Genomic DNA, 230,686 nt, shown 5'->3' on the forward strand with positions numbered 1-230,686 from the left:
TCGGCTTCGGCATGGGCCATTCCCTGCTGGAAATGGCTGCTGCCGCGCCTGAACAGGACTTCATCGGTGTGGAAGTACACCGCCCGGGTGTTGGCGCGCTGCTCAACGGCGTGCTGACCCAGGGCCTGAAGAACCTGCGGGTATATGACTGCGATGCCATCGAAGTGCTGAACCGCTGCGTGGCGGACAACAGCCTCGACCGCCTGATGCTGTTCTTCCCCGACCCATGGCACAAGGCGCGCCACCACAAGCGCCGCATCGTCCAGCTGGAGTTCGCCGAGCTGGTACGACGCAAGCTCAAGCCCGGTGGCGTGTTCCACATGGCCACCGACTGGGAACCGTATGCCGAGTACATGCTGGAAGTGATGAGCGCTGCCCCGGGCTATCGCAACCGTGCGGCTGACGGTACCTACGTGCCGCGCCCGGAAGAGCGCCCGATCACCAAGTTCGAGCGCCGCGGCGAGCGGCTGGGGCATGGGGTTTGGGATTTGAAGTTCGAGAAGGTGGATTGACCGGCTGATACGGCCTTTCGATATGCCGATGCCTGCAGAAATGCAGGCGAAAAAAAACCGCCTTGAGAAGGGCGGTTTTTTTATGTGAGCGACAGGACTGAGTATCCTTCGCTCTGAGGTTTCACAGAAAACCCTCACACAGTTGGCTGATCATAGGCCGCGTAGCGGGGGAACGTCAATGCTCAGAAATATCCGGCATCACGTGTGTCGGAGCGGTTAACAGTCTTGGGTGAGCATTCCAAGTATCATCGCGCTGCTCCTGTGTGGATGAAATCAGTGATGGGCCGGGTAGGAGAAGAATTCTGCTTTCCGGCCCCTTCGACACGGCCTGAGAACCGTGCCGGTGCACCTCTTCGAAGGGCCATTGACCTGGCCACTTCACAGAAGACTCTCACACAGTTTTCGAAGGCATCGAAGTACCGGTTAGATGCTGGAAGATTGGCCCGCCAACACGGAGGCCAAGGCATATGAAGCGTTTGCTTGATGCGCTGAGCCGCGTTTGGACGCTCGTCCGGATCTTGACTGTGCTCAAGACCGTTCGGGACTTCTGTGGGAGCGGGCGTGCCCGCGAAACAGGCGACGCGGTGGATGGCACCGGCTTTGCCGGTGTTCGCGGGCATGCCCGCTCCCACAGTGACCGCATGCGCATTTAAATTTTGAGCAAGACAGTTGCTCCTGCAAGGCCGTGGCTCAGCCCCGTCGATCCGCCACCACCCCGATCAGCACCAGTACCACCAGCAACACCGGCGCCAGCGCGTAGTTGTTGAACTGGCTCAGCCCTTTCACCACCCAAGGCGTGGCATAGATCAGCGCCGCACCGCTGCCTATCATCACCAGCAAAGCCATGAACGGTACGCGCAGGGCGCCCGCCAGGCCGCCCAGGCGCTGTTCCACCCAGCCCTTGATATCGGTGCCGAAAAGCACCAGCAGGCAGCCTACCAAGGCCAGTGAAATCTCCGACAGGTTGCTGCGGCTCCAGCGAGAAACCGTCGCGAGCAGATCAAGTACCAGATCCATGGGTCATCCTTAGGTCAAGAAATACTGCAGCAGGTCATTGAGGAACAACTGGCCCCTTGGCGTGGCCACCAGTCGATCCGGTTCGACCTGCAAAAGGCCCTTTTGTTCGGCCGCGCGGCGTGCCTCGCGCAGTTGTGCCAGCGGCAAACCGGTGCGTTGGGTGAACAGTTCGGCTTCCACCCCATCGGTCAGGCGCAGGGCGTTCATCAGGAACTCGAACGGCAGCTCGTCGACTGGCAGCAGCTTTTCGCCGGCCTTGAACGGCTTGGCCAGGTTCAGGTAGTCCTTGGGCAGGCGGGTTTTCCAGGTGCGCAGGATGCGCCCGTCGGCGAAGGTCAGCTTGCCGTGGGCACCAGCGCCGATGCCGATGAAGTCGCCAAAGCGCCAGTAGTTGAGGTTGTGCCGGGCAGCGCGCCCCGCCTGGGCATAGGCCGAAACCTCGTACTGGCGGAAGCCGTGTTCGGCCATCAGTGCCTGGCCGGCCTCCTGGATATCCCAGAGGATGTCGTCCTCGGGCAGCTCGGGCGGCTGGTTCCAGAACACCGTGTTCGGCTCCACGGTCAGCTGGTACCACGACAGGTGCGTCGGCCCCAGGTCGATGGCCTGGCGCAGGTCGCCCAGCGCGTCGTCGAGCGACTGGTCGGGCAGGCCGTGCATCAGGTCCATGTTGAAGTTGTCGAAGCCGGCGGCGCGCGCCATGCCGGCGGCGCGGACCGCTTCATCGCCATTGTGGATACGCCCCAGCGCCTGCAGTTTGGCTGGCTGGAAGCTCTGCACACCGATGGACAGGCGATTGATACCGGTTTGCCGGTAGGCCTTGAACTTGTCCTGCTCGAACGTGCCCGGGTTGGCCTCCAGGGTGATTTCGATGTCCGGCGCAAACGGGATGCGTTGCTCTACGCCACGCAGCAGTCGGCCAAGGGCGTCGGCACTGAACAGGCTAGGGGTACCGCCGCCGAAGAAGATCGAGCTGATCGGCCGGCCTTGCACGGCGGCCAGTTCCTGGTCGAGGTCGGTCAGCAGGGCGGCGACGTAGGCATCTTCCGGCAGTTCAGGCCCGGCAGCGTGGGAGTTGAAGTCGCAGTAAGGGCATTTGCGTACGCACCACGGGATGTGTATGTACAGCGCCAGCGGCGGCAGGCTGGTGAAGCCCGCCGCGCCGGGGGTGGACAGCGTTTCGATCATGCCAGGCCCAGACGTTGGCGCAGCAGGGCCATGGCGCGGGCGCGGTGGCTGAGCTGGTTCTTGTCCACAGGGGCCAGGTCGGCGCTGGAGCAGCTGCGCTCCGGTACCCAGAACAGCGGGTCGTAGCCAAAGCCGTGCTCGCCACTGGCCTCGAACATGATGCGCCCGTGCCACAGGCCTTCGCACAGAATCGGCAGCGGGTCGTCAGCATGGCGCACCAGTGCCAGGACGCAGACGAACTGTGCGCCACGCTCGGCTTCAGGCACGTCCTTCAGCGCTTCGAGCAGCTTGGCGTTGTTCGCCGCGTCACCCTTGCCGTCGGCATAGCGCGCCGAGTAGATGCCCGGCGCGCCGCCGAGGAAGTCCACCGCCAGGCCCGAATCGTCGGCCAGGGCCGGCAGGCCGGAAATGCGTGCGGCGTTGCGCGCCTTGAGGATGGCGTTCTCGACGAACGACAGGCCGGTTTCTTCCGGCTCGACCTGGCTGAACTCGCCGATCGAGCGCAGTTGCACGGACGCGCCGAGCATGGCCTGGAGTTCCTTGAGTTTGCCGGCGTTGTGGCTGGCCAATACGAGTTGCTGGAAATTCATCATTCGCCTGGGAAAACGTCCTGATTGAAGCTGAGGGAGTTGCTGATGCCGCCGGTTTCGATATTCAGGTCGAAGGTGACGGTTTCTGGCTGGTCGATCTTGAACTGGGCAATGTAGTACACCGCGCCCTGTTCGGTGATCTGCTTGAACGACAGCGGGCTGCTGCGCCCGGTCAGGTCCTTGACCGTGCCGCTGACCACAGCCGTGGCGGGCTTGTTGGCCTTGAGCACGGCGATGTTGAGTACGCCCTGGTTCTTGCTGCGTACCAGGCCGGTGGCTGCGGCCACCTCCGGTGTCAGCATGCTCGAGGTGAACGCGCTGTAGTGCACCGTCACGTCGCCAAACACTTCCTTGCGCTCGGGACGGGCAGCATCGGCAGCCAGTACCGGCAGGGCCAGGCACAGGCTGATCAGGAACAGGGCTAGGCGACGCATGGGGTGATTCCTCCGGTGGGCGTCAGACCGCGAGCTGATGTTCTTGCAGGCCCGGGCTGCTGACGCGGTAGATGCCGATCTCACCTAGAAGATTAGGCCAAAGCCGGCCACCCCACCCGTTGCGGTGCAAGTGGTCGACCGCCAGGCGGTCTAGCACCTTGGCGCGGCGCTCGTGGCACAGCTCTTCGAAGTCGGCGAAGGTGCAGAAGTGGATGTTTGGCGTGTTGTACCAGGTGTACGGCATGAAGTCCGAAACCGGCATGCGGCCTTTGGTCGCCAGGTACCAGCGGCAACGCCAGTGGCCGAAGTTGGGGAAGGTGATGATGCACTGGCGGCCCACGCGCAGCATCTCGTCGAGGATGCGGTCGGGGTACTCCACGGCCTGCAGGGCCTGGGTCATGATCACCACGTCGAAACTGTTGCTGGCGAAGTTGCCCAGGCCCTTGTCCAGGTCCTGCTCGATGACGTTGACGCCCTTGGCCACGCAGGCGGCGATGTTGTCGGCGTCGATCTCCAGGCCATAGCCGGTGACCTGCTTGCGGTCGCGCAGCGAGGCCAGCAGTTCGCCGCTGCCGCAGCCCAGGTCGAGTACCCGGCTACCGGCGGGGATCCAGTCGTGGATGATTTCCAGATCGGCTCTCATGCTGTCCTCAGATGGCAATGCGGTTCATGTAGTTCGAGAAACCCTGCATGTAGCGAGGCGTGGGGATCAGGAAGGCGTCGTGCCCGTAAGGCGAGTCGATCTCCAGGTAGCAGACGTTCTTGCGCGCGGCCATCAGGGCGTCGACGATCTCGCGCGAACGGGCCGGGGAGAAGCGCCAGTCGGTGGTGAACGACATGATGCAGTAATCCGCCTTGACGTGGGCCAGGGTGGCCGCCAGGTCGCCGCCCTGGGCGGCGGCGGGGTCGAAGTAGTCCAGCGCCTTGGTCATCAGCAGGTAGGTGTTGGCGTCGAAGCGCCCGGAAAACTCCTCGCCCTGGTAGCGCAGGTAGCTCTCGACCTGGAATTCGACGCTGTGGAAGTCGTAGTTGAGCTTGTCGCTCTTCAGCTCGCGGCCGAATTTTTCACCCATCGAGTCGTCCGACAGGTAGGTGATGTGGCCGACCATTCGCGCCAGCATCAGGCCGCGCTTGGGGATCACGCCCTGGTCCTGGAACGAACCACCGTGGAATTCGGGGTCGGTGAGGATGGCCTGGCGTGCCACTTCGTTGAAGGCGATGTTCTGTGCCGACAGCTTGGGCGCCGAGGCGATGTCGACGCAATGGCGCACGCGCTCGGGGTAGCTGATGGTCCACTGCAGCGCCTGCATGCCACCCAGGCTGCCACCGACCACGGCGGCCCACTGCTGGATGCCCAGGCGCTCGGCGAGACGCACCTGGCTGTGCACCCAGTCTTCCACGGTCAGCACCGGGAAGTCGGCGCCATAGGGCTTGCCGGTGGCCGGGTTGATGCTGCTGGGGCCGGTGCTGCCGTTGCAGCCGCCCAGGTTGTTCAGGCTGACCACGAAGAAGCGGTTGGTGTCGATCGGCTTGCCAGGGCCGATGCAGCTGTCCCACCAGCCCGGCTTGCGGTCGGTGGCGGCATGGTAGCCAGCGGCATGGTGGTGGCCGGAAAGGGCATGGCAGATCAGCACGGCGTTGCTCGCGCTGGCGTTCAGGGTGCCATAGGTCTCGTAGACCAGTTCGTAACTGGCCAGGGAGCGGCCACAAGCCAGTGCCAGCGGTTCATCGAACCGGGCGGTTTGCGGTACTACCAGACCGACGGAATCTTCGGGAAAGACAGTGGACATCGACCCTGCTCACGCTTGACGGAGGCGTAAGTCTAAAGAGCGCTACCCCCAGCGGCAAGCAGAGGCTTGTCGCTGGAAGCAACCCGGGTCAGGTGAGGCTCAGATCATCCGCCACAGCTCTTGTGGCATGCCGGCGTAGGCGGCCAGCGGCGGCATGACGAACGACTGGATTACCTGGATCGCGAGGAAGGCGAAGATCGGCGAGATGTCCATGCCGCCCAGGTTGGGCACGATGCGGCGGAACGGTGCCAGCACCGGTTCGCTGATCTGGTAGGCCAGTTCGGCCGCCGGGTTGTGGCTGTTGGGAGCAACCCAGGACACGATCACCATGACGATCATCGCCACCCAGAAAATCTTCAGGAACAGCGAGGTGATACCGATGATGGCCCACATCAGTAGGTGCAGGATGTCACCGAAGGTGCCGTAGGTGACCATCAGCACGAAAGCCATCAGCAACGCCTGGATGACCACCGACAACAGCAGCGACGAGGTATCCAGCCCACCAACGCTGGGGATGACCCGGCGGATCGGCTTGAGCAGCGGTTGTGTGGCGCGCACGGCGAACTGGCACAGTGGGTTGTAGAAGTTGGCCTTGACCAGCTGTAGGACGAAGCGCAGCAGGACGATCACCAGGTACAGGCTGACCAGGGTTTGCACCACGAAGATCGCGGCGCCGGACAGTGCATTCATCTAAGGCTCCTTATTTGCCCAGTTGTTCGGCCAGCTCGGCGGAACGTGTAGCCGCAGCCTGCAGCGCCTGTTCGACGATGGCTTCGAAGCCGCTGGCCTGGAACGACTTGATCGCCGCTTCGGTAGTGCCGGCAGGCGAGGTGACACGGCGGCGCAGTTCGGCAGCATCGACATCGCTGGCAACCGCCATGCGTGCGGCGCCCAAGGCTGTCTGCAGGGTCAGCTGCGAGGCGGTTTCACGTGGCAGGCCAAGCTTTTCGCCTGCCGCGGTCATGGCTTCGATCAGCAGGAAGAAATACGCCGGGCCGCTGCCGGAGACAGCCGTCACGGCGTCCAGTTGCTGCTCCTGCTCCAGCCACAGGGCGGTGCCCACGGCCGACAGCAGTTGCTCGGCCTGTTGGCGTTGTTCGCTGGATACTTCCGCGGTGGCGTACAGGCCGCTGACGCCTTGGCGCAGCAGTGCCGGGGTGTTGGGCATGCAGCGCACCACCGGGCGAGCGCCGACCCAGCTTTGCAGGCTGGCGCAGGTGATGCCGGCGGCGATGGAAACGATCAGCTGGCCATCCTGCAGGTTTGGTTGCAGGGCTTGGCACACGGCTTTCATGACCTGGGGCTTGACCGCCAGGACGATGACGTCGGCACCATCGATGGCCTGGGCGTTGTTCTCGAAGGTTTCGATGCCGTGCTCGGCCTGGATGCGGCTGCGGGTCTCGGCGCCCGGGTCGCTGGCGCGGATCTGCGAGGCGTCCAGGCCCTGGGCACGCAGACCACCGATCAGGCTGGCGGCCATGTTGCCGGCGCCGATGAAGGCAATACGAGTCTTGCTCATGTCAGGTCCTTGTGGGAAAGAGTGAGTAAAGCATGGAATCAGGGCTGCCCGTAGTCGCGGGCACCGAACAGGGCGGTACCGATACGCACCCAGGTCGCACCCTGTGCAATGGCCGCTTCCAGGTCGTGGCTCATGCCCATGGACAGGGTGTCCAGGCCAAGGCCAAGGCCTTCCTGCAATTGGCGCAGGGTGGCGAAGGCAGCTTCCTGGGCGGCGCGGTCATCAGTGGGTTCTGGGATGGCCATCAGCCCGCGCAGGCGCAGGCTGGGCAGCGCGGCTACCGCCTTGGCCAGGGCCGGCAGGTCGGCGGGGGCGCAGCCAGATTTGCTGTCTTCGCCGCTGACGTTCACCTGCAGACAGATGTTCAGTGGCACCAGCCCGGCCGGGCGCTGCTCCGAGAGGCGTTGGGCGATTTTCAGGCGGTCCACGGAATGTACCCAGTCGAAATGCTCGGCGATGGCTTTGGTCTTGTTCGACTGAATGGGGCCGATGAAGTGCCAGATCAAGGGCAGGTCGCCGAGCGCCTGCTGCTTTGTCAGCGCTTCCTGTAGGTAGTTTTCCCCGAAATCGTACACGCCGGCGGCGTGGATCTCGCGGATGGCGCTGGCTGGCTTGGTCTTGCTCACGGCCAGCAACTGGACGCTGGCCGGTTCACGCCCGGCAGCCTGGGCAGCGCTGGCGATACGGGCGGAAATAGCGGAAAGGTTGTCTGCTAGGGTGGACATGGACTGATGCCGGCGGCTGTGGGGTTTGCGGCATTCTACCTACTTGAAGGCCTTTGGGGAGTCTCATGGATGTGACCGACCTGTTGGCCCGGGCCGTGGAGGCGGGGGCTTCCGACCTGCACCTGGCGGCGGGCCAGATACCGATGTTGCGCCTGGATGGCGAGCTGCAGCGCATGGCCCTGCCGACCTTGGGCCCGGCTGCCTTGACCGAGGGCATGGCACCCATGCTGGATGAAGACCAGCGCCGACAGTGGGCCCAGGGTGATGAGCTGGACCTGGCGCTGGAATTGCCGGTGCTGGGGCGCTTTCGGCTGAACCTGTTTCGCCAGTTGCATGGCCCTGCGGCCACCTTCCGCCTGATCCCGGGGCATATCGCCACGCTCGATGAACTCGACCTGGGGGATGTGTTTCAAGCTGTTGCGCAGTGTAGCGATGGCTTGATCCTCGTGGGTGGGCCGACCGGCAGCGGCAAGTCCAGTACATTGGCGACACTGCTTGACCAGCTGAACCGCGATCGGGCTCTGCATATCATCACCCTCGAAGACCCTGTCGAAGTTATCCACAGTAGCCAGCGCAGCCTGGTCAACCAGCGTGAGGTCGGCCGCCATTGTGGTGGGTTCGCCCAGGGGTTGCGCAGTGCCCTGCGCCAGGACCCGGATGTGATCATGATCGGTGAGCTGCGCGACCTTGAAACCATTCGCCTGGCCTTGCGTGCGGCCGAGACCGGACACCTGGTGCTGGCGACGGTGCATACGCGCTCGGCGGTGAGCAGTATCGACCGGTTGGTGGAGGTGTTCGCTGCCGAAGAGAAGCCGCTGGTGCGGGCGATGCTGGCCGAGTCGTTGCGCCTGGTGGTGGCGCAGGTGCTGGTCAGGCGTGCGGGCGGTGGGCGGGTTGCTGCGCGGGAAGTGCTGGTGGTGACGTCAGCGGTGCGTAACCTGGTTCGGGAGGGGCGGATGGCGCAGTTGTGTTCGGTGATGCAGGCGGGTGGTGCGGACGGGATGCGGACGATGGAAGGGGCGATGCGAGAGTTGAAGGAGAGGGGGCTGATCAGCGATCTATAGTGCCTGTGCTGGCCCTTTCGCGGGTAAACCCGCTCCCACATGGATAACACAGCCTTCGAATGCTGTGGTGTACCTGTGGGAGCGGGCGTGCCCGCGAAGAGGCCGATACAGGAGAGCGCCGATCAGATCAGCGCTTGGCCAGGTTCAGCTGCTGCTGTTCTTTCGGCAGCACTCGCTTGGCCACCACGTAATGCTTCTGCCAGTAAGGCTTGCTCAGGGTGTCGATGCTTACCCGCTTGCCACGGCGTGGAGCATGGATGAAGCGGTCGTTGCCCAGGTAGATGGCAACGTGGTTCACCCGGCGGCTCTTGATGTTGAAGAAGATCAGGTCACCTGGCTTCAGGTCACCCTTGGCTACCTTGACGCCATGGCCCTGGGCCATGGCATTGGAGGTGCGCGGCAGGTCGACGTCGGCGACGTCGTTGAAGGCGTATTTGACCAGCCCGCTGCAGTCGAAGCCTTTCTTCGGGCTGCTGCCGCCCCAGACATAAGGGGTGCCGAGCACATTCACCGCACGGCTGAGAACATCGCTGCTCTGCTTCGGCGACATGGCGGCGACCGGCGCACCGGGCACGCTGCGGCTGCTGGCGGCATAGCTTGGGCGGGTGCGCAGCGCGGTCTGCTTGACCGGTGCATGTCTTACCGAGGCATTGGTGGTGTAGCCGGTAAAACCATTGGGAAGACGTTGCTCACGATTGGTGGCGTGGGCGGCCAGGGGCAATAATAGGCAGAGGGTCAGCCATGTCTTGAGTAAAGGCGGCATAGATGAAGCTCTTATGAATAGTTATGTGTTGGGCGCGCAACTTTATAACAGCTTTTTGATCAATCTTTGATCCGTTGGTCGATTGTCCAGGTGCCGTACGTCGGCCTGCGACAAGAAAGTCACATTTTTTCTTAGAAAATTTTCGGATAACCCACGGGGGCTATGAATGAACAGTTATCAACAGGGGGCGCCGTTTCACGACACCCACAGCAAGACCATTGGCTACCTGCTATGGATTTTCGGCTTTACCGGGTCGCATCGTTTCTATTACGGCAAGCCGGTAACCGGCACCATCTGGTTCTTCACCCTGGGCCTGCTGGGTATCGGCTGGTTGATCGACCTGTTCCTGATCCCGTCCATGGACCGTGAAGCCGACCTCAGGTTCCAGTCCGGGCGCATTGACTACAACATCGCCTGGATCCTGCTGACCTTCCTCGGGGTGTTTGGGCTGCACCGGCTGTATCAGGGCAAGTGGATCACCGCGATCATCTACTTCTTTACCGGCGGGCTGTTCCTGGTGGGGGTGCTGTATGACTTCTGGACGCTGAACAGCCAGGTTTCCGAGCGGAATGCGGGGCGGGGTTGAGTTCACATGGGGGCTGCTTTGCAGCCCTATCGCGACACAAGGCCGCTCCTACAGGGATCGCGTAAACCCGACTTTCAGGTTTACCCGCACATTGTAGGAGCGGCCTTGTGTCGCGATAGGGGCGCAAAGCGCCCCCCGAATGCAGGTTACTGACGGGTCTGCCGCTGTTGCAGCAGCAGGTTGCTGAAACCTGCCCCAGCCAGTTGCTTCTGCGCCCCGGTCAGCTGCTCGCGGTTGCTGAACGGCCCCACCAGTACGCGGTACCAGGTTTCGTCCTTGACCGTGCCCGACTCCACCTTCACCGACTGGCCCAGCAGGATGATCTGCGCGCGCACCTTGTCGGCATCGGCCTGCTTGCGGAACGAACCAGCCTGCAGGAAGAACTGGGTGGTTGCCGCCGGCTTGATCACCGGTGGTGCCGGTGGCGGGGTCTGGCCCATCAGCGCCGCCTGGGCTCGCGCCGTGTCGATCTTCGCCGCTTCGGCCGGCGTCACCGGGGTCACCGGCTGGGCTGGGACAGGTGGCGTCTTCTCTGGCACGGCCTCCGGCGGCACGATCACCTCGGACTCCGGCAGCAGCGTGTAGAAGTCGTACTTCGGCTTCACCGGCTGCTGCGGGGTGGCCTGCGCCGGCTTGCCGGCTTCGGCCACTTTCTCCGCCTTCTGCTGCTCGGGCTTGGTGCGCTTGATGTCTTCGCCACCGGGCTCGAGCTTCATCAGGAACACGATGAACGCGCCTACGGTCAGGCCGACCGCCAGCCATACCCAACCGGGAATCGGCTGCTTGGCCGGCGCCGTCTGGCGGCTGGCGCCGCGTTTGGGTGCGGGTTTTTTCTTGGCAGCCAACTTACATGCGCTCCAGGGTTTCCAGGCCGAGCAGTTCCAGACCTTGCTTGAGAGTGCGGCCGGTCAGCGCCGCCAGGCGCAGGCGGCTCTGCTGCTGCTGCGGGGTTTCGGCGGCAAGAATCGGGCAGTTCTCGTAGAAGCTGGAGAACAGGCCGGCCAGGTCGTACAGGTAGCTGCACAGCACGTGCGGCGTGCCCTTGTCGGCGACGTTGTTGAGGATTTCGCCAAACTGCGCCAGGCGCGCGGCCAGGTCTTGCTCGTGGGCAGCCTGCAGCACGATGTTGCCGTCGACTTCATCGAAGCCCTTGCCCAGTTTGCGGAATACGCCGGCCACGCGGGTGTAGGCGTACAGCAGGTAAGGCGCGGTGTTGCCTTCGAAGTTGAGCATCAGCTCGAAGTTGAAGCTGTAGTCGCTGGTGCGGTGCTTGGACAGGTCGGCGTACTTCACTGCGCCAATGCCCACCACTTCGCCGATGTGGCGCAGTTCTTCGTCGGCCAGGCTCGGGTTCTTTTCCTTGACCAGCGCGTAGGCGCGCTCCTTGGCCTCGGTGAGCAGGTCGATCAGCTTCACGGTGCCGCCGTCACGGGTCTTGAACGGGCGGCCATCGGCGCCGTTCATGGTGCCGAAGCCCATGTGCTCCATCTGCATCGGGTGGCCGACGAAGCCTGCGCGGCGTGCAACTTCGAACACCTGATTGAAGTGCAGGGCCTGGCGCTGGTCGACGAAGTACAGGGCGCGGTCTGCCTTGAGCACGTTGCTGCGGTAGCGCACGGCAGCCAGGTCGGTGGTGGCGTACAGGTAGCCACCGTCGGCCTTCTGCACGATCACCGGCAGTGGTTCGCCTTCGCTGTTCTTGAACTCGTCGAGGAACACGCACTGGGCGCCCTGGTCTTCGACCAGCAGGCCCCTGGCCTTGAGGTCGGCGACCACGTTGGCCAGGTCGTCGTTGTAGGCGCTTTCACCCATCACGTCGGCCATGGTCAGCTTGACGTTGAGCAGCTCGTAGGTCTTCTGGCAGTGCGACAGCGAAATGTCCTTGAAGCGCGTCCACAGGGCCATGCAGTCCGGGTCGCCGGCCTGCAGCTTGACCACCAGGCCACGGGCACGGGTGGCGAACTCTTCGGATTCGTCGAAGCGCTTCTTGGCGGCGCGATAGAAGTTTTCCAGGTCCGACAGCTCGTCGCTGGTGATCGGGTTTTCTTCCAGGTAGGCCAGCAGCATGCCGAACTGGGTGCCCCAGTCGCCCACGTGGTTCTGGCGGATCACGTCATCGCCGAGGAACTCCAGCACGCGCGCCACGCTGTCACCGATGATGGTCGAACGCAGGTGGCCGACGTGCATCTCCTTGGCCAGGTTGGGTGCCGACATGTCGATCACAACCTTTTGCGCAGGGCCGGCCTTGCGCGCGCCCAGGTGGGCGTCGGCCAGTGCGGCATCCAGGCGGTTGGCCAGGGCGTCGGTGTTCTGGAAGAAGTTGAGGAAGCCGGGGCCGGCGATCTCGACCTTGCTGATGTCGGCGCTGGCCGGCAGGGCATTGATCAGTTTCTCGGCCAGGTCGCGCGGCTTCATGCCGGCCGGCTTGGCCAGCATCATGGCGATGTTGCTGGCGAAGTCGCCGTGGGTCTTGTCCCGGGCGTTTTCCACCTGGATCGCCGGCGACAGCCCTTCAGGCAGCACACCGTCGGTGACGAGTTGGGTGAGGGCTTGCTGGATCAGCTGGCGAATGGTGTCTTTCATGGGGATCTCTTTTCGACCGCAAGCGCGGTGGAGCGCTTGGATGCGCAGGTGGAAAAACTGGGCATTATCCGTGGCTGGGGGCGGGTTGCCAACCTTTGGGGGTTGCTTGCCTTGAGAATGCCGGGGCCGCTTTGCGGCCCATCGCGACACAAGGCCGCTCCTACAGGCGTTACGCGCCCCCGTGTAGGAGCGGCCTTGTGCCGCGATGGGCTGCAGAGCAGCCCCAACGTCAGTACAGGTCGACTGGATCGACATCCAGCGACCACCGCACCTGGCGCCCGCTCGGCATCTGCTCCAACACTAGCAACCAGGCGCTGATCAGTCGATGCAAAGGCGCCCGCGTATTGGCCTGTATCAACAGTTGCGCGCGGAAGCGCCCGGCGCGGCGCTCCATCGGTGCTGGCACCGGCCCCAGCAACTCGATGCCGGGCAGGCGCTGTTCGGCCACCAGGCGCTCGGCGGCGGCGCAGGCCTCGTCGAGGAAACCTTCGGCCTGCCCGGGCTTGTGCGCTTCGGCGCGCAGCAGCGCCAGGTGCGAGTAAGGCGGCAGCCCGGCGGCGCGGCGTTCGTCCAGGGCCTGCTCGGCGAAGGCGAAGTAGCCCTGCTCGGTAAGCTGCACCAGCAGCGGATGGTCGGCCAGGTGGGTCTGGATGATGACCTTGCCGGGTTCCTCGGCTCGCCCGGCCCGCCCGGCAACCTGCACGATCAGCTGTGCCATGCGTTCGCTGGCGCGGAAATCGCCGGAGAACAGCCCGCCATCGGCATCGAGGATGGCCACCAGGGTCACCCGCGGGAAGTGATGGCCCTTGGCGAGCATCTGGGTGCCGACGAGGATGCTCGGCTGGCCGCGCTGGATGGTGCTGAACAGGTTGTGCATGGCGTCCTTGCGCGCCGTGCTGTCGCGGTCCACACGCAGGATCGGGTAATCCGGGAACAGCACTTTCAGGCGTTCCTCGGCACGCTCGGTGCCGGCGCCGACCGGGCGCAGGTCAACGTGGTTGCACTGCGGGCACTGCTGCGGCAGGTGCTCGTCATAGCCGCAATGGTGGCAACGCAGCACGCCGGAGCGCTGGTGCACGGTCATGCGCGCATCGCAGCGCGGGCATTCGGACAGCCAGCCGCAATCGTGGCAAAGCAAGGTCGGGGCGAAACCGCGGCGGTTGAGGAACACCAGCACTTGCTGGCCCGCTTCCAGGGTTTGGCGGATGGCCTGCTGCAGTGGGCCGCTGATGCCGCTGTCCAGCGGCAGGCTCTTCACATCCAGGCGCAGCATGCGTGGCGGGCGGGCACCGCCGGCGCGCTGGTTCATGCGCAGCAGGCGGTAGCGACCGGTCAGGGCGTTGTGCAGGGTTTCCAGCGATGGCGTGGCAGAACCGAGCAGGATCGGGACGTTTTCCTGGTGGGCGCGCACCAGCGCCAGGTCGCGGGCGTGGTAGCGCAGGCCTTCCTGCTGTTTATAGGAACCGTCGTGCTCCTCGTCGATGATGATCAGGCCGGGGTTCTTCATCGGCGTGAACAGCGCCGAGCGGGTGCCGATGATGATGTCGGCCTCGCCGTCCCTGGCTGCCAGCCAGGCATCCAGGCGTTCGCGGTCGTTCACCGCCGAATGCAGCAGGGCGATGCGGGCGTTGAAGCGTTGCTCGAAGCGGGCCAGGGTCTGCGGGCCGAGGTTGATCTCCGGGATCAGCACCAGGGCCTGCTTGCCGGCTTCCAGTGTTTCGCGGATCAGCTGCAGGTACACCTCGGTCTTGCCGCTGCCGGTGACACCGGCCAGCAGGAAGGCGCCGAAGCCGCCAAAGCCTTCGCGCACGGCGTCGAAGGCGCCGCGTTGCTCTTCGTTGAGCGGCAGTTCCGGCTGTGCCAGCCAGTGTTCGTGGCGCAGCGACGGCAAGTGGCGGCGGACCTCGATCTGCACCAGGTCCTTGGCCAGCAGCAGGTCCAGGCTGTCCTTGTTCAGGTTGAGCTTGGCCAGCAGGCTGTGGGCCACGCCGTGCGGGTGCTGGGCCAGGGTCTTGAGGGCATCGCGCTGGCGTGGTGCGCGGGCGATGCGCGGGTCTTCCAGACGAGCGCCGGGGGCGACGTGCCAGAAGCGCTCCTGGCGCATCTCGGCGGGTTCGCCCTGGCGCAGCAGGGTCGGCAAGGCCCAGCTCAGGGTGTCACCCAGGCTGTGTTGGTAGTACTGGGCGGTCCACAGGCACAACTTGAACAGCGACGGCGGGATCGGCGACACCGGGTCGAGCAGGGCGCTGGCCGGCTTGAGCTTGTCGGCGGGCACTTCGCTCTGCTCGCACACCTCCACCAGCACGCCGATCATTTCGCGGCGGCCGAATGGCACGCGAATGCGCATGCCCGGGGTCAAGGCCTGGCGCGCCATGCTTGCCGGCGCCTTGTAGTCGAACAGGCGACGCAGCGGGGAGGGCAGGGCAAGGCGCAGGATGACGTCGGACACGCGGAAAGTCTCGGAGGGCGTTTCAAAGACTGGCGAGCCTAGCAGACGACGGTCGGTGCAAGCGACAACTTGCGCTGGCGTGATGCTCTGGTATTATTCGCCGCCTAATTACGTGCGGTATTCAACAATTGGTGTTGGGTGGCGGCACGCAGCTCGAGGAAGTGACCATGAAAGCAGATATTCATCCGAACTACGAAGTAGTTGCAGTCACCTGCAGCTGCGGCAACAAGTTTGAAACCCGTTCGACCCTGGGCAGCACCCTGGCGATCGACGTTTGCAACCTGTGCCACCCGTTCTACACCGGTAAGCAGAAAGTCCTGGACACCGGTGGTCGCGTACAGAAGTTCGCCGATCGCTTCGGTATGTTCGGTACCAAGAAGTAATCATGCGCATGGCGAACCCCTCGGGTTTCGCATTGCTGCAAAAAAAGGCGCCCCTTGTGGGCGCCTTTTTTATGGGCGTCATCTGGCATTTCCCGGCCCTGGCGTTCTGCCCGCTACCAGGCAGCCCTCAGCAGGTGGCGGTGCGCCAGGTGGTCGATGGCGATACCTTGCGTCTGGTCGATGGCCGCAGCGTGCGACTGATCGGCATCAACGCCCCGGAAATCGGCCGTAACGGGCGCACCAGCGAGCCCTATGCCGAGGCCGCCAGGCAGCGTTTGCAGGCCTTGGTCAAGGCCAGCGACGGGCGTGTCGGGCTGGAGCCGGGCGTCGAGTCCAAGGACAAATACGGCCGCACGCTGGCGCATATCTACGGCCGCAATGGCGACAATATCGAAGCACAGTTGCTCAGCGAGGGCTTGGGCTATCGCGTCGCGGTTGCCCCAAATGTGCGCCTCAGCGCTTGCCAGCAGCTTGCCGAGCAGGCTGCGCGCAAGGCTGGCTCCGGGCTGTGGCGTCGTTCGCCGGTGGTGCGTGCCGGGGATGTCCGGCAGTCGGGTTTCGCGGTCATTGCGGGCCGCATCGAAGGCGTGGAGCGCAACCGTGGCGGGGTCTGGCTGAACCTGGACGGTGCGGTGGTGCTGCAGGTTCCCGCTCGTCTGCAGCGCAACTTCCCCGCCAGCTTCTTCGATAACCTCAAGGGACGCCAAGTCGAGGCGCGTGGCTGGGTGCTGGATCGTTCCCGCAAGGGCGGCCTCAAGCCCGGGCAGCGACGCTGGCTGTTGCCGTTGACCGATCCGAGCATGTTGGAGCGCATTTCAGGCTAAAAGATGTAGACATTTCGCTATTGGATTGTACACACTGTTAGCCGTATGCCCCGTGGGTTATAGCGTAAAGTCGTAGGCTAAAGGCCTTGACACAAGTGACCGACCAGTCTTGTGGCTCCCCGGCTCTTTGCGTATCCTCGGCGGTCCGTCAGAACAGTAAATAGCGGAATGCCCACCATGTCAGACCTGAAAACCGCCGCTCTCGAATATCACGCTCAACCTCGTCCGGGGAAACTGAGCGTCGAACTCTCCAAGCCCACCGCCACCGCCCGTGACCTCGCCCTGGCCTACAGCCCAGGTGTTGCTGAGCCCGTGCGTGAAATCGGCCGTGATCCAGAGCTGGCTTACAAATACACCGGCAAAGGCAACCTGGTTGCGGTGATTTCCGATGGCACCGCCATCCTCGGTCTGGGTGACCTCGGCCCACTGGCTTCCAAGCCGGTCATGGAAGGCAAGGGTGTTCTGTTCAAGCGTTTCGCCGGTATCGACGTGTTCGACATCGAAGTGGAATCGGAAAGCCCGCAGGCGTTCATCGACACCGTTCGCCGCATCTCGATCACCTTCGGTGGCATCAACCTCGAAGACATCAAGGCGCCTGAGTGCTTCGAAATCGAGCGCACCCTGATCGAACAGTGCGACATCCCGGTATTCCACGATGACCAGCACGGTACCGCCATCGTCACCGCGGCCGGCATGATCAACGCCCTGGAAATCGCCGGCAAGAAGCTGGAAGACGCCAAGATCGTCTGCCTGGGTGCCGGCGCTGCCGCCATCTCCTGCATGAAGCTGCTGGTGAGCATGGGTGCCAAGGTCGAGAACATCTACATGATCGACCGCAGCGGCGTGATCCACGCTGGCCGTGACGACCTGAACCAGTACAAGGCGCAGTTCGCCCACGCCACCGACAAGCGCACCCTGGCTGACGCCCTCGACGGTGCCGACGTGTTCGTAGGCCTGTCCGGCCCGAACCTGCTGAGCGCCGAAGGCCTGAAGTCGATGGCAGCCAACCCGATCGTGTTCGCCTGCTCGAACCCGGACCCGGAAATTTCGCCAGAGCTGGCGCATGCCACTCGCAGCGACGTGATCATGGCTACCGGTCGTTCCGACTACCCGAACCAGGTCAACAACGTACTGGGCTTCCCATTCATCTTCCGTGGTGCCCTTGACGTTCGCGCCAAGCGCATCAACGAAGAAATGAAGATCGCCGCTGCCATCGCCCTGAAAGACCTGGCCAAGCTGCCAGTGCCGAAGGAAGTCTGCGATGCCTACGGCGTACAGGCGCTGGAATTTGGCCGTGAGTACATCATTCCGAAGCCGCTGGACGCTCGCCTGATCACCGTCGTTTCCGACGCTGTGGCCAAGGCCGCCATCGAATCCGGCGTGGCTACCCTGCCGTATCCGAAGCACTACCCGCTGACCAGCGTGGATGACGTGTTCAAAGGCTGATTGCTGCCTGGCGACATAAAAAAGCCCCGGCTCGTATGAGCCGGGGCTTTTTGTTTACACGCTGCACTGATGATGCGATCCCTTGTAGGAGCGGCCTTGTGTCGCGAAAGGGGTGCGAAGCGCCCCCGGGGTTCATGCATCAAGCAGACATTGCTGGGGCCGCTTTGCGGCCCTTTCGCGACACAAGGCCGCTCCTACACGGACGGCGTTAACCTTCAGAACAGATCCATCGGCGCCGCTTCATCCGCCGGCAACGGGCTGCCCGGTGCTGCGCCAGTGCCCAGTTCGTCCACCGACGGCGGCGAGTCTTCGGCCTTGAACAGCTCGAAGTAGGCATTCGGCGTGCTCGGCGAAGCGGCACGGCCGCTGACCGGGTCGACGCGCAGGCTGAGGATGCCTTCCGGCTCTGCCGGCGCATGCGCAGGCTTGTCCTTGAGTGCCGCGCCCATGAAGCTCATCCAGATCGGCAGTGCCGCGGTGCCGCCGTACTCGCGGCGACCAAGGGTTTCGGGCTGGTCGAAACCGACCCACACGGTGGTCACGTAGTCGGCGTTGTAGCCGGAGAACCAGGCGTCCTTGGACTCGTTGGTGGTACCGGTCTTGCCTGCCAGGTCGGTGCGGCCCAGGGCCAGCGCCCGGCGGCCGGTACCGCGCTTGATCACGTCCTGCAGCATGCTGGTGAGGATGTAGGTGGTGCGCCCGTCGATGATCTGCTCGGCCACGGCCGGCACCTGCGGTGCAGGCGCCACCTGGCTGAAGGCTGCGGGTGCCTCGCCCGGCATGGCGGCGGTGCTGATCGGCTGTTCGGGCGCGGCCACACCCGCCTGGTCCTCGGCACCTTGCGGTACCCGGGCCGGGTTGGCGGTGAACAATGTCTCGCCGCTGCGGCTTTCGATGCGATCGATCAGGTACGGGGTGATCTTGTAGCCGCCGTTGGCAAAAGTACTCCAGCCTGTGGCGATTTCCATCGGGGTCAGGGTGGCGGTGCCCAGTGCCAGCGACAGGTTGCGCGGCAGGTCCTGCTTGTTGAAGCCGAACTTGGCGATGTAGTCGATGGTGCGGTCCACGCCCATGGCCTGCAGCAGGCGGATCGACACCAGGTTGCGCGACTTGTACAGCGCTTCGCGCATGCGGATCGGGCCAAGGAAGGTGTTGGTATCGTTCTTCGGTCGCCAGACCTTGTCCAGGTACTCGTCGACGAACACGATCGGTGCATCGTTGACCAGGCTGGATGCGGTGTAGCCACTGTCCAGGGCGGCGCTGTAGATGAACGGTTTGAAGCTCGAGCCTGGCTGCCGCTTGGCCTGCATGGCGCGGTTGTAGTTGCTCTGCTCGAACGAGAAGCCGCCGACCAGGGCGCGGATGGCGCCGTTGTAAGGGTCGAGGGTAACCAGCGCACTCTGCGCGCCAGGTACCTGGCTGAACTTGAACTTGCCATCCTCCAGGCGCTGCAGGCGCACCAGGTCGCCGACCTGGGCAACGTCTGCCGGCGACTGCGGCGCACGGCCCTGGGAGTTGCTATTGATGAACGGGCGCGCCCATTTCATGGTGTCCCAGGCTACCAACTCTTCCTGGCCGCTGCGGGTCAGCACCTTGAGGCCGGTTTTTTCGACCTGGGTGACGATGGCCGGCTCCAGGCCGCCAAGGCTGCGCTGCTTGCCCAGCTCCTGCAGCCAGGCCGCCTGGGTGCGGCCCGGGAAGCGTGCTTCGGGGCCGCGGTAGCCGTGGCGCTCATCGTAGTCGGAGAGGCCGTTGAGGATGGCCTTGTTGGCCATTTCCTGCATGTCGCTGGGCACCGTGGTGGTGACGCGGAAGCCTTCGGTGTAGGCGTCGCTGCCGTAGCGGCCGACCATTTCGGCGCGGGCCATTTCGGCGATGTAAGGCGCATTCACTTCAGGCGTGGGCACGTGGTAGCTGGCGTTGAGCGGCTCGGCCAGGGCGGCCTGGTAGCTGGCTTCGTCGATCTTGCCCAGCTTGTACATGCGGCCGAGGATCCAGTCGCGGCGCTCCTTGGCGCGCACCGGGTTGGCCAGCGGGTTGAAGCGCGAGGGTGCCTTGGGCAGGCCGGCGATCATCGCCATCTGCGCCAGGCTCACGTCGCGGATCGACTTGCCGTAGTACACCTGCGCGGCGGCATCGATACCGTAGGCGCGGTTGCCCAGGTAGATCTTGTTCACGTACAGCTCGAGGATCTCGTCCTTGGTCAGCTCACGCTCGATCTGCAGGGCCAGCAGAATCTCGTTGGTCTTGCGCGAGAAGCTGCGCTCGCTGGTGAGGAAGAAGTTCTTCGCCACCTGCATGGTGATGGTACTGCCGCCGGTCTGGATATGGCCGGTTTTCACCAGCTGGGTCGCGGCGCGCATCAGGCTGCTGGGGTCGACACCATAGTGGTTGAGGAAATTGTCGTCCTCGGCCGACAGGAGCGCCTGGATGAATTGTGGGGGAATTTCCGCAAAGCGGATCGGCGAGCGGCGCATTTCGCCGAACTCGGCAATCAGCTTGCCGTCGCTGCTGTACACCCTGAGGGGGATCTGCAACTGGATGCTTCTGAGCGACTCGACCGAGGGCAGGCTGGGGCTAAGATACAGAAACGCACCGCTCACACCGAGTACGAGCGCGCAAATGACTGCGACGGAAGACCACCAGAAGAACTTCAGCAGACGTATCAAGGCTTTTCGGTGTCCAGGTTGGGAGTGGATTGCACGCAGGTCCGGCGGACCAAAAAACGCTGGGCATTATAAGCATTTTTTCGCCTCTCCGGGTTACCGGCCAGGCTGCCCGTCGCCTCGATGGGCCGGCGCGGCCTAGTATTGACGCGGGGTTGGGGCAGGTAGCCGCGACAGATGGCGGCGACAGACAACAAGGATGCCACGATGCTAGGACGCTTCGGCAAGGATGCCGGTTCACTCGTGGGGGTGGAAATTGCCCCCGACTCCGTTCGGATTGTGCAACTGCAGCGGCGTAACCGGCGCTGCCGTGTGCTTGCCTCGGTACAAGAACCGTTCGAATCACCGGCTGGCAGTGACTGGGCGGCAGAGCCTGGCGCCGTGGCGGCTGCCTTGAGGCGCGCCTACCGACGCAGCGGCCTCAGGCAGCGCCGGGTCGCGCTGGCACTGCCGGGCAACCAGGTGATCTGCAAGCTGTGCCACCTGCCAGTGGAACAGGGCGGGGCAGAAATGGAGGCGCAACTGCTGGCTGACGCCGAACGGTTGTTTCCATTTCCGCTGGAAGACCTGGCCCTGGATTTTCAGGTACTGGGAGGCTCTCGTGTCCAGCCGGGCTGCGCCGAGGTGATGGTGGCTGCGTGTCGGCAGAGTGCACTGGCGCCACTTGAGGGCATCGTCGAGGAGGCCGGATTGCAACTGGAGGCCGTGGAGGTCGACAGCATTGCCTTGGGGCGCATGCTGCCGCTGGGCAGGCACCAAAGCTCGGCGCTGCTGCGTATCGAGGCGCAAAGCACCACCCTTCATGGCTGGCAGTCGGGTCGGCCTCAGCAACGGCGTGAGCTGAACTTGGGGCTGTCGACGATAGCGGGGGCGCTGCCGGAGCGCCTGCTGGCCTTGCTCGCTGGTGAGCCTTTGCCCGATTGTCTGTTGATCGCCAGCTGTTCTCCGATCGAACCAAGCCAGTTGCAGAGCCTCGGCTCCCGGTTGAACCTGCCGTGTCGCCTGGTACCCGACCTGGCGCGCGTGGAACACGTCGATGGCGCGATGATCCTGGCGTGCGCCCTGGCTCTCGGAGGGTTGCGCCGATGATGCGGCTGAATCTTCTTCCCTGGCGCGAACGGCAACGCCAGGCTGCGTTGCGATCTTTCCGCAGGCAACTGGTCGCCGGCGCGCTGCTGGCCCTGTGTGGCGTGACGCTGGTCGACCAGCTGGCCCGCCAGCGCGGGCAGCAGCAGGCGCTGGCCAATATCCGGCACCAGGCGGCCCTTGAGGTGTTGGGCGAGCAATTGCAGCCGCTGGCCGATGTGCGTGCGCAGCATGAGGCGCTACTGGCACGTGCGGTGGCGCTGGAAGGCCTGCGTGCCAACCAGGATGTGCTGGCCGGGGTGTTCGCTGACCTCGAGCGGGCGTTGCCAGTGGGTGTGCAACTGCTCGACCTCAGCCTGGAAGACGGCAGCCTGCAGATGACCGGGCTGGCTACGTCCGGTGCCGTGGTCGCGCAGTTCATGCGGGACCTGAGCCGCTCGAGTGCGCTGGTTGGTCTGGAACTCAAGCGCATCAGGAGCCTGCCGGGCGGCGATGAATTCCTGCTGGGCGCGCGCGTTTCGGCGTTCTGGTCGTGAATGCTGCACAGGTGCTCGGCTGGCTGGCCATGGCCGAGCGCTCCAGCCGCTTCAGGCAACTGACGCCAGTGCTGGTGGCCTTGGCGTTGTTCTGCCTGGGCTGCGCCATACGTCTCCCGGCAGCGCTGCAGCAGCAGGCGCAGGAGGAGGCTCGGCACGCCGAGTTGCACGAACAGCATTCAGCCGGCGCGGTGCAGCTGGCCGAGCTGGAGCAACTCCACGCGTCTGTGGCCATTGCCGAACGACGCTTGCGGGAGGCGCACTGGCACCTGGCGGCCGGGGAGGGCATGAGCGACCTGCTCGAGCGCCTGGCAGCGTCGGGGCATGCGCATGGTTTGCTCATCGAGCGCTTCGATGTACATGAAGACGAACAACAGGCTGGCTTGCGCAAGGTACCGCTGGAGCTACAGGTGGTGGGGCGATACGCGGCCTTGCGCCAGTGGTTGGGCGACTGGTTGGGCCAGGCGCGTGTGCTGCGCAGCGGTGACCTGCAGCTGGCTGCAGCCGATGGCAAGCCTGGCCTGCTGCGCCTGCAGTTGCGGGTTGATGCCTATCAGGCGCTGGCGCCAGTGCCGGAGCCTGCGATGCTTGCGCGCATGCCGGCCAGGGGCGTGACGGCAGCGCCCCCGGTGGACCCGTTTGCGCCCGGGGCGACGCGATTGACGGGTAGCGGGTTGGCCGACGTGCCTTTGGCGCAACTGGAGATGGTCGGCAGCCTGTCGCGTGGGGCGGAGCACGAAGCACTGCTGATGGCGGCCGGCAGGCTCTATCGCGTGCGCCCTGGTGACCGGGTCGGGCGCGACCAAGGTGTGGTGGCGAGGGTTGATCAAGCCCAGGTCGAAGTACGCGAACGGCTGTTCATGGCAGGGGTGTGGCATGAACGCACGGCGTTCATCACACTCGCAAAGCACCTGGGCAAGGAGGCCCCGGACGACGATGAAAACATTGATGAAATGGATGCTGGCAGCCCTGCTGCCGGTCCCGCTGGCGTCGGCGACGCCTTATCAGGGTGAACCACTGTCGCTGAACTTCCAGGATGTGGAAGTGCGCTCGGTGCTGCAGGTGCTGGCTGACTATGCCGGCGTCAACCTGGTAGCCAGCGATGCCGTGCAGGGTAGTGTCACCTTGCGTTTGCAGGACGTGCCATGGGACCAGGCGCTGGACCTGGTGCTGCGCAGCAAGGGCCTGGCCCGGCGCCAGGAGGGCAATGTGCTGCTGGTGGCGCCTGCGGCCGAGTTTGCCGCGCAGTCTGTCGATGCTCGTGTGGGCCAGGCGCTGGATGCGCAGTTGCAGCCGTTGCGCCGGGAGCTGTTGCCCATCCATCACGCCAAGGCCGCCGAACTTGCGGAGCTGCTGCTGGCGAGCCTGGCAGATGACGGCATACTCACCGGTCGGGGCAGCCTGAGTGTCGATGAGCGCACCAATACGCTGGTGGTGCATCAGCCGGCCGACCGCCTTGCCGAGCTGAGGCAACTGGTGGCGCAGCTGGATGTGCCGGTGCGTCAGGTGGCGATCGAGGCGCGTATCGTCGAGGCCAACGTCGATTACGAAAAAAGCCTGGGGGTGCGCTGGGGTGGGCCGCTTTACGTTGAAGACCCGCTGCCGGGCAAGGACCTGTTCGTCGACCTCGGGGTGGAGCGGGTGGGCGGCAGCATCGGCCTGGGCCTGCTGCGTGGCGACGTGCTGCTCGACCTGGAGCTCAGTGCCATGGAAAAGAGCGGCAACGGCGAAATCATCTCGCAGCCCAAGGTGGTCACGGCCGACAAGGAAACCGCCAGGATCCTCAAGGGTACCGAGGTGCCGTACCAGGAAACCAGCAAGAGCGGCGCTACCTCGGTAGCGTTCCGCGAAGCCTCGCTGTCGCTGGAGGTGACCCCGCAGATCACCCCGGACAACAAGGTGATCATGACCGTCAGGGTGACCAAGGACGAGCCGGATTACGTCAATGCCTTGAACAACGTACCGCCGATCCGCAAGAACGAGGTCAATGCCAAGGTTCGCGTGGTGGACGGTGAAACGATCGTGATTGGTGGTGTGTACTCGACTTCGCAAAACAATGTGGTCGACAAGGTGCCATTTTTCGGCGATCTGCCGTATGTTGGGCGGCTGTTTCGACGCGATGCATTACAAGAGAAAAAATCCGAGCTGCTGGTCTTCCTGACTCCGCGTATCATGAGTGACCAGGCGATTGCTGTGAGTCGTTGATTCTGTGCGAAATTTGATACTTGTGGGGCCCATGGGCGCTGGTAAAAGCACCATCGGACGCCTATTGGCCAAAGAGCTGCGCCTGCTGTTCAAGGATTCCGACAAGGAAATCGAACTGCGATGCGGCGCCAACATCCCGTGGATTTTCGACAAGGAAGGCGAGCCGGGTTTCCGTGACCGCGAGCAGGCGATGATCGCCGAGCTGTGCGCACTCGACGGCGTGGTCCTGGCGACCGGCGGTGGCGCGGTAATGCGCGAAGCCAACCGCCAGGCCCTGCACCAGGGTGGCCGGGTAATCTACCTGCATGCTTCGGTGGAACAGCAGGTTGGCCGCACCGCGCGTGATCGCAATCGCCCCCTGCTGCGCACCGCCAATCCCGAGGCGACCTTGCGCGCCCTGCTGGAAACCCGCGACCCGCTCTACCGCGAGATCGCCGACCTGGTAGTGGAAACCGACGAGCGGCCGCCACGCATGGTGGTGATCGATATTCTCGAGCGCTTGCAGCAGTTGCCGCCCCGTTAGCCCGGGACTATTCTCGGCCACCAGCGCCGAGGCGAGGTTCAACGTTACCGCGCGGGTGCCTGAACGGCGCCGCGCCCAAGTACATTGTGGGGATACATGCAGACACTAAAGGTCGACCTGGGCGAGCGTAGCTACCCGATCTACATTGGCGAAGGCCTGCTGGACCAGCCCGAGCTGCTGGCGCCGCACATCGCCGGGCGGCAGGTTGCCATCGTTTCCAACGAGACCGTCGCGCCCCTGTATCTCGAACGCCTGAGCAAGACCCTGGGTGCCTATTCGGTGCTGCCGGTGGTATTGCCCGATGGCGAAGCCCACAAGAACTGGGAAACCCTGCAACTGATCTTCGATGGCCTGCTGACTGCACGGCACGACCGCCGCACCACCGTGGTCGCCTTGGGTGGCGGCGTGATCGGTGATATGGCCGGCTTCGCTGCCGCCTGCTACCAGCGCGGCGTCGACTTCATCCAGGTGCCGACCACCTTGCTGTCCCAGGTCGACTCTTCGGTCGGCGGCAAGACCGGCATCAACCACCCGCTGGGCAAGAACATGGTCGGTGCCTTCTACCAGCCCAATGCGGTGCTGATCGACACCACCAGCCTCAAGACCCTGCCGGCGCGCGAGCTGTCCGCAGGCCTGGCCGAAGTGATCAAGTACGGCCTGATCTGCGACAAGCCGTTCCTCGCCTGGCTCGAGGACAATATGCAGGCGCTGCGTGCCCTCGACCCGGTGGCGCTGACCGAAGCCATCCGCCGCTCCTGCGCGGCCAAGGCCGCGGTGGTGGGTGCCGACGAGCGCGAGTCTGGCGTACGCGCCACGCTGAACCTGGGGCATACCTTCGGGCATGCCATCGAGACCCACATGAGTTACGGCGTGTGGCTGCACGGCGAAGCCGTGGCGGCAGGCACGGTGATGGCCCTGGAGATGTCCATGCGCCTTGGCTGGATCGACCAGGCCGAGCGCGATCGCGGAATCCGCCTGTTGCAGGACGCAGGTTTGCCGGTGGTGCCACCACAGGAAATGACCCCGGCGCATTTCATGGAGCACATGGCGGTCGACAAGAAGGTGCTCGACGGCCGTCTGCGTCTGGTGCTGCTGCGCCAGATGGGCGAGGCCGTGGTGACCGACGACTATCCGAAAGAGATTCTACAGGCCACGTTGTCGGCGGATTACCGCGCGATCGTGGCCCAGCTTTGAGGTTGTGACAGCGCAATGACCAGTTTGCATGCCGATGAGGCCTTTCTCGACCATTACCAGTTGAGCCACGATCCGTTCGCGCCCCGCGTGCCCGGCTTCAAGTTCTTCCCGGCCCAGCGCAAGCCCGTGCTCGGCCAACTGCACCACCTGGCGCGCTACAGCCAGCTGATGCTGGTTGTCACCGGCCCGCTGGGCAGCGGCAAGACCCTGCTGCGCCAGGCCCTGGTGGCCAGTACCAACAAGCAGGCGGTGCAGAGCGTGGTGGTGTCCGCCCGTGGCGCCAGCGATGCCGCCAGCGTACTCGGCCAGGTCGCGCAGAGCCTGGATGTGGCCGAGGCCGAAATGCAGGCGATCCTGGCCAAGGTGGTGCAACTGGCACTGACCGGCCAGGAAGTGTACTTGCTGGTGGACGATGCGGAACAACTCGACGAGTCGGCACTCCAAGCGTTGCTGGAATTGGCGGCGGGTGTGCCGGAAGGGCGCCCGCATGTGTTCCTGTTCGGTGAGCCGTCGCTGATTGCCGGGCTGGACGAGATCAATATCGAGGAAGAACGCTTCCACATCATCGAACTCGCCCCCTACAGTGAAGAAGAAACCCGCGAGTACCTGGAGCAGCGCCTGGAAGGTGCTGGCCGGGGCATCGAGGTGTTCAGCCGTGAACAGATCGTCGATATCCATGAAAACTCTGACGGCTGGCCTGGCAACATCAACCAGGTCGCCCGTGACACTTTGATCGAAGCCATGATCGCCAGCCGCTCGACGGCCAAGCGACCATCCATGGGGTTCAAGATGCCTAAAAAACATGTGCTCGCGCTGTCCGCTGTGGTTGTGGTCGCCGTTGCGGCCGCGGTGTTGATGCCGAAGAAAGGTGACAAGGCGCCTGCCGAAGCGCCTGCCGCCCAGGCCCAGTTGCCGCTTGGCGAGGGCCAGGGCAATGGTGGCAACCCGGCCATCGAGTTCTCGGGTTCGTCCCAGCCGATGCCGCTGCCGCTGGTTGGCCAGTCGCAGCCGGTGATGCGCGAGCCGCTGGCCCAGGCCGCGGGCATGGGTGAGGGTGAAGAGGGCAGCCCGGCCGGTGATACCGCCCTGCAGCCAGGCAACCCGCCGCCAACCGTGACCACCATCGCACCGCCGCAAGGTGTGCCAGCGGGCCCGGCACCGGTACCTGCCCAGCCAGTAGCCGCGGCGCCAGCCCAGCCGGTACAGCCGCAACCGCAGCCGGTTGCGCCTGCGCCAAAACCTGTCGCAACCCAGCCAGCCAAGCCGGTTGCGCCAGCCAAGCCTGCACCAGCACCGACTCAGGTCGCCGTGGCCAAGCCGGCCGCCAAACCTGTCGAGAAGCCGGCCACCGGTGGCAGCGGTAACAGCGGCTGGTACGCCGGGCAGAAACCGGGCAATTACGTGGTGCAGATCCTGGGTACCAGCTCCGAGGCTTCGGCCCAGGCGTTCGTCAAGGCCCAGGGTGGCGACTATCGCTACTTCAAGAAAAACCTGCAGGGCAAGCCGCTGTACGTAGTCACTTACGGCAACTTCGCCAACCGCGACGCAGCAGTTGCGGCAATCAAGAACTTGCCAGCGAAGGTCCAGGCTGGTAAACCTTGGCCACGTACCGTCGCCAGCGTCCAACAAGAGCTGGCCTCGGCCCGCTGATACCTTCCGGGCGGCACCACCCCGCCGCCCAGTTGCTGAGCGATTACCGACTTTCGACTAGCCTGCTGCGTTGTCACGCGGCAGGCTTTTCTGTCCCAGACTGCTTGCCACAAGCCTTACTTGCAGTCATGGCTGAAACGCTTCAGACTCGAGCCAAGCCGCTATCACGGCGCATGGCGCAAAAACATTCAAAATTGCGACATAAATTTTCAATGGTGAGACATGAAAATTTGTGGGCATCGCTGTCGCTGTGCAACAATGGTTTTCCATGGCCACCGCAAAAAAGCTGGCGTTTGATCGGCGTGGATGGTAAGTGGTTGTTAAAAAAGAGATTTACCTCCGTTGAGAGGTGAACCTGGTGAGAATGTGTCTATGAAAACAGGTCTGTACCATCCCGAAGAATTCAAGGACAACTGTGGTTTTGGCCTGATCGCCCATATGACGGGCGAACCGAGCCACCACCTTCTGCAAACCGCCATGCAGGCACTGACCTGCATGACGCACCGCGGCGGTATCAACGCCGACGGCAAGACCGGTGACGGTTGCGGTCTGCTCATGCAGAAGCCCGATCAATTCCTGCGTGCCGTGGCCCAGGAGCACTTCGCTGTCGAGCTGCCCAAGCAGTACGCCGTCGGCATGGTGTTCTTCAACCAGGACCCGGTCAAAGCCGAAGCCGCCCGCGCCAACATGGACCGCGAAATCCTCGCTGCTGGCCTGAAGCTGGTCGGCTGGCGCAAGGTGCCGATCGATACCAGCGTGCTCGGCCGCCTGGCCCTTGAGCGCCTGCCGCAGATCGAGCAGGTATTCATCGGCGGTGAAGGCCTGAGCGACCAGGAATTCGCCATCAAGCTGTTCAGTGCCCGTCGCCGTTCGTCCGTGGCCAACGCCCACGACGCCGACCACTACATCTGCAGCTTCTCGCACAAGACCATCATCTACAAAGGCCTGATGATGCCGCGCGATCTCGCGGCCTTCTACCCAGACCTGGGTGACGAGCGCCTGCAAACCGCGATCTGCGTGTTCCACCAGCGCTTCTCCACCAACACCCTGCCGAAATGGCCGCTGGCGCAGCCGTTCCGCTTCCTCGCCCACAACGGCGAGATCAACACCATCACCGGCAACCGCAACTGGGCCATGGCCCGTCGCACCAAGTTCGCCAACGACCTGATCCCCGACCTCGACGAGCTCGGCCCGCTGGTCAACCGCGTCGGTTCCGACTCCTCGAGCATGGACAACATGCTGGAGCTGATGGTCACTGGCGGCATCGACCTGTTCCGTGGCGTGCGCATGCTGGTACCGCCAGCCTGGCAGAACGTCGAGACCATGGACGCCGACCTGCGCGCCTTCTACGAATACAACTCCATGCACATGGAGCCGTGGGATGGCCCGGCCGGTATCGTAATGACCGAAGGCCGCCATGCGGTGTGCCTGCTCGACCGTAACGGCCTGCGCCCGGCGCGCTGGGTGACCACCAAGAACGGCTACATCACCCTGGCGTCGGAAATCGGCGTATGGGACTACAAGCCCGAGGACGTCATCGCCAAGGGCCGCGTCGGCCCGGGCCAGATCTTCGCCGTGGACACCGAAACCGGCCAGATCCTCGACACCGACGCCATCGACAACCGTCTGAAGTCGCGCCACCCGTACAAGCGCTGGCTGCGTCAGCACGCCACGCGCATCCAGGCGACGCTGACCGATGACCAGGGCGTGGCCAGCTACGACGCTGACCAGCTCAAGCAGTACATGAAAATGTTCCAGGTCACCTTCGAAGAGCGTGACCAGGTGCTGCGCCCGCTCGGCGAGCAGGGCCAGGAAGCGGTCGGTTCGATGGGTGACGACACGCCAATGGCCGTGCTGTCGCAGCGCGTGCGTTCGCCGTACGACTTCTTCCGCCAGCAGTTCGCCCAGGTGACCAACCCGCCGATCGACCCGCTGCGCGAAGCGATCGTCATGTCCCTGGAAATCTGCCTGGGTGCCGAGCGCAACATCTTCCAGGAATCCCCGGAGCACGCTTCGCGGGTAATCCTCAGCTCGCCGGTCATCTCGCCCGCCAAGTGGCGTTCGCTGATGAACCTGGAGCGCGAAGGTTTCGACCGCCAGCTGATCGACCTCAACTATGAAGAGAGCGTCGGCCTGGAAGCGGCCATCCGCAACATCGCCGACCAGGCTGAAGAAGCCGTGCGCGCTGGCAAGACCCAGCTGGTGCTGAGCGACCGCTACATCGCCCCGGGCAAGCTGCCGGTGCACGCCTCGCTGGCCGTTGGTGCGGTGCACCACCGCCTGACCGAACAGGGCCTGCGTTGCGACAGCAACATCCTGGTGGAAACCGCCACCGCCCGCGACCCGCACCACTTCGCCGTGCTGCTGGGCTTCGGTGCCTCGGCCGTTTACCCGTACCTGGCCTATGAAGTGCTGGCTGACCTGATCCGTACTGGCGAAGTGCTGGGCGACCTGGACGAAGTCTTCAAGTACTACCGCAAGGGCATCTCCAAGGGCCTGCTGAAGATCCTGTCGAAGATGGGTATCTCCACCATCGCCTCGTACCGTGGCGCGCAGCTGTTCGAAGCCATCGGCCTGGCCGAGGAAGTGGTGGGCCTGAGCTTCAAGGGCGTTTCCAGCCGCATCAAGGGTGCGCGTTTCGCAGACCTGGAAAGCGACCAGAAGCTGCTGGCAGCCGAAGCCTGGAGCGCGCGCAAGCCGATCCAGCAAGGCGGCCTGCTGAAGTTCGTCCACGGTGGCGAATACCACGCCTACAACCCGGACGTGGTCAACACCCTGCAGGCCGCCGTGCAGCAGGGCGACTACGCCAAGTTCAAGGAATACACCACGCTGGTCGACCAGCGCCCGGTGTCGATGATCCGCGACCTGCTGAAGGTGAAAGTGGCCGACCAGCCACTGCCGCTGGAGCAGATCGAGCCGCTGGAGGCGATCCTCAAGCGCTTCGACTCCGCCGGTATCTCGCTGGGTGCTCTGTCGCCAGAGGCCCACGAAGCGCTGGCCGAGGCGATGAACCGCCTGGGCGCGCGTTCCAACTCTGGCGAGGGCGGTGAAGACCCGTCGCGCTACGGCACCATCAAGAGCTCGAAGATCAAGCAGGTGGCCACCGGCCGCTTTGGCGTGACCCCGGAGTACCTGGTCAACGCCGAAGTGCTGCAGATCAAGGTTGCCCAGGGCGCCAAGCCCGGTGAAGGCGGCCAGCTGCCAGGCGGCAAGGTCAACGGCCTGATCGCCAAGCTGCGTTACGCGGTACCGGGCGTGACCCTGATCTCGCCACCGCCGCACCACGACATCTACTCGATCGAAGACCTGGCCCAGCTGATCTACGACCTCAAGCAGGTCAACCCGCAGGCCCTGGTTTCGGTCAAGCTGGTGGCAGAAGCCGGCGTCGGCACCATCGCCGCCGGTGTGGCCAAGGCCTATGCCGACCTGATCACCATCTCCGGCTACGACGGTGGTACCGGTGCTTCGCCGCTGACCTCGATCAAGTACGCCGGCGCCCCATGGGAGCTGGGCCTGGCCGAGACCCACCAGACCCTGCGCGGCAACGACCTGCGCGGCAAGGTACGGGTACAGACCGACGGTGGCCTGAAGACCGGCCTGGACGTGATCAAGGCAGCCATCCTCGGCGCCGAAAGCTTCGGCTTCGGTACCGCGCCGATGATCGCCCTGGGCTGCAAGTACTTGCGCATCTGCCACCTGAACAACTGCGCCACCGGTGTGGCCACCCAGAACGACAAGCTGCGCAAGGACCACTACATCGGCACCGTCGACATGGTGATCAACTTCTTCACCTTCGTCGCCGAAGAAACCCGTGAGTGGCTGGCCAAGCTGGGCGTGCGCAGCCTCGGCGAGCTGATCGGCCGTACCGACCTGCTCGACGTGCTGCCAGGCGATACCGAGCGCCAGCAGTACCTGGACCTGTCGCCGCTGCTGGGCAGCTCGCACATCCCGGCTGACAAGCCGCAGTTCTGCGAAGTCGACAAGAACCCGCCGTTCGACCAGGGCGAGCTGGCCGAGAAAATGGTGGAAATGGCCATGCCGGCCATCCGCGACCAGGCCGGTGGCGAGTTCAGCCTCGACATCTGCAACTGCGACCGCTCCATCGGTGCGCGGGTGTCGGGCGAAATCGCCCGCCTGCATGGCAACCAGGGCATGGCCGCGGCGCCGATCACCTTCCGCTTCAAGGGTACTGCGGGCCAGAGCTTCGGCGTGTGGAACGCCGGTGGCCTGAACCTGCACCTGGAAGGCGACGCCAACGACTACGTCGGCAAGGGCATGACCGGTGGCAAGGTCACCATCGTGCCGCCAGCCGGCAGCCCGTTCGAAACCCAGCACAGCGCCATCGTCGGCAACACCTGCCTGTACGGCGCCACCGGCGGCAAGCTGTTCGCCGCTGGTACTGCTGGCGAGCGCTTCGCTGTACGTAACTCCGGCGCCCACGCTATTGTCGAGGGCACTGGCGATCACTGCTGTGAATACATGACCGGCGGCTTTGTCTGCGTGCTGGGCAAGACCGGTTACAACTTCGGTTCTGGCATGACTGGCGGCTTCGCCTACGTGCTCGACATGGACAATACCTTCGTCGACAAGCTCAACCATGAGCTGGTGGAAATCCAGCGTATCAGTGGTGAAGCGATGGAGGCCTACCGCAGCCACCTGGCGCGGGTCCTTGCCGAGTACGTGGAAGAGACCGGCAGCGAGTGGGGGCGTGAGCTCTCGGAGAACCTGGACGACTACGTGCGGCGCTTCTGGCTGGTCAAGCCGAAGGCAGCCAACCTGAAGCAACTGCTGTCCAGCACCCGTGCCAACCCGCAGTAACAACAGCTGCAAGTGACGGCCCCGTGCGCGGGGCCTGTCGTGCTCAAGTGATCGTCTTGCAGCTTGCAGCCTGAGGCTGGCAACTGCGGTAAAGAGGTTTTGAAAAATGGCTGAACGTCTGAACAACGACTTCCAGTTCATCGAAGTGGGCCGCAAGGACCCGAAGAAAAAGCTGCTGCGCCAGCGCAAGAAGGAGTTCGTGGAAATCTACGAGCCGTTCAAGCCGCAGCAGTCCGTGGAGCAGGCGCACCGCTGCCTGGGCTGCGGTAACCCGTATTGCGAATGGAAGTGCCCGGTACACAACTTCATCCCCAACTGGTTGAAGCTGGTTTCCGAAGGCAACATCCTGGCCGCGGCGGAACTGTCGCACCAGACCAACACCCTGCCGGAAGTGTGCGGCCGCGTATGCCCGCAGGACCGCCTGTGCGAGGGTGCCTGCACCCTGAACGACGGCTTCGGTGCGGTGACCATCGGCTCGGTGGAGAAGTACATCACCGACACCGCCTTCGCCATGGGCTGGCGCCCGGACATGTCCAAGGTCAAGCCAACCGGCAAGCGCGTCGCCATCATCGGTGCCGGCCCGGCCGGCCTGGGCTGTGCCGACGTGCTGGTACGTGCCGGCGTGACCCCGGTGGTGTTCGACCGCAACCCGGAAATCGGCGGCCTGCTGACCTTCGGTATTCCCGAGTTCAAGCTGGAAAAGACCGTGCTCAGCAACCGCCGTGAAGTGTTCACCGGCATGGGCATCGAGTTCCGCCTGAACACCGAGGTGGGCAAGGACGTGACCATGGAGCAACTGCTCGCCGAGTACGACGCGGTGTTCATGGGCATGGGTACCTACACCTACATGAAGGGCGGCTTCCCGGGCGAGGACCTGCCGGGCGTGCATGATGCGCTGGACTTCCTGATCGCCAACGTCAACCGCAACCTGGGCTTCGAGAAGTCGCCGGAAGACTTCGTCGACATGCAGGGCAAGAAGGTGGTGGTACTGGGCGGTGGTGACACCGCGATGGACTGCAACCGCACCTCGATCCGCCAGGGCGCCAAGTCGGTGACCTGCGCCTATCGCCGTGACGAGGCCAACATGCCGGGCTCGCGTCGTGAGGTGAAGAACGCCAAGGAAGAGGGCGTGAAGTTCCTCTACAACCGCCAGCCTATCGCCATTGTCGGCGAGGACAAGGTCGAAGGCGTGAAGGTGGTCGAGACTCGTCTCGGCGAGCCGGATGCCCGTGGCCGTCGCAGCCCGGAGCCGATCCCGGGGTCTGAAGAGATCCTGCCGGCCGATGCCGTGGTCATCGCCTTCGGCTTCCGCCCAAGCCCGGCGCCGTGGTTCGAGCAGCATGGCATCCAGCTGGATAGCCAGGGCCGCGTGGTGGCACCGGAGAAGGGCAAGTTCAAGCACCAGACCAGCAACCCGAAAGTGTTTGCCGGTGGCGACATGGTGCGTGGGTCGGACCTGGTGGTGACGGCTATCTTCGAAGGGCGTACTGCTGCTGAGGGTATCCTGGACTACCTGGAAGTCTGATCGATTGTCGGGGCTGCAAAGCAGCCCCCAAAGGCATTTTTGTATACAAAAATCCTTGATCCATGGCATCCAATAGACAAAACGCATGGCCTTGACCGTGCCTTTTGCGCTGGCGTCTGAGAAAATGCCCGCACTATTTTTCCGGATGCCGACATGACTGCCCTGAAGAACGATCGTTTCCTGCGTGCACTGCTCAAGCAACCCGTAGACGTCACCCCGGTGTGGATGATGCGCCAGGCCGGCCGCTACCTGCCGGAGTACCGCGCCAGCCGCGCCAAGGCCGGTGACTTCATGAGCCTGTGCATGAACCCGCAGTTCGCCTGCGAGGTCACCCTGCAGCCGCTGGACCGCTACCCGCTGGATGCGGCGATCCTGTTCTCGGACATCCTCACCATCCCCGATGCCATGGGCCTGGGCCTGTACTTCGAAAGCGGCGAAGGCCCGCGTTTCAAGAAGGTCATCAGCACCCCGGCCGACATCGAAGCGCTGCCGATCCCCGACCCGCAGAAAGACCTTGGCTACGTGATGGATGCGGTCAGCACCATCCGCCGCGAGCTCAACGGCCGCGTGCCGCTGATCGGGTTCTCCGGCAGCCCGTGGACCCTGGCCACCTACATGGTCGAAGGCGGCTCGTCGAAGGACTTCCGCAAGACCAAGGCCATGGCCTACGACAACCCGCAGGCACTGCACCTGCTGCTGGACAAGCTGGCCCAGTCGGTCACCAGCTACCTCAACGGCCAGATCCTCGCTGGTGCCCAGGCCGTGCAGATTTTCGACACCTGGGGCGGCAACCTGTCGGCGGCGGCTTACCAGGAGTTCTCCCTGGCCTACATGCGCAAGATCGTCAGCGGCCTGATCCGCGAGCACGAAGGGCGCAAGGTGCCGGTGATCCTGTTCACCAAGAACGGCGGCCTGTGGCTGGAAAGCATCGCCGAAGCCGGCGCCGACGCGCTGGGCCTGGACTGGACCTGCGAGATCGGCGATGCCCGCCGCCGCGTGGGTGACAAGGTGGCGCTGCAGGGCAACATGGACCCGACCGTGCTGTACGCCAAGCCCGAGGCCATCCGCAAGGAAGTGGCGCGTATCCTGGCCAGCTATGGCCACGGCACAGGCCATGTGTTCAACCTGGGCCACGGCATCACACCGGAAGTCGACCCAGAGCACGCCGGCGTGTTCATCAACGCCGTGCATGAGCTGTCGGCGCAATACCATCAGTGAATTGATCTCTGAACACGAAAGCCCGGCCATGTGCCGGGCTTTTTGTTGCATTAAGTTTTAATTCAGCGATCGTCGTTAATCTGGTCCCATCGAAACCGAAACAGGACCTGTTCCTCATGAAAGCACGTTATCTTGCGTTGATCCTCGCCCCCTTGTTCAGCACTGCTGCCTTGGCTGCCGGTTATACCGGCCCCGGTGCCCAGTCCGTCACCACCGTATCTGCGGCCAACGATGCTGCCGACGACACCCCAGTGGTGCTGCAAGGCTTCGTGACCAAGAAGATCAACAACGACGACAAGTACGAGTTCAAGGACAACACCGGCACCATCACCGTGGAAATCGATGATGAAGACCTGCCGCCGACGCCGTTCAACGACAAGACCAAGGTCAAGCTGACCGGTGAGGTGGAGAAGCACCTGATGAGCCGGGAAGTGGATGTGGATATGGTCGAGATCATCAACTGATCCGAGATTTTGGGGCTGCTTTGCAGCCCATCGCGACACAAGGCCGCTCCTACAGGGAATCGCGTTCCACTGTAGGAGCGGCCTTGTGTCGCGATGGGCCGCAAAGCGGCCCCCGAGGGTCAGCTCGATTTAGGTGGCAGCTTGCTCAGGTGCAGCGCCACCAGCAACGCTACCGCCAGCAGGCTGCCAATGAACAGCCCGATGCCATTCCAGCCCCACTGGTGCCAAAACACCCCGCCCGCCGTACCGGCCACGCTCGACCCGGCGTAATAGCTGAACAGGTACAACGACGACGCCTGCCCCTTGGCCTTCAAAGCCCTGCGGCCGATCCAGCTGCTGGCCACCGAGTGCGCGCCAAAAAAGCCGAAGGTGAACACCAGCATACCGACGATCACCATCGCCAGCGGGCTAGCCAGGGTCATCAGCAAGCCGCCCGCCATCACCACGATACTGGCCCAGAACACCTTGCGCCGGCCCAGTTTGTCAGCCAGTGCGCCGACCTGCGCCGAGCTGTAGATGCCAGACAGGTACACCACTGACAGCAAACCGACCAGCGCCTGGTTCATGTGATAGGGCTCGGCCAGCAGGCGGTAGCCGATGTAGTTGAACAGGGTGACGAAGGCGCCCATCAGCAGGAAGGCTTCGAGGAACAGCCAGGGCAGGCCGGCATCCCTGAAGTGCATGACGAAGCCATCCAGCAGGCTGCGTGGGTTCATCGCCTGCGGGCGGAAATTGCGCGATTCGGGCAGCACCTTCCAGAACACCAGCGCCGCCACCAGGGCCAGGCCGCCGATGGTCAGCATCGCCGTGTGCCAGCTGACGAAGTCGATCAGCACGCCGGTGATCAGGCGCCCGCTCATGCCGCCAATGGCGTTGCCGCCGATGTACAGGCCCATGGCCAGGCCGATGTGCTGCGGGTGGATCTCTTCGCTCAGGTAGGTCATCGCCACCGCCGCCAGGCCGCTCAGCGACAGGCCGACCAGGGCGCGGGTGGCCAGTACCAGCTCCCAGCTCGGCATCACCGCGCTGGCCAGGGTTGAAAGGGCGGCGCAGGCCAGGGCAAACACCATCACCGGCTTGCGCCCGATGCGGTCGGAGATAGGGCCGGTGATCAGCAGGCCGAAGGCAAGCATGGCTGTGGAGACCGACAGCACCAGGCTGCTCTGCGCCGCATTGATGGCAAATTCCTTCGACAGCAACGGCATCATCGGCTGCACGCAGTACAGCAGGGCGAAGGTGGCGAAGCCGCCGCTGAATAGCGCCAGCACGGTCTTCATGAAGGCGGGGGTGCCTTTTTCGATCCACATTTCGTTCAGCGGGACAGGTTCTGGCTCGGCGGGAAGGGGAGCTACAGCAGTTTTCACGGGCGGGTACCTCTGGCGCAATGAAAAAAAGCATATAGCTGGCTAATGATTAGATCCAATATATTGTTCGACCTATTTGAGACGTTATACGACCTGTTCGGAGCTGATCATGGAACTGCGCCATTTGCGTTACTTCATCGCCGTGGCCGAAGAGCTGCATTTTGGCCGCGCTGCCCAGCAGCTGGGCATTTCGCAGCCACCCTTGAGTCAGCAGATCCAGGCGCTGGAGCAGGAACTGGGGGCCCGCCTGTTCGAGCGTACCAACCGTCGGGTCGAGCTAAGCGAGGCGGGGCGGTTGTTCCTCGAGGAAGCCCGCCAGGTGCTGGCGCAGGTGGAAAAGGCCGCCGATGTCGCCCGGCGTGCGCAGTTGGGGGAGCTGGGGGAGATGAAGATCGGCTTTACCTCGTCGGCACCGTTCACCTCGAAGATCCCCAAGGCCATCCACGCGTTTCGCCAGCGCTTCCCGGCGGTGCACCTGAACCTCAAGGAAATGAGCAGTCGCGACGTGGCAGAAGGGGTGTTCGACGAGTCCATCGAGGTCGGGCTGATGCGGCCGATGCCGCTGCCGGAAGGGCTGGTGGCCACCGAGTTGTTTCGCGAGCCGCTGGTGGCAGTGATCAATGCCTCGCATCCATTGGCCGAAGGCACGGAGCATGGCGTGCACATGGCCGCGCTGGCCAATGAGCCGTTCGTGTTCTTCCCGCGCAGCTATGGCAGCGGGTTGCACGCACAGTTGCTGAGCCTGGCGCGCCAGGCGGGTTTCAGCCCGCATTTTGCCCAGGAGGCGGGGGAGGCGATGACCATCATCGGGCTGGTATCGGCAGGGCTTGGGGTATCGGTGCTGCCGGCGTCGTTCCAGCGCATGCGCATCGAGGGGGTGGTCTATCGCACGCTGCTGGATGAAGGGGCGATGTCGGCGGTGTGGCTGGTGCAGCGCGAGCGCGGGGGTTCGGCGATGGCCAAGGCGTTTGCCGAACTGGTCACCGGGCAGGCCTATATCTGACGGCTTGCTTTTTGTCAGGGCGGCCTCTGCAGACCACACGGCAAATGGCACTGGTCATTGCCGCAGCGGCGCCACATACTCGGGCATTCGTTGATACACGGAGGTCAATCATGCGGCGCGTGGTGTTCAATCAGAAAGGTGGTGTGGGCAAGTCGAGCATCGCTTGCAACCTGGCGGCGGTGAGCGCCAGCGAAGGTTATCGGACCCTGCTGATCGACCTGGATGCCCAGGCCAACTCGACCCAGTACCTGACTGGCCTGACCGGCGACGATATCCCCATGGGCATCGCCGACTTCTTCAAGCAAAGCCTGTCCAGCGGGCCGTTCAGCAAGAAGAACCAGGTCGATATCTACGAAACCCCGTTCGACAACCTGCACGTGGTCACCGCCACGGCCGAGCTGGCCGATCTGCAGCCGAAGCTTGAGGCGAAGCACAAGATCAACAAGCTGCGTAAGTTGCTCGACGAACTGGACGAGGACTACGAGCGCATTTACATCGATACCCCGCCAGCGCTGAACTTCTATGCGGTTTCCGCACTGATCGCCGCCGATCGCGTGCTGATTCCTTTCGACTGCGACAGCTTTTCGCGCCAGGCCCTGTATGGCCTGCTGGCCGAGATCGAAGAACTCAAGGAAGACCACAACGAAGACCTGGTGGTCGAAGGCATCGTGGTCAACCAGTTCCAGTCCCGCGCCAGCCTGCCACAGCAAATGCTCGACGAGCTGCTGGCCGAAGGGCTCCCGGTGCTACCGGTGTACCTGGGCAGCTCGGTGAAGATGCGTGAGTCGCACCATGCCAGCCTTCCGCTGATTCACCTGGAGCCCAGGCACAAGCTGACCCAGCAGTTTGTCGAGTTGCATTCGCTGCTCGAAGAGAACGCTTAGACCCCCTGGCTACGCAACCACTCCAGCAATGACTGGAGTGGAAACGCCCCGGCCTGACGGCTGACTTCACGGCCATTCTTGAACAGCAGCAGGCTGGGGATCGAGCGGATGCCCAGTTGCCCGGCCAGGTTGCGGTTGGCTTCGCTGTCGAGCTTGGCCAGGCGGCAGCGGCCGGCCAGTTGGCGGGCGGCCTGTTCGAAGGTGGGGGCGAAGGATTTGCACGGACCGCACCAATCCGCCCAGATGTCGACCAGCAGTGGCAGGTCGCCTTTGATCTGGCTGGCGTAGCTGGCTTCGGTGAGTTCGAAGGGGGTGCTCAGCAGCACGTCCTGTTTGCAGCGGCCGCATTTCGGCGCGTCGCCCAGGCGCTCGGCGGGCAGGCGGTTGAGTCCGTTGCAGTGGGGGCAGGGGATTACCAGTGGTTCGGACATGTCGTTTCCTTGAGGTTTTTGGGGCTGCTTTGCAGCCCATCGCGACACAAGGCCGCTCCTACAGGAGTCCGCGTACCCTTGTAGGAGCGGCCTTGTGTCGCGATGGGCCGCGCAGCGGCCCCAGGATTCATGATGAGCAGCTGATTTCCAGGTGCTTGCCCCATTCCGGCGGGCGTTCGGCATAGCCCTGCATCCCGGCCTGCTCCTCGAACGGGCGGCTCAGCACCTCATGCAGCTGTCGCACTTCACTGTAATCCCCCGCTTCGGCCGCTTCGATGGCTTTCTGTGCCAGGTAGTTGCGCAGCACGTACAGCGGGTTCACCGCATGCATGCGCTCACGCCGCCCTTCGGCATTATCCGCTTCGCGCTCGCAGCGGGCCAGGTAGTCCGCCCCCCAGGCATCGAAACCGGCCAGGTCGATGAAGTCGTCACGCACCACCTTCAGCGCCTCGGCCACGGGCTGATCGCCCAGCTTGCGGAAGAACAGGTTGTAGTCCACACCACCGCTTTGCATGCGCTGCAGCAGGCGCTCGACCAACGCCATGTCGTCCTCTTCCGCGGTAGCCAGGCCCAGGCGCCGGCGCATCAGGTCCAGGTAGTGTGCCTGGTACAGCGGCAGGAACAGGCCCAACGCCTCCTTGAGCGGTTCGACTTCGATCACCGTGGTCAGCGCCTGGGCCAGCGCACTGAGGTTCCAGTGGGCGATCGGTACCTGGTTGGCGTAGCTGTAGCGGCCACGGTCGTCGGAGTGGTTGCAGATGAAGTTGGCGTCGAAGTCGTCGAGGAAGGCGTACGGGCCGAAGTCGAAGGTGATGCCGAGGATCGACATGTTGTCGGTGTTCATTACCCCGTGGCAGAAACCATAGGCCTGCCAACGGGCGATCAGCTCGGCATTGCGCTCGACGATGGTGCGGAACATGGCCAGGTACGGCTGCTCGGCATCGCGGCATTCGGGGTAGTGCTGCTCCAGCACGTGGTCGATGAGCACGCGCTGCTGTTCTGGCTGCCTGGTGTAGTAGAAGTATTCGAAATGCCCGAAACGCACATGGCTCTGCGCCAGGCGGGTGAGCATGGCCGCGCTTTCGCGGGTTTCGCGCCACACCGGGGTGCTCGAGCCGATCACGCACAGTGCCCGGCTGCTGGGAATGCCCAGGGCGTGCAGGGCCTCGGAGGCGAGGAACTCGCGGATCGAGGAACGCAGCACGGCGCGGCCGTCGCCCATGCGCGAGTAGGGCGTTTGCCCGGCACCCTTGAGGTGCAGGTCCCAGTGCTCGCCCTGGTCATTCAGCACTTCGGCCAGCAGCAGGCCGCGGCCATCACCCAGGCGCGGGTTGTAGGAGCCGAACTGATGGCCGGAATAGACCATCGCCCGCGGGTCGGCCTCTTCCCATAGCTTGTGGCCGCTGAACAGCTCGGCGAAAACCGGCAGCTCTGCCTGGGCCGGGTCGAGGTCGAGCAGCGCCATGGCCGACTCGCTCGCTACCACCAGGCGTGGGTCTGCGATGGGTTCGGGCAGGACCTGGGTGGAGAACGCATCGCCCAGGCGGGCGAAGCGATTGTCGAAGGTGAGTTGGTCGAGGGCTTTCACGGGGCCGGCTCCAGAAATTGATGGACTGGGGCCGCTTTGCGGCCCTTCGCGGGCAAGCCCGCTCCCACAGGTATTGCGCAGTGCCTGAGAGCGGCGCGGCCCTTGTGGGAGCGGGCGCGCCCGCGAACGAGGGCGAAGCCCTCGCAGGGATTCTGCACAGAATAAAGTATTAGAGCCCACTCAGGCCGAAGCAGTGCCATCCGGTTTCGGCTGCTCCACCGGAATCAGCTGCTGTTTGCCGCCCTTCGGATCCATCAGAAACACCTCGACCTGGCGCACCGAGATCTTGATGTTGTGCGCCTTGAACTCGCGGTTGATGTAGCGGTTGATCTCGTCCAGCGTCGGGTTGCGGTCGCCCAGGTCGCGTACATGCATGCGCAGCTCGTGGTCCAGCGAGCTCTCGCCGAAGTTGAGGAAGTACACGATCGGCTCCGGGTCCTTGAGCACGCGTGGGTTTTCGTGGGCACCCTTGAGCAGCAGGTCGCGCACCAGGTCCAGGTCCGAGCCATAGTCGATGCCCAGCTTCAGCGTTACCCGGGTGACCGTGTCGGTCAGCGACCAGTTGATCAGCTGACCGGTGATGAAGGTCTTGTTGGGGACGATGATGTCCTTGCGGTCGAAGTCGGTGATGGTGGTGGCGCGGATGCGGATCTTGCTCACCGTGCCCGACAGGTTGCCGATGGTAATGGTGTCGCCAATCCGCACCGGGCGCTCGAACAGGATCATGATGCCGGAGATGAAGTTGGCGAAGATTTCCTGCATGCCGAAGCCCAGGCCCACCGACAGCGCGGCCACCAGCCATTGCAGCTTGTCCCAGCTGACCCCGAGGGTCGACAGGGTGCTGACGATACCGACGCCGACGATGACATAGGACAGCAAGGTAGTAGTGGCATACGCACTGCCCTGGGCCAGGTTGAGCCGCGACAGCACCAGTACTTCGAGCAGGCCGGGCAAGTTCCGTCCTAGCGCGAAGGTGATGCCGATGATGACCAGCGCACCGAGGAAGTCGCCCAGGCTGATCGGCACCATGCTGGCGGTGGCACCGGTGCCGCTGGAGTACTCGTACAGGGTGAAATTGTTGAGGTAGGCGAACACCGAGATCAGGTCCGACCACACCCAGTACAGGCCGGCGATGAAGCCGCCGAGCAGGGCCAGGCGGATCAGGCGCAGCGACTGCTGGTTGACCTGTTCGATGTCCAGGGTCGGCTCTTCGGTGATGACTTCGCCATCCAGCCCTTCCTTGGCCGCCGCCCGCTTGCTCAGCGCGCGCTGGTAGGCCAGGCGCCGTGCCGCCACCGACAGGCCACGCACGAACGCGGCTTCGATCACCAGCCAGAACAGCAGCAGGTACAGGGTGTAGATCAGCCGGTCGGTAAGTTTCAGTGCGGTGTAGTAGTAGCCGAAGCACACGGCCACGAACAGGGCGATGGGCAGGGCGGTGAAGGCCACACCCACGGCCTTGCGGAACAGCGAGGTGTCGCGGTGCGCCGGGCTGCTGAGCAGCAGGCGGCTGAGCAGCCAGGCCATCAGTGCGTAGCAGGTCAGTACCACGCCGATACCCAGCACATCATCGGCCAGCGCCGAAGGCTGATGTTCGGCCACTGCCACCACGCCGACCAGTGCCAGTACCACGGTGCCCAGGCGCCGCACCCAGCCGCGCAGGAACTCGACCTGCGGCTTGTGCCAGCGGAAGTGGATTTCCGCCACGCCGCCCGGGGCGAGGATGCGGTAGGCGGTGTAGAACACCAGCCAGGCCTGGGCCAGTTGCCAGAGGGCGGCGCCGAGGTTGGCATTCTGCCCGCGGGCGTCGATCTGCAAGGCGTAGCTGCACAGGGCCAGGCCCAGGCTGACCGGCATTGCCAGCAGGATGTTGATGAGGATCGCCTGTGGCGTGTGCCACTGGCTGTCACGGCGGAAGTGGCCGATGTCCTGGTGCACCTTGCCCAGCCGTTGGTACAGGTACTTGCGCCGCCACAGCAGGGCGCCGATCACCAGCAGCAAGGGCAGGAACAGCAACGGTCGCTGGCCCAGCCCATCGGCCAGTTCCTTGAGGCCCGAACCCCAGGGCAGGCTGGCTACCTGGTCGGCGAAGCGTGCCGGCACCAGGCTCAGCCATTCCCAGTCCAGTGGCTTGTTGCTGGGAATCCAGAACATCTGCTCTTCGAGCGTGGTGCGCAAGCCCTGGGCGGTGCCGAGCAGCTGCTTCTGGTTGAGCTGCAAGGTGATCGATTCGTTGAGCAGTGCCGATAGCTCCCGGCTGAGGCGTTCGAGCAGGTCGACGCGGGTAATCATCACCTCCAGCAGCGCCTTGCGCAGCTGAGGGGTAACCTGCTCCTGCGGTTGGCCGAGCAGCAGGTTGTCGACGTACGCGGCGGGGCTGCTCATCTGCTCGCGTTGCTGGTTCACCTCGAACTGGTAAAGACGGATATCGGCGATCTGGTCAGCCAGGTCGCGGTCGACTTTCAGGTGCGGCAGGGCCTGCTTCTGCTTGTAGAGGATCTTGGACAGCAGCAGGCTGCCCTTGAGCACGCTGATCTGTTCGTCCAGGGCCTGGTCGGCCTGGGTCAGGCTGTCTAGCTGCTGCTTGCTGCGCAGGTTCTGCTGGGTCAGCTCGTTGAGGCGGTCGGTGCTCTTGAGCAGGTAGTCGGACAGTTTCAGGTTGGCAGCGCTTTCGTTGGCCAGCAGGGTGCTGCCGCCGGCTTTCTGCGCTTCGATCGACTGCTGGGTGACCGCCTGCTGCGACTGGGCCAGGCGCTTTTCGTTGATCAGCGATTGCAGGTCCTGGATTTCCTGCTCCATTCGTGTGGCGCGCTCGATCAGCAGGTCGTGACGGGCATTGCCCAGGTCTTGCAGCAGGCCGTTGCCGGCCAGTTCCTGGCGGCGCAACGAGGTCAGGGCATTGAGCGACGCCAGCTCGGCATTGAGCTTGTTGCGTTGGTCGCTGTTGAGTGGCTTGCCGTTCTCCTTGCCGCTCTTGAGGCTGAGGTTGATCTGCTGGGTACGTGTCTGGTTGTTGCTGATTTCTGCCTGAGCCCGCTCTGGGCGGGTCTGCGAGTTGATGATCAGGCTGTTGGCATCCGACAATGCCTTTTGCAGTTCGCCTTGTTGCGTACTGCGCTCGCTGAGCATCTGCTCCAGCTGTGGCACGTTCAGGGTGGCGTAGCGTTGTGCCACCGGCAGGGGCTTGCTGGCCTTGAGCTTGATCAGCTCGCGCTGGCTGTCGGCGGTTTCCTTGGGCGCGCCAGCCAATTGCTGCTTGAGTGCCTCAAGCTTCTTTTCGCTGTCTTCCTTGCTGAGCAGCAGTGCCAAGGTCTGTTCCAGCACCTGTTGCTGGGCCTTCTGCTCTGGTGTCTGTTGCGCAGCCTTGGGGTCGGCCTCGGCACCCTTGGGCTGGGAGATCTTGTTCAGGCTGCTCTGGATGCTGGTCGTGGTGGGAAGCTCGGCCGCGCCAGCGGCGAACGAGAGAGACAGGCACAGCCCGAGCAGGGCTGTGCGGAGGTACACGCGCAGGGACATAGGCAGACTACTTGTGGATCCGGCAGAAACGAAGTTTAGAGGAACAATCCTGGTCCGGGTCGCGTTCCTTCGGGGAATCTGACGCCTACTTTCTGGATCTTGTTCCCGTCCATGGTGGCCACGGTCCAGATCGTGCCATGCCATTCGACCTGGTCACCTACTACTGGAGCGCCTCCGACCTTCTGTCGGATGAACTGGGCCAGCGGCATTTTCGCGTCCAGGCCGTCGAGTTTCAGGCCGTACAACGCTGCCACCGCACCCAGTTCGGCATCGCCTTCGAGCACGAAGTCGCCGAAGAAGCGCAGGTCAAGGCCACGTTGTGGCGCCTGGCTGAACAGTTTGCCCAGGGCCGGCAGGTTATGTTCGTGGCCGATCACGCAGAGCATGTCGCCTACTTCCAGTACCGTACTGCCGGACGGGTGCAGCAGCTGCTCGCCCCGGAACAGCGCGGCGATCCGCGTGCCTTCGGGCATTTTCAACTCGCGCAGGGCGGCACCGATGCACCATTTTTCGGCGCCCAGGCGGTAGACGAACATTTCCCACTCGCTGGTGATGTGCACTTCCAGGGCGGAACGGGAGATTGGTGCCGGGTCTGGCGGTACTGTCACTTTCAACAGCTTGGCCATCCACGGCAGGCTGGTGCCTTGCACCAGCAGCGACACCAGCACGATGAAGAAGGCCAGGTTGAAGAACAGCTGGGCGTCCGGCAGGCCGGCCATCAGCGGGAACACCGCGAGGATGATCGGTACCGCACCGCGCAGGCCGACCCAGGAGATGAAGCCCTTTTCGCGGCCATGGAAAGCCTTGAACGGCAGCAGGGCGGCGACCACCGACAGCGGCCGCGCCACCAGGATCATCCACAGCGCCAGGCCCAGCGCCGGCAGGGCGATGGGTAGCAGGTCGTGGGGCGTGACCAGCAGCCCCAGCACCAGGAACATGCCGATCTGCGCCAGCCAGGCCATGCCGTCGAGCATGTGCAGGATGCCGTGGCGGCTGCGGATCGGCTTGTTGCCCAGCACCAGGCCGCACAGATACACGGCAAGGAAGCCGCTACCGTGCAGGGCGTTGGTCAGCGAGAACACCACCAGGCCGCCGGCGATCACCAGGATGGGGTAGAGGCCGCCAGCCAGCTTGATGCGGTTGACCAGTTGCAGCATCAGCCAGCCGCCGCCCAGGCCCAGCAGCCCGCCTATGCCGAATTCGCGCAGCAGGTGGGTGAGCAGGCTCCAGTGCAGGCCGGTCTGGCCGCTGGCGATCATGTCGATCAGGGTGACGGTGAGGAACACTGCCATCGGGTCGTTGCTGCCCGATTCGATCTCCAGGGTGGCGGTAACCCGCTCGTTCAGGCCTTTGCCGCCGAGCAGCGAGAACACCGCCGCGGCGTCGGTAGAGCCGACGATGGCGCCGATCAGCAGGCCCTGGATCAGGCTCAGGTCGAACAGCCAGGCGGCGACCAGGCCGGTGAGGGCGGTGGTGATCATCACGCCGATGGTGGCCAGCGACAGCGCCGGCCACAGCGCCACGCGGAAGCTCGCCACCCGCGTGCGCAGGCCGCCGTCGAGCAGGATCACGGCCAGCGCCAGGTTGCCCACCAGGTAGGCGGTCGGGTAGTTGTTGAAGATGATGCCGCCACCATCGACCCCGGCGACCATGCCGACGGCGAGGATGATGACCAGGATAGGGATGCCCAGGCGCGACGACAGCGAACTGACCAGGATACTTGCGCCCACCAGCAATGCGCCGATCAGGAACAGGCTGTTGATGGTGCTTGCATCCAAAGGCAGGTACTCCGGGGACCGCAGGGGGGAGGGGACTTGATAGCATGACGCTAGCAGGTCGCGTGCCAAATGATTCTAACCTGATGAATTGGCAGGCTGTAAAGCGTTTCTGCAGATGAAAAAAAGGCACCGCGGTGGGTGCCTTTTCGGGTGTTGCCTGGGTGGGCCCTTTCGCGGGTGAACCCGCTCCCACAGGTACTGCACAGTTTTCAAAACCTGTGTGAGCCCTGTGGGAGCGGCTTTAGCCGCGAAGAGGCCGGTGCAGGTTTACGCCTGCTTGACTTCACGCATCGGCTTGCCCTTCACCGGTGCATCGCCCGCCACGTAGTACTTGGCGGTGCTGCGCGGCAGCGGCTTGCGGCCACGGATCTTGTCCGAGATTTTCTCGGCGATCATGATCGTGGTGGCGTTGAGGTTGCCGGTGATGATCAGCGGCATGATCGACGCATCGACCACGCGCAGGCCCTTCATGCCATGCACGCGGCCTTCGCCGTCGACCACCGCCATGTCGTCGGTGCCCATCTTGCACGAGCAGGACGGGTGGAAGGCGGTTTCGGCGTGTTCGCGGATGAACTTGTCCAGCTCTTCATCGGTCTGCACGTGCGCGCCCGGGCTGATCTCACGGCCACGGTACGGGTCCAGTGCCGGCTGGGCCATGATTTCGCGAGTCAGGCGGATGCCGTCACGGAACTCCTGCCAGTCCTGCTCGGTGGACATGTAGTTGAACAGGATACTCGGGTGTTGGCGCGGGTCCTTCGACTTGGCCTGGATGCGGCCGCGAGCAGGCGAGCGCATGGAACCCATATGCGCCTGGAAGCCGTGTTCCTTCACACCATTGGAGCCGTTGTAGTTAATGGCCACCGGCAGGAAGTGGTATTGAATGTTCGGCCACTTGAATTCAGGGCGGGTACGAATGAAACCACCGGCCTCGAACTGGTTGCTGGCGCCGATGCCGGTGCCGTTGAACATCCACTCGGCACCAATGGCCGGCTGGTTCCACCACAGCAGCGACGGATACAGCGACACCGGCTGGGTGCAGGCGTACTGCAGGTACAGTTCCAGGTGGTCCTGCAGGTTTTCGCCAACGCCCGGCAGGTCGTGCACAACCGGGATGTCGAGGCTTTCCAGCAGGGCGCGCGGGCCGACGCCGGAACGTTGCAGCAGTTGCGGCGAAGCGATGGCGCCGGAGCTGACGATGACTTCCTTGCGGGCGCGGGCTTCAACGCGTTCTTCGCTGTCGCCGACCAGGTAGGTCACGCCGATGGCGCGCTTGCCGTCGAACAGCACGCGGTCAGTCAGGGCGTGGGTGACGATGGTCAGGTTCGGGCGCTTCTTGGCCTGGTCCAGGTAGCCACGGGCGGTGCTGGAACGGCGGCCGTTCTTGGTCACCGAACGGTCCATCGGGCCGAAGCCTTCCTGCTGGTAGCCGTTGAGGTCTTCGGTGCGCGGGTAACCGGCCTGCACGCCGGCCTCGACCATGGCGTGGAACAGCGGGTTATTGCCAGCCTTTGGCGTGGCAACGCTGACCGGGCCTTCGCCACCGTGGTAGTCGTTCGGGCCGATGTCGCGGGTTTCGGCTTTACGGAAGTACGGCAGGCAGTCCAGGTAGGTCCAGTCTTCCAGGCCTGGCAGTTCTGCCCAGCCGTCGAAGTCCATGGCGTTACCGCGGATGTAGCACATGCCGTTGATCAGCGACGAGCCGCCCAGGCCCTTGCCGCGGCCACATTCCATGCGGCGGCCGTCCATGTACGGCTCCGGGTCGGTCTCGTAGGCCCAGTTGTAGCGGCGGCCCTGCAGCGGGAAGGCCAGGGCGGCCGGCATCTGGGTACGGAAGTCGAAGCGGTAGTCGGGGCCACCGGCCTCCAGCAGCAGTACGGTGACGCCGGCGTCTTCGGTCAGGCGGGTCGCCAGGGTGTTACCGGCCGAGCCGGCACCGACGATGATGTAATCGAATTCTTGGGACATGAAAGTACCCTCGTGTTGGCGGTGAACAGGGAGCGGGAACGCCCGTGCGCAGCGGCACGGGCGGGGCTATACAGGGTTTAGAAAACCGAGTTGTAGCCGCCCAGCTCGACCTGGACCGACTTGATGCGAGTGTATTGAGCCAGCGAGCTGACGCCGTTCTCACGGCCTACGCCCGACTGCTTGTAGCCACCGACCGGCATTTCGGCCGGCGATTCGCCCCAGGCGTTGATCCAGCAGATACCGGCTTCCAGCTTGTGGATGATGCGGTGGGCGCGGGTGATGTCGTTGGTGCAGACACCGGCGGCCAGGCCGTACTCGGTGTCGTTGGCACGACGGATGACTTCTTCTTCGGTTTCGTAGGTGAGGATGCTCATCACCGGGCCGAAGATCTCTTCCTTGACGATGGTCATGTCGTCGGTGCAGTCGGTGAAAACGGTCGGGGCCACGAAGGCGCCCTTGGCGAAATCACCGGCGGTCAGACGCTCGCCACCGCACAGCACGCGGGCACCCTCTTCCTTGCCCTTGGCGATGTAGCCAAGCACGCTTTCCATGTGCTGGAAGCTGACCAGGGGGCCGAAGTTGGTGTTTTCGTCTTCCGGGTTGCCAGCGCGGATGCGGGCAACGCGCTCGACGATCTTGGCCTCGAAGGCAGCTTTCATTTCAGCCGGGATGAACACGCGGGTGCCGTTGGTGCACACCTGACCCGAGCTGTAGAAGTTGGCCATCATGGCGATGTCGGCGGCCTTGTCCAGGTCGGCGTCGGCGCAGATGATCAGTGGCGACTTGCCGCCCAGTTCCATGGTGACTTCCTTGAGCGACGAGCTCGAGGCGCTGGCCATGACCTTCTTGCCGGTGGTGGTGCCGCCGGTGAAGGAGACTTTTTCGATGCGTGGGTGCTCGGTCAGCCAGGTGCCGACTTCGCGGCCGCTGCCGGTCAGGACGTTGAACACGCCGTTCGGCAGGCCGGCTTCGGTGTAGATCTCGGCCAGTTTCAGGGTGGTCAGCGAGGTGACTTCCGACGGCTTGAAGATCATCGCGTTGCCGGCGGCCAGGGCCGGGGCGGATTTCCACAGGGCGATCTGGATCGGGTAGTTCCAGGCGCCGATACCGGCGGTCACGCCCAGCGGCTCGCGGCGGGTGTAGACGAAGGACGATTCACGCAGCGGGATCTGCTCGCCTTCGATGGCCGGAACCAGGCCAGCGTAGTACTCCAGCACGTCGGCGCCGGTGACGATGTCGACGTAGCGGGTTTCCGAGTACGACTTGCCGGTGTCCAGGGTTTCCAGCATGGCCAGCTCGTCGTTGCGCTCGCGCAGGATCTCGACGGCGCGGCGCAGGATGCGCGAACGCTGCATGGCGGTCATCGCGGCCCAGACTTTCTGGCCACGCTCGGCGCTTTCGACGGCCTTCTCGACGTCAGCCTCGGTGGCACGTTGCACGTGGGCGAGGACTTCGCCGGTAGCCGGGTTGATGGCTTCGAAGGTGGCATCGCTGCCAGCGTCGACGTAAGCGCCATCAATGTAGAGTTTTTGCGTTCCGAAACGGGCCATAGTGTCCTCGCAAGTGCAGTGTGTGGTTTGGCTTGCGCGTCACGCTCCTGCCGGGTTGGCAAGGGCCGTGCGCGTTGGTTCAGCGGCCTGGTCGTTTGTACCCAGGGTGTGCTGCTTAGCCAGTTGTAGATCCATGTATTCGTAAGCAATCCGTATCGCCTGGTCGGTGTCGAATGCATCACCCGACAGGGCGCCACGCAGCCACAAGCCGTCGATCAAAGCTGCCAGGCCGCGGGCTGCCTTGCGCGCATGGTAGAGCGGCAGGGCGCGGCGGAACTGGCAGCACAGGTTGGAATACAAGCGGTGGTCGTTGATCCGCTGCAACCTGTGCAAATCGGGCTGGTGCATGCTGGAAGCCCAGAAGGCCAACCAGGTTTTCATCGCCGGGCCGTTCACCTGGCTGGCATCGAAGTTACCCTCGATGATCACTTTCAGGTGGGCGCGCGGGCTGTCGTCCGTCAGGGCCTGGCGACGTGCTCTGACACCTTCGTTGAGCATGTTCATGATGTAACCCATCGTCGCTGCGATCAGGCCGTTCTTGTCCCGAAAGTAGTGACTGATGATGCCGTTCGACACACCGGCCAAACGGGCAATCAGCGCAATGCTGGCGTCGCCCAGTCCGACCTGATCGACCGCCTGCAACGTGGCTTCGATCAACTGCTGGCGGCGGATGGGTTGCATACCGACCTTGGGCATCTTGCTATCTCCTCAGGCCTGCGAGCAGACGACGGGCGGCTGACTCGGCGAAGGCCAGTCTATTTTGTTTTGATTGAACGTTCAATCAATAAAGAATAAGCTCTGCGACAATTTGTGCCATTGACAGTTTTTCAGGCGGTCGAGAAGGCACGGATTGACACCCCAGGAAATCGCGTAACCCCCGGAATACAAGGCGTTGACGGGCATGAGCGATGCGAAATGCAGATTCTGCCGTGCGGTCATGGACCCTGCGGCGGGCCCTTGGAGCGGGCGGGGTGATCTGTGACGAATGCGCGCACCTCGGCTGAGGCGTGGCATTTGCAGCAGGCCACCTGTCTGTTTTTTTGCAACGTATCGATTCGGGATCACGGTTTCCAGGGTGCTTTTATAACACCTGATGCAGTGGGGATATTCCACCAATTGCTCGGGAAAGACTGATTAGCCTCCACAGCCGTACTGCCCGGAGCATTCGTGCAATGAGTTCTGCCTCACTTACCAACCCTCCGGCCGAGAGGGTACGGGTCAACCGCGTGGTGTTCTTCACCTCCGCGCTGATGATCCTCGTTCTGACTGCCTTGCTTATCGCTGTACCCGAAACCGCCGGCCAGGTGCTGGGCGTGGCCCAGAAATGGCTGACGCGCACCTTCGGCTGGTACTACATGCTGGTAATCGGCGGTTACCTGCTGTTCGTCATCTACCTGGCCTTCTCCGACTACGGCAAGCTCAAGCTTGGCGGCAAGGATGACCAGCCCGACTTCAGCTATGGCGCCTGGGCCGGCATGCTGTTCTCCTCCGGTATCGGCATTTCGCTGCTGTACTTCGGCGCTTCCGAGCCGCTGGACCACTACTTCAACCCACCGGAAGGCACCTCTGCCAGCCTCGACGCAGCGCGCCAGGGCCTGCAGCTGACCTTCCTGCACTGGGGCCTGCATGGCTGGGCGATCTACGCCCTGGTCGGCCTGGCCGTGGGTTACTTCGCCTACCGCCACAACCAGCCGCTGGCCCTGCGCTCGGCGCTGTACCCGCTGGTCGGTGAGCGTTGGGTCAAGGGTGCTGCCGGCAATGCCGTGGACATCTTCGGTATGTTCGTCACCCTGCTGGGCCTGGTGACCAACCTGGGCATCGGCTCGATGCAGGTGGCCTCCGGCCTGGAATACCTGTTCGGCATGGACCACAGCAAGACCAACCTGCTGGTGGTGATCCTGGTCATGGCCGGCGTTGCCACCGTGGCGGCGGTCTCTGGTGTGGAAAACGGCATTCGCCGCCTGTCCAACCTGAACATCATGCTGTTCAGCGGCCTGTTGATCTTCGTCCTGCTGGGCGGCGAAACCCTGCACCTGCTCAACGGCTTCGTGCAGAACATCGGTGACTACCTCAACGGCATCGTGCTGAAAACCTTCGACCTCTATGTGTATGAAGGCGAAGCCGGCAAGTCCGAGCGCTGGCTGGGCCTGTGGACCGTGTTCTACTGGGCCTGGTGGATCTCCTGGGGCCCGTTCGTCGGCATGTTCATTGCCCGTATCTCCAAGGGCCGCACCGTGCGCCAACTGGTCAGCGGCGTGTTGCTGATCCCGCTGGGCTTCACCCTGGCCTGGCTGTCGATCTTCGGCAACACCGCGCTGGACCTGGTGATCAACCAGGGCGCCGTTGAGCTGGGCAAGACCGCCCTGGAACAGCCGTCGATGTCGATCTACCAGCTGCTGGAATACTTCCCGGCGGCCAAGATCGTGATCGGTGTAGCGGTGTTCGTCGGCTTCGTGCTGTTCCTCACCCCGGCCGACTCCGGCGCGGTGATGATGGCCAACCTGTCGTGCAAAGGTGGCAAGGTCGACGAAGACGCCCCGCACTGGATGGTGGTGTTCTGGTCGGTGGTCATCACCCTGGTTACCATCGGCCTGCTGTTCGCCGGTAACTTCGAAGCCATGCAGACCATGGTAGTGCTGGCGGGCCTGCCGTTCTCGGTGGTGCTGGTGCTGTTCATGTTCGGCCTGTACAAGGCCATGAAACAGGACGTGGCGGTCGAGCAGGAGCGTGCCGAGCTGGCCGCCCGTGGCCGTCGTGGCTTCAGCGAGCGCCTGACCCAGCTGGAACTGCAGCCGACCCAGGCCGTGGTGCAGCGTTTCATGGACAAGCAGGTCAGCCCGGCGCTGAAAGAAGCCGCCGCGCAGTTGCAGACCCTGGGCTTCGAGGTGGAAACCCGGGTTGGCCAGTCGCGCAACATGATGGGCCTGCGGGTGATGATGGAAGAGGGCAACCCGTTCGTCTATGAAGTGAGCCTGGATGGCTACCTGGCCGCGCCGAGCGAAGCGCCGGTGGAAGGTGAGCCGGAAGTGCGCCAGCGCTTCTACCGCGCCGAGGTGTACCTGCACGATGGCAGCCAGGAGTACGACCTGATGGGCTTTGCGCCGGAGCAGATCGTGCGTGATGTACTGGATCAGTTCGAAAGCCACCGCCAGTTGCTGGGGCGTGTGTACAGCTGATTCTTGAGCGATGAGGAGGCCCTGCAAGACGCAGGGCCTTTTTCATGGGCAAGCAATAATTAGCCCGGGCGTCGTACAAGTTTGCTTCAGCCTGCCGGTTTTCTTCCGGAGGCATGCTTCATGAAACGTTCCGCTATTTCCACATTCGATTTTCAGTACGCCGCAGCCAGTCAGTTCAGTGATCGGCCGACATTGCGGCAGGTGACCAGCGAGCAGCTGTGGACCGTGCTGCTGGGGAAGCTGCCCTGGCTTGCCTCTGTGAAGCCGGCGCTGTCCAACGCCGACCCTCTCATGCTGGATAGTCCCGATCCCAGCACGCCTTACTGGGGCACGCAACCGCTGGTCGACCGTGTGCTCCAGGCATTGCTCGAAGCACAGCCGCTGGACATCGAGCCTGTCGGTGAGCGGCATCACAAGCTTGCATTGACCTCCTCATACCGTTTTCCTGGCTCGAAAAGCGCGTTCGACACCCGCCAACTGAGCGGCATGTCCGACGCGCTCGACGAGCTGGTAAAGCAGTTGCCACGGCTTTTCTGCGAGGCACAGCTCAAATACTGGAATGCCAAGGGCAGTGCAGGGGTGAGCCGTGACCAGTGGTTGCAACTGCTGCTCCGGACTGCACTCTTGCGTGGCCTGCCTCTGCAAGGGCTGGACGTTCAGGAGCAGGCCTGCATTCGCGGATTGATCCGCGGTGGTGCTGCCCAGCCATCGGTCTGTTTCGTGAAAGCCAGCCTGACTTGTGGGTCGATTCAGTACGACCAGATGCTCAGTCATCTGCTGGTCACTGGCGATTACGATGAGCGGCAGGTGGTGCTCTGGTGCGCGCCGTCCGGTATCACGCGCAGCTTCGCTTCCCTGGCTGATTTCGGCGAAGCGTTGCGCAACGAACTGGCGCAGCACTACAGTTTTCAGAGTATGTCGTGGACGCGTCAGCCGGTTGAGGGCAACGTCTTTGCCCAGCAGGTTTCGCTGTTGCTTGAGTCCATGTTCCAGTCTTTCGACCTGATGCGCTTCAGTGGCTTGTCCGATGTGGCGGCAATGGAGAGGCGTTTCGCCGACCTGAGCGACCCGGCGGCCTGGTTCGTACGCTACGAAGACGACACGCCAGCCACCATGGCCCCGCCAGGTCTCAGGGCCAGCGCTCCCCAGGACAGCTTTGCCTGTCGCGCCGCGTTGTTGCAGCTCGCCCTTGACCAGTTGGATGCCGGGGGTGTTTCGGTGCTGGACGGCGTCCAGTCATTGACGGCGTATACCGCGCAGCAACTAGGCGAGCAGATGAAAAAGGAGCACGGGGACGAAACCTCTCCAGATCACCTGCTTCTCGACCTGTATATCGCTCGGGGTGTGCCTGGCGGCGCTGCGACAGGTGCCGGTGGCGGCGAGCCACTGGCGTTCGTGGGTACCAAGTCGCTTACCGAATTTGCTATCGGTAACCTTGCTTCCCTCAAGGGCGCGGAGATCAAAAAGGTCCGCCATCAGAAGGGCATCACGCCCCCGAAGTGGCTGGATGCCAATGCTGCGAAGCGACTGGTGACCCAGGTAGACATTGGTGGCCGTTACCCAACCTATGTTGCCGAACAGTTCGATGATCAGGCCATGCGCGCCGAGCGCATCGTGCGTTTGGCCAGGGAATGGCGAAGCGGGTTTCTTTCCAGCGCCCTTTCGGCCAGGCTCGACGCGAAGGTCTCCGAAGTGGGTTTACAGTGCGTGGTGGATTTTTGCGCAGGTCATCAGGACCCCTTGGTTCCGCGCATGTCCTTGATCCCCCTGGCTTTCAGGCGCAGCCGTCATTCGCGCAAGAAAGACGAGGTGCGCGGCATGTACTTGCTGTTCTGCGCCGAGCCGGCAAGGGTTCTGCTGTACCGCCCGCTATATCGACAGGACACGGTTCGCGAGTACGCAAGCCTTGAGGCCTTGCTTGCACATATTCGTGAGTCGGCTCTCTTCCAAGAGAGCATTCTTGACTGGATCGACCCGACAGCGCGCGACGTATATGCAGAGGGTGGTTTCAGCGAGCCGCACATTGTGAGTATTGGTCTCGACCCTTATACGCTCCCGGCCAAGCCGGAGCCGGCGATTCTCGACCTGAAGCTGTGGCTCAACAAGGTTGACGAGAAAATATACCAGGCCAATCGAGATCTGCTGGTCGAGCTGGCAGGCCTGGAATCGGTATCTGACGCCGAGAGCCGCTGGCAGCTCCTGTGCGAAGGCGCCTGGCTGTTGTTCGATGTGGTGACTCAGGCGATACGCGGTCCGGTCGCGTCTGTGGCCTGGTTGGTACAGTTTCTGGCTTCGCTGCAAAGCGACTTGACCGCGTTGGAGCAGGGTGGTGAGTTCGATCGGTCTGCTGCAGTGGCCGACTTGTTGCTTAACCTTGGGATGACGCTGCTGCATGCCCATCAACCGAAACAGGAGACAGTGCCCACAAGGCGGCTGCCTGATGTTTCACTGTTCGAAGGGCCTGACCTGCAAAACGGCGCGTTTGCCGAACTTGCTATCGAGGCGCGTGAAGAGCCGGAAGGCAAACTGGGCGAACTGGGCAGCCAGGTACTGGACTTTTCCTGGCGCGGCCAGCATGGGTTCAACTGGCTACCCGCGCAACAGCGGCAGAGGTTGCAAGCCATGCGCTCCAGCGTCTCGGTCAATGGGTTGAGCCCTTTGACAGGGGGTGATGGTGAAGGCCTGTACCAGATCGATAAGAGCTACTACGCGGCCATGGCTGGTGACCTCTATAGCGTGGAGTTGCTGGCTGAGGGAGTTCGGGTAATCGATGCGACTGGCGGTTACGGGCCTTGGCTGGCATTTGTCGATGGGGCTTGGCGGGTGGATACGAAACTGCGCCTTGCGGGAGGGGCTCCCGACTCCAAGACTTTGGTATCGCGCCGCTTCGATAAACTGTACGAAAAAGTTTCCAAGCTGGATGAGGACGTTCCGGCGTTGAAAGCGGAGGTCCAGGCAGTTACCCAGCAGATGATGGCTTTGCACAAAAACCTTGTGGCCATGGAGGGGTTGAAGGTGAAAGCGCAGTCTGAGGTGGCTTCGGCCCCTGCAGGTACTGATGTGTCAATGAAGGAGTCGCTGATAGAAAAGTATGCTCAACGAGAAATGGAGGTGAAGGAAAGCATCGCTCAGCAGCGTGAGAAAATCGTTTCGCTGCTTGAAGAGGCCATTGGCAAGATGGATGAACAGCTAAAACTGTTGATCACGATGGCAGAACCAAAGTATGCCAGGCCTCGCCATAACAAGGGGTTGGATGAAATTCTTGACCAGCATCAGGAAAGTGCTCGAATAGAGCTGATTCGCGATTGTGTGTTCGTTTACAACGAGCTGTGGAGCCTTACGGACTATCCGCAACTTGCCGCGCTGCAACGGGCTATCGATGGGAAGCCATTGGCAGAGGTCGGCGAACAATATGCTGCGTTTCGTATCAAGCTGGAGCAGGTGGTGGAGTATCAGGACCGCATGCTCGCCATACGAGTGCACCTGGACAATTTGCTGGCCGAGACGCCGGTTGAGCGCGTAATACCTTCCAACCCACCTGGCGGCGATCGCACAGTTGAGCAGTTGATCGCTGAAAGAGCCTTCTCGACCGTGCAGATGCGCTTCCATCAGGTGCAGAACCTGGCAGACCTGGCCTTGCACCTCAATGCTCCCGGCGGCCTTCAGACAGTCGCCCGCTACCGGGACGAACTGGTCAGCATGGCCTTGCGCAACGCCGCAGAGACTCACGGGGACCTTGACTTCGCCAATCTGTCGGCAGATGACCGCGTCGTGATCTTGCAAGAGGCATGGGATGAGTACTCTGCCGCATTGTTCAATAGTGCCCGCATTCTCCGCGAAGGTGGCGACCTTATCGAGCCTGCAATGCTCGAGCGGTATCGCAACCATCTAGAGCAACTGAAGGAAGATGCGGGGCAGAAACTGGTTGTCGCGATCTCGGAGCAGGAGGGTGAAGAGGTCGTGCAAAAGCGCACGCCATACAAAGTGTCTACCAAAGAGCAGAAGGTAGTACGCAACCTTGCCGGGCAGTTGATGATCGGGGTGGAAAGAACGATAGGCGAACACAAAATTGTAGAAGTGCTCGAGACTTTCAGTGAAGAAGTGCTGGCAACTTTCGACGAGGTGGATGGGGAATGGCGACAGCGGGAAAGCAAGCGCCCTTCATTGCCGGACGAAGCTGCTCCAACAGATTTGCCCAAGTGGGTACAGGCGCTCCTGGACGAGAGCGGTTCCGTGCGAACGCGGGCCGGGGGCTTTATCAAGTCCCATATCAAAGGGGCGTTGCTCGAAGAGTTGTTCGATCAGCAGCTGGGAAAGCTGAATCAGGCGCTCAGTGTGGTGCGTGAGGCTGGCGGAAACGACGAGCTGGTCAGGGCGCTGGAATTGGATCTGAAAGAATTGAGAGCGGATAAGAAACAGAAAATGATCGAGCTCTATACCAGCACCCTTTATCCGTCGGCCAAAGGTTTACAGTATCTTCACAAAGAGGGCCTGATACAGGTTAAGTATGTGAAGCGGTGCACCATGCGGGATGGCAGCGCATTTGACGAATACCAGATCCGGAGTCTACTGAGTAAGAAACCCCTTTGGGTTGCGCACTTCCATTTGCCCACGCAAGGCGCTGGAGCTGTTGATTTCACGGTGGGTCACCTCAGGACTTGGAAACAGCGCTTTTGGGGCGGCCAGGTCGCTGCTGGCTCGGGCCAGCGGGTGCACAGGGGAAGACTTACACTGGCCGAGGCCCGAGGAATCATTCCTTTCCGTTGAGCCTGCAAACGGGGGCAGTGGGGTGGTGCCTGACATGTGCAGGCATCGTCTGATTGCCCCGCTCGGCAATCATCTGTTCCAGACCGATCAGCTCTATGCCCTGGCGCTTCAGCCGGGGCAGTTCGCGTTCGAGCACTTCGAGGGTTTGCGGATAAGGGTGGCCGATCAGCACGGCTGAGCCTTGTTTGCGAGCCAGTTCGACCCCGAGCTGCAATTCGCTGCCAATGGCCTCGGGCGTGCGTACGTTATCCAGAAAGACATCGCGGGATACCTGTGCCAGGCCCAGGGCCTGAGCCTGGAATGCAGCCACCGTGGCAGCGCTGGTGCGGCTGTCGACAAAGAACAGGTGCCTGCGTTGCAGGTCAGCCATCAGCATCGCCATTGCTTCGGGTTCGGCGGTCATGCGGCTGCCCATGTGGTTGTTGATGCCGACTGCGCACGGCACCTGCGCCAGGGCGGCGTCCAGGCGCCTGGCCAGCTCCGGCAGAGGCGTGCCGGGGTGCCACGCGTAAGGGCCGGTGGCCGGGTCCATGGGCATGTGCAGGATCACCGTCTTGCCAGCCTTGTGCGCCTGGCGGGCAAAGTCGGTGGCATGCGGGGTGTCGGGCATGATCGCCATGGTCACCGGACCGGGCAGGGCCAGGGTGCGGCTGTCGCGCTCGCTGCTCTGGCCCAGGTCATCGATGATGATGCTCATGTAGGCCTTGCCGGCCGGCGCCGCTTGCGCGACCCCGGCCATCAGGCAGAACAGCAGACACAGCAGATAACGCATGGGGTGGATCAGTCGCCCTTGGTGATGTTCAGGCCTTTGAGCAGGCTCAGGGCCTGGCTCAGCTGGAAGTCGTCATCCTGTGGGCGCTCCTTGCGCTTGCCGCTGCCGGTCGGGCGGTCGGCACCGCCGTTGCCGTTGCCCAGGTGGCCCTGCAGGTCGGCTTCCTTGAAGTTGTCGGTGTCGGCTTCGGCGGTGAGCTTGGCCGGGCGCACTTCGATGTCGGGGACGATGCCCTGGGCCTGGATCGAGCGGCCGTTGGGGGTGAAGTACAGCGCGGTGGTGAGCTTCAGCGCACGGTCGTTGGCCAGTGGCAGCACGGTCTGCACCGAGCCTTTGCCGAAGCTGTCGGTGCCCATCAGCACGGCGCGTTTCTGGTCTTGCAGGGCGCCGGCGACAATTTCCGAGGCCGAGGCGCTGCCACCGTTGATCAGTACCACCAGTGGCACGCCGTCGCTGGCGTCGGCCGGGTCGGCAGAGAAGCGCAGCTCGGAGTTGGCGATGCGGCCCTTGGTGTAGACGATCAGGCCCTTGGTCAGGAAGTGGTCGGCCACTTCCACCGCCGACTGCAGCACGCCGCCCGGGTTGTTGCGCAGGTCCAGCACCACGCCGCGCAGCTTCTTGCCGTTGTCCTTGCGCAGCTTGGCCAGGGCCTTGCCTACTTCGTCGCCGGTCTTGACCTGGAACTGGGTGATGCGGATGTAGCCGTAGTCGTTCTCCAGCAGCTGGCTCTTCACGCTTTTGACCTGAATGACCGCCCGGGCCAGGGTCACGTCGAAGGGATTGCCGCCGTCGCGCACCAGGGTCAGGGTGATTTTTTCGCCGACCTTGCCGCGCATCTTGTCGACCGCTTCGGTCATGGTCTGGCCACGAGTCGGGGCGCCGTTGATCTTGACGATCAGGTCGCCGGCCTGCACGCCGGCACGCGAGGCCGGGGTGTCATCGATCGGCGAGACAACCTTGATGAAGCCGTCTTCCTGGCCTACTTCGATGCCCAGCCCGCCGAACTCGCCGCTGGTGCTTTCCTGCAGTTCCTGGAAGTCCTCGGGGCCGAGGTAGGCCGAGTGCGGGTCAAGGTTGCTGAGCATGCCCTTGATGGCATTTTCCAGCAGGGTCTTGTCATCCACCGGCTCCACATAGGCCGCCTTGATGCGGTCCATGACCTCGGCGAAGGTGCGCAGCTCTTCAAGCGGCAGTGGCGCCTTGGCGGTCACCTCGGTGGCCGGTACTGCGGCCGGCTTGGCCGGCTCCGCGGCAGTGGCCAGGGGCGCGCCGACCGCCAGGGCGATGGACAGGGCCAGCTGGGTGAGACGAGGCGAGTGCAGCATGTCGAACGAACTCCTGATCCTGTAAGCGCTCCCTGGGGAGCATCGGCGCAGCCCGTGGGCTACCCCGTAGAAATTTGACTAGCCCCGGCACCACTGCGAAGGGTCGGTAGGCCGGCCCTGCTGGCGGATGGCGAAGTACAAGCCGGCAGCGTCCTGGCCGCCGCTGTCGCCAACGGTGGAAATGGCCTCGCCAGCCTTGACGATATCACCGGCGCTCTTGAGCAGGCTCTGGTTATGGCCGTACAGGCTCAGGTAACCGTTGCCATGGTCGAGAATGACCAGAAGCCCGGCACCGCGCAACCAGTCGGCGAACACCACGCGCCCGCCGTGCACGGCACGGACCTGGGTGCCCGGGTTGGCGCTGATCATCACCCCGTCCCACTTGGCACGGGCATCGCTGCCGCGGGCATCACCGAAACGTGCCAGCAATCGACCATTGACTGGCCAGGGAAGTTTTCCCCGTGCGGCAGAAAATGCGCCGCCGTAGTTCGCGCCGTCGCTGGAAACCAGCGGGCCCAGGGTGGTGCGGGCCTTTTTCGGTGGCTCCACCGGTTCGCGGGCCTGTTCGCGGGCGGCAGCTGCGGCCAGGGCTTCCTGCTGGCGGCGCTTTTCCGCTTCCTGCTGGGCCAGCAAGGCCTTCTTGCGCGCTTCTTCGGCCTCGCGGGCCTGGCGGGCGAGGGTTTCCTCGATGGTCTTGAGTACCTTGGACAGGTCGGCCTGATCCTGCTCGCGCGATTGCAGCTTCTGGTCGCGGTCCTTCATGTCGCTGTTGAGCTTGGCCAGCACCTGCTGGCGCTTGCCGCGCTCGGTTTCCAGGGCCTGGCGGCGGCTGTCGAGGTCGGCGCGCTGGGCCAGCAGCTGTTGCTGCTGGGTAGCGATTTCCTGTTCGACGTTGGCCAGTTGGCGCAGGGTCTCGTTGAAGGTGCGCAATTGCTCCAGGCGCGCCTTGCTCAGGTAGTCGTAGTAGGTGAGGGTGCGGGCGAACTTCTCGGGGTTCTGCTGGTTGAGCAGCAGCTTGAGGTATTCCTCGCGGCCGTTCTGGTAGGCCGAACGGGCCTGGATGGCGATCAGCCGCTGTTGTTCAACGCGGGCGCTCTGGAGTTTTTTTTTCTCGGTATCAAGGCGCTCCAGCTCGCCCTCGGTCTTTTTTAGTTCTTGCTGCAGGGCCTCCACCTGCTTTTCGAGGTTGCCGATATCGGTCTCGGTGGCTTTGAGGTCCTTTTGCACACCGGCCTTTTCTTCCTGGAGCTTGCCCAGCGTCTTCTTGAGCTCGGCAATGTCCTGGCGGGTGGCGTCCAGTTGCTGCTGGGTCTGCGCACGCTCATCGGCAAAGGCCGGGCTGAGCAGGCAAGACAGGGCTAGGAGAATCAGGGCGCGAAGCATGGGGTTTGGCGTACCAAGGATGGAGACTGGCCTAGTATGCCCGCGCGGGCGGGCAAAAAAAACGCCTCGCTGCGGGTGCAGAGGGGCGTTTGTCTGGAATTCATGTGTTATTGGGGCTGCTGTGCAGCCCATTCGCAGCACAAGGCTGCTCCTACAGGCATTGCACGAGCTCTTTGTAGGAGCAGCCTTGTGCTGCGAATGGGCCGCAAAGCGGCCCCCTTTGGCGCCGAATCAGGCGTCGACCAGAATCGAGGTACCAGTCATTTCCACCGGCTTTTCCAGCCCCAGCAGCTTCAGCATGGTCGGCGCCACATCGGCCAGCACGCCGCCGTCACGCACCTTGACGTTGCGCTTGCCGACATAGATGAACGGCACCGGCTCGGTGGTGTGCGCGGTGTGCGCCTGGCCGGTGCACTCGTCTTCCATCTGCTCGACGTTGCCGTGGTCGGCGGTGATCAGCGCTTCGCCGCCGACCTTGTCCAGAGCTTCGACGATGCGCCCTACACAGCCATCCAGGGCTTCGACGGCTTTCACCGCCGCTTCGAACACGCCAGTATGGCCGACCATGTCGCCGTTGGCGTAGTTGACCACGATCACGTCATAACGCTGCTGCTCGATGGCCTCGACGATGCGGTCGGTAACTTCCGGTGCGCTCATTTCCGGCTGCAGGTCGTAGGTGGCGACCTTCGGCGAAGGGATCAGGATGCGCTCTTCGCCTTCAAACGGTTCTTCGCGGCCACCGGAGAAGAAGAAGGTGACGTGGGCGTACTTCTCGGTCTCGGCGATGCGCAGCTGGGTCTTGCCGTTCTTCGCCAGGTACTCGCCCAGCACGTTGTTCAGGCTGGCCGGGGCGAAGGCGGCGGGGGCCGGGATTTTCGCCGAGTACTGAGTCAGGCCGATGTAGGCGGCCAGTTTTGGCAGGCGGGCACGCGGGAATTCGTTGAAGTCGGCTTCGACGAACACGCGCGACAGTTCGCGGGCGCGGTCGGCGCGGAAGTTCATGAAGATCACCGCATCGCCGTCTTCGACCTTGACTGCTTCACCGATGCGCGTGGCCTTGACGAACTCGTCGCTCTCGTCGCGGGCGTAGGCCGCTTCCAGGCCGGCCAGGGCGGTGTCGGCGGTGTATTCGGCAGCGCTGTCGACGATCAGGTTGTAGGCGGCGCTGACGCGGTCCCAGCGGTTGTCGCGGTCCATGGCGTAGTAGCGACCAATCAGGCTGGCGATGCGGCCCTTGCCCAGCTTGGCGAAGGCGGCGTCGAGCAGTTCGATGGACGACTGTGCGCTGCGTGGCGGCGTGTCGCGGCCATCGAGGAAGGCGTGCAGGTAGATCTTTTCCGCACCGCGCTGCGCGGCCAGTTCGGCCATGGCTACCAAGTGGTCCTGGTGGCTGTGTACGCCGCCGTCGGACAGCAGGCCGAGGATGTGCACGGCCTTGCCGGCACTGGCTGCCTTGTCCACGGCGCCGGTCAGAACCGGGTTGTTGAAGAACTCGCCGTCGCGGATGGCCTTGGTCACCCGGGTGAAGTCCTGGTACACCACGCGGCCGGCGCCGAGGTTCATGTGACCGACTTCGGAGTTGCCCATCTGCCCGTCCGGCAGGCCGACATCCATGCCCGAGCCGGAAATGAGGCCATGCGGCTGGCTGGCGCGCAGGCGGTCATAGACCGGTGTGTTGGCGGCGTAGATGGCGTTGTATTCGGGGCTTTCGCTGTGGCCGAAGCCATCCAGGATGATCAGGACCAGGGGTTTGGGCGTACTCGTCATCAATCAAACTCACGGTTGTTCAAAGATGATAAAGACACGCATTTTAGGGCAAATGCGCCACCGGCGGCGAATATTCGTCCTGTTCCCTGACCAGCGTGGCCAATGTGGCAACATGAAGGTACCTTTCCGGCCGGCCCGTCGGGCTTTGGTGGCACTGGGGGGCTGTGTATACTGGCCGGCATTTTCAATCGCGTGGAACACCCCAGATGGTTGCTAACCTGATTCAATTTGCGACAAACCACTACATCCTGGTGGCGATCTTCGTTGTTTTGCTGGTCGCGCTGCTGGTCAACGAAATCCGTCGCGGCGGCCAGAGCCTGAGCAACGGCCAGCTGACTGCCCTGGTCAATGCCGAGAAAGCCCTGGTCATCGACATCCGCCCGACCAAGGAATACTCCGCCGGTCACATCGTCGGTGCGGTGAACATCCCGCAGGACAAGCTGGTCAACCGCATGAGCGAGCTGGACAAGCACAAAGAGAAGACCCTGATCGTCGTCGACTCGATGGGCCAGCAGTCCGGCACCATCTGCCGCGAGCTGCTCAAGGCTGGTTACAACGCCGCCAAACTGAGCGGTGGCGTTTCCAGCTGGAAAGCCGATAACCTGCCCCTGGTGAAGTGATATGAAGCCCGTCATCGTCTATTCCAGCGACTACTGCCCCTACTGCATGCGCGCCAAGTACCTGCTCGAGAGCAAGGGCGTGGCCTTCGAGGAAATCAAGGTCGACGGCAAGCCACAGGTTCGTGCCGAGATGAGCCAGAAGGCCGGCCGTACATCTGTGCCGCAGATCTGGATCGGCAGCACCCATGTCGGTGGATGCGATGACCTTTATGCCCTGGAGCGCGCCGGCAAGCTCGACGCGCTGCTGGCGGCCTGATTTGCACTGCATTCAAAAACATTAGGATAAGGATCTGCCATGACTGACCAACAGACCAACGGCGCTGCTGCAGAAGACAACAGCCCTCAGTTCTCCATGCAGCGCATCTATGTGCGCGACCTGTCGTTCGAAGCCCCGAAAAGCCCGCAGATCTTCCGTCAGACCTGGGAGCCGAGCGTTGCCCTGGACCTGAACACCAAGCAGAAAGCCCTGGAAGGTGACTTCCACGAGGTGGTGCTGACCCTGTCGGTTACCGTCAAGAACGGTGACGAAGTGGCCTTCATCGCTGAAGTGCAGCAGGCTGGTATCTTCCTGATCAAGAACCTGGACGCGGCTTCGATGAGCCACACCCTGGGTGCGTTCTGCCCGAATATCCTGTTCCCGTACGCCCGCGAGACCCTGGACAGCCTGGTGACCCGCGGTTCGTTCCCGGCCCTGATGCTGTCGCCGGTCAACTTCGACGCCCTGTACGCGCAGGAAATGCAGCGCATGCAGGAAGCTGGCGAAGCGCCGACTGTGCAGTAATAGCTGCTGGTATCAAGAAAGCGCCTCTCGGGGCGCTTTTTTGTTGCCTGTGCCGGCCTCTTCGCGGGCATGCCCGCTCCCACAGGTTCGCGTTCGGCGTCCTACCTGTGGGAGCGGGCGAGCCCGCGAAAGGGCCGGCACAGGCTATAGCTCAGCTCCCGGCAAACCCATTCTGCCGCCACGCCTCATACACCGTCACAGCCACGGTATTGGACAGGTTCAGGCTGCGGCACCCCGACCGCATCGGCAGGCGCAGGCGTTGTTCGGCCGGCAGGCTGTCCAGTACCTCGGTCGGCAAGCCACGGCTTTCTGGCCCGAACAGGAAGGCATCACCCGGCTGGTAGGCCACTTCGTGGAACGGGTGCGAGCCCTTGGTGGTGAAGGCGAACAGCCGTGGGTTGCCCAGGCTTTCCAGGCATCCGGCCAGGCTCTCGTGGCGCTTGAGCGTGGCATACTCGTGGTAATCCAGCCCCGCGCGCCGCAGGCGCTTGTCATCCAGTTCGAAGCTGATGGGCTCGATCAGGTGCAGGTCGCAGCCGCTGTTGGCGCACAGGCGAATGATGTTGCCGGTATTCGGCGGAATTTCTGGTTGAAAAAGGATGACGTGAAACATGCACGGCTCCAAGCGTGAAGATGACGGGCATTCTACCCCCGAACCGGACCTGCGTTCGAAGGCGTTCCCGCGGGTGATGCTGTCGCTGGCGATCGTCGGCTTGATGGTGGGGCTGATGATCGGCCGCCTGACCACACCCGACGAGCGCGAGCTGCAGCAGGTGGAGGTGGTGCAGGATGGCCTGGAGCTGTGGTTCAACGAAGAGCCCCAGCTGCATGGCGAGAATGTGGAAGGTACGGTAGCGCTATTGTTCCAGGCCCAGGGCAAGGCCCGGCAAGGGCAACTGAGCCTGCAGGGCAAGCCTGTGAGCTGGCGGGTGCAGAATAGCAAGGAAGGTCTGTTGCTGACGGTGGTGGCCGCGCGCCCCCTGCACGGCGAGTGGGCCGGTGCAGAGGACGCTGGGCGCTGGCGGTTGCAGGTGAAACTGCACGAATAAAAGAGGGGATATCCCGGCCTGCCTGTACCAGGGTCCCCGAAAGGGGTACTGCGTATAAAGGGGGGATGGCCCGGCCTGCCTGTACCGAGGTCCCCAAAACTGGCGATGTTGCGAATAAAAGAGGGGTTCACCCGGCCTGCCTGTACCAGGGCCCCCGAAACTGGATATGTATGGGTTATTGCAGGGGGCGTGCCAGTTTTGAAAAGCCCGTGAATTATGGGTTTTAAGGGTGATTTGGCCGTTTTTGCGGGGGATTTGTGCCTTCGAGAGGTGCATCGGGCACAGGATCGGTGCATGGGCGCGGGAATGGCGGGGCCCGCTTCGCAGGCCCATCGCGACACAAGGCCGCTCCCACAGGACGCCGCTCGGTTCAGAGATAGCGCCGTACCTGTGGGAGCGGCCTTGTGTCGCGAAAGGGCTGCGCAGCAGCCCCAATGGCCTTGAAGGTTTACCGGACGTTAGTGCTCGTCCCCTTCCTCATCATCGCCACCCGCCACATTCATCCCCAGCTCCTTGATCTTGCGCGTCAGGGTGTTGCGCCCCCAACCCAGCAACAGTGCCGCATCGCGCCGACGGCCAGCGGTGTGCTTGAGCGCCGTCTCGATCATGATCCGCTCGAAGCTCGGCACTGCGCTGTCCAGCAGGCTGGTCTGCCCTCGCGCCAGCGCCTGGTCGGCCCACTGGCGCAGGGCCTGCTCCCAATTGGTTACCGGCGCGGCGTCCTGTGGCAGGTTCAGCAGCTCGGGCGGCAGGTCGCCGATCAGCACTTCGCGGCTGGAGGCCATCACGGTGATCCAGCGGCAGGTGTTTTCCATCTGCCGTACGTTGCCCGGCCACGGCAGGTTGCGGATGAATTCCTCGGTTTCCGGCTTGAGGATCTTCGGCTCGACCGCCAGCTCCTGGGCGGCGCGGGCGAGGAAGTGGCGGGCGAGGGCGGGGATATCCTCGCGGCGGTCGGCCAGCCGTGGAATGTGGATGCGAATCACGTTCAGGCGGTGGAACAAGTCCTCGCGGAACTTGCCGGCCTGTACCAGCGACTCCAGGTTCTGGTGGGTGGCGGCGATGATGCGCACATCGACCTTGACCGGCACGTGGCCGCCCACGCGATAGAACTCGCCATCGGCCAGCACCCGCAGCAGGCGGGTCTGGGTGTCGGCGGGCATGTCGCCGATCTCGTCGAGGAACAGGGTGCCGCCGTCGGCCTGCTCGAAGCGCCCCCGGCGCAGGTTGGCGGCGCCGGTGAAGGCGCCTTTTTCATGGCCGAACAGCTCGGACTCCATCAGGTCCTTGGGGATGGCGGCCATGTTCAGGGCAATGAACGGCGACGCCGCACGCGGGCTGTGGCGGTGCAGGGCGTGGGCCACCAGCTCCTTGCCGGTACCGGACTCGCCGTTGATCAGCACGGTGATGTTGGAGTGGCTGAGGCGGCCGATGGCGCGGAACACCTCCTGCATCGCCGGCGCTTCACCGATGATTTCCGGGGTGCGCGCCAGGCTCTGCGGCACATCCAGCCCTTGTTGCTCCTGGGCGTGCTGGTTGGCTCGCTTGACCAGCGAGACCGCCTCGTCCACATCGAACGGCTTGGGCAGGTACTCGAAGGCACCGCCTTGGTACGATGCCACGGCGCTGTCCAGGTCGGAGTGGGCGGTCATGATGATGACCGGCAGGCGCGGGTGCTGCTCACGGATCTGTGCCAGCAGGTCGAGGCCGCTGGTGCCCGGCATGCGGATGTCGGAAATGATCACGTCCGGTTGCTGGCGTGCCAGGCGGCCCATCACGCCATCGGCGCTGTCGAAGCTCTGGGTGGTCATGCCTTCCTGCTGCAGGGCTTTTTCCAGGACCCAGCGGATGGAGCGATCATCGTCGACGATCCATACGGTTTCACTTCGGCTCATGAGGCGGTGGCTCCTTGTTCCAGGGGCAGGTAGATCGAGAAGGCGGTGTGGCCTGCATGGCTTTCACACTCGATCAGGCCCTGGTGCTGGCTGATGATGTTCTGGGTAATGGCCAGGCCCAGCCCGGTACCGTCCGGGCGGCCGCTGACCATGGGATAGAAGAGGGTGTCTTGCAGTTCCGGCGGGATGCCCGGGCCGTTGTCGATGATCTCCACCCGCGCCACCAGGCGATGGCGCACGTGGCCGATGGTGAACTGGCGCAGGGCACGGCTGCGCAGGGTGATGCGGCCCAGGCGCAGTTCGTTCTGCGAACTGATCGCCTGCATGGCATTGCGCACGATGTTGAGCACGGCCTGGATCATCTGCTCGCGGTCGATCAACACATCCGGCAGGCTGGGGTCATAGTCGCGCACCAAAGTGATGCAGCCCTGGCTTTCGGCCTCCACGAGGCTGCAGACCCGCTCCAGCACTTCGTGGATGTTGGTCATGGCCAGCGACGGCAGCTTGTTCGAACCGAGCATGCGGTCGACCAGGTTACGCAGGCGGTCGGCTTCCTCGATGATCACGTTGGTATAGTCGCGCAGGCCTTCTTCAGGCAGCTCGCGGGCCAGCAGCTGGGCTGCGCCGCGGATGCCGCCAAGGGGGTTCTTGATTTCGTGGGCCAGGCCGCGCACCAGCATCTTGGTGGTTTCCTGCTTGCTCAGCTGGGCCTCTTCCTTGGTAATGCGCAGCAGCCGGTCGCGCGGGTGCACCTCCAGCAGCAGCAGGGTCTGGCCCTGGTGCAGGATCGGCGTTACCGCGTAGTCGACGGTGATGGTCTGCCCGGTCAGCGAGGTGAGCTGCGCTTCGCGCTTGGTGAACGGGTGCGCCTGCTCGACCGCCTGGCGCAGCGAGCTGAGGGCCTCGGTCGACTCGGTGAACAGTTCGCTGATGAACTGCCCATGGCTGCGCTGGCCACTGACCGCCAACAGCATTTCCGCGGCCGGATTCATGTACTCCAGGCGCAGCTCGGCGTTGAGCAGTAACGTGGCAGTGGTCAGGTTGTCCAGAAGCAGACGGTGCTGTGCATCGCTGATGGTCATAAGGCGTCGTTGACCTCTTTTGGCGCGTGGCTGGCATGGCGCGGCCATGGCCGGGCGCGCGGTGGATCCGCTGATGCGAGACTCTCTACCTGCAAGAAATGCAAGAAACAAACCAAAGCTCCGAAAAGAAGCGGGATTTGCCGATAAAGGCCTGAATCTGCGCAAATTCGGATCAGAAAGTCTTGATGAAACGTTTCATGTGAACCAGTTTGGGGAGCAAATAGGGGCACGGCGTTCAGCTGTGCACCAAGATAGAGCATAGCGTGACGGGCGGGGTCTCTGTGGCTTCGTATGGTGCAGAAACGAAAACGGCCTCCCGAAGGAGGCCGTTCGTGATGATGTCATCGGCGCCAGGCGCCGATCAGATCAGCAGCTGTAGTACAGCTCGTATTCCAGCGGGTGAACGAAGGTGCGGACCTTGATTTCTTCTTCGCTCTTCAGCTCGATGAAGGCATCGATGAAGTCGTCGGAGAACACGCCGCCCTTGGTCAGGAACGCACGGCCCTTGTCCAGCTCTTCCAGAGCTTCCTTCAGGCTGCCGCAAACCTGCGGGATGTCCTTGGCCTCTTCAGGCGGCAGGTCGTACAGGTTCTTGTCGGCAGCATCGCCTGGGTGGATCTTGTTCTGGATACCGTCCAGGCCGGCCATCAGCAGGGCCGCGAAGGCCAGGTACGGGTTGGCCGATGGGTCCGGGAAGCGAGCTTCGATACGGCGGGCTTTCGGGCTGCCGACGTAAGGAATACGGATCGAGGCGGAACGGTTGCGAGCCGAGTAGGCCAGCATTACCGGGGCTTCGAAGCCTGGGACCAGACGCTTGTAGGAGTTGGTCGACGGGTTGGTGAAGCCGTTCAGGGCCTTACCGTGCTTGATGATACCGCCGATGAAGTACAGGGCGGTGTCGGACAGGCCGGCATAGCCTTCACCCGAGAAGGTGTTCTTGCCGTCTTTCCAGATCGACATGTGCACGTGCATGCCCGAGCCGTTGTCGCCGTACAGAGGCTTCGGCATGAAGGTGGCGGTACGGCCGTAGGCGTCGGCAACGTTGTGCACGACGTACTTCAGTGCCTGTACTTCGTCAGCCTTCTTCACCAGGGTGTTGAACTTGACGCCGATTTCGTTCTGGCCGGCAGTCGCCACTTCGTGGTGGTGAACTTCGACGGTCTGACCCATTTCTTCCAGTGCGTTGCACATGGCGGTACGGATTTCGTGGTCGTGGTCGAACGGCGGAACCGGGAAGTAGCCGCCTTTCACGCCTGGACGGTGGCCTTTGTTGCCGCCTTCCACGTCAGCGCCGGTCATCCACGAGCCTTGCTCGGAGAAGATCTTGAACATCGAGCCGGAGATGTCCGACTGGAACTTCACTTCGTCGAAGATGAAGAACTCTGGCTCCGGGCCGGCGAATACGGTGTCACCGATGCCGGTGCTCTTCAGGTACTCTTCGGCGCGCTTGGCGATGGCGCGAGGGTCACGATCGTAGCCCTGCATGCTCGACGGGTCGACGATGTCGCAGGTGATGATCAGGGTTGGCTCTTCGGTGAACGGGTCCAGTACGGCAGTTTCGTCGACCGGCATCAGGATCATGTCGGAAGCTTCGATGCCTTTCCAGCCAGCGATGGAGGAACCGTCGAACATCTTGCCGACTTCGAAGAAGTCGTCTTCCAGCGCATCACGCGACGGCATGGTCACGTGGTGCTGAATGCCTTTGGTGTCCGTGAAACGCAGATCAATCCACTTGACGTCATGATCTTTGATGAGTTGAACCGACTTCGACATGTTGTCCTCCGGATGGTCTAGAGCGCGGTGGGCCGCTGCCCTGGAAAAAGGGTGTTGCCGGGCGCGGATAGTCGGCCAAGCTTACCTGCCTCACAAGGGAGCAAATTGCATGCCAGTGCCCGAAAATGGCGAGGGCGGGATAAAAGGGGGCGTTTGCGGGCATTTGGCGCTGGGTTGCGCTGGAAAAATGCACCCTTAAGATGCGAATTTTGGTAGCAGCGCACCAGTGTGGTGCATGGCTTGAGTTGTGTGGTGTCTGTGAGATCGAGCGCCGCCCGCGCGGCGCTTCGCAGCGCAAGGCTGCTCCTACATCTGTTTCGGGCCAATTATTCCTGAGGCATAGGCGCGCGCCCCTTGGCGTCCACCTCGATGTCGTGTTGGACAAACAAGTCGGTCGCGTGCGCTGGTACAGGCTTGACTGGCCCGAAACAGATGTAGGAGCAGCCTTGCGCTGCGAAGCGCCGCGCGGGCGGCGCTCGATCTCACAGGCGCCACAAAACCCGCTCCCTACATTTATCTGAAAGCTTCTGATCAAAAGTTGGTCAAATCCTGAGCAATTTCCGCTATAATTCGCGCCCCTCATTTTCGGCAGGCCCTGCGCGCGCTGTTAACCAATGAAACTTATCGTCAAAGTCTTCCCAGAAATCACCATCAAGAGCCGGCCGGTGCGCAAGCGCTTCATCCGCCAGCTCGGCAAGAACATCCGCAACGTGCTCAAGGACCTCGATCCTGAGCTCGTGGTCGATGGTGTCTGGGACAATCTCGAAGTGGTCACCCGCGTCGAAGACGAAAAAGTCCAGCGCGAGATGATCGAGCGCCTCACCTGCACCCCGGGTATCACCCACTTCCTGCAGGTAGAGGAATACCCGCTCGGCGACTTCGACGACATCGTCGCCAAGTGCAAGCAGCACTTCGGTCACCTGCTGGCCGGCAAGCACTTCGCCGTGCGCTGCAAGCGCGGCGGCCACCACGACTTCACCTCGATGGACGTCGACCGGTACGTCGGCAGCCAGTTGCGTCAGCAGTGCGGCGCCGCCGGCATCGAGCTGAAGAACCCGGAAGTGCTGGTGCGCATCGAAATCCGCGACCAGCGCCTGTACGTGATCCACAACCAGCACCAGGGCATCGGCGGCTACCCGCTGGGCGCCCTGGAGCAGACTCTGGTACTGATGTCCGGCGGCTTCGACTCCACCGTGGCGGCCTACCAGATGATGCGCCGTGGCCTGATGACCCACTTCTGCTTCTTCAACCTCGGCGGCCGTGCCCACGAGCTGGGCGTGATGGAAGTGGCCCACTACCTGTGGAAGAAGTTCGGCAGCAGCCAGCGCGTGCTGTTCATCAGCGTGCCGTTCGAGGAAGTGGTTGGCGAGATCCTCAACAAAGTCGACAACAGCTACATGGGTGTGACCCTGAAGCGCATGATGCTGCGCGGTGCCGCGCACATGGCCGACCGCCTGGAGATCGACGCGCTGGTCACTGGCGAGGCGATTTCCCAGGTGTCCAGCCAGACCCTGCCGAACCTGTCGATCATCGACTCGGCCACCGACAAGCTGGTGCTGCGCCCGCTGCTGGCCAGCCACAAGCAGGACATCATCGACCAGGCCTACGCGATCGGCACTGCCGACTTCGCCAAGCACATGCCAGAATACTGCGGCGTGATCTCGGTAAACCCGACCACCCACGCCAAGCGCCACCGCATGGAGCATGAAGAGAAGCAGTTCGACATGGCCGTGCTGGAGCGTGCCCTGGAGCGCGCCCGGTTGATCTCCATCGACCATGTGATCGACGAACTGGGCAAGGACATCGAAATCGAGGAAGTGACCGAGGCGCTGCCCGGCCAGATCGTCATCGATATTCGTCACCCCGATGCCCAGGAAGACGAACCTCTGGTGCTCGACGGTATCGAAGTCCAGGCCATGCCGTTCTATGCCATCAACAGCAAGTTCAAGCACCTGGATGCCAACCGCCAGTACTTGCTGTATTGCGACAAAGGTGTGATGAGCCGTCTGCACGCACACCACCTGCTCAGTGAGGGACATGCCAATGTGCGTGTTTATCGTCCGACATAAGACGCCAGGGCTGTATGGCGGCAGCATCCGCCATCGCCCTCCCGACCATCGGGCCCGCTGAGCCTCAAACCGTACATATTCGCCGCCTACACTGGCGGCAACCGAATCCTCTGATCGAGATACAGTTGTGATCGAAAATCTGCGTAACATCGCCATCATCGCCCACGTTGACCATGGTAAAACCACCCTGGTCGACAAACTCCTGCGCCAGTCCGGCACCCTGGAGCGTAACGAGCTCAACGACGAGCGCGTGATGGACTCCAACGACCAGGAAAAAGAGCGCGGCATTACCATTCTGGCGAAAAACACCGCCATCAACTGGAACGGCTACCACATCAACATCGTCGACACCCCCGGCCACGCCGACTTCGGTGGCGAGGTTGAGCGTGTAATGTCGATGGTCGACTCCGTGCTGCTGCTGGTCGATGCCCAGGATGGCCCGATGCCGCAAACCCGCTTCGTGACCAAGAAGGCTTTCGAAGCTGGCCTGAAGCCGATCGTAGTGATCAACAAGGTTGACCGCCCGGGCGCGCGCCCTGACTGGGTTCTGGACCAGATCTTCGACCTGTTCGACAACCTCGGTGCCACCGACGACCAGCTGGACTTCCAGGTTGTCTACGCCTCGGCCCTGAACGGCATCGCCGGTCTGGACCACACCGACATGGCCGAAGACATGACCCCGCTGTACCAGTCGATCGTCGACAACGTACCGGCGCCGAACGTTGACGTCGATGGCCCGTTCCAGATGCAGATTTCCGCTCTGGACTACAACAGCTTCCTCGGTGTTATCGGCGTTGGCCGTATCGCCCGTGGCCGTATCAAGCCGAATACCCCGGTTGTTGCCATCGACACCGAAGGCAAGAAGCGTAACGGCCGTATCCTCAAGCTGATGGGCCACCACGGCCTGCACCGCGTCGACGTTGAAGAAGCCCAGGCTGGCGACATCGTCTGCATCAGCGGTTTCGACGAGCTGTTCATCTCCGACACCCTGTGCGACATGAACAACGTCGAGGCGATGAAGCCACTGACCGTTGACGAGCCGACCGTTTCGATGACCTTCCAGGTCAACGACTCGCCGTTCTGCGGCAAGGAAGGCAAGTTCGTCACCAGCCGTAACATCAAGGAACGTCTGGACAAAGAGCTGCTGTACAACGTTGCACTGCGCGTTGAAGAAGGCGACTCGGCTGACAAGTTCAAGGTTTCCGGCCGTGGTGAGCTGCACCTGTCGGTTCTGATCGAAACCATGCGTCGTGAAGGCTTCGAGATGGCTGTAGGCCGCCCTGAAGTGATCATCCGCGAAGTCAACGGCGTGAAGCAGGAGCCGTTCGAGAACGTCACCATCGACATCCCTGAAGAATCCCAGGGCAAGGTCATGGAAGAAATGGGCCTGCGTAAAGGCGACCTGACCAACATGGCGCCGGATGGCAAGGGCCGTGTACGTCTGGAGTACAACGTACCTGCTCGTGGTCTGATCGGTTTCCGTAACCAGTTCCTGACCCTGACCAACGGTGCCGGCATCCTGACCTCGATCTTCGATCGCTACGACACCATGAAAGCCGGCCAGATGTCCGGTCGCCTGAACGGTGTACTGGTTTCGATCGAGACCGGCAAGGCGCTGACCTACTCGCTGGAAACCCTGCAGGCTCGCGGCAAGCTGTTCATCGAGCACGGCCAGGACATCTACAACGGTCAGATCATCGGCCTGAACAGCCGTGACAACGACCTGGGCGTGAACCCGACCAAGGGCAAGAAGCTCGACAACATGCGTGCTTCGGGCAAAGACGAAGTCATCGCCCTGGTGCCGCCGGTTCGCCACACCCTGGAACAGGCCCTGGAATTCATCCAGGACGACGAGCTGTGCGAAGTGACTCCGAAGTCGATCCGCCTGCGCAAGAAGATCCTGGACGAAGGCGAGCGTACCCGCGCTGCCAAGAAAGCCAAGGCTTGATCGTCTAGCTTGAGCTGAAACGAAAACGCCCCCGGTCGAAAGGCCGGGGGCGTTTTTGTTTGCCTGCAGATTTTGGGGCCGCCTTGCGGCCCATCGCGGCACAAGGCCGCTCCTACAAGGGACCGCGATCTCCTGTAGGAGCGGCCTTGTGTCGCGAAAGGGCTGCAAAGCAGCCCCAGGATCTCAAATGCAAAGCAGGATCAGCGCCCGACCACCTTGGGCTTGTACGCACAATACCCCGGCCGCGGCCCGACCTTGGGGTGGTTGCGGCAGGTATCCGGCCGCTTGTCATAAATGGTGCACAGCCGGCTTTTACGATCCAGGTACAGGCAGTCATCATTGCTCATCCGGGTCAGGGTGAAGATCCCCGACTTCTGGTTGAAGCGTTCGATGATGCCGTCCTTCTGCAGGCGCTTGGCGATGTTCTTCGGCGGTTCGTCTTTCTCGAACTCGTCGACCACGCCGATACGGATCAGATCCTTGATCTTCACCTCCACCGGCAGGGTGCAGCAGGTCGAATGGCAGCCATGGCACATGTTGCTGGTGTAGCGCTGCCAGGTCTCCAGGCGGTCGACTTCGGCCGCGGCGATCAGGGTCGTTTTCATCGTTATGGGGGTGTATCACGGTCTTGGGGCGCGCGATCATACCGGAATCGTTCAATTTATGAACAACCTTTTGCCGGAATCGCAGAGTGGGCATGAAAACTGCGAACGCTAACTGTCACTCCCTGTCGAAGGGTCTAGGCTCAACAGTCTCCCTCCGCTTTCGTCAACTTGCCCGAGGATGCCGCATGTCCCAGGAACCCAAAGCTCGTGACGCCGAGGTGGCCGAATTTCGCGCCGCTGTACTGGACAAGCTGACCTACGCGGTCGGCAAGGACCCGGAGCACGCTTTCGACCACGACTGGTTCGAAGCCATTGCACTGGCCGCGCGCGATCACATGGTCGATCACTGGATGGACCACACCCGCCAGGCTTATCGCCGCAGCCAGAAGCGGGTCTATTACCTTTCCCTCGAATTCCTCATCGGCCGCTTGCTGTACGACAGCCTGAGCAACCTGGGCCTGCTCGACATTGCCCGCGACGCACTGGAAGGGCTGGACGTGGACCTGGAGCGCATCCGCCTGCTCGAGCCCGATGCCGCGCTGGGCAACGGTGGCCTGGGCCGCTTGGCGGCGTGCTTCATGGAGAGCATGTCGACCTTGGGCATCGCTGCTCACGGTTATGGCATCCGCTACGAGCACGGGCTGTTTCGCCAGGCCATGGTCGATGGCTGGCAGCAGGAGCAGACCGAGAACTGGCTGGACTTCGGCAACCCCTGGGAGTTCGAGCGCGCTGAGGTGATCTACCCGATCAGCTTTGGCGGCAGCGTCGAAACGGTGCACGACACCCACGGCCAGCAGCGGCAGGTGTGGTGGCCGGGCGAGACCGTGCGAGCGGTGGCTTATGACACCCCGGTTGTCGGTTGGCGCGGGGCCAGCGTGAATACCCTGCGCCTCTGGCGTGCACGGGCGCTGGAAGAGCTGCACCTGGAACGCTTCAATGCCGGTGACCACCTGGGGGCGGTAGCCGAGGTGGCGCGGGCCGAAAGCATTTCGCGGGTGCTGTACCCGGCCGATAGCACCGAGGCGGGCCAGGAGCTGCGCCTGCGCCAGGAGTACTTCTTCGTCTCGGCTTCGTTGCAGGACCTGCTGCGCCGCCACCTGAACATGCACGACAACCTGCTCAACCTGCCGGATGCAGCGGCCATCCAGCTCAACGACACCCACCCGTCGATCGCCGTGGCCGAGCTGATGCGCCTGCTGGTCGACCAGCATGAAATCCCCTGGGATACCGCCTGGGAGCTGACCGTCGGCACCCTGGCCTACACCAACCATACCTTGCTGCCCGAAGCCCTGGAAACCTGGCCGGTGGCGCTGATGGAACGCATGCTGCCGCGGCACATGCAGATCATCTACCTGATCAACGCCTACCACATCGACGCGCTGCGGGCGAAAGGCCTGCACGACTTCGACGTGCTGCGGGCGGTATCGCTGATCGAGGAGGACAACGGCCGCCGGGTGCGCATGGGCAACCTGGCGTTCCTGGGCTCGCACAGCGTCAACGGTGTGTCGGCGCTGCACAGCAAGCTGATGAAAAGCACGGTGTTCTCCGAGCTGCACAAGCTCTACCCGCAACGGATCAACAACAAGACCAACGGCATTACCTTCCGCCGCTGGCTGTACCAGTCCAACCCGCAGCTGACCGCCATGCTGGTCGAGGCGCTGGGCCCTGAGTTGCTGGACGATCCGGAAGGGCGCCTGGTCAATCTGGTGCCGTTCGCCGACAAGAGCGGCTTCCGCAAGCAGTTCGCCGCGCAGCGCCTGCACAGCAAGCGTGCCCTGGCCAGCATCATCCAGGACCGCCTGGGCGTTACGGTGAACCCCGAAGCGCTGTTCGATGTGCAGGTCAAGCGCATCCACGAATACAAGCGCCAGTTGCTCAACCTGCTGCACACTGTGGCGCTGTACCAGGCCATGCGCAACGACCCCGGTACCGACTGGGTGCCGCGGGTGAAGATCTTCGCCGGCAAGGCCGCGGCCAGCTATCACCAGGCCAAGCTGATCATAAAGCTGGCCAACGACATCGCCCGGGTGGTGAACAACGACCCCACCGTGCGCGGCCTGCTGAAGGTGGTATTCCTGCCCAACTACAACGTCAGCCTGGCCGAAAGCATCATCCCGGCGGCGGACCTTTCCGAGCAGATTTCCACCGCCGGTTACGAAGCCTCCGGCACCAGCAACATGAAGTTCGGCCTGAACGGCGCGCTGACCATCGGCACCCTGGATGGTGCCAACGTCGAGATGAGCGAGCAGGTGGGTACCGAAAACATGTTCATCTTCGGCCTTACCGCGCAGCAGGTGGAGGCCAGACGGCGCGACGGGGACTTTGGCGCCAGTGCGGCGATTGCCGCGTCCAGCCGCCTGAACGACGTGTTGCAGGCTGTTCGCAGCGGGGTGTTCTCACCGGACGACCCGTCGCGCTACAGCGCGCTGATCGACGGGCTGGTGGCTCATGACCGCTTCCTGGTGTGTGCCGATTTCGATGCCTACTGGGATGCCCAGCGAAGGGTCGAGGAGCTGTGGCACACGCCGCAGGAATGGTGGCGCATGGCGGTGCTGAATACCGCGCGGATGGGCTGGTTCTCCTCGGACCGGACCATTCGGGAATATGCCAGTGAGATCTGGAAGGCTTTGGATTGAGGTAAGCCTGTGCCGGCCTCTTCGCGGGTAAACCCGCTCCCACAGGGACTGCACAGGCCCTGAATCTTGTGAAGATCCTGTGGGAGCGGGTTCACCCGCGAATGGGCCTCACTCCGACCACCGGCCTGGCGCGCGCTGAACTACCGACCTATTGTGCCGTCTGAGAGCCGTGGCGAGTCTCATCACTCGCTAGCCCGCAACTCTCCCTGTAAACTGCGGGGGTTTTTATCCCCCAATCCTTTCGGAGCCATACATGTCCCGCGTTACCCTGAGTCGCTATCTGATTGAGCAGACCCGCAGCAACAATACCCCTGCCGATCTGCGCTTCCTGATCGAAGTGGTGGCGCGTGCGTGCAAGGAAATCAGCCATCACGTGTCCAAAGGCGCCCTTGGTGGTGTGCTGGGCAGCATGGGCACTGAAAACGTGCAGGGCGAAGTCCAGAAGAAACTGGACGTGATTTCCAACGATATCCTGCTGGAAGCCAACGAGTGGGGCGGCCACCTGGCCGGCATGGCTTCCGAAGAAATGGACAACGCCTACCAGATCCCGGGCAAGTACCCGAAAGGCGCCTACCTGCTGGTCTTCGACCCGCTGGACGGCTCGTCCAACATCGACGTCAACGTTTCGGTCGGCACCATCTTCTCGGTACTGCGTTGCCCTAACGAATACCTGAGCCAGAACGAAACCCTGAACGAAAATGCCTTCCTGCAGCCAGGCACCCAGCAGGTCGCCGCCGGTTACGCCATCTACGGCCCGCAGACCATGCTGATCCTGACCCTGGGCAACGGCGTCAAAGGCTTCACCCTGGACCGTGAACTGGGCAGCTTCGTCCTCACCCACGAAAACATCCGCGTGCCGGAAAGCACCGCAGAGTTCGCCATCAACATGTCCAACCAGCGCCACTGGGAAGCCCCGGTCCAGCGCTACGTGGGCGAACTGCTGGCAGGCGAGACCGGCCCGCTGAAGAAGAACTACAACATGCGCTGGATCGCCTCGATGGTGGCCGACGTACACCGCATCCTGACCCGTGGCGGCCTGTTCATGTACCCACGTGACGCCCGCGAGCCGAGCAAGCCGGGCAAACTGCGCCTGATGTACGAAGCCAACCCGATGTCCTTCATCATCGAACAGGCCGGCGGCGCCTCCACCAACGGTTACGATCGCATCCTCGACATCCAGCCAGAAAGCCTGCACCAGCGTGTGTCGGTAATCCTCGGCTCGAAGGAAGAGGTCGAGCGCGTCACCGCCTACCACAAGGAGTAAGTCATGCTCGCACCTTGGCAGCCGTTGCTGGAGTGGTGGTTCGGTTGGGGCACCAGTCCCCAGGCCGTGGCTGACGAGAAGAGCACGCTGTGGTTCGGCAAGCATCATGATGCCGAGGCCCATGCGCTGTTTGGCGAGCTGGTCGAGCATGCCCTGGCGGGTGGGCTCGACGAGTGGCAGCAAAGCCCGCAGGGCTGGCTGGGCCTGCTGATCCTGCTGGACCAGCTGCCGCGCATGATCTACCGCGACACGCCGCGTGCCTTCGAGGGCGACCGGCGTGCCCAGGTGGTGGCGATGCAAGGTTTGCAGAAAAACTGGGATTACCAGCTGCTGCCGATCCAGCGGGTGTTCGTGCTGCTGGTGCTGGAGCATGCCGAGGTGCTGGACTGGCAGAACCTGTGCGTCGAGCGCTACCAGGTGCTGCTGGACGAGCAGCCCGAAGCCAACCGCCGGTTGTTCGAAGGCTTCCTCGACTACGCCGAGCAGCACCAGCGGGTAATTGCCCGTTTCGGGCGCTTCCCGCACCGCAACCTGGTGCTGGAGCGGCCGAGTACCAGCGAAGAGATGGACTTTTTGCTGGAGCCTGGGTCCAGGTTCTGATTCCAGGGCGGGTGAGATCCTTGTAGGAGCAGCCTTGTGCTGCGAAGAGGCCCCTGCTGCCCTTACATCCCTGTTGGCCTTACCGGCCCTTTCGCAGCACAAGGCTGCTCCTACAGTGCGTAGGGGCGGCCTTTTTGTTTGGGCGGGGTAATTCTTTGTGATTAATCGCACAGTAGTGGCCATCCGACCAATGGCGTAGGGGTAGAGGAGGGAGGTCAGGGAACCTGGGAGGGTTTTTACCGTCGAAGGTCACTGCAGGCCACTCGCCTGTATCCCCTCTCCAGGAGTGTCCTTCATGTCGTTGCGTTCCCTCGCCCTGTTGTCGCTGTGCGTCGTCCTGACTGCCTGCAGCAAGATCAACCAGGAAAACTATTCCAAGATCAAGGCCGGTATGAACAAGGCCGAGGTCGAGCAGCTGCTCGGCACGCCGACCGAGTGCTCTGGTGCGCTGGGGATGAGCAGCTGCACCTGGGGGGACGAGAAGAGCTTCATCAGTGTGCAATACGCGGCTGACAAGGTGCTCATGTATTCAGGGCAGGGTCTCAAATGAGGCACCTGTATCTGCTGATGGGGGTATGCCTGGCGTTGCTGCTGGGCGGTTGTGCCGGCTCCGTGCATGACCCGCTGGCGCCGAAAACCGCGGGCAACATCGACCTCAAGCGCTACCAGGGCAAGTGGTACGAGCTGGCGCGCCTGCCGATGCGCTACCAGACCGGCTGCGAGCAGTCCGAAGCGCACTACAACCTCCGGCTCGATGGTAGCCTCGGCGTGCTCAACCGCTGCCGCACCATGGGTGACGAATGGCTGCGCGCCGAAGGGCATGCGAACATCCAGGAGCCGGGGCATACCGACAAGTTGTGGGTCGAGTTCGACAACTGGTTCACCAAGCTGGTGCCAGGGGTGGCGAGGGGCGAGTACTGGATTCTTTATGTGGATGATCGCTACCGCACGGCGGTGGTCGGCAGCCCGGACCGCAAGCACTTGTGGATCCTGTCGCGTACGCCGACGCTACCGGCTTGGGAGCGCGAGAACCTGATGTCCAAGGCCCGGCAGCAGGGGTATGACACCAATCGGCTGATCTGGCGTGCGTCGGACCAGCAGATTGTCAAGAGGCACTGAATTTCTGGGGGCTGCTTTGCAGCCCATCGCGACACAAGGCCGCTCCTACAGGGGAACGCACATTCCTGTAGGAGCGGCCTTGTGTCGCGATGGGCCGCAAAGCGGCCCCAATAAACTCACCCCAAAAGCTGTCGCAACACCTCGGCAAACGCCAGCGCGCTTTGCTCTTCCTGCGCATGCCGCCCCTGGCGCACCACCCACTGCCCATTCACCATCACATCCCGCACCTGGCGATCGCCCCCGGCAAACAGCCAGCGGTTGAGAATCGCATCCCCATCGGCCATGGCGATGTAAGGGTCCTGCCCATCGAGCACCAGCCAGTCGGCGCGCTTGCCCACGGCCAGTTCCCCGACCGCCTGCCCCAGCGCCTGCGCGCCGCCCGCCAAGGCAGCGTCATACAGCGTGCGCCCGACCATCGGCTGGTCGCCGCGATACAGGCGGTTACGCCGCTGATCGCGCAGCCGCTGGCCGTATTCCAGCCAGCGCAGCTCCTCCACCACGCTCAGCGACACATGGCTGTCCGAACCAATGCCCATGCGCCCACCCTGTGCTAGATAGTCCACTGCTGGGAAAATCCCGTCGCCCAGGTTGGCCTCGGTGGTCAGGCACAGCCCGGCTACCGCGCCGCTGCGGGCCATGGCGGTGACTTCATCCGGCTCGGCATGGGTGGCATGCACCAGGCACCAGCGTGGGTCCACGTCCACGTGCTCGTACAGCCACTGCAGCGGGCGCAGGCCGCTCCAGGCCAGGCAGTCGTCGACTTCCTTCTGCTGCTCGGCGATATGGATATGCACCGGGCACTGCTTGTCGCTGGCTGCCAGCACTTCGGCGATCTGCCCGGGCGTCACGGCGCGCAGCGAATGGAAGCACAGACCCAGTTGCTGCGCGGGTTGCGCGGCCAGCAGCGGGGCCAGCTGCGCTTGCAGTTGCAGGTATTGTTCGGTGGAGTTGATGAAGCGCCGTTGCCCGTCATTCGGGGCTTGGCCGCCGAAGCCTGCGTGGCTGTACAGCACCGGCAGCAAGGTCAGGCCAATGCCGCTGTCGGCTGCAGCCGCGCTGATGCGGCGGGACAGTTCGGCCGGGTCGGCGTAGGCCTTGCCGGCCTGGTCATGGTGCACGTAGTGGAACTCGGCGACCGAGGTGTAGCCGGCCTTGAGCATCTCGATGTACAGCTGACGGGCGATGACCTGCAGCTGCTCCGGGCTGATCTGGCCGACCAGGCGATACATCAGGTCGCGCCAGGTCCAGAAACTGTCGTTGGGGTTGCCGGCGACTTCCGCCAGCCCTGCCATGGCGCGCTGGAAGGCATGCGAGTGCAGGTTGGGCATGCCGGGCAGCAGCGGGCCGGCCAGCCGCTCGGCGCCTTCGGCCGAGGCACCCGGTTCGATGCGGGCCACATGGCCATCACTGGTGACCTCGATGCGGACATGGCTGGCCCAGCCCGTGGGCAGCAGGGCGCGTTCGGCGAAGTAGGCGGACATCGGTGAAAATCCTGTTATTGTTAACTTGTATATACATATACAGGCGTTTGCCTGCCGGGTAAACTGCGGCAAGCTACCGCTCATTCCATTTGCACAAGGATCCAACGCCGTGCCGACACCACCTGTCTCCGCGCTGGTTGCCCAGATGGGCGAGGGCCCGGCTCCGCTGTACGCCCGGGTCAAACAGATGATCATCCAGCAGATCGACAACGGCAGCTGGCCACCGCATCACCGAGTACCCTCGGAGAGCGAACTGGTCAGCGAGCTGGGCTTCAGCCGCATGACCATCAACCGCGCCCTGCGCGAACTTACCGCCGAAGGCCTGCTGGTGCGCATGCAAGGGGTCGGTACCTTCGTGGCCGAGCCCAAGGGGCGTTCGGCGCTGTTCGAGGTCAACAACATCGCCGACGAAATTGCCGCGCGTGGCCACCAGCATAGCTGCCAGGTGATCACCCTCACCGAGGAAACGGCTGGTTCCGAGCGGGCCCTGGCCCTGGACATGCGCGAAGGCCAACGGGTGTTCCACTCGCTGATCGTGCATTTCGAGAACGGCGTGCCGGTGCAGATCGAGGACCGCTACGTCAATGCGGCGATTGCCCCCGACTACCTCAAGCAGGACTTCACCCGGCAGACGCCTTACGCCTACCTGTCGCAGGTGGCGCCGCTGACCGAGGGTGAGCACGTGGTCGAGGCAATCCTGGCCGAGCCGGAAGAATGCCGCCTGTTGCAGATCGAGCGGGGCGAGCCCTGCCTGCTGATCCGCCGTCGCACCTGGTCCGGCCGCCAGCCGGTGACCGCCGCGCGGCTGATCCACCCCGGTTCCCGTCATCGCCTGGAAGGACGTTTCAGTAAATGAGTCAGCTGCAGTTGTTGCGTGCGCAGGGCTACCCGCGCATGCCGTGGAAGAACGGTGGCGGTTTCACCGAAGAGATCACCCGCGACAGTGGCGAAGGCCTGGACGGCTTTGGCTGGCGCTTGTCGATTGCCGATATCGAGGAGTCCGGCGGGTTTTCCACCTTCGCCGGCTACCAGCGGATCATCACCGTGCTGCAGGGTGACGGCATGCGCCTGCTGGTCGACGGCCAGGCCAGCAGGCCGTTGCTGCCGTTCGATGCCTTCGCCTTCAGTGGCGAGAGCCAGGTCAGCTGCAAGCTGCTGGGCGGGGCGATCCGCGATTTCAACCTGATCTATGCACCGCAGCGCTACCGGGCACGGTTGCAGTGGTTCGATGGTACCAGCCGTTTGTACAGTTCGGCGTCGACAGTGTTGCTGTTCGCTGCCAGCAGCCAGGTCGAGGTTGCCATTGCCGGGCGTGAGACGCAGCGGTTGGGGTTGTATGACTGCCTGCGGCTGGAGGGCAATGACCAGTTGCTGGGGTTGGATGTGCAGGGGCGGTTCTGCCTGATCGAACTCGTTTCACGTTGAGATAGCCGGGGGCTGCTGCGCAGCCCTTTCGCGACGCAAGGCCGCTCCTACACGCACCGCGCATGCCCTGGCTGGCGCGGTCCCCTGTAGGAGCGGCCTTGTGTCGCGAAAGGGTCGCGCAGCGGCCCCCGGTTTTTTTTGGCCGCTCAGCGGAAAAGTCTAATTATTTTGGTTGTCCATGCTTGTACATACAAGTAAAGGTGTGTTTGTATATCTACCACGACATACCCGCCCGCGGACGACCGCAGAGGACCTTTCCCGTGACCGACAACAACAAATACCGTGACGTTGAAATCCGTGCCCCACGTGGCAACAAGCTGACTGCCAAAAGCTGGCTGACCGAAGCGCCACTGCGCATGCTGATGAACAACCTCGATCCACAGGTCGCGGAAAACCCGAAAGAACTGGTGGTGTACGGCGGTATCGGCCGCGCTGCCCGTAACTGGGCGTGCTACGACAAGATCGTCGAGACCCTGACCCGCCTGGAAGACGACGAAACCCTGCTGGTGCAGTCGGGCAAGCCGGTCGGCGTGTTCAAGACCCACAGCAACGCCCCGCGCGTACTGATCGCCAACTCCAACCTGGTGCCGCACTGGGCCAACTGGGAACACTTCAACGAACTGGACGCCAAGGGCCTGGCCATGTACGGCCAGATGACCGCCGGCAGCTGGATCTACATCGGCAGCCAGGGCATCGTCCAGGGCACCTACGAAACCTTCGTCGAAGCCGGTCGCCAGCATTACGGCGGCAGCCTGAAAGGCAAGTGGGTACTCACTGCCGGCCTGGGCGGCATGGGCGGCGCCCAGCCACTGGCCGCCACCCTGGCCGGTGCCTGCTCGCTGAACATCGAATGCCAGCAGAGCCGCATCGACTTCCGTCTGGAAACCCGCTACGTCGACGAGCAGGCCACTGACCTCGACGACGCCCTGGCACGCATTGCCAAGTACACCGCCGAAGGCAAGGCCATCTCCATCGCCCTGCACGGCAACGCTGCCGAAATCCTGCCAGAGCTGGTCAAGCGTGGCGTGCGCCCGGACATGGTCACCGACCAGACCAGCGCCCACGACCCGCTGAACGGTTACCTGCCAGCCGGCTGGACCTGGGAGCAGTACCGCGACCGCGCGCAGACCGAGCCGGCTGCAGTGGTCAAGGCCGCCAAGCAGTCGATGGCCGTGCACGTGCAAGCCATGCTCGATTTCCAGAAGCAGGGTGTCCCGACCTTCGACTATGGCAACAACATCCGCCAGATGGCCAAGGAAGAAGGCGTGGCCAATGCCTTCGACTTCCCGGGCTTCGTGCCGGCCTACATCCGCCCGCTGTTCTGCCGTGGCATCGGCCCGTTCCGCTGGGCGGCGCTGTCCGGTGATGCCGAAGACATCTACAAGACCGACGCCAAGGTCAAGGAACTGATCCCCGACGACGCCCACCTGCACCGCTGGCTGGACATGGCCCGCGAGCGCATCAGCTTCCAGGGCCTGCCGGCACGTATCTGCTGGGTTGGCCTGGGCCTGCGCGCCAAGCTGGGCCTGGCGTTCAACGAAATGGTACGCAGCGGCGAGCTGTCAGCACCGATCGTGATCGGCCGTGACCACCTGGACTCCGGTTCGGTGTCCAGCCCCAACCGTGAAACCGAAGCCATGCGCGACGGTTCCGACGCTGTCTCCGACTGGCCGCTGCTCAACGCCCTGCTGAACACCGCCGGCGGTGCTACCTGGGTTTCGCTGCACCACGGTGGTGGCGTGGGCATGGGCTTCTCCCAGCACTCTGGCATGGTCATCGTCTGCGACGGTACCGATGAAGCCGCCGAGCGTATCGCTCGCGTGCTGACCAACGACCCAGGGACCGGTGTGATGCGTCATGCCGATGCCGGTTACGACATCGCCATCGAGTGCGCCAAGGAGCAGGGTCTGGACCTGCCGATGATCACTGGCTGATCGCCACGCTTTGGATCGCACCCCACAAGGGGTGATACTGAACAACAAGAAGGAGCACGCAGGCACTCACAAACGGGCCTGCGGCTCCACGCGATTGGAGTAGTGAAGTGACCGAATTGACCCTCAAGCCCGGCACCCTGACCCTGGCCCAGCTGCGCGCCATCCATGCCGCGCCCGTGCGCCTGCAACTGGACGCCAGCGCCGCGCCGGCCATCGACGCCAGCGTTGCCTGCGTCGAGCAGATCATTGCCGAAGACCGTACCGCCTACGGCATCAACACCGGTTTCGGCCTGCTGGCCTCGACCCGCATCGCCAGCCACGACCTGGAAAACCTGCAGCGCTCGCTGGTGCTGTCCCACGCCGCCGGTGTCGGCGCGCCGCTGGATGACGACCTGGTGCGGCTGATCATGGTGCTGAAGATCAACAGCCTCAGCCGTGGCTTCTCCGGCATCCGTCGCAAGGTCATCGACGCGCTGATTGCCCTGGTCAACGCCGAAGTCTACCCGCACATCCCGCTGAAGGGTTCGGTGGGCGCCTCCGGCGACCTCGCCCCGCTGGCGCACATGTCGCTGGTGCTGCTGGGTGAAGGCAAGGCCCGCTACAAGGGCCAGTGGCTGCCAGCCACCGAAGCCCTGGCCGTGGCCGGCCTCGAGCCGCTGACCCTGGCCGCCAAGGAGGGCCTGGCCCTGCTCAACGGCACCCAGGCGTCCACCGCCTATGCCCTGCGTGGCCTGTTCCAGGGCGAAGACCTGTACGCCGCTGCCATCGCCTGCGGCGGCCTGAGCGTCGAAGCCGCGCTGGGCTCGCGCTCGCCGTTCGATGCGCGCATCCACGAAGTGCGTGGCCAGCGCGGCCAGATCGACACCGCTGCCTGCTTCCGTGACCTGCTGGGCGACTCCAGCGAAGTGTCGCTGTCGCACAAGAACTGCGACAAGGTCCAGGACCCGTACTCGCTGCGCTGCCAGCCGCAGGTCATGGGCGCCTGCCTGACCCAGCTGCGCCAGGCCGCCGAGGTACTGGGCATCGAAGCCAACGCCGTGTCGGACAACCCGCTGGTGTTCGCTGCCGAAGGTGACGTGATTTCCGGCGGTAACTTCCACGCCGAGCCGGTGGCCATGGCCGCCGACAACATCGCCCTGGCCATCGCTGAAATCGGTTCGCTCAGCGAGCGCCGTATCTCGCTGATGATGGACAAGCACATGTCCCAGCTGCCGCCGTTCCTGGTGGAAAACGGCGGGGTCAACTCGGGCTTCATGATCGCCCAGGTCACCGCTGCTGCCCTGGCCAGCGAGAACAAGGCCCTGTCGCACCCGCACAGCGTCGACAGCCTGCCGACCTCGGCCAACCAGGAAGACCACGTGTCGATGGCCCCGGCTGCCGGCAAGCGCCTGTGGGAAATGGCCGAAAACACCCGTGGCGTGCTGGCCATCGAATGGCTGGGCGCCTGCCAGGGCCTGGACCTGCGCAAGGGCCTGAAGACCTCGGCCAAGCTGGAGCAGGCGCGCCAGGCGCTGCGCAGCGAAGTGCCGCACTACGACCGTGACCGTTTCTTCGCGCCCGACATCGAAAAGGCCGTGGAACTGTTGGCCAAGGGTCGCCTGACCGGCCTGCTGCCGGCTGGTGTGCTGCCAAGCCTGTAATGCCCCCAGGGGCCGCTGTGCGGCCCATTCGCAGCACAAGGCTGCTCCTACAAAGGCGACGCGCTCCCTTGTAGGAGCAGCCTTGTGCTGCGAAAGGGCTGCAAGGCAGCCCCCTTCGATCTCACGACCACAAAAACAATTTAAGGACGTGACATGCAACAAGCTCAAGGTCTAAAGCGCGGGCTAAGTGCCCGCCACATCCGTTTCATGGCCCTCGGTTCCGCCATCGGCACTGGCCTGTTCTACGGCTCCGCCTCGGCCATCCAGATGGCCGGCCCGGCCGTGCTGCTGGCCTACCTGATCGGCGGCGCCGCCGTGTTCATGGTCATGCGCGCCCTCGGCGAAATGGCTGTGCACAACCCGGTCGCCGGCTCGTTCGGCCACTACGCCAGCACCTACCTCGGCCCCATGGCCGGCTTCATCCTCGGCTGGACCTACGCCTTCGAGATGGTCATCGTCGCCATCGCCGACGTCACCGCCTTCGGTATCTACATGGGCTTCTGGTTCCCGGAAGTGGCTCGCTGGATCTGGGTGCTGGGCATCGTCTTCCTGATCGGCGGCCTCAACCTGTGCAACGTCAAGGTCTTTGGCGAAATGGAATTCTGGCTGTCGCTGCTCAAGGTCGGCGCCATCGTGGCGATGATCCTGGCCGGCCTCGGTATCATGGCCTTCGGCTTCAGCCAGGTTGGCACCGGGCAGGCCGTGGGTGTCAGCAACCTGTTCGACCACGGCGGCTTCATGCCCAATGGCGTGGGTGGCCTGATCGCCTCCTTTGCCGTGGTGATGTTCGCGTTCGGCGGCATCGAGATCATCGGCGTCACCGCCGGTGAGGCCAAGGACCCGCAGCGGGTCATCCCCAAGGCTATCAACGCCGTGCCGCTGCGCATCCTGCTGTTCTACGTGCTCACCCTGTTCGTGCTGATGTGCCTGTTCCCATGGCCGCAAATCGGCAGCCAGGGCAGCCCGTTCGTGCAGATCTTCAGTAACCTGGGCATCGGCTCTGCCGCCGCGGTGCTGAACATCGTGGTGATTTCCGCCGCGATCTCGGCCATCAACAGCGACATCTTCGGCGCCGGCCGCATGATGTACGGCCTGGCCCAGCAAGGCCACGCGCCGCGCGGCTTCAGCAAGCTGTCGAAGCACGGCGTGCCGTGGATGACCGTGGTGGTGATGGGGGCTGCGCTGCTGATCGGCGTGCTGCTCAACTACCTGATCCCGGAGAACGTGTTCCTGCTGATCGCCTCGATCGCTACCTTCGCCACCGTGTGGGTGTGGCTGATGATCCTGCTCACCCAAGTGGCCATGCGCCGCAGCATGAGCCGTGAACAAGTGGCCCAGCTACAGTTCCCGGTACCGTTCTGGCCTTACGGCCCGGCCATGGCCATTGCGTTCATGGTGTTCATCTTTGGCGTGCTCGGTTACTTCCCGGATACCCAGGCGGCACTGCTCGTCGGCGTGGTCTGGGTGGTGTTCCTGGTGGCGTCCTACCTGCTGTGGTGCAAGCCGCGCGCAGGGCAGGACAAGCCAGTAGCGGAACCGGCCGAGCTGCACCGCTAAGTACAGGAGTCAATGTATGAGAACCGTCTGGCAGCACTGCCATGTGGCAACCATGGCCGAGGGCCGTTACTCGGCCATCGAGGACGCGGCCATCGTCACCAACGCCGGGCTGATCGAGTGGATCGGCCCACGCGTCGAGCTGGCGTCGGTCGATGCCGAGCATACGGTGGACCTGGGCGGCGCCTGGGTCACCCCGGGGCTGATCGACTGCCACACCCACGCGGTGTTCGGTGGCAACCGCAGCGGTGAGTTCGAGCAGCGCCTGCAGGGCGTGAGCTATGCCGAAATCGCCGCACAGGGCGGTGGCATCGCCAGCACCGTGCGGGCCACCCGCGCGGCCAGCGAAGACGAGCTGTTCGCCAGTGCTCGCCAGCGGGTCCAGGCGCTGATGCGCGATGGCGTGACCACCATCGAGGTCAAGTCCGGCTACGGCCTGGACCTGGCCAACGAGCGCAAGATGCTGCGCGTGGCTCGGCGCCTGGCCGACGAGTTGCCGCTGGCGGTGCGCGCCACCTGCCTGGCAGCCCATGCCTTGCCGCCGGAATACGTCGGCCGGGCTGACGACTACATCGCACACATCTGCGATGAAATGCTGCCGGCCCTGGCCGCCGAAGGCCTGGTGGACGCAGTGGATGCCTTCTGCGAACACCTGGCGTTCTCCCCGGCCCAGGTCGAGCGGCTGTTCATCAAGGCGCGCGAGCTGGGCCTGCCGGTCAAGCTGCACGCCGAACAGTTGTCGTCGCTGCACGGCTCCAGCCTGGCGGCGCGCTACCAGGCGCTTTCGGCTGACCATCTGGAATTCATGACCGAGGAAGACGCCATTGCCATGGCAAAAGCCGGCACGGTCGCCGTGCTGCTGCCGGGCGCGTTCTACTTCCTGCGCGAAACCCAGCTGCCGCCGATGGACGCCTTGCGCCGCCACGGCGTGAAGATTGCCCTGGCCAGCGACCTCAACCCCGGCACCTCGCCAGGGTTGTCGCTGCGGCTGATGCTGAACATGGGCTGCACCTGCTTCCGCATGACCCCGGAAGAAGCCCTGGCCGGTGTCACCGTGCACGCCGCCACGGCGCTGGGCCTGGGCGACAGCCACGGCTCGCTGGAAGTGGGCAAGGTCGCCGACTTCGTCGCCTGGCAGATCGAACGCCCCGCCGACCTGGCCTACTGGCTGGGCGGCGACCTGCCCAAGCGCGTGGTGCGCAAGGGCCACGAGATTTCCAACTGAGTGAGGCACGATGGACAAGGTACTGAGTTTTCACCAGGGGCGCCTGCCGCTGCTGATCAGCATGCCCCATGCCGGCCTGCAACTGTCGCCGGCGGTACGAGACGGCCTGGTCGACCAAGCGCGCAGCCTGCCGGACACCGACTGGCATATTCCACGGCTGTATGACTTTGCCCGTGACATGGGCGCCAGCGTGGTGGCGGCGGAGTATTCCCGCTTCGTCATCGACCTGAACCGGCCGGATGACGACAAGCCACTGTACGTTGGTGCCACCACCGGCCTGTACCCGGCCACGCTGTTCGATGGCGAGCCATTGTTCAAGGACGGGCTGGTGCCGACAGGCGAGGAGCGCAAGCAGTATCTGGAGCAGATCTGGCGCCCCTACCACGACACGATTCGTCGCGAGCTGGCGCGGCTGCGCGAGCAGTTCGGCTACGCCCTGCTGTGGGACGCCCATTCGATCCGTTCGCTGATCCCGCACCTGTTCGACGGCAAGCTGCCGGACTTCAACCTGGGTACCTTCAACGGCGCCAGCTGCGACCCGGCCCTGGCCGAACGGCTGAAAGAGGTGTGCGCCCAGGCCCAAGGTTACAGCCACGTGCTCAATGGCCGCTTCAAGGGCGGGCATATCACCCGGCATTACGGCGATCCGGCCAACCACATCCATGCGGTGCAGCTGGAGCTGGCGCAGAGCACCTATATGGAAGAGACCGAGCCGTTCGCTTACCGCGAAGACCTGGCACGGCCGACACAGGAGGTGTTGAAGCAGCTTCTGCAGGCAGTGCTGGACTGGGGCAAGGCGCATTACGGGCGGTGAAGTTCGCCAGTAAGAATGGCGACGCGATGCAGGTTGTTCGCGTCGCCAGTCACTACTGCTCAGTTGTTGTTGATTTGCTTGATGGTAAGTTCGCGCAGTAGCTCCTTCTCTTCCTGCTCCTTGTCATCTTGCAGGCCTTGCTGCAAGTTCAACTCGTCCTGAAGCGAGTGGTCCTTGCTTGCCAGCTCAAGCACCCGCAGGCGGAAACGTGCTTCTATTTCGGCGAAGCGGTCGGCAAATTCGGCTCGCAGACGCGTGGTCCAATCCGTATTCGCCAGCATGTATCCGACCAGTGCATCGCTCAGTTCACTTTTCCGGACCTTTTCCAGCACACTGGATAGCTCGTCCCGCGCCAGGTTCGCAGCACCTCGAAAACGCATGCTATCGGCGATCGGCAGGTCCAGTTCCCTGGCCAGTTCCCGGCGGTAGGCCAGACGTACCGAGACCAGGTCACCCGGGCCAGTCCGTTGGTTGGCCAGCAGCTCCAGCTGTTCGATCCGGAAAAGCTGCAATAGCCGACGACGCAGTGCTTGCAGGGAATCGCCGGCGTCGACCAACAGGCGTTGGCTCATCAGGTACAGTTCAATATTGTTGAACTCCTGCAGCGCTCCGTCATGGCAGGTCTGCGAGCCGGTCACTGGGTCTGGCAATGCCGCTGCGGCGATGCTCTCCATGATCGGGCGTTCGGTTTCGTTGCTTGCAGCCACCACCAGCATCAAGCGCACCCGTTCGCAGAAGGTGGCTTGCGTATTTGGGTCAAGGTATGGGGCGGCATTGTGCAAACGGCCCACCAGACGCAACAGATCACTACCTTCGAGCCGCTCCCAGCAGTCCTGCAATGCGGCATTCTGTGCTTCGCTACCCAGCATCCAGTCCTTCAGCCTGGGCGTATCATCGCCCAGCAGTGGGAAGTGAAGGTGGTCGAGAGATCCTTCGCTGGAAGTATCGAAGAACATCAGGTCGTCGGGGATATCCAGGGCAAAGGAATAGCTGTGCTGGCTGTCCGAGAAGCTGCGTACCCGCAGGATGGTTTCAGGAGGCAGCGGGTTGTCGAACAAGGCGATCGACGAGATTGGCATGGGATTGTTCAGGTTCGTCAGGATGTGCTCGGGCAACTGGGTGATGTTGTTCGAGCTCAGGTCCAGAAGTTCCAGTGGCAGCAAACTGTCACACCAGCTGGGCCAGGCTTGCAGGTTCATGTTGGTCAATGCGAGTGACTGCAGGTTGCTGGCCAGCGATGCGGGCACATGGTCGATGTTGCCTGCACGGTTGCCCGACAGGTCCAGCGAGGTCAGGTTTCGCAGCCCTGCGAAAATGTCCATCATGGCCTGGTCGACCTCCAGCCCCATGTTGCGAAACTCCAGATAGGTGAGTTGGGGAAGGCGAGCCAGGGCGGATGCCAGCGAGGGCATGGCGGCCTGGTGTGCATCGATGGTCAACCGGCTGATGTTAGGGAACCGGCTGAGTAGTTCGTCGAGCTGCGAGGCGCTGCCCCGCAACCGCGTCAGGCTGAGCGCGTGTACGCGGGCGCCGAAGAACGCTGGAAGCCGCCTGGGGAAATGCTCGATGGCCACATCCTCAAGTTGCAGGCGCAGGTATGACTGGCCCTGCTCCTGTTGTTCCCAGAATTGATCGATCGCTGACGCGATACGTTGCCTGTCCGTCAGTGCGGCCTGGGTCAATGGGTTGCTCGAACTGGATGCCTGGGCCCAGCCATCGATCGCATCGCGCATCTGCCGTCGCTCATCGCGAATGCGTGCGAGTTGTTCGGACATTGCCTCTGGCTGGTCCGTGGTGATGCCCGAGGTGTCGACGCGCTCGTTCAGCAACAATCGCTGCAGGTGAGATTCATTGATGCTGTTGCCTTCCAGCGAGATCACCGGTGGGGTTGTCAGCATGTCCGCTTCATGAAGCAAGAACGAGGGCAACGACCTGAGATTGTTGTGGCGCAACGACAGATGGGAAATGCGCGCCAGGGCGTCGCTGCCAATCCCGATCGGCCATTGGGCCAATTGCATCTGGTCCAGGCCCAGGTAATCCAGGGTCAACTCATGGAAGCTTGGCCTGTTGCTCTGCGCCAGCCGGTTACCACTCAGGTCCAGGTATCTCAATTGGCGAAGCCCTGACAGCAGGTTCAGGTCGCTTTCGGAGAGCGCCATGTTCTGGTTGGTGAGCACCAGTCGTTGCAAGCCTGGCAGGCACTCGGTGATGGTGGGCACGCTGAACAGGAAGGGCGAGGGCGTTGCCCTGGGGTCAAACGGACGGCTGATTTCCAGCGACTCGATCTGCGGCATCTGCCTGAGCAGGCGTTGCAGCAGGCGCTCATTTTGCGCCCAGCCCGCCAAGGACCCTGACGGTAAGTCGATCAGGCTCAGGCTGCGCACGCGTGCGTTGAAAAAAGCGGGCAAGGTGAGGGGCACATCGGCAAGGGGGACGCGGGCGATACGCAGTTCCGTGGTGGGCCCGGTGCTCTCGTCCAGCGCAGTGTCGTACCAGTGTTGCATGATCGAGTCACGCAGGCTGTCGTAGTCCTGTGCTGCTTGGTCGCTTGCCGGCGAAATGGCTTCACTCCAATCGTCCAGGCTGCTTTGCAGCTCGTTGCGCTGCTCCAGTAGTGTCTGCAAATGTTCGAATATCTGCAGTTGCGTACGGCCGCGGCTGGCAAGTGCCTGCAGAACCTGAGCCGCCGAGCGGCCGGTGCGTTCGGCGAGCCCTGTGGCTTCGATAGCTTCGAACAGCTGCTGGCGGGTGATGCCATGGGTGGCCGGGCCGCCGCCACTGAGTGGGTAGCCCAGGCGGCCATCAGCCAGGCGCATGGGAGAACGGTAGCCTGGGCGTACGGGCTGCATGCCCAGCAGCACCCTCAAGGCCGGGCGAGGCAGCAACGGGCTTTCCTGTACAAGGCGCTGCAGCGCTTGCTGATCGGCGACGTCCATGCTTGCCATGGCCGCTGGCAGTGCCTCGTACAATGCAGCGTAAAGGCTTGAATACACCTTGACCGCCGCGCTGGGCAGGCTTTCGTCGTGGACGATGTACCCTGCCTGGGCATGGGTGATGGTCTTGAATGGGCGGGTGTCCAGTGTGCCTATGGCATGATCCTGGGTCGGCCAGGACATGCGCTGGAGCAGCCGGAGCCTGGTCTGTGCAGGCCAGCCTGGCAAGCGTTCGAGCGTATGCACGATCAACAGGTCGCTATCCCAGTTCGGCACGCTGGACAGGTACAGCCCTTCGCAGGCGCGGGCAAGGCGAATTTGTTGCTGGTAGATGCGGGCCTCTTCGGCAAGGCGCAGTGGTACCTTGCCGTTGTCGAGTATCTGCAGTTCGTTGGCACTGGCCTCGCGCGCCAGCTCATTGGCGACTGCTGACGGCAATTTCGGATACGCCCTCTGGATGGCCTCGGCGCCCGGCGCCAGGTCGCGCGAAAGGCCGGCGTAGGCCCTGGCAAACTCAGCGGGCCGAGTGCTCTCGTCCGCCAGCTGGCGGACCGTTTCGTCCAGCTTGAAACGTTGCAGGGTGTCTTCCAGCAAGGCCGGCAGCCGCTGGCTTTCGGCCAGGGCGCGGCGCAGCTCGTCTTCGTGTACGCCGCTGACGGCGATAATCCGTTGCAGCGTCGGCTCGTCGAAGTGCCCACTCAAGTGGCCGATGCGGCGCAGGAGTGTCATGCCCGACCAACTCAGTGGCTTATCGGTAACGTGCAACCATGCTCCGGCACCGTTGTGCCGCACTGGCAGCTGGTAACGGCGAGGACTTGCAGGGTGTTGCAAACGATATTCACCAGTCGTTGGCGCTTGGCTGACGATGTACTGATTGCCATGCAGTACCAGCCAGCGTTTGCCTTGGTGATGCCGTAGGCCCAGTTCGTCCGGTACCAGATCATGGGGCAGTGTCTCGAAGCTCTGGTAGGACGTGAGGTCGGGTTTCCACAGCCGCATCTGACCATCGGATGTTTCCACGTCTTCCAGTTCTTCGATGAATGAAGGCGTTTCTACAGGAATACGGGTTATCCCTGGCTCCTCATCCTCTGGCTCTTCAATCTCCGGCCCTTCCAGCGACGTGCCGGTTTCGCTGCCGTGCAAGCCTCTCAAAGCTTTGGCTGCTGCGCTGAGGGCGGCCATGATGGCCACGTTTTCGATCACATCGACCAGATAGCCATAGGCAGTATCACGCTCGTCGTTTTCCCAGGCGTCGATCCCTTCATACACCTCATGGGCCAGCTGGGCCAGGCAAACAGCAAGCATTGCCTCGCCAAGCCCTGGCACGAAGAAGCCGGCGATGTTCAAGGCCGTGAGCACACGGCCGGCAATCAGCTCGCGGTGGGCTTGGGCGGTGCGCCGATCGACGATTTCGGTTGGCGTGGCGTGGAACAGTACATCCTTCTCATGACGCTGGGTCTTCTGGAACGTCATCACGCCCTGGAAGGCGTGGCTGAAAGGCTTTTTGACCGGATACAGGTTGGCGTGCGGGTCCGGAACACGCTCATGCAGGCCGCGGGCACTCCAGGCCAGGGGCATTAGCCGGTCCTTCAGACGGGTGGTTATCGGCGCCTTGTCGCGGTCGGCGAGGTGCCTGTCCAGGTAGCCGATATCGGCCTGGAGCCTGTCGCGCAACTCTTCGTTCATGGCTTCCTGGCTGGCGAATTCCTTGAGGGGCGTGGTGCTGTCTTCGGGGATGTACAGCGCCACTGCCTGATGCTCTTCAGCTTGCAGGGTGATGAGCACAACGCCGGTCAGCTCGGCTTCCCACAAGTCGAGCAGGCTGAACGTCACCGGCGAAGAGGGCGATGGCGCCTGGTCAAGTGGCGTGGCAAGAGCGGCGGAATATAGCGCCTCGCTGATATCCCCCTTGAGGCGGGCGAAATGCAGTGATTGCCGGAATGCCGATACCTCTGCACGCCCCAGTGTTTCATAAACGGCCAGTGCGGCTTCATCCGCGCCGAGTGGCGGCGTGGCCGCTGGATAGTAGATGGCATGTACCTGTTGATGGTATTTGCCGCCGATATCCAGCGTACGACACAAGTCGGCGAAATCTTCGGCGGCGATATCCAGTGCATTGGTGATCGGCACGGTGCCCATGAAGCGCCGGTGATCGACGATGACCGACCTCTTGAGCAGGGAGGCGGGCGCGTCCATGCCATGTTCGGCAGCGGCATCCTGGTCGAAGTTGTGCAAGGCGCAGTGCAGCAGCGAGCGTGTAGCCCGGTCGACGGCCTGGCGGCTGTCGATGGCGTCGGTCGTTTCGATCTGGCGGGCATCGACGAGGTAGGTGTTGCGCACGTCCAGGTCAAGCCTGAATCGCTGCTTGATGGCTTCGGTGAGTGTCTTGGTGGCGTACGCTTCCAGGGTTGGAAGCTTTTCGAACAGCTTGTGCACCTGCACCTGGTGCTCGCGGTGACGTGCGTGCTCTTCCTGCCATGCCTTGGCGACTTCCGGTTGTTGCTGGATTGCCGTCGCCAGCCAGGCAGGGGCTTGATGCCAGTTGCGCATCGCGCTCTGGGTTTCTGGCGGAGCCTGTTTGAGCCAGGTGGGGATTCTGCGCTCGATGGTGGCGTAATGAACACTAGGTACGGCAGTGACTGCAGTTGGCATGACGAGGCCCTTGCTTGATTTGGGGCGAAGGACTATCGCGGGCCTGTCTGAGCTGCTGGAGGTAGATATATGTGCCCTCGAGGTGCGGCGGCATCAGCGCGGGCAGTGCTCAAAGCGCAATTCAGGTTTATGATGGCCCACGGCCGAATAATCCTCACACGGAGTGCGCAATGCAGACCCTGTACCCGCAGATCAAACCCTACGCCCGGCACGATCTGGCCGTGGAAGCGCCGCATGTGCTGTATGTCGACGAAAGCGGCTCGCCAGAAGGTCTGCCGGTGGTATTCATCCACGGCGGCCCGGGCGCCGGTTGCGACGCCCAGAGCCGCTGCTACTTCGACCCGACCCTGTACCGCATCATCACCTTCGACCAGCGCGGCTGTGGCCGCTCCACGCCGCACGCGAGCCTGGAGAACAACACCACCTGGCACCTGGTCGAGGACCTTGAGCGCATCCGCGAGCACCTTGGCATCGACAAGTGGGTGCTGTTCGGCGGCTCGTGGGGTTCCACCCTGGCTCTGGCCTACGCCCAGACCCACCCCGAGCGGGTGCATGGCCTGATCCTGCGCGGCATCTTCCTGTGCAGGCCCCAGGAAATCCAATGGTTCTACCAGGAAGGCGCCAGCCGCCTGTTTCCCGATTACTGGCAGGACTACATCGCGCCGATCCCGCCGGAGGAGCGCGGTGACCTGGTCACGGCCTTCCACAAGCGCCTGACCGGCAACGACCAGATCGCCCAGATGCACGCGGCCAAGGCCTGGTCTACCTGGGAAGGCCGTACCGCCACCCTGCGTCCCAACCCGCTGGTGGTCGACCGCTTCTCCGAGCCGCAGCGTGCACTGTCGATCGCCCGTATCGAATGCCACTACTTCATGAACAACGCCTTCCTCGAGCCGGACCAGCTGATCCGCGATCTGCCGAAGATCGCCCACCTGCCGGCCGTGATCGTGCATGGCCGCTATGATGTGATCTGCCCGCTGGACAACGCCTGGGCGCTGCACCAGGCCTGGCCGAACAGCGAACTGAAGGTGATCCGTGATGCTGGCCACGCGGCTTCCGAGCCGGGCATCACCGATGCCCTGGTGCGTGCCGCCGACCAGATGGCCCGGCGCCTGCTCGACCTGCCCCTGGAAGAAGCATGAGGGGCCTGCTGCAGCGCGTGCGTGGTGCGCGGGTGGAAGTAGCGGGGGAGGTGGTAGGTGCCATCGACCAGGGTTTGCTGGTGCTGGTGGCCGTCGAGCCTGAAGACTCCCGTGAGCAGGCCGACAAGTTGTTGCACAAGCTGTTGAACTACCGCGTGTTCAGCGACGAGCAGGGCAAGATGAACCTGTCGCTGAAGGATGTGGGGGGAGGTTTGTTGCTGGTGTCGCAGTTCACCCTGGCGGCAGACACCCGCAACGGCATGCGCCCGAGCTTCTCGACGGCAGCGCCACCGGCCCTCGGCGCCGAGTTGTTCGACTATCTTTTGCAGCAGGCGAAGGCCCAGCACGCCGATGTGGCAAGCGGGCAATTCGGCGCAGACATGCAGGTGCACCTGGTCAATGATGGCCCCGTAACATTTATGTTACAAATGTGAGTGTAAAAAACCCCTTGTTCACAGGAAAACAAGGGGTTTTGTACGATAAATAGTTGTTCCAGCCTGATGCGTTGTCACGCGACCTGCTGGATAATCGCGCGCTGCATGGACCTGCGTTCGCAGGTTCGTTTCACTCTGACTCGAGCATTGTCTGGATCCGTTTGGGGAATCATTACGCCCTCACGGGGTCCGAACAGTGCTCGCCAACCCGGCATTTGTCGCTGGCCGTTGGTTTCATGATCTGTTTTCGGCGAGGGTTGCTCGTGATTGTTAGTCCCCAAAAAGCATCAAGAATCCCCGGTACCGGGCTGCGCAAGGCCCTGATGGCCAGTGTGGCACTGGTCGGCCTGATGAGCGCGGGCCAGCTGTGGGCATTCAATCTTGACGATGTTGCAGCCAAGGCAAAGGATCTGGCCGGCCAGAAGTACGAAGCACCGAAAAGCAACCTGCCGGCCGTATTCCGCGACATGAAGTTCGCGGACTACCAGAAGATTCATTTCCTGCAGGAAAAGGCCGAGTGGGCCAAGGACAAGACCCCGTTCAAGCTGTCGTTCTATCACCAGGGCATGCACTTCGACACCCCGGTGAAGATCAACCAGGTCACCGCCACCAAGGTCGAGGAAATCAAGTACGACCCGAGCCGTTTCGAGTTCGGTGACGTGCCACACGACCCGGAAACCACCAAGAACCTGGGTTACGCCGGTTTCCGCGTGCTGTACCCGATCAACAAGGCCGACAAGCAGGACGAGATCATGACCCTGCTTGGCGCCAGCTACTTCCGCGTGGTCGGCAAGGGCCACGTGTACGGCCTGTCGGCCCGTGGCCTGGCCATCGACACCGCACTGCCGTCGGGCGAGGAATTCCCGCGCTTCACCGAGTTCTGGGTCGAGAAGCCCAAGCCGACCGACAAGCACCTGGTCATCTACGCCCTGCTGGACTCGCCACGCTCCACCGGTGCCTACAAGCTGATCCTGCGTCCAGGCAACGACACCGTGGTCGACGTGCAGTCCCGCGTGTTCCTGCGTGACCATGTCAGCCGCCTGGGCATTGCCCCGCTGACCAGCATGTACCTGTTCGGCCCCAACCAGCCGTCCAAGGTCCTCAACTACCGCCCGGCCCTGCACGACTCCGAAGGCCTGTCGATCCATGCCGGCAACGGTGAATGGCTGTGGCGCCCGCTGAACAACCCGAAACACCTGGCCGTGAGCAACTTCAGCGTCGAGAACCCGCGTGGTTTCGGCCTGATGCAGCGCCAGCGCGCCTTCAGTGACTACGAAGACCTCGACGACAACTACCAGAAGCGCCCGAGCGCCTGGATCGAGCCGAAGGGTGACTGGGGCAAGGGCACCGTCGACCTGGTCGAAATCCCGACCGCCGACGAGACCAACGACAACATCGTGGCCTTCTGGAGCCCGGAGAAGCTGCCTGAGCCAGGCAAGCCATTCGAGTACGCCTACCGCCTGCACTGGACCATCGACGAGCCGAAGTTCCAGGCTTCCGAGCTGGGCTGGGTCAAGCAGACCCTGCGTTCCACCGGCGACGTCAAGCAGTCCAACCTGATCCGCCAGCCAGACGGCAGCGTGGCCTTCCTGGTCGATTTCGCCGGCCCGGCGCTGGCCGCCCTGCCGGAAGACACCGCCGTGCGCAGCCAGATCAGCGTGGGCGACAACGCCGAGGTGGTCGAGAACAACCTGCGCTATAACCCTGAGACCAAGGGCTGGCGCCTGACCCTGCGTTTGAAGGTCAAGGAAGCCAACAAATCGACCGAAATGCGTGCCGCGCTTGTGCGTGACGTGCCGGTCGAAGCCGCCAAGCCTGCCAAGGACGCCAAGCAGGACAAGGCTGCAGCCAAGCAAGCCAAGGCCGAGAAAGCCGCCAAGGCCGAACAACCTGCCGCCGATGCGGCGCCCACCAACGGGACCCCGGCCACCACCGAGAAGGTGCTGACCGAGACCTGGAGCTATCAGTTGCCTGCCGATGAGTAACTCAAGCGCAAGGCCGGAATCGCTTCGCGAGTACCTGGCCCACCTACCACTGAGCGACGAGCAACGGGCGGAACTCGCCAGCTGCACGTCATTCAGTGAGCTGCACCAACGCCTGGCGGCCAACCCGGCCGCCAGCTCTGCCGAGGCCGTCCAGGCCTCGGTGGGCCCGCGCCTGACCGTAGGCAGCGCCGCCGAGCTGGAAGACGCCGAGATGCTTGGCGTCGACGGCAGTGGCCGCCTGTGCCTGAAGATCGCTCCGCCGATCAAGCGCACCAAGGTTGTGCCCGAGCCATGGCGTACCAACGTGCTGATCCGCATGTGGCGGCGCATGACCGGCCGCACCAACGCCCCGCAGCCGCCTAAGCGCGAGCTGCCGCCAGCTCGCTGGCGTACGGTTGGCTCGATCCGCCGTTACATCCTGCTGGCGCTGATGATCGGCCAGACCATCGTTGCCGGCTGGTACATGAAGGGCATCCTGCCGTACCAGGGCTGGTCGTTCGTGGACTTTGACGAAGTCGTCAACCAGCCGCTGTGGGACACCGTGGTACAGGTTTGGCCGTATGCATTGCAGACGTCCATCCTGGTTCTCTTCGGCATCCTGTTCTGCTGGGTATCGGCGGGCTTCTGGACCGCGCTGATGGGCTTCCTCGAGCTGCTCACCGGGCGTGACAAATACAAGATTTCGGGTAGCAGTGCAGGCAACGAGCCGATCGCGCCCGAGGCGCGTACCGCGCTGGTGATGCCGATCTGCAACGAAGACGTGCCGCGCGTGTTCGCCGGCCTGCGCGCAACGTTCGAGTCGGTGGCCGCCAGCGGCAACCTCGATCGCTTCGACTTCTTCGTGCTCAGCGACACCAACGACACCGACATCGCCGTGGCCGAGCAACAGGCCTGGCTGGACGTGTGCCGCGAAACCAAAGGCTTCGGCCGTATCTTCTACCGCCGCCGTCGGCGCCGGGTGAAGCGCAAGAGCGGCAACCTCGACGACTTCTGCCGTCGTTGGGGCGGCGAATACAAGTACATGGTCGTACTCGACGCCGACAGCGTCATGAGCGGCGAGTGCCTGAGCAGTCTGGTGCGCCTGATGGAGGCCAACCCGGACGCCGGCATCATCCAGACCGGGCCGAAGGCCTCGGGCATGGACACCCTGTATGCACGCCTGCAGCAGTTCGCCACCCGCGTGTACGGCCCGCTGTTCACCGCCGGCCTGCACTTCTGGCAGCTGGGCGAGTCGCACTACTGGGGCCACAACGCGATCATCCGCATGAAGCCGTTCATCGAGCACTGCGCCCTGGCGCCGTTGCCGGGCAAGGGTGCGTTCGCCGGTGCAATCCTCTCCCACGACTTCGTCGAAGCCGCGCTGATGCGCCGTGCCGGCTGGGGCGTGTGGATTGCCTACGACCTGCCGGGCAGCTACGAAGAACTGCCGCCGAACCTGCTCGACGAGCTCAAGCGCGACCGCCGCTGGTGCCACGGCAACCTGATGAACTTCCGCCTGTTCCTGGTCAAGGGCATGCACCCGGTGCACCGTGCGGTGTTCCTCACCGGGGTGATGTCGTACCTGTCGGCACCGCTGTGGTTCCTGTTCCTGGTGCTGTCGACCGCGCTGCTGGCGACCAACACGCTGATGGAACCGCAGTACTTCATCGAGCCGTACCAGCTCTACCCGCTGTGGCCGCAGTGGCACCCGGAGAAGGCCGTGGCACTGTTCTCCACCACCATCGTGCTGCTGTTCCTGCCCAAGCTGCTCAGCGTCATCCTGATCTGGGCCAAGGGCGCGACCGAGTTTGGCGGGCGCATCAAGGTCACCCTGTCGATGCTGATGGAGATGCTGTTCTCCATGCTGCTGGCACCGGTGCGCATGATCTTCCACACCCGCTTCGTGCTGGCCGCGTTCCTCGGCTGGGCCGCGACCTGGAACTCGCCGCAGCGTGACGACGACTCCACGCCGTGGAGCGAAGCGGTGCGCCGCCATGGCCCGCAGACCCTGCTGGGCATTGCCTGGGCGGCGCTGGTGGCCTGGCTGAACCCGAGCTTCCTGTGGTGGCTGGCGCCAATCGTTGGTTCGCTGGTGCTGTCGATCCCGGTTTCGGTGATCTCCAGCCGCACCCGCCTGGGCCTGGCGGCCAAGGACGAGAAGCTGTTCCTCATCCCCGAGGAATACGCCACTCCGCAAGAGCTGCTGGCCACCGACCAGTACACCCACGAAAACCGCTGGCATGCCCTGCATGACGGCTTCGTGCGGGCTGTGGTCGACCCGCGGCAGAACGCCCTGGCCTGCGCCATGGCCACTGCCCGTCATGGTCAGGCGGCGCCGATCGAGGCACTGCGCGTCGAGCGCGTGGCCAAGGCGATGGAGGTCGGGCCGCAAGGGCTGGACCTCAATACCCGCCTGGCCCTGCTCAGCGACCCGGTGGCGCTGACCCGCCTGCACGAGCAGGTCTGGGCCGAGCACAATGCGGCGTGGATCAACGTGTGGCGTGCATCGATCAAGAACGACCCGCATTCGCCGCTGTTGCCGCTGCATCCGGAGAATGAAGGCCAACCGGCACTCGTCGGCGCCTGATCGGCCCAGGGGCCGCTTTGCGGCCCTATCGCGACACAAGGCCGCTCCTACAAGGGAATGCATGCCCCTGTAGGAGCGGCCTTGTGTCGCGAAACGAGGGCAAAGCCCTCGCTAGCAATGTCCCTGCATGATGGATTTTGGCCAACAAAGTCCCCCCCGGCTCTAGGTCCCCGAGCCGCCATGCGTTAGCATCCCTCTCCGATATGACGCATCGGCCGCCACGGCCGTGCCAACAATAAGATTCGCTACTTTTCTTGCTGGGGGACTTGGTGATGATCAAGAAATACCTTTCGCGACTGCTGGTCGGTGTCACCGCCCTGGTCGCCGTGACGGCGGCCCAGGCGGGCGCGATCGATGACGCGGTCAAGCGCGGCACCCTTCGGGTGGGCATGGACCCGACCTACATGCCGTTCCAGATGACCAACAAGCGTGGCGAGATCATCGGCTTCGAAGTCGATATCCTCAAAGCCATGGCCAAGTCCATGGGCGTCAAGTTCGAGCCGGTATCCACGGCCTATGACGGCATCATCCCGGCCCTGCTGACCGACAAGTTCGACATGATCGGCAGCGGCATGACCCTGACCCAGGAACGCAACCTGCGCCTGAACTTCAGCGAACCCTTCATCGTGGTTGGCCAGACCCTGCTGATCCGCAAGGAACTGGCGGGCGAGATCAAGTCGTACAAGGACCTGAACAACGAGAAGTACCGCATCACCTCCAAGCTCGGCACCACCGGCGAAATGGTTTCCAAGAAGCTGATCGCCAAGGCCAAGTACCACGGCTACGACAACGAGCAGGAAGCGGTGATGGACGTGGTCAACGGCAAGGCTGACGCCTTCGTCTACGACGCGCCGTACAACGTGGTGGCAGTGGACAAGGCCGGTGCCGGCAAGCTGCTGTTCCTCGAAGAACCCTTCACCTACGAGCCGCTGGCTTTCGGCCTGAAGAAAGGCGACTACGACAGCATCAACTTCATCAACAACTTCCTGCACCAGATCAAGCATGACGGGACCTACGATCGTATTCACGACAAGTGGTTCAAGAACAAGGACTGGCTGAAGGAAATGGAATAAGGCCCAGGCCACAAGCCGGCTTTATGACCCCGACGCGCAGGCAAACCCTGCGCGTTCGTATTTACGGAAGTACCCCACGTGATCAAACACAAGAAAGCCCAGTGGCCCTGGCACGGTTTGACTGCCCTGGTCCTGGTGGGCCTGGCGTTCAGCCTGTACATGGCCACCTCGATGATTTCCTACGAGTGGCGCTGGAACCGCGTACCGCAGTACTTCGCCTACAAGGCCGAGGAAGCACAGCGCGCCGCCGGTTACGGCACCGTGCAGGACATCGTCATCTCTGGCGACAATGCCCGTGTCACGCTGAAAGACGAGAGCGGTGCCGAGCAGGTGCTCGATGTGGCCAAGGACAGCCTGCAGCTGGCCCGCGGCGACGATGTTTCCGAAGGCGACCAGATTGGCGTCACCCGCCACTGGGCGGCCGGCCCGCTGGCCTGGGGCCTGTGGACCACGCTTTGGATTTCGGTGGTATCCGGTGCCCTGGGCCTGTTGATCGGCCTGTTCGCCGGCCTCTGCCGCCTGTCCAGCAACCCTACGCTGCGTGACCTGTCGACGGTGTATGTCGAACTGGTGCGCGGTACACCGCTGCTGGTACAGATCTTCATCTTCTACTTCTTCATCGGTACCGTGCTCAACCTGTCCCGCGAGTTTGCCGGGGTGGCTGCACTGGCGCTGTTCACCGGCGCCTACGTGGCCGAAATCGTTCGTGCCGGCGTGCAGTCCATCGCCAAGGGCCAGAACGAAGCGGCCCGCTCGCTGGGCCTGAACGCGGGCCAGTCGATGCGCCACGTGATCCTGCCGCAGGCCTTCAAGCGCGTGCTGCCGCCTTTGGCCGGCCAGTTCATCAGCCTGGTCAAGGACACCTCGCTGGTCTCGGTGATCGCCATCACCGAACTGACCAAGAGCGGCCGCGAGGCCATTACCACCTCGTTCTCGACCTTCGAGATCTGGTTCTGCGTGGCAGGCCTGTACCTGCTGATCAATCTGCCGCTGTCGCACCTGGCCAGCCGGCTCGAGCGGAGGCTTGCGCAAAGTGATTGAAGTCCGTGACCTGCTGAAAGTCTTCGACACCCGTGGCCACGTGGTACGGGCCGTGGATAACGTCACCACCCAGGTCGCCAAGGGCGAAGTGGTGGTGGTGCTCGGCCCGTCGGGTTCGGGCAAGTCGACCTTCCTGCGCTGCCTCAACGGCCTGGAGCATTTCGACGAAGGCCATGTGGCCATCGACGGCCTGCAACTGGCCGACCCGAAGACCGACATCAACGCCTACCGCCGCGAAGTCGGCATGGTGTTCCAGCACTTCAACCTGTTCCCGCACATGACCGTGCTGGAGAACCTGTGCCTGGCACAGAAGGTGGTGCGCAAGCGCAACAAGGCCGACCGCGAGGCCAAGGCCCGGGCGCTGCTGGAGAAGGTGGGCATTGCGCAGAAAGCCAACGAATACCCGTCGCGCCTGTCCGGTGGCCAGCAGCAGCGGGTGGCGATCGCCCGTGCCCTGGCCATGGACCCGAAAGTGATGCTGTTCGACGAGCCAACCTCGGCGCTTGACCCGGAAATGGTCGGCGAGGTGCTGGACGTGATGAAGACCCTGGCCCAGGAAGGCATGACCATGGTCTGCGTTACCCACGAAATGGGCTTTGCCCGTGAAGTGGCGGACCGGGTGCTGTTCTTCGATCATGGCAAGCTGCTCGAAGACTCGGCCCCGGCCGCGTTCTTCGCCTCGCCGAAAGACCCGCGTGCGCAGGCGTTCCTGCGCCAGGTGCTTTAACCCGCACCGGCCTCTTCGCGGGCGTGCCCGCGAAGAGGACGACTCGGTTTCAGATGTTGAATCGCCCCACCATTCCCCGCAACTGCTGCCCCAACTGCTCCAGCTCCCCACTCGACGCCGCCGTCTGCTCACTGGCCGCACTGGTCTGATCCGACACATCGCGCACATTCAGCACACTACGGTTGATCTGCTCGGCGACCACGCTCTGCTCTTCGCTGGCCGTGGCAATCTGCTGGTTCATGCCCTGGATGCTGGACACCGTGTCGGTGATCTGGCTCAACGCATGCCCCGCCTTGCGGCTCAGCTCCACGCTTTGCTCGGTCAGGTTCTTGCTGTTGTCCAGCAGGCGGGTCACTTCGTCGGTGCCGTTATGCAGGCTGTCGATCAGTTGGCCGATTTCCTCGGTTGCCGTCGAGGTGCGCTGGGCCAGACCGCGCACTTCATCGGCCACCACGGCAAAACCACGCCCGGCTTCACCCGCCCGTGCTGCTTCGATCGCCGCGTTCAGGGCCAGCAGGTTGGTCTGCTCGGACACTGACTTGATCACATCGAGGATGCTGCCGATGCGCTGGCTCTCGCCCGCCAGGTGCTGCATGGCCGCCAGGCAATGGTCCATCTGCCCGGCCAGCTGTTCGATACGGCCAATAGCTTCGGCCACCACCTGGTCGCCGACCTGCGCCTGCTGGTCGGCGTTGGTCGCCGCCAGCGAGGCCTGTTCAGCGTTCTGCGCCACTTCCTGCACGGTGGCGCTCATCTGGTTCATGGCCGTGGCCACCTGGTCGGTTTCCTCGCGTTGCTGATTGATGCGCAGCTTGGTGTCTTCGCTGCTGGCCGCCAGCTGTGTGGCGGCCTGTGACAAGTGGCCGACGCCCTGGTCGATGCCACCGATCAGCTCGCGCAGGCTCAAGGTCATTTCGCGCATGCTGGTTTGCAACTGGCCCATCTCGTCGCGGCGTTGCACCGGTTCGACCTGGCTCAGGTCGCCCTTGGCGATGCGCCCGGCCACGGCCAGGGTCTGGCGCAAAGGCTGGGTGATCTGCAGGGTGATCAGCCAGCCGGCCACCACGCCTACAACCAATGCCAGCAGGGCTACAGTGGTCAGCAGCGAGCGGGCCTCAAGGGCTTCCCTGTCGCGCTGCTCGATCTTGCGTTTGCCAAGTTCCAGGCTTACCGCGCGCAGCTCGTTGCCCATGTTCTCCATATTGTTTTGCAGCTGTTCGACACGCACCGCAGCCCGACGATACTCATCCAGGCTGGCGCGGTACTTGGCCAGCTGCTCGCCGGGCTGCTGGGTGAGCGCACGGGGCAAGCCAAGTGGAGCAAGGCCTTTGAGCAGTTGTGCAAGGCTGCTGGCGGCGGCATCCAGGGAGGTGTCGCCGACCTTGGCGAAGCTTTCCACAGGGGAGAAGGTATAGGCCGGCACCAGGCTCTGCTGGTTGGCACCGTCGACATGTCGGCCAAGCGTGTCCATCAGCCCCAGCACACCGCCTTGCTGGCTGTCGGCAGGCATCCTCAGCAAGGCCTGGGTCTGGAGATCGTCGATCACTTCGGTGAGCTTCTGCTCATGGGCCTGCATGGCCTGGCGCAGGGCGATACGCTTGGCGACAGTAGTCTCCAGCTCGCTGAAATCGTCGCGCAGGCGCTGCAGCAACGCCAGTTTTTCGGTCAGCATCTGCCGGGATTCATCCACGCTGCTACGTTGTTGCAAGTTGCTCAGCATGCTGTTGAGCTGGTCGAGAATGTTGGCTATCCGCGTTCTGCTGGCGTTGTCGTTGAGTACGCGGTAAGTGATGCGCTCTGCGCGCAAGTCTTTGGTCAGGTCGTTGATCAGGCCGATTTCGCTGAGTTGCTGCGAACGCACAATGGCGTCATCCAGTGCACGCCAGCCACTGACGGTGGTGGCCAGGGTAAGCAGCAGGACTACGGCAAAGCCGAGGGCGAGCTTGGCTGCGACACTGATGTTGCCGAGCTTGCGGTTGAGGTAGCCGAGCATGAGGAATCTCCGTGCGATTGGGGGCGAGGATGCAGGCGCATTGCTGGCATCACACCTTTGCCAATCGGCAGCGGAGCTGTAGGACTTGACCTGATAATCAGGTAGGAAATTTCACTTCATTAGGTGGGATTTATTGCCTGTACCGGCCTCTTCGCGGGCTCGCCCGCTCCCACAGGGGTCGCACAGGCTTCAAGGGCCATGCAGTACCTGTGGGAGCGGGCAAGCCCGCGAAGAGGCCGGCACAGATGGCTCATGCTTCAGATCACAGCCTGAACCGCCCCACCAACCCTTGCAGGTGGGTACCTAACCGCGCGAGCTCCACGCTGGAACTGGCCGTCTCTTCACTGGCCGCCGAGGTCTGGTCAGAAATATCCCGCACGTTCATCACGCTGCGGTTGATCTCTTCTGCCACGGCCGTCTGTTCTTCAGCTGCCGTGGCAATCTGCTGGTTCATGGCCTGGATCGACGATACGGTCCGGGTGATGGTTTCCAGCGAGCTGCCGGCACGGCGGGTCAGTTCGACGCTGCTGTCGGTCAACTGGCGGCTGCTGTCCATCACGCTGGCCACGCGCTGGGTGCCGCTTTGCAGGCCGGCAATCAGCTCTTCAATCTCTTCGGTCGATTGCTGAGTGCGCTGCGCCAGGCTGCGCACTTCATCGGCCACCACGGCAAAGCCACGCCCGGCCTCGCCGGCCCGGGCCGCCTCGATCGCCGCGTTGAGGGCCAGCAGGTTGGTCTGCTGGGCCACCGACTTGATCACGTCGAGCACGCTGCCGATCTTGTCGCTTTCGGCCTTGAGCTGGTTCATCGCTTCGCTGGAGTTGACCACTTCGCCGGCCAGGCGCTCGATCTGCGCCACCGCCTCGCCCACTACACGATCGCCCTCGCGGGCCTGCTGGTCGGCCATCAACGCAGCTTCCGAGGCCTGCTCGGCATTGCGCGCCACCTCATGCACGGTAGCGGTCATCTGGTTCATGGCGGTCGCCACCTGATCGGTCTCGACCTTCTGGTTGTTGACCCCGGCACTGGTCTGCTCGGTCACCGCCGACAGCTCCTCGGCAGCACTGGCGATCTGCGTGACGCCATCACCGATGCCGCTGATCAGTTCGCGCAGGCCCTGGGTCATGCGATGCATGCTGGCTTGCAACTGGCCCAGTTCGTCGCGGCGTTGTACCTGCAGGTTCAGGGTCAGGTCGCCACTGGCCACGCGTTCGGCGGCGTGCAAGGTCTGGCGCAGCGGGACGATGATCTGCCGGGTGATGGCCCAGGCCGCCAGCAGGCCGAGGGTCAGCGCCAGCACGGTGGCCACGGCAAGCACGGTCTTGGCCTGGGCCGCCCCGGCGTCGCGCACAGCGGTTTGCGAGGTGGTCATCGCCTGGCTGGCCTGCAGCAGTACCGTGCCGTGCTCGACCATGCTCTGCAGGGCCTGCTCACTGGCGACCTGGGCACTGCCGAACTGGGTGACCGCGTCGCGGTAGCCTGCCAGGGCGGTGGTGGCATCGTCCAGGCTGGCAGCATGCTCCGCCGGCACTTTGGCCGGTAGCGCGCGCAGTTCGGCCAAGGCCTGGTCGATAGCTTTCAGCGCCGTCTGCTGATAGTCGGCGTTGCCGCTGTAGGTGTAACCGCGTACCTGGAACCGCGCCTGTTGCAACAGGGCGCTGACTTCCACCGCGTGCTGGTACTGGCTGATATCGCCACCCTGCAGCAGGCCGCGTTGCACCCGGCCAATCAGCTCCGCGGCCTTGTCGGCAGTGTCGCCTAGCACGGCGCGGCTGGCCTCGCGGCGTTGGCCGGCCTGTTTCAGCTCGTTGAACGCCTGCTGGTAGCCGCGCACGGCCTCGCGCTGCTGCTCAAGGCGCTGGCTGTCAGCGGGCTGCTCGATCTGCCCGAGCATAAGCTGTACCTGGCGCTCGAGATTACCCAGGGCTTTTTCCAGCTCTGCCACCGAGGCTTCGTCAGGCTGGCGCTGGTAATGCTGGCGGGCGATGCGCAGTTCCTGGGTGTACTGCTGAATGACCGAGATGTTTCCCAGCTTGTCGCCACGGTTGATGATGCTGTCCATGCCGTGCCAGCCAGCCAGGGTGATGGCCAGGGTCAACAGCAGCACCAGGCCGAAGCCCAGCCCCAGTTTGCGATTGACGCTCACATTGCCCAATGATTGGGCGAACCATTGATACATGTACGACTCCCCGGCGCCTTGGCAGCACGATTAATTGTTGTGTTGCCAAGACAATCGGCCTGGGGAGGGGAAACTTTATGGGTAAAAGTTGACTTTAGTGTCAGAAAATTCGTGAAAGCAGCGCTGTCACCGCGGTCTCTACCCGCAGGATGCGGTCGCCCAGCTGGACCGGAGCCAGGCCTGCCTTGCCCAGCAGGTCCACTTCGTAGGGGATCCAGCCGCCCTCCGGGCCGATGGCCAGGGTCACGGGCTGCTCCACGGCGCGCGGGCAGGCGGGGTAGGGGCCAGGGTGGCCGACCAGGCCCAGGGTGCCTGCGGCGATGGCCGGCAGGCGGTCTTCGACGAACGGTTTGAAGCGCTTCTCGATGATCACTTCGGGCAGCACGGTATCGCGGGCTTGTTCCAGGCCCAGGATGAGGTTCTCGCGAATGCTGTCCGGGTGCAGGAACGGTGTTTGCCAGAAGCTTTTCTCGACCTTGTAGCTGTTCAGAAGGATCAGCCGCGGCACGCCAAGGGTGGCCACGGTCTGGAACAGCCGGCGCAGCATTTTCGGCCGAGGTACGGCCAGCACCAGGGTCAGCGGCAGCTTGGCCGGTGGCTGCTGGTCAAAGGCGACTTCCAGTTCGGCTTCGTGCTTTTCCAGGCGCAGCACCGTGGCCTTGCCCATCAGGCCGTTGATGCGGCCCACGCGCAGGTTGTCGCCCACCGCCACACGGTGGATGTCCTGCATGTGGGTGAAGCGCCGGTCTGCGAGAACGACGCGGTCGGCCGAGACGAAGTCGGCCTCTTCAAGGAGCAACAGGTTCACGGTTGGGTCGCTGGTGGCTGGTCGTTGTGGTCGTTGGCGGTTTCGTCGTGGGCGCTGCGCTTGCGGATCAGGCTGCCGCACAGCACGCCGATCTCGAACAGCAGCCACATGGGTACGGCCAGCAGGGTCTGGGAGAAGATGTCCGGTGGGGTGAGGACCATGCCGACCACGAAGCAGCCGATGATCACGTAGGGGCGAATCTTCTTCAGGTACTTCACATCGACCACGCCGATCCATACCAGCAGCACCACCGCCACCGGGATTTCGAAGGCCACGCCAAAGGCGAAGAACAGCGTCATCACGAAGTCGAGGTAGCTGGCGATGTCGGTCATCATCGACACGCCTTCCGGCGTGGCGCTGGCGAAGAAGCCGAAGATCAGCGGGAACACCAGGAAATAGGCGAAGGCCATGCCGGCGTAGAACAGGAAGATGCTCGACACCAACAGCGGAATGGCGATGCGCTTTTCATGGCGGTACAGCCCGGGTGCGATGAAGCCCCAGATCTGCTGGAGGATGAACGGTATCGCCAGGAACAGCGAGACGATCATGGTCAGCTTGAACGGCGTGAGGAACGGCGAGGCCACGTCGGTGGCGATCATCGTCGCATTGGCCGGCAGGTGCTCGCGCAGCGGCGCGGAGACCAAGGTGTAGATCTGCTGGGCGAAGGAGAACAGCCCGGCAAAGATCAGGAAAATGACGGCAACGCAGCGCAGCAGGCGGGTGCGCAGTTCGGTCAGGTGCGAAACCAGCGGCATTGGCTGGTCGTGTTCCGGATTTTCGCTCATGGGGCTCGCGGCGGTTGAGGCGGTTCAGAAGGCGTGGCCGGGGTGGCAGCGGTCTCGACCGGCCTGGCTTCGAGCCCGGCGGGGGGCTGAACGGTTGCGGTGGTGACAGGCGGCTGCGCCGGTGGCGTCATCGGGTTGAGGATGCGCTTGGCTTCCTCTTCCATCTGCAGGATGTGCTCGTTGTGCAGCTGGCGGCGGATTTCGTCGGCGCCGATTTCGCGCTCCACTTCCATCTTGATGCTGTTGAAACTGCGCTTGAGCCGGCCGATCCACAGGCCTGCCGTGCGCGCGGCACCGGGCAGGCGCTCGGGGCCGAGCACCAGCAGGGCGACCAGGCCGACGAGCAGCAGCTCGCTGAAACTGATGCCGAACATGGGTCAGTCTTTCCGCTGCGGCTCTTGAGCCGGCTGGGCCTGGCCTTCGATGGTGTGGCCCTGGTTCTGCTGGGCAGTGTTCTGCACCGGTGGAACGGGTTGGGCAGGCGGCGGGGTCTGCTCGGCCGGCTTGTTCTCTTCGTCGCTCATGGCCTTGCGGAAGCCCTTGATCGACTCACCCAGGTCACTGCCGAAGTTCTTCAGCTTCTTGGTGCCAAACACCAGGACCACGACCACCAGCAAGACGATCCAGTGTTTCCAGTCAAAGATACCCATTTCGTACTCCTGAAATTTACAGGTCAAGCGAATTGTTCTGGCAACGCGGCCCCTGTGGGAGCGGGTTCACCCGCGAACACCGGCTTAGCCGGTGCCATACACCGCGTCGCATTCTTCGCGGGTGAACCCGCTCCCACAAAAGAGAGGGGCACCGCGCACTTGAATTACATCAGGCAGACGGCTGTCGTGCAGCCTTCTCATCATGCCCGGAAAGCCCGAAGCGGCGTTCCAGCTCATCGAGCACGGCTTGCGGATGCTGGCCCAGCGCGCTGAGCATTACCAGGCTATGAAACCACAGGTCGGCGGTTTCGTAGATGACATCGCTGTAATCCTTGCTGACCGCAGCGTCCTTGGCGGCAATGATCGTCTCGACCGACTCTTCGCCGAGCTTTTCGAGGATCTTGTTCAGGCCCTTGTGGTACAGGCTGGCCACGTAGGAGCTGTCGGGCGCCGCTTGCTTGCGCTCTTCAAGCACTTCGGCCAGGCGGTTGAGGGTGTCGCTCATGTCAGTGTCCTGCGCTGTAGATGGCATCCGGGTCTTTCAGGACCGGGTCGACGGTTTTCCACTGGCCGTCTTCGAAGACGCGGTAGAAGCAGCTTTCACGGCCGGTATGGCAGGCGATATGGCCCAATTGCTCGACCATCAGGATGATCACGTCGGCATCGCAGTCCAGGCGCATTTCATGCAGCTTCTGCACGTGCCCGGATTCCTCGCCCTTGCGCCACAGCTTGCCACGCGAACGCGACCAGTAGATGGCGCGTTGCTCGGCGGCGGTCAGGGCCAGCGATTCGCGGTTCATCCAGGCCATCATCAGCACGCGTCCGGTCTTGTGGTCCTGGGCGATCGCCGGTACCAGGCCCTCGCTGTTCCACTTGATCTCGTCCAGCCAGTCTTTCATCGTCGACTCCAAAGCGGGCCCGCTCCTGTGCCGGGCCCTTTGCGCTAGTGTGCCAGCCATGGGCGCGGCTGGCTATTGGCGCACGATCAGGTAAAGGCCGGCGGCCAGCATCAGCCAGGCCGGCCAGGCGGCAGGGGCGGCCAGGCTGGTGGCCGCGGCGGCACCAGCGGCCAGTACCGCACCACCGCCGAGCAGGCCGGCGCCGAGCAGGCGCAGCGCCCAGCGGTCGCCCTGGCGGCGCCGCTCCGGCAGTTGCGGATCGTGCAGGTGCGGTTGCGACAGGCGCTCGAGCAGGTCGCGGGCCATGTCGGCCAGGTGCGGCAGTTGCTCGACCTGGCTGTGGATGTTGCCGAGCACGGCCTTGGGGCTCATGCGGTCGCGCATCCAGCGCTCGAGGAATGGCTTGGCGGTGCTCCACAGGTCCAGCTCGGGGTACAGCTGGCGACCCAGGCCCTCGATGTTGAGCAGGGTCTTCTGCAGCAAAACCAGCTGCGGCTGCACTTCCATGTTGAAGCGGCGGGCGGTCTGGAACAGGCGCATCAGCACCTGGCCGAAGGAAATATCCTTTAACGGTTTTTCGAAGATCGGCTCGCACACGGTGCGGATCGCCGCTTCGAACTCGTTGACCTTGGTGTGCGCCGGCACCCAGCCCGAGTCGATGTGCAACTGGGCGACGCGGCGATAGTCACGCTTGAAGAAAGCGATCAGGTTGCGCGCCAGGTAGTCCTGGTCCTCGGCGGTCAGGCTGCCGACGATGCCGCAGTCGATGGCGATGTACTGCGGGCTCCATGGTTTGACCGTGCTGACAAAGATGTTGCCGGGGTGCATGTCGGCATGGAAGAAGCTGTCGCGGAACACCTGGGTGAAGAACACCTCCACACCCCGTTCGGCCAGCAGCTTCATGTCGGTGCGCTGGTCGGCCAAGGTGGCCATGTCGGTCACCGGCACGCCGTAGATGCGCTCCATCACCAGCACCTTGGGGCGGCACAGGTCCCAGTACACCTGGGGCACGTACATCAGCTCGGAGCCTTCGAAGTTGCGCCGCAGCTGGCTGGCGTTGGCCGCTTCGCGCAGCAGGTCGAGCTCGTCGTAGATGGTTTTTTCATAGTCGCCGACGATTTCCACCGGGTGCAGGCGACGGGCATCGGCCGAAGCGCGCTCGGCGGCCTTGGCGATCAGGAACAGCCAGGCCAGGTCCTGGGCGATCACCGGCTTCAGGCCCGGGCGCACCACCTTGACCACCACTTCCTCGCCACTTTTCAGGCGCGCAGCGTGCACCTGGGCCACCGAGGCCGAGGCCAGCGGCTCGACGTCGAAGCGGCTGAACAGTTGCGTTACCGGGGCGCCCAGTTGCGCCTCGATCAGTGCCACGGCCTGCTTGGGGTCGAACGGCGGCACGCGGTCCTGCAGCAGCATCAGCTCATCGGCAATGTCGTTGGGCAGCAGGTCGCGGCGGGTGGACAACAACTGGCCGAACTTGATGAAGATCGGCCCCAGGTCCTGCAGGGCCAGGCGCAGGCGCGCGCCACGGCTGAGCTCGGACGGCTTGCGCGGCAGCCAGCGCCACGGCATCAGCAGGCGCAGGCTCATCAGCCACCAGGGCAGCGGCAGGTCGAACAGCAGGTCATCGAGACGGTAGCGGATCACCACACGCTGGATGCGAAAAAGACGGCGGACGGCGAGCAGCTTCATGCGTTATCGCTGGTATCAAGGGTTCGGGAAAGGCGCTTGAGGCGCGCCTCGAGGCGTTCTGTATCGAGCTTCAGGGCATCGAGCTCGCTGAAGGCGGCTTCGGCTTCGCGCTTGCCGACCAGGGTACGGGACTCTTCGGCCAGGTACTCGGAAAGGTTCTGGCTGAAGCGCGCCAGGCCCTGGCGGGTCCAGCGTGCACGCAGGCGGATGTGGCCCGCCAGCAGCGCCGTGGCGACCGGGCCGAGCCAGCGTTGCAGCTCGTGCTCCCAGTCCAGCTCCAGGTCCTGCAGCACACCGAACAGGTCGAGCAGCACGGCGCTGTCGCCATGCAGTTCGACTTGCGGGCTGTGCAGCACGGCAGTCTTGTCCCTGGCCAGGGCCAGTTGCGCCAGGCTGCCGGCCGGGGCGCGCAGGCTGCAGTCGACCTCGCCTTGCCAGTGGGCGGCAAGCATCAGGCCCTCTTCATCGGGCAGGATGAACACCTGCAAGGCTGGCTGGCGGCAGTCGATCTCGATGACCTTGCCCTCCAGCGCGGCCAGCCGCGGCAGGGCCGTGCTGTCCATGCGCAGGACGCGGTTCAGGCCATGTTCGGCGCTGGCGAGCAGCCCGGCCAGCAGCATCAGGGCTTGATCCCCCGGTGCACGGCAACGATGCCGCTGGTCATGTTGTGGTAGGTGACGCGGTCGAAACCGGCCTCGACCATCATGGCCTTCAGGGTTTCCTGATCGGGGTGCATGCGGATCGACTCGGCGAGGTAACGGTAGCTCTCCGAGTCGTTGGTGATCAGCTTGCCGGCCAGCGGCATGAAGGCGAACGAGTAGGCGTCGTAGGCCTTGGACATCAGCTTGTTGGTCGGCTTGGAGAACTCCAGCACCAGCAGGCGGCCGCCCGGCTTGAGCACGCGCAGCATCGAGCGGATGGCTTCGTCCTTGTGGGTGACGTTGCGCAGGCCGAAGGCGATGGTCACGCAGTCGAAGTGGTTGTCCGGGAATGGCAGCTTCTCGGCGTCGGCCTGGACGAACTCGATGTTGCCGGCCACGCCACGGTCGAGCAGGCGGTCACGGCCGACCTTGAGCATCGACTCGTTGATGTCGGCCAGCACTACCTGGCCGGTCGGGCCGACCAGCCGCGAGAACTTGGCGGCCAGGTCGCCGGTACCGCCGGCGATGTCCAGTACACGGTTGCCGGCGCGTACGCCCGACAGCTCGATGGTGAAGCGCTTCCACAGGCGGTGCATGCCGCCGGAAAGCACGTCGTTCATCAGGTCGTACTTGGCCGCTACCGAGTGGAACACCTCGGCGACTTTCTTCGCCTTCTGGCTTTCAGGGACGTCCTGGTAACCGAAATGGGTGGTGGGTTCGGCGTGGTCGCCTTTGCGCTGGTCGTTCATATCGCTTCACCGGAAAAAATTACCGCCATTCTAGGGCGAACGGGCGGATTTGTCTTGGCGGGGTGTGCCAGTGGGCAGGGGCGGGCATAATGCCCATTATGTCTTCATCTTCAGGAACACCCGCATGACCCAGATCAGCGTCGAACGCAAACATTCCCTCGGCCGTGATGCCGCCCGTGCCAAGGCTGAAGCGCTGGTCGACAAACTGACCCGCGAGTACGACCTCAAGGCCACCTGGAACGGTGACCGGGTCGACGTGGCGCGCAGCGGTGCCAACGGCAGCGTGCACATCTTCGATGACCGCATCCGCGTCGAATTGAAGCTGGGCATGATGCTGTCGATGATGAGCGGCACCATCAAGGGCGAGATCGAGCGGGCCCTGGACAAAGCCCTGGCCTGACACCCCTTCCCGGGCCATGCTCGTTCACCTTAGGGTGAAGATTCTAATTTCCCTCTCTACCTTGTGCTTAAGCCCAACCTCCATGGGCGGTTCCTCCTCCACTCATGAGCATGAGGTACAGAGCATGGCCAAAGTGACTGTGAAGAAAAAGGACGACGCCCCGGGTACGCTGGGCGAGGTGCGCGGCTACGCGCGCAAGATCTGGCTGGCGGGCATCGGCGCCTATGCGCGCGTGGGCCAGGAAGGCTCCGACTACTTCAATGAGCTGGTCAAGGCCGGCGAAGGCGTCGAGAAGCGTGGCAAGAAGCGCATCGACAAGGAGCTCGATGCTGCCAACAACCAGATCGACGAAGCGACCCAGGAAGTCAGTCGCGTACGCGGCAAGGTCGAAGTTCAACTGGACAAGATCGAAAAAGCTTTCGACGCGCGGGTAGGTCGCGCCTTGAATCGCCTTGGCATTCCGTCTAAACATGACGTTGAGGCGTTGTCCATCAAGCTTGAACAGCTGCACGAGCTGCTCGAGCGCGTCGCGCACAAACCATAAGGAGAGCAGGATGGCTGGCAAGAAGAATTCCGAGAAAGAAGGCAGCTCCTGGGTCGGCGGGATCGAGAAGTACTCCCGCAAGATCTGGCTGGCGGGGCTTGGTATCTATTCGAAGATCGACCAGGACGGCCCGAAGCTGTTCGACTCGCTGGTAAAGGATGGCGAGAAGGCCGAGAAACAGGCGAAGAAGACCGCAGAAGATGTTGCTGAAACTGCCAAGTCGTCGACCACTTCGCGTGTGTCGGGCGTGAAGGACCGTGCGCTAGGCAAGTGGAGCGAACTCGAAGAGGCCTTCGACAAGCGCCTGAACAGTGCCATCTCGCGCCTTGGCGTGCCGAGCCGCAACGAGATCAAGGCCCTGCACCAGCAGGTGGACAGCCTGACCAAGCAGATCGAGAAACTCACCGGCGCTTCGGTTACCCCGATTTCGTCGCGCACTGCAGCCAAACCGGCTGCGAGCAAGGCGGCGGCCAAGCCACTGGCCAAGACGGCAGCGGCCAAGCCTGCGGCAAAAACCGCGGCAGCCAAGCCGGCAGCCAAGGCCGCAGCGGCTAAACCTGCTGCCAAGACTGCGGCGGCCAAGCCTGCGGCGAAACCGGCAGCGGCCAAACCGGCTGTGGCGAAGAAGCCTGCAGTGAAGAAAGCACCGGCCAAGCCGGCAGCCGCCAAGCCGGCAGCTCCAGCGGCCAGCGCCGCTCCGGCCGCTAGCGCAGCTTCGGCGCCCACTGCGGCTCCGGCCAGCAACCCGCCTTCGGCACAGACAGGCACCGGTACCCTGATCTGATACCGCGTCGCCATCTTCGCGGGCTTGCCCGCTCCCACAGGTCCTGTGTGCACTCGAGCACTGCATTTCACCTGTGGGAGCGGGCATGCCCGCGAAAGCCGCGACACCGAATCAACAGGCTTACCCCTCCAGATACCGCACCGCCAATTGCTCCGCCGCCCCCCGCGCCTGGGCCTGCAGATGCGGCGCCACCAGCATCATCACCTGGTACACCACAATCCCCACATCCCCCTCGCGCCCCAGTACCCGCTGATAATCCAGCGAGAACATCAGTGTCAGGGTGATCTGCTCCACCAGTTGCCCCAGCGCCTGGGTCTCGCTCTCTACCAACCCTTGGCCCTTGAGGCTGGCCAGCAACGCCGCCAGTGTGCGCTTGAGCGCGTTGATCAGGTTGCGCATGCCGCGGGCCAGTTTGGGCAGGCGCCCGGTCAGGTTCGACAGGTCCTGGAACAGGAAGCGGTACTGCGCCATGCGTTCGACGATCAGGTGCAGGAACAGCCAGTAATCCTCGGCGTCCAGGCGTACCTCCAGCGGCGGGTCGAGCAAGGGCATCAGCGCTTCTTCAAAGCGCTCGAACAACCCCAGCACCAACGGCTCCTTGCCGTGGAAGTGGTAGTAGAGGTTGCCAGGGCTGATGCCCAGTTCGTTGGCAATTTCCAGGGTGGATACGTTCGGTTCGCCCTGCTGGTTGAACAGCTGCAGGGCACATTCGAGGATACGGTCGCGAGTCTTCATCCAGTCGGCATGCTCATCGGGTCAGCACGTAGGTGCCCGGCGCGGGGCCCAGCGGTGGGTAGGTGGCATTGCCCAGTTCGCTGCGCGGTGCCTTGAGCGGGCCGGAGCGCGCGGTGATCCACTCCAGCCACAACGGCCACCAGCTGCCTTCGCTGCGCTTGGCATCGTGGAGCCAGGCACGCGGGTCGCTGGACAGCTTGGGGTTGGCCAGGTAGTAGGCCTTGGGGTTGCCGGGCGGGTTGATGATGCTCTGGATGTGCCCGCTGTTGGCCAGCACGAAGCGCCGGTCGCCACCCAGCAGCAAGGCCGAGCGGTACACCGCATCCCACGGGGTGATGTGGTCGTTGCTGCCGGCCACGGTGAAACTGTCCAGCTCGACCTTCTGCAGGTCGATGGGTGTGCCGCATACCTCCAGGCCGGCTGGGTGGGTCAGCGGGTTGAGCTTGAAGAAGTCCAGCAGGTCGCCATGCAGCGCGGCGGGCAGGCGCGTGCTGTCGGCGTTCCAGTACAGGATGTCGAAGGCTGGTGGTGTCTTGCCGAGCAGGTAGTTGTTGACCCAGTAGTTCCAGATCAGGTCGTTGGGCCGCATCCAGGCGAAGATCCGCGCCACCTCGGCGCCATCCAGCACACCGCGCTGGTAGGAGCGGCGCTTGGCGGCCTCGATGGTCTGCTCGTCGGCGAACAGGCTGGCGGGGCTTTCGAACTTGCTGTCCAGCAAGCTGACCAGGTAGGTGGCGCTGCGCACCCGGCGCAGCTGGTGCTTGGCCTGCAGGTGGCCCTGCAGTGCGGCCATGGTCAGGCCGCCGGCGCAGGCGCCCATCAGGTTGGGGTCGCGGTTGCCGCTAATGCTGCGGCAAGCGTTGAGCGCTTCTTCCAGGGCCTGCACGTAGCTGGACAGGCCCCATTCGCGGTGGCGCGGGTCGGGGTTGCGCCAGCTGACCATGAACACCTGCAGGCCATTCTTGAGCATGTACTGGACGAAGCTGTTGGTCGAGCTGAGGTCGAAGATGTAGAACTTGTTGATCTGTGGCGGCACCACCAGCAGTGGCCGGGCGTGCTGCTTTTCGCTCATCGGCTTGTACTGGATCAGTTCCAGCAGCTCGTTGCGAAACACCACGGCGCCGGCAGTCGCGGCCAGGTTGCCGCCCACTTCGAAGGCGCGCTCGTCGACCTGGCGTGGCAGGCCGTCATTGTGGCGCAGGTCATCGAGCAGGTGGGCCACGCCGCGCACCAGGCTCTGGCCACCGCTGTTGAACAGTTCCTTGACCGCCAGCGGGTTGAGCAGCGAGTTGCTTGGCGCCAGGGCATCGTTGATCAGGTTGAACAGGAAGTGCGCACGGGCCCGGTCATCGTCGTCCAGGTGGCTTTCCTCGATCCACAGGCGGGTCTGCTTCTGCCAGGCCAGGTAGGCTTGCAGGCCGCGCCGGTAGAACGGGTTCTGGCTCCATGTCGGGTCGCTGAAGCGCGGATCGCGCGGGTTCGGCTGAAGCGGTGTGTCACCCAGTATCACCCGGCCCAGCTGGCCACCCAGGGCCAACAGGTGATGTGCGGTGTGCAGCGGGTGACGCAGGCTTTGGCGGCTGACATTGCGCAGCGTGGAAATCAGGTCACGACCGCGCAGGCCGAGGATGGCGTTCTGCACGTTCATGCTGGTGGCGGGAAGCGTTGGCGTTCCTTTGGCCGGTTTGTCTTTCATGGCAACACTCCCTCGTCTAAGCCATTTCGCTGTCGAGACCTTCGCGGGCATGCCCGCTCCCACAGGTTCGGCGCCATCCCTGTGGGAGCGGGCGCGCCCGCGAAGAAGGCCGCATCGATTTACCCGCCCGAAGCCGGGCGAGGGTGCATGACGGCGCGCTGTCGTTCTTGCTGAAGGAACTTCATGATGATCGGGGCGACGGCCTCGGCCCGGGTGATCAGGAACAAATGACCGTCGTCGATAATGTGTAGCTGGGCATTGGGAATCCGCCAGGCCAGCAGGCGCATGTTGATCAGCGGGATCAGCGGGTCGTCGTCGCCGGCCAGCACCAGGGTCGGTTGCTGGATCTTGTGCAGCCAGTGGATGCTGGTCCAGCCGAGCCCGGCGAACAGCTGCCAGTAGTAGCCCATCTTGCCGCCGGAGCGCACCTTGGAGGCGTGCTGCATGGCCAGTTCGGGGTCACGCCGGAAGCCGCCGCCATAGATCGTCGGCGCAATGCGGATGACATGCGACGGCTGCACGTAACGCCGTGGGCTGGCCATCATCCACAACACCTTGGGCTTGCCTGGCACCATCACCGCACCGGCTGCGGTGGCGGCCAGCACCAGTTTCTTGCAGCGTTCGGGGTAATCGTGGGCGAACTGCTGGGCCAGGGCGCCGCCCCAAGACACACCGATGACATTGACCTGGCCGTAGTCGAGGTAGTCGAGCATGCGTGCCGTCAGCTTGGCCAACCCGGGGAAGCGGTATGGGTGGCGCGGCGTGGACGAGCCGCCGACCCCGGGTACGTCAAAGGCAATGACTTCCAGGTCCGGGTCCAGTGCCTCGATGAACGGAAACACCAGCTCCAGGTTGGCACCGATGCCGTTGAAGATCAGCAACGGCGTCAGGTGCGGTTTGCCCGGGCGGACGGCGGTGCGGATGGACTGGTTGTCCAGCTCGACGGTCCTGAAGATGTAGGGTTGCGGCATGCGCGTGACTCATGGGGTGAAATGAACACCGTGGCGTCCCGCAGGTGGCCACGGCGCTGCAGCTCAACGCTCGTGAACGTAGGTGCCCGGGGATGCCTCGCCAGCGGCATAGGCACGGTTGCCCAGGCGGGTCGGCGCCTTTTTCAGCTCGCCGGCACGCTCGCCCAGCCAGCTTTGCCAGTGCAGCCACCAGGAGTCGGCATGCTTGGTGGCGTTTTCCTGCCAGGCCACCGGGTCACCCGGGCGATCGGCACCGGTCATGAAGCGCGCCTTGGGGTTGCCTGGCGGGTTGAGGATGCTCTGGATGTGGCCGCTGTTGGACAGCACGAACTCGATCTTGCCGCCGAACAGGTGCGCCGAGCGGTAGCATGACTGCCACGGGGTGATGTGGTCGTTGGTGCCGGCAAGGCTGTAGATGTCGCATTTGACCTGTTTCAGGTCGATCGGAGTGCCGCAAACCTCCAGGGCGTCCGGGCGGGTCAGCGGGTTGCTCTTGAACATTTCGATCAGGTCGCCGTGGAAGGCGGCCGGCAGGCGCGTGGTGTCGTTGTTCCAGAACAGGATGTCGAACACCGGCGGCTCGTTGCCGAGCAGGTAGTTGTTGACCCAGTAGTTCCAGATCAGGTCGTTGGGGCGCATCCAGGCGAACACCTTGGCCATCTCGCTGCCTTCGAGCACACCGGCCTGGTAGGAGTGGCGCTTGGCGGCCTCCAAAGTCTGCTCGTCGACGAACAGGGCGACCTGGTTGTCCATGGTGGTGTCCAGCACGCTGACCAGCAGGGTCAGGGCATTGACCTTGTTTTCGCCGAGGGCGGCATAGTGGCCGACCAATGCCGTGCAGGTGATGCCGCCGGAGCAGGCACCGAGCATGTTCAGGTCCTTGCTGCCGGTAATCGCCAGCACCGCGTCGACCGCCTCCTTGAGCGCGTCGATGTAGGTGGACAGGCCCCATTCGCGCTGGGCTTTGGTCGGGTTGCGCCAGCTGATGATGAAGGTCTGCTGCTGCGAGCGCAGGCAGTAGCGTGCCAGGCTCTTTTCCGGGCTCAGGTCGAATACGTAGAACTTGTTGATCTGCGGCGGCACCACCAGCAGCGGGCGGGCATGCACCTGCTCGGTGATGGGGTTGTACTGGATCAGCTCCAGCACATCGTTGCGGTACACCACGGCGCCTTCACTGGTGCCCAGGTTCTTGCCCACCTCGAAGGCGTCCATGTTCACCTGGCTGGGCATGCCACCGTTGTTGACCAGGTCCTTGGCCAGGTTGGACAGGCCATCGAGCAGGCTCTTGCCGCCGGTTTCGAAGAAGCGTTTGACTGCTGCCGGGTTGGACAGGGTGTTGGTCGGAGCCATGGCTTCGGTCATCAGGTTGATGACGAACTGGCCGCGGCTGATGTCCTGGGGCGACAGGTCGCTGTTGCCGATCCAGTCCTGCAGCTCCTTGCGCCAGGCCAGATAGGTTTGCAGGTAGCGGCGGTAAAGTGGGTTGTTGCTCCATGCCGGGTCATTGAAGCGACGGTCGTCGCTTTCCGGGGCAAGGCTGGACTTGCCCAGCAGCACGTTCTTCAGCTCCAGGCCAAAGTGGGCCACATGCTTGGCGCTGTGCAGCGGTTGGCGCACGGCCTGGCGCAGCACGGTGCGTGCCGAGCTCAACAGGTCTTTGCGGCGGATACCGATGACCGGGTTCAGCCCCAGGGTGTTTTCCGAGGCCTGCCGCTGCAGCTCATCGTTGTTCTTGTTACTCATCTACGACGCTCCGTTGTCCTGAGACGAGTACCGGTTGCTGTGGCGGGTGCACAGTTCTGAGCCCGGTACTGCTACTCGGGTGACCAGTGATAAGGAACAGCGGTGCTGCGAGGGTTCTGACTACCTGCAATTTGATGCAGGGAACTTGCCACCCCCATTGGTTACCCGACTTTCATGTAATGCGCAAGACAGCCCGTCACTGGGCTGTCTGTAAGTCATTCAAACAGATGATTTTAGAAAATGCGCTCTAAATCCTGCAGGCCTTGCGCTAGAGCATGAGTTTGACCACCGACTCGGCAGGGTCGCGGGATTTCCCGGCCTTGTGCAGTTCGTCGAGGTACTCGGCCCACAGCTGTTCCTGGCGCAGGCACAGCTGCTCGAGGTATTCCCAGGTGAACAGGCCGCTGTCATGGCCGTCGTCGAAGGTCAGTTTCAGTGCGTATTGCCCGGCAGGTTCCAGGCCGCTGAGGCCGACGTTGATCTTGCCGAACTGCAGGATGGGGTTACCGTGGCCCTGGACCTCGGCGGAGGGGGAGTGCACGCGCAGGAATTCGGCGGGCAGGTGGTAGACCTCGCCGGGGGCGTAGGTGAGGCTGAGGGTTTTCGAGGCTTTGTGCAGGTTGATGGCGGTGGGCAGGCGGGCCATGGACGGAATCTCTCGGGAGCTGATGGTGCACAGCTTCAGGAGATTCGGGGGATTGTGCAAGGGGGCTGCTTTGCAGCCCATCGCGACACAAGGCCGCTCCTACAGGAGATCGCGTTCCCCTGTAGGAGCGGCCTTGTGTCGCGATGGGCCGCAAGGCGGCCCCCTGCGGTTTTACAGAATGTAACGCGACAGGTCTTCGTTCTGCGCCAGCTCACCCAGGTGGCTGTTCACATACGCCGCGTCGATCTGGATCGGCGCTTCGTCATGGGTACTGGCCAGGTCGCCAGCGCTGAACGACACCTCTTCGAGCAAACGCTCGAGCAGGGTGTGCAGGCGGCGGGCACCGATGTTCTCGGTCTTCTCGTTGACCTGGTAGGCAATCTCGGCCAGGCGCTTGATACCGTCGGCGAGGAACTCGATGTTCAGGCCTTCGGTCTTGAGCAGGGCCTGGTACTGTTCGGTCAGCGACGCGTGCGGCTCCTGCAGGATGCGCTCGAAGTCTTCCGGGGTCAGGGCCTTGAGTTCCACACGGATCGGCAGGCGGCCTTGCAGCTCGGGCACCAGGTCGCTCGGCTTGCTCAGGTGGAACGCACCCGAAGCAATGAACAGGATGTGGTCGGTCTTGATCATGCCCAGCTTGGTGTTGACGGTGCAGCCTTCGATCAGCGGCAGCAGGTCGCGCTGCACGCCTTCACGGGACACGTCGGCGCCGCCAACGTTGCCGCGCTTGGCAACCTTGTCGATTTCGTCGATGAACACGATGCCGTGCTGCTCGACAGCTTCCAGGGCCTTGGCCTTGAGCTCTTCCTCGTTGACCAGGCGGCTCGCTTCTTCATCGCGAACCATCTTCAGTGCTTCTTTAACCTTCAGCTTGCGCGCCTTGCGCTTGCCTTTGCCCATGTTGGCGAACAGGCTCTGCAGCTGGTTGGTCATTTCTTCCATGCCGGGCGGCGCGGCAATTTCGACGCCCACGGCATCGGCCACTTCGATCTCGATTTCCTTGTCGTCCAGCTGGCCTTCGCGCAGGCGCTTGCGGAACAGCTGGCGGGTGTTGGAATCGGTGCTGGTCTGCGCGGCTTCCTCGGCGAAGCTGCTGACCCGCGCCTGTGGCAGCAGGGCGTCGAGGATGCGGTCTTCGGCGGCGTCTTCGGCGCGGTGGCGCACGCGGATGATCTCTTGCTCACGCAGCATCTTCAGCGCGGCATCGGCCAGGTCGCGGATGATCGACTCGACGTCGCGGCCCACGTAGCCCACTTCGGTGAACTTGGTGGCTTCGACCTTGAGGAACGGCGCGTTGGCCAGCTTGGCCAGGCGGCGGGCGATTTCGGTCTTGCCGACGCCGGTAGGGCCGATCATCAGGATGTTCTTCGGGGTCACTTCGGCGCGCAGCTCGGCGGGGAGCTGCATGCGCCGCCAGCGGTTGCGCAGGGCGATGGCCACGGCGCGCTTGGCGTCGTCCTGGCCGATGATGTGGCGGTTGAGTTCGTGGACGATCTCGCGGGGGGTCATGGACATGATGAAAATGGTCCTCGGGCGGAATGAATCAGCGTGGAAAAGTCCCGCTCGCAGCGGGACGCCAGAACAACTGATTATTCGGCCAGGTCCTGCTCCTCGATGGTCAGGTTGTGGTTGGTGAACACGCAGATGTCGCCGGCGATGTTCAGGGCGGTCTCGGCGATTTCACGGGCCGAGAGGTCGGTCTTGTTCAGCAGGGCGCGGGCTGCGGCCTGGGCGTAGGCGCCGCCGGAACCCATGGCGATCAGGCCGTCTTCGGGTTCGACCACGTCGCCGTTGCCGGTGATGATCAGGGAGGCGTCCTTGTTGGCCACGGCCAGCATGGCCTCCAGGCGGCTCAGGGAACGGTCGGTACGCCATTCCTTGGCCAGTTCGACGGCGGCGCGGACCAGGTGGCCCTGATGTTTTTCAAGCTGGCCTTCAAAGCGCTCGAACAGGGTGAACGCATCGGCGGTGGCGCCGGCGAAGCCCGCGATGACCTGGCCGTGGTACAGGCGGCGCACCTTCTTGGCGTTGCCTTTCATCACGGTGTTGCCGAGGGATACCTGGCCGTCGCCGCCCATGACGACTTTGCCGTTACGGCGGACAGAAACGATGGTGGTCAAGGGGAGAGTCTCCACGCAGCGGGGCGAAAGTGCCTGATGCAGACTCATATGGGGGTGGGGGGAAGGATTTCAACCGTGGGGGATGAATGGTCGGCTCGGTCTCTTAACCGTACTCGGTCGATGTAGGAGCGGCCTTGTGTCGCGAAAGGGCTGCAAGGCAGCCCCAGGATCTCGGCATCATGCAAGATTAGCTGGGGCCGCTTTGCGGCCCGATCGCGACACAAGGCCGCTCCTACACAAAGCGAGTGTGCGCTTTGTCAGGCCTCGTGGCAGACATGCCCATCGACCAAGGTATAACGCACCGCACCCGGCAGGCAGTGGCCGATGAACGGGCAGTTCTCGCCGCGCGAGAACCACTGCTCGCCGGCCACGGTCGAGGCCTGCGGGTCAAACAGCACCAGGTCGGCCGCGCCACCCACTTTCAGCTCGCCGGCTGGCAGGCGCAGGGCCGCCGCCGGGCCGCTGCTCAGGCGGGCCAGCAAGGTTGGCAGGTCGAGCAGGCCGTCCTGCACCAGGGTCATGGCCAGCGGCAGCAGCAGCTCGACGCTGCTGATGCCCGGCTCGGTGGCGCCGAACGGAGCCAGCTTGGCGTCGCGCTCGTGCGGCTGGTGGTGGCTGGAAATCGCCTGGATCACCCCCGACTTCACCGCCTCGCGCAGGCCGTCGCGGTCAGCGGCGGTGCGCAGCGGCGGCTGCACGTGGTACAGGCTGGAGAACTCGCGCAGCGATTCGTCGGTGAGAATCAGCTGGTACAGCGCCACATCGGCGGTCACCGGCAGGCCCAGGGCCTGGGCTTGGGCGATCAGGCGCGCGCCGCGGGCGCTGGTGATCTGGGTGAAGTGCGCACGCACGCCGGTCTGTTCCACCAGCAGCAGGTTGCGCGCCAGGGCCACGGTCTCGGCGGTTTCCGGAATGCCCGGCAGGCCAAGGAAGCTGGCCATGGCACCTTCGTGGGCCAGGCCACCCTGGGCCAGGTCGCGGTCCTGGGAGTGGAACACCACGGTCAGGTCGAAGGTGGCGGCGTATTCCAGGGCGCGGGCCAGGGTACGGTTGTTGGGGATTTCCTTCAGGCCATTGCCGAAGGCCACGCAGCCGGTGTCGCGCAGGGCCACCAGCTCGGCCAGTTGCTCGCCTTCCAGGCCCTTGGTCAGGGCGCCGATCGGGTAGACCTTGCTGTTGGCGGCCTCGCGGGCGCGGTCGAGGATCAGTTCGGCCACGGCCGAGGTGTCCAGCACCGGCTTGGTCTGCGGCGGGCAGCACAGGCTGGTGACACCGCCGGCGACGGCGGCGCGGGTCTCACTGGCGATGTTGCCTTTGCGGCTGTAGCCCGGCTCGCGCAGGGACACGCCGAGGTCGACCAGGCCGGGCGCGGCGACCAGGCCATCAGCCTGGATCGTGCGGCTGGCGCTGAAGCCGGCCGGGGCTGCACCGATGGCGGCAATGCGGCCGCCGTCCAGGTGCAGGTCGGTGACCTGGTCCAGGCCGCTGTTGGGGTCGATGACCCGGGCGCCGAGAATACTGATGGTCACTGGGCGTTCTCCTGGTCGAATTGACGTTGCGCGTTCTGCCCGCTCATGGCCATGGACAGCACGGCCATGCGCACGGCGATGCCGTAGGTGACCTGGTTGAGGATCACCGAGTGCTTGCCGTCGGCCACCGCCGACTCGATTTCCACGCCGCGGTTGATCGGGCCCGGGTGCATGACGATGGCGTCGGGCTTGGCCCCGGCCAGGCGCGCGGTGGTCAGGCCGAACAGGCGGTAGAACTCGCCTTCGCTGGGCAGCAGGCCACCGGCCATGCGCTCACGCTGCAGGCGCAGCATGATCACCACGTCGACATCCTTCAGGCCTTCGGCGAGGTCGGTGTACACCTTCACGCCGTACTGCTCGATACCGATCGGGATCAGGGTTTTCGGGCCGATCACGCGGATGTCCGGGCAGCCCAGCGCTTTCAGCGCCAGCATGTCGGAGCGGGCCACGCGCGAGTGCAGGATGTCGCCGACGATGGCCACCGACAGGTTCTCGAAGCTGCCCTTGTGGCGGCGGATGGTGAGCATGTCGAGCATGCCCTGGGTCGGGTGCGCATGGCGGCCGTCACCGCCGTTGATCACGGCAACTTCCGGGCACACGTGCTCGGCGATGAAGTGCGCGGCCCCGGAGTCGGAGTGGCGCACCACGAACATGTCGGCGGCCATGGCTTCGAGGTTGCGCAGGGTGTCGAACAGGGTCTCGCCCTTGCTGGTCGAGGAGGTCGACACGTTCAGGCTGATCACGTCGGCCGACAGGCGCTGGGCCGCCAGTTCGAAGGTGGTACGGGTACGGGTGGAGTTCTCGAAGAACACGTTGCACACGGTCTTGCCGCGCAGCAACGGGACTTTCTTCACGGCCCGGGCACCGACTTCCAGGAAGGAGTCGGCGGTGTCGAGGATCTCGGTGAGCAGTTCGCGGGGCAAACCGTCGAGCGAGAGGAAGTGGCGCAGCTGGCCCTGATCATTGAGCTGCAGCGGGCGCTTGGCGTCGATTGGCGTCATCGCGGGGGACTCTTAAAGGGCGGAAGCGGAGGCGAGGTCCTGGCGCTCGAGGGCGAGCGGTGCGGGTCCGGTCAATTTTACCCGTTCATGGGCGGCCAGCGACAGGGTGGCGCCGAGTACATTCGGGCGGATTGGCAGTTCGCCGGCATCCAGGTCCAGCAGGCAGACCAGGGTGACGCTGGCCGGGCGGCCATAATCGAACAGTTCGTTGAGCGCGGCGCGCACCGTGCGGCCGCTCATCAGCACGTCATCCACCAGCACCAGGTGCTGGCCCTCGACCTCGAACGGCAGCTCGGACGGGCGCACTTGCGGGTGCAGGCCGTTCTGGCTGAAGTCGTCGCGATAGAACGACACGTCCAGAGTGCCCATGGGGCTGGTGTCGCCCATGGCTTCCTGCAGGGCCTGGGCAACCCAGACGCCGCCGGTGCGGATGCCGATGTAGCGCGGTTCGGTAATTGCCCGGCGGGCCAGGTGGGCGCGAAGGTCGACGGCCATCTGCCGAATCAGTTCGGCTGGATCGGGTAGGCTCATTGCAGGCTCCTCGGAAGGGTGCGCCGGGCGGGCCCGGCGGCAAAGATGATCAGGTATTGGCCTCCAGCCAGCCTTGCAGCAACAGGGCGGCGGCGATGGCATCGACCGGGTTGTCGCGGTAGCTGCCGCGCTGGCCGCCACGGGCCATGCGCTCGCCCTTGGCCTCGAAGGTGGTCAGGCGTTCGTCGTGGGTGTGCACGGGCAGGTTGAAGCGGCCGTTCAGGCGGCGGGCGAACTTTTCTGCGCGGGCGCTCATTTCGCTGGGGGTGCCGTCCATGTTCAGCGGCAGGCCGACGACGATGGCGTCGGGCTTCCATTCGGCAATCAGCTTTTCCACCTGGGCCCAGTCCGGCACGCCGTTCTGTGCCTTCAGGGTGCAAAGCTCGCGGGCCTGGCCGGTGACCACCTGGCCGACGGCCACGCCGATCTGTTTGCTGCCGTAGTCGAAGCCCAGCAGCAGACGCAGTTCAGGGTGCAGTTCGGCCATCAGGCGTGGCCCGCCTGGCTGGTCAGCAGGTTCAGGTTGATCCCCAGGCTGGCGGCGGCGGCTTCCAGGCGCAGGTCGCTGGTCAGGCCGAAGATGATTTCCGGGTCGAACGGGCAGTTGAGCCAGGCGTTGTCGGCAAGCTCCGCTTCCAGTTGGCCCGCTTCCCAGCCGGCATAGCCCAGGGTGATCAGGCTCTGTTTCGGGCCTACCCCGGCGGCGATGGCAAGCAATATATCCTGCGAGGTGGTCAGCGACAGCCCTTCCAGCGCCACGGTGGCCTGGAAACTGCATTCGCTGCTGTGCAGCACGAAGCCACGGTCGGTCTGTACCGGGCCACCTTGGTAGATCGGCACCTGCAAGGTACTGGCCGGTGGCATTTCGTCCGGGCGCAGCTGCTCGAGGATGTCGGCCAGGTTCAGCTCCTGCGGCCGGTTGACCACCAGGCCCATGGCGCCATGGACGTTGTGCTCGACGATGTACGTGAGGGTCTGGGCGAAGTTCGGATCGGCCATGTGCGGCATGGCGATCAGGAACTGATGCTTGAGGTAGCTCGGCGTGAGGGTTTTCATGGGGGATAGTGTGGCGCCAGGTGGCGAGGCTGACAAGGTGCGTAACGAGGCTTGCGCGTTCCCTGTGGGAGCGGGTTTACCCGCGAATGCGCCAGATCAGGCAATGATGTCGCTTAGTCGGACGCTTTCGCGGGTAAACCCGCTCCCACAGGGACCGCGTAATGCCGAAGGTCAGTTACTGGACAAACGGTCCCCACGGGCAAAGCGCCAGGTGCGGATGATCTCCAGCCGGTCAAACTCGGCCAGGTCCCCGGTAAACGGCGCAAACGGCGCCGCCAGTCGCACGATGCGCTGCGCCGCCTGGTCCAGCACCGGTTGCCCGGACGACTCCAGCACCAGCACCTCGTACAGCGAGCCATCGCGGTTGATCGACACCATCATGCGCAGGTTGCCGTAGATCTGTTGCCGGCGCGCTTCGTCGGGGTAGTTCAGGTTGCCCACCCGCTCGACCTTCTTGCGCCACTCTTCCTTGTACCAGGCACCCTTGTCGCGCATGGTCGAGGCGGCATTGAGCCGGTGGATGCGCGGGCGCTTGGCGTACATCTGCTGTTCGTTGGACAGCTCCGCCTCCAGGCTGGCGATCTGGCTGGACAACTGCGAGCTGTCGAAGTCCGGTGCCGGGGCTGCCGGCTTGGGCTGCGGCTTGCTTTCCCTGGGCTTGGGCTCGACCTTCTGTGGCTTGGGCGCCGTGGTCACTACCGCCGACTTCTGCGGGACAGGGGGCGGTACCACCTCGGGCTTCGCGGCGGGTGGCGGGGTGATCTTGTTGATCTTGCTGTCCTGGAACGGTGCCAGTTCGGTGGTCTTGGGCACCGCTTTCTTGTCCAGGGTGCCGCTGCCCTGCTGGTTGTCCTGGGCCTGGAAATCGGCCTTCTCCGGCGGTTTCTCGCTCTTGAAGGTGGCCAGGGTGATGTCCATGGTGTGGCGGATTTCGGCAGGCTTGACCACGCTGAAGCCGACGCCGAGGATCAGCGCCAGGTGCACCAGGGCAGCCAGGAACAGGGTAAAGCCGAGCCGGTCCACCGGGCGAACACGGGGGGGCAGCAGGTCGGCGGGGATGTCAGCGGGCAGCGTCATCAGGTTTCCAGCAACCGCAGGGCGGGGTAGCAGGCCAGGCCAAAAGGACCCGCATCATACCCCACTCTGGGTTGTTGCCGTGCGTCGGCGGTCAGCGCGCCTTCAGCTGGCGATCAATGGCATCCATCAATTGCCCGCCGATATCGGTGTTGTAGGCGGCATCGATCTCGCGGATGCAGGTGGGGCTGGTGACGTTGATTTCGGTGAGGTAGTCGCCGATCACGTCCAGGCCTACGAACATCAGGCCCTTCTCGCGCAGTGTCGGGCCGACCTGGGCGGCGATCCAGCGGTCGCGGTCGGTCAGCGGGCGTGCTTCGCCACGGCCACCGGCGGCCAGGTTGCCACGGGTTTCGCCGCTGGCCGGGATACGCGCCAGGCAGTAGTCCACCGGCTCGCCGTCGATCATCAGGATGCGCTTGTCGCCGTCGACGATCTGCGGCAGGTATTCCTGCGCCATGATCTGCTGGTTGCCGTGCTGGGTCAGGGTTTCCAGGATCACCGACAGGTTCGGGTCGTCCTTGCGGTGGCGGAACACCGAGGCACCGCCCATGCCGTCCAGCGGCTTGAGGATCACGTCACCACGGCTGTTGGCGAACTCGCGCAGGATGTCGACGCGGCGGCTGACCAGGGTCGGCGCCATGCACTGCGGGAACTGGGTGGCGAACAGTTTTTCGTTGCAGTCGCGCAGGCTCTGCGGGCGGTTGACCACCAGCACGCCTTCGCGCTCGGCCTGCTCCAGCAGGTAGGTGCTGTAGACGAACTCCATGTCGAAGGGCGGGTCCTTGCGCATCAGGATCACGTCCAGCTCGGCCAGCGCGCTGTCCTGCTCGTCGCCCAGCTCGAACCAGCGGGCCGGGTCGGCGAACACTTTCAGCGGGCGCATTTGCGCACGCGCCTGGCCGGCGCCCAGGTACATATCGCGCTGTTCCATGTAGAACAGGCTCCAGCCGCGTGCCTGGGCGGCCAGCAGCATGGCCAGCGAGCTGTCCTTCTTGTAGGAGATGGACGCGATGGGGTCCATGACAATGCCGAGGCGAACGCTCATGGGGTGGTTCCTCTTGGCGGCGCGTGGCCGCGATGGATCGAAAGAAAAGTGGCTCAGGGTGGCGCCGTGAACGCCGCCGGTCAAGGGGCGCCGCAGATGGAACGGCCACCCGGAGTGTGCTAAAAATGCCAGTCATAGCGCTGAATGACAGGCCCATGGGGGCTGCTGCGCAGCCCTTATCGCGACGCAAGGCCGCTCCCACAACGGCCCCAGGATTTCGGCAAATGGTAGCCCAACAGATGGAACAACCCCTGAAGGTGATGGTGATCGACGATTCGCGCACGATCCGCCGCACCGCGCAGATGTTGCTCGGTGAAGCGGGCTGCGAGGTGATCACTGCCAGCGATGGCTTCGATGCCCTGGCCAAGATCGTCGACCACCAGCCCAGCATCATCTTCGTCGATGTGTTGATGCCGCGCCTGGACGGCTACCAGACCTGCGCGGTGATCAAGCACAACAGTGCCTTCAAGGACACCCCGGTCATTCTGCTGTCGTCACGTGACGGCCTGTTCGACAAGGCCCGCGGCCGGGTGGTCGGCTCCGACCAGTTCCTGACCAAACCGTTCAGCAAGGAAGAACTGCTCGACGCGATCCGCGCCCACGTGCCCGGTTTTGCCGCAGCCCAACAACACGCACCCTGACCGCGCCCCGCCATGGCACGGTCTTTCTTTCCTGATGGGGAACCAGCATGGCCCGAGTTCTGATTGTCGACGACTCGCCGACAGAGATGTACCGATTGACCGAATGGCTGGAAAAGCACGGCTACCAGGTGCTCAAGGCCAACAACGGTGCCGATGGCGTGGCCCTGGCCCGGCAGGACAAGCCCGACGCGGTGCTGATGGATATCGTCATGCCCGGCATGAACGGCTTCCAGGCCACCCGCCAGCTCAGCAAGGACCCGGAAACCAGCGCCATCCCGGTGATCGTGGTCACCACCAAGGACCAGGAAACCGACCGTATCTGGGCCACGCGCCAGGGCGCTCGTGACTTCCTGACCAAACCGGTGGAAGAGGACGCGCTGATCGCCAAGCTCAAAGAAGTGCTGGGGGCTTGACCACCCGCCCGCAGGGCGCGTCGCTGACCGCCTTCGAGTTGTTGCTGGACATCGACCGGCGCTGCCGCCTGCTGGTCGCCGACCAGCCGCCGCAGGACAACCGCCTGCAACAGTGGAGCGGCATCGGCTTTCGTATTGCCGGGCAATGGTTCGTCGCGCCCATGGGCGAGGTGGCCGAGGTGCTGCGCGAACCGCGCAGCAGCCGCGTCCCCGGTGTGCAGCCGTGGGTGTGCGGGGTAGCCAACCTGCGCGGCCGGCTGTTGCCGGTGATGGACCTGAGCAGCTTCTTCGGCCTGGGCCACGCCGCCCCGGGCAAGCAGCGGCGGGTGCTGGTGCTGGACCACGAGGACCTGTTCGTCGGCCTGCTGGTGGACGAGGTGCTGGGCCTGCAGCACTTTGCCCTGGACAGCCTGCAACTGTCGCCACCACAGCCGCTGATTCGCGCCGCTGCACGTTTCGTGCAGGGGCACTTCCCGCGTGAACGCAACTGGGCGATCTTCAGCCCCTTCGCCCTGGCCCAGGCGCCGGGCTTTCTCGATGTGGCGTTATAGGACCTGCGAACGTGAACAAGCCTGCCACCCCCGTCACCACCGTGACCCCACGTACCCGCAGCATCGCGCAGATCACCGTGCTGTTCCTGATCCTGATCCTGTCGATCATCCTGCTGTTCGCCAACTTTGCCTACCTGAACACCCAGTCGAACTACGACAAGCAGTACATCGGCCACGCCGGCGAACTGCGGGTGCTGTCGCAGCGCATCGCCAAGAACGCCACCGAAGCCGCCACCGGCAAGGCCCTGGCCTTCAAGCTGCTGTCGGACGCGCGCAACGATTTCGAACGGCGCTGGGGCTACCTGCGTGAAGGTGACAAGTCCACCGGCCTGCCACCCGCGCCGCCCATGGTGCGGGACGAGATGGAAGCGGTACGCCGCGACTGGGAAAACCTGCGCAAGAACACCGATACCATCCTGGCAAGCGAGCAGACCGTGCTGTCGCTGCACCAGGTGGCGGCGACCCTGGCCGAGACCGTGCCGCAATTGCAGGTGGAATACGAGAAAGTGGTCGAGATCCTGCTGCAGAGCGGCGCCCCGGCCAGCCAGGTGGCGGTGGCCCAGCGCCAGTTGCTGCTGGCCGAACGCATCCTTGGCTCGGTCAACACTGTGCTGGCCGGTGACGACACCGCGGCCCAGGCGGCGGATGCCTTTGGCCGTGATGCCGGGCGCTTCGGCCAGGTGCTGGAGGGCATGCTCAGTGGCAGCGCGGCGATCCAGGTGACCCGTGTCGAGGACGCCGACGCCCGTGCGCGCCTGGCTGAAATTGCCGAGCTGTTCCAGTTCGTTGCCGGCTCGGTGGATGAAATCCTCGAAACCTCGCCAGAACTGTTCCGCGTACGCGAGGCTGCCGGCAACATCTTCAGCCTGTCGCAGACCCTGCTCGACGAGGCCTCGCACCTGGCCAACGGTTTCGAGAACCTGGCCGGCGGGCGCACCCTCGACACTGTCGGCGGCTATGTCCTGGGCCTGCTGGCGTTGGCTTCGATCATCCTCATCGGCCTGGTCATGGTGCGCACCACCAACCGACAGCTGCGCGAGACGGCGGAAAAGAACGAACGCAACCAGCAGGCGATCATGCGCCTGCTCGACGAAATCGAAGAGCTGGCTGACGGTGACCTGACCGTGACCGTATCGGTGACCGAAGACTTCACCGGCGCCATTGCCGATTCGATCAACTATTCCGTGGACCAATTGCGCGACCTGGTTGCCACCATCAACCACAGCGCCGTGCAGGTCGCTGCCGCCGTGCAGGACACACAGAACACCGCACGCCAGCTGGCCAAGGCCTCTGAACACCAGGCCGAGCAGATCAGCGAGGCATCCGAGGCGGTCGGCGACATGGTCGAGTCGATCGACCGGGTTTCGGCACATGCCTACGAGTCGGCCAAGGTTGCCGAGCGCTCGGTGGCGATCGCCAACAAGGGCAACGAGGTGGTGCACAACACCATCAACGGCATGGACAACATTCGCGAGCAGATCCAGGACACCGCCAAACGGATCAAGCGCCTTGGTGAGTCTTCCCAGGAAATCGGCGATATCGTCAGCCTGATCGACGACATTGCCGACCAGACCAACATCCTCGCCCTCAACGCGGCGATTCAGGCCTCGCTTGCCGGCGAGGCCGGCCGTGGGTTCGCCGTGGTCGCCGACGAAGTGCAGCGCCTGGCCGAGCGCTCGTCGTCGGCCACCCGGCAGATCGAGGCGCTGGTGCGCACCATCCAGGCCGACACCAACGAGGCGGTGATCTCCATGGAGCAGACCACCGCCGAGGTGGTGCGCGGTGCCCGCCTGGCCCAGGATGCCGGGGTGGCGCTGGCCGAGATCGAAGGCGTCTCGCAGAACCTCGCCGACCTTATCCACAGCATCTCCGATGCCGCCCAGCTGCAGACTTCGTCTGCCGGGCAGATCTCCCACACCATGGCAGTCATCCAGCAGATTACCGCGCAGACCTCCGCCGGCTCCGGCGCCACCGCCGACAGCATCCGCCACCTGGCACGCATGGCCAGCGAGATGCGCCGTTCGGTGTCCGGGTTCACCCTGCCGCCACCAGCAGAGCCCAAGTGAAGAGCCCTACTGATGAGCTCTACTGAAAAGCCGCGCCGAGGAGTGCCCATGGCTGTAGCAGCTGTAAGCCCCGATCGCCACGACACAGTGGCGCTGGCCTGGACCAAGGCCGCCATCCTCGACTGCCTGGGCCAGGCGCGCCAGGCGCTGGAGCGCTTTGCCGGCGAGCCTGGCGACCTGTCGATGCTGGCATTCGTGGTCGACAACCTGCACCAGGTGCACGGCTGCCTGCGCATGCTCGAACTGCGCGGCGCCACGCGCCTGGCTGAAGAACTGGAGCTGTTCGCCAGGGCCCTGGCCGATGGCCAGGTCAGCCCCCGCGGTGATTGCCTGGGCGCGTTGTTCCGCGGCCTGGAGCAATTGCCGTCGTATCTGGAGCGCCTGCGCGGCGCCCGCCACGACCTGCCACTGGTGATGCTGCCGCTGCTCAACCAGCTGCGTGCCTGCCGTGGCGAGGAGCCGTTGGCCCAGGCCAGCCTGATCAGCGGCGCCACCCAACGCTTTGCCGGTGCCGACGACCTGGCCAACCTCGACCTGTCGCTGGGCAACTGGCGCGAGCAGTTGCAGGCCGGGCCGGGCCGCGATGCCCTGCGCTCGGTGGTGACCGCGCTGTGCGACGACCTGATGCGCATCAAGGAGCGCCTGGACCAGTTCGTGCGTGGCGACCGCCAGCACAGCGAGCAGCTCGATGCCCTGCTGGCACCGCTGCGCCACGTGGCCGACACCCTGGCGGTGCTGGGCTTCCAGCAGCCACGCCGGGTGATCATCGACCAGGTGCTGGCGTTGCAGGCCCTGGCCCAGGGCGAGCGGGCCGTGGACGACGCGGTGTTGATGGATGTAGCGGGGGCCCTGCTGTACGTGGAGGCCACGCTCAATGGCATGGTCGGCCCGCTGGAGGAAAACGGCCAGGGCGGCCTGCCGGGCTCGGACCTGGCCGAAATCCGCCAGCTGGTGTTGAACGAGTCGCTGAACGTGCTGCAGCAAGCCAAGGACCTGATCGGTGATTGCCTGGAGTCCGGCTGGCCGCGGCAACGCCTGCAACCCTTGCCAGGGCTGTTGCAGCAGATTCGCGGTGCGCTGGCGATGTTGATGCTGCCGGCCGTGGCCGAGCTGTTTGCCGGTTGCGCCAGCTATGTGCAGCGTTGGCTGCAGCACCTGGAAGTGGAGCCGCCTGCCGACGATCTGACGCACCTGGCCGAGGCCCTGAGCGCTGCCGAATGCTACCTGCAATGGCGGGTGGCGGACCCATTGGCGGATGGCCAGCCCTTCATCGACATGGCGCGCGCCAGCCTGGCGACGCTGGGTGTGCACTGCTCGCTGGTCGAGGCCACCGCAGGTCACGATGGCAGCGCTGATGGCATCGATGACGAGTTGCGTGAAGTGTTTCTCGACGAGGCTGGTGAGCTGCTGCCGGAAATCGAGCGCCACTGGCTGCGCTGGCGTGCCGACAACCAGCAGCGCGAGGCACTGGGAGAAGTGCGCCGCGCCTTGCATACGCTCAAGGGCAGCGGCCGCATGGTGCATGCCGAGGCGGTGGCCGAGCTGGCCTGGGGCGCCGAGCACCTGCTGAACCGGGTACTCGAGGGCCGCAGCGTGCTCAGCCCGGAAGGCGTGGTGGCCCTGCAGCAGGCATTCGTCTACCTGCCCGACCTGCTGGCCGACTTTGCCGCCGGCCAGCTGCCACAACTGACGGAAATCGAGCAGCTGGCCGGGCACCTGCATGCCCTGGCCGAAAACGATGCCCCGGTGGCGGCCGACATCGACGGCCTCGACCCGCAATTGCTCGACATCTTCCGCAGCGAGGCGCAGGGCCACCTGGCCAGCCTGGATGCTTTCCTGCAGGGCGCCGACGGCCACGATACGCAGGTCAGCGATGGCCTGCAGCGCGCCCTGCATACGCTCAAGGGCAGTGCCGCCATGGCCGGGGTGTTGCCGGTCGCCGAACTGGCCACCGCCTTCGACCGCCTGGCTCGTGAATACAAGGGCCACCAGCTGCCCCTGCAAATGGCCGAGATCGAATGGCTGGAAGCTGCTCGCTCGCTGTTCCACCTTGGCCTGGCGCAACTCGACAGCACGCCGCTGGCGGCCATCCCCGGTGCCGCGGAGCTGATCGAGCAGGTTGGCCAGGCGGTGGACGCGCACCTGGCCAGCTTGCATGACGACCCGCAGCATGCGCGGCGCAGCAAGCGCGACCCGCAGTTGATCGCCAGTTTCCTGGCCCAGGCCATGGATATCCTGCTGGATGCCGAGTCGTTGCTGTCGCGCTGGCAGGAACAGCCCGGCCAGCGCGATGCGCTGGACACCCTGCTTGACGAACTGACCACCCTGGGCCATGCCGCACACTTGGCCGACCTGTGGCAGATGGATGATGTGTGCGAGGCCTTGCTCGACCTGTACGGTGCCGTGGAGGAGGGCAGCCTGCCCGCCGATGCGCGCTTCTTCGCCCACGTGCAGCGGGCCCATGAAGCCCTGCTGGACATGCTCGACGAAGTGGCGGCGGGGCAGGACATCCCGCCAAGGCCGGAGCTGGTCGACAGCCTGCGTAACCTGCTGGGCCAGGCTCTGGCACCGGAGGCCACTGGCCTGGTGGGCATCGACACGGTCACGCCGTTGCACCCGGACATGGACCTGGCCGACACCCTTGGCCTGGGGGCGGCGCACAACCCTTTGCTGCCGGCTGTGGCCGAGCCGCTGGTCGAAGAGCCGGAAAGCCCAGGCGAAGAGCTGCTGGAAGTCTTCCTTGAAGAAAGCTCGGACATCGTCGAGAGTGCCGCCGCAGCCCTGGCGCGCTGGCAGGCCGACCCGCGCAACAGCGTCGAGGTGGACAACCTGATGCGCGACCTGCACACCCTCAAGGGTGTGGCACGCATGGTCGAAATTGCGCCGATCGGCGACCTGGCCCACGAGCTGGAGTTTCTCTACGAGCTGCTGGCCGCTGGCCGTATGCCGCCGAGCGCGCCACTGTTCGCCTTGCTGCAGAACTGCCATGACCGCCTGGCGCACATGCTCGATGCCGTGCGCCTGGGGCAGCCGTTGCATGCCGCCACCGCGCTGATCGACTACATCCGCAACTTCAGCTTCTCGGCCCTGGCCGACAGCGCCGCTGGCCAGGGGCCAGTCGAGGCCGCGACCAGTGAGGCGCCGGCGGTGGCACCGGAGCGGGCACCTGGCGACATGGTCAAGGTCGATGCCGAGTTGCTCGACGAGCTGGGCAACCTGGCCGGTGAGCACTCGATCATCCGTGGGCGCATCGAGCAGCAGGTAAACGATGCGCAGTTCACCCTCAACGAGATGGAAACCACCCTCGAACGCATGCGCGACCAGTTGCTGCGCCTGGATATCGAGACCCAAGGGCGGATGTCCAGCCGGCAGCAGTTCGAAGGCGATGCCTATGACGACTTCGACCCGCTGGAAATGGACCGCCACTCGCAACTGCAGCAGCTGTCGCGGGCCCTGTTCGAGTCTGCCTCGGACTTGCTCGACCTCAAGGAAACCCTGGCACAGCGCGCCCAGGAGGCCTACAGCCTGCTGCAGCAGCAGGCGCGGGTGAACAGCCAGTTGCAGGAAGGCCTGACCGCGACCCTGATGGTGCCCTTCGAGCGCCTGGTGCCACGCTTGCAGCGCGTGGTACGGCAGGTGGCCAGCGAATTGGGCAAGCAGGTGGAGCTGGTGGTGGGCAATGCCGAGGGCGAACTGGACCGCAGCGTGCTCGAACGTATGGTGGCGCCGCTGGAGCACATGCTGCGCAACGCCGTCGACCATGGCCTGGAAAGCCGCGAAATGCGCCTGGCCGCCGGCAAGCCGGAGCAGGGCACCATTCACCTGAATCTGCTGCACGAAGGCGCGGACATCGTTATCGAAATGACCGACGACGGTGCCGGCGTGCCACTGGAAGCGGTGCGCCGCAAGGCCATCAAGCGCGGCCTGCTGGACCCGCAGGCGCAATTGAGCGATCACGAGATCCTCCAGTTCATCCTGCGCCCGGGCTTTTCCACTGCCGAGAAGATCACCCAGATTTCCGGGCGTGGCCTGGGCATGGACGTGGTACACGAAGAGGTCAAGCAACTGGGTGGCTCGATGAGTATCGAGTCGGCCCAGGGCAAGGGCGCGCGCTTCCTGATCCGCCTGCCGTTCACCGTGTCGGTCAACCGTGCGCTGATGGTGCACCTGGGCGAAGAGCAGTACGCCATTCCGCTGAACACCATCGAGGGCATCGTTCGCGTGCCGCCGGCCGAACTGGCGGCGTGCTACCAGCTGGACGCCCCGCGTTATGTGTACGCCGGCCACGAATACGAGCTGCGCTACCTGGGTGAGCTGCTGCAGGGCATGCCGCGCCCGGCATTGCTCGGGCAGAGCGTACCGCTACCGGTGCTGCTGGTGCATTCCCAGGAGCAGTCGTTCGCCATCCAGGCCGACAGCCTGTCGCCCAGCCGCGAGATCGTGGTGAAGAGCCTGGGGCCGCAGTTTGCCGCGGTTGCCGGGTTGTCGGGGGCGACGCTGCTGGGCGACGGGCGGGTGGTACTGATTCTCGACCTGCTGGGCCAGTTGCGTGGCCAGCAGCGGCGCCTGGCGCGCCTGCCGGGTGGCGGTGCGGCCCGGCGCCAGGTGTTCGGCCCGGCGCCACGGCGGGCGTTGCTGGTAATGGTGGTGGACGATTCGGTGACCGTGCGCAAGGTCACCAGCCGCCTGCTGGAGCGCCACGGCATGAGTGTGCTGACGGCCAAGGACGGGGTCGATGCCATGGCACTGCTGGAAGAACACCGCCCCGATGTGTTGCTGCTGGACATCGAGATGCCGCGCATGGACGGCTTCGAGGTGGCCACACGCATCCGCCGTGACGAGCGCTTGAAAGACTTGCCGATCATCATGATCACCTCGCGCACCGGGCAGAAGCACCGCGACCGTGCCACGGCCATCGGCGTCAACGAATACCTGGGCAAGCCGTACCAGGAGTCGGTCCTGTTGCAGAGCATTGCCCACTGGAGCCAGACCCATGCTTGAACTGATCGCCGGCCAGCGCAGCAGCCTGACCGGGCTTTTGCTGCCGTTGGGCGACCGTACCCTGGTGTTGCCCAACGTGGCGGTGGCCGAACTGAGTGGCCAGCGCAACCTGGTGTGCCAACGCGGCGAGCCGGCCTGGCACCTGGGCTGGATCGACTGGCGCCAGCAGCGCCTGCCGCTGATCGGCTTCGAAGCCGCGTGCGGTGGCGAGACCCCCTGCGGCGAGCGGGCCCGCGTGGTGGTGCTCAATGCCCTGGGTGATACCGGCCTGCGCTACCTGGCGTTGTTGCTGCAGGACATACCGCGCTCGTGCAAGCTCGACAGCCAGCTGAACTACGTGGATGTGGCGCTGGGCCGCCTGGAGCTGGCGGCGGTACAGGTGGGTGAGCAGGTGGCACGGGTGCCGGACCTGCCCGGGCTGGAACGGCTGGTGCGTGACGCGGAACTGCAACCTGAGCTTGGGTAGGATGCAACGCACAGGGCCCTTTCGCGGGCGCGCCCGCTCCCACAGGAAAAACATACACTTCAAGGCAAGTAGATAACCTGTGGGAGCGGGCATGCCCGCGAAGAGGCCATCAGCATCACATCAGGAACCCAGCCCACCTCAGGAGGTCTGTATTTGCATGTACTACGGTGAACGCTTCAACGCCTGGACCCACCTGGTCGGTGCCGTCCTGGCCTGTATCGGTGCCATCTGGCTGATCGTGGTCGCGGGCCTGCAGGGCGACCCGTGGAAGATCGTCAGTTTCTCCATCTACGGCAGCACCTTGCTGTTGCTGTACAGCATTTCTACCCTGTACCACAGCACTCGCGGGCGGGCGAAGGTGATCATGCGCAAGCTCGATCACCTGTCGATCTACCTGCTGATCGCGGGCAGCTACACGCCTTTCTGCCTGGTCAGCCTGCGCGGCCCCTGGGGCTGGAGCCTGTTCGGGGTGGTCTGGGGGCTGGCGGTGATCGGCATGCTGCAGGAGATCAAGCCGCGCTCCGAGGCGCGCATCCTGTCGATCATCATCTATGCGGTGATGGGCTGGATCGTGCTGGTGGCGGTCAAGCCATTGCTGCACTCGCTCGGCAGCGCAGGCTTTGCCTGGCTGGCCGCCGGCGGGGTGTTCTACACCGTCGGCATCATCTTCTTCGCCTTCGACAGCCGCTTCCGCCACTGGCATGGCATCTGGCACCTGTTCGTGATCGCCGGCAGCCTCATGCACTTCGTGGCGGTGTCGTTCTACGTGCGCTAGTTAAAAGTCGCCCCACAGTTGCTGTGCCACCGACAGTGCCACCACCGGTGCGGTTTCGGTGCGCAGCACGCGTGGGCCCAGGCGTGCGGCGTGGAAACCGGCAGCCTTGGCCTGGTCGACCTCCGCTTCGCTCAGGCCGCCTTCGGGGCCGATCAGGAAGGCCAGGGTGGCAGGCTTGGCATGGCTGGTGAGCGGTTCGGCCACCGGGTGCAGGACCAGTTTCAGGTCGGCCTTGGCAGTGTTCAGCCACTCGGCCAGGGTCACAGGCGGGTGGATGACCGGCAAGGTCGAGCGGCCGCATTGTTCGCAGGCGCTGATCGCCACTTGGCGCCAGTGGGCCAGGCGCTTGTCGGCGCGTTCGTCCTTCAGCCGCACTTCGCAGCGTTCGCTGACGATCGGGGTGATTTCGTTGGCGCCCAGTTCGGTGGCTTTCTGGATTGCCCAGTCCATGCGCTCGCCACGGGACAGGCCTTGGCCGAGGTGCACGTGCAGTGGTGAATCGGCCTGGCCGGCGAGGGCCTGATCCAGGCTGACGCGCACGGTTTTCTTGCCCACTTCGAGCAACTGGCCGCGGTATTCCTGGCCACTGCCGTCGAACAGCTGCACGGCGTCGCCGGGGGCCATGCGCAGTACGCGGCCGATGTAGTGGGCCTGGGCTTCGGGCAGGTCATGCTCGCCAAGGCTCAGGGGGGCGTCGATGAAAAAGCGGGACAGTCTCATGGTTGAGCTCAAGCTAAAGGGAGAAGGTGGTCCCTGTGGGAGCGGGTTCACCCGCGAATGCGGCGGTGACTCCACTCTTGCATTCGCGGGTGAACCCGCTCCCACAGAGTACGCGGCGGGCTTCCGGGCTTAGCCCGGGTCGCGGAAGTCGGGGTGGAAGTTGGCCGGTACGGCCACGCTGACGCTATCGCGGGTGGCAATGTCGATGCCTTCGCTGGCCACTTCCGCCAGGAAGTCGATCTGCTCTGGCGTAATCACATACGGCGGCAGGAAGTACACCACGCTGCCCAGCGGGCGCAGCAGGGCGCCACGCGTCAGGGCATGCTCGAACACTTTCAGGCCACGGCGCTCTTGCCACGGGTAGGCAACCTTGCCGGCCTTGTCCTGGACCATCTCGATGGCCAGGGCCATGCCGGTCTGGCGAATCTCGGCCACATGCGCGTGGTCGGCCAGGTGCGCGGTGGCGCTGGCCATGCGGGTGGCCAGGGCCTTGTTGCCCTCGATCACGTTGTCCTGCTCGAAGATGTCCAGAGTCGCCAGCGCCGCGGCGCAGGCCAGCGGGTTGCCGGTGTAGCTGTGCGAGTGGAGGAACGCGCGCAGGGTCGGGTAGTCGTCGTAGAACGCCTGGTACACCTTGTCGGTGGTCAGGCAGGCGGCCAGCGGCAGGTAACCGCCGGTCAGGGCCTTGGACAGGCACAGGAAGTCCGGGCGAATGCCGGCCTGTTCACAGGCGAACATGGTGCCGGTGCGGCCGAAGCCCACGGCGATTTCGTCGTGGATCAGGTGCACGTCGTAGCGGTCGCAGGCCTCGCGCAGCAGCTTGAGGTACACCGGGTGGTACATGCGCATGCCGCCGGCACCCTGGATCAGCGGTTCGACGATCACCGCGCTGATCGAGGCGTGGTGCTCGGCCAGGGTCTGTTCCATGGCCTGGAACATGGTGCGCGAGTGCTCTTCCCAGCTCGTGCCCTCGGGGCGCAGGTAGCAGTCGGGGCTGGGCACCTTGAGGGTGTCGAGCAGCAGCGCCTTGTAGGTTTCGGTAAACAGCGGCACATCACCGACCGACATGGCGGCGATGGTTTCGCCGTGGTAGCTGTTGGTCAGGGTGACGAAGCGCTTCTTGCCCGGTTTGCCGACGTTCTGCCAGTAGTGGAAGCTCATCTTCAGCGCCACTTCGATGCACGACGAACCGTTGTCGGCATAGAACACCCGGTCGAGGCCGGCGGGGGTCATGGCTACAAGGCGCTCGGACAGCTCGATCACCGGCTGGTGGCTGAAACCGGCCAGGATCACGTGCTCCAGCTGGTCGACCTGGTCCTTGATGCGCTGGTTGATACGCGGGTTGGCGTGGCCAAACACGTTGACCCACCAGCTGCTCACCGCATCCAGGTAGCGCTTGCCTTCGAAGTCTTCCAGCCACACGCCTTCGCCGCGCCTGATCGGGATCAGCGGCAGCTGCTCGTGGTCTTTCATCTGGGTGCAGGGGTGCCACAGGACCTTGAGGTCGCGTTGCATCCACTGATCATTGAGGCCCATGGGCACTTCTCCTGGCTTTGCGGCTTGGTTCGACCGCGTAAGCCTAAGCAATGCCGCAGGGCAGGACAACCGCTGCTGTTCATCGGGTTGCCAGCTGCGCTTGCCACCGCGTGGAATCGCTGCAGGCAAAAATGTCAGTGGCGAAAAGGACTTGATGTCACTGCGCTGGCAGGGTCGGCGGACCTGACGTATTCTTAACGCATCTCTCCCGGGGCATTCCTGCCTCTCCCCGTTTCTGTAACCCCCTGACTCGGAGTTCGCCGACATGGCTGCTGCTTGGGTGCGCCTGTGCGCGTTGGTATTGATTGGTGTTTCCAGCGGCGCCGCGCTGGCAAAGGACAAGACACCTTCGGCGATCGTCGTGGGTGGCGGCCTGGCGGGCCTGACGGCTGCCTACGAGCTGCAGAACAAAGGCTGGCAGGTGACGCTGCTGGAAGCCAAGGCGGGCATGGGCGGGCGATCGGGCCTGGCCACCAGCGAGTGGATCGGCAATGCCAAGGCGCAGCCGGTGCTCAACCAGTACCTCGACCGTTTCAAACTTGAAACACTGCCGGCACCGGAGTTCGTGCGTACCCCCGGTTACCTGATCGACGGCGAGTATTTCAGCGCCACCGACCTGGCCACCAAGCAGCCGGCTACAGCCGATGCGCTCAAACGTTACGAGAAAACCCTCGATGACCTGGCCCGTTCGATCGATGACCCGCTGAACCCGCAAGCCAACAGCACGCTGTTCGCCCTCGACCAGATCAACGTCTCCACCTGGCTGGACAAGCTGCAACTGCCGACCACCGCCCGTCAGCTGGTCAACCAGCAGATCCGTACCCGCTACGATGAGCCATCGCGCCTGTCGCTGCTGTACTTTGCCCAGCAGAACCGCGTGTATCGTGGCGTCAGCGACCGTGATCTGCGTGCCGCGCGGCTGCCCGGCGGCAGCCCGGTGCTGGCCCAGGCCTTCGTCAAGCAACTGAAGACCATCAAGACCAGTTCGCCTGTGACCTCCATCGTTCAGGACAAGGATGGTGTCACGGTCAAGGTCGGCAGCGTCGGCTACCAGGCGGATTACCTGGTCATGGCCGTGCCCCTGCGCGCCTTGGCCAAGATCCAGATGACCCCGGGCCTGGACAGCCAGCACCTGGCGGCGTTGAAGGGCACCAACTATGGCTGGCGCGACCAGCTGATGCTCAAGTTCAAGAAGCCGGTGTGGGAAAGCCGCGCGCGCATGTCGGGCGAAATCTTCAGTAACGCAGGCTTGGGCATGCTGTGGATCGAACCCGCGCTCAAGGGTGGCGCCAACGTGGTGATCAACCTGTCGGGCGACAACGCTCGTCTGCTGCAGGCGTTCGGCGACAAGCAGATGGTCGATCAGGTACTGATCCGCCTGCATGCGTTCTACCCACAGGCCCGTGGCTCGTTCACCGGCTACGAGGTCAAGCGCTACAGCACCGACGCCGGTACCGGCGGCGCCTACCTGGCCTATGGCCCGGGCCAGATCAGCAAGTACTGGCGCCTGTGGGAGCGCCCGGTGCAGCGCATCACCTTTGCCGGTGAGCATACCGACGCCCTCTACCCAGGCACCCTGGAAGGCGCCCTGCGCAGTGGCCAGCGCGCGGCCAGCCAGGTGCAGGACCTGCTGGCCGGCAAGTCGTTCGACCCGGCCAAGGCGGCACCGGTGGCGGCGGCAGCAGCTGCAGGCGCCGTGGCGGCCAAGGAGAGCAAGGGCGGGTTCTTCTCCAACCTGTTCGGTGGTTCTTCCGACAAGGGCGACAAGGCTGACAAGGCCCCGGTCAAGGCCGAGCCGAAGCCGGTCGATGAGGCCAAGCAGGACAAGCCGGGCTTCTTCAAGCGCCTGTTTGGCGGGGCGGACAAGCCTGAGGTGAAGGCCGAGCCGATTGCCAAGGCCGAGGAAGTGGCGCCGGCACCTGCGCCAGCCCCGCAAGCTGCGCCGGCCCCGGTTGCGCCAGCGCCTGTGGTCAAGGAAGCGGCGGCCAAGCCTGCTGCTACCAAGGCTGCACCTGCCAAGCGCGCACCGGCGCACAAGCCAGCCCAGACCAAAAAGACGACTGCCAAGTCCGAACCGGCCAAGAAAGCTGTAGCCAATACCCAAGCCAAGGCCGGTTGATTTATTGACAGTGCCGGCCCTTTCGCGGGTAAACCCGCTCCCACAGGTCCGGCACAGGTATCAGGAACTGCGCCGACCCTGTGGGAGCGGGTTTACCCGCGAAAGGGCCGGCACTGGCAACCGCTGATTACCCAACTATCGTTAATGTTTCCTTAATGGGAAGCTTACAGAATACATATCGGATTTCTCGATAATCCAAAGCAATTTTTTACGCTTTTATTCGATGCGTTACGCGTTAGTCTGTGCATAGCTTTCACGGGGAAACACGTCAACATGCAACTGCGCAATTCATCTTCTCGCTACGGCGTGGTCAGCATCGTCCTGCACTGGGGCGTGGCTCTGGCAGTCTTCGGCCTGTTCGGCCTGGGCCTGTGGATGGTCGGCCTCGACTACTACAGCCCTTGGCGCAAGGCCGGCCCGGACCTGCACAAGAGCATCGGCCTGGTGCTGCTGGCGGTGATGCTGCTGCGGGTGGTCTGGCGCTTCATCAGCCCGCCACCACCGGCACCGGCCAACCACGGCGCACTTACCCGCCTGGCAGCCAAGTTGGGCCACCTGGCCCTGTACCTGGGGCTGTTCGCGGTAATGATTGCCGGTTACCTGATTTCTACCGCCGACGGTGTCGGCATTCCGGTGTTCGGCCTGTTCGAAGTGCCGGCACTGGTCAGCGACCTGCCCGACCAGGCAGACCTGGCTGGCGTGATTCATCTCTGGCTGGCCTGGGGCTTGGTGATTTTTGCCGTGCTGCATGGCTTGGCAGCGCTCAAGCACCATTTCATCGACCGTGACGCGACCCTGACCCGCATGCTGGGCCGCAAAGCTTGACTCTCAACCTCAATTGCATAGGAAGGAAGTAAGGATGTTGAAAAAGACTTTTGCCGCTCTGGCGCTCGGTACCGCTCTGCTCTCCGCCGGCCAGGCCATGGCTGCCGAGTACAAGATCGACAAGGAAGGCCAGCACGCGTTCGTTGACTGGAAGATCAGCCACCTGGGCTACAGCTTCATTCACGGTACCTTCAAGGATTTCGACGGCAACTTCACCTGGGACAGCGCCAAGCCTGAAGCCAGCAAGATCAACGTCGACCTGAAAACCGCCAGCCTGTGGTCGAACCACGCCGAGCGTGACAAGCACATTGCCAGCGCCGACTTCCTCGATGTGAAGAAGTACCCGGAAGCCAAGTTCGTCTCCACCAGCGTCAAGTCGACTGGCGACAAGACTGCTGACGTGACTGGCGACCTGACCATGCACGGTGTGACCAAGCCGGTCACCTTCAAGGCCACCTTCAACGGTGAAGGCAAGGACCCATGGGGCGGCGAGCGCGCTGGTTTCAACGCCACCACCACGCTGAACCTGAACGACTTCGGCATCAAGGGCCCGGGCGCTACCTCGCAGACCCTGGACTTGGATATCAGTGTTGAAGGTGTGAAGCAGAAGTAATTCTTACCTGCTGAAAACTGAGGGGGCCGCTTTGCGTCCCTATCGCGACACAAGGCCGCTCCTACAGGGAATTACGTAACCCTGTAGGAGCGGCCTTGTGTCGCGATAGGGCTGCGAAGCAGCCCCCTCGGTGCTTCTGTCAGCCCTTGCGGGTCAGCAGCGCCGGGCGCTCACCGCGCGGGCGGCTCGGCAGGTCATCCAGCTGCTCTGGCGTCGGATAACGGTCGAGCTTGGATTCCTTGCGGATGATCACTGGCTGTTTTTCCGGCTGGCGCGGGTTGCGCACGGCCGGTTCCTGCCGGGCAGCATCGTCACGGGCCGGGCGACCACGGCCACCACCATCACGACGGGCGCCGCCACCATTGTTGGCGCGGGCCGGACGTTTCTCGCCGCCGCTGCGCGGCTGGCCGCTATTGCGACCCTGGCCACCGGCGTTGCTGCGCTGGCCATTACCCTGGCCCTGACCTTGGCCGGCATTGCCACCCGGGCGGCGATTGCGGCCCTGGTTCTTGCCCTGGTACGGGCTGACATAGTCGGCACGGTTGCCGAAGTTGTCGATATCGTCGTCCAGGAACTCTTCCGGATCGCGGTCGACAGGCACTTTCGGCACGTTGCTGTTGCTGGCCTGCTGTTGCTGCTGGCGCGGCTTCTTGTCACGCTGCTTACGTTGCTGCTGTTGCTTGTCGCCGCTCTTTTCCTTGTCGGCCGGCTTGTCAGCGGCCTGTTGCTTGGCCTTGCCTTTATCCTTGCCCTTGTCCTTGCGGCCGCCGTTGGCGTCTTTGCCGCCTTCGCCGCGGGCCTGCTGGTTGCGGCCACCACGGCCGTTGTTCTGCTGGCGTTCGCGTACTTCAGGCTTTTCGGCCTCTACCTGGCTGGCGTCGAAGCCCATCAGGTCGCCGTCCGGGATCTTCTGCCTGGTCACCCGCTCGATGCTCTTGAGCAGCTTCTCTTCATCCGGCGCGACCATGGAAATGGCCTCGCCCGAACGCCCGGCACGGCCGGTACGGCCGATACGGTGGACGTAGTCTTCCTCGACGTTCGGCAGCTCGAAGTTGACCACGTGTGGCAACTGGTCGATGTCCAGGCCACGGGCGGCGATGTCGGTGGCGACCAGCACGCGCACGCTGTTGGCCTTGAAGTCGGCCAGAGCCTTGGTGCGGGCGTTCTGGCTCTTGTTGCCGTGGATCGCGGCGGCGGTCAGGCCGTGCTTTTCCAGGTACTCGGCCAGGCGGTTGGCGCCGTGCTTGGTGCGGGTGAACACCAGTACCTGTTCCCAGGCACCCTGGGTGATCAGGTGCGCCAGCAGTGCGCGCTTGTGGCTGGCGGGCAGGCGGTAGACGCGCTGCTCGATACGCTCGACGGTAGTGTTCGGCGGGGTGACCTCGATACGCTCCGGGTTGTGCAGGAGCTTGTCGGCGAGGTCGGTGATGTCCTTGGAGAAGGTGGCCGAGAACAACAGGTTCTGGCGCTTGGCCGGCAGACGGGCGAGGACTTTCTTGACGTCATGGATGAAGCCCATGTCGAGCATGCGGTCGGCTTCGTCGAGCACCAGGATTTCCACGTGGGCCAGGTCAACCTTGCCTTGGCCGGCCAGGTCGAGCAGGCGGCCCGGGCAGGCGACCAGCACGTCCACACCCTTGGCAATGGCCTGGATCTGCGGGTTCATGCCGACGCCGCCGAAAATGCAGGCGCTGACCAGTGGCAGGTCACGGGCATAGACCTTGAAGCTGTCATGCACCTGGGCTGCCAGTTCGCGGGTCGGGGTCAGGACCAGCACGCGAGGTTGGCGCGGGCCATGGCGCTGCGACTTGTCGGGGTGGCCGGCCGGGAACAGGCGCTCGAGGATCGGCAGGGCGAAACCGCCGGTTTTACCAGTACCTGTCTGTGCGGCGACCATCAGGTCGCGGCCTTGCAACACGGCGGGAATCGCCCGCTGTTGCACGGGGGTCGGCTGGGTATAGCCCGCAGCCTCGATAGCGCGGACAAGAGCCTCGGAGAGACCGAGGGAAGCAAAGGACATGGGCAATCCTGTTCTCGTGTGGGCTGGGCCCGTTTGGGATGTTCTGCCTGGCGCGACGGGCATCGGTGGGATGCGATCGCGTCCGGTCCAGCTGGGCTTTCACTGCACATCCGGTTAGCGGAGGGTGGACGCGAAGGCGCGTCGATGCCGATCGGGATGCCTGTTGCGAGGCCGAGCGTCCGGGCGTGAGCCGGGCGGGAAGGCCCGAGTATAACAGAGCTATCGCGCTGTGCTGCTTTCCTGCTGCTCAACGGCGTTGAGAATGTTTCCGATGTCGCCTGTGTAGCGGCTGCTGATCGCTGCATAGGCCGGTTCCTGCTTGAAGCGCCGCAGCTCCACGGCGAAGGCCTGGGCCAGTGCCTCCCGCCCCGGCTTGCGCGCCAGCCCCAGGTACTGCGCCTGGCGGCTGATCACCAGCGGCAGCTCCTCGACCTGCTGTTGCAGGCCCAGATGCCGCAGCAGGTAATGGCCGACCCTGCGGTCGGTGATTGCCAGGTCGATGCGGCCCAGCATCAGTTTGCCGAAGTTGGCTTCATGGGTAGGCGCGGCTTCGCGCCTGAAATGTACGGCCTCGTTGAACGCGGCACCATAGGCGTAGCCGGGTGAGGTGCCGACGGTGAGGCCGGCAAGGTCATCCAGCGCCTTGACGGCATGGGGACGTGCGCGGGCCTGGAACAGGACGAACTCGACCTCCGACATGGGCTCGGGGGCGTACACCAGGTAGGGCTGGCGCGACTCGGTCTGGAAGATGTCCATGATGCCGTCGGCCAAGCCCTGCTCGATCATTGCCAGGCAGCGCTTCCATGGCAGGAACTCCCACTCCACCTCGACGCCAAGGCGTTCGAACACCTGGGTGGTGACTTCGTAGTCGATGCCGCGCGGCTGGCCGTCGTGCTGGTACGCATAGGGTGCCCAGTCGTCGGTCACCAGGCGCAGGCGCTCGCCCAGGGCCAGCGGGCTCAGGCAGGCGAGCAACAGGATCCAGAACAGACGGGCGACGTGTGGCATGGCCGGAGATTACGCGCTCGGCCTGTTCAAGGCCAGTGAGGATGATGTTCTCCTGTGCTGGCCTCTTCGCGGGTAAACCCGCTCCCACAAGTACAGCACAAGCCTGCAAGCCAGCAGAGATCCTGTGGGAGCGGGTTTACCCGCGAAGAGGCCGACACAGGTTCACTCAAGTGTGGGATGACCTCAGCAGATGCGCCTCGATATCCTTGCGCCGCTCGCCCAGTGACAGGCGCAACCCCGGGTGACGCAGGCACTGGCGCAGTTGCTCGGGCTCCACCTGGCCATGGCGGGCGTTGAGGTTTTCCAGGGCCTTGTCCCACCAGGCCGGCGCGCAGGCGCGGTCGAACTCATTGGGGTAGGGGTAGCAGCCATACAGCAGCTCGCGGGCGAACTGGCGCTCATGGCTGGGCAGGGTCATGCTCAGCGCCTTGTAGCCCAAGCGTTGCAGGGCCGGCGGCCGTGGCAGCTGGTCATTGACCAGGGACACGTCGGCCAGCGCCGCGTGGCTCAGCGGGTCATGGCCGTGCTTGCGCAGCCAGGCCTGGATCTTGGCGCGGAACTGCGCCTTTCGGCTCCAGTAGTGGTGGATGACATCTGTGCATTCGGCCAGCTCCAGCGTGCGGTAGGCTGCCACCGCCAGGCAGAACTCCTCGAGGGTATAAGCCTCGCGAGCCAGGGGGTGGAACTCGTCCATCATGGCGATGGAGCGGTCCAGGGTGCCGGCGTCTTCGGCGCTGAGGCCGATCACCCCCGAGTTGACCAGTGGCATCTGGCAATCGGCCAGGCCCCTGGACTCGAGGATGGCCAGCAGGTTCTTGTACAGCAGGCACTTCTGGTTGCTGCCGTAGCGCGCACCGATGGCATTGCACAGCAGGCGGCCTGGGGCCACTCGGGCGAACAGCTCCAGCGGCGACTTGCGGAAGAAGGTGTCGGTGTCGATCAGCACTGCCAGCGGGTGTTGCTGCAGCACCTGACGCAACAGCACATGCTTGCTGCGAAAGTGATAACCGTGAGGGGCGTTCCATGCCTGACGCGTGGCTTCGTCCAGCAGGTGTACGGTGACCGGCAGGCCGGCATAGGGCTGCGGGTTGTCGGTGTAGACCTGAATGTCCATGGCTTCGCCTGTGCCCAGATGGGCGAGGGCGCTGATGATGCTGAAGCAGGCTTCCTGATGGTAGGTTGCCGGGCCAAAAGCCAGGTAGACGAGCTGTGGACGCGATGGCTGGAGGGGCTGCATGGCAGGCAAGACCTGTGTAACCGGAAAATGAATAAGGCTTTAGTCTATGACCAAAGCCTTAATCAAATCTTAAACAGATTTTGCAAAAAATTTCAGCGCGGCAGCTTCAGATTGTTCCAGATCGCCAGGCTCGGCTCGGCCTGGTTCAAGGTGTAGAAGTGCAGGCCCGGTGCGCCGCCTTGCAGCAGCTGTTCGCACATGCGGGTGATCACTTCTTCGCCGAATGCCTGGATGCTGGCGGTGTCGTCGGCATAGGCTTCCAGCTGCTTGCGGATCCAGCGCGGGATCTCGGCGCCACAGGCGTCGGAGAAGCGCGCCAGCTTGCTGTAGTTGGTGATCGGCATGATGCCGGGTACCACCGGGATGTCCACGCCCAGCTTCTGCGCGCGCTCGACGAAGTAGAAGTAGCTGTCGGCGTTGAAGAAGTACTGGGTGATGGCGCTGTCGGCACCGGCCTTGACCTTGTGCACGAAGTTGGCCAGGTCAGCCTCGAAGTTGCGGGCCTGGGGGTGCATCTCCGGGTAGGCGGCCACTTCCAGGTGGAAGTGATCGGCGGTTTCCTGGCGAATGAATTCGACCAGGTCGCTGGCGTAGCGCAGTTCGCCACTGGCCATGCCCATGCCCGATGGCAGGTCGCCACGCAGGGCGACGATGCGCTTGATGCCTGCAGCCTTGTATTCGGCCAGCAGGGCACGCAGTTCGGCCTTGGTGTCGCCTACGCACGACAGGTGCGGTGCGGCAGGTACCTTCACTTCGCTTTCCAGCTGCAGCACGGTGTTCAGCGTGCGGTCGCGGGTCGAGCCACCGGCACCGTAGGTGCAGGAGAAGAAGTCCGGGTTGTAGGCGGCCAGCTGGCGGGCGACGCCCATCAGCTTTTCGTGACCGGCATCGGTCTTGGTCGGGAAGAACTCGAAACTGTAACGGCGTTCCTGGGACATCAGGCGTTCCTCTGGCAGCAAGCTTCAAGCGGCAGGCTGCAAGTAAAAGCCAGATCGGTTATGGCCGGCCTGGCTTGGGCATCGTTCAAGATCCTTTATGCTTGAGCTGCAAGCGGCAACGGCATGGTCTGCCTTTGATTGCCGCTTGAAGCTTCAAGCTGCCGCTTAGTAGCGGTAGGCGTGCGGCTTGAACGGGCCTTCGACGGTGACACCGATGTAGTCGGCCTGCTGCTTGGTCAGCTGGGTCACCACGCCGCCGAAGCCGCGGACCATTTCCAGGGCCACTTCTTCGTCGAGCTTCTTCGGCAGTACTTCAACGGTCAGGCGCTCGGCTTTCTTCTCGGCCGACAGGTCGGCGAACTTCTGCTCGAACAGGAAGATCTGCGCCAGTACCTGGTTGGCGAACGAACCGTCCATGATGCGGCTTGGGTGGCCAGTGGCGTTACCCAGGTTTACCAGGCGGCCTTCGGCCAGCAGGATCAGGTAGTCGTCGTTCTGCGGGTCGAAGCTGCCAGCGCCGGTGCGGTGGATCTTGTGCACCTGCGGCTTGACCTCTTCCCAGGCCCAGTTCTTGCGCATGAAGGCGGTGTCGATCTCGTTGTCGAAGTGGCCGATGTTGCACACCACGGCACGCTTCTTCAGCGCCTTGAGCATGTTGGCGTCGCAGACGTTGACGTTACCGGTGGTGGTCACGATCAGGTCGATCTTGCCCAGCAGGGCTTTGTCGATGCTGGCTTCGGTGCCGTTGTTGATACCGTCGATGAACGGCGAAACCACTTCGAAACCGTCCATGCAGGCCTGCATGGCGCAGATCGGGTCGACTTCGGTGACCTTGACGATCATGCCTTCCTGACGCAGGGACTGGGCCGAGCCCTTGCCCACGTCACCGTAGCCGATCACCAGGGCCTGCTTGCCCGACAGCAGGTGGTCGGTACCACGCTTGATGGCGTCGTTCAGGCTGTGACGGCAGCCGTACTTGTTGTCGTTCTTGCTCTTGGTAACCGAGTCGTTGACGTTGATCGCCGGGACTTTCAGCTCGCCCTTGGCCAGCATGTCCAGCAGGCGGTGCACGCCGGTGGTGGTCTCTTCGGTCACGCCGTGAACGCGCTCCAGCACTTGCGGGTACTTCTTGTGCAGCAGCTCGGTCAGGTCGCCACCGTCGTCGAGGACCATGTTGGCGTCCCATGGCTGGCCATCCTTGAGGATGGTCTGCTCCAGGCACCACTCGTACTCTTGCTCGGTTTCACCTTTCCAGGCGAACACCGGGATACCGGCGGCGGCGATGGACGCGGCGGCCTGGTCCTGGGTGGAGAAGATGTTGCAGGACGACCAGCGCACTTCGGCACCCAGGGCAACCAGGGTTTCGATCAGCACGGCGGTCTGGATGGTCATGTGGATGCAGCCCAGGATCTTCGCACCCTTGAGCGGTTGCTCGGCCAGGTACTTGCGACGCAGGCCCATCAGTGCAGGCATTTCCGATTCGGCGATGATGGTTTCGCGACGACCCCAGGCGGCCAGGGAGATGTCGGCGACTTTGTAATCGGTAAAACCAGCAGGCATGTTTGCAGCGCTCATGAGAGCCTCCATTCGTAGTGTGCGAATGGGCGCCGTTGTGCGTTAAGCGCCCGCGAGAGCGAGCAACGCCCCATCCGAGCCTGACAGGCCTAGCCTGCTGCAGCGCCCCTCGGACGGGTGGCGGGCATGGCGCCGCTGTGGGCGGCCATGTGAAGCGGCGGAGATTATAGCCGCGCCCGTCGGCTTGCCCAAGGTTTTCTGTCGATTAATCGCGACGATAGTCGATGTTCAATGGAGCGACAGCGGCCGCTCTGCCATCATTGCTACACGTTAGCCAAGCAGGTCAGGAGTACAGATGAACTTTCATACCCGCAAGTGGGTTAAACCCGAAGACCTCAACCCAAACGGCACTTTGTTCGGTGGCAGCCTGTTGCGCTGGATCGACGAAGAGGCGGCGATCTACGCCATCGTCCAGCTGGGCAACCAGCGCGTGGTGACCAAGTACATATCGGAAATCAACTTCGTCAGTGCCTCGCGCCAGGGCGACATCATCGAGCTGGGCATCACCGCCACCGAGTTCGGCCGCACCTCGATCACCCTCAAGTGCGAAGTGCGCAACAAGATCACCCGCAAGGCCATCCTCACGGTCGACAAGATGGTCTTCGTCAACCTTGGCGAGGATGGGTTGCCGGCGGCGCATGGGCGGACCGAGATCAAGTACATCCAGGACCAGTTCCCGGATTCTGCAGTGGAATGAACATTCTGGGGCTGCTTTGCAGCCCATCGCGACACAAGGCCGCTCCTACAGGGGAATGCAATCTCCTGTAGGAGCGGCCTTGTGTCGCGATGGGTCGCAAAGCGGCCCCTGCATTCTCAAGGCTGGACGCTGACCTTGCGCACCACCCGCCCGATGCTCAACCCCTGCACCAGGATCGACGACAGCACCACGATGTAGGTGATCGACAGCAGCAGGTCACGTTCCTCGCCCAGTGGCAGCGACAGTGCCAGGGCAACCGACACCCCACCGCGCAGGCCACCCCAGGTCAGCACCCGTACCGTGCCCTTGGGCACCGGGCGCCAGCGCCGCAGCAGCACGATCGCCGGGGCCACGGTCAGCAGCCGCGACAGCAGCACCGCCAGCGCCAGCACGCTGCCGGCCGCCAGGTGCATCCAGTTGAATGGCAGCAGCAACAGTTCCAGGCCGATCAACGCGAACAGCAGCGCGTTGAGCATGTCGTCGATCAGTTCCCAGAAGCCGTCCATGTAGCGACGGGTCATGTCGTTCATTGCCAGGTTGCGCCCCAGGTTGCCGATGATCAGCCCGGCCACCACCATGGCGATCGGCGCCGAAACGTGCAGCTCGTAGCACATCGCCGAGCCGCCAATGACCAGCGCCAGGGTCAGCATCACTTCCACCTGATATTGCTCGACGCTCTTGATCATGCGGTAGGTGGCGTAGCCGATCAGGCCGCCGAACACCACGCCGCCGATGGCCTCGCGGGCGAACAGGATCGCGGTGTCGGTCATGCTCGGCGTCTCGCCCAGCTGGATGATGCCCAGCAACACGGTGAACACCACCACCGCAGTGCCGTCGTTGAACAGCGACTCGCCGACGATAGTGGTTTTCAGCGGTTTGGAGGCATTGGCTGTACGTAGCGCGCCCAGCACGGCAATCGGGTCGGTGGGCGAGATCAGCGCACCGAACAGCAGACAGTAGATCAGCGGCACCTGCCAGCCGAACAGGGCGAACACCCAGTGCGACAGGTAGCCGATGACCACGGTGGCAATCAGTACGCCGACGGTGGCCAGCAGGCCGATGGGCCAGCGGTAGCTGCGCAGGTCGGAGAGGTTGACGTGCAAGGCGCCGGCGAACAGCAGGAACGCCAGCATCCAGTGCATCAGCAGGTCGTTGAAGTCGATCTGGTTCATCAGCCCTTCGACGCGCGCTTCCAGGCCAGGGAAGCCGATCAGGCTCAAGCCCTGCAGCATCAGGGAAAACAGCAGCGCCGTGACCATCACGCCGATGGCAGGGGGCAGGCCGATGAAACGGTAATTTACATAGGTGAGGAGGGTGGTAAGGCAGATAAACGCGGCAACTAGTTCAAGCATCCCGAATCCTGTAACAATGGCTTCCAAGTCGTAACCCGAATGGCTCGGGCAGTTCTTTGATGACCTGGCGCGGGGTTCGGGACACACTATTTGACTGTGTAGGTAGACCGCGTTTCTGTTGTGAGGTTTCCACCGGTTTTTTTCATGCTTCGGTTCTTGCTGTCGAGCACTCGTGGCTTTCTGGCTCGACTGGTTGGTGCTGCAAGCCGGAGCCCGGTAGGGCGACCTCGGCGATTCGTGTCGAGAAATACCTGTCGAAAGGCTCCCAGTCGGGATATTCCTCGGGCGAGACAGCCATTGCCATCAAGCGACCTACAAGGCCGCAGATCCAGTCTGCGCATTGCAGGGTCTGGAAGAGGTGGCTTTCGCCCTGCAGCGGCGGCTCTATCAGGCTCCGACATTTTTCTGCGGGGTCCTCGAACATTGCCAGGGTGCAGGCTTCTACATTTTGCTCGCGCCACTCGTTGCCAGCACGCTGTTCATCCAGCAGGAGCATGAAGGTTGAGCGGGACTGCGTGCAGTAACGATCGATCGTTCTCACCGCATGCAGCAGTTGGCGTCTGAATGTCTTGGTCGCGTCGTGCTGCCTGGCCGGGCCGGTCTTGTGTTCACCCGCATAAATGACATACCCACCAATCTTTCCTATGTGGTTGAGCAGGCGAAACGTTGCCTGTCTCAATGATCGATATTGTGTGACGTTACGTGTCGTGAATAACTTTGAGCCCTTCTTTTCCCATTGATAGGGAGGGAGGCTTCTGGGGTTTTCATGGTTTATGTCCCAGGCAAGTAACTGGCATTTCAGCTGATAGAAGAAGATGGCGAACTCCCGTACTTCTTCTGCAGGTAGTAGCACCCCACCCAGCCCGAACACTGGACTGGTCTTGAATTGGGTATGAGTGCGCGAGATGTATTGCCCGACATGGCCGAATTCGTCGAGGTAGGCCACATAATGCGTCATGATTTCTGGGTGTCCTTGGCCCAGAAACACGAAAGCCCGCATGCTTGCGCATCGCGGGCCTCGGAAGGTAGGCACGGGTAACCCCATGCGTTACGGCGATCCTAATCCTGCAAAGCCTGAAGCGTCAATCGCGTTTCGTAAGCGAGTGTGTTTCCGTTTGGGTAGCCGCCTTGAGGTATCACGCGTTTCCATGCGGCACAGCGAGCGATGAGTGTATTGCGTTTTGGGGCAAGCCCCGGCTTGCAAGGCGTAACGAAACTTCCACAGAGTTTGTAGTCTTTTTCCTTAGTCGTACCTTTTACCCAAGGTATAGTGCTGCAAACGAATCTGACTCGAAGGCAAGGACGATTTCGCGTGCTGGCAACTTCCCTGGTGTTGGTCGCTGCCCTGCTGCATGCGACCTGGAATACCCTGATCAAATTCAGCGGCGAGCGCCTGCTGGTGATCGCCAGCATGGATACGGTGGCGTTGGCCTTCGCGGTGCTGGCGGTGCCCTTCGTCGAGGTACCGCCGGCGAACATCTGGCCCTGGCTGCTGGCGTCGGCGCTGGCCGAGCAGCTGTACCGCTTCCTGTTGATCCAGGCCTACCGCGTGGGCGACCTGGGGCTGGTCTATCCTCTGATGCGCGGGCTGTCGCCGCTGGTGGTGCTGGGGCTGACCCTGGCCTTTGCCGGCGAATCGCTGAGCCAGCAGCAGATCATCGGCATCCTGCTGATCCCCTGTGGCATGGCCTGCCTGTTGTGGCAGGGCGGTGGCGGTGACCGGCTGCCCTGGTCGATGCTGCCGGTGGTTGCCCTGATCGGCCTGTGCATTGGTTGCTACACCTGGTTCGACGGCCAGGCCGTGCGCTTGTGGGGCAAGCCCTGGGATTACCTGGTGTGGCTGACCTTGCTCAGTGCCTGGCCCTTCCCGTTGCTGGCCAGCGTGGCACGGCGTGCGCCGTTCGTGTTGTTCTGGCGCCTGCAGTGGCGCCTGGGGCTGGCAGTGGGGCTGTGTGTATTGCTCAGTTACGCGCTGGTGCTATGGGCCATGCACCTGGGGTCAGTGGCCGAAGCGGCGGCGTTGCGGGAGTTGAGCGTGATCCTGGTGGTGCTGCTGGGCATGCGCTACCTGAAAGAACCTTTTGGCGGACCGAGACTCCTAGCTTGCGGGCTGGTGTTGGCCGGCATGCTGGTAATGAAGCTTTGACCCGAAGACTGAACAAGGAGTCCTGTCCATGACTGTTGCCCTGTGGTGCATCCTGATCGCGCTGTTCTTGCCACCACTGTGTGCGTTGATCGCCAAAGTCGGTAGTGGCCGCTTCCGCTTGCGCGACAACCACGACCCGCGCGCCTTCCTGGATACCCTGTCCGGGTTGCCGCGGCGCGCGCATGCTGCCCAGCAGAACAGTTTCGAGGCCTTCCCGGCATTTGCCGCGGCGGTGCTGGTGGCGGATATCGTCGGCAATGCCGAGCAGGTGACCCAGGATGTGCTGGGGGTGATGTACATCACCAGCCGGCTGCTCTACATCATCTGTTACCTGGCCGACTGGGCCATGCTGCGATCGCTGGTGTGGTTTGCCGGGATGGCGATGATCGTGGCCTTCTTCGTGGTTTCCATCTGAGAGCGCGTCGCCTTCTTCGCGAGTGAACCCGCTCCCACAGGGACATCACCGCTCTTGAGAGCTGAGATGATCCTGTGGGAGCGGGTTTACCCGCGAAGAATCCAAGCACCGATCAAGGCACTTTTGGCACCTCAGGCAGCGGCTTGCCCTTGGGCCACAGCATCCAGATCTGCCCCTGCTGCTTCATGTTGCCGGCCAGTTCTCCGGCTTGCGGCCCGGTGCCCCAGAACAGGTCCGCGCGCACCTCGCCGGTAATTGCCCCACCGGTATCCTGAGCCCCCACCGGGCGTACCACCGGCGTACCGTCCGGGCGAGTGGTGGACAGCCACAGCAAGCTGCCCAGCGGAATCACCTTGCGGTCGATGGCCACGCTGTAGCCAGCGGTCAGCGGCACGTTCAGCGAGCCTCGCGGCCCTTCGTTGCTGTCCGGGCGGGTGCTGAAGAACACATAGCTGGGGTTGCTGGCGAGCAGTTCCGGCACCCGCTGCGGGTTGGCCTGGGCCCAGGCATGAATGGCGCCCATGCTCACTTCTTCCTTCTTCAACTGGCCTTGTTCCACCAGCCAGCGCCCGATCGGCCGGTAGGGGTGGCCGTTCTGGTCGGCGTAACCCAGGCGCAGTTGGCGGCCATCTTCCAGTTGTACCCGGCCGGAACCCTGGATCTGCAGGAACTGCAGGTCCATCGGGTCGGTCAGCCAGGCCAGCACCGGTGCCTTGACGCCGTCACGGTTGATCACCTCGGCGGTGTCGTAAGGCTTTAGCACCCGGCCATCGAGGCGACCGCGCAGGCGCTTGCCCTTGAGTTCGGGGTACACGCTGGCCAGGTCGACCACGATCATGTCGTCGGGGATGCCGTAGACCGCCACGTGGTTGGTTGCCGATTGGCTCAGGCTGCCAGGGTAGACCGGTTCGTAGTAACCGGTGATCAGGCCGTTGGCATTGTTTTCGGCCGAACGCAGGCCGTATACCTGCAGGTTCTGTTGCAGGAAGGCGCGCACTTGCAAGGCATTGTCGGGCACGCTGGCGGCTGCTTCGCAGGTGCTGGCCCAGACGGTGTCGCGCTTGAGCTTTTCACAGCCGTTGCGCCAGGCCTGGAAGCCCGCCACCAGGTCGCTGTCGCTGACGGCAGGCAGGTCCTGCCAGGTGGCATTGGCGTAGGTGGCGATGGCATGGGGCTCAGGTTTGGCGCTTTCGCCACCGTTGCAGCCGGCCAGCAGGGCCAGCGCCGGGAGTGTCCAGGCCAGATGGCGCAGGGCAGATTTCATGAGTACGTTCCTGTCATGGGTGAACACGGATATTCGCCCCTGTTTTTTATGTGGCTATTGGTCTTTGGCCGCTGGGCAGCGATACTGGCCGCCCATTTGCGTAGGCCGAAGTGACCGTGATGTTGAAGCGATTGACCGTTGTTCTGCTGGCAGCACTGGCCCTGGGTGGTTGTGACCGGGTTGACCCGAACTCCCCGCTGGGCAAGCGCAAGGTGATCTTCAAGGACATGCTCAAGACCAGCGAAGACCTGGGCGGCATGTTGCGTGGGCGGTTGCCGTTCGACGGGGTGAAGTTTGCCGACGGTGCGCTGAAGCTGGACAACCTTTCGCACCAGCCCTGGCAGCACTTCCCACAGGCGCGTGATGATGGCGACAGTAGCGCGCGAGCCGAGGTATGGGAACGTCAGGCACGCTTTCATGACCTGGCCCGGCAGCTGGAAGGCGTCACTGGCGAACTGGTCGATGTCACCCGCGGCCAGCCTCTGGACGCTGCGCAGCTGAAGGCGCCGATGGACAAGGTCGAAGCGGCTTGCAAGGCCTGTCATACGGAATTCCGCAACCATTGATGGACTGCATTGCCCTGTGTAGGAGCGGCCTTGTGTCGCGATAGGGCTGCGCAGCGGCCCCAGGATTTCAGCTGATGCACAAATCGCCGGGGCCGCTTTGCGGCCCATCGCGACACAAGGCCGCTCCTACAATGATCGCGTTTGCCCGGTCGGGGCCTCAGCGATCCAGATCTTCCACCGCTTCCTGCAGTTCCTTGCGCGACTCTGCCAGCTTGTCCTTGCGCTTGTTGATCTTCTCCGAATCGCCTTTCTTCTCGGCTTTCTTCAAGTCCCTTTCCCGCTGCGCCACTTCGTGACGGGCGTCGAGCACCTTCTGCTCACGTTCCTTGCGCAGGCCGGCATCGGTGCAGTTGTCGACCCCTCGCAGTGCCTCTTCAAGCCCCGCGGCCTGATCGTTGTTGCCGTGGTCACGGGCAATCTTCAACTGGTTCTCGATGGCGCTACGCTTGGCGGCGCAACCGGTCAGGCCGGCATCCGGCTGGGCGGCTTGTACGGCGCCAGCGGCCAGGCCCAGTGTCGCGAGCAGGAAAAGGGTCGAAATACGTTTCATGAAAAGCCTCCTTGACGGGGCGGGGCAGCAAAAGTTGGGGGAAATCCTGCCTTGGTTTTGCCCATTTAGAAACCCTTGTTGCGGTTTTCCGGCTTAATCTCGGGATTTTCCTACGGGTAAATTGGTAAATAATCATTGCTCGATGCTTTGCCTGTCGATCCGGAATCCGTCGATCCCGGCCTTGGCCAGCTGCGTTGCAATGGCTTGAACCTCGGTGGTCGCAAAAAATCCTGCAAGCTGTTGCCCGCGCTTTTCGCCGATACCGGGCATGCCTTGCCATTCAAGGTTTGTGCGAGCAGCAAGCTCCAGCCAGTCGCCTGTCATCTGCATGCCGGTGGGCGTGGGTGCGCCCAGCCCGCGCAGCCACTGGGCAAAGGGCCGTGAGCGGGCTTGCTCGAAACTGCCCAGCAACTGCGCAGCCGTTGCGTCACTGATACCCGCTACCTGGCCCAGGCGCTCGGCATCCAGATGCAGCCAGTCCGTCATGGAGGTCACCAGCCCGGCAGCCACCAGTCGGCGCCAGGTGCCGGGGCCGGTGCGCGGCAGGGCCAGCCCCTGCTTGCCGCTGAGCCAGGTGAGGCGGGCAATGAACTGGTCCTCGCAGCCTTCGCTTGCCTGCCAGCAACTGTGGGCATGATGTTGGCCGGGCGCTGGTGCGGTTACCGGTTGGCGCTCGGCGGCGCGGTGCACCACTTGCTCCAGGCGCGGGATGGTCAGCCCGGCAAGGCTGACGGCCACTTGGTCACCGGGGCGGATGTCGAGCTTGAGCCAGCGAGCCAGCGAGCCCAGGCTCACCTGGGTGATTCGCCGGTCATCCAGGGTAACTGGCAGCACGTGCAACACTGGCGTGACCCTGCCTGTGCGGCCAACGCGGAAGCGTACTTCGCGCACTTCGGCCAGGGCCTGCGTGTACGGGTGCTTCCACGCCGCGATCCAGTAGGGTGCCTTGGCCTGCCAGCGCTCGGCCGGCGGCCGGACGCCTTGGCGCAACACCACGCCATCGGTGGCGAAGGGCAGGGGTGAGCGGTACCAGTACTCACGCCAGTGCGCGGCATCGTCCGCTGATTCTATGGCGACGCTGTAATCCTGGCTGTGCGCAAAGCCCAGTTCCGCCAGCTTCGCGAGGCGTTCGGCCTGCTGCTCGGGGCCTTGTGGCCAGTCCCACACGAACAGGCCGATGCGCTCGCCTTGCTCATGGGCCAGCTGCTTGCGAGCCAGCAGCCCGGCTACCGTCCCTCGGGCGTTGGCGCTGCCTGCCTGGGCTTGCACATGCGCATCCAGGCGCAGGTAAAGTTCGCCCTGCAGTTGCAGGTCGATGGTCTGGGGCAGCTGCCGGTTGATTGCGTCGAGCAGGGGGATGTGGCGGCTCCAGTCGTGCCCCTGCACGCCGTCCCCCCGGCTGATCAACTGCACCAGCCGGCCCTGTCGGTAGATGAGGGATACCGCTACGCCATCGACCTTTGGCTGCACCCAGACGTCGGCCTTGCCGGCCAGCCAGCGTTCTACAGCCAGGCGGTCGGCCAGCTTGTCGACGCCGGTATGTGGCACCGGATGCGGGATTGGCCCGCCAGCGCTGGTCAGCGGGGACGGGGTGGTCGCGATGCCAAAGCATTGCTGCAGGTGTGCCAGGCGCTGGCGGCTCTGGTCGTACAGTTCATCGGCCACCAGTGCGATGCCCTGACGATGATAATGGTCGTCCCAGCGGGCAAGCGTGGCGCGCAGTCGGCTTACTTCAGCCTCGACTTGTTGCGGGTTCCAGGTGGGGCATGTGGCGGCACGGGCCAGGGGAGCATTCAACGTCAACACTAGGGCGAAAAGCAGCATGAGCGGCATGGCCAGCATCCTTGCATGGCGGGTGGGAGCCCTCAGCCTAGGCAGGTAGCGTGCGGGTCGCCATGCAGCGTTTGTCAGCCCATATGTCACAAAAAAGCCCCTGCCGATTGCTCGGCAGGGGCTTTCGTCCAGCGCCGTAGGAAACTTACAGGCCGGCAGCGTCACGCAGCGACTGGGCGCGGTCAGTGCGCTCCCAGGTGAAGGTGGTGAAGGTGTCGTCGCCGACCGTCTTCTGCTGCGGGGTACGGCCGAAGTGGCCGTAGGCAGCGGTTTCCTGGTACATCGGGTGCAGCAGGTCGAGCATGGTGGTGATGGCGTAAGGGCGCAGGTCGAAGCACTCGCGCACCAGCTGGATGATCTTGTCGTCGGAGACCTTGCCGGTACCGAAGGTGTTGATCGAGATGGAGGTCGGCTGGGCCACGCCGATGGCGTACGACACCTGGATCTCGCAACGCTCGGCCAGGCCGGCGGCGACGATGTTCTTGGCCACGTAGCGGCCGGCGTAGGCGGCGGAACGGTCGACCTTGGACGGGTCCTTGCCGGAGAACGCGCCACCACCATGGCGGGCCATGCCGCCGTAGGAGTCGACGATGATCTTGCGCCCGGTCAGGCCGCAGTCACCCACCGGGCCACCGATGATGAAGTTGCCGGTCGGGTTGATGTGGTACTGGGTGCCCTTGTGCAGCAGTTCGGCAGGCAGGGTGTGCTTGACGATCAGCTCCATCACGGCTTCCTGCAGGTCTTTCTGCGAAACCTCAGGGTTGTGCTGGGTCGACAGCACCACGGCGTCGATACCGACCACCTTGCCATTTTCGTAACGGCAGGTGACCTGCGACTTGGCGTCCGGGCGCAGCCATGGCAGCAGCTTCGATTTGCGCGCTTCGGCCTGGCGCTCGACCAGACGGTGCGAGAAGCAGATCGGTGCCGGCATCAGCACGTCGGTCTCGTTGCTGGCGTAGCCGAACATCAGGCCCTGGTCACCGGCGCCCTGGTCTTCCGGGCGGGAGCGGTCGACGCCCTGGGCGATGTCCACCGACTGCTTGCCGATGATGTTCATCACGGCGCAGGTGGCGCCGTCGAAACCGACGTCGGAGCTGTTGTAGCCGATGTCGATGATGACCTTGCGCACCAGCTCTTCCAGGTCGACCCAGGCGGAGGTGGTGACTTCGCCGGCGATGATGGCGACACCGGTCTTGACCAGGGTTTCGCAGGCTACGCGGGCGTATTTGTCCTGGGCGATGATGGCATCAAGGACGGCGTCCGAAATCTGGTCGGCGATCTTGTCCGGATGCCCTTCGGACACGGACTCGGAGGTGAAAAGGGAGTATTCGCTCATCTCGAAGGTTCCTGAAATTTACCGATGTTGTATGTCGCCAGCCGTCCGCTGGAAATGGCGGACCTGAATCTGGAAACCGTTACGCAAGCCCACGTACAGGCTGTCCCCGGGGGCCAGCCCGGCGGCGTTGGCCCAACGGGCCAGGTCGTCCTGTTCGAAGCCAAGCCATAGGTCGCCGCAGGCTTCGCGCGCCCACCCCTGGTCATGGCTGCACAGTTCGGTTACCAGCAGGCTACCGCCTGCCTTCACCCGTTTGGCCAGCTGGCGCAAGGCCAGGGCCGGGTCGCTGAAATGGTGCAGCACCATGTTCAGCACAACGCAGTCGGCGGCCACATCCGTTGCACCCAGTGCATCGGCCAACTGCAGGTTCACGTTGTCGAGCCCTTCGCGCTGGCACACCTGACGCGCCAGTTCGAGCATGGTCGGGCTGTTGTCCAGGGCGGTGACCTGGGCGAAGCGCCGGGCCAGGTCGGGCAGGAAGCCACCGTCACCGGGGCCGACCTCCAGGGCGCTGGCGGCCGGGTCGAAATTCAGTTTGTCCAGCAGCGCCAGCAGGCTTTCGCGGTACTGCGGCAGGCCGGCGATCAGGTCTTGCTGGGCGCGGAATTTCTCTTCCACGCGCAGGAAGAAGTCCTGGCTGGTGGCTGCGCGGCGTTGCTGCACCTGGGCGATGCGCGCCTGCACGTCAGGCGGCAGGGCCAGGTCGTCCACTTCTTCGAGCAGCGCCGCGTGCAGCCGACCGCCCAGGCGCAGGCTGTCGGGCAGGGCGCGGCGGTAGAAGATGGCATTGCCCTCGCGGCGGGTCGCCACCAGCTCGGCCTGGGCCAGTACCTTCAGGTGGTGGCTCATGCCCGACTGGCCCACATCGAAGATCTGCGCCAGCTCCAGCACGCCGAACGAGTCGTTGGCCAGGGCGCGCAATACGTTCAGACGCAACTCGTCGCCACTGGCTTTGCACAGGGCTGCCAATGCTTCGCGTTGCTCGGGGATCGATTGCGCACGGAGGTTCATGGTGCGGCAGTCTAGACAGGCATCGTTGCCCTAGCAAGGGCAATATCAAAAAGTTTTGATATTGGCTGATGGGCGGAGGGCGAGGCTGCCATTGCTGGCCTCTTCGCGGGCTCGCCCGCTCCCACAGATTCATCACGGGGCTTGGGAGCTGTGCCGAACCTGTGGGAGCGGGCGAGCCCGCGAAGAAGCCAGCACCGTTCCCCGGATTTTTACCCGAAATCAGTGCCAATCAGAGGAAAATCCCCCGACTGCGACCATACGTCATTGCCCCAAGCCCCCCCAGTGGGCGAAAATGGCCGCCTTTTTTCGTGACACCACCTATTCAAGCCCCCCAGGAGATCAGCGATGCCCAGCCGTCGTGAACGTGCCAACGCCATTCGTGCCCTCAGCATGGATGCCGTGCAAAAGGCCAACAGCGGCCACCCAGGTGCCCCCATGGGCATGGCGGATATCGCCGAAGTGCTTTGGCGCGACTATCTGAAGCACAACCCGAGCAACCCGAGTTTCGCCGACCGTGACCGCTTCGTGCTGTCCAACGGCCACGGTTCGATGCTGATCTACTCGCTGCTGCACCTGACCGGCTACGACGTCACCATCGATGACATCAAAGGCTTCCGCCAGCTGCACAGCCGCACCCCGGGCCACCCGGAATACGGCTACACCCCAGGCGTCGAGACCACCACCGGCCCGCTCGGCCAGGGTATCGCCAACGCCGTGGGCTTCGCCCTGGCCGAAAAAGTGCTCGCTGCCCAGTTCAACCGTGACGGCCACAACATCGTCGACCACAACACCTACGTGTTCCTCGGCGACGGCTGCATGATGGAAGGTATCTCCCACGAAGTCGCCTCGCTGGCCGGCACCTTGGGCCTGAACAAGCTGATCGCCTTCTATGACGACAACGGCATTTCCATCGACGGCGAAGTGCACGGCTGGTTCACCGACAACACCCCGGCGCGCTTCGAAGCGTACAACTGGCAGGTGATCCGCAACGTCGACGGCCATGACGCCGACGAGATCAAGACCGCCATCGAGACCGCCCGCAAGAGCGATCGCCCGACCCTGATCTGCTGCAAGACCATCATCGGTTTCGGCTCGCCGAACAAGCAGGGCAAGGAAGACTGCCACGGCGCACCGCTGGGCAACGACGAAATCGCCCTGGCCCGCAAGGAACTGAACTGGAACCACGGCCCGTTCGAAATCCCGGCCGAGATCTACGCCGAGTGGGACGCCAAGGCTGCCGGTGCCAAGGCCGAAGCCGACTGGAACCAGCGCTTCGACGCCTACGCCAAGGCCTACCCGGAGCTGGCTGCCGAGTTCAAGCGCCGTGATAGCGGCGAGCTGCCGGCCGACTTCAGCGAGAAGGCCCAGGCCTACATCAACGAAGTGGCCGCCAAGGGCGAAACCATCGCCAGCCGCAAGGCCAGCCAGAACGCCCTGAACGCCTTCGGCCCGCTGCTGCCAGAGTTCCTCGGCGGTTCGGCCGACCTGGCCGGTTCCAACCTGACCCTGTGGAAGGGCTGCAAGGGTGTCGAAGCCAACGACGCCAGCGGCAACTACGTGTTCTACGGCGTGCGCGAGTTCGGCATGACCGCCATCATGAACGGCGTTGCCCTGCACGGTGGCCTGGTGCCTTACGGCGCGACCTTCCTGATGTTCATGGAATACGCCCGTAACGCCGTGCGCATGTCGGCGCTGATGAAGCAGCGCGTGATCCACGTCTACACCCACGACTCCATCGGCCTGGGCGAAGACGGCCCGACTCACCAGCCGATCGAGCAGCTGACCAGCCTGCGCAGCACGCCGAACCTGGACACCTGGCGCCCAGCCGACGCGGTGGAATCCGCCGTGTCCTGGAAAAACGCCCTGGAGCGCAAGGACGGCCCTTCGGCGCTGATCTTCTCGCGCCAGAACCTGCAGCACCAGGACCGCGACGCCCAGCAGATCGCCGACATCAGCCGCGGCGGCTACGTGCTCAAGGACTGCGCCGGCGAGCCTGAGCTGATCCTGATCGCCACCGGTTCCGAAGTGGGCCTGGCTGTTCAGGCACACGCCAAGCTGACCGAACAAGGCCGCAAGGTGCGCGTGGTTTCCATGCCGTGCACCAGCGTGTTCGATGCCCAGGACGCTGCCTACAAGCAGTCCGTGCTGCCGCTGGAAGTAGGTGCGCGTATCGCCATCGAAGCCGCTCACGCCGACTTCTGGTACAAGTACGTCGGCCTGGAAGGTCGTATCATCGGCATGACCACTTACGGTGAGTCGGCGCCGGCTTCGGCACTGTTCGAAGAGTTCGGTTTCACCCTGGAGAACATCCTCGGTACTGCCGAAGAGCTGCTGGAAGACTGATGAATCAATGGAGGGCAGTGACGCCCTCCAGGTCGTGCAAGGGGGAGGGCTTCGCCCTCCATCGCGACACAAGGCCGCTCCTACAGGGTACTGCGCATGCAGCTCCTTGTAGGAGCGGCCTTGTGTCGCGATGGGCCGCAACGCGGCCCCAACAGCCATCATGCGTTAGCGAGCCAACGAATGCCCCACCTGCGTCCCTACAAAGTTGCACTCAACGGTTATGGCCGTATCGGCCGCTGTGTCCTGCGCGCGCTGTTCGAGCGGGGGGCAAAGGCCGGTTTCGAGATCGTCGCGCTGAACGACCTGGCCGACCAGGCCAGCCTGGAATACCTGACACGCTTCGACTCCACCCACGGGCGTTTCCCCGGTGAGGTGAAGGTCGATGGCGACTGTCTGCATATCAATGGCGACTGCGTGAAGGTGATGCGCAGTGCCACCCCCGAAGGCATCGACTGGGCCGCCCTGGACATCGACCTGGTGCTGGAGTGCTCCGGCGCCTACCACACCCGCGCCGATGGCCAGCGTTTCCTCGACGCCGGCGCGCCGCGGGTGCTGTTCTCGCAGCCAATGGCCAGCGAGGCCGACGTCGATGCCACGGTGGTCTACGGCGTCAACCAGGCCTGCCTGACCGGCAACGAGCGCCTGGTGTCCAATGCATCGTGCACCACCAACTGCGGCGTGCCGCTGCTGCGCGTGCTGGACCAGGCATTCGGCATCGAGTACGTGCAGATCACCACCATCCACTCGGCGATGAACGACCAGCCGGTGATCGACGCCTACCACCACGAAGACCTGCGCCGCACGCGCTCGGCCTTCCAGTCGGTGATCCCGGTGTCCACTGGTCTGGCGCGTGGCATCGAGCGCCTGCTTCCGGAACTTGCCGGGCGAATCCAGGCCAAAGCGGTACGCGTACCGACCGTCAACGTCTCGTGCCTGGACATCACCCTGCAGACCGCCCGCGATACCAGCGCGGCCGAAGTCAACCGGGTGCTGCGCGAGGCGGCGCTGGAAGGCCCGCTGAAAGGCTTGCTGGCCTACACCGAGTTGCCCCACGCCAGCTGTGATTTCAACCATGACCCGCATTCGGCGATCGTCGATGCCAGCCAGACCCGTGTTTCCGGCCCTCGCCTGGTGAACCTGCTGGCCTGGTTCGACAACGAATGGGGGTTCGCCAACCGTATGCTCGACGTTGCCGAACACTATCTGCACGTCGTCCACCCAACCCGCAACAAACAGCCCTGAAGGACTGCATTCATGACCGTGTTGAAGATGACCGACCTCGACCTGCAAGGTAAGCGCGTATTGATCCGCGAAGACCTCAACGTGCCTGTGAAGGACGGTGTGGTAGCCAGCGACGCGCGTATCCTGGCAGCGCTGCCGACCATCAAGCTGGCCCTGGAGAAGGGCGCGGCGGTAATGGTCTGCTCGCACCTGGGCCGCCCGACCGAGGGCGAGTTCTCTGCCGAGAACAGCCTCAAGCCGGTCGCCGACTACCTGAGCAAGGCCCTGGGCCGCGACGTACCGCTGGTTGCCGACTACCTGGACGGTGTCGAAGTCAAGGCTGGTGACCTGGTACTGTTCGAGAACGTGCGCTTCAACAAGGGCGAGAAGAAGAACGCCGACGAGCTGGCGCAGAAATACGCCGCCCTGTGCGACGTGTTCGTCATGGACGCTTTCGGTACTGCCCACCGTGCCGAAGGTTCGACCCATGGCGTTGCCAAGTTCGCCAAGGTCGCTGCTGCCGGCCCGCTGCTGGCAGCCGAGCTGGATGCCCTGGGCAAGGCCCTGAAGGCCCCGGCCAAGCCGATGGCGGCCATCGTTGCCGGCTCCAAGGTCTCCACCAAGCTGGATGTGCTGAACAGCCTGAGCTCGGTCTGCGACCAGCTGATCGTCGGTGGCGGCATTGCCAACACCTTCCTGGCCGCAGCCGGCCACCCGGTGGGCAAGTCGCTGTACGAGCCTGACCTGGTCGACACCGCCAAGGCCATCGCCGCCAAGGTCAGCGTGCCTCTGCCGGTCGACGTGGTGGTTGCCAAAGAGTTCGCCGAGAGCGCCGAAGCCACCGTCAAGGCCATTGCCGACGTTGCCGCTGACGACATGATCCTGGACATCGGCCCGCAAACCGCAGCCAATTTCGCCGAGCTGCTGAAGTCGTCGAAGACCATCCTGTGGAACGGCCCGGTCGGCGTGTTCGAATTCGACCAGTTCGGCAACGGCACCAAGGTGCTGGCCAAGGCCATCGCCGACAGCGCCGCGTTCTCCATCGCCGGTGGCGGTGACACCCTGGCAGCCATCGACAAATATGGCGTTGGCGCCGATATCTCCTACATTTCTACCGGTGGTGGCGCCTTCCTCGAGTTCGTCGAGGGCAAGGTCCTGCCGGCCGTGGCAATCCTGGAAGAGCGGGCCAAGGCCTGATGACGTCGGCGCTTGGCAAAGGGAGCGGCCTGATGGTCAAGCAATTGCCTGTGATGATGCTGGCTGGCCTGCTGAGCGCATGCGCCGGCAGCCCGGCCTCGGATGCCGACCCGGCGCAGCCGCCCAAGGGCGGTTGCTACCAGTCCGAGTGGCAGGCCGAGACCGTGCCGGTCATCAGCAAGCGCGTGGGCCCGGAAGGCCTGGAAAAGTACGACGAAGACCACCAGCGCAAGGCGCCGGGTTGCCCTTGAACCCGGCATTTCGTCGGGCCGGGCAACCAAGCGACCGCTGCGTGGTCATCTAGAGGATATTTAATGAAAGCGCTTTTGGCCGTGACGGCCCTGGCGACACTGGCAGGATGCTCGTTGCTGAAGCCGGCGCAACCCGCCCCGGCAGACGACTGGACCCGTTGGGTCTGCGACACCCAGGCTGAAGTGCTGTGGCGCTTCGCCGATGCGCAGCGCGACCAGGTCGATGTGCGCCTTGGTGGCGGAGACCAGGTCTACCGGCTCAAGGCCGAGCCGGGTGCCTCGGGTGCGCTGTACAGCGATGGCATGCTGGCCTTCCATACCAAGGGCGAAGAAGGCCTGGTGTACTGGGTGGCAACCAACGATCTGATTGGGCGGGGCTGCAAGGCACCGTGACTGGCCGGGCCGCGAGGGTGGCCCACACTACTTGAACAGCAACCGCCCCTGCGGCAGGCTTGCACGAAACAAACGACGCTTGTCGGGAGAGAGATACACAATGGCACTCATTAGCATGCGCCAGATGCTGGACCACGCCGCCGAGTTCGGTTACGGCGTACCAGCTTTCAACGTCAACAACCTCGAGCAGATGCGCGCCATCATGGAAGCGGCCGACAAGACCGACTCCCCGGTGATCGTCCAGGCTTCGGCCGGTGCCCGCAAATACGCCGGTGCCCCGTTCCTGCGTCACCTGATCCTGGCGGCCATCGAAGAATTCCCGCATATCCCGGTGTGCATGCACCAGGACCACGGCACCAGCCCTGACGTCTGCCAGCGCTCGATCCAGCTGGGCTTCAGCTCGGTGATGATGGACGGCTCGCTGGGTGAAGACGGCAAGACCCCGACCGACTACGAGTACAACGTCCGCGTTACCCAGCAGACCGTTGCTATGGCCCACGCCTGCGGCGTTTCGGTAGAAGGCGAGCTGGGCTGCCTGGGTTCGCTGGAAACCGGCATGGCCGGTGAAGAGGACGGCATCGGTGCCGAAGGTGTGCTGGACCACAGCCAGATGCTGACCGACCCGGAAGAGGCTGCCGACTTCGTCAAGAAGACCCAGGTCGACGCCCTGGCGATCGCCATCGGTACCAGCCACGGTGCCTACAAGTTCACCAAGCCACCAACCGGTGACGTGCTGGCCATCGACCGCATCAAGGAAATCCACAAGCGCATCCCCAACACCCACCTGGTGATGCACGGTTCGTCCTCGGTACCGCAAGAGTGGCTGGCGATCATCAACCAGTACGGCGGCGACATCAAGGAAACCTACGGTGTACCGGTCGAGGAAATCGTCGAAGGTATCAAGTACGGCGTGCGCAAGGTCAACATCGACACCGACCTGCGTCTGGCTTCCACCGGTGCCATGCGCCGCCTGATGGCGCAGAACCCGAGCGAGTTCGACCCGCGCAAGTTCTTCGGTGAAACCGTCAAGGCCATGCGTGACGTGTGCATCGCCCGTTACGAAGCCTTCGGCACCGCTGGCAATGCCTCGAAGATCAAGCCGATCTCCCTGGAAGGCATGTACCAGCGCTACCTGAAAGGTGAGCTGGCCGCCAAGGTCAACTGATTGCACTGGCAACACAAGAAACCCGCAGAAATGCGGGTTTTTTCATTTTTGGGTGTTAGAACCTTATGCCTGTGCCGGCAAAGCGACCGTTAGTCGGCTACCGTATAGTTGAGGCACTGATAGCGTTCTGATTGCATTGCGTGTTATCCGCTCAGGTCTAGAGTACTAGTGGATCCAACCGTATCTTGAAGTCGGTCACATAATAGAGAAGCAGCATGGATGGCGCTCACCCTCACCCCCAACCTCAGCCACTGGATGGCAGCTCGGTTCTTCTGGTGGTAGACGATTACCCCGAAAACCTCATCAGCATGCGGGCATTGCTGGCCCGTCAGGATTGGCAGGTGCTGACGGCAAACTCGGGGATGGAAGCCCTGAGCGCGTTGCTCGAGCACGATGTCGACCTGGTCCTGCTGGATGTACAGATGCCGGAGATGGACGGCTTCGAAGTCGCCCGGCTGATGCGCGGCAGCCAGCGTACCCGGCTGACCCCGATCATTTTCCTCACCGCCAACGAACAGTCCGAAGCGGCCGTGCTCAAGGGCTACGCCAGCGGCGCCGTGGACTACATGTTCAAACCGTTCGACCCGCAAATCCTCAAGCCCAAGGTCCAGGCCCTGCTCGACCAGCAGCGCAACCGGCGCATGCTGCAGCGGCTGACCCGCGAGCTGGAAGCGGCCAGGGCCTTCAACGCATCGATCCTGGAGAACGCCGCCGAGGGCATTCTGGTGGTGGATGCCCAAGGCATCATCAGCTTTGCCAACCCGGCCATTTCCCGTTTGTTGTCAGCGCCGGTGCAGCAGTTGCAGGGCGCCCATCTGCTCGACCTGGTGCAACTGACCAGTGCCAGCCTGTGGAACGAATCGGATTTCTACCAAGCCTACCTGGGGCGGCGTATCTTCCGCGTGCACGATGCCCAGCTGCGCACCCTTGGCGGCGAGCTGGTGCCGGTGGCGTTGTCCTGTGCGCCACTGCCGGCCGAGCAGCAGGCCATGGTGGTCACCGTGCTGGACATGTCGGTGGTGCGCAACCTGCACCAGCAGCTGGAGTACCAGGCCGTCACCGACCCGCTTACCGGCCTGCTCAACCGCCGCGGGTTCTACCAGGCCGCCGAAGGGGCGCTGCTGCGCAACGAGCGTTCGGACAAGGCGCAGGCGCTGATGTACATGGACCTGGATGGCTTCAAGCGCATCAACGACTCGCTTGGCCACGACGCGGGCGACCGGGTGCTCCACTGGGTAGCCGAACAGCTCAAGGATTGCCTGGGCAGTGAAGCGCTGCTGGCGCGCATGGGCGGGGACGAGTTCACCGCACTGTTCGACAGCCTGCCTTACCCGGAGCAGGCCGGGCGCTATGCCGAGCGGTTGCTGGAACGTATTTCCATCAGCCACCAGGTGGAAGGGCTGGATGTGAGCCTTGGGGTGAGCATCGGTATCGCCACCTATCCGGATTGCGGCGCCAATGTCGAAGGCCTCTTGCGTGCGGCCGATGCGGCGATGTACGCGGCCAAGCAGGCGGGGCGCCAGCAGTATCGCTTCTACGATCAGGAGCTCAACGGCCGGGCGCGTTCGCGGCTGATGCTGGAGGACAGCGTACGCACGGCCGTGGAGCAGCAAGACTTCACTCTGGTTTACCAGCCGCAGGTTGGCTTCAACGATGGCCACCTGCGTGGCTTCGAGGCCTTGCTGCGTTGGCAGCATCCCAGTGTCGGCGACGTGCCGCCGGGGCTGTTCATCCCGTTGCTGGAAGAGGCGCGTCTGATCAACCGCCTGGCCAGCTGGATCTACCGCCAGGGCGCGGCTCAGCGCCAGGCCTGGTGCCAGCATTTCCCGGCGGACCTGGTGCTGGGTATCAGCCTGAGCCGTGCGCAGTTCGCCATGCCAAGCCTGGTCGACGAACTGCACCGGGTCATCCAGCTTTACCAGCTGGACCCGGCGCAGCTGGAAGTGGAGGTGGCGGAAACCTCGCTGATGTACAACATCGATGCGGCGGTGAAACAGATACACCGCTTGCTCGAGCTGGGTGTGCGGGTGGCGCTGGATGACTTTGGTGCGGGCGACTGCTCGTTGCGCATGTTGCGCGACCTGCCGATCGATACCCTCAAGCTCGACCGCCACCTGGTCGCGCGCCTGCCCGACTCGGCGGTGGATGCCGCGCTGGTGCGCAGCGTCATCGGCCTGTGCGCCGACTACAGCATCACGGTGATCGCCGAGGGGGTTGAAACCCCGGCCCAGGCGGCCTGGCTCAAGGCCAATGGCTGTGAGTACGTGCAGGGGTTCCTGGTGGCATACCCGATGACCGCCACGGATGCCAGCAGCTTCCCGGTGATTTTCTCCTGGCCGGGGCCATGATTGGCTAGAATCGGCATTCGTTTCACCGAATGCAGCGCCATGACCGTATTACGATACTTGCAAGCCTACCCCCCGCACCTGCAGCAGCAGGTGCGGGAGATGATCGACAGTGACCGCCTGGGCGAGTACCTGCAGCGCCGCTACCCCGACCGCCATGACGTGCAGAACGACAAGGCGTTGTACGGCTATGCCCAGGATTTGCGCCAGCAGTACCTGCGCAGCGCGCCGAACCTGGACAAGGTGCTGTTCGACAATCGTCTCGACCTGACCCATCGGGCCCTGGGCCTGAATACGGCGATATCAAGGGTGCAGGGCGGCAAGCTCAAGGCGAAGAAGGAAATCCGCATTGCCTCGCTGTTCAAGGAGGCCGCGCCGCAATTCTTGCGCATGATCGTGGTGCACGAACTGGCACACCTGCGCGAGCGCGACCACAACAAGGCGTTCTACCAGCTCTGCCAGCACATAGAGCCGGACTACCACCAACTGGAATTCGACCTGCGCGTCTACCTGACCTATCGGGAGCTGCCGGGCAACTGTTAAGGACCACGCAGCATGGAAGTGAGCAAGACCAAGAGCAGCTTCTACCGCCGCCTGTACGTGGCCTGGCTGATCGACAGCCAGACCGCGACCAGCGTGCCGGCCCTGATGGAGGCCACCGGAATGCCCCGGCGCACCGCCCAGGACACCATTGCGGCGCTGGCCGACCTGGATATCGTCTGCGAGTTCGAACAGCAGGAAGGCGCGCGCAACCACGCCGGGCATTACCGCATTCATGACTGGGGGGCGATCGACAAGCAGTGGATCATCCGGCACCTGCGGCAGGTTCGCGAAGTGCTGGGGTATCCCTGATCCACTGGGGGCTGCTACAGGTAATCGCGTTCCCTTGTAGGAGCGGCCTTGTGTCGCGAAAGGGGGGCGAAGCACCCCCGGCGATCTCAACCCTTGCGCATCCCGATATGCGGAATGTCATCCTCAAGATATTCCTCGCCCACCACCGCGAACCCATGCCGGGTATAGAACCCCTGCAAATGCGCCTGCGCCGACAGATAGACCGGCACCCCCGGCCAGCAATGCTCCGCTGCCTCCAACCCCTTGAGCAGCAAGGTATGCCCCAGCTTCAGCTCGCGCGCCGCAGGTGCAGTCGCCACCCGCCCGATCACCACATCCCCACCCTGGGATTGTGGGTCGAGCAGGCGCAGGTAGGCCACCAGCTTGTCATCCTGCCAGCCCATCAGGTGCAGGGTATCGCCGGTCAGGTCCTGGCCATCGACTTCCTGGTAGGCGCAGCGCTGCTCGACCACGAACACTTCAGTGCGTAATTGCAGAATGGCGTAGAGCTGGTCCTTGCTGAGATCGGTGTGGTGCTTGCAGAGCCAGTCGATGGACATTGGCGCGAACTCCTTGAGTGGGCCGTCGATCATCGCATGATGTATGTGCCACGGCCAAAATAGAGGCTAAATGACATTATTGGCCGCTGCCCTCGGCAACGGCTTTGTGTAATCTCGTCGACAGTGTGTGCCCTCCATTGCGAAAGGACGTGAGCATGCGGCCACTGCTTTGTGTTCTGGGGTTGCTGGCAATGATGCTTGCAACACCCGCCCCGGGTCACGAAAAGCTGCGCCTGGTGGCCGACAACTGGCCGCCGTTCACCGATGCCAGCATGCCGGGCGGTGGCCTGGCGACCAGCATCGTCACCACGGCGCTGGCCCGGGCCGGCTACACCAGTGGGGTCGAAGAGGCACCGTGGGCGCGTGCCCTGCTGGGGGTGAGCGAGGGGCGTTACGACGTGCTGATCAACGCCTGGTACAACGACTCGCGCGCCAGCATCGGGCAGTTTTCCAAAGCCTACCTGGTCAACCGCATTCGCCTGTTGCAACGCAAGGGCGAGGCGTTTCGCTACAAGCGCCAGTCAGACCTGTACCCCTACAGCATCGCTGTGGTGCGTGATTACGCCTATTCCCCCGAGTTCGACCGCGACACCCGCCTGCACAAGGTGGCGGTGCGCAACTTTCCCTCTGCGGTACGCATGCTGGCGGCGGGGCGGGTGGACCTGGCGGTGGAAGACGAGTACGTGGCCCGTTACAACTTGCAGCGCGAACTGCCGGAGGTGCGCGATGGGGTGATGCTGGTGGAGCCGCCGTTGGGGGAGAACACCCTGCATATCCTGGTCAGCCTGAAAAACCCGGAGCATGAGCGGATCGTCGAGCGGTTCGAGCAGGCGATAGCGGCGATGAAGGCGGATGGCAGCTATGCGCGGCTCATGCGCCAGCATGGCTTCTGATCTTTATCGCCTGTTCTGGCCTCTTCGCGGGCATGCCCGCTCCCACAGATATCTCACGGGACCTGAGGTTTGTGATGTTCCTGTGGGAGCGGGCGTGCCCGCGAAGAGGCCAGAGCAGGTAACAATGCATTCAGGCCGGTGCACCTTCCTTGATCAAATGCGCTGCCAAGGTCCGCAGCGGCCCCAGCTGCCGGCAGATCAACGCCAACTGCGTCTGCACCAGCCGCTGGTGCTCATCCAGCTCTTCCGGCATCTGCTCCAAGGCATTGGCCAGCGCTTCTTCGGCATCACTGTGAATCGCCACCGGCAGCCGCGCGGCCAGGCCGTTGGCAATCTCGTCCAGGCTGCTGGCCAGGCTTTGTCCGGCACCGTCGATCAACTGCTCCTGCACCTCCGCCGGCAAGGCGGTGTCGCGGTGCGCGCCCAGCCCCGAGAGGTAGCTGAGCAAGGTATGCGACAGCACCAGGAAGCGGAAGCCGACGTCGGCCTCCTTCCGGAAATGCCCCGGCTCCATCAGCATGTTGGCCAGGGTGGTGGACAGCGCCGCGTCGGCGTTGTGGGCGTTGCGCCGGGCCAGGCGGTAGGCCAGGTCATCGCGCTTGCCGTGGGCATACTGCTGCATGATCTGCCGCAGGTACACGCTGGCGCAGGCCAGGGTATTGGCCAGCGCCTTGTTCAGCCGCCGCCCCTGCCAGTCGGGGAGGAACAGGAACACCGCGAGGATGGCGATCAGGCTGCCGACCAGGGTATCGAACAGGCGCGGCAGGAACAGGCCATAGCCATCGCCGATCTGGTTGAAGCAGAACAGCACCATCAGGGTGATCGCGGCCGTGGCCAAGGTGTAGCGGGTGGTGCGGTTGACGAAGAACACCACCCCGGCGACCACGGCGAACAACGACTGGATGACCGGGTTGGGGAACAGGTCGAACAATGCCCAGCCCACCGTCAGGCCGACGGCGGTGCCGGCTATCCGCTGCACCAGCTTGCGCCGGGTCGCACCGTAGTTGGGCTGGCACACGAACAGCGTGGTAAGGATGATCCAGTAGCCTTGGGTGGGGTGGATCAGGTGCACCATGCCATAGCCGATCGACAGCGCCAGCGGCAGGCGCAGGGCATGGCGGAACAGCAGCGAAGTCGGCGTCAATTGGGTGCGCAGGCGGGTCCACACATCCTTCAGCGAGCGTGGCGAGCGGTCGAGCAGGCTGCTATCGCTGGTGTCGGCAAGGCTGTCCGGGTTGCTGGCGGCGCTGAGCAGGCGGTCGAGCGTCGCCAGGTTGGCCGCCAGCGCGCGCAGCGAGCGAAGCAGGCTACGCCAGGCCGGGTTGTTCTGCATGCGCAGGTGTTCCAGCGAGGCGTTGAGGTCTTCGAGGGCTTCGGGATAACCGCTGGCCAGCACGAACGGCTGGCGCAGGCGGATCGAGCGGGCCAGCTCCTGGCAGGACGAGCCCTGCTTGCGCAGCAGGCGCTGGCAGCGGAACATCACGTCGCTGTGGAAAAAAGCCTCGGTCAGGGCGTTGTAGGGATAGTGCGAGGCACTGACCCGTTCATGGATGTCCTGGGCCAGGAAGTACAGCTTGAGGTAGCGGCTGACTTTGGAGTTCGGTTGGCTGTTGCCCACTCGGTGCAGGATGATTTCCTTGGCCGCGTTGAGCGCCGCCACCACCTTGCCGTTCTGCTGGGCCAGCTCCAGGCGCCGGGCTTCGACGTCAAGGGTGCGGACGGGTTCGAACAGGCTGGCCTTGAGCTTGAGGTAGCTGCCCAGCTCGAAAAACAGCTTGGCCAGGCTCTGCTGCACCGGCTGGTTGGAAAACAGCGCTTGCCACAGCACCGACAGCAGCCCGTACCAGGCTGCACCTGCCACGAGCAGCAGTGGTTCGTGCCAGAAGTCGGTGACCTGGCCGCCGCGCTGGTCCACGCCGATCATGGTGTACACCGCAGTGATCAGGGTCGCTGAAGCGATGGCCCCATAGCGCTCGCCCAGGGCACCGAGCATGGTCAGGCCGAAGGCCGCCAAGGCCAGGGCAATGACGAATACCCACGGGTAGGGGAACAGCAGTTCGACCGCCAGTGCGGCGATGGCAAAACACACCAGGGTGACGGCCAGGGCGCTGAGGCGACCCTGCCAGCTGTCATCGGTTTCGGCCAGGGCGCTGGCGATGATGCCGAGGAACAGCGGAATCAGCAGGGCCATTTCGTTCTGGTACCAGCACAGGGCCAGGCTGCCGGTGAGGGCGATGGTGACCCGGATGCTGTAGCTGAACTTGTCTTGACCCCACAGGCGACGCAGTGACTGACGGAACGAGCTCGATGACATGATGGCCTGCTAGGCAGTGATCAGAGAAATACCTTTCAGAGACGGTTACCGGGGCGCGAAGCGGCCCAAATTCCGACACTGAGCACGGGCCAGCAAGAAGCGTTCCGTGCTGCTGAATGGATTCTACTCTACACGAACTGCGCCGCGGCGTTGGCGGAGGCCCAGGCCCACTGGAAATTGAAACCGCCCAAATGGCCAGTCACATCCAGCACTTCACCAATGAAATACAACCCGGGGCTCTTCAGCGATTCCATGGTCTTGGACGACACCTCGCGGGTATCCACGCCACCCAGGGTCACTTCAGCAGTGCGGTAGCCCTCGGTGCCGGCCGGCACCACTTGCCAGTTCGCCAGCTTTTCGGCGATCTGTGCCAGTTCCGCCGGGGTGTACTGCTTCATCGGCCTGGACTCGAACCACTGCTCGGCCAGCAGGTTGGCCAGCTTGCGGGTAAACACCTCACCCAGCACGGTCTTCAGCTCGGCGTTGGCGCGTTCGGCCTGCATCTGTTGCAGCCAGGTCAGTGCATCACGGTCGGGCAGCAGGTTGATCTCGACCGTGTCGCCGGCCTCCCAGAACGACGAGATCTGCAATATCGCCGGGCCGCTGAGGCCGCGGTGGGTAAACAGCAGGTTCTCGCGGAAGCTGGTGCCGTTGCAGCTGGCTGTGCAATCCAGCGAGGTGCCGGACAACTCGGTGCACAGTGCCTTCAGTTGGGGCTCGGTGATGGTGAACGGCACCAGCCCGGCGCGGGTCGGCAGCAGGGTGTGGCCGAACTGGCGGGCCACCTGGTAGCCGAAGCCGGTGGCACCCAGGGTCGGGATCGACAGGCCGCCGGTGGCGATCACCAGCGACTGGCAGGCGAACTGGCCGCCGCTGGTCTGCAGCAGGTAGCCGCCTTCGGTCTTCTCGATCTGCTCGATGCTGATGTGCATGCGGATCTCGGCGCCGGCCTCATCGCATTCGGCCAGCAGCATGTCGAGGATGTCACTGGCCTTGTTGTCGCAGAACAGCTGGCCGAGCTTCTTCTCGTGGTAGGCCACGCCATGCTTGCACACCAGCTCGATGAAGTCCCACTGGGTGTAGCGGGCCAGGGCCGACTTGCAGAAGTGTGCATTCTGCGAGAGGAAGTTGCCCGGCTCGGTATACATGTTGGTGAAGTTGCAGCGGCCGCCGCCGGACATGAGGATCTTCTTGCCCGGTTTGTTGGCGTGGTCGAGCACCAGTACCCGGCGGCCACGGCGGGCGCTGAGCTGGGCGCACATCAGGCCGGCGGCGCCGGCGCCGAGGATGATCACGTCGGTGGAGTGCACGGTGTTACCTCTTCAGGATTGCTGGGGGCTGCTTTGCAGCCCTTTCGCGACACAAGGCCGCTCCTACAGGAGTTTGCGATCCCCTGTAGGAGCGGCCTTGTGTCGCGAAAGGGCCGCAACGCGGCCCCAAAATTAGGTCAGACGATACGGACTTTCAGGGAGCGCCCCTTGATCTTGCCGCTGTTCAGGCGCTGCATGGCCTGCTTGGCCAGCGGTCGCTCCACGGCCACGAACGCCTGGAAATCGAAGATCGCAATCTTGCCCACCTGCTTGCCGGGGATGCCGGCATCACCGGTCAGCGCCCCGAGGATGTCACCGGGGCGCAGCTTGTCCTTGCGCCCGGCGGCGATGCACAGGGTGCTCATCAGCGGCAGCAGCGGCTCGCCACCCTTGTGCTTCAGGCTGTCCAGCTGGTCCCAGCGCAGCGGGCTCTTCTGCAGGTCTTCGATGGCCTGGGCGCGGTGGCCTTCGGCCGGTGCCACCAGGCTGACCGCAATACCTTTCTCGCCGGCACGGCCGGTACGGCCCACACGGTGCACATGGATTTCCGCATCACGTGCCAGTTCGACGTTGATGACCATGTCCAGGCCATCGATGTCCAGGCCGCGCGCGGCCACATCGGTAGCCACCAGCACCGAGCTGCTGCGGTTGGCGAACATGGTCAGCACCTGGTCGCGGTCGCGCTGCTCCAGGTCGCCATGCAGGGCCTGGGCAACGATGCCCTTGGCGGTCAGGTGGGCGACCACATCCTCGCACTGCTGCTTGGTGAAGCAGAACGCCACGCAGGACTGCGGCCGGTAGTGGCCGAGCACGCGGGTGACGGCCTCGAGGCGCTGTTGCGGGTCGATCTCGATGAAGCGCTGCTCGATCTGGTTGTCGGCGTGCAGGCTCTCGACCTTGACCTGTTGCGGGTTGCGCATGAAGTCGGCGGCCAGTTGCTTGATGCCGGCCGGGTAGGTGGCCGAGAACAGCAGGGTCTGGCGGCGCGACGGGGTCTTGCCGATGATGCTGGCGATGGCATCGAAGAAGCCCATGTCGAGCATGCGGTCGGCTTCGTCCAGCACCAGGGTGTTCAGCCCGTCGAGCACCAGGGTGCCCTTGTCCAGGTGCTGCTGGATGCGCCCTGGGGTGCCGACGATGATGTGTGCGCCGTGCTCCAGCGAAGCGATCTGCGGGCCCAGCGAAACGCCGCCGCACAGGGTCAGGATCTTGATGTTGTCCTCGGCGCGGGCCAGGCGGCGCAGCTCCTTGGCCACCTGGTCGGCGAGCTCGCGGGTGGGGCACAGCACCAGCGCCTGGCAACCGAAGTAGCGCGGGTTGATCGGGTTGAGCAGGCCGATGCCGAAGGCGGCGGTCTTGCCGCTGCCGGTCTTGGCCTGGGCGATCAGGTCCTGGCCCTTGAGGATGACCGGCAGGCTCTGGGCCTGGATTGGTGTCATCGAGGCATAGCCGAGGGCGTCCAGGTTGGCCAGCATGGCAGTGGACAGCGGCAAGGTGGCAAAGGCGGTGGATTCGGTGGTCACGAGGCGGGCCTGCGTTGCGAAGCGAAAAATGCCGCACAGTCTACCAGCCTCGTGGCCATTCGCCCTACGACTCCATGTGTTGTTCCGGACGACGGGCACGCCTTCCGTCCGTCGGCGACAGTTGCAGGAAGATCGCCGCCGCCAGCATGGCCATCACGCCGATGGTGACGAAGGTCAGCTGGAATGCGCCCAAGGTGGTTTCCACGCCGTCGGCGCTGCCGGCTGCGGTAAAGCCGCCGAGCAATGCACCCGCACACGCCACGCCCAGGCTCAGGGCCAGCTGCGCGACCACCGACAGCAGGCTGTTGCCGCTGCTGGCGCTGGCGTCGTCGAGGTCGATCAGGGTTACCGTGTTCATCGCGGTGAATTGCATCGAGTTGACCGCGCCGAGCAGGCCCAGCTGAATCAGCAGCACGGCATAGGGCGTCTGTTCGTCGACCAGACCGAGGCTGGCCAGCAGCAGGCCCAGCAGCAGGGTGTTGCCGGTGAGGATGATGCGGTAGCCAAAGCGTTCGATCAGTGGCCGGGCGATGGACTTGGCCAGCATCGCCGCAGCCGCCAGCGGGATCATGCTCATGCCGGCCTGGGCCGGCGAATAGCCCAGCGCCACTTGCAGCAGCAACGGCACCAGGAACGGCAGGGCGCCGCTGCCCAGGCGGGCGAACAGGTTGCCGAGGATACCGATGGCAAAGGTGCGCACGCGGAACAGGCTGGGCGAGAACAGCGGCTCCGGGTCGCGCCCGGCGCGCAGCCAGTAGGCCGCCAGGCAGGCCATGCCGGCGAACAGCAGCAACATTACCCGCAGGTGCGGCAGGTGCAGTTCGCCCAGGCCTTCCATGGCGATGGTGATCAATACCATCGCTGCGCCAAACAGCAGGAACCCGGGGCCGTCGAACGAGGTGCGCTCGGCGCCGCGCAGGTCGGGGATGAACTTCCACACGGCGTAGCAGCCGATCAGGCCGACCGGCAGGTTGAGCAGGAAGATCCAGTGCCAGCTCAGTATTTCCACCAACCAGCCGCCAACCGTAGGGCCCAGTAGCGGCCCGAGCAGGCCGGGGATGGTGATGAAGCTCATGATGCGCACCAGCTCGGTGCGCGGGTAGGCGCGCAGGACCACCAGCCGACCGACCGGCAGCATCAGCGCACCGCCCAGCCCTTGCACGACACGGGCAAAGATCAGGAAACCGAGGCTGTTGGCGGCGGCGCACAGCAGCGAGCCGAAGCTGAACAGCAGGATGGCGCTGAAGAAGATGCGCTTGGTGCCGAAGCGGTCGGCGATCCAGCCTGAGGCGGGGATCAGCAGGGCCACGGTGAGCATGTAGGCGATGATCACGCCCTGCATGCGCAGCGGGTCTTCGGCCAGCGAGCGGGCCATGGCTGGCAGTGCAGTGTTGAGGATGGTGCCGTCCAGGGACTGCATGAAGAAGGCGATGGCCACCACCCAAGGGATCCAGCGGGCGGTGACAGGGTCCAGCGGGGTGCGTTCGGGCATGACTTCCTCGTTTGTCAGTGCCGGCCTCTTCGCGGGTGAACCCGCTCCCACAGGGATATCACCACACTCAAGGGCAGTGGAGATCCTGTGGGAGCGGCTTTAGCCGCGAAAGGGCCGGTAAGTCCAGTCACAATGTCAGGGTCAGGCCTTTGACCAGTGCCCCCGGCAAATGACTCGACCCGGTACTGCGCTGTCCATAGGTACTGGTCGACAGAATCATCTCGCGCTCGCTTGTCAGGTCCTCCAGTTGGCTACCTAGCAAGCTGTACAGGCTGTCATCGAAGCGCATGGTGCTCACCGGGCCCTGGATCTGCCCGTTCTCCACCCAGAAGGTAGCGAAGCGGGTCAGCCCGGTCATGCGTGCCGCCGGCAAGTCGGAATAGTTCAGGTACCACAGGTTGCTGATGTACAGCCCGGTACCGAGCCGCTCCAGGATCTGCTCGCTCGGCAGGCTACCTGCTGCCAGGCTCAGCGCACACGGCGACTCGTAACTATCGGCGCCATTGGCCAGCAGCTCGAACTCGGCCGCACTGCGCGCACTGATCAATCGCTGCCGGGCCTCGCCTTGCTGGATCAACGGCACATCCAGGCGCGGCGAGCCTTCATCGGAAAACGCCGGGCTCAGCGAACCGCTGACCTGCTCGGTGAAGCTCACCAGCGGGCTCAGCCGCGCATCGCCGTTGTACAGGCGCTGCAGGGCGCTGTTGCCAGTGGCCAGGGCCTGTGCGGAAAAGCCGCCCCAGCACAGCATGCCGGCTATTTCGTCCATGGCCGCCGGGGCCAGGTAGGCACGGTAGCTGCCAGGTTTCAGCGTGACGGCAGGGCGGCCAAGGAAACCCAGCTGCTCCCGCGCCTGGCTCAGGCGTGCAGTGAAGTCGTCGGCGCTCCACACTTGCCCGGCATAATTGGCCTTCACCGCCTCGCCGTTTTCGTGGAACAGGCTCCAGTCGAAGTTGAAGCTGTTGGCCTGGTGCCAGCCGAAGGCCCCGAACGAGCTGGCGAAGCCCCGGCAGATGGGGCCGGCGGCGTAGATGCCGACAAGGTCCAGGTCGCCGGCTTCGCGCTCGAGCAAGGTCAGCACATCGCTCAGCTCGGGCAGCGGCTGCTCCTGCTGGCTGTGGCTGTGCCAGGCGCTTTCATCCAGGCGCAGGTACGGATCGACCGCCAGCAGTGGCAAGGTCTGGCGCAGTTGCTCCAGGGCCGTGACCAGGCGCTGGCTATCCAGTTGCGTGTCACCACTCAAGGTCACCTGTTGCTCTGCCTGGCGGCCATCGCGGATCAGCCGCAGTTGCGCGCCGGCCTGGTTCACGGTGCCGGCCTGGCGCACCTTGGCATGGTTGAAACGCACGAATTGCGACTGTTCGGCGCTGTAGCCGAGGGTGAACTGTTCGCCCGTCTGCAGGGCTTTGCGTACATCCCCGACCAGGGTTTCGAAAGCGTGTTTCATCAGGCGTCTCCTCCGAATACGTCGATCTGGCGGAACACGCAGGCCGGCGAGGCGTGGCCGACCCGCACCACCTGGTTGGGTTCGCCCTTGCCGCAGTTGGGCGTGCCCAGCACCTGGAAGGTACTGCTGTCGCCGACCGCCGCCAGGTTGCGCCAGAACTGCGCGGAGATGCCGCGGTAGTTGGGGTTCTTGACGATGCCCTTGAGCTCGCCGTTTTCGATCAACTGCCCCCATTCACAGCCGAACTGGAACTTGTTGCGCGCATCGTCGATGGACCAGGAACGGTTGGTGCGCATCAGGATGCCGTGCTCGATGCCCTTCACCAGCTGATCCAGGCTCTGGTCGCCCGGTTCGATGTTGAGGTTGGCCATGCGGTCGATCGGCGCACGGTTCCAGCCGCAGGCGCGGCTGTTGGCCACGCCGTCGAGGCCGGAGCGGAACTGCGACAGCGCACCACCCAGCGGGCGCAGCAGCAGGCCATCGCGGATCAGGAACTGCTTGCTGGCCGGGGTGCCGTCATCATCGAAGCTGTAGCTGGCCAGCTCTTCGCCGATGGTCGGGTCGAAGGTCACGTTGAGCAGCGCGGAGCCGTACTGCAGGTGGCCGAAGTCACCGGCCTTGACGAAGCTGGTGCCGGCGTAATTGCGCTCGTCGCCGAGAATGCGGTCCATCTCCAGCGGGTGGCCGATGGATTCGTGAATCTGCAGCATCATCTGGTCCGGCATCAACAGCAGGTCGCGCGGGCCGCTGGGGGTGTTCGGTGCCAGTAGCAGCTGCAGCGCCTCGTCGGCCACCCGGCGGGCAGCCCCGACCAGGCCACAGCGCTCGATGATCTCGAAGCCGCCCTGCTGGCCGAAGTTGTCGCGGCCCAGGCTGCGGCTCTGGCTGTCCTGGCCATCGCTGGCGGTCACGCCCAGGCCCGGGAACAGGAAGCGCTGGGCGTGGCGCAGCTCGGCGCCGGCCGAGTTCAGGTAGGTCTGCTCGACCAGGCTCAGGCCCAGGCTGGCCTGCCAGTCCACCAGGCGGCTGTCCTTGGGCACGCTGGCCGATTCGGCAGCGAGCAGGCCGAGGCAGTCGGCGAGGTTGGGCACGGGTTGGTCGAAGTTGGGCGAAATGTGGTCGTGGCGTGCGCTGGTCACCGGTTGCTCGCGCAGGTCCAGCAGGTTGTACCGGGCGATCTGGCGGGCCAGTGCCTCGGCGTGCTCCAGGGCACGCTGCAGGCCGGCCTGGGACAGGTCGGCGGTGGCGGCATAGGCTTCCACGCCATTCACCCGCACGGTGAGCATGGCGCCCTCGTCCTGGCTGAAGAAGGGTGGTTCCGCGACGTTGCGGCGAACCGACAGAGCCTGGTGCGACTGTTTCACATGGCGCAGGGAAAACAACTCGGCCGTACTACGCAGCGCGGCAAAGCGCTGGCGCAGCAGGGCGCTGGTATCGAACATGTGGAAGCCTCCGTGTACACGGTGGCTCCCCCTTAGAACCACTCGTCCTGCATGGTGAGGCAAGTGTCGTCGCGTGCCTCGAGCAATGCCAGCTCATTATGGCAGCCAGGTACTTCCCAGGTCAGGAAATAAAGTGCGGTCAGCAAGGGCCTGGTGTTGCAGGTCCATCCTTGCGGATGGTGGCCTTCAACATTTCGTTCAGATGCGACGCAACATGGTGAGTGGTGTCCGTGAGCAGGTAGACGTGATGCTCGGCGAGCGCGGGGAAGCCCATGCCTTCCACGTACGCAAGTGATGTATCACCACTGTCCAGCCCCTCGACAATACCGACTGCCAGGCCGCTCCTCATGCAGGCTAGTACCGCATGCCAGTTGGCGCTTTCCAGCAGGATACGGTACGCAATGCCGTGTACCTTCAGTGCCTGCAAGGCTGCCTCCCTGTACGGACAGCCCTTCAGTTGCAGTGCCAGCGGCAAGGGGCGGCCAGGGTCGTAGTGGAAACCAGGGGCCGCAGCCCAGCGAGGTCTGGTCGAGCGAAGCCACTCCCCTTGTTCACAGGCCTCACTGCTGACCGCCACTGCCAAGTCCAGGCGCTGTCGCGCAAACAGCTCGATGAGCTCTGCGCTGGACCGCGCTACGGCCTCCAGTTCCAGCTTCGGATTACTGGCTACGAAAACTGGCAGGAAATCGCTCATGAGGCTGGCTGCATATCCGTCTGGTACCCCAAGGCGGACCTTGCCGGTCATCTGCTGGGGCGACAACGTAGCCAGCAGCCTGTCATGGGCCATCAGAAAACGTGTCGCTTCAACCAGCAGGTGTCGACCCGCCGGGGTCAGTTCTACTGATTGGTTGCTGCGAGCAAACAGCTGCTGCCCGATCTGTTCCTCCAGCTTCTGTATTTGCGTCGTCACCGCCGATGGGCTGCGATGGACATAGTCGGCGGCATCCTTGAAGCGGCCCAGCCGGGCTACTGCCTGGAAGGTTCTGAGTACGTTGATGTCGAGGCCTTTCCCCATTGAACCACCTGATTTAGCCGGATCGAACCAGCGCTTCGATTTAATCAACTGTACAGGCTTTATACCCCCTCTTACTGTGTGGGCAAGGCATAGCTACCCCCGAAATTGCAAAGGAATGATACGGATGAGCCTGAACGACTTCGTTGTAGATGCACTCGTGCGCACCCCCTCGTACCAGAACTCGCGGCTATGGACTGTCGAGAACCATGAGAAGTACTCGACCCTGGACCAGCCTGAGCTCCACCCCGAAGGCGGGAATCGTTTTAACCACGAAATATTTTTGCTCATGCGCGCCTTGAATGAACAAGGCGTGGGCGAGGACGGGCTTTGTGCCGACGCACGGGGGCAGGGTGCGCTCAAAAGTGTCATCGGCAGTGTTGCCGAGCGGTTGGCGGCGCTGAGCAGTGGGCGCCGACTGCACTACGTCGAGCTGGGCCCCGAGCCGATCAAGAGCACTTGCTTGCTGAAGCGAATAGCCCAGACTTCAAGCTCTATCCGCTACACCGCCATCGATATCAACCAGACCTCGGAACCCGCGATGAGCGATGCTGTGCGCCCCATCGTGCAAGCCGAAGGCAGCTTCAATTACATCGCCGCTGATTATCGTACCGTTACTCATGAAGCTTTGCGTCATGATCAAGAGCTCACCCTGATCACACTGCTTGGTTTTCAGGAGGGTAATGAGCTGCCCGTGAGCACGGGTAGACTGATCCGTAACCTTGCCGGTGAGACCACCTACATTCTTTCGGAAATGCAGGTCTACGAAGAAGGCCTGGAGCGGCCCATTCTTGAGTTCTACGCCAACCCCAACATGCTGCAGTTTTCCCGAATGGTTGCGCTGCAACAAGGCTTTACCCCGTCGGGCGAGCACGAAGCCATCCTCGTGCCTTTACGAATTCTGGATGAATGCGTCCATGTGGCCGTGACCCTGCAGCCTGTGCAGCGCCTGCGGCAACATGGGTACCTGCTGACCAACATCTGCCTCAAATACACGCCCGAACAGTTCCGTCGCATCAGAGCCCGGCACTGCAACTGCAGTGTGGTAGACGAGTTCGCCAGTGGGGACGGCTCGGTGCGCTATCAAATCGCGAAGTACCTCCAGTAGCGACCACCAACAGGGACTGACACTTCATGAACCACTCAGATACCTTACCCTTGTTCGAGCGCGGCGTAGGCCGCGTGAAGCTGGCGCTCAAGTCAACGTTGAAGCGCACGCCGCGAGCTTCGTCGATCTGCCTGGGCGAGCAGGTTGCCTGGCGGGATGATCTGCTTCGACGACAAGGGCCCACCGTCACGGACACCCGAACGCTGGGGGAACTGGGTTATAGCCAAAGCCCACACTCGAAAGTTGCGGTAGATGCCATCACGGGGGTCGCTGTCGTCCATCGGTTGTTCACGCTCGAGGGCGTCGCGGCCTTGCAAGACATCTGCGCCCGCCTGGAGGAAGGGGCGGGCGACAGCGACTGGATCATTTCCCGGCGCACACGAGGGGTGACGGGGCTGTCGTCGTTCATCAACGACATGATGTGCAGTCGCTCATTCCTGCTGGCCATCTCGCGCATCGCTGGCGTGCCGCTCGTGCCTTACCCCCTGCTCAATGCCCGCTCGCAGATCAACTACTACTACCCCAAGCCTGTCGAGCAACAGCAGCAACTGGGTATGTGGCATACGGACGGCACCAATTATGTGCTGAACATCGTGCTGTCGGGGCCTGCCGATTACAGCGGTGGCGAGTTCCTGTTCCACAACGGTACTGTCGATACCTTTGATGCTCTGGATTACCGCACCTTCGAAACCGCACGCCTGGACGAGCCCGGCGATGCCTTGTTCATCTATGGCAGCCGCCTGTTCCACGGCGTTCGCCCGGTGCTCAGCGGGCGGCGCATGTCACTGGTGTTGTCCTTCCATTGCCCTTACTTCGGTGACGACTCCAACCGCTTCTGGCACCTAGCCTCCGACGACGGCATTCCCGCGACCATCCCCAACTGGTTGGGGTTGCGCTGGGCCCTGCAGCGATCAGCTGTTCGACAATACGCACGTATAGGCATCCAGCCGATTACGTTCGAGGAATTGCATCACATAGGGGCGTGAATATGCCAAGTAGTGCGCCATACCTGATCCTGCTGCAAGTCATTTTTGTCCTTTCCTGGAGTTCGGGCTTCATTGGCGCCCGGCTGGGCACGGAGGACGCTGGTGCAATAAACCTGCTGTTCTGGCGCTTTTTGCTGGTCTGCATCTGCCTGTTGCCCTTTGTCTTGCACCGACTGCGTGTACTGTCGTGGGCGCAGATACGTTACAACGCCGTGATCGGTTTTCTGGCCCAGTTTGCCTACCTGGTCAGCGTTTACATCGCCATCCGCGGCGGCCTGCCGGCGGGTATTGCTGCCATCATTTGCGCCTTGCAGCCATTGATCACGGCATCGATGAGCAGCAGGGACCACGGTGAACGCAGTGGCCGGCAGGAGTGGCTGGGGCTTGTGCTTGGGTTTGCGGGCGTCAGCGTAGTCATTCTGGGTGAGTACAGCCTGTCGACAGCCCGGCTTGAATTCTGGCTGTACGCTCTGCCGCTGATCGCTGCCATCACGCTGTCCATCGCCACGCTTTACCAGCGACGGCAATCGGTTCTGGAGACAGACCACAGCAAGGACGGTTTGCTGATGCCACTGTTTCTGCAATCGACCGCGACGCTGGTGTTGCTCACCGCTACAGGCTTGCCGTTGGGCTTGATCGAAGTGCCTGCCAGCACCCAGGCCTGGGTGGCTGTCGCCTGGCTGACACTGTTCTCAACGTTCATCGCCTATTTGAGCCTGTGGATATTGCTGACCAAGCTGACCGCGACCCGCGTGTCGGCGCTGGTTTATCTGGAACCGCCAGTGACATTGTTATGGGCTGCGTTGATGTTCGGCGACGCGATTCATTGGACAGCCTACCTGGGCATTGCGGTAGTCGCTGCAGGAATCGCTATTGCTCGCAACCCCCGCAGCTCGGCATCGCCCGCCAAGTGTACTCAGTGATTCTTCACAGGTGCTGTCTAGAACCACTCCTCTTGCATGGCGAGGCAGGTGTCGTCGCGCGCCCCGAGCAATGTCAGCTCATTATGGCAGCCCGGTACTTCCCAGGTCAGGAAATAACGCGCGGCCTGTAGCTTGCCGAGGTAGAAGTCGCGGTCGGCAGGGTTGCCCTTGAGCAGGCCAAGCTCGGCATGAATCGCCTGCTCCAGCCAGCGCCAGCCGATCACGCAGTGGCCGAAGGCCTTGAGGTACAGGGCGGAGTTGGCCAGGGTACCGGCGACCTTGCCTTCGGCCAGGTCGCCAAGCAAGGTCAGGGTCACACCTTGCAGGCGGTTGACCAGTTGCTCCAGCGGCTGGCGCAGTGGGTCGAGGTTCGGGTGGTGGCTGGCGCTTTCGCCGGTGGCGGCGATCAGGCGGATCAGCTGTTTGAGGCCGGCACCATTGTTCTGCGCCAGTTTGCGGCCGAGCAGGTCGAGCGACTGGATACCCTCGGTACCCTCGTGGATCGGGTTCAGGCGGTTGTCGCGGTAGTACTGCTCCACCGGGTATTCGCGGGTGTAGCCGTGGCCGCCGAGGATCTGGATCGCCAGTTCATTGGCCTTGAGGCAGAAGGCCGAGGGCCAGGACTTGACGATCGGGGTCAGCAGGTCGAGCAGCTCCTGCGCCTGCTTGCGGGCGCTGCCGTCGCTGGCAGTCTGGGTGTCGTCGAACAGGCGCGCGGCATACAGGCCCAGGTCGAAGGCGCCCTCCACGTAGGCCTTCTGTGCCAGCAGCATGCGTTTTACATCAGTGTGTTCGATGATCGGCACTGCCGGGCTGTGCGGGTCCTTGTTGTCCGGCAGCCTGCCCTGCGGGCGCTGGCGGGCGTAATCCAGCGAATACAGGTAGCCGGCGTAGCCGAGCATCACCGCGCCCATGCCGACACCGATGCGTGCCTCGTTCATCATCTGGAACATGCAGGCCAGGCCCTGGTGCGGCTGGCCGACCAGGTAGCCGACGCACCGGCCGTTGTCGCCGAAGTTCAGCGCGGTGGAGGTGGTACCGCGCCAGCCCATCTTGTGGAACAGCCCGGCCAGCAGCACATCGTTACGCGGGCCACGGCTGCCATCTTCGCTGACCAGATACTTGGGCACGATGAACAGCGAGATGCCCTTCACGCCGGGCGGAGCATCCGGCAGCTTGGCCAGCACCATGTGCACGATGTTTTCCGACAACTCGTGATCACCGCCGGAGATGAAAATCTTGTTGCCCTTGAGCCGGTAGCTTCCGTCACCGGCGGGTTCAGCGCGGGTGCGGATATCGGCCAGCGACGAGCCAGCGTGGGGTTCGGTCAGGGCCATGGTGCCGAAGTAGCGGCCTTCGATCATCGGCTGCAGATACAGGCGTTTCTGTTCATCGCTGCCGAAACTCTCGATCAGGTTGGCCGCGCCCATGGTCAGGAACGGGTAGGCCGTGGTGCCGGCGTTGGCGGCCTGGAAGTGGGCGAAGCAGGCCTGCGAGACCAGGCTCGGCAGCTGCATGCCGCCGACTTCGAAGTCGCGGTTGGCGTTGAGGAAGCCGGCTTCGAGAAAGGCGTCGACGGCGGGTTTCACTTCGGGGATCAGTTCGGCGCGGCCATCCACGTAGCGCGGCTCGTTTTCGTCGGCCTTGCGGTTGTGCGGGGTGAAGAACTTCTCGGCGATGGTACGGGCAGTTGATAGCGCCGCATCGAAGGTTTCGCGGCTGTGCTCGGCGAAGCGCGGGCGTTGGGTCAGGGCCTCGGCGTCGAGGACTTCGTAGAGTTCGAAGGCGAGGTTGCGGGGGCTGAGCAGGGTCTCGGGCATGATCGCGGTCCTGAGGCGGGATGCTGCGAGTGTAGGAGGGTGGTGGGGTGGGGGACAGGTTAATAGGTTTGGGTGATATGGGTTGAGAACACCGGGATGTCTGGTGGTTGGTCGCACAGCTCACGCGGGGGCAGTTGTTGTTTTGCCTGTTCGGGCCCTTTCGCGGGTAAACCCGCTCCCACAAGTACTGCGCAGCCGCAGCCATCAACGCTGCACCTGTAGGAGCGGGTTTACCCGCGAAAGGGCCGGAACAGGCGCAGGAAAATGTAGAGACGTTTCCTACAAGTCAGAGCGGAACTGGACTACTGCGGATCGAATGCCATTTGGCCTTGAATGCGTGCTTTGGTGTTCGCAATGAGGCTTTTCTGATGAGTGATGTCCACAAGAACGACTTGAATGATTTCGAGGGCAAGCAATTTCCCTTCTTCGTAGTCTCGCCCCTGAAGTTTGGCCTAATGACCTTCTTCACCCTTGGTTTTTACTGGCTGTATTGCTTTTATCAGAGCTGGAAGCTGCATGGAGTGAGGACAGGAGAAAAGGTCAGCCCATTCTGGCGAAGCGCTCTTGCAGTGTTCTTCATCTACCCGTTATTGAGAAGGGTGAATGATCATATTCGCGAGTCAGGCAGAACCTACCCTTGGTCCATTCTGGGGCTCACGCTGGGCTACTACGGTATGTGTGCTGCCTGGGTGGCTGCCAGTGTGATTCTGGATGATCAGTTGTGGGCGGCGTATTTTGCGGGTGTAGTCATTCAAGCAGCTTGGTTGGTCATTCTGGTGCCCATGCAGAAAGGCGCCAATTTCAGCGCGGGGGATGAGGCAGGGGTGGCCAACAGCCGTTTCACGCTGGCCAATTGGTTGTGGATGCTGCTGGCTGCCGTAATTACAGCAACGCAGCTGTTTGCTTTGGTCACACTTTCGTCCATGGTTTGAGCAGCGTCGCAGCAGAATTTTCCGGGGCCGCTTTGCGGCCCTTTCGCGGCGAAAGGCCGCCCCTACGAAGCTCGGTATTCCGGCGTGGTTCGAAGAGGGAGCATATTGAAGAACTCGAACTTGAGCTGGCATGCGATCGCTTTCCTGTTTTGGGGAGGCATGGACGCGTTCTACATCTGCTTTTATGTCTTCCGCAGTACGGAGCGAGGTGCCATACCTTTCTGGACGGATTTCAAGGATGCATTGAGCAACATGCAGGTCTGGGGAGGAGGGCTAGAGCTAATCGTCTGGCTAGGCCTGGTTCTGCAGCTTTCGTTGATAGCGACCTGCGCGTTGTTTCTTATGCGCTGCCGGTTGGCTGTCTACTTGGCGATGGTGCAGATCCCCTTTCGCATCTTTTTTATCGTTCCTTCGATATCCATACTCCTGTTGTTGCCGATGCTGGCTTCCAGTATCAGTAACTCGGTGTGGATTGGGCTGATGCTGACTTCGGAGGCAGGGAAAGGCTGGTGCCTATTGTGGCTCTGGCGAAAGCGCGGGTAACGGCGTGCACCGGGTTTTTTGGATTTCTCTACCCATGCACCGCTGCCACCCTCTTGCTTGACAGCAGGTGGTGATAGTTCCTGATTCACCCCTGAACGCAGATTCACTCGAAGATCCTAATCTAGGTCGCGAACTTCGCACTGAGGCTTAATGATGTGTCGCCTGAGCCGGCCCTTTCGCGGGCATGCCCGCTCCCACAGGTACGGTGCAAGTCATGAAGCTTGTGGTGATCCTGTGGGAGCGGGCGCGCCCGCGAATAGGCCCGGCCAGGCACTCGAGAATTATCAGGGGGCAATGAGGGTTTGGCTTCAGGTTGAATGAACACCTGTCAGCCCAACCCCAGCCCCCATAAAAAAAAGGAGAGCCGAAGCTCTCCTTTTTCGTTAACAACCCTCAGCGTTAGCCAATGGTCATCAGGCTGGCATTACCACCGGCAGCAGCAGTGTTCACACTCACTGCCCGCTCGATCACCAGGCGCTCCAGCGCAATCTGGTGGTCGCCGCTGGACAGCCCGTGCACACCCACGATCGCCCCGGCACGCTTGGCCACCTGCTGGCACACGCCGCGCAGCTGGTCCGAGTCGCCATGGTGGATCACGGCGTCGAATGCCACTTCATCCTTGTTCCAGTCCGCCACCAGCTTGACCTTGGCCTGCAGCTCTCGCGGCAGGCGGGCACGCAGGGCTTTGCCCGGCTCGCCGTCCGCCCATACCGCCGAGCTGCCAACGGCCAGCACTGCGGCGAACTGCGCCAGCAGGTCGGCTTCGTTGTCGGCCAGGCACAGCACGTGCTCACGTGGCAGGATGGTGTAGCTGTTGCGCTCGCCGGTCGGGCCTGGCAACAGGCGGGCGATGCCGCTCTGCGACTGGCTGGCGAACTGGCTGCACAGCGCGGCCAGGTCGGCCAGCTGGTTGCTCTCGGCCCAGGCCTTCAGGCCATGCAGTGGCTTGATCAGCTGTTCGTGCAGGGCGCGGTCAGGCTTGCCTTCGCCGTCCTGCTGCTGGAAGTGGCGGCCAATCGCGTCGGCCGGGCGGGTCGACAGCAGGCGGTACAGGTACAGCGGGCCGCCGGCTTTCGGGCCGGTGCCGGACAGGCCTTCACCACCGAACGGCTGCACGCCGACCACTGCACCGACGATGTTGCGGTTGACGTACATGTTGCCGGCGTTGGCAGTTTCCACGACCTTGGCGATGGTCTCGTCGATGCGGGTGTGCACGCCGAGGGTCAGGCCATAGCCGGAGTTGTTGATCTGCTCGATCAGCTGGTCCAGGTTGCGGCGGTTGTAGCGCACCACGTGCAGCACCGGGCCGAAGATTTCACGCTTGAGCTCGTCGAAGCTTTCCAGCTCGATCAGGGTCGGCATGACGAAGGTGCCGCGCTTGAGCTCGGCAGCATCGGCAATGGCCACCTGGTAGACCGAGCGACCTTTCTCGCGCATGCCCTGGATGTGCTTCTCGATGCCGGCCTTGGCTTCGGCGTCGATCACCGGGCCAATGTCTACGGCCAGGCGGTCCGGGCAGCCCAGGCGGCTTTCGGCCATGGCGCCCTTGAGCATTTCGATCACGCGGTCGGCGGAGTCTTCCTGCAGGCACAGCACGCGCAGTGCTGAGCAACGCTGGCCGGCGCTGTCGAAGGCCGAGGACACCACATCGATCACTACCTGCTCGGTCAGTGCCGAGGAGTCGACGATCATCGCGTTCTGGCCACCGGTTTCGGCGATCAGCGGGATCGGGCGGCCCTGGTTGTCCAGGCGGCCGGCGACGTTGCGCTGCAGCAGGCGGGCCACTTCGGTGGAACCGGTGAACATCACGCCCTTGACGCGCTCGTCACCCACCAGGCCGGCACCGACGGTTTCACCGCGGCCTGGCAGCAGTTGCAGCACGCCTTCAGGGATGCCGGCTTCCAGCAGCAGGCGCACGGCCTGGGCAGCGATCAGCGGGGTTTGCTCGGCCGGCTTGGCCAGCACCGGGTTGCCGGCTGCGAGCGCTGCGGCTACCTGGCCGGTGAAGATCGCCAGCGGGAAGTTCCATGGGCTGATGCACACCACCGGGCCCAGCGGGCGGTGGGCGTCGTTGCTGAAGTCGTTGCGTGCCTGCACCGCGTAGTAGCGCAGGAAGTCCACGGCTTCACGCACTTCGGCGATGGCGTTGGCGAAGGTCTTGCCCGCTTCGCGGATGAGCAGGCCCATCAGCGGCTGGATTTCGGCCTCCATCAGGTCGGCGGTGCGCTCCAGAATGGCAGCGCGCTCGGCCGGCGGAGTGGCCTGCCAGATCGGTGCTGCATTCAGTGCGCACTGGATGGCGTTGTCGACGTCGGCGACCGTGGCTTCCTGAACATGGCCGACCACGTCGCGGTGGTCCGCCGGGTTCAGCACCGGTGCGGCTGCGCTTTCGCTGGCGGCGCAGGCCAGCAGTGGCGTGGCTTTCCAGTCGTTGTGAGCGGTGGCCAGCATGGCGCAGGACAGCGATGCCAGGCGGTGTTCGTTGGCCATGTCGATGCCGGCCGAGTTGGCCCGCTCGCTGCCATACAGTTCACGCGGCAGCGGGATGCGTGGGTGCGGCAGGCCGATGCTGCCTTCCTGGGTGCCCATGCGCTCGATGCTGGCGACCGGGTCGGCGACCAGTTCCTGGATGGAGATCGAGTGGTCGGCGATGCGGTTGACGAACGAGGTGTTGGCGCCGTTTTCCAGCAGGCGACGCACCAGGTAGGCCAGCAGCGTTTCGTGGGTGCCGACCGGTGCATAGACGCGGCACGGACGGTTCAGCTTGCCTTCGGAAATCTTGCCGACCACCTGCTCGTACAGTGGCTCGCCCATGCCGTGCAGGCACTGGAACTCGTACTGGCCCGGGTAATAGTTCTGACCGGCTATGTGGTAGATGGCCGACAGGGTGTGGGCGTTGTGGGTGGCGAACTGCGGGTAGATGGCTTCTGGCACGGCCAGCAGCTTGCGGGCGCAGGCGACGTAGGACACGTCGGTGTACACCTTGCGGGTGTAGACCGGGTAGCCTTCCAGGCCTTCGACCTGGGCGCGCTTGATTTCGCTGTCCCAGTAGGCGCCTTTCACCAGGCGGATCATCAGGCGGTGGCGGCTGCGCTTGGCCAGGTCGATGACATAGTCGATCACATACGGGCAGCGCTTCTGGTAGGCCTGGATAACGAAGCCGATACCGTTCCAGCCGGCCAGCGAAGGCTCGAAGCACAGGCGCTCGAGCAGGTCGAGCGACAGCTCCAGGCGGTCGGCTTCTTCGGCGTCGATGTTCAGGCCGATGTCGTACTGCTTGGCCAGCAGGGTCAGCGACAGCAGGCGCGGGTACAGCTCTTCCATCACGCGCTCGTACTGGGCGCGGCTGTAGCGCGGGTGCAGCGCCGACAGCTTGATCGAGATGCCCGGGCCTTCATAGATGCCACGGCCATGAGAGGCCTTGCCGATCGAGTGGATGGCCTGCTCGTAGGACGCCAGGTACTTCTGTGCGTCGTGCTCGGTCAGTGCGGCTTCGCCGAGCATGTCGTAGGAATAGCGGAAGCCCTTGGACTCGAAGCGGCTGGCATTGGCCAGGGCTTCGGCGATGGTTTCGCCGGTGACGAACTGCTCGCCCATCAGGCGCATGGCCATGTCGACGCCCTTGCGGATCATCGGCTCGCCGCTCTTGCCGATGATGCGGGTGAGCGAGGAGGTGAGGCCGGATTCGTTGTGGGTAGATACCAGCTTGCCGGTCAGCAGCAGGCCCCAGGTGGCGGCGTTGACGAACAGCGACGGGCTGTTGCCCAGGTGCGGCTGCCAGTTGCCGGTGCTGATCTTGTCGCGGATCAGCGCGTCACGGGTGCCCTTGTCGGGGATGCGCAGCAGGGCTTCGGCCAGGCACATCAGTGCCACGCCTTCCTGGGACGACAGCGAGAATTCCTGCAACAGGCCCTGAACGATGCCGGCACGACCGCCAGCGCTCTTCTGGTTACGCAGTTTTTCGGCGATGCCGGCGGCCATCTTGTTGGTCGCTTCGGCCAGCGGAGCGCTCAGGCGCGCCTGCTCCAGCAGCATCGGTACCACTTCCTGCTCGGGGCGACGGTAGGCGGCGGTGATCGCCGAGCGCAGTACCGACTGCGGCAGGATGCTCTCGGCGAACTCGAGGAAGCACTGGTGGCTGTGGTCGGGCTGGACCTCACCGGCGTCGTCGGCCAGGTTGCTGGCATGGCCGTTGAGTTCGGTCAGGGTGGCACCACCCTCGAGCTTCTCCAGGTAGTTGAAGATCGCTTGCTTGATCAACCAGTGCGGGGTGCGGTCAATCGACTGCGCAGCTGCCTTGAGTCGCTCACGGGTCGGGTCATCGAGTTTGACCCCAAGGGTGGTCGTCGCCATTTCTTATCCTCGTTATTGCCACGGTTGTGGCCTAAGCTGGCGCCAAGAGTAGCTGTAGGACAAGTCGGGTGCAACCAGGTGCAACCCGAATTTTTCATGGAAAAGGTGCAACTCGTCTGACCGTGATTTCCATGCCCGGAAAAGGGTCGTTTTCGGTGCGTTTTATTCTGAAAAGCGAGGTTGTTGCTCCCAAAAGGAGCAAAAAATCAGATTTTTCCAAAAAAGCACGAGAAGGTGCAACTTGCAAATGAAAAATGGTTGCACCCCCTTTGCGTTGTTGCATAGGATTCGCCGCCTGGGTGCAACCGCCATGGCTGCGGTTGTGCATGACATAAAAACAAACGCCAGGGCACACGCATGGGCAATCCACTAACGATCACTTTCGTGGTCTATATCGCGGCAATGGTGCTGATCGGCTTCGCCGCCTATCGCTCCACCAATAACCTTTCCGACTACATCCTCGGCGGTCGCAGCCTGGGTAGCGTGGTCACCGCGCTTTCCGCCGGCGCTTCCGACATGAGTGGCTGGCTGCTGATGGGCCTGCCGGGCGCCATCTACTTCTCCGGCTTGTCCGAAGCCTGGATTGCCATCGGCCTGACCGTCGGCGCCTACCTGAACTGGTTGTTCGTCGCTGGTCGTCTGCGCGTGCAGACCGAGCACAACGGCGATGCGCTGACCCTGCCGGACTACTTCTCCAGCCGCTTCGAAGACAACAGCGGCCTGCTGCGGATCATCTCGGCCATCGTGATCCTGGTGTTCTTCACCATCTACTGCGCCTCCGGCATCGTTGCCGGTGCCCGTCTGTTCGAGAGCACCTTCGGCATGCCGTACGAAACCGCCCTGTGGGCCGGTGCTGCTGCGACCATCGCCTACACCTTCATCGGTGGTTTCCTGGCGGTGAGCTGGACCGATACCGTGCAGGCTTCGCTGATGATCTTTGCGCTGATCCTCACTCCGGTGATCGTGCTGATCTCCACTGGCGGCTTCGATACCACCTTCGCTGCCATCGATGCGGTCAACCCGGCCCACTTCGACATGTTCAAGGGCGCCACCTTCATCGGCATCATCTCGCTGATGGGCTGGGGGCTGGGCTACTTCGGCCAGCCGCACATCCTGGCGCGTTTCATGGCCGCCGACTCGGTGAAGTCGATCGCCAACGCCCGTCGTATCTCCATGACCTGGATGATCCTTTGCCTGGTCGGTACCTGTGCCGTGGGCTTCTTCGGCATCGCCTACTTCTCGGCGCATCCTGACCTGGCAGGCCCGGTCAGCGAGAACCACGAGCGGGTGTTCATCGAACTGGCCAAGATCCTGTTCAACCCGTGGATCGCCGGTGTGCTGCTGTCGGCCATCCTGGCTGCGGTGATGAGTACCCTGAGCTGCCAGCTGCTGGTTTGCTCCAGCGCCCTGACCGAAGACTTCTACAAAGCGTTCCTGCGCAAGAACGCTTCGCAGGTCGAGCTGGTGTGGGTCGGCCGCCTGATGGTGCTGGCCGTCGCCCTGATCGCCATCGCCATGGCCTCCAACCCGGAAAACCGCGTGCTGGGCCTGGTGGCTTACGCCTGGGCCGGCTTCGGTGCTGCCTTTGGTCCGGTGGTACTGATTTCGGTACTGTGGAAAGGCATGACCCGTAACGGCGCACTGGCCGGTATCGTGGTGGGTGCACTGACCGTGATCCTGTGGAAGAACTTCGACACCCTCGGGCTGTACGAAATCATCCCGGGCTTCCTGTTCGCCAGCATCGCCATCTTCGTGGTGAGCAAGCTGGGCAGCCCGTCGCAGGCAATGGTCAAGCGTTTCGAGACTGCTGATGCGGCGTATCACGCTGACAAGTAATACCCGTTGAGGCGGCGGCGCCTGCTTCGCGGGTGAACCCGCTCCCACAGGGATTGCACAGAACTCAAATTCTGTGAGGTGCCTGTGGGAGCGGGTTTACCCGCGAAGATGCCGTCGCCGATCAGCAGCCAGGCCTGACTCCGCCTGCAAGGCAAGGTAAACTTGCCACCCCCGCAGGAGTTGCCATGAACTATCGTCACGCCTTCCACGCCGGCAACCACGCCGACGTCCTCAAACATATCGTGCTGACCCGCCTCATCGCCCTGATGTCGCGCAAGGAGCAGCCGTTCGCCTATATCGATACCCATGCAGGGCTCGGTCTTTACGACCTGCAGGGCGACCAGGCAACCCGCACCGGCGAGTACCTGGAAGGTGTCGCACGCCTGTGGAATCGCGATGACCTGCCGGCCATGGCCGACGACTATCTGCGTATCATCAAGCGCCTGAATGCCGATGGCGAGCTGCGCTACTACCCCGGTTCGCCCGAGCTGGCCCGCCGCCTGATGCGCCAGCAGGACCGCGCCCTGCTCAACGAGAAGCATCCCGAGGACGGGCCGCTACTCAAAGAGAACATGAAGAAAGACCCACGCGTGGTCGTGCACCTGGGCGAAGGCTGGCATGTGCCGCGGGCCTTGCTGCCCGTGCAGGAAAAGCGCGCGATCATGCTGATCGACCCGCCGTTCGAGCAGGCTGACGAGCTCAAGCGCTGCACTACCGCCATGAAAGAGGCGATCAGTCGCATGCGCCAGACCGTCGCGGCCATCTGGTACCCGATCAAGGACCAGCGCTCGCTGACCCGCTTCTACCAGGACCTGACCAGCACCGGCGCACCGAAACTGCTGCGGGTCGAGCTGTATGTGCACCACCAGGACAGCCCGCAGGGGCTCAACGGCTCCGGTCTGGCCATCGCCAATCCGCCGTGGGGGTTGGAAGAAGAGCTCAAGGAGCTGCTGCCATGGCTGGCCAAAGAGCTGGCGCAAACCGCCGGCAGCTTCCGCATGGACTGGCTGATCGCTGAATAAGCTGCGCTGCGATCCCTTGTAGGAGCGGCCTTGTGTCGCGAAAGGGTCGCAAAGCGGCCCCGGCAATTTCTGCTGCGAAGCTGAAAGCCTGGGGCCGCTGCACGGCCCTTTCGCGACACAAGGCCGCTCCTACAACGACCGCGCAGTTCCTGATGTTTGCGTTATAATCCCGCCCTTTAGCCGCCACCCGCCCAAGAGGGCCGCTGGCGCATTTCTACCGAATGAAGAGGCTAATCCCTTGGCATTGACGATTCTTGGCCTGTCCGGCGCCCTTAGCCATGACCCTTCCGCGGCCTTGTACATTGACGGCAAACTGATTGCCGCCGCCGAAGAAGAGCGCTTCGTGCGTGACAAGCATGCGAAGAACCGCATGCCCTACGAGTCGGCGAAGTTCTGCCTGGAACAGGCAGGCATCAAGCCATCCGACGTCGACGTGGTAGCCATCCCGTTCGCCCCGATCAGCCTGTTCGGCAAGGCGCGCTGGCACTATGCCAAGCGCTACTGGTACGCCCCGGACCGCGCCCTCGACGCCATCCTGATGGGCAATCGTCGCTACAAGCGCTACCGCAAGAAGATCGTCTGGTGCCTGGAGCAATTGGGCTTCGACCCGAAAAAGGTCAAGATCGAACCGGTCGAGCACCACCTGGCCCACGCCTCCAGTGCCTACCACTGCTCGGGCTTCAAGGAAAAAACCGCAATCCTCGGCATTGACGGCAAGGGCGAATACGCCACCACCTTCTTTGGCTACGGCGAAAACGGCAAGATCCACAAGATCAAGGAATTCTTCGACCCTGACTCGCTGGGCGGTCTGTACGGCGCAATCACCGAATTCCTCGGCTTCGAGATGCTCGATGGCGAGTTCAAGGTCATGGGCATGGCGCCGTATGGCGACGCGAGCAAGTATGACTTCTCGCGCCTGGCCAGCTTCGAAAACGGCGAGCTGGTGATCAACACCGAATACGCCAACGTCATTGGCCTGCGCCGCTATAAAGAGAAGGGCAAGGGCTTCTACTTCTCGCCGAAGCTGATCGAATGGCTGGGCCCCAAGCGTGAAGGCGACATCGCCGACGAGCCGTACATCCATTACGCGGCCAGCATGCAGGCACTGTTCGAGAAGATCGCCCTGCAGATGATCGATCACTACCTGGGCGACGTCCTGCGTGAAACCGGCAAGCTGGCCTTTGCCGGCGGTTGCGCGCTGAACGTCAAGCTCAACCAGAAGATCATCGCCCGCCCAGACCTGAAAGAGCTGTTCGTGCAGCCGGCCTCCGGTGACGCCGGTACCGCCGTGGGTGCTGCCGCCTACGTTTCCCACGCCCGTGGCGTGCCGGTCGAGAAGATGGAACACGTCTACCTCGGCCCTTCGTACTCCAACGAAGATGTGATTGCCGCCTGTGCCCGTCACCCGAACGCGCCGAAGTGGCGAAAACTCGACGACATGCCACAGCGCATCGCCAAAATCATGGTCGACGGCAATCCGGTGGCCTGGTTCCAGGGCCGCATGGAGTTCGGCCCTCGTGCCCTGGGCGGCCGTTCGATCATCGGTTGCCCGAGCGTGCCGGGCGTAGCCGACCGCATCAACGAGCAGATCAAGTTCCGCGAACGCTGGAGACTTTTCTGCCCGTCGATGCTCGACACCGTCGCCCCGCAAATGATCAAGGTCGACCACCCGGCGCCATTCATGACCTTTACCTTCGAAGTGGCTGAAGAGTGGAAGACCCGCGTGCCGGAAGTGGTCCACGAGGATGGCACTTCGCGTGCCCAGGTGCTCAAGCGCGAGTACAACCCGCGCTACTACGACATGATGAAGGCGCTGGAAGACCTGACCGGCAACGGCGTGTCGCTGAACACCTCGCTGAACCGCCGTGGTGAACCGATGATCTGCTCGCCGACCGACGCCTTGAACATGTTCTTCGGCTCGGACCTGCAGTACCTGATCATGGAAGACATCCTGGTTGTGAAGGACGGCGCGGCCCCGTATGACCAGCCGCTCTGAACCGCGCATCCTGCAGTTCTGCCATGGCTATGACGGGCCGTTCCTGGACTGCGCCCGTCAGTACGCCAGCCTGTTCCAGGGGCGTGGTTACCAGGTCACCACGGTGTTCCTCACCGGCGCCGCCGACCCGCAGGTAGCGGCTGGCTGCGCGTCGGACGAGGTGCTGTTCCTGGAGTTCAGCTCCAAGGCCGTGCGCGGCCTGAAACTCGGCGCCATCCGTGCATTGCGGCGGATCGCGGCCGAGCGCAATTTCGCCTTCTGCATTGCCCATCGTTTCAAGCCGATCTACGTGGCGTTGCTGGGCACCAGCTTGCCGGTGATCGGCGTGCACCATGCTTTCGGTGATTACGAGCGCAAGGGGCGACGCATCTTCGCCAACCTGTTCGGCAAGCGCCTGAGCTTGCTGGGCGTGTCGGATGCAGTGCGTGACGACATGCGCCGCTGTCTGCCGCAGTGGCCGGCAGAGCGTATCCAGACCTTGTACAACCGCATCGACATCGATGCCCTGCAAGCGGCCCTGGTGCCACGCGCCGAGGCCCGCCAGGCCTTGGGCCTGGATGCGCAGGCGTGGATTGTCGGTAACGTCGGGCGCCTGCACCCGGACAAGGACCAGGCCACCCTGCTGCGTGGCTTTGCCGAAGCGCTACCGGGGCTGCCGGCGGGCGCCCGCCTGGCAATCCTTGGCAAGGGGCGCCTGGAAGCCAGGCTCAAGGCCCTGGCCGCCGAGCTGGGCATTGCCGGGCAAGTGGACTTCCTTGGCCAGGTGCCGGATGCGCGCCGTTACTTCCAGGCGTTCGATGTATTCGCACTGAGCTCCGACCATGAGCCGTTCGGCATGGTCCTGCTCGAAGCCATGGTCGCCGGTGTGCCGGTACTGGCCACGGCCTGTGGCGGTGCCCGCGAAGTGGTCGAGGGTGTTGGCGTGCTGTTCCCGCTGGGCGATGCCGGGCAACTGGCCCAGGGCCTGAAGCACATGGCTGTGCTCGATGGGCAGCAGCGCCAGGCCTGTGCCGAGCACATGCTGCAGCGCCTGCGTGAACGCTTCTCCGACCAGGCGGTGCGCGAGGCCTTCTGGCAGTTGCCGCAAGTCCGTGCGTTGGTGGGGCAGGCCTGATGCTCAACCGTATCCAGGCCTTCCGCGAACGCGGTTGGCAAGTTATCGACGCCAAGGCCTACGCCGAGGCATGGGCCCGCTTTGGTGGCAGTGTCGCCACCCATCCTTTGGTGGTCGAGCAGCTGGCGGACCTGGCACAGATCCCGGTGCGTTACCTGGGCTGGCACCAGGGCGGCGAACTGAAGGCCGCCATCCCCACCTGGGGGCGCCACCTTGCGCTGTCCAAGGATGTGCTCAAGCGTGCCGGCAAAAAGGCCCTGTTCGACCTGGGCAACGCCGAGATCATCCTGCCGGCGGCGGCCGATGCCGCTGCACCGTTGCGCCATGCCGCGCGCTACCTGTCCGAACTGAACCAGGGGCGCTTCAGCGGCCTCAAGGCGCAGAAGGAACAGTTGGCCATGGCCCGCGCCCACGAAGACCTGTCGAAGAAGTTCCGCTACAACCAGCGGCGTGAGCTGCGCCTGCTGGAAGAGGCGGGCGGTGTGGTGCGCCCGATCAGCGACTTCAGCGCGCAGGAAATCGCCAGCATGTACTGCGACCTGTTCCTGCGCCGCTGGGGCTTCCCTGCCACCGGTGCCGAGCGCATGGCCGAGGTGCTGGAACGCCTGCGCGAGCTGCTGATCGGCTCGGTGCTGCTGTTGGACGGCAAGCCGATAGCCATCCAGCTGGTTTACCGTGTCGAAGCGCCGGAATGGATCAGCGTCGAGTACATCAATGGCGGTGTCGACCCTGAAACCAAGGCCTTCAGCCCCGGCAGCGTGCTGAGCTTCCTCAATACCCAGGCCGCCTGGGAAGACGCTCGTGCGCGCAACAAGCCGCTGCGGTTCTCGTTCGGCCGTGCCGACCGCGAGTACAAGGACCGCTGGTGCAACCCCGTGCCGGTGTATCAGGCGTGAGTCGCAAGCAGCAGCTGCTCAAGCGCCACCGGCGCAACAAGCGCCTGGGCCTGCTGGCGGGCCTGGTCGCGCTGGTGGCCGTAGGTGTGTTCAGCTGGTGGTGGTTGCCACTGCTGCTGTTGCCGCTGCTGTGGGCGGCCCATGAAGCCTGGTTTGCCGACCACCTGTTCTATGCGCCAGGCGAGGACTACGCCTACGACTTCGGCGAGCAGACCCGGGAGGCTCCTGCCAGCCTGAACGGCGGCCTGCTGAAGGCTGACTGCGCACTGCAGGGCAACGAAACCCTGGTCCTCGAGCTGCGGGTAAAAAGCAGCTGGCTGGGGCGCATCCTCGACCCGCAGGTCGAGCTGATGGCTGGCGAGCAGGCCGATCGGCAAACCTTCGAGCGCGGCGTCGATGGCGTGCGCTTCCTCAACCTCACCGGCCTCGCCGCACCTCTGCAGGCTGGCGCGTTGCGCCTGCGTGGCCGGCATTGCCGGCTGTCGGGCCAGCCGCGCTTGTGGATAACCCCGGCGGTCGAGCTGCAACGGCGCCGGGTGATGGTGATCGCGCCGCATGCCGATGATGCCGAACTGGCCGCATACGGTCTCTACAGCCAGGCCGACGAAACCTGGGTAGTGACCCTGACCGCCGGTGAGATCGAGGCCGAACACTATCAGCAGATGGGCCTGGCAAAGGCCGAAGCCGCGCGCCTGAAGGGCCGCCTGCGTGCCTGGGACAGTATCGCCGTGCCGCGCTGGGCCGGTGTGGCGGAATCGCGTTGCGTGCAGCTGGGCTACTTCTGCCTGCAGCTGCCTGCCATGCAGGCTGCGCCAGACCAGCCGGCCGCGTCCCGTGAGGCCGACCTCGCCGACATTCGCGTATTCCGCCGCTTCAACCCGTTCCCGCTGCCGGCCGACGGCGATGGCGCGCCGACCTGGCGCAACCTGCTGGCCGACCTGCGGGCCTTGCTGGAAATGGCCAGGCCAGAGGTGCTGGTGATGCCGCACCCGCAGCTAGACCCGCACCCCGACCACATATGTGCCCAGGCAGCGGTGCTGGAAGCCTTGCAAGGCCTGGCCTGGCAGCCGCAAACCCTGCTGTGCTACGCCAACCACCTGCACGACAACGACCGCTGGCCGATGGGCGACAGTGGTGATGGCGTGGCCTTGCCACCGCAGCTGAGCGCTGCCCAGGCGTGGGCACCTTGCAGCCTGGTACTGGACCTGGCAACCCAGCGCGACAAGGCCATGGCCCTGGGCATGATGCACGACCTGCAGCCGCCGGCGCCGTTCAAGCGCCGCCTGCGCCGCTTGTTGCAGCGCTGGCTGGCCGGGCGGCGGCCGTCGCCTTACGGCGAGAACGAATTCTTCCGCAAGGCCGTGCGCCGACATGAACTGTTCTGGCGGCGTGAGCTGTAGCCGCGCCCCATGGTTGACCGCGATGGCGCAGAGCGCCCAAGGAACCCAATGAAAGTCCTATTTCTGGTGCAGAAGGAACAGCGGGCGATTCTCGACCGCCTGTACGATGGCGTCGCGGCCAACTGCGAGTGCGACCTGCGCTGGCTGACCAGCGAAGACCAGCGCAACCTGCGCCGCTATTTCAAGCGTGAAGTGCAGGTCGAGCGCTATGACCGCATTGTCTTCTTCCTGCGTTTCAAGCAGGAAATCCGCCAGGCGGCGTTCATCCGTACCGTGCCGAACCTGGTCATCCTCGAGCACGATGCCTACCAGAACTACATCCCGTGCAAATACACCGGCAAGTTCAGCGCCCATTACCGCAAGCTGCCCTGGGCGCGGGTGATCAGCTCCGGCTACATGGTCAGCGAGCGCCTGCGCCAGGAAGGTTTCGACGCCGTGTTCGTGCCCAAGGGCTACGACGAGCAGTTGCTGGCCGACCAGGGGCGTGAGCGCGACATCGAACTGGCCTTCGTCGGCAGCACCAACAGCGTGGCCTACAGCGGCCGCAAGGCATTGCTGGACGAGCTGGGCCGAGTCGAGAACCTGGTAGTGACCCGTACCAAGTCGGGTGAGGACTACTGCAACACGCTCAACCGGATCCGCTTCTTCGTCAGTGCCGACGTCGGCATGGGCGAATACATGATCAAGAACTTCGAAGCCATGGCCTGTGGCTGTGTGTTGCTGGCGTATGACCAGGGCGAGGAAGAGAACCGCGCGCTGGGCCTGCAGGACATGCACAACGTGGTGTTCTATGACAGCATCCCGACCCTCCAGGAAAAGCTCCGCCACTTGCGTGCGGAACCTGAACTTGCCCGGCAGATTGCAGAAAATGGCCGCCACCTGGCGGTTTCCCGTTTCAGTTTCGGCGCAGTTGGACGTAGCATCGTCGACCACATGCGCCCGGCGCTCAGGCCCCATCCGCCGTTGTCTGCATGGCAGCGGCTGCGCCTGAAGCTGGGCATCTAACAAAAGAATTTTCGCGCCTGCGGAGCGGGCGTTGAAAGTCGATAGTCGCAATGCGGAGGGAGTCCGGTGCGCTTTTCAAATGAGAGTGACGTCACGCTCGTCGTGACCAGTTGTGGGCGGTTCGATCTGCTCAAAGATACCCTTGAGAGTTTCGATCGCTACAATACCGCGCCCATTCGCGAAGTATTCATCACCGAAGACTCCGGTGACGATGCCGTGCATGCCGCTGTGCCTGAGCACTGGAAACCGCACTGCAAGGTGTTCGTCAACCGGCCCAAGCTGGGCCAGCTGCCGTCTATCGACCTGGCCTACAGCCACGTCAAGACGCCCTACATCTTTCACTGCGAGGACGACTGGCACTTCTATCGCCAGGGCTTCGTCGAAGACTCCCGGGCCATCCTGGAGGTCAGCCCCGACCTGTTGCAGGTGTGGCTGCGCAGCCATGCCCATGACCTGGCCGTTCACAGCCCTTACATCCACCTGGGTGATCGCCAGGTGATCGCCGGGGTGCCTTGCTACCCGCTGCTGTCCGACAAGGCCGAGTGGCAGGCGTTTTCGCTCAACCCCGGGCTGCGTCGTTTGAGCGATTACCAGCGTTGCGCGCCATTTGCCGCCTATGCTGGAGAGAAGGCACTTTCCCGGCGCTATGCTGAGTTAAACCTGACAGCGGTCACCTTGGAGGGTGATGCAGTATTGCACACTGGATTTGGTAATCACGTGACCTTGCCCATCGAAGTGGAGCGCAAGGCCAAACGTCGTAAACGTGATCGGATAAAGTTGGCATTGACGCTGGTGGCGGGTGCCGTGATTGGCATGGGAATCACCATTTTTGTTCAATGAAGTGTCCCACCTGACATGAGCGGGAGAGGGCCCATGAACATCGTCAATATGATGTGGGCGGGTGGAACGCCGTACATGTCCATCCACAAGGTGCATCGGCAGGTGCTGTCGCATGCGGGTGCCGATGCCCGGATCAGTAACTGGCTGCTGCTGGGTAGCGGGCTCTGCTGTGGGCTTGGCTCGACCCGGGAGTGGCATATGCCGTCACGGGCGCTGAAAGGGCGGCACTTCTGGCGCCTTTTGCGCCCATGGTTGCGCATGCGCTTGCGCAAGGCGCTGAACGAGGCCCAGGCTGAAGTCGTGCTGCTCGACGGTGTCGGTGTGGCGCGGTTGGTGTTGCCGTTGTTGCAGCAGGTTCCGCAGGTGCGTGCCAAGGTGCTGTTCCACGGCAAGACGCGCCTGAGTGCCAGCGATGTTCGCCTGCTGCGCATGTTCCCGGCCGAGCGGCTGAGCATCGCCGCCGTTTCGCAGACACTTGCCACGTCACTCGAACACGACCTGGGCAGGCCGGTGCAGACCTTGCGCATGGCCCTTGATCCACTGGCTTTCGCCGAACCGTTGTTGAGTCGGGACGCAGCCAGGCAGGCCCTGCAGTTGCCACAGGTAGCAGGGGTGATGCTGGGCGCGGTCGGGCGGCTGGTGGAGAGCAAAGGTTTCGAGATGCTGATCGAGGCGTTCGCCAAGGCCAGTGCGCGCCAGTCGGACCTGCAGTTGGCAATCATCGGCGAAGGCCCTCTGCGTGCGGTGCTGCAGGCTCGTATCGATGCGCTTGGCCTGGCTGGTCGTGTTCACCTGAGTGGTCACCGAGACGACCTGCAGCAGCTGTACCGGGCATTCGACTGGCTATTGGTGCCTTCGCGCTCCGAAGGCCTGGGGCTGGTGGTGCAGGAGGCGGTCATGGCCGATGTGCCGGTGGTGTGCAGCGACCTGCAGGTGTTCCGTGAGCAGTTGCAGGACACCGGTGGCTACCTGCCCGTTACCAATGAAAATGCCTGGGCCGAGGCGATCGAGCGTTGTGCGTCGCTCAGTGCCCCGGCGGTAGCCGCGCGGCAGCGCCAGGCGCTGGCCCCGGAGCAGGCCTGGCAGGCATTCTGCAACGGTTCGCAGAGCCTGCTGCGCAGTTGACGCTCAACGCGCTAGCAGGGCTGACTCGAAAGCGGCAAGGGGGAAGCGGTCGCCCAGGTTCTCCCGCTCGATGTAGCGCACCATATGCTGCACATTGCGCCGAATCATGCGCGCCGACAGCGGCGGGCGCAGGAAGCGCATGTCGGCCACGTCGATCAGGCCCAGTTGCTGGTCGGGGGTGACTACCACATTACCCAGGTGCAACGAGCGGAAGTACACGCCGCTGCGATGCAGCTGGCGGATCAGTTCGATCAGGCGCGGCAGGTAGGTGTCCCAGCTGAAACCCTCATCGCGCGACATCTGCAGCAAGGTGCGCCCTGGCAGCGGGCGGTACAGCACGGCGGTACGCCCTGGCAGGTCGAGCTTGTGCTGGCTGATCACCTCCAGGGTGGGGATGCCCAGTTGTGCAAGGCGTGCGGCGTTGTCGACGAAGCGCTGCGAGTACGGGCGCAGCAGTGCAGATGAAATCAGCCGCTTCCTACGAAAAACCTTGAGGAAATTACCATCCGCGAGCAGGTAGACTTTGGCGCCATGGCTATCTGCCTCAAGCACCTGTGCGCCTTGTGTCAGCTGATCGAAGTCGACCTGGGGGAGCCGGGAGCATTGCATGAATAGAGCCTTGTCGTCGGGCAAACAGAATGACCGGCAATAATGCCGAAAATAATGTTGTAGCACCATTGGATGGTGTCTTTGATTCATCGGGGGAAAGGATGTTGTATCAAAAAAACTGGGCGCAAGCCTGGTTGGGGTTTGGTCTGGTCTGGTTCCTGGCAGCGATTGCCCTGGCACCGAGCAACAAGGTCTATCAGCAAGGCCTGGTGCTGTTCCTGTGGTTGCCGACGCTGGTAATGGCGTGGTCCGCAAGGCAAGTAATAGTGCAGGCCTGGCGGCGTCAGCCGGCCTTGTGGGGGAGTGTGTTGTTGCTGCTGGCCTGGAGCGGGCTCAGCCTGGTCTGGTCGGCCGCAGAAAACCCGGGGCGCGAGGCCAAGCGCCTGCTCTACATCCTGGTATTCCTGCTGGCGTTCCCGCTGCTGGGCCAGCTTGGCCAGGCCCGCATTCGTCAGCTGCTGCTGGCCGGTAGCGCCTTGCTGGCCGTTGCCGCGCTGGTCTCGGTCATCCATTTCTACGGCGTGCTGGGCATGCCCTTGCTGGCCCGCCTGGAGGGCATCGGCGAGGTATCGCACCCGATCCTGGGCGCCTACGTCATCGGTGCGGCCGTGCTCTTCCTGCTTTACGAGCCGCCGCGGCAACGTGGCCTGCAGTTGTTGTGGCTGGCAGCGCTGGCGTGCCTGGGGTTGTTTGCCATGCTCAGCCAGAGCCGTGGGGCAATCCTGGCCCTGGTGCTCACCGTGATCCTGGCCCCGCTGTGGTTCCGTGACCGCCACAGCCGGGTGTTTGCCGTGCTGGCGGCCATCGCCACCGGCCTGGCCTTCTATCTCGTGTACGACCTGATCGCCCAGCGCGGTTCGTCCTACCGGCCGGAAATCTTCCATGCCGTGGTCGACATGATCGCCGCGCATCCCTGGACCGGCCTTGGCCTGGGCGCTGCCTACGATGTGAGTGCAGTGGGCAAGCACTTCGACCATACCCACAACATGTTCACTCACATCGCAGTGGAGATGGGCCTGCCCGGCATGCTGCTGTGGGTCATGGTGTGGCTGTACACCCTGGGCGAAATCGTCCGCGCACGCGGCACGCTGTTCGGCAAGATCCTGCTTGGTTTCTGGGTGTACTCCACCCTGGCCATGCAGTTCGATGCCGCCAGCCTTACCGGTACGCCACGTGCCGAATGGTTCATCAGCTGGCTGCCCGTGGGCCTGGCCATGTTGCTGCCATGGGGGCGTGCCGAAAATGATGCCTGTGGTAAAATTTCCGGTTCAACCTGAACAGCGAGCTTGATAATGGCCGAAACACCGCGACCGGCGGAACACACCTCCAGCCTGAAGATCTACTTCCGGCTGCTGAGCTATGTGAAACCCTATGTCGGCATTTTCCTGCTGAGCATCATCGGTTTCGTGATCTTTGCCTCGACCCAGCCGATGCTGGCCGGGATCCTGAAATATTTCGTCGATGGGCTGAGCAACCCCGAAGCGGTGTTGTTCCCCAACGTCCCCTACCTGCGCGACCTGCAACTGCTGCAGGCTGTACCGCTGCTGATCATCCTGATCGCCGCGTGGCAGGGCCTGGGCTCGTTCCTCGGCAACTACTTCCTGGCCAAGGTTTCCCTGTGCCTGGTGCACGACCTGCGTGTGGAACTGTTCAACAAGCTGCTGGTGCTGCCTAACCGCTACTTCGACAACCACAACTCCGGGCACCTGATCTCGCGCATTACCTTCAACGTGACCATGGTCACCGGTGCCGCCACCGATGCGATCAAGGTGGTGATCCGCGAAGGCCTTACCGTGGTGTTCCTGTTCGGCTACCTGCTGTGGATGAACTGGCACCTGACCTTGGTGATGGTCGCGATCCTGCCGGTGATTGCAGTGATGGTCAGCGTCGCCAGCAAGAAATTCCGCAAGCAGAGCAAGAAGATCCAGGTGGCCATGGGCGACGTCACCCACGTTGCCTCGGAAACCATCCAGGGCTACCGCGTGGTGCGCAGCTTTGGCGGCGAGGCCTACGAAGAGCAGCGTTTCGGCAAGGCCAGCCAGAGCAACACCGACAAGCAGCTGCAAATGACCAAGACCGGCTCGCTGTACACGCCGATGCTGCAACTGGTGATCTACACCGCCATGGCCGCGCTGATGTTCCTGGTGTTGTTCCTGCGCGGTGATTCCACTGCCGGTGACCTGGTGGCTTACATCACCGCCGCCGGCCTGTTGCCCAAGCCGATTCGTCAGCTTTCGGAAGTCAGCTCGACCATCCAGAAGGGCCTGGCCGGTGCCGAGAGCATCTTCGAGCAGCTGGACGAAGCGCCTGAAGTGGACAGCGGCACCGTCGAGAAGGAGCGGGTGGAAGGGCGCCTGGAAGTGCGCAACCTGAGCTTCACCTACCCGGGTACCGAGCGTGAGGTGCTGAGCGATATCAGCTTCGTGGCCGAGCCGGGCCAGATGATTGCCCTGGTCGGCCGCTCCGGCAGCGGCAAGTCGACCCTGGCGGCGCTGATCCCGCGCTTCTATCACCACGACCAGGGGCAGATCCTGCTCGATGGCGTGGAAATCGAGAACTATCGCCTGCGCAACCTGCGTCGTCACGTTTCGCAGGTGACCCAGCATGTCACCCTGTTCAACGATACCGTGGCCAACAACATCGCCTATGGCGACCTGGCCGGCGCCCCGCGCGCCGACATCGAAGCCGCTGCGGCCGATGCCTACGCCAAGGAGTTCGTCGACCGGCTGCCAAAAGGCTTCGATACCGAAGTGGGTGAAAACGGCGTGCTGCTCTCCGGCGGCCAGCGCCAGCGCCTGGCCATCGCCCGGGCACTGCTGAAGAATGCGCCGCTGCTGATCCTCGACGAAGCCACCTCGGCGCTGGATACCGAGTCCGAGCGGCATATCCAGGCTGCCCTGGACCATGTGATGCAGGGCCGTACCACGCTGGTGATCGCCCACCGCCTGTCGACCATCGAGAAGGCCGACCAGATCCTGGTCATGGACCAGGGCCGGCTGGTCGAGCGCGGCACCCATGCCGAGCTGCTCGCGGCCAATGGCCATTATGCCCGCCTGCATGCCATGGGCCTGGATGAGCCGGCCAAGGCCGATATCACCTGACCCCTCGTTGATCGGGGCCATCGCGGCCCCGATTGTCACGGGAATTTTCCTGGGGTGATCTGGCCATAAAGCCGTCGTCTACCCTGTGCTAATATCCTGCCCCTGTTCATTATTTCCATATGGGTTGCCCATGAAGTTGTCCATGCCGCGTTTCGATCAAGCCCCGGTACTGGTGGTCGGCGATGTCATGCTCGACCGCTACTGGCATGGCGGTACTTCGCGTATCTCGCCTGAAGCGCCAGTCCCGGTGGTCAAGGTCGATCAGATCGAGGATCGCCCCGGCGGCGCGGCCAACGTTGCCTTGAACATCGCCGCCCTGGGCGCGCCGGCTTCGCTGATTGGCGTCACCGGCCAGGACGAGGCCGCCGACAGCCTGGCCAACAGCCTGCAGGCTGCAGGCGTGCGCTCGGTGTTCCAGCGCATCGCGCACCAGCCGACCATCGTCAAGCTGCGGGTCATGAGCCGTCACCAGCAGTTGCTGCGCATCGATTTCGAAGAACCGTTCGCCACCGACCCGCTGTCGCTGGGCGCAGAGGTCGACAGCCTGCTCGAGGGCGTCAAGGTGCTGGTCCTGTCCGACTACGGCAAGGGCGCACTGAAAAACCACCAGAGCCTGATCCAGGCGGCGCGGGCCAAGGGCATTCCGGTGCTGGCCGACCCCAAGGGCAAGGACTTTTCCATCTACCGTGGCGCTAGCCTGATCACCCCCAACCTCAGCGAGTTCGAGACCATCGTCGGCCGTTGCGTCGATGAGGCCGAGCTGGTCGCCAAGGGCCTGCAGCTGCTGCAGGACCTGGACCTTGGCGCCTTGCTGGTGACCCGTGGCGAGCACGGCATGACCCTGCTGCGCGTCGGCCAGCCGGCGCTGCACCTGCCGGCGCGGGCGCGTGAAGTGTTCGATGTGACCGGTGCCGGTGATACCGTCATCTCCACCCTCGCCGCGGCCATCGCTGCCGGCGAGGACCTGCCCCACGCCGTGGCCCTGGCCAACCTGGCGGCGGGCATCGTGGTCGGCAAGCTGGGTACGGCTGCGATCAGCGCCCCCGAGCTGCGCCGGGCGATCCAGCGTGAGGAAGGCTCCGAGCGCGGCGTGCTGGGCCTGGAGCAACTGCTGCTGGCCATCGACGACGCGCGGGCACACAAAGAGAAGATCGTCTTCACCAACGGCTGCTTCGACATCCTGCATGCCGGGCATGTCACCTACCTGGAACAGGCGCGGGCCCAGGGCGATCGCCTGATCGTCGCGGTCAACGACGATGCCTCGGTCAGCCGCCTGAAAGGGCCGGGCCGGCCGATCAACAGCGTCGACCGGCGCATGGCCGTACTGGCCGGGCTGGGGGCAGTGGACTGGGTCATCAGCTTCCCCGAGGGCACGCCGGAGAACCTGCTGAGCCAGGTCAAGCCGGACGTGCTGGTCAAGGGTGGCGACTATGGCATCGACCAGGTGGTGGGTGCCGATATCGTCAAGGCCTATGGCGGTACCGTGAAGGTGCTGGGGCTGGTCGAGAACAGCTCGACCACTGCGATCGTCGAGAAGATTCGCAAGAACTGATCGAACCTCTGAGGCTGCCTCATTACCTGTAGGAGCAGCCTTGTGCTGCGAAGAGGCCGGTAGGGCAAAAGTATTTCTTTGGCTCTACCGGCCTCTTCGCAGCACAAGGCTGCTCCTACAGGGGCGGCGCAGGCCTCGGAATCTTATTTGTGCAGTGAAGTACGCGCCCGCTCCAGCAGTTCCCGCGCCTTGTCGCCAAACCGCTGCAGGTGCGATGCCCGCACCGGCTTGTTCTCCACCAACCCCTGCTGCTTCACCCAATCCTTCCAGCGCACCCGCTCGTCCGTGACCACCCAGCCTTCCTGCCGGGCAAAACTTTCGGCCAGGTACAGCCCGCGTGTGCTCGCCGGCACCAGTTCATCCTTCTTCACGGTATACAGCTCAGCCAGTGGCTGGCCGTCCTTCAGTGGCATCAGGTACAGGTCTGGCCGTTTGCGGTTTAGCCGCGCCACCAGTTGGTCGCCCTCCAGCCGCTCATCAACGTGGAACAGGCTGAGCTTCTTGGCGTCCCGGGGTACCTGCAGGCGCATGTCGTAGATCAGTTGCAGCGAGGCGGTGGGCAGGTGCACATACGCCCGTGGCCGTTCCAGCAGCATCAGCTTGCCGCAGTGCACCGGGCGCGCGGCACCGGACTCCGGGGCCAGCACAAAGTGCGGCGTTTCGCGGTAGTGCAGGGCGGCAGCGTAGGGCACCGGCAACCAGGTGTCGTTGAAGCGCCCGCCCAGCCAGCCTTCCGGGGTTTCCAGCAGGCATTCCTCGGCCACTTCCTGCACGGCCGTGTGCAATGGCAGGTTCAGCTCCTGCGCCGGCACATAGCCGGAAATCAGTTTCAGCACCACATCGCCACGGTCTTGCCGGCGCTGACGTACCAGCACCCAATAATCGCGGTTCTGCCAATGCAGGGTCAGCCGCACCGACACGCCCAGGTTGGCCAGTTCGATCACGAAGCGCTGCACGTCGGGCAACTGGATGGCCTTGCGCCGTTGTTGGATCTGGGCAAAGTTCAGCGGCATGCCGATGCTCTGGTAGATCAGCCCTTCGGGCGTGGCCTCGACATGCAGCGGCAGTGTCTTGAAGTTGCTCGGGTTCTTGCGGATCAGCGTTCGCGCCACGAGGCTCCTCCTTGCGTCGGGTCAGTCCAGGCCCGAGGGCCTGGGGCAACTCAATGCTGGCCCAGGATACGGGCGACGGTGGCCACATTGTGGGCCAGGTGCAACGGATTGATGGTGCCGACGATAGCACTGCTGACGCCCGGGTGGGCGAACAGCAGCTCGAAGCTGGCCTGCACCGGGTCAACGCCCGGGGCCAGGCAGATATGCCCGCTGGCCAGGGCCTTCTTCACCAGGATGGCCTTGCCGTGTTCGGCAGCGTAGTCCAGCACCGGGCGTTCTGCCTGTTCGTTGAGGTTGTAGGTGACCATGGCGCAGTCGCCTTGCTCCAGCGCCTTCAGGCCGCCGGCGACGGTCTTGCCGGACAGGCCGAAGCCGAGGATTTTGCCCTCCTGCTTGAGCTCGGCAAGGGTCTGGTAGACCTCCTGCTGTTCCAGGATCGCCAGGTCGTTGCCGTCGGAATGCACCAGCACCAGCTCGATGCGGTCGGTTTCCAGGCGCCGCAGGCTGCGCTCCACCGAGCGGCGGGTGTGGGCGGCGCTGAAATCGAAGTGCGATTGGCCATTGTCGAATTCTTCGCCAACCTTGCTGACGATCACCCATTCATCGCGCTGGCCGCGCAGCAGCGGGCCCAGGCGCTCTTCGCTGCGGCCGTAGGCCGGGGCGGTGTCGATCAGGTTGATGCCCAGCTCGCGGGCCTGGGCCAGCAGCAGGCGGGCTTCGTCATCGCCGGGGATGGTAAAGCCGGTGGGGTACTTCACGCCCTGGTCGCGGCCCAGCTTGACCGTGCCCAGGCCCAGCGGCGAAACCTTGAAGCCGGTGCTGCCCAAGGGGCGATGGAAGTCGTGAAGGGTCGGCAGGCTCATGGCAGCAGTTGCTCCCAGGCCGGTACGCCCAGCGGTGGGCGTGGCAGGTCGGCCAGGTCGGCCTGTGCCTGTGGGCGGATACCGTCGCGCTCCAGGTGGCTGATGACCCGGTCGCTGAAGTCCGGTGCCAGGGCCAGCTTGGTCGGCCAGCCCACCAGCAGGCGTTGCTGGTCGGCGAGGAAGGCGTTGTCCGGGCGTACCAGGCCCGATTGCGCCGGTTCCGCACGGTTGACCCGCAGGGTGGCCCAGCGCACCTGGCTCTGGTCGACCCATGGCAGCAGGCTGGCGATCTCTTTCTGTGCCGCGGCGATTTGCGCAGCCGGCTCGCGGGCAACGCCTTCGGCTTCGGCCAGGTCGCCGCCCAGGTACCAGACCCACTGGCCATCGGCGGCGGGGTGGGTGGTAACCGTCACCCGTGGCTTTGGCCCGCCACCCAGGCAATGGGCGTAAAGCGGTTTCAGGTTGGCACCCTTGGCCATCACCATATGTAGCGGGCGTGTCTGCATGGCTGGCTGGTTCAGGCCCAGGGCATGCAGCAGCTCTTCGGTGCCGGCGCCGGCGCTGAGCACGATGCGCTGAGCGCGGATGTCGCGCTCGTCGACGCGCAGGCCGACCAGGTCGTCGCCCTCGCGCAGTGGCTCGATGCGCTCACCGGCCAGCAGGCTGTCGCCTGCCAGTTCGGCCAGGTTGGCCAGCAGGCTGGGTACGTCGATGACCAGTTCGGCCAGGCGATAGACCTTGCCCTTGAAGGCGCGGTCCTGCAGCGCCGGCGGCAGTTGCTCGCCCTTCACCTGGTCGACCCGGCCGCGCACGGCCTTGCTGGCGAAGAAGCTGGTTAGGTTGCCGGCCAGGGTGCCTGGTGACCACAGGTAGTGGGCGTCGGACAGCAGGCGGGTGCGGGTCAGGTCCAGCTCGCCGCTGCCGCTGAGCGCTTCGCGCCAGCGTCGCGGCATGTCGGCGATGGCTTCCGAGGCGCCTGTCAGGGCACCGTGCAGGGCGTACTTGGTGCCGCCATGGATGATGCCCTGGGACTTGATGGTCTGCTCGCCGCCAAGGCTGGCGCGTTCCACCAGTACTGTCGAGTAGCCCAGCCGGCGCAGGCGGGCATTTAGCCAGAGGCCTGCGACCCCGGCGCCGACGATCAGCACGTCAGTGGAAATGGCGGATGGCATGGCGGTACCTCGAAGACTGGGACAGCTGGCAAGTATACAGGGTCGGGCCGATGTGGGCTTTGCGTTCCTGGGGCTGCTGCGCAGCCCTATCGCGACACAAGGCCGCTCCTACAGGCCCCGCGCATGCCTCGGTCCCTGTAGGAGCGGCCTTGTGTCGCGATAGGGCCGCGAAGCGGCCCCAAAATCCATCAGGCAAACATCAATGCCCAGCAGTCTTCGAAAACAGCTGAATCACCACCACCCCACCCACAATCATGGCCATCCCCAGCATCGCAGGCACATCCAGCTTCTGCCCATAGATCACCAGCGCCGCCACACTGATCAACACAATCCCCAGCCCCGACCAGATGGCATAGGCGATCCCCACCGGAATGCTGCGCACCACCAGGGTCAGCATCCAGAACGCAATACCATAGCCAACCACCATCAGCAGCAACGGCACGGGCGTGCTCAAGCCTTTCACCGCTTTCATGGAAGCGGTGGCGATGACTTCGGCGCAGATGGCGATGGCGAGGTAGGTGTAGGCATTCATGGCGGGATCCTCCGGTAACTGGTCGGGCATTCTAGACGTAACCTGGATGGGGTAAAGTCATTACCTATCACTATTGGAGATAGGTCGATGGCCGAGCAGTGGAACCTTGAACAGTTGCGTACCTTCCTGCGCGTTGCGGAACTGCGCTCGTTCTCTGCCGTGGCCCGCGAGCAGCGCAAGGCCCAGTCGGCGATCAGCAGCTCGATCGCTTTGCTCGAAACCGACCTGGGGGTCACCTTGTTCGAGCGCAGCAGTGGCCGGCAGCCCAAGCTGACCGAGAACGGCAGCGCCCTGCTGGAAGATGCCCGCGAACTGTTGCGCCAGTGCGAGCGCCTGGATGGCCGTGCGTTGGCGCTGATGCGCGGGCAGGAGGCCTTGTTGCGGGTCGCCCAGGACGAAGCCATGCCCTACCAGCCGGTCATCGACAGCCTCGACGAGCTGGCCAGCCGCTACCCGTTCCTGGAGGTGCAACTGGCCAGCGGTGCCCAGGGCGATGTGGCGCGCAAGCTGGTGGAGCGGCGCGCTGATCTTGGCCTGTTCTTCCACCACGAGAGCATCCCGGCCTCGCTGGAGCGGCGCGCCCTGGGCAGTGTGGAAATGGTCACGGTGTGCGCGGTCGGCCACCCGCTCGCCGGCGAAGGCCGGGTTACCCGGCAGCAACTGGCGCGCCACCGACAATTGCTGATTGCCCCGCAGCAAAGCGGCTACCCCGGCGGCGAAGCGATCAGCCCGCAGGTGTGGCGCGCCGACAGCTTCTATGCCATGGCCGAACTGCTGATGCGCGGCCTGGGCTGGGCCTGGCTGCCGCGGCACGTGGTGCAGTACCCGACCTACCAGGCGCACATGGTCGAACTGGACAGCGAGTGGCGGCCACCGGCCTTGGTGGTGGAACTGGCCTGGCGCCGCGACGAGCCACTGGGGCCTGCCGCGCAGTGGCTGGCCGAGCGCTTTGCGGTGCACCTGCGCGCGATCGGGTAAACTCCGCGGCCATGAACAGAACTCTCTATACCTTGTTGTTTCACCTGGGCCTGCCGCTGGTTGCGCTGCGCCTGTACCTGCGCGCGCGCAAGGCGCCGGCCTATGGCCAACGCATCGGCGAGCGCTTTGCTTTCAGGCTGCCGGCCATGCGCCGGGGCGGCATCTGGGTGCACGCCGTGTCGGTGGGCGAGAGCATTGCGGCGGCACCGATGGTGCGCGCCTTGCTCAAGGCCTACCCGGAATTGCCGATCACGCTTACCTGCATGACCCCGACCGGTTCAGAGCGCATTCGCGCCATGTTCGCTGACGAACCTCGCGTGCAGCATTGCTACCTGCCCTACGACCTGCCTTGGGCGGCAGGGCGTTTTCTCGACCATGTGCAGCCGAAGCTGGGCATCATCATGGAAACCGAGCTGTGGCCCAACCACATTCACCAGTGTGCGAAGCGCGGCATTCCAGTAGCGCTGGCCAACGCACGCTTGTCTGAGCGCTCGGCCCGTGGCTATGGGCGCTTTGCCAGGCTGACCCGGCCGATGCTGGCCGAGATGAGCCTGATTGCCGTGCAGACCGAAACCGAGGCCCAGCGCTTCCGTGACCTGGGCGCGCGTCCGGAGTGCGTGCAGGTCACCGGTTCGATCAAGTTCGACCTGAAGATCGATGAGCAACTGTTGCCGCGTGCCAAGGCATTGCGTGAACAATGGGGGGCCGAACAGCGCCCGGTGTGGATCGCCGCCAGCACCCACGAAGGTGAAGATGCGTTGATCCTGCAGGCACATCGGCAGTTGTTGCAGGTGCATGGCGATGCCCTGCTGATCCTGGTGCCGCGCCACCCCGAGCGATTCGCAGCGGTGCATACGCTGTGCAGCGAACAGTTCACCACCGTGCGGCGCTCTGCCGGCACGCCGGTTGATGCGCAGACTCGCGTATTGCTCGGCGATACCATGGGCGAACTGCTGTTCCTCTATGCCCTGGCCGACATTGCCTTCGTCGGTGGCAGCCTGGTGGCGACCGGCGGGCACAACCCGCTGGAGCCCGCGGCGCTGGCCTTGCCGGTACTGATGGGGCCGCATGTGTTCAACTTCCTCGAAATCAGCGCGATGCTGCGCGAGGCGGGGGCGTTGCAGCAGGTGGACGATGCCGACGGGCTGGCCGAAGCGGTGCGGCGGCTGGTCGAGTTGCCGCAGGATGCACAGCGCATGGGCGAGGCGGGCAGGGCGGTAATGCGGGCCAACGAGGGCGCATTGCAGCGCTTGCTCGATGGCCTGGGCAAACTCATCAGCTGAGTTCTAAACAGATGTCAGCAATGGTGCGGTCCTTGTAGGAGCGGCCTTGGTCCAGCACTTTCAGGGGCGACGCTCGAAGTTCTTCGCCGCTGCAGCCGCCAGGTCCGGCGGCAGGAAGTCCTTGTCCGGGTTGTAGTCTGGCTTCAGGTACCGCTTGAGGTCCTGCAGGTCCTGCGGGCTCAAGGTGCCGGCCGCCTGTTTCAGGCTCAGGTTGTCGAGGATGTAGTCGTAGCGGCTGTTGTTGTAGTCGCGCACCGAGGTGTACAGCTGACGTTGGGCGTCAAGCACGTCGACGATATTGCGGGTACCCACCTGGTAGCCGATCTCGGTGGCTTCCAGCGCGCTCTGGTTGGAGATGATCGACTGCTTGCGCGCTTGCACCTGTTCCACGTCGGTGTTTACCGCGCGGTGCAGGTTGCGGGTGTTTTCCACCACCTGGCGGCGCAGGCTTTCACGCTGCTGCTCGCTCTGGCTCAGGCGCTGGTAGGCCTCGCGCACCTGCGAACTGGTCAGGCCGCCGCTGTAGATCGGGATGTTCAACTGCAGGCCGATGCTGGTCTGCTCGACGTCGCCGCTATAGCGCGAAACGGGGGCCGGCGCGGGGTTGGTGAAACCGAAGTTGTCGTTGTCACCCTTCTGGTACTTGGCAACTGCGTCCAGGGTCGGCGCGTGGCCGGCCTTGCGCTGGCGCAGGGTTTCCTCGGCAGCGACGACCGCGTGGTTGGTGGCCAGCAGGTTGAGGTTCTGGCGCCCGGCGGTTTCGACCCAGGCCTTGGCGTCGTTGGGCGTAGGGACCTGCACCGGCAAGGTATGAACCACGCCTTGAATCGACGTGTATTCCCGGTTGGTCAGGGTCACCAGGGCCTCGAAGGCATCCTGTACCTGGCGCTCGGCAATGATCCGGTTGGCCCGGGCCGTGTCGTAGCTGGCCTGGGATTGCAGCACGTCGGTCTTGTCGGAGAGGCCGACGTCGAATCGTTCGTTGGACTGGTCCAGCTGGCGCTTGAAGGCAGCTTCCTCGGCCTTGGTCGCAGCCAGGTTGTCCTGGGCACGGAGCACGGCGAAGTAATTCTGCGCGGTTTGCAGGATCAGGTTCTGTTCGGTCGCCGACAGCTCCAGCGCTGCCTGTTCGTTGACCGCCTCGGCCGCCTGCAACTGGAACCAGCGGTCAGCGCGGAAGATAGGCTGCGCCAGGGTCGCGCTCCAGGTATTGCCGCTGCGGTTGCTGGTGGCTGATGGTTCGTCCAGCTTGGTGCGGGTGTTCAGCATTTCGGCACCGGCCGAAAGGTTGGGCAGCAACCCGGCGCGAGCCTGCGGTACCACTTCACGGCGGGCGCCGTAATCGGCGCGGGCCGCAGCCAGGTCAGCATTGTTGTCGACCGCTTCCTGATAGACGCTGACCAGGTCGGTTTTCACTGTAGTGGGCACGTCCGCTGCCCAGACCACTCCGTTGGACGCACAAGACACGGCTATTGCCAGTGAGAGTTTGCGCAGCATAGAGGCAATCCTTGTACGAAATTGAATTACTGAACTGTTGAGTATCGAGCGACGGGCCAGTGTAGTGCCATGCGCACCCGGCAACAATCGCTCGGGGTGCCTTTCATCATCCGCGCATTTACCTGCTTGGCTTTGCCGACCACTCCAGTCTAGACTGCGCATGTTCTTGTCGGGGTGCCTTGAAGCAAAGGCTGAGATCGCAAAGTTGCGGATCCCGTTGAACCTGATCAGGTTAGCGCCTGCGTAGGGAACAAGATTGCTCACCTTCCCGGGGAGCCTCTTGTGCCAGGTCCGGGAATGTCGCAGCTGCATGCAGCTTCAGGCACCCCCATATCCGGCACTGCACTCATCAAGGGTGCGTCCGCGCCTTTCAGGTTCACCCCGACATTCCACTGCTAGGAAGCCGTCTGGAGAGCCTGTGATGACCAAACAAGAAAAAGCGATCAACCTCAGCGAATCGGCACAAGTCGATCAGCAGTCCGTGCAACCGTTCCCGCGTTCGCGCAAGGTGTATGTCGAAGGCTCACGCCCGGACATCCGCGTGCCCATGCGTGAAATCAGCCTGGACGACACCCCGACCGATTTCGGTGGCGAGTCCAATGCCCCGGTGCTGGTCTACGATACTTCCGGCCCGTACACCGACCCCAACGTTGTCATCGACGTACGCAAGGGCCTGGCCGACGTGCGTTCGGCGTGGATCGAGGCACGCGGTGACACCGAGCGCCTGGCTGGCCTGAGCTCCGACTTCGGCCAGCAGCGCCTGAACGATGCCGAACTGGCCAAGCTGCGTTTCGCCCACGTGCGCAACCCGCGCCGTGCCAAGGCGGGCGCCAACGTCTCGCAGATGCACTATGCCCGCCAGGGCATCATCACCGCCGAGATGGAATACGTGGCCATCCGCGAAAACATGAAGCTGCAAGAGGCACGCGCCGCCGGCCTGCTCGACGAGCAGCACGCCGGCCACAGCTTCGGGGCCAACATTCCGAAAGAAATCACCCCCGAGTTCGTTCGCCAGGAAATCGCCCGTGGCCGCGCGATCATCCCGGCCAACATCAACCACCCGGAAGTGGAGCCGATGATCATCGGCCGCAATTTCCTGGTGAAGATCAACGGCAACATCGGCAACAGCGCCCTGGGTTCCTCGATCGAGGAAGAAGTGGCCAAGTTGACCTGGGGCATCCGCTGGGGTTCGGACACGGTCATGGACCTGTCCACCGGCAAGCACATTCACGAAACCCGTGAGTGGATCATCCGCAACTCGCCGGTGCCGATTGGTACCGTGCCGATCTACCAGGCCCTGGAAAAGGTCAACGGCGTGGCCGAAGACCTGACCTGGGAGCTGTTCCGCGACACCCTGATCGAGCAGGCCGAGCAAGGTGTGGACTACTTCACCATCCACGCTGGTGTGCTGCTGCGCTATGTGCCGCTGACCGCCAAGCGCGTCACCGGTATCGTCAGCCGTGGTGGCTCGATCATGGCCAAGTGGTGCCTGGCGCACCACAAGGAAAACTTCCTGTACACCCACTTCGACGAAATCTGCGAAATCATGAAGGCCTACGACGTCAGCTTCTCGCTGGGCGACGGCCTGCGCCCCGGCTCGATTGCCGACGCCAACGATGCCGCGCAGTTCGGTGAGCTGGAAACCCTTGGCGAGCTGACCAAGATCGCCTGGAAGCACGACGTGCAGTGCATGATCGAAGGCCCCGGCCACGTGCCGATGCAGCTGATCAAGGAGAACATGGACAAGCAGCTGGAGTGCTGCGACGAGGCGCCGTTCTACACCCTCGGCCCGCTGACCACCGATATCGCTCCTGGCTACGACCACATCACCTCGGGCATTGGTGCGGCGATGATCGGCTGGTTCGGTTGCGCCATGCTCTGCTACGTCACGCCCAAGGAGCACCTGGGCCTGCCGAACAAGGATGATGTGAAGACCGGCATCATCACCTACAAGATCGCCGCTCATGCCGCCGACCTTGCCAAGGGCCACCCGGGTGCGCAGATTCGTGACAACGCCTTGTCCAAGGCACGCTTCGAGTTCCGTTGGGAAGACCAGTTCAACCTCGGCCTGGACCCGGACACTGCCCGTGCCTACCACGACGAGACCCTGCCAAAGGAATCGGCCAAGGTCGCGCACTTCTGCTCGATGTGCGGGCCGAAGTTCTGCTCGATGAAGATCACCCAGGAAGTGCGTGAATACGCCGCCAAGATCGAAACCGTGGATGTGACGGTCGAGCAAGGCATGCGTGAGCAGGCCGAGCGGTTCCGCCAGGAAGGCAGCCAGCTGTATCACAAAGTCTAAGTCGCAGCGCTGACCCCTGTAGGAGCGGCCTTGTGTCGCGATGGGCCGCGAAGCGGCCCCGGCAATTTCAGCCGCGAAGCTGAAAACCTGGGGCCGCTTTGCGGCCCTTTCGCGACACAAGGCCGCTCCTACAGCGACCGCGTCCAATCCAATACCTTGCCGAGTGTCAAAGCATGACCACCCCCAGCCAATTCTCCCCCGACCACCCGGTCCCCACCGCCCAGCGCATCTTCGGCGCCCGCGACCTGTTCTCGCTATGGTTCTCCCTCGGCATCGGCCTGATGGTGCTGCAGGTCGGCGCCATGCTGGCCCCTGGCCTGGGCCTTGCCGGCGCGGTGCTGGCTATCGCCCTGGGCACCGGTGTGGGTGTGCTGCTGCTGGGGGCTGCCGGTGTCATCGGCAGCGATACCGGCCTGTCGGCCATGGGCACCCTGAAACTGAGCCTGGGTGGCCATGGTGCGCGTTTGCCGGCGATGCTCAACCTGCTGCAACTGGTGGGCTGGGGCGCGTTCGAGATCATCGTCATGCGCGATGCCGCCAGCCTGCTGGGCGCGCGGGCGTTCGGCGAAGCCAGCGCCTGGAACAGCCCTATGCTCTGGACCCTGTGCTTCGGCGCCCTGGCCACTCTGCTCGCGGTCGGTGGGCCGCTGGCGTTCGTGCGCAAGGTGCTGCGCACCTGGGGCATCTGGCTGCTGCTGGGCGCTTGCCTGTGGCTGACCTGGAACCTGTTCGCCAAGGCCGACCTGGCGGCACTGTGGGACCGTGCCGGTGACGGTTCGATGTCGCTGGCCGTGGGCTTCGACATCGCCATCGCCATGCCGCTGTCCTGGTTGCCGCTGATCGCGGATTACTCGCGTTTTGCCCGTAACGGCAAACATGTATTCGGCGGTACGGTGGTGGGCTACTTCATCGGCAACACCTGGCTGATGAGCCTGGGCGTGGGCTACACCTTGGCCTTCGCCGGCAGTGGCGAAGCCAACGCCCTGCTGCTGGCCCTCGCGGGCGCCGGCATGGGCATTCCACTGCTGCTGATTCTGCTGGACGAGTCGGAAAAGGCTTTTGCCGACATTCACTCGGCAGCCGTTTCCACCGGTGTGCTGGTGCGCCTGAAGGTCGAGCACCTGGCGCTGGCCATTGGCGTGCTGTGCACGCTGATCGCCTTGCTGGCGCCACTGGCACAGTACGAGAACTTCCTGCTGCTGATCGGCTCGGTGTTTGCACCGTTGTTCGGTGTGGTATTGATGGACCATTACGTGATCCGTCGCCGCCGCTTGCCGGCACAGGTGCATGGCTTGCACTGGCAGGCACTGCTGGCCTGGGCGGTGGGCGTTGCCGCGTACCATCTGATCGCCGCGCAAGCGCCGGACCTGGGTGCGACCCTGCCGGCATTGCTGCTGGCAGGGCTACTGCACGGGCTGTTGAGCTTCAGCCGCGGCCGGGAAACAGCTCGGGCTTGAGCACGCCATTCAGGCGTGGGTACGGGATCTTCAACTCCACGTGGCCCATGGAGTAGGGCGCGATGGAATAGACCTCGTACTTGACCACCACCGCGCCGTACGTCAGGGCGACGTGCGGCGACTGCTTGAACGGCCAGGTCTTGATGAACTCGGCGTCCTTGTCCATGCCTACGCTGATCAGCCAGGCGCGGTGCGACTCCTCGACGGTTTTCCAGAAGGTGTCTTCCTGGCCAGGCACCAGCATGTCCTGCAGGGTCAGCACCTTGTCCAGCTTGCGCGAATAGTTGATGAAACCACGCCCGGGCATGCCATGGGCGCCGCCGCTGTCCAGGTAGCTGGACAGTTCGATGATCACCAGTCCGTCATGCTGCTCGCGTACCTTGGCCTGCAGGTAGCTGCTGTTGCGCTTGTCGGCACTGGCCAGGTACTGCTGCTCGTAGGCTTGCAGGCTGGTCGGTGCGTTGCCGCGCTGGTTGTCTTCGGTCAGTTGCAGCAGGCGTTTCTCGACAATGCCATCGAGCTTGGGCAAGGCCGGGAAGTGGATCATGTCGATGTTCACCAGCGGGCAGTCGCTTTCGCTGCAGCCGGGTTTGACATGCTCCCAGGCATCACGCTTGACCTCGAGCGGCGCCCGGTAGTTGGGCGTGAACAGGCTTTGGCAGGCACCCAGGGCCAGGGCCAGCACAGCCACGGAAGTCAGTTTGACAAGTGTCATGAGGATCCTTGCAGAACAGGGAAAAGTCGGCCTTTGACCGTCTGCGCGGCCTTCAGTTCGCCACTAAGCTAACAGAGAGAAGGCGCGCTGTCCCGAGTGCGCGAACGGTTGCCGGAAAGGGATGAAACCGGCAGGCGTGCAGAGTAGGATGGCGCGATGCGGTATTCGAGGTAATGAGGATTTCCATGTCAGACGCGTTGAACTCAGTGCCCAAGGGCTTCGAAATCATCGAGCGGGCCAACTGCTTCCAGGGTTTTTACAAGCTCGACAAGCTACGCCTGCGCCACGAGTTGTTTGTCGGGGGCATGGGCCGCGAGATCAGCCGCGAACTGTTCGTGCGCCATGATGCGGTGTGCGTGCTGCCGTACGACCCGTTGCGCGATGAAGTGGTGCTGATCGAGCAGTTCCGCGTTGGTGCACTGGACAAGGTCGACAACCCCTGGCTGATCGAGATGGTGGCCGGGCTGATCGACAAGGACGAGCAACCCGAGGAAGTGGCCCATCGCGAAGCCGAAGAAGAAGCCGGCCTGACCTTCAGCGCCCTGTGGCCGATGACCCGTTACTTCCCGTCGCCCGGCGGCAGTGACGAATACGTTCACCTGTTCCTCGGCCGTTGCAGCAGCGAAGGGGCGGGCGGCCTGCATGGCCTGGAAGAAGAGGGCGAGGACATTCGCGTGCGCGTGTGGTCGTTCGAGGATGCCATGCAGGCGGTGCGCGACGGGCGCATCTGCAACGCGGCGACCATCATCGGCCTGCAATGGCTGGCGCTGAACCGTGACGAAGTACGAGGTATGTGGAAGTGAACCTGCTGCGCGAGCGTTATCGGGTCGATCTGGTCGGGCTGCAGGCAGCCTGCGAGGCCAACTACGCCCGGCTGATGCGCCTGTTGCCCGACATGCGCACCACCCAGAGCTCGCGCCGCATCGGCATGACCCAGGGCGACCAGATGCTTGGCGTGCTGGTGCTCGACGTGGTGCTGGCCTGCCCGTACACCACCACCCTGCACGTGCGCCAGGAGCACAGCCTGCCGTGGTTGCCGGTGCCGCACCTGGAAGTGCAGGTGTACCACGATGCGCGCATGGCCGAAGTGGTCAGTGCCGAACACACCCGGCGCCTGCGCAGCATCTACCCGTATCCGAACGAGGCCATGCACCAGCCGGACGAAAAGGCCCAGCTCAACCTGTTCCTCGGTGAATGGCTGAGCCACTGCCTGGCTTGTGGTCACGAACTGGCGAGCGTTCGCTGAAGTGTGACGCAGGTCGTTCGTGGGTGTTTGCTCGCACCCGTTGTGCAGCCATAATTCGCGCTGAATCCGTTCGAGGAGACGGCCGTTGCCGCAGCCAGACCAATCGCGCCCCGTGCATGTGGTGCAACTGACCGATGCCCACCTGTTCGCCGACCCGGCCGGCAGCATGCTGGGCCTCAATACCCGTGACAGCCTGCGCCATGTAGTGGCCCAGGTGCGACGGGAGCAACCGCTAGTCGACCTGCTGCTGTGCACTGGTGACCTGTCCCAGGACGCCAGCGTGGCGTCCTATGAAGCATTCCGTGAGCTGACCGCACCGTTTGCCGTGCCCACCCGCTGGTTGCCTGGCAACCATGACGAGGCCCGAGTCATGGCGCAAGTGGCGCCGGAGCTGGTACAGGCGGTGACCGATATCGGTGCGTGGCGCATCGTCATGCTCAACACGGCCGTACCCGGGGCGACGCACGGGCTGTTGGAGGATGACCAGCTGGCAGTGCTGGAAACGGCCTTGCGAGAGGCGGGTGAACGGCATTGCCTGGTGTGCTTCCACCATCAGCCGGTGGATATCGGCTGTGCCTGGATCGCGCCGATCGGCTTGCGCAACGCCCAGGCGCTGTTCGATATCGTCGAGGGTTATCCACAGGTGCGGGCGCTGCTGTGGGGGCATGTGCACCAGGAATGGGATGAAGTGCGTGGCGGCCTGCGCCTGCTGGCCACTCCGTCGACCTGTATCCAGTTCGCGGCGCGTAGCGAGGATTTTCAAGTGAGCGAGGAGCAGCCTGGATACCGCTGGCTGCGCCTGCACGCCGACGGGCGGTTGGAGACCGGGGTAGAGCGGGCACTGGATTTCCAGGTGAAGCTCGACTTCGATAGCCCTGGTTATTGAGCTGCGGCTGCAGACGCGCTCAATTGTAGGAGCGGCCTTGTGTCGCGATGGGCCGCAGAGCGGCCCCGGCAATATTTGTGGCGCAGCTGAAACCCTGGGGCCGCTTCGCGCCCCATCGCGACACAAGGCCGCTCCTACAGGGAACTGTGGTTGCGACTTCGGTGAAGAAATTGTTGCGAAACCCGTGACACTGCGTCAAAACCCGGCGAACGCGCTACACTGCGCGTCCCTGCGCCCATATCACCGGGCGCGAAGCCACAGATTCCGGGGGCAGCATGTCGGGTTCCATCCTCTATATCCATGGCTTCAACAGCTCGCCACTTTCGACCAAGGCGCGCCAACTCGAGGCCGTGATGCAGCAACTGGGCCTGTCGGCCCAACTGCGGGTGCCCGCCTTGCACCACCACCCACGGCAGGCCATCGCCCAGCTCGAAGCGGCCATCGCCGAGCTGGGCGCGCCACTGCTGGTGGGCAGTTCGCTCGGCGGCTACTATGCCACCTGTCTGGCCGAGCGCCACGGCCTCAAGGCCCTGCTGGTGAACCCGGCGGTAACACCGCACAAGCATTTCGACGGCTACCTGGGCACCCAGCACAATCACTACACCGGCGAAGCCTGGGAGCTGACCCACGATCATGTGCAGGCCCTGGCCGAACTGGAAGTACCAGCGCCGGTGGACGCCAGCCGCTATCAAGTGTGGTTGCAGACCGCCGATGAAACCCTGGACTATCGCCACGCCGAGCGCTATTACCGTGCTTGTGCCCTGCGCATCCAGGCCGGTGGCGACCACAGCTTCCAGGGCTTCGCCGAGCGCCTGCCGGCACTGCTGGCCTTCGCCGGCATTGCCCGTGGGCAGTACGCAGCGCTCGATTTTTCTGTATTTTGACTTTTTTGCATTCACCAGACTGACGACGAGACCCTATGGCCACTCCCAGCGCTAGCGCCTATAACGCAGACGCCATCGAAGTCCTCTCGGGCCTTGACCCGGTCCGCAAGCGGCCGGGCATGTACACCGATACCAGCCGCCCCAACCACCTGGCCCAGGAAGTCATCGACAACAGTGTCGACGAAGCCCTGGCCGGTCACGCCCGTTCGGTGCAGGTCATCCTCCATGCCGACCACTCGCTGGAAGTCAGCGACGATGGTCGCGGCATGCCGGTGGACATCCACCCGGAAGAGGGCGTTTCCGGGGTCGAGCTGATCCTCACCAAACTGCACGCCGGCGGCAAGTTCTCCAACAAGAACTACCAGTTCTCCGGTGGCCTTCACGGCGTGGGCATCTCGGTAGTCAACGCCCTGTCGACCCAGGTGCGCGTGCGCGTCAAACGTGACGGCAACGAATACCAGATGACCTTCGCCGATGGCTTCAAGGCCAGCGAGCTGGAAGTGGTCGGCTCGGTCGGCAAGCGCAACACCGGTACCAGCGTGTACTTCAGCCCCGACCCCAAGTACTTCGATTCGCCGAAGTTCTCCATCAGCCGCCTCAAGCACGTGCTCAAGGCCAAGGCCGTGCTGTGCCCGGGCCTGCTGGTCAGCTTCGAGGACAAGGCCAGCGGCGAGAAGGTCGAATGGCACTACGAGGACGGCCTGCGCTCATACCTGGTGGACTCGGTAAACGAGTTCCAGCGCCTGCCCGACGAGCCGTTCTGCGGCAGCCTGGCCGGTAACAAGGAGGCGGTGGACTGGGCCTTGCTGTGGCTGCCAGAAGGCGGCGACAGCATCCAGGAAAGCTACGTCAACCTGATCCCTACCGCCCAGGGCGGCACCCACGTCAACGGCCTGCGCCAGGGCCTGCTGGATGCCATGCGCGAGTTCTGCGAGTTCCGCAACCTGCTGCCGCGCGGCGTGAAGCTGGCGCCGGAAGACGTCTGGGAACGCATCACCTTCGTGCTGTCGATGAAGATGCAGGACCCGCAGTTCTCCGGGCAGACCAAGGAGCGCCTGTCGTCGCGCGAGGCGGCGGCCTTCGTTTCCGGCGTGGTCAAGGATGCCTTCAGCCTGTGGCTCAACGCCCACCCAGAGCTGGGCATGCAACTGGCGGAGCTGGCCATCAGCAACGCCGGGCGCCGCCTGAAGGCCAGCAAGAAGGTCGAACGCAAACGCATCACCCAGGGCCCGGCACTCCCCGGCAAACTGGCCGATTGCGCCGGCCAGGATCCGATGCGCGCCGAACTGTTCCTGGTCGAGGGTGACTCGGCCGGTGGCTCGGCCAAGCAGGCACGCGACAAGGAATTCCAGGCGATCCTGCCGCTGCGCGGCAAGATCCTCAACACCTGGGAAGTGGACGGTGGCGAAGTCCTGGCCAGCCAGGAAGTGCACAACATCGCCGTGGCCATTGGCGTCGACCCGGGGGCCACTGACCTTGCGCAGCTGCGCTACGGCAAGATCTGCATCCTTGCCGACGCCGACTCCGACGGCCTGCACATCGCCACGCTGCTGTGCGCGCTGTTCGTCCAGCACTTCCGCGCGCTGGTCGAGGCCGGGCATGTGTACGTGGCCATGCCGCCGCTGTACCGCATCGACCTGGGCAAGGAAATCTACTACGCCCTCGACGAGGCCGAGCGCGACGGTATCCTCGATCGCCTGGTGGCCGAGAAGAAACGCGGCAAGCCACAGGTAACCCGCTTCAAGGGCCTGGGCGAGATGAACCCGCCACAGCTGCGCGAGACCACCATGGACCCGAACACCCGGCGCCTGGTGCAGCTG

At 63.8% G+C, this 230,686-nt stretch carries 190 protein-coding genes, 2 pseudogenes and 2 riboswitches (2 of these 194 cut by a window edge); of the genes and pseudogenes, 100 read left to right on the top strand and 92 right to left on the bottom strand.

Annotated features, from left to right (window positions below):
* Positions 1-512 carry the 3' portion of a tRNA (guanosine(46)-N7)-methyltransferase TrmB gene (trmB, locus tag ACGLHT_RS02375; protein ID WP_013974624.1) on the top strand. It extends 211 nt beyond the left edge of the window, so the window shows 512 of its 723 coding nt (coding positions 212-723); its start codon lies beyond the left edge, outside the window; its stop codon occupies positions 510-512.
* Positions 513-979: 467 nt separating this feature from the next.
* Entirely contained in the window at positions 980-1,165 is a 186-nt protein-coding gene (locus ACGLHT_RS02380) for a hypothetical protein (RefSeq protein WP_212734933.1), read from the top strand.
* A gap of 37 nt (positions 1,166-1,202) precedes the next feature.
* Here ACGLHT_RS02380 and ACGLHT_RS02385 read toward each other — a convergent pair whose 3' ends face one another.
* The 9 genes from ACGLHT_RS02385 to ACGLHT_RS02425 form a co-directional block, all read right to left on the bottom strand.
* On the bottom strand, positions 1,203-1,529 hold the full coding sequence (locus ACGLHT_RS02385) for a DUF3392 domain-containing protein (protein WP_003257821.1): 327 nt from the start codon (positions 1,527-1,529) through the stop codon (positions 1,203-1,205).
* 9 nt (positions 1,530-1,538) lie between these two features.
* Positions 1,539-2,714: a radical SAM family heme chaperone HemW gene (gene hemW / locus ACGLHT_RS02390; protein WP_075046652.1), complete on the bottom strand. Its 1,176-nt coding sequence runs from the start codon at positions 2,712-2,714 to the stop codon at positions 1,539-1,541.
* On the bottom strand, positions 2,711-3,307 hold the full coding sequence (rdgB, locus tag ACGLHT_RS02395) for an RdgB/HAM1 family non-canonical purine NTP pyrophosphatase (protein ID WP_003257822.1): 597 nt from the start codon (positions 3,305-3,307) through the stop codon (positions 2,711-2,713). The genes hemW and rdgB overlap by 4 nt, the downstream gene beginning before the upstream one ends.
* Positions 3,304-3,738: a DUF4426 domain-containing protein gene (locus ACGLHT_RS02400; RefSeq protein WP_025340971.1), complete on the bottom strand. Its 435-nt coding sequence runs from the start codon at positions 3,736-3,738 to the stop codon at positions 3,304-3,306. The genes rdgB and ACGLHT_RS02400 overlap by 4 nt, the downstream gene beginning before the upstream one ends.
* A gap of 22 nt (positions 3,739-3,760) precedes the next feature.
* On the bottom strand, positions 3,761-4,381 hold the full coding sequence (gene metW, locus ACGLHT_RS02405) for a methionine biosynthesis protein MetW (RefSeq protein ID WP_015272149.1): 621 nt from the start codon (positions 4,379-4,381) through the stop codon (positions 3,761-3,763).
* Between the two features lie 7 nt (positions 4,382-4,388).
* Positions 4,389-5,528, bottom strand: a complete 1,140-nt coding sequence (locus tag ACGLHT_RS02410; protein WP_013974620.1) for a homoserine O-acetyltransferase — start codon at positions 5,526-5,528, stop codon at positions 4,389-4,391.
* Positions 5,529-5,627: 99 nt separating this feature from the next.
* Complete coding sequence (locus ACGLHT_RS02415) at positions 5,628-6,218, bottom strand: YggT family protein (RefSeq protein ID WP_013974619.1); 591 nt, start codon at positions 6,216-6,218, stop codon at positions 5,628-5,630.
* A gap of 10 nt (positions 6,219-6,228) precedes the next feature.
* Positions 6,229-7,047, bottom strand: coding sequence for a pyrroline-5-carboxylate reductase (gene proC, locus ACGLHT_RS02420; RefSeq protein WP_025340969.1), 819 nt, complete (start codon positions 7,045-7,047; stop codon positions 6,229-6,231).
* Positions 7,048-7,085: 38 nt separating this feature from the next.
* Complete coding sequence (locus tag ACGLHT_RS02425; RefSeq protein WP_274078227.1) at positions 7,086-7,772, bottom strand: YggS family pyridoxal phosphate-dependent enzyme; 687 nt, start codon at positions 7,770-7,772, stop codon at positions 7,086-7,088.
* A gap of 65 nt (positions 7,773-7,837) precedes the next feature.
* Between ACGLHT_RS02425 and ACGLHT_RS02430 the strand changes: the two genes are divergently transcribed.
* Positions 7,838-8,836 (top strand): type IV pilus twitching motility protein PilT, encoded by a 999-nt coding sequence (locus ACGLHT_RS02430; protein WP_274119832.1) that lies wholly within the window; start codon positions 7,838-7,840, stop codon positions 8,834-8,836.
* A gap of 127 nt (positions 8,837-8,963) precedes the next feature.
* On the opposite strand, the gene ACGLHT_RS02435 is transcribed toward ACGLHT_RS02430, so the two are convergent.
* A complete protein-coding gene (locus ACGLHT_RS02435) occupies positions 8,964-9,599 on the bottom strand; it encodes a C40 family peptidase (RefSeq protein ID WP_085587723.1) in 636 nt (211 codons plus the stop codon).
* 166 nt (positions 9,600-9,765) lie between these two features.
* On the opposite strand from ACGLHT_RS02435, the gene ACGLHT_RS02440 reads away from it, so the two are divergent.
* The gene (locus ACGLHT_RS02440; protein ID WP_013974614.1) at positions 9,766-10,185 is read left to right on the top strand and encodes a TM2 domain-containing protein; all 420 of its coding nucleotides are present in this window, start codon (positions 9,766-9,768) and stop codon (positions 10,183-10,185) included.
* A 146-nt stretch (positions 10,186-10,331) separates the two neighbouring features.
* Here the strand turns inward: ACGLHT_RS02440 and ACGLHT_RS02445 are convergent, their stop codons facing one another.
* The 3 genes from ACGLHT_RS02445 to ACGLHT_RS02455 all read right to left on the bottom strand — a co-directional run bounded on the left by ACGLHT_RS02445 (position 10,332) and on the right by ACGLHT_RS02455 (position 15,217).
* Entirely contained in the window at positions 10,332-11,030 is a 699-nt protein-coding gene (locus tag ACGLHT_RS02445; protein WP_025340965.1) for an SPOR domain-containing protein, read from the bottom strand.
* A 1-nt stretch (position 11,031) separates the two neighbouring features.
* On the bottom strand, positions 11,032-12,768 hold the full coding sequence (gene argS / locus ACGLHT_RS02450) for an arginine--tRNA ligase (RefSeq protein WP_137162586.1): 1,737 nt from the start codon (positions 12,766-12,768) through the stop codon (positions 11,032-11,034).
* Between the two features lie 229 nt (positions 12,769-12,997).
* Positions 12,998-15,217 carry a primosomal protein N' gene (locus tag ACGLHT_RS02455; RefSeq protein WP_274119833.1) on the bottom strand — a complete coding sequence of 740 codons (2,220 nt, stop codon included), beginning with the start codon at positions 15,215-15,217 and terminating at the stop codon, positions 12,998-13,000.
* Between the two features lie 167 nt (positions 15,218-15,384).
* Here ACGLHT_RS02455 and rpmE point away from each other — a divergent pair, with 167 nt between their 5' ends.
* From rpmE to ACGLHT_RS02470, 3 genes are all read left to right on the top strand, one after another.
* Positions 15,385-15,600, top strand: a complete 216-nt coding sequence (gene rpmE, locus ACGLHT_RS02460) for a 50S ribosomal protein L31 (protein ID WP_003257833.1) — start codon at positions 15,385-15,387, stop codon at positions 15,598-15,600.
* Positions 15,601-15,602: 2 nt separating this feature from the next.
* A complete protein-coding gene (locus ACGLHT_RS02465; RefSeq protein WP_025340962.1) occupies positions 15,603-16,424 on the top strand; it encodes a thermonuclease family protein in 822 nt (273 codons plus the stop codon).
* Positions 16,425-16,601: 177 nt separating this feature from the next.
* On the top strand, positions 16,602-17,870 hold the full coding sequence (locus tag ACGLHT_RS02470) for a malic enzyme-like NAD(P)-binding protein (protein ID WP_024087853.1): 1,269 nt from the start codon (positions 16,602-16,604) through the stop codon (positions 17,868-17,870).
* Positions 17,871-18,085: 215 nt separating this feature from the next.
* Here ACGLHT_RS02470 and ACGLHT_RS02475 read toward each other — a convergent pair whose 3' ends face one another.
* On the bottom strand, positions 18,086-20,536 hold the full coding sequence (locus ACGLHT_RS02475) for a penicillin-binding protein 1A (protein ID WP_394518630.1): 2,451 nt from the start codon (positions 20,534-20,536) through the stop codon (positions 18,086-18,088).
* Positions 20,537-20,743: 207 nt separating this feature from the next.
* On the opposite strand from ACGLHT_RS02475, the gene pilM reads away from it, so the two are divergent.
* From pilM to ACGLHT_RS02530, 11 genes are all read left to right on the top strand, one after another.
* Positions 20,744-21,625, top strand: coding sequence for a type IV pilus biogenesis protein PilM (pilM, locus tag ACGLHT_RS02480; protein WP_137162581.1), 882 nt, complete (start codon positions 20,744-20,746; stop codon positions 21,623-21,625).
* Positions 21,622-22,158, top strand: a complete 537-nt coding sequence (locus ACGLHT_RS02485) for a PilN domain-containing protein (RefSeq protein ID WP_137162580.1) — start codon at positions 21,622-21,624, stop codon at positions 22,156-22,158. The genes pilM and ACGLHT_RS02485 overlap by 4 nt, the downstream gene beginning before the upstream one ends.
* An 11-nt stretch (positions 22,159-22,169) precedes the next feature.
* On the top strand, positions 22,170-23,171 hold the full coding sequence (locus ACGLHT_RS02490; protein WP_137164748.1) for a pilus assembly protein PilP: 1,002 nt from the start codon (positions 22,170-22,172) through the stop codon (positions 23,169-23,171).
* On the top strand, positions 23,095-24,363 hold the full coding sequence (locus ACGLHT_RS02495; protein ID WP_137162579.1) for a type IV pilus secretin PilQ: 1,269 nt from the start codon (positions 23,095-23,097) through the stop codon (positions 24,361-24,363). Before ACGLHT_RS02490 ends, ACGLHT_RS02495 begins: the two co-directional genes overlap by 77 nt.
* Positions 24,364-24,367: 4 nt before the next feature.
* The gene (aroK, locus tag ACGLHT_RS02500) at positions 24,368-24,886 is read left to right on the top strand and encodes a shikimate kinase AroK (RefSeq protein WP_025340956.1); all 519 of its coding nucleotides are present in this window, start codon (positions 24,368-24,370) and stop codon (positions 24,884-24,886) included.
* Between the two features lie 96 nt (positions 24,887-24,982).
* Complete coding sequence (gene aroB, locus ACGLHT_RS02505) at positions 24,983-26,080, top strand: 3-dehydroquinate synthase (protein WP_274119835.1); 1,098 nt, start codon at positions 24,983-24,985, stop codon at positions 26,078-26,080.
* A gap of 15 nt (positions 26,081-26,095) precedes the next feature.
* Positions 26,096-27,730, top strand: a complete 1,635-nt coding sequence (locus ACGLHT_RS02510; RefSeq protein ID WP_137162578.1) for an SPOR domain-containing protein — start codon at positions 26,096-26,098, stop codon at positions 27,728-27,730.
* Positions 27,731-28,102: 372 nt separating this feature from the next.
* Positions 28,103-32,548 carry a glutamate synthase large subunit gene (gltB, locus tag ACGLHT_RS02515; RefSeq protein WP_274078224.1) on the top strand — a complete coding sequence of 1,482 codons (4,446 nt, stop codon included), beginning with the start codon at positions 28,103-28,105 and terminating at the stop codon, positions 32,546-32,548.
* Positions 32,549-32,654: 106 nt separating this feature from the next.
* The gene (locus tag ACGLHT_RS02520; protein ID WP_013974599.1) at positions 32,655-34,073 is read left to right on the top strand and encodes an FAD-dependent oxidoreductase; all 1,419 of its coding nucleotides are present in this window, start codon (positions 32,655-32,657) and stop codon (positions 34,071-34,073) included.
* A gap of 153 nt (positions 34,074-34,226) precedes the next feature.
* Positions 34,227-35,291: a uroporphyrinogen decarboxylase gene (hemE, locus tag ACGLHT_RS02525; protein WP_025340953.1), complete on the top strand. Its 1,065-nt coding sequence runs from the start codon at positions 34,227-34,229 to the stop codon at positions 35,289-35,291.
* Positions 35,292-35,407: 116 nt separating this feature from the next.
* Complete coding sequence (locus ACGLHT_RS02530) at positions 35,408-35,755, top strand: NirD/YgiW/YdeI family stress tolerance protein (protein ID WP_137162576.1); 348 nt, start codon at positions 35,408-35,410, stop codon at positions 35,753-35,755.
* A 119-nt stretch (positions 35,756-35,874) separates the two neighbouring features.
* Here ACGLHT_RS02530 and ACGLHT_RS02535 read toward each other — a convergent pair whose 3' ends face one another.
* Entirely contained in the window at positions 35,875-37,062 is a 1,188-nt protein-coding gene (locus ACGLHT_RS02535) for an MFS transporter (protein ID WP_274119861.1), read from the bottom strand.
* Positions 37,063-37,228: 166 nt separating this feature from the next.
* Between ACGLHT_RS02535 and ACGLHT_RS02540 the strand changes: the two genes are divergently transcribed.
* Positions 37,229-38,122, top strand: coding sequence for a LysR family transcriptional regulator (locus ACGLHT_RS02540; protein ID WP_274119836.1), 894 nt, complete (start codon positions 37,229-37,231; stop codon positions 38,120-38,122).
* A 110-nt stretch (positions 38,123-38,232) separates the two neighbouring features.
* Complete coding sequence (locus tag ACGLHT_RS02545) at positions 38,233-39,006, top strand: ParA family protein (RefSeq protein ID WP_025340949.1); 774 nt, start codon at positions 38,233-38,235, stop codon at positions 39,004-39,006.
* Here the strand turns inward: ACGLHT_RS02545 and trxC are convergent.
* From trxC to betI, 7 genes are all read right to left on the bottom strand, one after another.
* Complete coding sequence (gene trxC / locus ACGLHT_RS02550) at positions 39,003-39,437, bottom strand: thioredoxin TrxC (protein WP_013974593.1); 435 nt, start codon at positions 39,435-39,437, stop codon at positions 39,003-39,005. The two genes, ACGLHT_RS02545 and trxC, sit on opposite strands and share 4 nt — an antisense overlap.
* Before the next feature lie 127 nt (positions 39,438-39,564).
* Positions 39,565-41,025 (bottom strand): protein adenylyltransferase SelO, encoded by a 1,461-nt coding sequence (gene selO / locus ACGLHT_RS02555; protein WP_137162574.1) that lies wholly within the window; start codon positions 41,023-41,025, stop codon positions 39,565-39,567.
* A gap of 180 nt (positions 41,026-41,205) precedes the next feature.
* Complete coding sequence (gene mscK / locus ACGLHT_RS02560; protein WP_274119837.1) at positions 41,206-44,541, bottom strand: mechanosensitive channel MscK; 3,336 nt, start codon at positions 44,539-44,541, stop codon at positions 41,206-41,208.
* A 35-nt stretch (positions 44,542-44,576) separates the two neighbouring features.
* Positions 44,577-46,319, bottom strand: coding sequence for a potassium/proton antiporter (locus ACGLHT_RS02565; protein ID WP_025340945.1), 1,743 nt, complete (start codon positions 46,317-46,319; stop codon positions 44,577-44,579).
* Between the two features lie 267 nt (positions 46,320-46,586).
* Positions 46,587-48,284, bottom strand: coding sequence for a choline dehydrogenase (gene betA, locus ACGLHT_RS02570; protein ID WP_085614616.1), 1,698 nt, complete (start codon positions 48,282-48,284; stop codon positions 46,587-46,589).
* A 77-nt stretch (positions 48,285-48,361) separates the two neighbouring features.
* Complete coding sequence (betB, locus tag ACGLHT_RS02575; protein WP_025340943.1) at positions 48,362-49,834, bottom strand: betaine-aldehyde dehydrogenase; 1,473 nt, start codon at positions 49,832-49,834, stop codon at positions 48,362-48,364.
* Between the two features lie 39 nt (positions 49,835-49,873).
* Positions 49,874-50,530, bottom strand: coding sequence for a transcriptional regulator BetI (gene betI, locus ACGLHT_RS02580; RefSeq protein WP_025340942.1), 657 nt, complete (start codon positions 50,528-50,530; stop codon positions 49,874-49,876).
* Positions 50,531-51,063: 533 nt separating this feature from the next.
* Here betI and ACGLHT_RS02585 point away from each other — a divergent pair.
* Positions 51,064-53,010: a BCCT family transporter gene (locus tag ACGLHT_RS02585; RefSeq protein ID WP_249352862.1), complete on the top strand. Its 1,947-nt coding sequence runs from the start codon at positions 51,064-51,066 to the stop codon at positions 53,008-53,010.
* Between the two features lie 120 nt (positions 53,011-53,130).
* Positions 53,131-57,777 (top strand): dermonecrotic toxin domain-containing protein, encoded by a 4,647-nt coding sequence (locus ACGLHT_RS02590; protein WP_394518413.1) that lies wholly within the window; start codon positions 53,131-53,133, stop codon positions 57,775-57,777.
* Here the strand turns inward: ACGLHT_RS02590 and ACGLHT_RS02595 are convergent.
* The 4 genes from ACGLHT_RS02595 to gpmI form a co-directional block, all read right to left on the bottom strand.
* Positions 57,761-58,549, bottom strand: coding sequence for a divergent polysaccharide deacetylase family protein (locus tag ACGLHT_RS02595; protein ID WP_274119839.1), 789 nt, complete (start codon positions 58,547-58,549; stop codon positions 57,761-57,763). The genes ACGLHT_RS02590 and ACGLHT_RS02595 overlap by 17 nt on opposite strands.
* An 8-nt stretch (positions 58,550-58,557) precedes the next feature.
* Positions 58,558-59,874, bottom strand: coding sequence for a S41 family peptidase (locus ACGLHT_RS02600; RefSeq protein WP_023660970.1), 1,317 nt, complete (start codon positions 59,872-59,874; stop codon positions 58,558-58,560).
* Between the two features lie 78 nt (positions 59,875-59,952).
* Positions 59,953-61,257 carry a murein hydrolase activator EnvC gene (locus ACGLHT_RS02605; RefSeq protein WP_015272119.1) on the bottom strand — a complete coding sequence of 435 codons (1,305 nt, stop codon included), beginning with the start codon at positions 61,255-61,257 and terminating at the stop codon, positions 59,953-59,955.
* Positions 61,258-61,488: 231 nt separating this feature from the next.
* Positions 61,489-63,024, bottom strand: a complete 1,536-nt coding sequence (gene gpmI, locus ACGLHT_RS02610) for a 2,3-bisphosphoglycerate-independent phosphoglycerate mutase (RefSeq protein ID WP_137162569.1) — start codon at positions 63,022-63,024, stop codon at positions 61,489-61,491.
* Positions 63,025-63,230: 206 nt separating this feature from the next.
* Between gpmI and ACGLHT_RS02615 the strand changes: the two genes are divergently transcribed.
* From ACGLHT_RS02615 to secB, 3 genes are read left to right on the top strand one after another with little or no spacing between them, the layout of a single operon-like run.
* Positions 63,231-63,644: a rhodanese-like domain-containing protein gene (locus tag ACGLHT_RS02615; RefSeq protein ID WP_003259887.1), complete on the top strand. Its 414-nt coding sequence runs from the start codon at positions 63,231-63,233 to the stop codon at positions 63,642-63,644.
* 1 nt (position 63,645) lies between these two features.
* On the top strand, positions 63,646-63,900 hold the full coding sequence (gene grxC / locus ACGLHT_RS02620; protein ID WP_003249204.1) for a glutaredoxin 3: 255 nt from the start codon (positions 63,646-63,648) through the stop codon (positions 63,898-63,900).
* A 39-nt stretch (positions 63,901-63,939) separates the two neighbouring features.
* Positions 63,940-64,425, top strand: a complete 486-nt coding sequence (secB, locus tag ACGLHT_RS02625; protein WP_013974581.1) for a protein-export chaperone SecB — start codon at positions 63,940-63,942, stop codon at positions 64,423-64,425.
* 151 nt (positions 64,426-64,576) lie between these two features.
* Here the strand turns inward: secB and trmL are convergent, their stop codons facing one another.
* On the bottom strand, positions 64,577-65,038 hold the full coding sequence (gene trmL / locus ACGLHT_RS02630) for a tRNA (uridine(34)/cytosine(34)/5-carboxymethylaminomethyluridine(34)-2'-O)-methyltransferase TrmL (protein ID WP_137162568.1): 462 nt from the start codon (positions 65,036-65,038) through the stop codon (positions 64,577-64,579).
* On the opposite strand from trmL, the gene ACGLHT_RS02635 reads away from it, so the two are divergent.
* The gene (locus ACGLHT_RS02635; protein ID WP_075046617.1) at positions 65,037-65,474 is read left to right on the top strand and encodes a hypothetical protein; all 438 of its coding nucleotides are present in this window, start codon (positions 65,037-65,039) and stop codon (positions 65,472-65,474) included. The genes trmL and ACGLHT_RS02635 overlap by 2 nt on opposite strands.
* Positions 65,475-65,932: 458 nt before the next feature.
* On the opposite strand, the gene ntrC is transcribed toward ACGLHT_RS02635, so the two are convergent.
* The 3 genes from ntrC to glnA all read right to left on the bottom strand — a co-directional run bounded on the left by ntrC (position 65,933) and on the right by glnA (position 70,224).
* Positions 65,933-67,369, bottom strand: coding sequence for a nitrogen regulation protein NR(I) (gene ntrC / locus ACGLHT_RS02640; protein ID WP_013974578.1), 1,437 nt, complete (start codon positions 67,367-67,369; stop codon positions 65,933-65,935).
* Positions 67,366-68,451, bottom strand: a complete 1,086-nt coding sequence (glnL, locus tag ACGLHT_RS02645) for a nitrogen regulation protein NR(II) (protein WP_025340937.1) — start codon at positions 68,449-68,451, stop codon at positions 67,366-67,368. The genes ntrC and glnL overlap by 4 nt, the downstream gene beginning before the upstream one ends.
* Before the next feature lie 366 nt (positions 68,452-68,817).
* The gene (gene glnA, locus ACGLHT_RS02650) at positions 68,818-70,224 is read right to left on the bottom strand and encodes a type I glutamate--ammonia ligase (protein WP_025340936.1); all 1,407 of its coding nucleotides are present in this window, start codon (positions 70,222-70,224) and stop codon (positions 68,818-68,820) included.
* A 614-nt stretch (positions 70,225-70,838) separates the two neighbouring features.
* Here glnA and thiI point away from each other — a divergent pair.
* Together thiI and typA are read left to right on the top strand one after the other, a co-directional pair.
* Positions 70,839-72,293 carry a tRNA uracil 4-sulfurtransferase ThiI gene (gene thiI / locus ACGLHT_RS02655; RefSeq protein WP_025340935.1) on the top strand — a complete coding sequence of 485 codons (1,455 nt, stop codon included), beginning with the start codon at positions 70,839-70,841 and terminating at the stop codon, positions 72,291-72,293.
* 127 nt (positions 72,294-72,420) lie between these two features.
* Entirely contained in the window at positions 72,421-74,241 is a 1,821-nt protein-coding gene (gene typA, locus ACGLHT_RS02660; RefSeq protein ID WP_003259874.1) for a translational GTPase TypA, read from the top strand.
* A gap of 200 nt (positions 74,242-74,441) precedes the next feature.
* On the opposite strand, the gene ACGLHT_RS02665 is transcribed toward typA, so the two are convergent.
* Complete coding sequence (locus ACGLHT_RS02665) at positions 74,442-74,846, bottom strand: YkgJ family cysteine cluster protein (RefSeq protein WP_003259873.1); 405 nt, start codon at positions 74,844-74,846, stop codon at positions 74,442-74,444.
* Positions 74,847-75,031: 185 nt separating this feature from the next.
* Here ACGLHT_RS02665 and ACGLHT_RS02670 point away from each other — a divergent pair, with 185 nt between their 5' ends.
* From ACGLHT_RS02670 to ACGLHT_RS02690, 5 genes are all read left to right on the top strand, one after another.
* Positions 75,032-77,482: a glycogen/starch/alpha-glucan phosphorylase gene (locus ACGLHT_RS02670; RefSeq protein WP_025340933.1), complete on the top strand. Its 2,451-nt coding sequence runs from the start codon at positions 75,032-75,034 to the stop codon at positions 77,480-77,482.
* A gap of 253 nt (positions 77,483-77,735) precedes the next feature.
* On the top strand, positions 77,736-78,746 hold the full coding sequence (locus tag ACGLHT_RS02675) for a class 1 fructose-bisphosphatase (protein WP_025340932.1): 1,011 nt from the start codon (positions 77,736-77,738) through the stop codon (positions 78,744-78,746).
* A 3-nt stretch (positions 78,747-78,749) separates the two neighbouring features.
* Positions 78,750-79,346 (top strand): DUF924 family protein, encoded by a 597-nt coding sequence (locus ACGLHT_RS02680; protein ID WP_046613482.1) that lies wholly within the window; start codon positions 78,750-78,752, stop codon positions 79,344-79,346.
* A gap of 295 nt (positions 79,347-79,641) precedes the next feature.
* A complete protein-coding gene (gene bamE / locus ACGLHT_RS02685; RefSeq protein ID WP_003249234.1) occupies positions 79,642-79,896 on the top strand; it encodes an outer membrane protein assembly factor BamE in 255 nt (84 codons plus the stop codon).
* Positions 79,893-80,465, top strand: coding sequence for a lipocalin family protein (locus ACGLHT_RS02690; protein WP_025340931.1), 573 nt, complete (start codon positions 79,893-79,895; stop codon positions 80,463-80,465). The genes bamE and ACGLHT_RS02690 overlap by 4 nt, the downstream gene beginning before the upstream one ends.
* Positions 80,466-80,581: 116 nt before the next feature.
* On the opposite strand, the gene ACGLHT_RS02695 is transcribed toward ACGLHT_RS02690, so the two are convergent.
* Positions 80,582-81,946 (bottom strand): formimidoylglutamate deiminase, encoded by a 1,365-nt coding sequence (locus tag ACGLHT_RS02695; RefSeq protein ID WP_085614632.1) that lies wholly within the window; start codon positions 81,944-81,946, stop codon positions 80,582-80,584.
* Between the two features lie 145 nt (positions 81,947-82,091).
* Between ACGLHT_RS02695 and hutC the strand changes: the two genes are divergently transcribed.
* The 7 genes from hutC to hutG all read left to right on the top strand — a co-directional run bounded on the left by hutC (position 82,092) and on the right by hutG (position 90,538).
* Positions 82,092-82,802 carry a histidine utilization repressor gene (gene hutC, locus ACGLHT_RS02700; RefSeq protein ID WP_013974563.1) on the top strand — a complete coding sequence of 237 codons (711 nt, stop codon included), beginning with the start codon at positions 82,092-82,094 and terminating at the stop codon, positions 82,800-82,802.
* A complete protein-coding gene (locus ACGLHT_RS02705) occupies positions 82,799-83,371 on the top strand; it encodes a HutD family protein (protein ID WP_274119840.1) in 573 nt (190 codons plus the stop codon). The genes hutC and ACGLHT_RS02705 overlap by 4 nt, the downstream gene beginning before the upstream one ends.
* Before the next feature lie 260 nt (positions 83,372-83,631).
* Entirely contained in the window at positions 83,632-85,305 is a 1,674-nt protein-coding gene (gene hutU / locus ACGLHT_RS02710) for a urocanate hydratase (RefSeq protein WP_013974561.1), read from the top strand.
* 107 nt (positions 85,306-85,412) lie between these two features.
* The gene (gene hutH / locus ACGLHT_RS02715) at positions 85,413-86,945 is read left to right on the top strand and encodes a histidine ammonia-lyase (protein ID WP_003259868.1); all 1,533 of its coding nucleotides are present in this window, start codon (positions 85,413-85,415) and stop codon (positions 86,943-86,945) included.
* A gap of 153 nt (positions 86,946-87,098) precedes the next feature.
* Positions 87,099-88,502, top strand: coding sequence for an amino acid permease (locus ACGLHT_RS02720; protein WP_137162566.1), 1,404 nt, complete (start codon positions 87,099-87,101; stop codon positions 88,500-88,502).
* Between the two features lie 16 nt (positions 88,503-88,518).
* Positions 88,519-89,724 carry an imidazolonepropionase gene (gene hutI / locus ACGLHT_RS02725; protein ID WP_061550451.1) on the top strand — a complete coding sequence of 402 codons (1,206 nt, stop codon included), beginning with the start codon at positions 88,519-88,521 and terminating at the stop codon, positions 89,722-89,724.
* A gap of 10 nt (positions 89,725-89,734) precedes the next feature.
* Positions 89,735-90,538: an N-formylglutamate deformylase gene (gene hutG, locus ACGLHT_RS02730; RefSeq protein ID WP_025340927.1), complete on the top strand. Its 804-nt coding sequence runs from the start codon at positions 89,735-89,737 to the stop codon at positions 90,536-90,538.
* A 59-nt stretch (positions 90,539-90,597) separates the two neighbouring features.
* On the opposite strand, the gene ACGLHT_RS02735 is transcribed toward hutG, so the two are convergent.
* Positions 90,598-96,123 (bottom strand): dermonecrotic toxin domain-containing protein, encoded by a 5,526-nt coding sequence (locus tag ACGLHT_RS02735; RefSeq protein WP_274119841.1) that lies wholly within the window; start codon positions 96,121-96,123, stop codon positions 90,598-90,600.
* 170 nt (positions 96,124-96,293) lie between these two features.
* Between ACGLHT_RS02735 and pip the strand changes: the two genes are divergently transcribed.
* The 7 genes from pip to ACGLHT_RS02770 all read left to right on the top strand — a co-directional run bounded on the left by pip (position 96,294) and on the right by ACGLHT_RS02770 (position 105,091).
* Positions 96,294-97,265: a prolyl aminopeptidase gene (gene pip / locus ACGLHT_RS02740; RefSeq protein ID WP_013974556.1), complete on the top strand. Its 972-nt coding sequence runs from the start codon at positions 96,294-96,296 to the stop codon at positions 97,263-97,265.
* Positions 97,262-97,699 (top strand): D-aminoacyl-tRNA deacylase, encoded by a 438-nt coding sequence (gene dtd / locus ACGLHT_RS02745; RefSeq protein ID WP_075046605.1) that lies wholly within the window; start codon positions 97,262-97,264, stop codon positions 97,697-97,699. Before pip ends, dtd begins: the two co-directional genes overlap by 4 nt.
* Positions 97,700-98,022: 323 nt before the next feature.
* Complete coding sequence (locus tag ACGLHT_RS02750) at positions 98,023-99,684, top strand: glucan biosynthesis protein G (protein ID WP_137164746.1); 1,662 nt, start codon at positions 98,023-98,025, stop codon at positions 99,682-99,684.
* A complete protein-coding gene (gene mdoH, locus ACGLHT_RS02755; protein ID WP_025340923.1) occupies positions 99,677-102,250 on the top strand; it encodes a glucans biosynthesis glucosyltransferase MdoH in 2,574 nt (857 codons plus the stop codon). Before ACGLHT_RS02750 ends, mdoH begins: the two co-directional genes overlap by 8 nt.
* A 275-nt stretch (positions 102,251-102,525) precedes the next feature.
* Positions 102,526-103,323: a transporter substrate-binding domain-containing protein gene (locus ACGLHT_RS02760; protein WP_024087841.1), complete on the top strand. Its 798-nt coding sequence runs from the start codon at positions 102,526-102,528 to the stop codon at positions 103,321-103,323.
* Positions 103,324-103,401: 78 nt separating this feature from the next.
* Positions 103,402-104,364 (top strand): amino acid ABC transporter permease, encoded by a 963-nt coding sequence (locus ACGLHT_RS02765; protein ID WP_025340922.1) that lies wholly within the window; start codon positions 103,402-103,404, stop codon positions 104,362-104,364.
* The gene (locus ACGLHT_RS02770) at positions 104,357-105,091 is read left to right on the top strand and encodes an amino acid ABC transporter ATP-binding protein (protein ID WP_013974550.1); all 735 of its coding nucleotides are present in this window, start codon (positions 104,357-104,359) and stop codon (positions 105,089-105,091) included. Before ACGLHT_RS02765 ends, ACGLHT_RS02770 begins: the two co-directional genes overlap by 8 nt.
* Before the next feature lie 49 nt (positions 105,092-105,140).
* Here ACGLHT_RS02770 and ACGLHT_RS02775 read toward each other — a convergent pair whose 3' ends face one another.
* The 12 genes and pseudogenes from ACGLHT_RS02775 to ubiE all read right to left on the bottom strand — a co-directional run bounded on the left by ACGLHT_RS02775 (position 105,141) and on the right by ubiE (position 115,487).
* Positions 105,141-106,013: a methyl-accepting chemotaxis protein gene (locus tag ACGLHT_RS02775; protein WP_394518635.1), complete on the bottom strand. Its 873-nt coding sequence runs from the start codon at positions 106,011-106,013 to the stop codon at positions 105,141-105,143.
* A pseudogene (locus tag ACGLHT_RS02780) lies at positions 105,996-107,084 on the bottom strand (methyl-accepting chemotaxis protein); the annotation flags it as partial. The pseudogene ACGLHT_RS02780 and the gene ACGLHT_RS02775, both read right to left, overlap by 18 nt.
* 262 nt (positions 107,085-107,346) lie before the next feature.
* Positions 107,347-109,263, bottom strand: a complete 1,917-nt coding sequence (locus ACGLHT_RS02785) for a methyl-accepting chemotaxis protein (protein ID WP_137162564.1) — start codon at positions 109,261-109,263, stop codon at positions 107,347-107,349.
* A gap of 100 nt (positions 109,264-109,363) precedes the next feature.
* The gene (locus tag ACGLHT_RS02790; RefSeq protein ID WP_025340919.1) at positions 109,364-110,071 is read right to left on the bottom strand and encodes a 16S rRNA (uracil(1498)-N(3))-methyltransferase; all 708 of its coding nucleotides are present in this window, start codon (positions 110,069-110,071) and stop codon (positions 109,364-109,366) included.
* Positions 110,068-110,856 (bottom strand): twin-arginine translocase subunit TatC, encoded by a 789-nt coding sequence (tatC, locus tag ACGLHT_RS02795; RefSeq protein ID WP_013974546.1) that lies wholly within the window; start codon positions 110,854-110,856, stop codon positions 110,068-110,070. Before tatC ends, ACGLHT_RS02790 begins: the two co-directional genes overlap by 4 nt.
* A complete protein-coding gene (tatB, locus tag ACGLHT_RS02800; protein WP_025340918.1) occupies positions 110,853-111,230 on the bottom strand; it encodes a Sec-independent protein translocase protein TatB in 378 nt (125 codons plus the stop codon). Before tatB ends, tatC begins: the two co-directional genes overlap by 4 nt.
* A 3-nt stretch (positions 111,231-111,233) precedes the next feature.
* Complete coding sequence (locus tag ACGLHT_RS02805) at positions 111,234-111,506, bottom strand: twin-arginine translocase TatA/TatE family subunit (protein WP_025340917.1); 273 nt, start codon at positions 111,504-111,506, stop codon at positions 111,234-111,236.
* Positions 111,507-111,675: 169 nt separating this feature from the next.
* Positions 111,676-112,011: a phosphoribosyl-ATP diphosphatase gene (locus ACGLHT_RS02810; protein ID WP_013974545.1), complete on the bottom strand. Its 336-nt coding sequence runs from the start codon at positions 112,009-112,011 to the stop codon at positions 111,676-111,678.
* A 1-nt stretch (position 112,012) separates the two neighbouring features.
* On the bottom strand, positions 112,013-112,405 hold the full coding sequence (gene hisI, locus ACGLHT_RS02815) for a phosphoribosyl-AMP cyclohydrolase (RefSeq protein ID WP_013974544.1): 393 nt from the start codon (positions 112,403-112,405) through the stop codon (positions 112,013-112,015).
* Between the two features lie 72 nt (positions 112,406-112,477).
* On the bottom strand, positions 112,478-114,097 hold the full coding sequence (gene ubiB, locus ACGLHT_RS02820; protein WP_075046599.1) for a ubiquinone biosynthesis regulatory protein kinase UbiB: 1,620 nt from the start codon (positions 114,095-114,097) through the stop codon (positions 112,478-112,480).
* Positions 114,094-114,717, bottom strand: a complete 624-nt coding sequence (locus ACGLHT_RS02825; protein ID WP_075046598.1) for an SCP2 domain-containing protein — start codon at positions 114,715-114,717, stop codon at positions 114,094-114,096. The genes ubiB and ACGLHT_RS02825 overlap by 4 nt, the downstream gene beginning before the upstream one ends.
* On the bottom strand, positions 114,717-115,487 hold the full coding sequence (gene ubiE, locus ACGLHT_RS02830) for a bifunctional demethylmenaquinone methyltransferase/2-methoxy-6-polyprenyl-1,4-benzoquinol methylase UbiE (protein ID WP_013974541.1): 771 nt from the start codon (positions 115,485-115,487) through the stop codon (positions 114,717-114,719). Before ubiE ends, ACGLHT_RS02825 begins: the two co-directional genes overlap by 1 nt.
* A gap of 124 nt (positions 115,488-115,611) precedes the next feature.
* On the opposite strand from ubiE, the gene ACGLHT_RS02835 reads away from it, so the two are divergent.
* From ACGLHT_RS02835 to ACGLHT_RS02845, 3 genes are all read left to right on the top strand, one after another.
* A complete protein-coding gene (locus ACGLHT_RS02835) occupies positions 115,612-115,887 on the top strand; it encodes a polyhydroxyalkanoic acid system family protein (protein WP_015272091.1) in 276 nt (91 codons plus the stop codon).
* A 124-nt stretch (positions 115,888-116,011) separates the two neighbouring features.
* Positions 116,012-116,431 carry a phasin family protein gene (locus ACGLHT_RS02840; protein ID WP_023663112.1) on the top strand — a complete coding sequence of 140 codons (420 nt, stop codon included), beginning with the start codon at positions 116,012-116,014 and terminating at the stop codon, positions 116,429-116,431.
* A gap of 10 nt (positions 116,432-116,441) precedes the next feature.
* Positions 116,442-117,215 (top strand): phasin family protein, encoded by a 774-nt coding sequence (locus tag ACGLHT_RS02845; RefSeq protein ID WP_137162563.1) that lies wholly within the window; start codon positions 116,442-116,444, stop codon positions 117,213-117,215.
* Between the two features lie 120 nt (positions 117,216-117,335).
* Here ACGLHT_RS02845 and ACGLHT_RS02850 read toward each other — a convergent pair whose 3' ends face one another.
* The 14 genes from ACGLHT_RS02850 to gshB all read right to left on the bottom strand — a co-directional run bounded on the left by ACGLHT_RS02850 (position 117,336) and on the right by gshB (position 131,365).
* Positions 117,336-117,950, bottom strand: a complete 615-nt coding sequence (locus ACGLHT_RS02850) for a TetR/AcrR family transcriptional regulator (protein ID WP_075046596.1) — start codon at positions 117,948-117,950, stop codon at positions 117,336-117,338.
* 13 nt (positions 117,951-117,963) lie between these two features.
* Positions 117,964-119,646 carry a class II poly(R)-hydroxyalkanoic acid synthase gene (gene phaC, locus ACGLHT_RS02855; RefSeq protein ID WP_274119842.1) on the bottom strand — a complete coding sequence of 561 codons (1,683 nt, stop codon included), beginning with the start codon at positions 119,644-119,646 and terminating at the stop codon, positions 117,964-117,966.
* Positions 119,647-119,765: 119 nt separating this feature from the next.
* Complete coding sequence (gene phaZ / locus ACGLHT_RS02860) at positions 119,766-120,617, bottom strand: poly(3-hydroxyalkanoate) depolymerase (RefSeq protein WP_274119843.1); 852 nt, start codon at positions 120,615-120,617, stop codon at positions 119,766-119,768.
* Between the two features lie 63 nt (positions 120,618-120,680).
* A complete protein-coding gene (gene phaC / locus ACGLHT_RS02865) occupies positions 120,681-122,360 on the bottom strand; it encodes a class II poly(R)-hydroxyalkanoic acid synthase (RefSeq protein ID WP_137162561.1) in 1,680 nt (559 codons plus the stop codon).
* A gap of 268 nt (positions 122,361-122,628) precedes the next feature.
* Positions 122,629-123,006, bottom strand: coding sequence for a gamma-butyrobetaine hydroxylase-like domain-containing protein (locus tag ACGLHT_RS02870; protein WP_003249306.1), 378 nt, complete (start codon positions 123,004-123,006; stop codon positions 122,629-122,631).
* A gap of 171 nt (positions 123,007-123,177) precedes the next feature.
* Complete coding sequence (gene hslU, locus ACGLHT_RS02875; protein WP_274119844.1) at positions 123,178-124,521, bottom strand: ATP-dependent protease ATPase subunit HslU; 1,344 nt, start codon at positions 124,519-124,521, stop codon at positions 123,178-123,180.
* Between the two features lie 74 nt (positions 124,522-124,595).
* Positions 124,596-125,126, bottom strand: coding sequence for an ATP-dependent protease subunit HslV (gene hslV / locus ACGLHT_RS02880; RefSeq protein ID WP_025340909.1), 531 nt, complete (start codon positions 125,124-125,126; stop codon positions 124,596-124,598).
* A 257-nt stretch (positions 125,127-125,383) separates the two neighbouring features.
* Positions 125,384-126,655 carry a dihydroorotase gene (locus ACGLHT_RS02885; RefSeq protein ID WP_075046592.1) on the bottom strand — a complete coding sequence of 424 codons (1,272 nt, stop codon included), beginning with the start codon at positions 126,653-126,655 and terminating at the stop codon, positions 125,384-125,386.
* Positions 126,652-127,656: an aspartate carbamoyltransferase catalytic subunit gene (locus tag ACGLHT_RS02890; protein WP_003257774.1), complete on the bottom strand. Its 1,005-nt coding sequence runs from the start codon at positions 127,654-127,656 to the stop codon at positions 126,652-126,654. Before ACGLHT_RS02890 ends, ACGLHT_RS02885 begins: the two co-directional genes overlap by 4 nt.
* A 12-nt stretch (positions 127,657-127,668) precedes the next feature.
* On the bottom strand, positions 127,669-128,187 hold the full coding sequence (gene pyrR, locus ACGLHT_RS02895) for a bifunctional pyr operon transcriptional regulator/uracil phosphoribosyltransferase PyrR (RefSeq protein ID WP_025340908.1): 519 nt from the start codon (positions 128,185-128,187) through the stop codon (positions 127,669-127,671).
* A gap of 49 nt (positions 128,188-128,236) precedes the next feature.
* Positions 128,237-128,674: a Holliday junction resolvase RuvX gene (ruvX, locus tag ACGLHT_RS02900; RefSeq protein WP_013974530.1), complete on the bottom strand. Its 438-nt coding sequence runs from the start codon at positions 128,672-128,674 to the stop codon at positions 128,237-128,239.
* Positions 128,674-129,243 carry a YqgE/AlgH family protein gene (locus ACGLHT_RS02905; RefSeq protein ID WP_137162560.1) on the bottom strand — a complete coding sequence of 190 codons (570 nt, stop codon included), beginning with the start codon at positions 129,241-129,243 and terminating at the stop codon, positions 128,674-128,676. The genes ruvX and ACGLHT_RS02905 overlap by 1 nt, the downstream gene beginning before the upstream one ends.
* Before the next feature lie 171 nt (positions 129,244-129,414).
* Complete coding sequence (locus tag ACGLHT_RS02910) at positions 129,415-130,320, bottom strand: energy transducer TonB (RefSeq protein ID WP_013974528.1); 906 nt, start codon at positions 130,318-130,320, stop codon at positions 129,415-129,417.
* Between the two features lie 91 nt (positions 130,321-130,411).
* The gene (gene gshB, locus ACGLHT_RS02915) at positions 130,412-131,365 is read right to left on the bottom strand and encodes a glutathione synthase (RefSeq protein WP_025340907.1); all 954 of its coding nucleotides are present in this window, start codon (positions 131,363-131,365) and stop codon (positions 130,412-130,414) included.
* A gap of 239 nt (positions 131,366-131,604) precedes the next feature.
* Between gshB and ACGLHT_RS02920 the strand changes: the two genes are divergently transcribed.
* The 7 genes from ACGLHT_RS02920 (at position 131,605) to ACGLHT_RS02950 (ending at position 141,278) form a co-directional block, all read left to right on the top strand.
* A complete protein-coding gene (locus ACGLHT_RS02920; RefSeq protein ID WP_003257770.1) occupies positions 131,605-132,006 on the top strand; it encodes a PleD family two-component system response regulator in 402 nt (133 codons plus the stop codon).
* 47 nt (positions 132,007-132,053) lie between these two features.
* The gene (gene pilH, locus ACGLHT_RS02925) at positions 132,054-132,419 is read left to right on the top strand and encodes a twitching motility response regulator PilH (protein ID WP_025340906.1); all 366 of its coding nucleotides are present in this window, start codon (positions 132,054-132,056) and stop codon (positions 132,417-132,419) included.
* Positions 132,416-132,970, top strand: coding sequence for a chemotaxis protein CheW (locus tag ACGLHT_RS02930; RefSeq protein WP_025340905.1), 555 nt, complete (start codon positions 132,416-132,418; stop codon positions 132,968-132,970). The genes pilH and ACGLHT_RS02930 overlap by 4 nt, the downstream gene beginning before the upstream one ends.
* 11 nt (positions 132,971-132,981) lie before the next feature.
* Positions 132,982-135,036 (top strand): methyl-accepting chemotaxis protein, encoded by a 2,055-nt coding sequence (locus tag ACGLHT_RS02935; protein WP_025340904.1) that lies wholly within the window; start codon positions 132,982-132,984, stop codon positions 135,034-135,036.
* Between the two features lie 48 nt (positions 135,037-135,084).
* Positions 135,085-140,037, top strand: coding sequence for an Hpt domain-containing protein (locus ACGLHT_RS02940; RefSeq protein WP_274119845.1), 4,953 nt, complete (start codon positions 135,085-135,087; stop codon positions 140,035-140,037).
* The gene (locus ACGLHT_RS02945) at positions 140,030-140,503 is read left to right on the top strand and encodes a chemotaxis protein CheW (RefSeq protein WP_274119846.1); all 474 of its coding nucleotides are present in this window, start codon (positions 140,030-140,032) and stop codon (positions 140,501-140,503) included. The genes ACGLHT_RS02940 and ACGLHT_RS02945 overlap by 8 nt, the downstream gene beginning before the upstream one ends.
* A 157-nt stretch (positions 140,504-140,660) precedes the next feature.
* The gene (locus ACGLHT_RS02950) at positions 140,661-141,278 is read left to right on the top strand and encodes a hemolysin III family protein (protein ID WP_013974522.1); all 618 of its coding nucleotides are present in this window, start codon (positions 140,661-140,663) and stop codon (positions 141,276-141,278) included.
* On the opposite strand, the gene ACGLHT_RS02955 is transcribed toward ACGLHT_RS02950, so the two are convergent.
* Positions 141,279-141,998: a 16S rRNA (uracil(1498)-N(3))-methyltransferase gene (locus ACGLHT_RS02955; RefSeq protein WP_137162557.1), complete on the bottom strand. Its 720-nt coding sequence runs from the start codon at positions 141,996-141,998 to the stop codon at positions 141,279-141,281. It lies immediately after the preceding gene.
* A 129-nt stretch (positions 141,999-142,127) separates the two neighbouring features.
* Positions 142,128-143,534: an adenosylmethionine--8-amino-7-oxononanoate transaminase gene (locus ACGLHT_RS02960; RefSeq protein ID WP_137162556.1), complete on the bottom strand. Its 1,407-nt coding sequence runs from the start codon at positions 143,532-143,534 to the stop codon at positions 142,128-142,130.
* 265 nt (positions 143,535-143,799) lie between these two features.
* Between ACGLHT_RS02960 and ACGLHT_RS02965 the strand changes: the two genes are divergently transcribed.
* The 3 genes from ACGLHT_RS02965 (at position 143,800) to ACGLHT_RS02975 (ending at position 147,091) form a co-directional block, all read left to right on the top strand.
* Entirely contained in the window at positions 143,800-145,653 is a 1,854-nt protein-coding gene (locus tag ACGLHT_RS02965) for a flavin monoamine oxidase family protein (protein WP_137162555.1), read from the top strand.
* A 273-nt stretch (positions 145,654-145,926) separates the two neighbouring features.
* The gene (locus ACGLHT_RS02970; protein ID WP_025340898.1) at positions 145,927-146,478 is read left to right on the top strand and encodes a cytochrome b; all 552 of its coding nucleotides are present in this window, start codon (positions 145,927-145,929) and stop codon (positions 146,476-146,478) included.
* Between the two features lie 34 nt (positions 146,479-146,512).
* Complete coding sequence (locus ACGLHT_RS02975; RefSeq protein WP_025340897.1) at positions 146,513-147,091, top strand: YceI family protein; 579 nt, start codon at positions 146,513-146,515, stop codon at positions 147,089-147,091.
* 139 nt (positions 147,092-147,230) lie between these two features.
* Here ACGLHT_RS02975 and ACGLHT_RS02980 read toward each other — a convergent pair whose 3' ends face one another.
* The 5 genes from ACGLHT_RS02980 to ahcY all read right to left on the bottom strand — a co-directional run bounded on the left by ACGLHT_RS02980 (position 147,231) and on the right by ahcY (position 153,869).
* On the bottom strand, positions 147,231-149,111 hold the full coding sequence (locus ACGLHT_RS02980) for a DEAD/DEAH box helicase (protein ID WP_170978802.1): 1,881 nt from the start codon (positions 149,109-149,111) through the stop codon (positions 147,231-147,233).
* A 219-nt stretch (positions 149,112-149,330) separates the two neighbouring features.
* A complete protein-coding gene (locus ACGLHT_RS02985; protein ID WP_137162554.1) occupies positions 149,331-150,119 on the bottom strand; it encodes an ABC transporter substrate-binding protein in 789 nt (262 codons plus the stop codon).
* Positions 150,120-150,285: 166 nt separating this feature from the next.
* Positions 150,286-151,356 carry a hypothetical protein gene (locus ACGLHT_RS02990; RefSeq protein ID WP_137162553.1) on the bottom strand — a complete coding sequence of 357 codons (1,071 nt, stop codon included), beginning with the start codon at positions 151,354-151,356 and terminating at the stop codon, positions 150,286-150,288.
* A gap of 92 nt (positions 151,357-151,448) precedes the next feature.
* Entirely contained in the window at positions 151,449-152,294 is an 846-nt protein-coding gene (gene metF / locus ACGLHT_RS02995) for a methylenetetrahydrofolate reductase [NAD(P)H] (protein WP_025340893.1), read from the bottom strand.
* Positions 152,295-152,459: 165 nt separating this feature from the next.
* Entirely contained in the window at positions 152,460-153,869 is a 1,410-nt protein-coding gene (ahcY, locus tag ACGLHT_RS03000) for an adenosylhomocysteinase (RefSeq protein WP_025340892.1), read from the bottom strand.
* Positions 153,870-153,889: 20 nt separating this feature from the next.
* Positions 153,890-153,986: riboswitch (S-adenosyl-L-homocysteine riboswitch) on the bottom strand.
* A 178-nt stretch (positions 153,987-154,164) separates the two neighbouring features.
* Here ahcY and ACGLHT_RS03005 point away from each other — a divergent pair.
* Complete coding sequence (locus tag ACGLHT_RS03005) at positions 154,165-154,566, top strand: acyl-CoA thioesterase (RefSeq protein ID WP_003257757.1); 402 nt, start codon at positions 154,165-154,167, stop codon at positions 154,564-154,566.
* A 116-nt stretch (positions 154,567-154,682) separates the two neighbouring features.
* Here ACGLHT_RS03005 and ACGLHT_RS03010 read toward each other — a convergent pair whose 3' ends face one another.
* Positions 154,683-155,918 (bottom strand): sodium:proton antiporter, encoded by a 1,236-nt coding sequence (locus tag ACGLHT_RS03010; RefSeq protein ID WP_085587823.1) that lies wholly within the window; start codon positions 155,916-155,918, stop codon positions 154,683-154,685.
* 142 nt (positions 155,919-156,060) lie between these two features.
* Positions 156,061-156,876: a DUF3800 domain-containing protein gene (locus ACGLHT_RS03015; RefSeq protein WP_137162552.1), complete on the bottom strand. Its 816-nt coding sequence runs from the start codon at positions 156,874-156,876 to the stop codon at positions 156,061-156,063.
* A gap of 354 nt (positions 156,877-157,230) precedes the next feature.
* On the opposite strand from ACGLHT_RS03015, the gene ACGLHT_RS03020 reads away from it, so the two are divergent.
* Complete coding sequence (locus ACGLHT_RS03020; protein WP_025340890.1) at positions 157,231-158,064, top strand: EamA family transporter; 834 nt, start codon at positions 157,231-157,233, stop codon at positions 158,062-158,064.
* A gap of 28 nt (positions 158,065-158,092) precedes the next feature.
* Positions 158,093-158,479 (top strand): MAPEG family protein, encoded by a 387-nt coding sequence (locus ACGLHT_RS03025; protein WP_025340889.1) that lies wholly within the window; start codon positions 158,093-158,095, stop codon positions 158,477-158,479.
* 112 nt (positions 158,480-158,591) lie between these two features.
* Here the strand turns inward: ACGLHT_RS03025 and ACGLHT_RS03030 are convergent, their stop codons facing one another.
* Entirely contained in the window at positions 158,592-159,743 is a 1,152-nt protein-coding gene (locus ACGLHT_RS03030) for a murein transglycosylase A (protein WP_025340888.1), read from the bottom strand.
* Between the two features lie 119 nt (positions 159,744-159,862).
* On the opposite strand from ACGLHT_RS03030, the gene ACGLHT_RS03035 reads away from it, so the two are divergent.
* On the top strand, positions 159,863-160,309 hold the full coding sequence (locus ACGLHT_RS03035) for a cytochrome c (RefSeq protein WP_274119847.1): 447 nt from the start codon (positions 159,863-159,865) through the stop codon (positions 160,307-160,309).
* 157 nt (positions 160,310-160,466) lie between these two features.
* Here ACGLHT_RS03035 and ACGLHT_RS03040 read toward each other — a convergent pair whose 3' ends face one another.
* The 4 genes from ACGLHT_RS03040 to ACGLHT_RS03055 all read right to left on the bottom strand — a co-directional run bounded on the left by ACGLHT_RS03040 (position 160,467) and on the right by ACGLHT_RS03055 (position 165,039).
* Complete coding sequence (locus ACGLHT_RS03040) at positions 160,467-160,859, bottom strand: DUF1090 domain-containing protein (protein ID WP_025340886.1); 393 nt, start codon at positions 160,857-160,859, stop codon at positions 160,467-160,469.
* Between the two features lie 132 nt (positions 160,860-160,991).
* The gene (gene ligB, locus ACGLHT_RS03045; protein ID WP_274119848.1) at positions 160,992-162,692 is read right to left on the bottom strand and encodes an NAD-dependent DNA ligase LigB; all 1,701 of its coding nucleotides are present in this window, start codon (positions 162,690-162,692) and stop codon (positions 160,992-160,994) included.
* A gap of 145 nt (positions 162,693-162,837) precedes the next feature.
* Positions 162,838-164,028, bottom strand: a complete 1,191-nt coding sequence (gene metK / locus ACGLHT_RS03050) for a methionine adenosyltransferase (RefSeq protein ID WP_015272060.1) — start codon at positions 164,026-164,028, stop codon at positions 162,838-162,840.
* A gap of 18 nt (positions 164,029-164,046) precedes the next feature.
* Complete coding sequence (locus ACGLHT_RS03055; protein ID WP_025340884.1) at positions 164,047-165,039, bottom strand: metalloregulator ArsR/SmtB family transcription factor; 993 nt, start codon at positions 165,037-165,039, stop codon at positions 164,047-164,049.
* Positions 165,040-165,384: 345 nt separating this feature from the next.
* Between ACGLHT_RS03055 and tkt the strand changes: the two genes are divergently transcribed.
* From tkt to ACGLHT_RS03100, 9 genes are all read left to right on the top strand, one after another.
* Complete coding sequence (gene tkt, locus ACGLHT_RS03060) at positions 165,385-167,382, top strand: transketolase (RefSeq protein WP_085614690.1); 1,998 nt, start codon at positions 165,385-165,387, stop codon at positions 167,380-167,382.
* A 180-nt stretch (positions 167,383-167,562) separates the two neighbouring features.
* On the top strand, positions 167,563-168,624 hold the full coding sequence (gene epd / locus ACGLHT_RS03065) for an erythrose-4-phosphate dehydrogenase (RefSeq protein ID WP_013974502.1): 1,062 nt from the start codon (positions 167,563-167,565) through the stop codon (positions 168,622-168,624).
* 12 nt (positions 168,625-168,636) lie between these two features.
* Positions 168,637-169,800 carry a phosphoglycerate kinase gene (locus tag ACGLHT_RS03070; protein ID WP_024087831.1) on the top strand — a complete coding sequence of 388 codons (1,164 nt, stop codon included), beginning with the start codon at positions 168,637-168,639 and terminating at the stop codon, positions 169,798-169,800.
* Positions 169,800-170,051, top strand: a complete 252-nt coding sequence (locus ACGLHT_RS03075) for a hypothetical protein (RefSeq protein WP_025340881.1) — start codon at positions 169,800-169,802, stop codon at positions 170,049-170,051. The genes ACGLHT_RS03070 and ACGLHT_RS03075 overlap by 1 nt, the downstream gene beginning before the upstream one ends.
* A 63-nt stretch (positions 170,052-170,114) precedes the next feature.
* Positions 170,115-170,444, top strand: coding sequence for an MliC family protein (locus tag ACGLHT_RS03080; protein WP_013974499.1), 330 nt, complete (start codon positions 170,115-170,117; stop codon positions 170,442-170,444).
* A 100-nt stretch (positions 170,445-170,544) separates the two neighbouring features.
* Positions 170,545-171,609, top strand: a complete 1,065-nt coding sequence (gene fba / locus ACGLHT_RS03085) for a class II fructose-bisphosphate aldolase (protein WP_016712383.1) — start codon at positions 170,545-170,547, stop codon at positions 171,607-171,609.
* Between the two features lie 215 nt (positions 171,610-171,824).
* Positions 171,825-173,957 carry a bifunctional diguanylate cyclase/phosphodiesterase gene (locus ACGLHT_RS03090; RefSeq protein WP_137162545.1) on the top strand — a complete coding sequence of 711 codons (2,133 nt, stop codon included), beginning with the start codon at positions 171,825-171,827 and terminating at the stop codon, positions 173,955-173,957.
* Between the two features lie 39 nt (positions 173,958-173,996).
* Positions 173,997-174,497, top strand: a complete 501-nt coding sequence (locus ACGLHT_RS03095) for a M48 family metallopeptidase (RefSeq protein WP_137162544.1) — start codon at positions 173,997-173,999, stop codon at positions 174,495-174,497.
* A 12-nt stretch (positions 174,498-174,509) separates the two neighbouring features.
* Positions 174,510-174,806: a helix-turn-helix domain-containing protein gene (locus tag ACGLHT_RS03100; protein WP_075046570.1), complete on the top strand. Its 297-nt coding sequence runs from the start codon at positions 174,510-174,512 to the stop codon at positions 174,804-174,806.
* 86 nt (positions 174,807-174,892) lie between these two features.
* Here the strand turns inward: ACGLHT_RS03100 and ACGLHT_RS03105 are convergent, their stop codons facing one another.
* On the bottom strand, positions 174,893-175,345 hold the full coding sequence (locus ACGLHT_RS03105) for a GNAT family N-acetyltransferase (RefSeq protein ID WP_274078210.1): 453 nt from the start codon (positions 175,343-175,345) through the stop codon (positions 174,893-174,895).
* A gap of 155 nt (positions 175,346-175,500) precedes the next feature.
* On the opposite strand from ACGLHT_RS03105, the gene ACGLHT_RS03110 reads away from it, so the two are divergent.
* On the top strand, positions 175,501-176,238 hold the full coding sequence (locus ACGLHT_RS03110; RefSeq protein ID WP_137162543.1) for an ABC transporter substrate-binding protein: 738 nt from the start codon (positions 175,501-175,503) through the stop codon (positions 176,236-176,238).
* A 130-nt stretch (positions 176,239-176,368) separates the two neighbouring features.
* On the opposite strand, the gene yccS is transcribed toward ACGLHT_RS03110, so the two are convergent.
* The 8 genes and pseudogenes from yccS to ACGLHT_RS03150 form a co-directional block, all read right to left on the bottom strand.
* Positions 176,369-178,552 (bottom strand): YccS family putative transporter, encoded by a 2,184-nt coding sequence (gene yccS / locus ACGLHT_RS03115; RefSeq protein WP_025340876.1) that lies wholly within the window; start codon positions 178,550-178,552, stop codon positions 176,369-176,371.
* Positions 178,553-178,680: 128 nt separating this feature from the next.
* Positions 178,681-179,862, bottom strand: coding sequence for an NAD(P)/FAD-dependent oxidoreductase (locus tag ACGLHT_RS03120; protein ID WP_025340875.1), 1,182 nt, complete (start codon positions 179,860-179,862; stop codon positions 178,681-178,683).
* A gap of 137 nt (positions 179,863-179,999) precedes the next feature.
* Complete coding sequence (dbpA, locus tag ACGLHT_RS03125) at positions 180,000-181,337, bottom strand: ATP-dependent RNA helicase DbpA (protein ID WP_230396947.1); 1,338 nt, start codon at positions 181,335-181,337, stop codon at positions 180,000-180,002.
* Between the two features lie 112 nt (positions 181,338-181,449).
* A complete protein-coding gene (gene mdtD, locus ACGLHT_RS03130) occupies positions 181,450-182,877 on the bottom strand; it encodes a multidrug transporter subunit MdtD (RefSeq protein WP_137162542.1) in 1,428 nt (475 codons plus the stop codon).
* A 127-nt stretch (positions 182,878-183,004) separates the two neighbouring features.
* Positions 183,005-184,324 carry a TldD/PmbA family protein gene (locus ACGLHT_RS03135; protein ID WP_274119849.1) on the bottom strand — a complete coding sequence of 440 codons (1,320 nt, stop codon included), beginning with the start codon at positions 184,322-184,324 and terminating at the stop codon, positions 183,005-183,007.
* Positions 184,324-185,766: a TldD/PmbA family protein gene (locus ACGLHT_RS03140; protein ID WP_025340872.1), complete on the bottom strand. Its 1,443-nt coding sequence runs from the start codon at positions 185,764-185,766 to the stop codon at positions 184,324-184,326. The genes ACGLHT_RS03135 and ACGLHT_RS03140 overlap by 1 nt, the downstream gene beginning before the upstream one ends.
* Before the next feature lie 32 nt (positions 185,767-185,798).
* Positions 185,799-185,912: pseudogene (locus ACGLHT_RS03145) on the bottom strand (hypothetical protein); the annotation flags it as partial.
* Positions 185,906-186,781: a LysR family transcriptional regulator gene (locus ACGLHT_RS03150; RefSeq protein ID WP_025340871.1), complete on the bottom strand. Its 876-nt coding sequence runs from the start codon at positions 186,779-186,781 to the stop codon at positions 185,906-185,908. The pseudogene ACGLHT_RS03145 and the gene ACGLHT_RS03150, both read right to left, overlap by 7 nt.
* Positions 186,782-186,905: 124 nt before the next feature.
* Here ACGLHT_RS03150 and ACGLHT_RS03155 point away from each other — a divergent pair, with 124 nt between their 5' ends.
* From ACGLHT_RS03155 to ACGLHT_RS03165, 3 genes are read left to right on the top strand one after another with little or no spacing between them, the layout of a single operon-like run.
* Positions 186,906-187,886, top strand: coding sequence for a hypothetical protein (locus ACGLHT_RS03155; protein WP_137162540.1), 981 nt, complete (start codon positions 186,906-186,908; stop codon positions 187,884-187,886).
* Positions 187,887-187,912: 26 nt separating this feature from the next.
* Positions 187,913-188,872, top strand: coding sequence for a 2OG-Fe(II) oxygenase (locus ACGLHT_RS03160; RefSeq protein ID WP_274119850.1), 960 nt, complete (start codon positions 187,913-187,915; stop codon positions 188,870-188,872).
* A gap of 2 nt (positions 188,873-188,874) precedes the next feature.
* Positions 188,875-189,795, top strand: coding sequence for a DMT family transporter (locus ACGLHT_RS03165; RefSeq protein WP_025340868.1), 921 nt, complete (start codon positions 188,875-188,877; stop codon positions 189,793-189,795).
* Between the two features lie 17 nt (positions 189,796-189,812).
* On the opposite strand, the gene ACGLHT_RS03170 is transcribed toward ACGLHT_RS03165, so the two are convergent.
* A complete protein-coding gene (locus tag ACGLHT_RS03170) occupies positions 189,813-191,615 on the bottom strand; it encodes an acyl-CoA dehydrogenase (protein WP_137162539.1) in 1,803 nt (600 codons plus the stop codon).
* Positions 191,616-191,983: 368 nt separating this feature from the next.
* Here ACGLHT_RS03170 and ACGLHT_RS03175 point away from each other — a divergent pair, with 368 nt between their 5' ends.
* Together ACGLHT_RS03175 and ACGLHT_RS03180 are read left to right on the top strand one after the other, a co-directional pair.
* Positions 191,984-192,547 (top strand): hypothetical protein, encoded by a 564-nt coding sequence (locus ACGLHT_RS03175; RefSeq protein WP_137162538.1) that lies wholly within the window; start codon positions 191,984-191,986, stop codon positions 192,545-192,547.
* Positions 192,548-192,652: 105 nt separating this feature from the next.
* A complete protein-coding gene (locus ACGLHT_RS03180) occupies positions 192,653-193,090 on the top strand; it encodes a hypothetical protein (RefSeq protein WP_137162537.1) in 438 nt (145 codons plus the stop codon).
* A 399-nt stretch (positions 193,091-193,489) separates the two neighbouring features.
* Here ACGLHT_RS03180 and putA read toward each other — a convergent pair whose 3' ends face one another.
* On the bottom strand, positions 193,490-197,443 hold the full coding sequence (gene putA / locus ACGLHT_RS03185) for a trifunctional transcriptional regulator/proline dehydrogenase/L-glutamate gamma-semialdehyde dehydrogenase (RefSeq protein ID WP_025340865.1): 3,954 nt from the start codon (positions 197,441-197,443) through the stop codon (positions 193,490-193,492).
* Between the two features lie 94 nt (positions 197,444-197,537).
* Complete coding sequence (locus tag ACGLHT_RS03190; RefSeq protein ID WP_137162535.1) at positions 197,538-197,726, bottom strand: hypothetical protein; 189 nt, start codon at positions 197,724-197,726, stop codon at positions 197,538-197,540.
* Between the two features lie 74 nt (positions 197,727-197,800).
* Between ACGLHT_RS03190 and putP the strand changes: the two genes are divergently transcribed.
* The 9 genes from putP (at position 197,801) to ACGLHT_RS03235 (ending at position 208,677) form a co-directional block, all read left to right on the top strand.
* Positions 197,801-199,279, top strand: a complete 1,479-nt coding sequence (gene putP, locus ACGLHT_RS03195) for a sodium/proline symporter PutP (RefSeq protein WP_274119851.1) — start codon at positions 197,801-197,803, stop codon at positions 199,277-199,279.
* Positions 199,280-199,464: 185 nt separating this feature from the next.
* Positions 199,465-200,301 carry a 23S rRNA (adenine(2030)-N(6))-methyltransferase RlmJ gene (locus tag ACGLHT_RS03200; RefSeq protein WP_025340863.1) on the top strand — a complete coding sequence of 279 codons (837 nt, stop codon included), beginning with the start codon at positions 199,465-199,467 and terminating at the stop codon, positions 200,299-200,301.
* Positions 200,302-200,539: 238 nt separating this feature from the next.
* The gene (locus tag ACGLHT_RS03205; RefSeq protein ID WP_274119852.1) at positions 200,540-202,297 is read left to right on the top strand and encodes a carbamoyltransferase; all 1,758 of its coding nucleotides are present in this window, start codon (positions 200,540-200,542) and stop codon (positions 202,295-202,297) included.
* Complete coding sequence (locus tag ACGLHT_RS03210; protein WP_274119853.1) at positions 202,281-203,411, top strand: glycosyltransferase; 1,131 nt, start codon at positions 202,281-202,283, stop codon at positions 203,409-203,411. The genes ACGLHT_RS03205 and ACGLHT_RS03210 overlap by 17 nt, the downstream gene beginning before the upstream one ends.
* Complete coding sequence (locus ACGLHT_RS03215; RefSeq protein ID WP_274078201.1) at positions 203,411-204,307, top strand: antimicrobial resistance protein Mig-14; 897 nt, start codon at positions 203,411-203,413, stop codon at positions 204,305-204,307. Before ACGLHT_RS03210 ends, ACGLHT_RS03215 begins: the two co-directional genes overlap by 1 nt.
* Complete coding sequence (locus ACGLHT_RS03220; RefSeq protein WP_274119854.1) at positions 204,304-205,707, top strand: PIG-L deacetylase family protein; 1,404 nt, start codon at positions 204,304-204,306, stop codon at positions 205,705-205,707. The genes ACGLHT_RS03215 and ACGLHT_RS03220 overlap by 4 nt, the downstream gene beginning before the upstream one ends.
* A gap of 48 nt (positions 205,708-205,755) precedes the next feature.
* Complete coding sequence (locus ACGLHT_RS03225; protein ID WP_025340859.1) at positions 205,756-206,712, top strand: glycosyltransferase; 957 nt, start codon at positions 205,756-205,758, stop codon at positions 206,710-206,712.
* A gap of 66 nt (positions 206,713-206,778) precedes the next feature.
* A complete protein-coding gene (locus tag ACGLHT_RS03230; RefSeq protein ID WP_085663526.1) occupies positions 206,779-207,552 on the top strand; it encodes a glycosyltransferase family 2 protein in 774 nt (257 codons plus the stop codon).
* Between the two features lie 33 nt (positions 207,553-207,585).
* Complete coding sequence (locus ACGLHT_RS03235) at positions 207,586-208,677, top strand: glycosyltransferase (protein WP_085704260.1); 1,092 nt, start codon at positions 207,586-207,588, stop codon at positions 208,675-208,677.
* Between the two features lie 3 nt (positions 208,678-208,680).
* On the opposite strand, the gene ACGLHT_RS03240 is transcribed toward ACGLHT_RS03235, so the two are convergent.
* Positions 208,681-209,286 (bottom strand): toluene tolerance protein, encoded by a 606-nt coding sequence (locus ACGLHT_RS03240; RefSeq protein WP_274119855.1) that lies wholly within the window; start codon positions 209,284-209,286, stop codon positions 208,681-208,683.
* A 101-nt stretch (positions 209,287-209,387) separates the two neighbouring features.
* Between ACGLHT_RS03240 and ACGLHT_RS03245 the strand changes: the two genes are divergently transcribed.
* From ACGLHT_RS03245 to hldE, 3 genes are all read left to right on the top strand, one after another.
* Positions 209,388-210,563, top strand: coding sequence for an O-antigen ligase (locus ACGLHT_RS03245; RefSeq protein WP_274119856.1), 1,176 nt, complete (start codon positions 209,388-209,390; stop codon positions 210,561-210,563).
* A gap of 15 nt (positions 210,564-210,578) precedes the next feature.
* Complete coding sequence (msbA, locus tag ACGLHT_RS03250) at positions 210,579-212,387, top strand: lipid A export permease/ATP-binding protein MsbA (protein WP_025340855.1); 1,809 nt, start codon at positions 210,579-210,581, stop codon at positions 212,385-212,387.
* A 130-nt stretch (positions 212,388-212,517) separates the two neighbouring features.
* Entirely contained in the window at positions 212,518-213,939 is a 1,422-nt protein-coding gene (gene hldE, locus ACGLHT_RS03255) for a bifunctional D-glycero-beta-D-manno-heptose-7-phosphate kinase/D-glycero-beta-D-manno-heptose 1-phosphate adenylyltransferase HldE (RefSeq protein ID WP_025340854.1), read from the top strand.
* Positions 213,940-214,082: 143 nt separating this feature from the next.
* Here hldE and ACGLHT_RS03260 read toward each other — a convergent pair whose 3' ends face one another.
* The 4 genes from ACGLHT_RS03260 to ACGLHT_RS03275 all read right to left on the bottom strand — a co-directional run bounded on the left by ACGLHT_RS03260 (position 214,083) and on the right by ACGLHT_RS03275 (position 217,618).
* On the bottom strand, positions 214,083-215,051 hold the full coding sequence (locus tag ACGLHT_RS03260) for a metal ABC transporter ATPase (protein ID WP_075046548.1): 969 nt from the start codon (positions 215,049-215,051) through the stop codon (positions 214,083-214,085).
* Between the two features lie 50 nt (positions 215,052-215,101).
* A complete protein-coding gene (locus ACGLHT_RS03265; RefSeq protein ID WP_013974470.1) occupies positions 215,102-215,914 on the bottom strand; it encodes an aldo/keto reductase in 813 nt (270 codons plus the stop codon).
* Positions 215,911-217,086: an FAD-binding oxidoreductase gene (locus ACGLHT_RS03270; protein WP_137162526.1), complete on the bottom strand. Its 1,176-nt coding sequence runs from the start codon at positions 217,084-217,086 to the stop codon at positions 215,911-215,913. The genes ACGLHT_RS03265 and ACGLHT_RS03270 overlap by 4 nt, the downstream gene beginning before the upstream one ends.
* Positions 217,087-217,285: 199 nt before the next feature.
* On the bottom strand, positions 217,286-217,618 hold the full coding sequence (locus ACGLHT_RS03275; RefSeq protein ID WP_137162525.1) for a multidrug efflux SMR transporter: 333 nt from the start codon (positions 217,616-217,618) through the stop codon (positions 217,286-217,288).
* 87 nt (positions 217,619-217,705) lie between these two features.
* Between ACGLHT_RS03275 and ACGLHT_RS03280 the strand changes: the two genes are divergently transcribed.
* Together ACGLHT_RS03280 and waaA are read left to right on the top strand one after the other, a co-directional pair.
* Positions 217,706-218,596 carry a LysR family transcriptional regulator gene (locus ACGLHT_RS03280; protein WP_137162524.1) on the top strand — a complete coding sequence of 297 codons (891 nt, stop codon included), beginning with the start codon at positions 217,706-217,708 and terminating at the stop codon, positions 218,594-218,596.
* Positions 218,597-218,607: 11 nt separating this feature from the next.
* Positions 218,608-219,879, top strand: a complete 1,272-nt coding sequence (gene waaA / locus ACGLHT_RS03285) for a lipid IV(A) 3-deoxy-D-manno-octulosonic acid transferase (protein ID WP_137162523.1) — start codon at positions 218,608-218,610, stop codon at positions 219,877-219,879.
* 60 nt (positions 219,880-219,939) lie between these two features.
* Here waaA and ACGLHT_RS03290 read toward each other — a convergent pair whose 3' ends face one another.
* Positions 219,940-221,376 carry a TolC family outer membrane protein gene (locus tag ACGLHT_RS03290; RefSeq protein ID WP_025340848.1) on the bottom strand — a complete coding sequence of 479 codons (1,437 nt, stop codon included), beginning with the start codon at positions 221,374-221,376 and terminating at the stop codon, positions 219,940-219,942.
* Between the two features lie 160 nt (positions 221,377-221,536).
* Positions 221,537-221,643, top strand: a riboswitch (TPP riboswitch).
* Between the two features lie 154 nt (positions 221,644-221,797).
* On the opposite strand from ACGLHT_RS03290, the gene thiC reads away from it, so the two are divergent.
* Both thiC and cytX read left to right on the top strand, forming a co-directional pair.
* A complete protein-coding gene (gene thiC / locus ACGLHT_RS03295) occupies positions 221,798-223,678 on the top strand; it encodes a phosphomethylpyrimidine synthase ThiC (protein ID WP_025340847.1) in 1,881 nt (626 codons plus the stop codon).
* Between the two features lie 173 nt (positions 223,679-223,851).
* Complete coding sequence (gene cytX, locus ACGLHT_RS03300; RefSeq protein ID WP_274078199.1) at positions 223,852-225,135, top strand: putative hydroxymethylpyrimidine transporter CytX; 1,284 nt, start codon at positions 223,852-223,854, stop codon at positions 225,133-225,135.
* Here the strand turns inward: cytX and ACGLHT_RS03305 are convergent.
* On the bottom strand, positions 225,104-225,850 hold the full coding sequence (locus ACGLHT_RS03305) for an RsiV family protein (protein WP_025340845.1): 747 nt from the start codon (positions 225,848-225,850) through the stop codon (positions 225,104-225,106). The genes cytX and ACGLHT_RS03305 overlap by 32 nt on opposite strands.
* A gap of 185 nt (positions 225,851-226,035) precedes the next feature.
* Here ACGLHT_RS03305 and ACGLHT_RS03310 point away from each other — a divergent pair, with 185 nt between their 5' ends.
* From ACGLHT_RS03310 to parE, 5 genes are all read left to right on the top strand, one after another.
* Positions 226,036-226,653, top strand: a complete 618-nt coding sequence (locus ACGLHT_RS03310) for an NUDIX domain-containing protein (RefSeq protein ID WP_137162521.1) — start codon at positions 226,036-226,038, stop codon at positions 226,651-226,653.
* Complete coding sequence (locus ACGLHT_RS03315) at positions 226,644-227,096, top strand: DUF1249 domain-containing protein (RefSeq protein ID WP_016501905.1); 453 nt, start codon at positions 226,644-226,646, stop codon at positions 227,094-227,096. The genes ACGLHT_RS03310 and ACGLHT_RS03315 overlap by 10 nt, the downstream gene beginning before the upstream one ends.
* An 85-nt stretch (positions 227,097-227,181) precedes the next feature.
* Complete coding sequence (gene cpdA / locus ACGLHT_RS03320) at positions 227,182-227,982, top strand: 3',5'-cyclic-AMP phosphodiesterase (RefSeq protein WP_137162520.1); 801 nt, start codon at positions 227,182-227,184, stop codon at positions 227,980-227,982.
* Between the two features lie 275 nt (positions 227,983-228,257).
* Positions 228,258-228,866, top strand: coding sequence for a YqiA/YcfP family alpha/beta fold hydrolase (locus ACGLHT_RS03325; RefSeq protein ID WP_025340842.1), 609 nt, complete (start codon positions 228,258-228,260; stop codon positions 228,864-228,866).
* 35 nt (positions 228,867-228,901) lie between these two features.
* Positions 228,902-230,686 carry the 5' portion of a DNA topoisomerase IV subunit B gene (gene parE, locus ACGLHT_RS03330; RefSeq protein ID WP_015272020.1) on the top strand. The gene runs 120 nt beyond the window's last position, so 1,785 of the gene's 1,905 nt are visible here — the first part of the coding sequence; it begins with the start codon at positions 228,902-228,904; its stop codon lies off the right edge, out of view.

The organism is Pseudomonas sp. PsB, assembly GCF_043658375.1.
Taxonomy (GTDB): domain Bacteria; phylum Pseudomonadota; class Gammaproteobacteria; order Pseudomonadales; family Pseudomonadaceae; genus Aquipseudomonas; species Aquipseudomonas putida_Z.

What these genes read in the sequence shown, in the direction of transcription:
- ACGLHT_RS02380 (WP_212734933.1), top strand. Translation starts at nt 980, where the DNA reads ATGAAGCGTTTGCTTGATGCGCTGAGCCGCGTTTGGACGCTCGTCCGG.
- ACGLHT_RS02385 (WP_003257821.1), bottom strand. Translation starts at nt 1,529, where the DNA reads ATGGATCTGGTACTTGATCTGCTCGCGACGGTTTCTCGCTGGAGCCGC.
- hemW (WP_075046652.1), bottom strand. Translation starts at nt 2,714, where the DNA reads ATGATCGAAACGCTGTCCACCCCCGGCGCGGCGGGCTTCACCAGCCTG.
- rdgB (WP_003257822.1), bottom strand. Translation starts at nt 3,307, where the DNA reads ATGATGAATTTCCAGCAACTCGTATTGGCCAGCCACAACGCCGGCAAA.
- ACGLHT_RS02400 (WP_025340971.1), bottom strand. Translation starts at nt 3,738, where the DNA reads ATGCGTCGCCTAGCCCTGTTCCTGATCAGCCTGTGCCTGGCCCTGCCG.
- metW (WP_015272149.1), bottom strand. Translation starts at nt 4,381, where the DNA reads ATGAGAGCCGATCTGGAAATCATCCACGACTGGATCCCCGCCGGTAGC.
- ACGLHT_RS02410 (WP_013974620.1), bottom strand. Translation starts at nt 5,528, where the DNA reads ATGTCCACTGTCTTTCCCGAAGATTCCGTCGGTCTGGTAGTACCGCAA.
- ACGLHT_RS02415 (WP_013974619.1), bottom strand. Translation starts at nt 6,218, where the DNA reads ATGAATGCACTGTCCGGCGCCGCGATCTTCGTGGTGCAAACCCTGGTC.
- proC (WP_025340969.1), bottom strand. Translation starts at nt 7,047, where the DNA reads ATGAGCAAGACTCGTATTGCCTTCATCGGCGCCGGCAACATGGCCGCC.
- ACGLHT_RS02425 (WP_274078227.1), bottom strand. Translation starts at nt 7,772, where the DNA reads ATGTCCACCCTAGCAGACAACCTTTCCGCTATTTCCGCCCGTATCGCC.
- ACGLHT_RS02430 (WP_274119832.1), top strand. Translation starts at nt 7,838, where the DNA reads ATGGATGTGACCGACCTGTTGGCCCGGGCCGTGGAGGCGGGGGCTTCC.
- ACGLHT_RS02435 (WP_085587723.1), bottom strand. Translation starts at nt 9,599, where the DNA reads ATGCCGCCTTTACTCAAGACATGGCTGACCCTCTGCCTATTATTGCCC.
- ACGLHT_RS02440 (WP_013974614.1), top strand. Translation starts at nt 9,766, where the DNA reads ATGAACAGTTATCAACAGGGGGCGCCGTTTCACGACACCCACAGCAAG.
- argS (WP_137162586.1), bottom strand. Translation starts at nt 12,768, where the DNA reads ATGAAAGACACCATTCGCCAGCTGATCCAGCAAGCCCTCACCCAACTC.
- rpmE (WP_003257833.1), top strand. Translation starts at nt 15,385, where the DNA reads ATGAAAGCAGATATTCATCCGAACTACGAAGTAGTTGCAGTCACCTGC.
- ACGLHT_RS02465 (WP_025340962.1), top strand. Translation starts at nt 15,603, where the DNA reads ATGCGCATGGCGAACCCCTCGGGTTTCGCATTGCTGCAAAAAAAGGCG.
- ACGLHT_RS02470 (WP_024087853.1), top strand. Translation starts at nt 16,602, where the DNA reads ATGTCAGACCTGAAAACCGCCGCTCTCGAATATCACGCTCAACCTCGT.
- pilM (WP_137162581.1), top strand. Translation starts at nt 20,744, where the DNA reads ATGCTAGGACGCTTCGGCAAGGATGCCGGTTCACTCGTGGGGGTGGAA.
- ACGLHT_RS02485 (WP_137162580.1), top strand. Translation starts at nt 21,622, where the DNA reads ATGATGCGGCTGAATCTTCTTCCCTGGCGCGAACGGCAACGCCAGGCT.
- ACGLHT_RS02495 (WP_137162579.1), top strand. Translation starts at nt 23,095, where the DNA reads ATGAAAACATTGATGAAATGGATGCTGGCAGCCCTGCTGCCGGTCCCG.
- aroB (WP_274119835.1), top strand. Translation starts at nt 24,983, where the DNA reads ATGCAGACACTAAAGGTCGACCTGGGCGAGCGTAGCTACCCGATCTAC.
- ACGLHT_RS02510 (WP_137162578.1), top strand. Translation starts at nt 26,096, where the DNA reads ATGACCAGTTTGCATGCCGATGAGGCCTTTCTCGACCATTACCAGTTG.
- gltB (WP_274078224.1), top strand. Translation starts at nt 28,103, where the DNA reads ATGAAAACAGGTCTGTACCATCCCGAAGAATTCAAGGACAACTGTGGT.
- ACGLHT_RS02520 (WP_013974599.1), top strand. Translation starts at nt 32,655, where the DNA reads ATGGCTGAACGTCTGAACAACGACTTCCAGTTCATCGAAGTGGGCCGC.
- hemE (WP_025340953.1), top strand. Translation starts at nt 34,227, where the DNA reads ATGACTGCCCTGAAGAACGATCGTTTCCTGCGTGCACTGCTCAAGCAA.
- ACGLHT_RS02530 (WP_137162576.1), top strand. Translation starts at nt 35,408, where the DNA reads ATGAAAGCACGTTATCTTGCGTTGATCCTCGCCCCCTTGTTCAGCACT.
- ACGLHT_RS02535 (WP_274119861.1), bottom strand. Translation starts at nt 37,062, where the DNA reads ATGTGGATCGAAAAAGGCACCCCCGCCTTCATGAAGACCGTGCTGGCG.
- ACGLHT_RS02540 (WP_274119836.1), top strand. Translation starts at nt 37,229, where the DNA reads ATGGAACTGCGCCATTTGCGTTACTTCATCGCCGTGGCCGAAGAGCTG.
- ACGLHT_RS02545 (WP_025340949.1), top strand. Translation starts at nt 38,233, where the DNA reads ATGCGGCGCGTGGTGTTCAATCAGAAAGGTGGTGTGGGCAAGTCGAGC.
- trxC (WP_013974593.1), bottom strand. Translation starts at nt 39,437, where the DNA reads ATGTCCGAACCACTGGTAATCCCCTGCCCCCACTGCAACGGACTCAAC.
- mscK (WP_274119837.1), bottom strand. Translation starts at nt 44,541, where the DNA reads ATGTCCCTGCGCGTGTACCTCCGCACAGCCCTGCTCGGGCTGTGCCTG.
- betA (WP_085614616.1), bottom strand. Translation starts at nt 48,284, where the DNA reads ATGTCCCAAGAATTCGATTACATCATCGTCGGTGCCGGCTCGGCCGGT.
- betB (WP_025340943.1), bottom strand. Translation starts at nt 49,834, where the DNA reads ATGGCCCGTTTCGGAACGCAAAAACTCTACATTGATGGCGCTTACGTC.
- betI (WP_025340942.1), bottom strand. Translation starts at nt 50,530, where the DNA reads ATGCCCAAGGTCGGTATGCAACCCATCCGCCGCCAGCAGTTGATCGAA.
- ACGLHT_RS02590 (WP_394518413.1), top strand. Translation starts at nt 53,131, where the DNA reads ATGAAACGTTCCGCTATTTCCACATTCGATTTTCAGTACGCCGCAGCC.
- ACGLHT_RS02595 (WP_274119839.1), bottom strand. Translation starts at nt 58,549, where the DNA reads ATGCGTTATCTGCTGTGTCTGCTGTTCTGCCTGATGGCCGGGGTCGCG.
- ACGLHT_RS02600 (WP_023660970.1), bottom strand. Translation starts at nt 59,874, where the DNA reads ATGCTGCACTCGCCTCGTCTCACCCAGCTGGCCCTGTCCATCGCCCTG.
- ACGLHT_RS02605 (WP_015272119.1), bottom strand. Translation starts at nt 61,257, where the DNA reads ATGCTTCGCGCCCTGATTCTCCTAGCCCTGTCTTGCCTGCTCAGCCCG.
- gpmI (WP_137162569.1), bottom strand. Translation starts at nt 63,024, where the DNA reads ATGACGAGTACGCCCAAACCCCTGGTCCTGATCATCCTGGATGGCTTC.
- ACGLHT_RS02615 (WP_003259887.1), top strand. Translation starts at nt 63,231, where the DNA reads ATGGTTGCTAACCTGATTCAATTTGCGACAAACCACTACATCCTGGTG.
- grxC (WP_003249204.1), top strand. Translation starts at nt 63,646, where the DNA reads ATGAAGCCCGTCATCGTCTATTCCAGCGACTACTGCCCCTACTGCATG.
- secB (WP_013974581.1), top strand. Translation starts at nt 63,940, where the DNA reads ATGACTGACCAACAGACCAACGGCGCTGCTGCAGAAGACAACAGCCCT.
- ACGLHT_RS02635 (WP_075046617.1), top strand. Translation starts at nt 65,037, where the DNA reads ATGCACGGCTCCAAGCGTGAAGATGACGGGCATTCTACCCCCGAACCG.
- trmL (WP_137162568.1), bottom strand. Translation starts at nt 65,038, where the DNA reads ATGTTTCACGTCATCCTTTTTCAACCAGAAATTCCGCCGAATACCGGC.
- ntrC (WP_013974578.1), bottom strand. Translation starts at nt 67,369, where the DNA reads ATGAGCCGAAGTGAAACCGTATGGATCGTCGACGATGATCGCTCCATC.
- glnL (WP_025340937.1), bottom strand. Translation starts at nt 68,451, where the DNA reads ATGACCATCAGCGATGCACAGCACCGTCTGCTTCTGGACAACCTGACC.
- glnA (WP_025340936.1), bottom strand. Translation starts at nt 70,224, where the DNA reads ATGTCGAAGTCGGTTCAACTCATCAAAGATCATGACGTCAAGTGGATT.
- thiI (WP_025340935.1), top strand. Translation starts at nt 70,839, where the DNA reads ATGAAACTTATCGTCAAAGTCTTCCCAGAAATCACCATCAAGAGCCGG.
- ACGLHT_RS02665 (WP_003259873.1), bottom strand. Translation starts at nt 74,846, where the DNA reads ATGAAAACGACCCTGATCGCCGCGGCCGAAGTCGACCGCCTGGAGACC.
- ACGLHT_RS02670 (WP_025340933.1), top strand. Translation starts at nt 75,032, where the DNA reads ATGTCCCAGGAACCCAAAGCTCGTGACGCCGAGGTGGCCGAATTTCGC.
- ACGLHT_RS02675 (WP_025340932.1), top strand. Translation starts at nt 77,736, where the DNA reads ATGTCCCGCGTTACCCTGAGTCGCTATCTGATTGAGCAGACCCGCAGC.
- ACGLHT_RS02680 (WP_046613482.1), top strand. Translation starts at nt 78,750, where the DNA reads ATGCTCGCACCTTGGCAGCCGTTGCTGGAGTGGTGGTTCGGTTGGGGC.
- bamE (WP_003249234.1), top strand. Translation starts at nt 79,642, where the DNA reads ATGTCGTTGCGTTCCCTCGCCCTGTTGTCGCTGTGCGTCGTCCTGACT.
- ACGLHT_RS02690 (WP_025340931.1), top strand. Translation starts at nt 79,893, where the DNA reads ATGAGGCACCTGTATCTGCTGATGGGGGTATGCCTGGCGTTGCTGCTG.
- ACGLHT_RS02695 (WP_085614632.1), bottom strand. Translation starts at nt 81,946, where the DNA reads ATGTCCGCCTACTTCGCCGAACGCGCCCTGCTGCCCACGGGCTGGGCC.
- hutC (WP_013974563.1), top strand. Translation starts at nt 82,092, where the DNA reads ATGGGCGAGGGCCCGGCTCCGCTGTACGCCCGGGTCAAACAGATGATC.
- ACGLHT_RS02705 (WP_274119840.1), top strand. Translation starts at nt 82,799, where the DNA reads ATGAGTCAGCTGCAGTTGTTGCGTGCGCAGGGCTACCCGCGCATGCCG.
- ACGLHT_RS02720 (WP_137162566.1), top strand. Translation starts at nt 87,099, where the DNA reads ATGCAACAAGCTCAAGGTCTAAAGCGCGGGCTAAGTGCCCGCCACATC.
- hutI (WP_061550451.1), top strand. Translation starts at nt 88,519, where the DNA reads ATGAGAACCGTCTGGCAGCACTGCCATGTGGCAACCATGGCCGAGGGC.
- hutG (WP_025340927.1), top strand. Translation starts at nt 89,735, where the DNA reads ATGGACAAGGTACTGAGTTTTCACCAGGGGCGCCTGCCGCTGCTGATC.
- ACGLHT_RS02735 (WP_274119841.1), bottom strand. Translation starts at nt 96,123, where the DNA reads ATGCCAACTGCAGTCACTGCCGTACCTAGTGTTCATTACGCCACCATC.
- pip (WP_013974556.1), top strand. Translation starts at nt 96,294, where the DNA reads ATGCAGACCCTGTACCCGCAGATCAAACCCTACGCCCGGCACGATCTG.
- dtd (WP_075046605.1), top strand. Translation starts at nt 97,262, where the DNA reads ATGAGGGGCCTGCTGCAGCGCGTGCGTGGTGCGCGGGTGGAAGTAGCG.
- ACGLHT_RS02750 (WP_137164746.1), top strand. Translation starts at nt 98,023, where the DNA reads ATGGCCAGTGTGGCACTGGTCGGCCTGATGAGCGCGGGCCAGCTGTGG.
- mdoH (WP_025340923.1), top strand. Translation starts at nt 99,677, where the DNA reads ATGAGTAACTCAAGCGCAAGGCCGGAATCGCTTCGCGAGTACCTGGCC.
- ACGLHT_RS02775 (WP_394518635.1), bottom strand. Translation starts at nt 106,013, where the DNA reads ATGCGCGAAATGACCTTGAGCCTGCGCGAGCTGATCGGTGGCATCGAC.
- ACGLHT_RS02785 (WP_137162564.1), bottom strand. Translation starts at nt 109,263, where the DNA reads ATGTATCAATGGTTCGCCCAATCATTGGGCAATGTGAGCGTCAATCGC.
- tatC (WP_013974546.1), bottom strand. Translation starts at nt 110,856, where the DNA reads ATGAGCGAAAATCCGGAACACGACCAGCCAATGCCGCTGGTTTCGCAC.
- tatB (WP_025340918.1), bottom strand. Translation starts at nt 111,230, where the DNA reads ATGTTCGGCATCAGTTTCAGCGAGCTGCTGCTCGTCGGCCTGGTCGCC.
- ACGLHT_RS02805 (WP_025340917.1), bottom strand. Translation starts at nt 111,506, where the DNA reads ATGGGTATCTTTGACTGGAAACACTGGATCGTCTTGCTGGTGGTCGTG.
- ACGLHT_RS02810 (WP_013974545.1), bottom strand. Translation starts at nt 112,011, where the DNA reads ATGAGCGACACCCTCAACCGCCTGGCCGAAGTGCTTGAAGAGCGCAAG.
- hisI (WP_013974544.1), bottom strand. Translation starts at nt 112,405, where the DNA reads ATGAAAGACTGGCTGGACGAGATCAAGTGGAACAGCGAGGGCCTGGTA.
- ubiB (WP_075046599.1), bottom strand. Translation starts at nt 114,097, where the DNA reads ATGAAGCTGCTCGCCGTCCGCCGTCTTTTTCGCATCCAGCGTGTGGTG.
- ACGLHT_RS02825 (WP_075046598.1), bottom strand. Translation starts at nt 114,717, where the DNA reads ATGCTGCTGGCCGGGCTGCTCGCCAGCGCCGAACATGGCCTGAACCGC.
- ubiE (WP_013974541.1), bottom strand. Translation starts at nt 115,487, where the DNA reads ATGAACGACCAGCGCAAAGGCGACCACGCCGAACCCACCACCCATTTC.
- ACGLHT_RS02835 (WP_015272091.1), top strand. Translation starts at nt 115,612, where the DNA reads ATGACCCAGATCAGCGTCGAACGCAAACATTCCCTCGGCCGTGATGCC.
- ACGLHT_RS02840 (WP_023663112.1), top strand. Translation starts at nt 116,012, where the DNA reads ATGGCCAAAGTGACTGTGAAGAAAAAGGACGACGCCCCGGGTACGCTG.
- ACGLHT_RS02845 (WP_137162563.1), top strand. Translation starts at nt 116,442, where the DNA reads ATGGCTGGCAAGAAGAATTCCGAGAAAGAAGGCAGCTCCTGGGTCGGC.
- ACGLHT_RS02850 (WP_075046596.1), bottom strand. Translation starts at nt 117,950, where the DNA reads ATGAAGACTCGCGACCGTATCCTCGAATGTGCCCTGCAGCTGTTCAAC.
- phaC (WP_274119842.1), bottom strand. Translation starts at nt 119,646, where the DNA reads ATGAAAGACAAACCGGCCAAAGGAACGCCAACGCTTCCCGCCACCAGC.
- phaZ (WP_274119843.1), bottom strand. Translation starts at nt 120,617, where the DNA reads ATGCCGCAACCCTACATCTTCAGGACCGTCGAGCTGGACAACCAGTCC.
- phaC (WP_137162561.1), bottom strand. Translation starts at nt 122,360, where the DNA reads ATGAGTAACAAGAACAACGATGAGCTGCAGCGGCAGGCCTCGGAAAAC.
- ACGLHT_RS02870 (WP_003249306.1), bottom strand. Translation starts at nt 123,006, where the DNA reads ATGGCCCGCCTGCCCACCGCCATCAACCTGCACAAAGCCTCGAAAACC.
- hslU (WP_274119844.1), bottom strand. Translation starts at nt 124,521, where the DNA reads ATGTCCATGACCCCCCGCGAGATCGTCCACGAACTCAACCGCCACATC.
- ACGLHT_RS02890 (WP_003257774.1), bottom strand. Translation starts at nt 127,656, where the DNA reads ATGACGCCAATCGACGCCAAGCGCCCGCTGCAGCTCAATGATCAGGGC.
- pyrR (WP_025340908.1), bottom strand. Translation starts at nt 128,187, where the DNA reads ATGAGCCTACCCGATCCAGCCGAACTGATTCGGCAGATGGCCGTCGAC.
- ruvX (WP_013974530.1), bottom strand. Translation starts at nt 128,674, where the DNA reads ATGGCCGAACTGCACCCTGAACTGCGTCTGCTGCTGGGCTTCGACTAC.
- ACGLHT_RS02905 (WP_137162560.1), bottom strand. Translation starts at nt 129,243, where the DNA reads ATGAAAACCCTCACGCCGAGCTACCTCAAGCATCAGTTCCTGATCGCC.
- ACGLHT_RS02910 (WP_013974528.1), bottom strand. Translation starts at nt 130,320, where the DNA reads ATGACGCTGCCCGCTGACATCCCCGCCGACCTGCTGCCCCCCCGTGTT.
- gshB (WP_025340907.1), bottom strand. Translation starts at nt 131,365, where the DNA reads ATGAGCGTTCGCCTCGGCATTGTCATGGACCCCATCGCGTCCATCTCC.
- ACGLHT_RS02920 (WP_003257770.1), top strand. Translation starts at nt 131,605, where the DNA reads ATGGAACAACCCCTGAAGGTGATGGTGATCGACGATTCGCGCACGATC.
- pilH (WP_025340906.1), top strand. Translation starts at nt 132,054, where the DNA reads ATGGCCCGAGTTCTGATTGTCGACGACTCGCCGACAGAGATGTACCGA.
- ACGLHT_RS02940 (WP_274119845.1), top strand. Translation starts at nt 135,085, where the DNA reads ATGGCTGTAGCAGCTGTAAGCCCCGATCGCCACGACACAGTGGCGCTG.
- ACGLHT_RS02945 (WP_274119846.1), top strand. Translation starts at nt 140,030, where the DNA reads ATGCTTGAACTGATCGCCGGCCAGCGCAGCAGCCTGACCGGGCTTTTG.
- ACGLHT_RS02950 (WP_013974522.1), top strand. Translation starts at nt 140,661, where the DNA reads ATGTACTACGGTGAACGCTTCAACGCCTGGACCCACCTGGTCGGTGCC.
- ACGLHT_RS02955 (WP_137162557.1), bottom strand. Translation starts at nt 141,998, where the DNA reads ATGAGACTGTCCCGCTTTTTCATCGACGCCCCCCTGAGCCTTGGCGAG.
- ACGLHT_RS02960 (WP_137162556.1), bottom strand. Translation starts at nt 143,534, where the DNA reads ATGGGCCTCAATGATCAGTGGATGCAACGCGACCTCAAGGTCCTGTGG.
- ACGLHT_RS02965 (WP_137162555.1), top strand. Translation starts at nt 143,800, where the DNA reads ATGGCTGCTGCTTGGGTGCGCCTGTGCGCGTTGGTATTGATTGGTGTT.
- ACGLHT_RS02970 (WP_025340898.1), top strand. Translation starts at nt 145,927, where the DNA reads ATGCAACTGCGCAATTCATCTTCTCGCTACGGCGTGGTCAGCATCGTC.
- ACGLHT_RS02975 (WP_025340897.1), top strand. Translation starts at nt 146,513, where the DNA reads ATGTTGAAAAAGACTTTTGCCGCTCTGGCGCTCGGTACCGCTCTGCTC.
- ACGLHT_RS02980 (WP_170978802.1), bottom strand. Translation starts at nt 149,111, where the DNA reads ATGTCCTTTGCTTCCCTCGGTCTCTCCGAGGCTCTTGTCCGCGCTATC.
- ACGLHT_RS02985 (WP_137162554.1), bottom strand. Translation starts at nt 150,119, where the DNA reads ATGCCACACGTCGCCCGTCTGTTCTGGATCCTGTTGCTCGCCTGCCTG.
- ACGLHT_RS02990 (WP_137162553.1), bottom strand. Translation starts at nt 151,356, where the DNA reads ATGCAGCCCCTCCAGCCATCGCGTCCACAGCTCGTCTACCTGGCTTTT.
- metF (WP_025340893.1), bottom strand. Translation starts at nt 152,294, where the DNA reads ATGTCCCAGGAACGCCGTTACAGTTTCGAGTTCTTCCCGACCAAGACC.
- ahcY (WP_025340892.1), bottom strand. Translation starts at nt 153,869, where the DNA reads ATGAGCGCTGCAAACATGCCTGCTGGTTTTACCGATTACAAAGTCGCC.
- ACGLHT_RS03005 (WP_003257757.1), top strand. Translation starts at nt 154,165, where the DNA reads ATGAACTTTCATACCCGCAAGTGGGTTAAACCCGAAGACCTCAACCCA.
- ACGLHT_RS03010 (WP_085587823.1), bottom strand. Translation starts at nt 155,918, where the DNA reads ATGCTTGAACTAGTTGCCGCGTTTATCTGCCTTACCACCCTCCTCACC.
- ACGLHT_RS03015 (WP_137162552.1), bottom strand. Translation starts at nt 156,876, where the DNA reads ATGACGCATTATGTGGCCTACCTCGACGAATTCGGCCATGTCGGGCAA.
- ACGLHT_RS03025 (WP_025340889.1), top strand. Translation starts at nt 158,093, where the DNA reads ATGACTGTTGCCCTGTGGTGCATCCTGATCGCGCTGTTCTTGCCACCA.
- ACGLHT_RS03030 (WP_025340888.1), bottom strand. Translation starts at nt 159,743, where the DNA reads ATGAAATCTGCCCTGCGCCATCTGGCCTGGACACTCCCGGCGCTGGCC.
- ACGLHT_RS03035 (WP_274119847.1), top strand. Translation starts at nt 159,863, where the DNA reads ATGTTGAAGCGATTGACCGTTGTTCTGCTGGCAGCACTGGCCCTGGGT.
- ACGLHT_RS03040 (WP_025340886.1), bottom strand. Translation starts at nt 160,859, where the DNA reads ATGAAACGTATTTCGACCCTTTTCCTGCTCGCGACACTGGGCCTGGCC.
- ligB (WP_274119848.1), bottom strand. Translation starts at nt 162,692, where the DNA reads ATGCCGCTCATGCTGCTTTTCGCCCTAGTGTTGACGTTGAATGCTCCC.
- metK (WP_015272060.1), bottom strand. Translation starts at nt 164,028, where the DNA reads ATGAGCGAATACTCCCTTTTCACCTCCGAGTCCGTGTCCGAAGGGCAT.
- ACGLHT_RS03055 (WP_025340884.1), bottom strand. Translation starts at nt 165,039, where the DNA reads ATGAACCTCCGTGCGCAATCGATCCCCGAGCAACGCGAAGCATTGGCA.
- tkt (WP_085614690.1), top strand. Translation starts at nt 165,385, where the DNA reads ATGCCCAGCCGTCGTGAACGTGCCAACGCCATTCGTGCCCTCAGCATG.
- epd (WP_013974502.1), top strand. Translation starts at nt 167,563, where the DNA reads ATGCCCCACCTGCGTCCCTACAAAGTTGCACTCAACGGTTATGGCCGT.
- ACGLHT_RS03070 (WP_024087831.1), top strand. Translation starts at nt 168,637, where the DNA reads ATGACCGTGTTGAAGATGACCGACCTCGACCTGCAAGGTAAGCGCGTA.
- ACGLHT_RS03075 (WP_025340881.1), top strand. Translation starts at nt 169,800, where the DNA reads ATGACGTCGGCGCTTGGCAAAGGGAGCGGCCTGATGGTCAAGCAATTG.
- ACGLHT_RS03080 (WP_013974499.1), top strand. Translation starts at nt 170,115, where the DNA reads ATGAAAGCGCTTTTGGCCGTGACGGCCCTGGCGACACTGGCAGGATGC.
- fba (WP_016712383.1), top strand. Translation starts at nt 170,545, where the DNA reads ATGGCACTCATTAGCATGCGCCAGATGCTGGACCACGCCGCCGAGTTC.
- ACGLHT_RS03090 (WP_137162545.1), top strand. Translation starts at nt 171,825, where the DNA reads ATGGATGGCGCTCACCCTCACCCCCAACCTCAGCCACTGGATGGCAGC.
- ACGLHT_RS03095 (WP_137162544.1), top strand. Translation starts at nt 173,997, where the DNA reads ATGACCGTATTACGATACTTGCAAGCCTACCCCCCGCACCTGCAGCAG.
- ACGLHT_RS03100 (WP_075046570.1), top strand. Translation starts at nt 174,510, where the DNA reads ATGGAAGTGAGCAAGACCAAGAGCAGCTTCTACCGCCGCCTGTACGTG.
- ACGLHT_RS03105 (WP_274078210.1), bottom strand. Translation starts at nt 175,345, where the DNA reads ATGTCCATCGACTGGCTCTGCAAGCACCACACCGATCTCAGCAAGGAC.
- ACGLHT_RS03110 (WP_137162543.1), top strand. Translation starts at nt 175,501, where the DNA reads ATGCGGCCACTGCTTTGTGTTCTGGGGTTGCTGGCAATGATGCTTGCA.
- yccS (WP_025340876.1), bottom strand. Translation starts at nt 178,552, where the DNA reads ATGTCATCGAGCTCGTTCCGTCAGTCACTGCGTCGCCTGTGGGGTCAA.
- dbpA (WP_230396947.1), bottom strand. Translation starts at nt 181,337, where the DNA reads ATGCTGGCCAACCTGGACGCCCTCGGCTATGCCTCGATGACACCAATC.
- mdtD (WP_137162542.1), bottom strand. Translation starts at nt 182,877, where the DNA reads ATGCCCGAACGCACCCCGCTGGACCCTGTCACCGCCCGCTGGATCCCT.
- ACGLHT_RS03135 (WP_274119849.1), bottom strand. Translation starts at nt 184,324, where the DNA reads ATGAAACACGCTTTCGAAACCCTGGTCGGGGATGTACGCAAAGCCCTG.
- ACGLHT_RS03140 (WP_025340872.1), bottom strand. Translation starts at nt 185,766, where the DNA reads ATGTTCGATACCAGCGCCCTGCTGCGCCAGCGCTTTGCCGCGCTGCGT.
- ACGLHT_RS03150 (WP_025340871.1), bottom strand. Translation starts at nt 186,781, where the DNA reads ATGGGGAAAGGCCTCGACATCAACGTACTCAGAACCTTCCAGGCAGTA.
- ACGLHT_RS03155 (WP_137162540.1), top strand. Translation starts at nt 186,906, where the DNA reads ATGAGCCTGAACGACTTCGTTGTAGATGCACTCGTGCGCACCCCCTCG.
- ACGLHT_RS03160 (WP_274119850.1), top strand. Translation starts at nt 187,913, where the DNA reads ATGAACCACTCAGATACCTTACCCTTGTTCGAGCGCGGCGTAGGCCGC.
- ACGLHT_RS03165 (WP_025340868.1), top strand. Translation starts at nt 188,875, where the DNA reads ATGCCAAGTAGTGCGCCATACCTGATCCTGCTGCAAGTCATTTTTGTC.
- ACGLHT_RS03170 (WP_137162539.1), bottom strand. Translation starts at nt 191,615, where the DNA reads ATGCCCGAGACCCTGCTCAGCCCCCGCAACCTCGCCTTCGAACTCTAC.
- ACGLHT_RS03175 (WP_137162538.1), top strand. Translation starts at nt 191,984, where the DNA reads ATGAGTGATGTCCACAAGAACGACTTGAATGATTTCGAGGGCAAGCAA.
- putA (WP_025340865.1), bottom strand. Translation starts at nt 197,443, where the DNA reads ATGGCGACGACCACCCTTGGGGTCAAACTCGATGACCCGACCCGTGAG.
- ACGLHT_RS03190 (WP_137162535.1), bottom strand. Translation starts at nt 197,726, where the DNA reads ATGCAACAACGCAAAGGGGGTGCAACCATTTTTCATTTGCAAGTTGCA.
- putP (WP_274119851.1), top strand. Translation starts at nt 197,801, where the DNA reads ATGGGCAATCCACTAACGATCACTTTCGTGGTCTATATCGCGGCAATG.
- ACGLHT_RS03200 (WP_025340863.1), top strand. Translation starts at nt 199,465, where the DNA reads ATGAACTATCGTCACGCCTTCCACGCCGGCAACCACGCCGACGTCCTC.
- ACGLHT_RS03210 (WP_274119853.1), top strand. Translation starts at nt 202,281, where the DNA reads ATGACCAGCCGCTCTGAACCGCGCATCCTGCAGTTCTGCCATGGCTAT.
- ACGLHT_RS03215 (WP_274078201.1), top strand. Translation starts at nt 203,411, where the DNA reads ATGCTCAACCGTATCCAGGCCTTCCGCGAACGCGGTTGGCAAGTTATC.
- ACGLHT_RS03225 (WP_025340859.1), top strand. Translation starts at nt 205,756, where the DNA reads ATGAAAGTCCTATTTCTGGTGCAGAAGGAACAGCGGGCGATTCTCGAC.
- ACGLHT_RS03235 (WP_085704260.1), top strand. Translation starts at nt 207,586, where the DNA reads ATGAACATCGTCAATATGATGTGGGCGGGTGGAACGCCGTACATGTCC.
- ACGLHT_RS03240 (WP_274119855.1), bottom strand. Translation starts at nt 209,286, where the DNA reads ATGCAATGCTCCCGGCTCCCCCAGGTCGACTTCGATCAGCTGACACAA.
- ACGLHT_RS03245 (WP_274119856.1), top strand. Translation starts at nt 209,388, where the DNA reads ATGTTGTATCAAAAAAACTGGGCGCAAGCCTGGTTGGGGTTTGGTCTG.
- msbA (WP_025340855.1), top strand. Translation starts at nt 210,579, where the DNA reads ATGGCCGAAACACCGCGACCGGCGGAACACACCTCCAGCCTGAAGATC.
- hldE (WP_025340854.1), top strand. Translation starts at nt 212,518, where the DNA reads ATGAAGTTGTCCATGCCGCGTTTCGATCAAGCCCCGGTACTGGTGGTC.
- ACGLHT_RS03265 (WP_013974470.1), bottom strand. Translation starts at nt 215,914, where the DNA reads ATGAGCCTGCCGACCCTTCACGACTTCCATCGCCCCTTGGGCAGCACC.
- ACGLHT_RS03270 (WP_137162526.1), bottom strand. Translation starts at nt 217,086, where the DNA reads ATGCCATCCGCCATTTCCACTGACGTGCTGATCGTCGGCGCCGGGGTC.
- ACGLHT_RS03275 (WP_137162525.1), bottom strand. Translation starts at nt 217,618, where the DNA reads ATGAATGCCTACACCTACCTCGCCATCGCCATCTGCGCCGAAGTCATC.
- ACGLHT_RS03280 (WP_137162524.1), top strand. Translation starts at nt 217,706, where the DNA reads ATGGCCGAGCAGTGGAACCTTGAACAGTTGCGTACCTTCCTGCGCGTT.
- waaA (WP_137162523.1), top strand. Translation starts at nt 218,608, where the DNA reads ATGAACAGAACTCTCTATACCTTGTTGTTTCACCTGGGCCTGCCGCTG.
- ACGLHT_RS03290 (WP_025340848.1), bottom strand. Translation starts at nt 221,376, where the DNA reads ATGCTGCGCAAACTCTCACTGGCAATAGCCGTGTCTTGTGCGTCCAAC.
- thiC (WP_025340847.1), top strand. Translation starts at nt 221,798, where the DNA reads ATGACCAAACAAGAAAAAGCGATCAACCTCAGCGAATCGGCACAAGTC.
- cytX (WP_274078199.1), top strand. Translation starts at nt 223,852, where the DNA reads ATGACCACCCCCAGCCAATTCTCCCCCGACCACCCGGTCCCCACCGCC.
- ACGLHT_RS03305 (WP_025340845.1), bottom strand. Translation starts at nt 225,850, where the DNA reads ATGACACTTGTCAAACTGACTTCCGTGGCTGTGCTGGCCCTGGCCCTG.
- ACGLHT_RS03310 (WP_137162521.1), top strand. Translation starts at nt 226,036, where the DNA reads ATGTCAGACGCGTTGAACTCAGTGCCCAAGGGCTTCGAAATCATCGAG.
- ACGLHT_RS03325 (WP_025340842.1), top strand. Translation starts at nt 228,258, where the DNA reads ATGTCGGGTTCCATCCTCTATATCCATGGCTTCAACAGCTCGCCACTT.